A 230686-nucleotide genomic window follows, 5' to 3' on the forward strand; every position below is an offset into this window, starting at 1 on the left:
ATATGCGTCGACAAATCACGCGGGATTCCAAAACCCATCCAGTAAGCCATAGCTAGATTCAGCCCGCCTCCAGCATCGACCTGCTCGGCTACTACAGGAAACCATTGCACGGCTTCCATTCCATCCTGGGAAACACCTTCACCACGCGCGTGACATCAGCCCGAGGCTGATCTGTCGGTCGGGATGCCCCTGCTTCGCCGCGAGGCGCGACCAGTGCAGCGCCTCATCCGTATTGGTGCCGACTTCCTTGCCCGTCAAGTAAAGATGGCCAAGCATATATTGCGATTCCGCTAAGCCAAGCTCGGCGCCGACTGAAGAATGAGGCGCAATGCGGCTCAAAGTTTTTCTGTACACCTCAGCCTTCAAAAAATTTGAGGCCGAGAGATTGTGCGAAGCAGGCGGATGGCGCTGTGCGGCGCCGCTCGACGTGGAGTGGTGCATCGGAATGATATCCGATCCAAAGGATATACATCGTGAATTATGGTGGGCCTTTTTCGCTGCAGCCCCCAGAGGAAGTATCGTCGCAAACTTTATCGCGCTCTGCGTGACGGCTCGTCTTGTCTTCGAGGGTGTCGTCCGTTGGATCGCCAAGCCTGTCGACGTTCGACTAAGCGTCTTCTCGTATTTTGACGGTTTTTAAAAATGCACCCAGGTCGGGATTAGCGTAAGGACCAAAGGCGTCCGCAACGGTGCCACGCGTGCCGTCATTCGCCTCGATGGCATAGACGACGGAAAGATCGTCCGGATCGCTGGCGCCTTCGAACCGGTGGTGCTCAACGATGGTCAGTTCATCCGGCGCGAATATCTTGTCACCATCCACAGCTCGAAAGGTATTGTTCAGAAACTCGAAGTTTGCGGTAAAGCCTCGCTTCTTCAGTCCATCCACAGCCTCGCTCATCGTCTTATATGTTTTCACCGTTTTATCCTCTGTGATCGGCCGATTGAATGAATGCGCTCAGTTTCCCACATATCTCAAACTAGCAAAGTAAAGGGGCATCCTATGTCGGTACGGATGCAGCCTGATCGTCCTCTGCTATCCGGCACTCAATGCCTTCTCGTGGCAATGCGGCAGCCCACTCAATTGATCTCGACCGTTGGCGGCATCGTTGCGTTGCCTGAAACGGTTTCGTGTGGCGGTATTCCGTCCTGGACCGACAAATATGGTGAGCGAAATTGCACGTACCGCACTGTGTGGCAGTCAAATCGTCGGCGTCTGCTGTACTTATTTGCTCGACAATTCCTGTTTTCCTGCTACTACTCGCCTCGAAGTAAATGGCCTACACCTTGCTATAACGCTCACAGTACAACCATGGTTACGCTTTTCGATTGCTCTGTCCTGTGTTTGCCTCTGTCAATTGGAACTCCGAAGTTCCATGGTGTCCATAGGTTTCTGGTTTAAGGAGAATCATTATGGATTACGCGAAGCCTCAAGAGGTTGTGAAAAGCATGTTGGCCACGGGGCAGATGAAACTCAATCTGCCGGTCCCGCAATTGTTAATTCGGGGCGCCCTCGCAGGTGCCTTCTTGGCCGTCGCCACCAGTATGGCGGTCGTCGCTGCGGTTGAAACGGGCTTATGGATCGTAGGGTCCCTACTTTTTCCGTTCGGACTTTGTCTGGCGGTTCTGCTCGGGATGGAATTGATTACCGGGAGCTTTGCCTTGTTGCCATGTGCCACGGTCGCCGGAAAAGAGAATGCCGCACCTGGGCGTGTGCTGACCAACTGGGGATGGGTCTTTCTGGGAAACCTTCTGGGCAGCACTCTGTATGCCGTGCTTCTCGCCATCGTCCTTACAACAGCGGGGACGGGTGACCTTTCGGCCGTCGGGACCAAGCTGGTCAAGATCGCCGAAGCCAAAACAACCTACTATGCCGCCCACGGGACTGCGGGCCTGGTGACCGTCTTCACGAAGGCAATGCTGTGCAACTGGATGGTCAGTCTCGCGGTGGTGTTCGCGTATGCCTCGACCTCCCTCTCCGGCAAGATGCTCGCGATTTGGGGCCCCACCGTCTTGTTCTTCTCGCAGGGATTCGAGCATGCGGTCGTCAATATGTTCGCCATTCCGATGGGCATGTTGCTCGGTGCCAACGTTAGTCTCTCGACATGGTGGCTCTGGAACCAGATTCCGGTCACGTTAGGGAACCTGGTGGGCGGGATGGTATTCACCGGCCTGGCCATTTACTACACGCATGGTCCGGTCACTGCGTCGTCGACCGGCGTTGAGTTGGCCTCACCGCAGAGGACGGGGAATCCTGCCGGTTATCCGGCGGCTCTCTAAGACGATGAGCGGCAATATTTCCGACATGACAGATCGTAGGACAAATGTATGACGTCTGATGCGGCCACACTGCGCCTCCGCGGCTGGCAATTTATGGTGTTCAACCTCGTGTTGGGCCTGGCTCATATCATCGTCTTGTTCAACGCGGCGTCATACATTGCCTTCCTGCCGCATGTCGCGGGTAATCTGGGCGGGGTTCTGCCCAGCTTTGGAACGTGGGCGCAGACGGATTTCATGATCGCCCTCGCGTTAGCCTTTCCGGTGGCCCGGTGGTTATCGTGCCGGTTTGGCGATGGTCCGGTCTTTATCGGCGCGTTTCTCGGATACGCCGTTGCGTCTTGTCTCTGCGCCATGAGCGACTCCTTGGCCTTGTTTCTTCCCGGTCGCGTGTTGCTCGGGTTTGCCGGCGGCCTGACGCTCCCGATCGGGCAGGCATTGTTGCTCAAAGAATATCCGGACCGACTCAAGTCCGTGGCGTTGGGTGTCTGGGGCTTCTTCACCTTGATGCCCTTTACGATCGGATTGCCTGTCGGCGGATGGATCGCTGATGAACTGGGGTGGCGGTATTTGTTTTACCTGAATGTGCCGCTGGCGTTAATCATAGCGGGTTTGACGTGGGCGTTGCTAAGCGGTCGGCGGTTCGAGACCCGGTGCTTACGGTTTGACTACATTGGGTTTCTGCTATTGGCCGTGATTTTAGGCGGCATTCAAACGATTCTCAACGAAGGCAATGATTTTGATTGGTGGGACTCGAACTTCCTCAGGGGCTTGCTGGTAATGGTTCTGATCGCAGTGCCGTGCTGGATCATTTGGGAGTTAGAAGAAGAAGATCCTGCGGTCGATCTTCGCTTGTTTCGCTCCCGCAATTTTGCGATCGGGATGATCGGCCTCACGGCCGGGTTTTTTGCGTTGCAAGGATTGCTCTCGTTGTTTGTAGTCCAACTGCAGTTACTGATGGGGTATTCGTCCTATCTGGCCGGCATGGTGTTTTTGCCCATGATCCTGCTGGGCGTGCCCGTCATCATGGTGATGCACGAGGTGGCGAAGCGCGTGGATGTGCGACTACTCGCCTGCCTTAACTTGCTGGGGTTTGCCGGTACTTTTTATTGGATCGGCTTGTATGACGACCCGCACTCTTTCGATCAGATCCTATGGCCTATGATGGTCGAGGGGGTGTTTCTGGGCTCGTTTTTCACCCCGCTGACGATCTTGACCCTGCATGGCTTGACTGGAGACAAGCTGTTGCGGGCAGCCGAGACGACTAACCTGTTTCGGATCGCCGCGGGAGCCTTTGGCATCACCGCGCAGGGCGTGATTCTGTTTCGGCGCGGCCCGTTTCACCAGTTAAATCTCTCCGATCATTTCGGGGGACGGATCTCGATCTCCTATGATGCATTGGAAGGTGTGACGACGAAGCTTCATGGCCTGGGATTCGATCCCGCGGCTATCCAGCGTCAACTACAGCTAGCTATCAAGCAAGAGGCCGGTATTCTCGCGCTGAACGATGCATTTTTGCTCTGTAGCTTTCTCTGTATCGGACTTGCGGTGCTGGTGTGGTTCGCCCCGTCCGCGCGGGTTCCCCTGTTGAAGCCGGCGGAGGCGGTACGCGAGCGACAGGCGGAAGAACTGATGGAACAACCCTGATGCGCGGCATCCTCTTCAAATACTGCATTCCGGCCGTCTTGGCGACCAGCACCGTGGTCCTGTGTGCGAGTTGCGCGTGGCTGTCGGGGGACAAGGAGCGGGCGGAGTTCTTAGAGCCTCCCTCGATGGAGCACACCGTCGGAGAAGCGGCCAGCTTTGGAGCCGCGCGTGCGCAATGGCCGAACGATCGCTGGTGGGAGCAATTCGATAGTCCGGAGTTGAACGGCCTGATGGAGCTCGCGCTCAAGGACAATCCTGGCCTCAAGGCGGCGGCGGCGCGACTGCGGGAGGCGCAGGGGGTGGTGAAAGTCGAAGGCGCCCGGTTATTGCCGTTTCTGGATGCTGATGCGTCGTTGACCCATGAGCGGCTCTCGCAGCACGGCGTGTTCGCCGCCCTGAATCGCGAAGTGGCCGGCGCCCGCTTTCTGTTAGGGGTCATCAATCCCTTGAGCTTCCGCTATGAATTCGATTTTTGGGGCAAAAATCGCGCGATGATGGAAGCCGCGCTCGGACAGGCCGCGGCCGAGGAGGCCGAAGAGGCAGAAGTCCGCTTGCGGCTGACCACGGGGATCGCCAGGGCCTACGTGCGAGGCTTGGCTCTTCGCCAGCAGTACGACATTGTCCAGCGACTCGTGAGCATCCGTCGCGCCTTGTTGCAACTGGCCGACACCCGGGCTCGCCTGGGGCTGGATAATGACCTGCCGGTGAAACAAGCCGTGGCGGAGCTGGAAGCCGCGCGAAAGCGCGAGGCCGGGGTGCGCGATCAATTGGACCTGCAACGGAATCTCTTGGCACGGCTCATCGGCAAGGGGCCAGATCAGACGAGAGAGTTGTTTGCCACCCGGACGATCACGCTGCCGCACGAAATTCCTTTACCCGAGCACCTCTCGATCGGGCTGTTGGCCCATCGGCCGGATCTGGCGGCCGCCCTGTATCGCACGGAGGCCGCCGCGCGACTCGTCAGAGTCGCCAAAGCGCAGTTTCTTCCCAGCATTGACCTCACGGCGTTTGTCGGGTTCAACGCGCTGGTGCTCACGAAAGGCGCCAGCCAGCTCGGCAATTTATTGTTCTCGGGACAGAGCTTTTCGTATGGCGTCGCGCCGGGCCTGCGGCTGCCGTGGTTCGAGGGCGGGCGGCTGCGTGGCGAGTTGGCCGCGCAACGGGCGCACTACGATGCGGCCGTCGAACTCTACAATGAGACCTTGCTGGATGCCATGCGGGAGGTTGCCGATAGCCTCAGTGCTTGGCAGGCGACGACCGCGATGCTGGATTCGCACCATCGCCTCCTGGCGTCGCTCCGCGAGGATTGGAGCCTGGCCAAGGTCCGACTGGCGAGCGGGCTGGACGATGACCGGGAAGTATTGCGGCACCGGGAGCCGGTGTTGGAGCAAGAGTATGCGTTGCGCGCCCTCGAAAGCGACAAACTGGTGGCGATGGTCGACCTCATGGAAGCTTTGGGCGGCGGGTACCATAACCCCGATCTGCCCCAGACGACAAAGAAGCCGGAGGCGCCGCCGGTGCTGACGAGTGCGGTGAAGGAGACGCGCTGATGAGCACGGCTGAGACGCCCCTGCCCGTGCACACGGTCCCGCGGCACCGAACGCGCCGGCTCGGAATGGTGGCCCTGCTGGTCGTCGTGGCCAGCCTTCTGTACGGCGCCTATTGGTGGTCCTATGACCGGTTCTATGTCCGCACCGATAATGCCTATGTCACCGGCAACCTCGTTCCGATCGTCGCACAGGCTTCGGGCATCGTCACGCAGGTGCTGGCGGAGGAAACGCAGTTTGTGAACAAGGGCGATCTGCTTGTTCGCCTCGATGAGCACCAAGCGTATGCGGCGCTGGGACGCGCCAAGGGCCATCTCGGGGAAACCGTGCGGCGCATTACGGCGCTGTTCATCAGGCAACGCCAGGTCGAGGAAAAGCTCGCGGCCCGTGTGGCGCGGTTGGATCTGGTGCGGCACGATATCGCCCGCTATCAGCAGGCCTCGCCACGGGGCGCGGTCTCCAAGCAAATCCTGCAGAATGCCACCGACCAGCTCCGAGCGGTCGAAGCGGAGGTGCGGGAAACGCAGGCCGAATACGATGCCTTGACCGCCGAGGTCGGCGGCACGAGTGTCATGGAACATCCGGCTGTGGAGTTGGCAAAGCACGAATTCATTGAGGCGCATCTGGAATACGAGCGGCAACAGATCAAGGCACCCGTCTCCGGCTATGTCGCCAAGCGCAAGGGGCAAGTCGGGGATCGGGTGAAGCCGGGCGCCGCGCTCATGACGATTGTGCCGCTGGAGCATCTCTGGGTCGAGGCCAACCTGCGGGAGACCGAACTGCGGGATGTGCGCCCCGGGCAGTCCGCCACCGTGACGGTGGATCTCCACGGCCGCAAGCACACGTATCACGGCACGGTCGAAGGCTTGGTGCCGGGAACCGGCAGCGCCTTTGCCCTGCTGCCGCCGGACAATGCGACCGGAAACTTCATTCACATCGTCGAGCGCGTCCCGGTGCGCATTGCCCTCCCGACCGAGGAGATTCGGCAATATCCACTTCGGCCGGGCTTGTCGACGGTGACGCAGATCGACGTAAGCGCCGTCGGGCAATCGGTCTGGAGTTCACTGGCCACCGCCTCGACGGATGAATATCAGACCGACGTCTATGCCGACGAACTCACGACCGCCGGCTCGATGGCCGAAGATATTATTCAAGCGAATGTGGTCTCCAAAGAGCACCGCGTGGCGGTTGATCAATGGCGGGCGGACCATGCCGCTGGACTTCCTCCCCCGACGCGCCGGCCGCAAGAAGGGGGCAACCAGCTGGCCATCGTGCCGGCGCCGGAGGATCCAGTTCAGAGGCAGACTCGCCACGTCGAAGGCCAAAAGCGGCCTGACATGATGGCGATCAAGGAACAATGAGCAGAGCGATGAGGTCGTCGATTGTTGGCTTTATGGTAATTGTCGGTATCGTCGTGGCTGCCGCCGCGAACGGTCAAAGACTTTCATCCGACAATAGCCGCGATTCACTGCACTCTCCTCGGTCCCCAGGGCTGTCCCATGTCCCGGATTCTTCAAGGGCGAGGGAGTTCACCCCGGAGTCCCACGTTCCCTCACGAAGTCCGGATCTTGGTTCGCCCTTTTTCCCACTTTCTCCATCCATCGGACCTGGATCCGGTTCACTCGGGCCGGAGGCCGGACCGAATGCATCCCAGCGCAGATCGATCGACCGCGAAACCGAACGCGAAGGAAGCGACAGGCGGTCACGATAGACTCCACAGTCGTTGCTGACCGGAGCTACACGGGCTTTGGGAGCTCACCTCTTCGGGTGGCACGCACGCGCCCGAACCAGAGTCTGAGGCGGTCAAGGTAGAGATACACGACTGGCGTCGTATAAAGGGTAAGCAACTGGCTGACGAGAAGTCCGCCGACAATAGCGATTCCCAACGGCCGGCGAAGTTCCGACCCGACCCCGGTCCCCAGTGCCAAGGGCAGCGCCCCCAGGAGTGCCGCCATGGTCGTCATCATGATCGGGCGGAATCGCAGCACGCAGGCTTCATAAATCGCATCGGCTGAATTCTTGCCCTCATGGCGTTCGGCCTGCAATGCAAAGTCGATCATCATAATGGCGTTCTTCTTCACGATACCGATCAAGAGAAAAATTCCGATGAGCGCAATGGTGCTCAGTTCAATTTTAAATAGCAGTAAGGCAAGCAGTGCTCCGACTCCTGCGGATGGCAGCGTGGATAAAATCGTAATCGGGTGAATGTAGCTTTCATACAGAATGCCAAGCACGATGTAGACGGTAACGAGCGCCGCTAGGATCAGCAGCGGCTGATTGGAGAGGGATTCTTGAAACGCCTTGGCCGTCCCCTGAAGCCTGCCGCGAATATCGCTCGGCAGGCCGATCTCCTGCATGGCCGTCTCGATCCCTCTTACGGCATCTCCAAGCGCCACGTCCGGAGCCAAGTTGAACGAGAAGGTCACACCCGGGAACTGACCCTGGTGATTCACAGCAAGGGAGGCAGAGGTCGTTTCATAATGCGCCACGGCGCTCAATGGAACTTGTGTCCCGTGCGCCGACCGGACGTAGATATCATGAAGCGTCCCAGGGTGTTGCCAATACTGCTGCGCGACACTCATGACCACATGATACTGGTTCAAGGACGTATACATGATCGAGACCTGCCGCTGCCCAAAGGCATCGTAGAGCGTGTCGTCGATCAATTGTGGGGTGATGCCCAGACGAGAGGCGGTGCTGCGGTCAAACACGACCGAAGATTGAACCCCCTTATCCTGCTGATCGCTGTTGACATCGACGAGTTCGCGTACGGTCCGCAATTTCTGATCGACACGTGGAGCCCACCTATTCAATTCGGCCAGGTCTTCCCCTTGTAGGGTGTACTGATATTGGGCGCTACTGGACCGTCCTCCAATACGAAGATCTTGAGTCGCCTGTAAGTAAGTCGGCGCACCCGGCACCTTAGACAGCTTGCCCCGCAGCCTTCCAATGACTTGATCCGCGCTGAGCTTCCGTTCATCCAATGGTTTCAGGCCAATGAACATGCGCCCGGTATTCGTAGTGCTGCTGCTGCTGCCGCCTCCACCGCTGAAGCCGATGACGTTATCAACCGCCGGATCACTCTTGATAATGTCCACGACCTCGGTGAGTTTCTGGCGCATGGCCTGGAACGAAATATCCTGTGCGGCCTGAATATTCCCGCTCAAGCGCCCAGAGTCCTGTTGCGGAAAAAAGCCCTTGGGAATCATGACGAATAGATACACGCTGATCGCGATCGTGGAGAGCGTCAGGGCGAGCATGAAACGAGGATGAGCTAGTGCCCAGGAGAGACTGCGCTCGTAATGAAAGAGCGCCCCATTGAAGATCCATTCACTCGCTCTATACACGCGCCCATGGCGGCGGGTGTGGTCGGAACGCAGGAAGACGGCGCACATCATAGGGGTTGTGGTCAGCGAGATTACCAGCGAAATAACGATGGCCACGGAGAGCGCAACCGCGAATTCCCGAAAGAGGCGGCCGATCATCCCACCCATCAAAAGAATGGGGATGAAGACGGCGATAAGCGAGAGACTCATGGACACGACGGTGAAGGCCACCTCCCTGGCTCCACGCAATGCGGCCTGAAGAGGAGGGACTCCTTGTTCCCGGTAACGTGTGATATTTTCGAGCACGACGATGGCGTCGTCTACCACAAATCCCGTCGCCACGGTGAGGGCCATGAGGGAGACGTTATCAAGGCTGTACCCGAACAGATACATCACCCCAAAGGTGCCGATGAGCGACACCGGAACCGCGACGCTTGGAATGAGCGTCGCCCGGACGCTTCGTAGAAATGCAAAAACCACGAGAATGACCAGGATGACGGAAATGAGGAGGGTGCGCTCCACGTCATGCAGTGATGCCCGAATCATGGGCGTGCGGTCGAGCACGACCGACAGGGAAATAGCTCCTGGAATCGACGCCTCCAATTGGGGCAGCAGTTCGTAGACCCGATCGACGGTCTCAATGATATTCGCATTCGGTCGCCGGAAGAGAATGACGAGTACGGCCGGTTTGCCGTTGGCCAATCCAGTCGTGCGAATATCTTCGACCGACTCATCGATGGTTGCCACATCAGACAGGTGTACTGCGCGCCCGCCCCGGTACGAGATGATGAGCGGTCCGTATTCCTCGGCCTTATGGAGTTGATCGTTTGTCCGGACTTCCCAGGTCCTCGTGGCGTCCGCCATCTGGCCTTTGGGACGGTTCACATTCGTGCTGCTCAGTACACGGCGTACGTCTTCTAAGCCAATACCATACTGGTTCAAGGCGGTCGGATTCAGCTCCACACGGATGGCGGGTAAGGAGCCGCCGCCGACCGTCACCTGACCGATGCCTTCCACCTGCGAGATCTTTTGCTGAAGGATACTCGAGGCGACATCATACATTTGGCCTCGACTGTACGTCTCGGACGTCAACGCCAAAATAAGGATCGGTGCATCGGACGGGTTCACTTTGCGGTAGGTCGGGTTGCTTGGAAGCGCTGACGGCAAGTAGCCGCGAGCAGCATTAATCGCGCCTTGCACGTCCCGTGCGGCGCCGTCGATATCGCGGTCCAAGTCGAACTGCAGGGTGATGCTGGTCGAGCCGAGAGTACTGGTCGAGGTCATCTCCGTCACCCCGGCGATGCGTCCAAATTGGCGTTCAAGCGGCGCGGCGACGGATGTCGCCATGGTTTCAGGACTGGCGCCCGGCAGGCTCGCCGAGACCGAGATGGTCGGATATTCCACCTGAGGCAGCGAGGCGACGGGCAGTAGACGGAAGGCCAGGATGCCGACCAGCGCCAGCGCGATCGTCAGCAGGGTCGTGGCGATGGGTCGCTCGATGAAGGGTGCGGAGACATTCATGGTTACCCCGGAGTTGGACCGAGGGCTTCGTGTGTCGTGAGTGATGCCGAGCGTCGCTCACCGATGCGCTTCGCGACACGGTCGAACGCGAGATAAACGACCGGCGTCGTATATAGGGTGAGTATCTGGCTGACGATCAGTCCGCCGACAATGGCGATCCCAAGGGGCCGTCGAAGCTCCGCTCCGACTCCCGTACTGAGCGCCAGCGGCAACGCGCCGAGCAGTGCTGCCAGCGTGGTCATCATGATTGGGCGAAACCGTAAGAGGCAGGCTTCGTAGATTGCTTCGGTAGCCGGTTTGCCGTCCTGTCGTTCCGCCTCGAGGGCAAAGTCGATCATCATGATGGCGTTCTTCTTGACGATGCCGATGAGCAGAATGATGCCGATCAGCGCAATCACGCTCAACTCGAGGCGAAAAAGGAGCAGCGCAAGCAGTGCCCCGACGCCTGCCGACGGAAGCGTCGACAGAATCGTGAGCGGGTGAACATAGCTCTCATACAGCACGCCGAGCACGATGTACACGGTCACGAGTGCGGCAAGAATCAGCAGCGGTTGGTTGGCCAGTGAAGCCTGAAAGGCCTCAGCGGTGCCCTGAAAGCTGCCTCGAATACTCGGGGGAAGCCCGATCTGCTGGGTCGCACTGTCCATCGCCTGTACGGCATCACCGAGCGACACTCCCGGCGCCAAGTTAAACGACAGCGTGACGGCGGGGAATTGGCCTTGGTGTGTCACGCTCAGGGGTGCAGTCGTCTCCGTGAATTGCGTAAAGGCGCTCAAGGGCACTTGGCCGCCTCCGAGTGAGCGGACATAAATGTCCTGCAAGGAGTCCGGTCCTTGCTGGAAATCGGGTTTCACTTCAAGGACGACGCGATACTGGTTCAGTTGCGTGAAAATGGTCGACACCTGTCGTTGCCCAAACGCGTCATACAGGGTGTCATCGATTAGCTGCGGAGTGATTCCGAGCCGGGACGCGGTGCTGCGGTCGATCGTCAATAAAGACTGCAGTCCATGATCTTGCTGGTCACTGCTGACGTCGCGCAGCTCGGGAAGCGCGCGCAGGGTGTCGACCAGTTTAGGCGCCCACGCATTGAGTTCATCGGCATCAGGATCTTCGAGACTGTATTGATACTGCGTCCGGCTGAGCCGGTCCTCGACCGTAAGGTCTTGCACGGGCTGCAGGAAGAGGGTAATCCCATCGACCTGTCCGAGCGCAGGTTGTAGACGGTGGATGACATCCAGCGCAGGGGTTCTACGCTCATGCAATGGTTTCAGATTGATCAGGATGCGGCCGCTGTTCAGCGTCGTGTTGGTGCCGTCGACTCCAATGAATGAGGACAAGCTGGCGACCGCCGGATCTTTTAGGATGACCGTTGCCAGGGCCTGCTGCCTTGCCGCCATCGCCTCGAATGAGATCGATTGCGGGGCCTCCGAGATGCCGACGATGACCCCGGTATCTTGAATGGGGAAGAAGCCTTTGGGCACGACAATATAGAGCAACACGGTCAGTACTAGCGTGGCTCCCGCCACGACCAACGTGGCAGTCCGGTGGCCAAGCACCCAACGAAGTGATTGTCCGTAGCGTTCAATCGTACGATCGAACGCGCGTTGTGAGACGCGGTAAAACCATCCTTGCTCGGATTCCCGAGTGTGCCGCAACAACCGCGCGCACATCATCGGTGTCAGCGTGAGGGAGACCACTGCTGAAATCAGGATCGTGACGCCGAGCGTGACGGCAAATTCCCGGAAGAGCCGTCCGACGACATCGCCCATGAAGAGCAGCGGAATCAGCACGGCGATGAGTGAGATGGTCAAAGACAGGATGGTGAAGGCGATCTGTTTGGAGCCTTTGAGTGCGGCCTGCAGCGGCGAGTGGCCCTCCTCGATGTACCGGGCGATATTTTCAATCATGACGATTGCATCATCCACGACAAAGCCGGTGGCGATCGTCAACGCCATCAAGGTCAGGTTGTTGACGCTGAATCCAAGCAGGTACATGACTCCGAATGTACCGACGAGCGAGAGCGGCACGGCCGCTGCCGGAATGACGGTGGCAGAGAGCGTGCGAAGGAACAGAAAGATCACCATGATCACGAGCGCCACCGCAAGCATCAGCTCGAATTGCACATCGTCGACCGATGCCCGAATGGTCGTCGTGCGGTTAGTCAGGATGGAGACATGGACCGAGGACGGCAAGGCGCTTTGCAACTGCGGCAGCAGCTTCTTAATGCGGTCGACGACCTCGATCACGTTTGCGCCGGGCTGGCGTTGGATGTTGACAATGACCGCCGGCGTCTCATTCATCCACGCCGCCTGTTTCACGTTTTCGACATCGTCAATGACATCGGCGACTTCGGATAAGTGGACCGGGGCCCCATTGCGATAGGCGACGATCAGCGGTCGATATTCTTGGCTGGATAGCAGCTGATCCGTGGCGCCGATGGTCGATGCACGTCGGGGACCGTCGAACGCACCCTTGGCTTGATTGACATTGGCGAGGGCTACGGCAATGCGCAAATCTTCCAGCGTCAGACCATACGCCGCCAGTGAAGTCGGATTGGCTTGAACCCGTACGGCCGGACGTTGGCCGCCACTGATGCTGACGAGACCCACACCGGAGAGCTGAGAGATCTTCTGCGCGAAACGGGTATCGGCGAAATCTTCCACCTGAGAGAGCGGGACGGTATCGGACGTCAAGGCTAAGGTCAGGATCGGCGCGTCGGCAGGATTCACTTTACTGTACACGGGCGGATTCGGCAGATCGCGCGGCAAAAACGTCGTCGCCCCATTGATCCCTGCCTGTACCTCTTGTTCGGCGACATCCAAACTAAGGCCTAAACTGAATTGGAGAGTAATGACCGAACTGCCGCTGGAACTGGTCGAGGTCATCTGTTTCAAACCCGGCATTTGCCCGAACTGACGTTCCAAGGGAGCGGTGACCGAGGATGCCATGACGTCAGGACTCGCGCCGGGATAGAAGGTCAGCACCTGGATGGTAGGATAATCGACCTGTGGCAGAGCCGAGACGGGCAGTTCGCGATAGGCCAGGAAGCCGGCCAGCAGAAGGGCGGCCATCAGCAAGACCGTCGCAACTGGCCGTAGAATGAACAAGCGAGACGGGTTCACGTGCGCGATCCTTTCGCCGGCACATCATTACTGGTCGGCGTTTCGTCTGATCCTTTGGTTCCGTCCGTTCCCCTTAGAGGGGATGTCGTCTCCTTCGGGGCGCCGTTACTTTGACCACGAAGCTCAACCTTGCTGCCCTCACGTAGCTTCTCCGTCCCGTCAACCACGACGAGTTCCCCAGGAGCCAGGCCGGAGTCGATGGACGCGTCTTCTACCTCGGCTGGGCCCAGTTTAATGGGACGTACGGCAACCGTCTGGTCGTCTTTTACGACATAGACGAACGTCCCTTTGGGGCCTCGTTGAATGGCGGCGGCCGGTACGATAGTGGTGTTCCGTTTCACATCAAGCAGCAGACGAGCATTGACGAATTGGTTAGGGAACAGTTCGTGGTCGTCATTGGCAAAGATGGCCTTGAGCCGCACGGTACCCGTCATCGGGTCGATCTGGTTGTCGACGGTCAGTAAGGTCCCTGTGGCCAATCGTCGCTTCTGCTCCCGATCGAAGGCTTCCACCGGCAAGCGTTCGCCGGCTTTTAGTTTTTCGAGCACCGGAGGGAGGCTGTCTTCGGGAATGGTAAAGACCACGGTAATGGGTTGCAGCTGCGTGATGACGAGGAGGCCACTGGGATCGCCGGCGTGAATGATGTTGCCGACATCCACGAGGCGCAAGCCGATGCGCCCACTGATGGGCGCGATAATGCGCGAGTACGTGAGCTGCAGTTTGGCATTATCGATCTGCCCCTGATCGGTCCGAATGGTCCCTTTATATTGGTCGACGAGGGCTTCTTGCGTATCGACTTGCTGCTTCGAGACAAACCCCTGCTGATACAGATCTCGATAGCGTTGCAGATCGAGCTGAGCATTTTTGAGTTGGGCCTGATCGCGCGCCATTTGGCCCTGGGCTTGCTGTAATTGCACATCAAACGGGCGCGGATCGATCTCGGCCAATAATTCGCCGGTTTTGACCAGTTGGCCTTCTTGAAAGAGGACGCGCATCAGTTGCCCGTCCACTCGACTTCTCACGGTGACGGTATTCAGGGGGGTGACCGACCCAAGCCCGCTCAGACGAATACCGATGTCTCCGGTTTTCGCCGTCACCGCCACAACCGGGACCGCACGGATCCCAGGGGGCGGTACTGGAGAAGCCACGCGAGGCTGAGCCTCTCCCGATTTCGACAACAGAGCATAGGCGCCGACACCGAGGACGCAGAGGATCAGCAGCCCAAGCAATCCGCGCTTGAAGAGTTGGGCAAAACTAATGGACTCAGGCATCTCGACCTTCCTAGCTTCTGGGGTAACTGTCGGTATCATCATAATATATCGCCTCGGCAAAAGTACCTGACCGGCAGGACGCGTGACCTGCAGAATCGTTCTTTCAAGCAAATGCTCAACGTTACGGCTAAAATGGCCGAATTCGTGATGGATGAGACGTAGAATACGCGGCCTTCATAGGTATAGTCGGAGAAAGTATCCGGGAGGTTACAGTGGCGAGTTCCGAGGAGGAGATCATCTGTAACCTTTTGCCGGCCTTCCCCGACTTATCCATTGAGAGCGCCTGGTACCTCTGGGTGTCGGCCCAGTTCCGGCATGCTCTCATAGCCGCGACCACCATTGCGGTAGTATGGGATTCGTTGTCGGGTGCCGCGTGGTAGCGTCCGGGTCGGGTCTGTCGGATGAGGAGATCATTCAGCGGGTAGTGGCGGGGGACACCGATCTTTTCGAGGAATTGCTGATGCGCTACCAGCAGCATGTGGGCCGGATCGTCGCAGGCCATGTTCCACGAGAGATGGTGGATGAAGTGGCGCATGATGTCTTTGTGCGGGCCTATACGTCCTTGCCGACCTATTCATTTCGGACACCGTTCTCCCACTGGCTGTCCACCATCGCGGTCCGGACTTGTTACGATGTGTGGCGAACCGTCTCAGCCCGTCAGGAAGTACCGCTGAGTGGAATGAGTGAAGCCGCAGAGGAGCAGCAACAATGGACCGAGCACGTGCTCGCGGCGGAATCCAAGGAGCGCTTTGATGCGATGGTACAGCAACAGGACGCGACCAATCTGTTGCAGTGGGCGCTGGCACAGCTTTCGCCGGAAAATCGGATGGTCGTGACTTTGGTTCATCTGGAGGGTCATTCGGTAAGGGAGGCGGCGAAGCTCTTGGGATGGACCGTTGTGAATGTGAAGGTGCGAGCGCATCGGGCCCGTCAACAACTTCGAAAAATCCTGGGCACCGTGCTGAGGGACCCCGTATGAATACGAGAAAAGAAGAACTGATCGACACACTCGAACATGTTCTGAGACGGGCATATGAAGTGCGGGAGGCGCCGCATTTCTCTCGCCAGTGGGTCGATGGCGTGGTGCGGGACATTCGCCGTCAGTCCAGCCAGGAGGCGCCGTTCTCTGAAGTGCCGCATACGATTTGGCGTGCGGCGGCTGTCATTGCGGTCGTCTCGACGCTATTTGTAGGATCGGTGTTGACCTGGACGGCGAGCCGAGACGATGCGGACTTTTCGGCGCTGCTCATGATGGCGACGGCCGACTCGATCTTATTGACCGGTGAGCCATGATCAGCGGACGACCCTCACAGCAGCGAAGGGATTGGCGAATCTGGGGCGGAGTCCTCGTGGTCTTTGTGTGCGGCCTGCTCGTCGGGACCGTGGCGACTAATGCATATTATAACTACGAACGACAGCATCGCTGGGAGCAGGGGTTCGCCGGAATGAAGCCGCGCGTGATGAAGCATCTCACGCGTGAACTGCACTTATCTGAGGGGCAGCGGCAGACGGTGGAGGCCATTGTCAGTCAGGCGGAGGCCCAATTGCTGCTATTGCGGGTTGCGCAGCAACCCCATGTGGATGACGTGCTGGTCGGGACCATCGACGCTCTCAAAGGCAACCTGACGCCGGAGCAACAAAGAAAATTGGATGAGCAGTTCAAGAATCTTCAGAAACGATGGGCATCGGACCGTGCCTATGTTCAGCAGCTTCAGTCTGGAACACGCCCTTAACGCAGCAGGGTGCACCTCGGGTTTTCTTCAATGTCCCGCTATTTTCCTTCCCAAAGATCCTGAAGCCTTTGCACCAACTGATCAGGCTTTCCAATAAGTGCATCGAGCAGCGTGAGGTCGGGCTCATCAGTCACGGCAGAGTTGAATTGGTGCGCCTGCGCAAAGGCACGCATCAGCACCAACCGCTTTTCCATTCGGCCCGGCGCGCACTCGACGTGGACAGCAACCATGGCTGCCAGTTTAGCTAACGCGTGATCGTTCATTGGCGACTAGGCATGCATGAGATCGATCGCGGCAGCGGATGAGGAAGGGTGGGAGGAGAACGCGCCTTGCGGGAGCGTTTAACCAGGACGGAGATCTTGGTGGGACTTTAGGCTTCCCAGTCGAGCTGGGCTTGCACACCATCCGCAGCACTCGACCCCCTGTAGCACAATGTTCCCCCGGGACGTTCAACTCCTCCCACATGTAAGATAGGCCCTTGGGAGGCTTCAGTCAAGGTAGTAGAAATATGAATCGAGCCCGACAAGGTCCGCCGAATGTCAAAGGATGACGGTTCGACAGCCCTCGGCGCTTGGTCTCGCATCGGTTCGGCAGCAGTATGGTCCCCATCTGGGTCTACAGAACTTCGCCGCTGGGACCCGGTATTTGCCGTGGATCGTAGGCGTCGATAATCTTCAAGGTTTCCCTGAGCATATCCTTATCGGCGAACACGAGGAGCGTGTCATGCGCTTGGAGAATAGAGCGCCCCGTTGGAATGAAGGCATATTTGTTTCTGCCGATCATCATAATGACGACCTCCTTGGGAAGCCGAAGTTCTACAATTTGCTTTCCCACGGCGAGAGACATTGGCGAGATCGTGATCTCTGCCAGCCCGGCCTTGATGCTGTCGGGTGCTTCTAACTGCAAGGAGTATTTTGGCGTCGAAGGAATCGGGGACTCCAAGCCAAGCCAGCGAGCGGCTAATGGCAACGACGTTCCCTGCAGGAGTACGGATGTCAGGACAATGAAAAACACCATGTTGAAGATCATATCGGCCTTGGGTATGCCTGCGACAAGCGGAAAGGTGCCAAGGATAATGGGAACTGCGCCACGGAGCCCAACCCAGGCAATGAATGTCTTCTCCTTTAGCGACAGACGGGTAAAGGCCAGCGTCAGAAACACACTGAGAGGGCGCGCGATCACCATTAAGAACAGAGATACCACCAGGCCGGTCCCGATAACCGGGATGATGCGAGAAGGGAAGGCCTGCAGCCCCAGCGCGAGAAACATGGTGATTTGCATCAGCCAGGCCAGGCCGTCATGAGTCCGCACTAAACTCGCCTTATGGACGAAACTGCTGTTTCCCATGATCAGCCCTGCAACATAGACGGCCAAGAAGCCATTGCCTCCAAGCTCATCGGTGATACCGTATGTGAACAGTACGAGGGAGAGCGTGAGGACCGGATAGAGGCCGTCGTATTCCAGATGCAACCTGTTGATCGCCAGGACTATCCCCTTCCCCATGATCCACCCGAGCAATGCTCCCACCGGCATCTGAAGCACGAACATCGGAAGCAGGTCCAGCAGAGAGTCCTCCTTGTTCGTCAGGAGGCTGAGGAATCCGATCGTTAAAAAGACCGCCATGGGATCGTTGGTCCCTGACTCCAGCTCCAGGAGGGGTTTCAGGGGAGGGGCCAAACTGACGTTTCTCGAACGCAAGACGGCAAAGATAGCGGCAGCATCCGTGGATGAAACAATCGAGCCAAGGAGCAGGCCTTCCAGCCAAGAGAAATCGAGAATACGCACCGCAAACCAGGCCACCAATCCGGCGGTCAAGAGGATACCAAGAGTAGAGAGTGCCACTCCTTGCCATAGAATCGGCCGAATACTTGCCCATTCCGTATCAAGCCCTCCGGCAAAGAGAATAAAGACCAAGGCCACGATGCCCAGGGATTGCGCCAGGCGAGGATAGTCGAATTCAATGCCGCCCGGCCCCTCCGACCCCGTCAGCATGCCAATGAGAATAAACAGGAGCAGAGCCGGGACGCCCAATCTGGCGGATGCTCTGCTTGCCAGCACGCTGAGAAGCAGAAGAACCGAGACCCCTAGAAAAACTGATTCTATTGGCATGATACGAAGAGATGTCGATGAATCGTGGTCATCCTGTTGTTACGCCAATGCCTAACTGGATGAAAATATTCCTTCCGCTCTTCGGCAGAGGAAGCGTCACCGCTCCATGCTTTTGGCGGGGGAATCGTTCCGATGGTCGTGATTGTGAACCTGTAGCCATGTTGCATGCTCTTCTTCGATAAATGATTGTCGAGCTCAGAATCTTCAACCGCCTAGCTTAAGGACCAGAGAGTTCTCCATCAGGACCATTGCATAGAGAGATCCATAGTACGACACAAGACAAGAGGATTCGAATGACTGCCCGAGACCTCAAAAGGGGATGAGTCGATAAGGCGCCGCCCCGGCGAGCAATTGATCAAAGACGATAGGTGGAAATCTTTTGGTGGAGGGGACACGATGGCGGGATATGCGCCGTCTGGCCTCTCGGTTCTATGGTCAAGGGTTCACCGAGGGCAAGGGATACCTGCCCAGGACGCAAGGTGACGAACGAACAACCGGGTGCGTTACGACGCAGGGTATCGCGCTTCTCGTTTTGGGCGAAGGTGACAAAGCCCTTTTCATTGACCTGGCCACGTTGTTCGTCTTCGACGGCGTCTTGGCTCCCTAGTATCATATGAGTAGAAAGTCCGGACCTTCCCGGGCTAAGCCAAAACAACAAAAGAACCACAATCGTGAGCCGGGACAGGATGCGATGGGACCGAAACACCATGAGCGTGACTGTAGTGATTAAGCGCTGCTGAATCAAGTGCCTTTTGTGAGCACCGATGCCTATATAAATTTACCTGGGTTATTCACGGGTGCAACTTCCCCTACTCGCCGCTTTGTCTTTGAAAGGACATGAAGAACGGATTCGTTCAGGAATGAGAGATGGGTCGAGACTGGTTAATTCCGCGGGATGCTGATACATAGAGTAGGCAGTTGCAGAACCTCGCGAGGACTTTGATACCTTTTATGCCGGCGCCACTCTCTCCAGTCATCAATTCCATTCTCGTACTCTTCATTCTTGTTTCCCTTCCCATGGGATGTCAGCCTCGCGAATTTATGCTGACCGTTTCTGGTGAAGACGATGCCGAAGGAGGCCATGTCTTTGTCAATGGTAAGTGGGTGGGAACCATGGCACAGGAAGGGGAGCATGGTCCGCAATTTATGATGGCCTTGCCGAAGGGCACCCTCACAATCGAGGTGAAGAAAGAGGGATATCTGCCGTTTCTCGCCGTCATTACGGTCGCGTCACAGAACGAACAGCGGGTTCACGTGAAATTAGCGCGGGATACGATTTCTGAAGAGGGAAAAATAGGCGCGCCGATCGATCAGTCTCCGAAACCCTCCCTTCCTTCCAATAGCAAGCTGCCGATTTGTCCCGATTGACTTCAATCGTTCCAGACGTTTTTGTTTGACCTTCCCACTCACTTCTCTCTATAACGTCACTACGTAAGTGAAGGTCGTATGACAACGCACCTGGATCCGCAAAGCGGTGAACGGATGTCGGTATCGAGAACTAAGGAGAAAGCTATGTTGAGAGGGTTACCCTATCTATCTGTCGTGGCCATGGCGTGTCTTGTCGTGATGAGTGGGTGCGGAGGCAAGCAGATGACCACTTCTGTACAAGACCAAAGCACGACGAAAAAGCCCGGTTTGGTGCACGCGGCATCGGCGGCTTCGGATACCATGAGAGGAACGGACATTCCGTCGTTAGCAGGGGGTGCAGGCAAAGAGTCAACGGATAGTGTTGGACCGGAAACGCATGTCTCTGATTCTCCAGTGATGGTGGCGCAGCCTCCGAAGAGTTCAGACTTACCGGTTGCCACATTGTCGTCTTCGGCGTCGCCCAGTCCTCTTTCCTCTGATAATCTGAGGGATGTGTATTTTGATTTTGACCGGGCTACCATCCGAGGGGATGCCAAAGTAACGCTGGATGAAGATGTCCGTGCACTGGCATCTCACCATCCCAAGGGGATTGTCGTGGAAGGTTATTGTGACGATCGTGGCACGTCTGAGTATAACCTGGTACTGGCAGAGCGGCGGGCCCGGTCCGTGAAAAGCTATCTGGAAGCCCTAGGCGTGAAGTACGACGTGAAAGTGGTCAGCTTCGGTAAAGAGAAGCCAGTCTGTGTCGAGCAGAATGAAGCATGCTGGCAAAAAAATCGCCGGGCCCATCTCGTCGAACAGAAGTAACGAAACGATTCCGTTATAGGTCTGGTGGATCAAACCAGGATGGAGCAACGACTGTCCATATTGTCACGCGACTGTCGGCATGGGGCTTCGGCAGCGCCCCATGGGTCCGTGCCATAGGTGGCGATCGTCTTACGCCCGTTCTTAACACCCTGCCAGCCGTGTCGGCCAAGCCCCGTCGTATGAGTGCGCGGTATGCTTACACCTTCTTCAACGGTGCTGTGAGAGAGTAGCGATAGCACGTTGAGTGGAGGTGATATGGGGACGACCGTCATCGAAAAGTCCGTGAAAGATAACGGAAAGGAAAGCGCCAAGCCGGCGAAACCACAGATCACAGCAGAAGAGAAGCCGCTTCGTACGCTGGCGATCGACATAGGGGCGACGGGCTTAAAAGCCGTCGTGCTCAACGAACTTGGTGCGCCGATCACGGAACGGGCACGTGTCAAGACTCCCGCCAGCGGTATGCCGGGAGAGGTAATGGATGCCCTGACGGCGTTGGCCCAGCAACAAGGGGAGTTCGATCGTGTGTCGGTTGGATTTCCGGGCATCATCCGTAATGGGGTGGTGAAAGATGCGCCGAACTTAGCAAGCGAGTGGAAGGATTTTAATGTCGGCGAAGTTCTCGCCGCTCGGCTTGGCAAGCCCGTTCGGGTCGCCAATGACGCCGACGTGCAAGGCTTCGGAGCCATTTCGGGGAAAGGAGTGGAGCTTGTGCTGACGCTCGGCACCGGAGTCGGCTCGTCGCTGTTCGTGAATGGTCATCTCGTCCCCAATGTCGAGGTTGGTCGAAAAAAGCTGAGTGACGCCGATCTGCAAAAAGACGGGAAAGGCAAGTGGAACAAGCGGCTAATGAAAACGGTCAAAAAGCTGGAAAAGATGTTTCACTATGACCGTCTATATATCGGTGGCGGGAATGCGCGAAGCGTGGATATCGGAGAGCATCCGGCTCATGTGACGATTGTGTCTAATCTGAATGGATTGGTCGGCGGTCTCGCGCTCTGGCGTGAGCATGCGAGCGTGATGTCATTCCATACTTCCGTACCGGCTCCGCCACAGGTGCCAGACGAGAAAAAAACGACCTAGGCTCTGAAAGGCGATACCCGTGATCCGGCGGAAATCTCCTGGCAGATCGGCGCAGGGGGACCACACTGTATGACGAGGTATCGTCAACCGCCCGTTCCGGAGCCGGCTCCTCTTCCTGATCCGGTCCCCATCCCGGCGCCAGGCCCCGAACCGATGCCCCCTCCTCATCCCGAGCCGAATCCGGCCCCGGATCGGTTCTAAACCTTCGTTCGTCAGAAGCAGATATTAGATATCACTGTACACGCTACAGTGCGGAAGATTGTTCCGGGACGAGATCTTGTTCTGATTTTCCATTCGTTTCGTTATAGTACTGCTAAATGCGATCTTCATTTCCTTCGCGATCGTACAACTGCTGGCCGATGATCTTGTTAACGATTAAAGAAAGACTTGGTTTAATACGCAACCTGCACCCATCCGCACACGTCGCCCTGTCGTGAAAAATGTATTAGCCTGGTGCTTGTCCTCTCGCAGGATCATGCTGATCCTGCCCCGAAGGATAGCTGGATTTGCATGAAGGGTGATTGAGGCCACCGGCAGTACCAGCTCAAGGACATGTCAACAACGGGTATACCCTACTACGAGTGCTTGAGCAGTCCGCGATTATTCCTGGTTCGGTTGACCGGGTTCAGTATCGCAAGGCGGGCTTGTGTATCCTGGTGATGATGCGCGTGTTGTAGATTGTTCTGCCGAAGAACCGGCCGCCTCACCATCTTGGCTACATGCACAGATGGGGGCCACTTATTCGTGGCCCCGCGCACCCTTTAATTGCGCCGTCATGTACAGTTCCTGTGCGCCGCCTTGATCTGAACAGCCGATGGTGAACCCGCGACCAGCGCAGCCAGGATCGTCACGAGTTTCATGGAGGACCGATTCTATCGATAAACGTCAGTTCGGCAATCCCCGACTTATCGAGGTCGCCTTTTCCTGCCGCCACCAGGCGTTGGTACTGCTCCGACGTCGCTTGAGCAAGCGGCAGCGACAAGCCGGCTGATTCCGCCAGTGCCAATGCGATGCCGGAATCTTTGGCGGCATGGGCAGCCGAGAAGTAACAGTCATGTGAGCGGTGTTGCATATCTTCGCCGTCCGTCTCGAGCACCCTTGACGCGGCTCCAGTTTGCGCGAACACCTCACGGAGCATGGTGAGATTCAGTCCGAGCGCTGCACCGAGCCCTAGTCCTTCGGCCAGACCGGCGGTATTGATGTTCATGACCATGTTCACCAGCGCCTTGACCTTGGCTGCCTCACCGGACGGACCGATGTAGCGCAGGCTGGCGCTGAGCGATTCGAGCAGCGGCTTGGCGGCTCGGAAAGCTTCCGGCTTGCCGCCGCACATGAGATACAATGTCCCGTTACGCGCCTGGGTGATACTGCTCGCCATGCAGGCTTCAAGACTTGTCCCGCCGTGTTGCTCCACCATCGTTTCGACTTCGACATGGACCTGAGGGGAGAGTGTGGCGCAGTTGACGAAGAGCCGGCCGTTCGCCTGTGCCAGGAGGCTGTCCGATTGCTCCGCCTTAAAGATCTGACGCATGCCGGTATCGTCGCTAATTACGGTGAAGACAGTGTTGCTCATCTCTGCCACACGGGCGGGCGTCTGTGCCGGTTCGCATCCGAGTTCATTCGCGAGCGACTGAGTCTTCATGGGGTCGACGTCATACACGGCCGTAACGGCACAGCCCTTGTCCGCAAGGCGGCGCGCCATATTCGCGCCCATTCGTCCCACTCCGACTACTCCGACACGAAATTGTGAGAGGCCCATTTGACGTCTCCTCGCTCATGAATGCTACGAAAGTCGGCGAAGTCTAGCATAGGGCGTGAGGATTGACGAGAAATGCGAGCAGGATGAAGCGGCTTCATATGAGCGGGCCGGTCGGACCAAAAACCGCTGTCGTAATCCACCAACCCATGCGCGGCAGCCCCTTCGACTGCCACGCATCGTGCCTGGTTAACGTTGGCTTTGTTGACTCCGTCGCCGCCGCAGTTGAATCATCGCGAAGCCTGCCAGTCCTGACGCTAAGAGAACAAGAGTGGCTGGTTCAGGATTGGTAATGACTACCCTCTGCTCTCCGTCGGTGAGATTATCGAATGTGGTTAGACCCTGCGACACGCCCGTGCCGAAGCTCAAAGTGCCCGACCCCGTATGAAAACTATAAAAAGTCAATCCCGCGCCGACCGTATAGCTATCGTTGAGGCCTTTCAGTTCCGCTGTCTGAATGTTGCTGCTGAAAAATCCGCCGACCGGCGCAAAGTTGACACTGACGTCGAAGGTACCCGACGCCCGAAAAGAAGAGTTGGGATCGGGAACTAGCTGAGCGGACCCACTAATCAGGCCTGTAGAACGTCCAACGAGTGTCCGGTCGGCAAAAATCTGAAGGTCAAAGCTATTAAACGTCGCCGTAAAACCTTCCGGTGTTGGTATCGCCGTTCCTGATCCCGAAAATAACGCAGAAAGGTTATAGTGGTTACCTAATCCGGTTTTTCCAACGACACTCGTTGTATCGGGATAGTAAAAGTCGGTAAAGGTTCCTCCTCCCCGCTCAGAAAATGCTCCTGTCAAAGGGTTCTGACTCAGTGCGGAGACATAATTCAGGCCGATGGAGGCTGCGGCGAATGACTTATCAGGCTCACCGATAGCTTTAGGGTTCACGGTGATGGTGTTTGCCCAAGTTGTGGACGCGTTCATCGAGACCATGACAAGTGCGACAAAAAGGCCCTTCAGAGCATCATGCATCATACATTCCTTTCAATGGCTGTTGATTCTCAGTGCCCGCGATGGGGAGTCTTTCTAGACAAGCAAAAGACACGCCTGTGAAAACAACAAAGAATGCAAGGGGTGTCAGCCACGTTGGATAAACACTGTCAGGCAAACTTGACCATCACAAGCCTGAGGATGATGAGTTTATTATTGAAGCAGCGTGGAAGAGTCCGGTCCTTATAACATGAATCGTGTACCCGAAAAACGTTATACGCGATTATCCATAGGCCACACTGCCGTCAAGCCGGCTAGACAGGTGCCGGGTGAAGGACCCACTCGTAAAGTGGAATGCCACACTCGCTTGTACGCGCTTGAGACGGCGTCCGTTAGCGCCGTGACGGGGGTGGTATACTGCAAGCTGTGCCGTTGAGGTCTGAGAGGGAGTGGTGAGTGGCGAAGCTAGGAATTGTTAGAGGGGAGCGTGGCTTTACACTGAGCGAGGTCATGGTCGTCGTGGCCATCATCGGGATTCTCGCCTCTATCGCCGGAGTTTCCTATACAGTATTTAGCGACAAAGCCAAAACGGTTGAGGCGGAAACAGCGTTAGTTGAGGTGAATCGGCTCGAGACGATGTACTACGAAGCACGTGGACAGTATTCATCTGATCTGCAAGCCATTGGCTACAGGACGACGCCGGCCTTGAAATACTATACCGTTGAAGTGGAAGTGCCTTCCGCAGCATCTGGAGTAGGATATCGGGCGACGGCCAAACCTAAGGGCGACGTGCAATTAGAACCATGGGTTTTGACGCGCTATGAAAATGGAAACACCGTTCTGGAAAAGCTCACTCTTCCAGCAATGGCTGAAAGCAGGCCAGGTGGAGGATCCGGAGGATCGGGTGATAGCTCCGGTCCGACGGAAGGCTCTCTCGAGAGTTCAGGGGTAAGCGCATCGACCAGTAAAGGGCCGGGGACCGTGATTCAAACGATCAACGGTTCTTCAGCTGCTGGAGGATCGATGAGCTCGGATAGAAATCTACCCGCCCATTCCAACCCCGTTATTCCGAGCCAGGGGCAATAAAGTCCGGAGACGTAGTGCACTCTTTTTTACCCGCCTTACTCAACGTGATGTCTACAGCCGTCTAGACCGCGACGCTATGATCCGAGCACGATTGTGTTGCCGCTCGGTTCCACCTGCATATCGAGGCCTGCGCCGAGGCAAGGCTGTAATGTCGGACCGGTGTACGAATAGCCGCCCTTTACCGGATCAGTTGCCAATAGGAGTGGGGTATCGAGGTCGAGCAGTTCAAAGCCTCCGAGTCCGAGGGCCAGGGTAAATGAGCACCCCATAGCGATACGGGTTTCCACCATCCCGCCGGCCATCAGGCGTAATCCCATCGACCGTGCGAATGTCGCGATTTCGATCGCATTCAACAGCCCGCATTTTGTAATTTTGATATTGATGAAATCGGCGGCCTCCCGGCGGGCGACGTCCTTTGCGTCCTGGAGCGATCGCACAGATTCATCGGCCGCGATCGGAATGCCCAGGTCACGTCGTAAGGCTGCCATTCCTTCCAGGTCTGCTCTTAGAACCGGTTGTTCAAGCAAGACCACGGCCGCACCGCAGGAGCTGATCTCCTTTACAAATGTCCGACACTGGGCTTCGGTGAACCCTTGATTCGCATCGATGATGAAGGCGCTATCGGGCAAGGCGTGGTGAAGCGCTTCGACCCGGCGGATATCCTGCTCCACATCCATGCCCACTTTTGTTTTGAACAGACGGAACCCCTTCGTGTACCAGCCTCGTCCAAGGGAGATGGATCGTTCGACGGTCGTGATCGGAATCGTAATGTCCGTCTCGCGCGCGCGCACATCGGCGCCGCCCCATAACGCCCACACGGGGATGCCGAGCTCGCGGCAGAGGGCATCGAGAAGCGCCGTCTCCAGCCCACACCGGGCTGCCGGATGACCCGCCGCCATCTCATGCATCGTACACGCAATCCTTTGATAGTGTGTGGCGAATTTGCCCAGCATGACAGTTGCAAGTTGCTGTGCGGCCTTCAGGCAGGAATCGCGGCTCTCACCGCCCACCTCAGGGAAGGGCGCCATTTCGCCATAGCCGACCGCGCCGCCCTGAAGCGTCAGCCGAACAAAAATGTTCTCAGCGACGAGGCGTTGCCCGGTGGCGACGACGAAAGGATCGGTGATCGGTACATCCAGCGGCCAGAGCTCGATCTTTGTAATCCGGTAACGACCGTTAGAAATCGTCGGACTCTCAGTAATGGTCACGGTGCGCCTCTCTCGGCAAAACTATACCGAATGTGGCTTCCACGAGCCAGGGCTCTCTTGCTTAAGTGCTGGAAATCGTCCGAGGTGTATGCCAACATGATTTCCTTTCCGGGGCACCGACGCGCAGGTTGCTGGGCACGCAATGATGTGAGGTTTGCATGCGAATGGGAAGGGATATAGTACTGACGGCCATGCGGACTTCGGCCACGATCGTTGGAGTGGTCTGCCTGCTCTCGGCCTGCTCCTCGACGCTCCCTCGTCAGTACATTCACCAAGCTGAGCCGGGTGTGACGCTGACCATGCTCGCCTCGAATCCGGATCAATACAGGGACAAGGTCGTGATCCTCGGCGGCGTCATTGTCGAAGAAAGACAGATGGGCGACCATCTCTTTCTGCGGCTTAGGAACCGTCCCTTGGATAAAGACTATATGCCTCATCGACCACCCTCTCTTGAGAGTCCTGAAGCCGGTCATTATTGGGTGATGTTGAGGCGACAGGAGCTTCCGACAGACTATCGGCAATGGGCTCGCGTGACTGTCGTCGGGCAGGTTGCAGGCAAACGGCCCAGTTCGGGAGAGCCCAAGAGCGAGTCGGAACCCGTGCTGGCCGCCTTATACCTGCGCGGGTGGGGTGACGCAGTGATGAGTAACGGAACCTCCAAGGCCACGGTGGATCGGAATTATATAATGTCGGTGCCGAAAGAGGCGCAAGGCGAATTCGGCCTGCAGTAAGTGCTCGTGCTTCGATGACCCTGGTCATTCGGAGTCTTTCACCCCTTCAGCAATGCAGATGCTCTTTTTGGCCTGTCCATTCTCGCAATGTCAATTATGGATACGCCGATCGTTTTTCTCGTATTGAGTCGTAGACACCGGTGCATGTGAGGTGAACAGCATGAATGTCTTCCGACATCGTCAAGAGGCATTGCTCTTTGCGTTTGTTATCATAATGTTCTCCATGGCGCATGCCATTCCTCCTGCTCAATCGGAGTCAGCAGAGCTGAATGAGAATGTGCCGCTTTTCGGGAACCTAGGCACACTCCATCACAAGATCACGACGGCTCATCCTCGTGCACAAGAGTACTTTAACCAAGGGCTGCGATTCATCTATGCCTTCAATCATGAGGAAGCGATACGGTCGTTTGAACAGGCCGCCATGCTCGATCCTGACGCGGCCATGGCCTACTGGGGCATTGCCTATGCGCTGGGCCCGAACATCAACGCTCCGATGGATCGGGAACAAGAAAGACGGGCGTATGAGGCGGTTCAGAAAGCCAAAGCCAAGGCGGGACGCGAGACGCCGCGAGAGCGGGCCTACATCGACGCGTTGACCGTTCGCTATTCAATTGCACCGGATGCCGATCGCCACGCGCTTGATGGAGCCTATGCGGACAGGATGCGACACCTCTACCGGGATGATCCGACGGACGCCGATGCCGCGACGATGTTTGCCGAGGCGTTGATGAATCTGCGACCGTGGGATTATTGGACTCACGACGGACAACCGCGACCGGACACCATGGAGATCGTCGGAACCCTCGAGGAGACGCTTGAGCGCAATCCCAACCATATCGGGGCGTGTCACTATTACATCCATGCCGTTGAAGCCTGGCAGCCTGAACGTGCAGTACCGTGCGCGGAGCGGCTGCCACGCCTAGCGCCGGGCGCTGGACATCTCGTTCATATGCCGTCACACATTTATATTCGGGTGGGGCGGTATGAGGAAGCGGCCGAACGAAACCGGCATGCGATATCGGCTGATCGTCATTATTTAGAGGGACGTCACGTGTCGGGGATGTACCCCATCGGGTACTACCCTCATAATATTCATTTCTTATGGTCTGCATTGATCATGCAGGGCCGCAGTGAAGAGGCGTTGAAGGTTGGCCATGAGCTCATTCCAGCGGTGTCCCCCGACACGATTCGTCAGGCGCCGGAGTTAGAATTCTTACTGTCGCCGCCTTTGCTCACAATGGTCCGTTTTGGACACTGGGACAACGTCTTGCGCCTGCCTGCGCCACCGGCTGATTTGGCGTACAGCCTTGCACTTTGGCACTACGCGCGTGGCCTCGCACTGACGGCGAAAGGACAACCGGGGCCGGCTAAGGAGGCCCGTCAGAAGCTTCAAGAGATATCAGATGCTACCACGCCCGAGAGGATAGTCGGACTCAACTCGGCGAAGGTATTGCTTGGCATTGCCTTGCATGTGTTGGACGGTCAGATAGCGGCGAAGAGCGGCCAGGTAGAAAAAGCGATGGCAGATTTCGAGCAAGCCGTGCGGCTTCAGGACGGGCTTCGGTACTATGAGCCGCCTGACTGGTACTATCCGGTCCGGGAATCGTTGGGCCGGTTCTTGTTCGCAGCAGGTCATGCGGGCGAAGCCGAACGGGTATTTCGAGAAGACCTCAGGCGCACGCCGGAAAACCCGTGGTCATTGCATGGCCTTGCGGAAAGCCTGCACGTGCAGAAGAAGGAGCTGGACGGTGCGACGATCAATGAACGATTCCAAAAGGCCTGGTCTGCTGCCGATATGGAATTCCAACCCTCACGCTTCGAAGCCTTCCTCGCTGGCGATCCTATGGCGGAAACGAAAAAAGACCCCTCTCGATAACGACGTCATGGGACGGTGATGCATCAACCGATTATTGGATTTCATCAGGACGAACACGGGGACTGGGTCGCCGACCTCGCATGCGGACATGGACAGCACGTGCGTCATCAGCCGCCGTTCGTGAGTCGGCCTTGGGTGGTGACCGAAGTAGGGCGGAGCGGGCATCTGGGACAGTCTCTCGATTGTAAAAAATGTGAAGGAAACGGGTAGCGTGTCTATGTGGAGATAGAATTGCCACCGAGAGCCTTAACTCTTTTGAGTGGCGTCTGCAATCCAATTCGGTTGAACCGAGGATGGCGCCTCAGGCGAAAGCTGAATCTCATACTCTTCATGACTGATGGTCAGGCGGGGACCCGTATGTAGGGTATACCGAGTATGGGTCCGGCCGGCATCAACTTCAAGTATTTGCCCCTTGACGATGAGCTGGAACCGCAGACGCTCGAGGGCGGGTGGAATTCTTGGTCGGAACGCGAGCTGACCGCCATAGTCCCGCATGCCGGCGAAACCGTAGACGAAGACCATCCAGACTCCTCCCATTGCCGCGATATGGCATCCATCTTTGACGTTTCCGGCGACGTCCCCCAGATCCATAAGCGAGGCCACGCGAGCATAATCCACGGCTTTCGCCATGTCACCGATTTCTGCGGCCATGATGCTTTGAATGCAGGGAGACAACGAAGAATCGCCCGTCGTGAGGGGATCATAGAACTCAAAGTTGCGCTTTTTCAGGTCGGCCGAAAACTCGTGTGGTAGCAACAACATGGCAAGGACGAGATCGGCCTGCTTGATAACTTGATGCCGATAGATCATTAAGGGATGAAAGAATAAGAGCAAGGGGTACTTATCTAGAGGGGTATGTTCAAAATCCCAAGGCTCGTGTTTCAGAAACGCGTCGTCTTGCGGCGTGACGCCCAGGATTGCATCGTAGGAAATATACATGGCGTCAGCGGCATTCTTCCATTCGCTCACCTCGGCGAAGTCCAGCTTCGTCTTGTGCACCAGGGCCGTATACAAAGCCGGTCTCTCTCGTCGCAATGTTTCGACCGTCGCCGCCGCATACCGGAGATTTTCACGAGCCATCAGATTCGTGTACATGTTGTTGTCTACAACGGTATTGTACTCGTCCGGCCCTGTGACCCCATGGATGCAGAATTTACCTTCCTGGCGATTATTGTAAAATCCCAAATCAAACCACAGGCGAGCGGTTTCGACCAGCATTTCGGCGCCTTCATCAAAAAGAAACTCCTGATCGTCAGTGGCCTGCACGTATTTCTTTAAGGCGTACATGATATCGGCGTTGATGTGATATTGTGCCGTCCCCGCTGCATAGTAAGCAGACGCCTCTTCTCCATTGATGGTCCGCCATGGAAACATGGCGCCCTTCTGACTCAACTGCCGTGCGCGCTCTCTGGCCATATCCAGCAGCCCATGGCGGAACCGGAGCAGGTTCTTCGCAATACGCGGGGCGGTATAGATCAGGAACGGCAGCACGTAGATTTCCGTGTCCCAGAAGTAGTGGCCTTCATAAGCCTGTCCCGTCAGACCTTTCGCGGGCACACCGGTGGTGTCGGCTCGAGCCGATGCCTGCAGCACATGGAAGAGATTAAACCGGATCGCCTGCTGTACTTGGGTCGTTGATCGCGTGGCGCTCCTGGCGTCCACGGTTATCTGTACATCGCTGCGCCGCCAAAAATCCTGCATATACCGCTCTTGCTCCTGCAGCAATTGCGGAAATCCGTTCGCCACGCCGCGGTCGAGCGTGCGTTCTACCCGAGCGCACATTTCTTCCGGCGGCGCGGTCCGACTCGTGTGATAGCCGATGTATTTCACCAGGGTGATCGGCTGACCCGGTTGTGCGTCGATGCTCATCACCACTTGTCCGGCATCTTTCGTATAGTGCGTCTGCCAGCTCGTGGTACATTCGGTTTCAAGTCGGTGATCGATGGCGCAGGAGAGGATCATCCGGCTCTTGGCAGTGCTATGGCAGAGGACGATGCGAGGTTCCTTGGCATATCCGGCACGGGGATGCAGGACCTTGCTGGTAAAGACCTTGGCCTGTCTCGGATCGTGATTCACCCGATTGACGGGGGGCTCATTCGCGATCATTTCAGAGGAGAGGACCACAGGGGCTGCGGCATTCAACATGGTGACTTGATAGAAGATCGCAGCCAGATGCCGATGTTCAAATGACACGAGTCGGCGTGTTTTGATCGAGACGTGCTTCCCGGCTGGCGTCTCCCAGAGGATGTCCCGGTCTAACGTGCCGGATTTCATATTCAGGCGCCGATCAAAACTGAGGACATGGGCATGAGGCAGCCAGAACGGTTCATCGTCAACGTAGAGCTTGATAATCTTCGTATCGGTGACGTTGAGAATCGTTTGTCCGTGGGTCGCGAGTCCATACGCTTTTTCCGGATACAGAATCTCCCATGCTTCATAAAAACCATTGATGAACGTTCCGTTTTGACCGATGGGCCCGCCTTCTTCAAAGGTGCCGCGCATCCCGAGATAGCCATTCCCTACGGCAAACATCGTTTCGCCCTGTTGGAGCAGCTCGGGCATGAATTGTTTCTCCACCATATTCCATTCGTCAGGTGGATAGATGTGCGGCGCTGGTTGAAAGCGAGGACGATGAATCATGAGCACTCAGATGTATATGATGAGGCGATCACCACCGCCGTTAGGGAAACGCACAGAATATGAGCCGAGACCAGGAATGTCGTGCACGGGTGCCGATCACATCTGTGAACAGTCTACGTCTTGCTCTCATGAGGCAGGAATTCCGCTAAATCGGCCGCCACAATATCCGCGCCATGTTGCCGTAACGCTTCGGCTTGATTCCTCCGGTCCAAGCCGATGACCAGGCCAAAGCCGCCCTTGCGGCCTGCCTCGACGCCCGCCAGCGCATCCTCAATAATTATGGCTTGGGGGGGAGGAACGTCCAATCGCCGAGCGGCTTCCACAAATGTATCCGGCGCAGGCTTGCCACGAAGATGCAGGCGCTGTGCTTCATGGCCGTCGATCCGTGTATCGAACAGCGGTGTCAGGCCAGCGGTTTCGATGACCTGTTGAGCATGGTTACTGGAGGAGACGACGGCGGTTTTCATTCCATGGTCTCGAACCATTCGAAGAAATCGCACCGTGCCCGGGTAGACCTCGACGCCCGTCTCTCTTAGATAGGTTTGAAAATATCCATCCTTCTTATTGCCCAGACCGTAAATCGTGTTCTCCTCAGGCCCGTCGGTGGGAGTGCCCCAAGGAAGCGCAATCCCACGTGAATCCAAGAAACTCTTCACCCCTTCGTAGCGCGGCTTGCCGTCCACGTACTGACGATAATCGTGCTCGATATCGAAGGGCCGGAAAGGTTGATCGGTGCGGATTGAGTCGGCCTTCAGATAGTCGTTAAAAAGATGCCGCCAGGCGCGAGCGTGCACGGCAGCGGTTTTTGTCACGACCCCGTCTAGGTCAAACAGGGCGGCTTTGAAGCGCGCGACATCCAGCGGCATCGTCGCACCGAGAGAGGCTGCATTCTGAGTAGTGCGCGGGCCGTCCACCATAGTCCGTAAGTGTTAAACAATCAGTCGGCCCAGGGTATCGGTGTATGAAGAGAAGGAAGGTAGGCTTTGCTTGACATAGGCAGTTCGATCATCCGACACCGAATCTAGACCGACAGCGCTGCGTCGTTTACTTGAGTGAACTGAGATCGATGACGAAACGGTAGCGCACATCCCCCTGAAGCATCCGCTCATACGCGTCATTGACCTGTTGTATGGGAATGACTTCAACATCCGAGTCGACATCGTGCTTGGCGCAGAAGTCGAGCATCTCCTGAGTTTCTCGGATCCCGCCGATGAGTGATCCTACCAGCCGGCGTCTGCGCATGATGAGTGGAAACGCGCCGAGCGGGGCCCCCTTGTCGGGCGCACCTACGAGAATCATCGTGCCATCCGTCTTTAGTAGCTCGAGATAGGCGCCGTAATCATGTTCGGCGGACACCGTGTCAATGATGAAATCGAAGTGCCGAGCCAGTGTGGTGAAGGTATCCGGATTCGACGTACTGACGAAATGCGCCGCGCCGAGACGTGTGGCGTCTGAACGTTTGTTCTCCGAGTGGCTGAAGACAGTGACCTCTGCTCCAAACTTCGCTCCAAACTTGATCGCCATATGTCCGAGTCCGCCGAGTCCCACCACGCCCAGCGTATGCCCTTGGCCCAGGCCCCAATGCCGAAGCGGGGAGTACGTCGTAATTCCGGCACACAGCAGCGGTGCGGCACGTTCGGGGGCAAGTCGATCGGGAATGTGTAAGACGTACCGTTCGTCCACCACAATCTGGTCCGAATAGCCGCCATACGTACGTGTCGTGCCGTCCTTCTCCGTGCTGTTGTAAGTATAGACACACTGCGTCTCGCAGTATTGCTCAAGTCCGCTACGGCAGGAATGGCATTGACGGCAGGAATCGACAAAGCATCCGACTCCGGCGGTATCACCCGCATGGAACCCTTTGACTGCCGATCCCACTTGCTTCACCGTTCCCACGATTTCATGACCGGGGACCAAGGGAAACACCGAGCCACCCCATTCATCTTTGACTTGATGGAGGTCGGAGTGGCACATGCCGCAATAGCGGATCTGAATGAGGACGTCGTGTGGCCCGACATCTCGCCGTGAGAAGGTGAAGGGCTCCATGGGAGAACCGGCAGCCATGGCCGCATATCCACGTGTTGCCAACATAAGCTTTCAGTGCTCCTTATTCGATCTTCAGATTGTCAAAATCGATACCGGACGGGGCCGGCGGGTACTGTAATTTCATCGATTCTAAGGTGTCGACCACCGCCTCGGCCACAACGAGATTGCGATACCATTTGTAGTCCGCCGGGACGATATACCAGGGGGCGCACTCTGTGCTGGTCGCCGAAATCGCATCTTCATAGGCCTTCATGTATTTGTCCCACAACTTCCCATCCACGATATCGTTCGGACTAAATTTCCATCGCTTTTCGGGATCATGTATCCGCGCTTCAAGTCGCTTCCGCTGTTCATCTTTGGAAATGTGAAGGAAGAATTTCAGGATGGTTGTATCATTCTGGTTCAGCAATAATCGCTCGAAGTCGAGAATGTGATCGAAGCGCTGTTTCACCACCTTGTCGGACACTTGACCATGGACGCGAGGGCTCAGCACATCCTCATAGTGAGACCGGTTGAATAAGCCAATATACCCTTTTTCGGGGGTCTCCTGGTGGATGCGCCAGAGGAAGTCATGCCTCACTTCCTTCTGCGACGGAACCTTAAAGCTAGCGACGCGGCATCCAAGAGGATTCACGCCCGACATCACGTGCTTGATCGTTCCGTCCTTTCCCGATGTATCCATCCCTTGCAGGATAATCAGCAAACTTTGAGTGCCTTTCGCGTAGAGGCGTTCCTGGAGAGAAGGGATCTTCTCGAGGAACTCAGTGGTTTTTGCCTGGGCTTTCATTTTTCCATCGTCCTTGGGATCGAACTTTCCAGTGTCATCCGGAGGAATCTTGTCGAGCTGGATTCTGGCGCCTGGTTCCACCCGATAGGCTTTCATGCTTGCCTTCTGCGATGCATTCGACTGTCGTCTGTTCAATATTACGTTAACGTGGAAACCGGGGGCGGAGCAACTACGCAGAAGGACGCGGTCATGTCAGTTAGATGAGAAGGCCTGCCTAGTGGCCTAGCGATGAGTACGCCTGGCTCTCCTGTACACCATGGGCACAGTCAGGACTTCGATGAACCATTTTGGCTTCATGCGACCGAAGTCCGTACGCCGATTCGTGCGGAGTCCGCGCTTCGGGTCGAGTACAACAGGCTCCTGCGGTCTCCGGTAGAATACCACCCAATGCCAGAAAGCACGCCCGCCTTCACGATGCCATTTGATCGCCAGAAGTGCCAGATTCGGCAATGCATTCCAGGAGTGAAACGGCTGTTCTTTATCCGAGGCACGAACGCCGTAATGCCGGAGAAGCGTGCGGACGTAAGTGGTGTCAGACCACAGGCACGGGTCTTCCACAGAAATACCAAGCTGCTGAGCCACGTGCTGAGCCTGCCTGTACGTTACCCCCACGAGTGTGGCGATGCTTGCGATGCCGCAACCGGTGACATCTTGCTGTATGACTGGTTTCATCCCGCTATACCATGCTGAGCCTGTGGAACCGTTCTCATCAAGAGATGGCGCCGGCGCTTACTTGGACGTACATAACAGTAAAGACAGAAGGTACTCTCCTGGTCTAGTATACGCCGAAACCTGTAACGACTGAGCATCATTTGAAACGATGAGTAGAGAGTCCTCAAGGAGCGTAAGAATGAATCGTCTGAACGTCGCTGTGCCGGCTGCTCAAGCACGTCCTAAGTCATCACCGGTGGGAAAAGTCATCGTGGTGTTGCTTTTTGCGGTCGCGGTCTTTGCCTTTTTCTATTTTGATCTGAGGCAATACGTCTCATTGGACGCGTTGAAAGCCAACCGGGATCGTCTGCTGGCCTTCACCGAAGCTAATTACACGTCGGCGGTGCTGATCTATATGCTGCTCTATTGCCTGCAGACCGCCTTTTCGTTGCCGGGCGCGACGATCTTTACCCTGGCCGGAGGCTTTCTCTTTGGCGCGGTACTCGGCACTCTGTATGTCAATATTGCAGCGACGACGGGTGCGACGCTGGCTTTTCTCGCCGCGCGGTATTTGCTGCGCGATTGGGTGGAGCGGAAGTTTGGCCACCGGCTCGGGTCCATTCAGGAGGGATTTGCCAAGAATGGGTTTAGCTATTTGCTGACGCTTCGGTTAATCCCTATTTTTCCGTTTTTTCTCGTCAATCTGGTTGCCGGCCTGACTCGTATTTCTGTGGCGACGTTCATTGCCGCGACCGCAATCGGCATTATTCCGGCCGGCTTTGTCTTCGCCAATGCGGGACGTCAGCTTGGGTCGATCAGCTCGCTCAGCGAGATCGCGTCACCACGAGTTCTGGGTGCGTTTGCGCTGCTTGGTTTGCTGGCTCTCATGCCCGTCGTCTATCGCAAGTTCAGTGGACAAAGGAGTGCGTCATGACAGAAGACGCGATGCCACTGCTGATTGAGCCGGATGACGAATACAACCGCATGCTGGTGCAGAACGTGCACCCACCCGATTGGGTGAATCCTGAGCCGGCCGGCCGCTACAACCTTGTCGTCATTGGAGCGGGGACCGCGGGGCTCGTTACCGCAGCCGTGGCGGCGGCATTGGGAGCGAAGGTCGCGTTGATCGAGAAGCATTTGATGGGCGGCGATTGTCTGAATGTCGGCTGTGTACCATCGAAGAGTGTCATTCGCGCGGCACGCGCGTGGGCCGGGGTCCGCCATGCAGACGAGTTCGGCCTCCACATTGCCGGCACGGTGAAGTATGACTTTCCGGCGGTCATGGCGCGGATGCGTAAACTGAGAGCACGCATCAGCCATAACGATTCGGCGAAGCGGTTTAAGAACCTTGGCGTGGATGTGTTTTTCGGCGAAGGGCGGTTCACCGGGTCGGACACCGTGCAGGTTGGTGGAAAGACCCTTACCTTTAAGAAAGCCGCAATTTGTACCGGTGCGCGGGCCGCAGCTCCGTCCATTCCCGGGTTGCAGGAAGCCGGCTATGTCACGAATGAAACGGTTTTTTCCCTCACGGACCTGCCTCGTCGTCTGGCTGTGATCGGTGCGGGTCCTGTCGGCTGCGAGATGGCGCAAGCCTTCGCCCGCTTCGGTAGTCAAGTGTCGCTGTTCGAGCAGATGGCCCGCATCCTGCCACGTGAGGATACGGATGCGGCCGACATCATCCAGGCACAGATGAAAACGGATGGTGTTTCTTTCGTCTTTGATTCCAAGGTGACACGAGTGGAACAGCGGGGGAACGAAAAGGTCATTCACTATGATGTGAACGGCGGCACGAGAGAAGTGGCCGTCGATGAAGTTCTCGTGGGTATCGGCCGGGCGCCGAATGTCGAAGGACTCGGGTTAGAAACGGTCGGCGTCGAATACGACACCAGGAATGGCGTCAAAGTAAATACGCGTATGCAGACTACCAATCCAAAGATCTACGCGGCCGGCGATATTTGTTTTCCCTTCAAGTTTACGCACACGGCTGACGCGATGGCGCAGATCGTCATCCAGAATGCGCTGTTTCCTCACCCGCTGGGGTTGGGCCATGCCGGCACCGATTCACTCGTTATTCCTTGGTGCACCTATACCGAACCGGAGGTTGCGCATGTGGGGATGTATGAGGCGGATGCTCAGTCGAAGGGAATTGATGTCGACACGTTTACGTTCAAGTTGGAGGAGGTCGATCGTGCGATTCTGGACGGCGAGGAGGACGGCTTCGCGCGAGTGCACGTGAAGAAGGGAACCGATCGGATTCTGGGAGCCACCATCGTGGCCGCGCACGCGGGCGATATGATCAGCGAATTGACGGTTGCCATGAAAGCCGGCAAGGGCTTGAGCACGATTGCCGGCACCATTCATCCATATCCCACGCAAGCAGAGGTAATAAAGAAGGTGGCGAATGCGTGGAGAAAGACGACGTTGAGCGAGGGGAAGAAGAAAATATTGAGCAAGTGGTTTGAATGGAGTCGGTAGGAGAGGAGGGCAGTCGCGCTGACCCGTGTGCTCCCGGAGCGCGCATGAGAGGAATGTAACCGCTCGATCGGGCAGGGTCAGTCCGACCGCCCTCCTCCACGCCTATTAGTGGATGGAGCCTCGCTCTTTGAAAGGAGAGGGGTCAGGGAGACAGAAAAGAAAAAAGACTCGCAGAGCGCGCACTGAAAGCCGTGCTCACTGGATACATGGTGAGGCCATAGAGATGAACGGTCGGACTTTGTCCTCCATGATAAGAATTGCTCTTTTTGTTGCGCCGTTGACCGTTCATGCTCAGTCGGATGCTCTGCTTGAGGTCGGGAAATTTTCCATGGCGGCGCCGGGCACGGAGTATCCGGAGAATTGGAAGCCGCTGACGTTTCCCAAAATCAAGCGGCACACGGCCTACACGCTGGTACGTGATGGAGAAGATATGGTTGTGAAGGCGGAGAGTGCAGCGTCGTCATCCGGGCTGACCCGACAAATTACAATTGATCCCAAAGAATTTCCGGTTGTTCAATGGCAGTGGAAAGTAAGCAATCTTCTGAAGAAGAGCGATGTGACGCGCAAGGATGGGGACGATTATCCGGCTCGTCTGTATATTACCTTTGCCTATGATTCCAGCAGGGTGGGATTGTTCGAGAAGGCGAAATATGAAACGGCCCGGCTGCTGTACGGCCAATATCCACCCCTCGGTGCGCTAAACTACATCTGGGACAGCCTTGCTGCGAAAGACACTATCGTGCCTAATCCATACACGGAACGGGCCATGATGATCGTTGTGGAAAGCGGCGCAGCGAATCTGAATCGATGGGTTACCGAAGAGCGGAACGTCTATGAGGATTATAAAGCCGCATTCGGGGATGAGCCTCCCTTAATCTCCGGCGTCGCGATTATGACGGATACGGACAATACGGGCGAGTCCGCGACCGCCTTTTACGGCGATATTGTCTTTAAAAAGACGGGGCATTAAGCATGCCCGTTCAATCATTGTTCCTCCTCAGCACGGCACATGGTTCGCGACAGGTGTTCACTCAACATTCCGCATGAAGTTAAGGCTACAAAAACGTATAATCCCTTAGCGGCCGTTGATGGTCTGGGACACGTTGAGGGATGATGCTTTGCGGTACGTCCTTGGGGTATGGGTTGCCTTCGTAATCGGCGTGCTCGTCGCCTGCTCGTCCGCCCCGCGATCATTTGCGCCGGTAGAGCCGATTCCATTGTCGCAATTCAGCTATCAGTATCTGGATGAGATTCTGCGTGCCCATGTCAAAGACGGAGTGGTTAACTATCCGGCCATTGCGCAGGATGACCGGTTCCAGTTCTTCATTTGGCAGCTGGACCGATTCAATCCGAATGAGCTCCCGTCGCGGCAGCATAGCATGGCGTTCTGGATCAATGCCTACAACGCATTTGCGATCAAGGGGATCTTGGACGGATATGTTCCGCAGAGCGCATGGGGGCGATATCGTTACTTCATCCCGCAACATCATTATGTTGGCGGACGACCGATCAGTCTGCACGACCTTGAGGAAGATCTGCTAGTCCCTGATTTTCGGGATCCACGCCTTCACTTCGCCATCGTCCCCGCCTCGCGCTCAGCTCCGAAGCTATCCTCACAGGTGTATGCGTCGGAACGATTGGATCAGCAATTGAACGACGGCGCGCGGGCATTCATTAATGATACGAGCCGCAATCGATTCGATCGTCAGAAGAAAGTGGCTTATCTTTCGATGATCTTCAAATGGCACGAGAAGGAGTTCATCGGCCATTCCGGATCACTGTTGAGATACGTCGCCCAGTATGTCGATGATCCCGCGTTGGCTCGCGATCTCACGACAAACCGGTATGATATTCAATTCTTGGACTACGACTGGAGCTTGAACGGGATTTCAGGCACGCGCCGTCATTGATTCTGCACGATGTAGTTGTCCTTCACTCCTGCCATCATTTCTCTGTTCTACTCAGACGCGAGCGAACGTGTACCGGTGAACGATTGGTGTCTGGCCGGGCGCCTTTCATAGTCGACCGTCTAGGGCAGAGGGGTGGCACACGGTATTCCCAAGAGTTGAAAACATAAAAACGCCGATCATAAAAGAGCTTACGAGTGCGCTTCCTTTTGAGAACCGTTGGGCAGATCAGGTTTGTTGCAGCGTACGCCAATCATGATCGGGCAGTTGCCCGATCAATTGACAAAAATTCAGGTGCCGTTGATACTTTCCATTGATCCCTGTTGTTGATGCCGGCGCGAACCGGGCGTGTTTTAATGGACCAAGATCGGCCCTGCATGATTCAACACCAACACGTCACCGTCCTCATTGCGAATGCGGAAGCCGAGGAGGTCAAGACGATTACCATTGGCTTCCGCACCGTCTTTCCAGGCTGCCGCGTGGAGACGATCTACTCGGCCGATGATCTTCTGGAGTGGGTCGCGCGGAACGAATGGCACGTCGTCTTCCTGGACGAACCGCTGCTTCAATCGAGCGCGATGACCGTCATTCCGGAAATCCGGAAACGCCTTCCGAAAAGCGCCATCATTTTGCAAACCGACCGCAACGATATCTCGACCGCCATGCAGGCGATTCGTGCGGGCGCCGATCATTGTTTCTACAAAAAGTCCCCGACCTTCTCGGTCGAGTTTCCTGCAGCAGCGAAAGCCTTGCTTGACAAGCAAAGCCAGCCGGCTCAGCTGATGGATCGATCCGCCGAAGCTTACCTGCGCTTATCCGAGGAAATGACTGAGATCGTGTATGAACTGGATCATGAGGGCCGCTTCGTCAACGTCGGCCCTGGAGTGGTGAAATTATTAGGATATACGCCGGAAGAACTAATCGGGACGCATTTTTCAAAGGTGATTCCAGAAGAGGAACGAACATTGGCCGAGCATCGGCTGAATGAACGGCGAACCGGCGATCGGGCGACCCGGAACATGGAGCTTCGACTAAAACCGAAAGCGACGGGCGAGACACCGAGCGAGGCGGTTGAGGTCGAGCTGACCGCCATGGGCCGCTACAATCCACAGCGCCAAATGATGGGCACCGTTGGTGTCATTCGCGATATCCGCGGTCACAAACAAGTGATTCAGCAACGCGAAGAACAATTGCAGCAGCAGTTTCGACAACGGGAAGAGCAGCTGGGGCAGGAGTACCATCAGTGGGAGCAGCAGATCGAGCTGGAGTTACAGCATCGAGAAGAAGAAATGCAGCGGCAGTACCGGCAGAGAGAAGAGCAGCTTGCTCAAGAACATGAGCGCTTAAAGGCGGAGATGCAAGAGGAGCTGGAACGCCGGCAAGCGTTGCAACAACAGGAACAGGAACACCTGCAAGAGTTGCAACGCCGGGAAGAGGAACTACGGCAGGAGATCAAGCTGCGGGAAGAGCAACTCGTACAAGAGCAGAGCCGGTTACAAACGGAAATGCAAAAGGAGCTGGAGCGTCAACGCCAGGAACTCCAGCGACGGGAAGAGGAGTTGCGCCTGGAACTGCTTCGGCAAGAAGAACGCTTCAGTCAGGAAAAAGCCAAGGTTGATGTCTATCTGGTAGAAGAGCTGAAACATCGGGAAGGCCAACTTCGGGAGGACTATCAGCGGCAGGTGGAAGCCTTGAGCCAGGAACGACATCGACTGGAAACTGAATTAGAGCAGAGGCTCAAACAGCAACAAGATCAACTGCGGCAGGATGCTCAGCAGCAGGAAGAAAAACTACAGCTGGAACGTCAGGAATTGGAAACTGAGCTGGAGCGCGTGCTGCAACAGCAGAATCATCAGAACTCATGCGGGACCGTGCTCATTGTCGAACCGCAGGCGACCGTGCTTGGCGTGACCCGTGCACTCCTCCAGCAGCACGGGTATGTGGTGGTCGAAGCCCCTTCCACCTCTGAAGCCATGTCTATTTGCAAGGCGTTCAAAAATCCCATCCATCTGTTGCTCACAGATGTGATGAGACCGGGCACGATCACGCTGGAGCTCGCCGAGCGGTTCATGGCGATACGTCCTGAAATGAAAATTCTCTTCTTGTCCGGTTACGTGGCCGATTCCAAGACTCATACGGATCTTCTCAACCGAGGTATTGCATTCCTGCCGAGACCGTTCACCCCGGATACGCTGATCCGAAAGATTGCCGATATCGTCGACGTCACCGACACGGCGGTCGTCGACGTTGAATCGATCCGGCTTTCCGCCTTGCCATAGTTTCGGGTTCTTTACGCCGTACTCCATCGAAGCTCATGCTACCCATACAGGCCATCGATCCGCGCTACGGGCAATAGGGCGCTCCAATGGCGGTAAAGATCCGGGAGAGAGACATCCAGCGCGGCACGTCTTGAGTATTCGCAAAGGTGACGCCCCCGCCACTGCGGAGGTTGAGCATTTGCCATTCCTTATACAGGTTGCAAATTGAGGCGGGATCGGGCAATTGCGCCGTCTTGGGCGTGGGTTCGCCAAGCAACGCCCGCATGGCGGCCAATGTCGTCCCTTCCGGCATGACGAGGACCGTGCCTTTGGGCTCGTACGGGGCACACATGCGTTCCGCCACATTCGTAAATGTCCCGTCATCGCAACGGAACATCGACTCGGTTGCTGAAGCAGGAAGCGTCGGCAATGGGAGGAGAAGCATCATGATGGCTGTCCCGATCAATATCATCGTCGGCATAACGCACCTCGCGGGTAAAGAGTACAATGCCAGCGTCTATTCATTGATGAGAGCTTCACTGTCCATTTCTGCACAAGGAGATAGATAGTCTTACCCCTCCATGCCGCCGAGCCGGTATACGCCTGGCCGGTAAAAAACGTAAGGATGAAGCGCACAACACGTGTAGGTCTATTCGGAAGGTTAGTTGGCCGTGGGCAGGGATGGCATGCTGACTTTATTTCAGGACTGCGTCGATGCGCTCACAGACATAACGGGAGAACGGGAGAGAACAGGTGAATGCCGGCGACACGGCATTGAGGACGTGCATCGATCCGCGATTGCCTTCAAGAATAAAATCCATTTCAAGTTTGCGCTGCTTGAGGTCAAGCAGTTGTGCGCGAATGCCCGGAGGACCCCACTTCTGAAAATGGTCGAGGCGAACGCCCTCAAGCAAGGCCCCGGCTTGAGAGACCAGCCGGGCGCGTGAGTATTTCGCGAGCTCTCGCATAGCGAGCCGTTTGAAGTCGAAGGCTGACAGAGCAATGAGCCCAAACGTTCGGATGAGGATCTCGGCAAACTCGACAAACTTGAACCCACGATAGCCGGCGTATTGCTCTCGCCAGAGGGCGGGGATGGCGGTGGGGCCGATCTTGGCGTGGCCGTTTACAGTCACGGTAAAATGCACACCCAAAAACGGATTTCCCAAATCGGGGACCGGATAGATGTTGGTTCTGAGCGCGCCCGGGGCTTCATTCGAGTACAGATACAACCCTTTAAACGGCAAAATGCGATAGCGCTCCGAAAATCCGAAATCCCGGGCGATGCGATCCGCATACAGCCCCGCCGCATTAACGACATACCCCGCTTGATACTCCCCCGCTGTCGTTTCGATGGATGCTCCCCGACGACGAAGATACTGACTCCCGCACTCAATCATGACATTCTCTCGAATGGCATCGGCCTTCATCGTCTCGAGTACTCGACGCGGATCAACCGTGGATGTCGTCGGCGAAAATAAGGCCCGCTCGCAGGTTTTCACCCGGGGTTCAATGGTCTTTGCCTCCTGATCGGAGATGTCATGGAGCGCGATGCCGTTTGCGCGGCCCCGCCGGAGGAGTTCATCAAGCGCCGGATGATCATGCCGGTCTTTTGCCACGACCAGCTTCCCACACCGATTGATCGGAAGGCCCTTGGCCTCGCAGTACGCCGTGAGTTCCTGATTGCCCCCCCGCGTGAATGCCGCCTTGAGAGACTGGGGGGCATAGTAGAACCCCGCGTGCAGCACACCGCTGTTCCGCCCGCTGGCGTGAAGTCCGCAGTCCGCTTCTTTTTCAATTAATGTGACAGAGGAATCTCCATAGCGACGCCGTAGGTCGCGAGCGATATTGAGTCCAATGACTCCTCCACCGATCACCAGGAAGTCTGTGTGCCGCATTCCCCTTACCAGAGCCTTCCAGTCGCGTACTCGGAATCAAGGCCCGTCAGTGTGCTTGTTCCTCAACTATTCGGAACCCTATTGCGATTATGATTCGTTGCCGTGCTCTTTTCCAGTGGATCACGAGGCCCGGGGGCAACGCGAATACTTAAAGTTAAACACATGGCGGAATACTACGACACTTAACCAGCAATCTGTTTGCCATCAGCTGAAGGCGCTGATTGTATTGGCATCATCAAAGAAGCCACCCTTCGGACTCCAGGCGTGCGTCAATCTTTCCGTCGATGGCGCCTGTCGTGCTGTTAACGACAGGGCAACAGCGCCATGCCAAATGGCAGGCAGCAGTTGGTTACATTCCCCCTTCCCCTTCAGCAGCATATTGCCATACTGTCGCTCGCCAAGCGCCTATCATCATCTATCCTGGATCTATCATGGCTCCAGTCCATCATGAAGGAATTTTCATTGATTATTCGCTGCTACTTCATCTTTATGGTGTAGCGTCCTCAGTCCCTGTAGATATACCAAGAAGTGAGTTCTTTAGTAAGTAACAAGAACTACATGATTGAACTCGACATGCGGTGGCAAGTCGCTGTATCGGATTCGCGGTCGTATGAACTTGCCCCCAACTCTATGTTACGAATCCGACTAGAGGCCCCGCGGTGACGCCGGGGAGGCTGCGACAGCCCTACGGGTGTCTGAGGCTCGTCACGTTCCTCCTGCTTGTTGCGCTACTGCCAGCCTGTGTCAGCGGACCTAGTGTCAGGGCAAGCCACGATGACGAAGAACAGATCACCGAAAGTCATTGTGAACCCGCCACTGGTCCAACGGCTGAGATTGTCCCTGTATCAGGAGGTGCCCCGGCATACGGGAGAGCGGCCCTACGGCGACATGAGGTTGATCCCGCAGAACTGGCGACTTTTTCTCCTCGTGCGCAGCAGATTGCGACCATTATTGGCGTTCAAGCCCTCCTGATCGAACTTCGCTTGCTGGAAGAAGAGATTGGGCGCGGGCTTGAAGGTGCCTCGGTGCGCTATCTCGCAGTCCGCCAAGAACTGTCCGATCGACTGCTCCTCGCTCTCTTTGAGGCGCGCAGCATTGCTGCAGAACTTGAATGCGAAAAGGAGCGGTCCGAGGACATCGCTGCTCGCTTGGAGGAGATCAGGAACGACGTTCAGCAAGGCCGGACGGTTATGGCGATTTTGGCCGATTCGATTTCCGGGGTATTTGCGGGAACGTTTCTATTGCTCGGCTCAGAGGTCCTATCTGGTGTGATCGATCTGTCCGGAAGTGTTGCGGCACTTGGATTCGGCGTGGCGGCCCTGGGCGGAGATCAAACATATGAGTTAAGGCACACACGAAATCTCATGGCCGATGTCTGGCAAGGCGATGAATCCCCGAAGCAGTTTCCCGATCCGGTCTGGCGTTATCTGAACTGGCCTTTGCGTGAAGGCTCGAAGCGGACCCGTCGCGATAGCATTGTCTGGAGTTGGCGTGAGCGCCTGGGAAAGCCGGGATCTAAACAGGAGCGCCGCCGCGCGGATCTATTTTTTGGTGGAGGCGGGATCTACCGGATCGCTGAGCTCCGCTATCGCAGTGAAATGTTGGGACTGCTCAAGACGCACGTCAATCTGATGACCCAGGACTTGAATTTGCTTTTCCGCGAGACGCTGCATCGACGGCCTGTAGGAAAAGAGAACCCGACATAGCCAATTGTCCAAGACCTCAGCAATTCTGTGCCGACTGAATTGCCTCCGCTAGTTCGGCGCAATACTTTTTCAAAAGCCTTCTCAATGAAGCACTTCAACGTCCCGCTCTTTGTTTTTTTAGGAATCCCAGGGAGAACGATGTTTGCCCGCGGCGAACAGCCTGGTGTGTCTCTCTCGAGCTAGTGTCTCTTCAGGCCGTGAGCAAACCAGCCGTGTGGTTGCCGCTCTTTTCCCCTGGGTGCTATAGTTCAGCGCCATGGTTCGACAAGACTATTATACGATTCTCGGCGTGTCCCGGCATGCCTCCGATGAGGAGATCAAGAAAGCATACCGAAAACTCGTCTTCCAATATCATCCGGACAGGAATCCCGATGATAAAGAGGCGGAGGTCAAGATACGCGAACTCAATGCCGCCTATGAGATTCTCGGTGATTCCGAAGGCCGACGGACGTATGAACGGCTGAAATTCGGTGATGCGGTCGTCGATGAATCGCCCGATCTCGGCCTTCTGCTCAAGCAGATGGAAGCTAAACTGTTTGATGAGGGGCGCAGAGAGCTGTTTGCGGTGCTCATCACGCAGTCGGCACGAATCAAGGCGGAACTGGTCCTCATTCGAGCTCGTACCGTGGCGGCGCAGGGTTACGATACGTTTCATGAGCAGATCGTCCTCGACCGCGCAAGGGAAGTGCTGGAAGACTTCATGACTCCCGAGATGAAAGCCAGAGGGAAACGGCTGCTGGATGTCGCGGTTCAGATGATGATCTCGCAGCAGGTCGTTGCAAAGCAGGACGAGAACGGCATCAATGCCATGCGCGATCGCTTCCACCGCGTGTTTGAAGAAGGAGAGTGGCACGGCTTTGCCCAGGCCTTGGAGCTGTGGTACGTGCGGCGGTAGGGGCGGCTGGTGAGCTGCCCTTCATGCTCGCGCACCCGCGCAGACTCGGAAGGTGCTCGGTGAACGCGCGCAGTAAAGGGCTATCTCCGTATCGACTCCAGATATCTATTAAATTAGAAGTGCAGCGCGACGCCGAACGTCATGTCGTGCGCCTGGATCGTTTCGTTGCGAGTCGAGTCGAACACGAAGGAGTGGTCGGCATAGGTGAATTTGTATTCCCCAAAAATGGCTACATGCCGGACAATAAAAATCTTGACGCCTGCCAGTTCCTGAGCCAGTAGCGCCGAATTGCTGTCCTCCGAGTCCTCCGTTAGGCGCATGCTGGCATGTTGCACGCCGCCTCCCGCCCCAAGGTAAGGGTACCATCGTCCATGAGGAAGTGTCTCCGTGATGCCATAGGGATGCGGAACAGCGCATGGACGGCAATGGTCCGGACTGAGACCTCATTCTTGTTCACAAACGCGCTTCGTACAGCGATGCCTTGTGACACACCGCTGGCGCCCACGGTTTGCGCCAGGGTATCGGCGGAAAAGCGAGTGTGGTCGATTCGATGCTCAGGTCAAATCCGTTTTTCGGCCTCAACGCCGTTGTCCACGCAGTCAACTTCATGCCGTAGGAACCCGAGCTGTCCAGTTTCACATCTTGAGCCGTGAAGTTGGTCGACTGAGTCGCATTGGTCTGATTGACCGTGGTGGACAGCGGAATCGCGAACCCGGTGAATCACGACATTGAGAGGTCGTACAGATCGTCGGCGAATGCGCTTGAAAGCCCAATTATTGCGAGGATGATGTTACGACGCAGACCAATCCCGAACGATACCACCAAGCCATATATCCCCTCTGCTAGTTCAACGCGTTCTACTCCCTGAGACAAGCACGCCTCCCGCATGGGACGCCGAGTATAGCATCGTATGTCTTGACTGCTATGTAAATTTATTAGGCGGTCTTAGCGTAGGGAGGTCACCGATAGTCGGACTCCACAAAGTCGACACCGTATCTCGGGCCTCTCTGATAGGAAAAACATGAGGTATCGCCTATCACCTAGGACCAGAATCAAGGCCGGCATGAAGAGACGCACGGAAATCGCCGAGCTGTCGGTTTGGAACATGAGAAATAATGGGATGAGCCCGCAGCGTTCAAGGGAGGCGCGGATAGTGTTGCGGTGGGTAGGTGTGCTCCTGATTCTCGTCGCGGCGCCTCTGGGCTGGGGGCATGATGCCGCGGTCAATCCCGTTGGACAGGTGACTGCGGTCCAGGGAAAAGTACTTGTGACCCATTCGGGCGGGAGGAACGCCTCACGAATCAACGTGCCCGACGAAATCGTTCCACATGATGTCATCCAAACCGAGAACAGGGCCCGATCAAAAATTCTCTTTCAGGACGATACATTATTGACCATTGGGGAGAACAGCATTGTAGAAATCGCTGAGCATACCTACGACTCCAGTGTGGACATCCGAAGCGTGACGCTCAAGTTGCCTGAGGGCAAGTTGCGCGCTTTAGTCGGCCGCATTTTCGGCGGCCAAGGATCGAAGTTCATCGTGCGGACACCGACGGCTTTTGCCGCCTCGCAAGGGACGTATTTCGTCGTGTGGACGGATGGAACCATGAGCGGTGTTGCAAACATCGGAACGACCGGGCAAGTGTCCTTCACATCCGGTAGTCGGACCGTGGTACTGAACCCGGGTCAGTTCTCCGTGGCGACAGCACCTGCAGCACCTGCCCCCGTGAGTTCCCTTGTCGGGGCGCCGGTCGACATCAACCAGGCCGTGGCCTCTACCGAGTTTAAAGAAGCCTTTATTTCAGAGTCGACAAGAAATTTCCTCCCAAGTCTCGACCGTCGGCCGGAGCCTGTCGCTCCCATGCAGCGGAGCAATTTGGCCGCGATGTATACGCCGCCTGCCATTATTCAGGCGCCCTGACTCCGCCGGTCACACCGCCTCCACCTGTCGCTGTCGCTCCGGTATCACCACCCTCTCTTCCAGTGTCCCCTCCTCGGCCGGTCGCACCATCGAGTCCTCCGCCGGCTCCTCCGCCGCCGCTCCCAACGATCCGGTGAGCCCGTACAGTGCTGAGTTTTAAGTGCTGAGAGTTGAGCAGACGACACCCGTCGATGAAACGATTGGAGACATGCAACGAGGATCTGAAGTTTTACTCAGCACTGAGCAATCAGCACTACCGAGAGAGGGGACCGCTAACGAATCGACCCGCTTGCATCACGCCGAGGAGCTTGTCTCGAACACGCAGCACCGTCACGCTCTTAAGGGGATGACCGTCCACGACAAGCAGATCAGCGTCCTTGCCGGGTTCAATGCAGCCGAGAGTTTGCCCCAATCCCAACAGGGCGGCGGCGGCTGATGTTCCGGCGACAATGGCCTCCATAGCCGTCAGGCCGAGAGCGACCATCCGTTCGAGTTCTTGCGCATTCTCCCCGTGATAGTTAAACGGCGTGCCGGCGTCTGTGCCGAGGGCAATGCTGATGCCGGCCCGCGAGGCCTTTTTAAAGCTGGCTTCATGACGGGCTTGCATGGATTTGGCTTTGGAGAGCGCCGACTCGGGGATTCCACATGTCAGACCGCATGCAGCCGTCGTCGCCAGGGCGGATAGTGTGGGAACCATGAATACGCCATACTCTCGCATGAGGCCTGCGGCTTCCTCATCCATCAGCGTCGCGTGCTCGATGGAGTGCGTGCCGGCCTTGATAGCGTTCTTCATGCCCTCTGCTCCGTGTGCGTGAGCCGCGACGCGGCGCCCGGCGCGTCGCGCTTCCGCCATGCCGGCGGTCAGCTCCTCAGGGGTCATTTGTGCGCACTCGGGGGACGTGCCTGGCGTCAGAACACCTCCCGATGCGATAAATTTAATGACTTCTGCACCCGCCGCCAATTGTTCTCTCACCGCGCTGACGACCTCCACCGGACCATCGGCTTCACGCCCGATGAAGCGGGCGTGACCACCCGTCATGCAAATGGCCAGGCCGGCCGCGGAAATGCGGGGGCCCGGGAGCAGCCCCTCGGCAATGGCCCGTTTCAACGCGAAGATCGAATGATCCCGGCAGCCGACATCCCGCACCGTGGTGAATCCGGCTTCTAGAGTGCGTCGAGCGAATTGCGAAGCTTTGAGTGTCGTGAGTGCAGGAGAATCATGTTCGATGGTATGTACGACGTCGGCTTCGGCTCCAAGGCACAAATGGACGTGACAGTCGATCAGGCCCGGCAGCACTGTCATGCCGCGGACGTCGGGGGTCTCTGCGCCTTGAGGCACGGAGATCTCACGGTCCGGCCCGACCGCAGCAATTCGATTGCCTTGAATCAAGACCGTCATTCGGTCCTGCGCGCCACCTCGGCCATCGATCAGATGCACTTTCCGCAGAGCAATGGTCTTGACTGATTTGTTTTCTTTCATCGCGGTAGTTGTATTATTGTTGAGGGAAGGATGTTTTGGGTACGGAGTATTTCTTGAACCGAGAACGAAGCGCGGGGGCAGCGCGCATCTCGGCGCGCATGGCGCCGGGAGCGTGTCACGAGGGCTGTTTTCAACATCGTTTCATCCTGCTAGTTCCCGATAGGGATCGTGATGACAATCCCCCCCATCACGTCATTCAGCTTGAAATCGCGGCGCGGACTGTTTGGGTGCGTGTTGTGGCAGTCGACGCACGATTGCGCAATGGCGATATCCGCATAGACGGCTTGAAACGAGCGGTCCCGTCCGACCTTGACGAATCCGGTAAACGGTTGGTCCGGATTTTTTGAAATGGCTTCCAGCCCCTTTCGTTCGAAGTCCGTCGAAGGCGCATTCCAGACGTAAATGGGCCAGAGGCTCACTAACCTGTATTTGAGTCCGGTCGCTTTTTCGCCCACCAGACGACCCGTTTCAATCAGGAATTGCGCCGGCAACGGCAAGACGTCTTCTTGCTTCCAATACTCCGCGGCCGTCACGATGCCTTTGGCCTGGAGCTTATCGACGACGTGGGTTGCATAGATGGTACGATTGGCTTGAATGACGGCGTGGATTTGATCCGCGACTTTTTCCGGATCCAGTTTTGCTTCGCTATCAGAGGATGTAGTGAACGACGAGACGCCCCAGACACCAAGACCGACGCCAAGGCCGAGTAAAACAAATAAGATGCTCCGCAGCTTCATGAAGGCCTCTTGAAAAAATGCATGCGAAATTGTCTGTGACCGAATAGGTTATACACTCTTATGCTCATTCGGCACATCATCGTAGATTCGTGACGCGGCCTCGAGCCCAAGCCCCGTTCGGTCAATCCAAGCTTGTTTCAGAAACAAGGAGTCCAGGGCCCCTAGAAGCGACCCGACGTTGGCGCGCGTCGACGATTCGCCCATCAAGCCGATACGCCACACTTTGCCCTGTAATGGACCCAAGCCGGCGCCGATTTCAATGCCGTATTCGTATAGTAGCGCTGTGCGGGACCACGCGTCATCAACTCCGGCCGGCAGGACTACGCAATGGAGCGTCGTGAGGCGTGCGCCCTCCTGCGCAAATGGGCTAAAGCCGAGGGCGGCAAGTCCTGCCATAAGGGCCCGGCTGTTTAATTGATGGCGACGGACCCGCGCATCGAGTCCTTCTTCATCGATGACGCGCAATGCCTCCCGGAGAGCATAGATCATCGAGATCGGCGCCGTATGATGATACGCCCGCTTGGCGCTAACCCAATAGTCGGCAATCAATGAGAAGTCCAGATACCAGCTCCGGCAAGGGGACTTGCGGGAACGAATGACGCCCATGGCGCCTTCGCTGACGGTAAGTGGTGCGAGGCCAGGCGGGCAACTCAAGCACTTTTGGGTCCCGCTGTAGGCGATGTCGATCTTCCACCGGTCGACCTCCAGGGGCAGTCCCCCGAGAGACGTCACGGCATCGACGATAAAAAGCGCATGATGTTGCCGGCATAGCATCCCGATGTCGTGGAGCGGTTGATGGACGCCGGTGGACGTCTCCGCATGGACGACTGCCACCGCTTTGATGGGCGCGTATTGTTTCAAGGCTGCTTCGATCGCATGCGGATCCACTATGTGGCCCCATGGAGCGTCCACGCGGACGGCCCGCCCTCCACAGCGTTCCACGATCGTGGCGATGCGGGCGCCAAAGATGCCATTCACCCCGACAATCACCGCATCATTCGGCTCGATGATGTTTACCAGCGCGGCCTCCATGCCGGCCGAGCCGGTTCCGGACAGCGGGATCGTGAAGGCATTCCGTGTTCGGAACAGTCCGCGCAGCATCTGTTGTACCTCATCCATGATCTTGAGGAATTCCGGATCGAGGTGGCCGATCAGCGCGGTGCTCATCGCGCGCAGCACCCGCGGATGGACCATGCTGGGGCCAGGTCCCAGCAGCAGACGCGTCGGAGGGGACAGATTGCTGAATCGTTCGACCATCGTTTCGTAGCCAGGTCTTCGGTATGATGAACCCGTGATCGTTCAACGGCCGGGTTTCCCTGAAATCACGTTGAACGATTCATCGCTGTCAGGGCCGCCCATTATAGCGAACGGGCTCGAGCGGCGCTACGGAAAGATACACAACGCTTGTGCTGCTCGGCTGAAGTGGTATAGTCCGCCTTCTATGGATGAACACGCGGACATGCCCGTGTCATGACCCCGCCAGCAGACACCTGTCCCCATGAAGTCGACTTATCGACCGCCTTCACCACTCTGATGGCTCTTGTCCTAGTGACGGGTGTCGGCTTTTTTATCTGGCTGCAACTCTCAATTCCGCGACTAGATCGGGTGGGGTTTCCAGAACGTGCCTTATCGCACCTGGTCAGTCGAACCTTGGATATAGAAGAGGCGATTTCGCAGGCACCTGCGTGGGAGCAAGCCTTGTATCAACTGACCACGGAGAATGGAGCGAATGATCTGACCGAGGCTATCGACTGGTATGGCGAACTGGCGGTCATTTCGTACAGTCCTGAACTTAATCTGCAGCTCCTGATTTTGCAGGCCGAAGCGGGCCACTTGGAGGACGTAAGACAGCGACTGAAAGAATGGGACAATCGCGAAGACCCGTTTCCATTGTTCGCTCGCCTGATCAGAGCAGCCTATATCGATCGCCGGGTCGATCTGATGACCGAGCGCTCCCTACAGGCAGAGTTGGCTGATGCGCTGGCCACCGAATGGTTTTATGAGAAGGTGGCGACGAGACTGGCCGAGCAGTCAGGCGATGTGGAGCGCTTGGCTGCCATCAAAGCGGAGTCTGTGGCTCGGCTCGCACTCTTATTATATAAAGTCCGACTCATGACTGTCGGAGAACTTCTCATCGTTCTCTTGGGTGTGTGGGCGCTAGTCGTGCTGCTAGGACATCGTGGCCAGCGGTACCCCGTCGGCACTGCAGCGATTCCACCGTTCTGGCGCGCTAGGCTGGGGCTTGCGGTGCTGATCCGCGGGGGAGCGATGGGTATGCTGCTCAGTATCGCGGTCCTCTTTCTGGAAACGGACAGTCTGCTGATACGGTTAAGCAGCATTCCGTTGGCCAGTCTCCCCCTGCTCATATTGACTCGGCAGTATCTGTTGGCGCCGCATGGCCTCGGCTTCATGACCGGATTCGGCTTGAGTCTCAGGGCAGGAGGACACGGGAGACTCATCACGGCAGCGTTGGCGGTATTGGCGGCAGGGTTGATCGGAGAGTGGGGAATAGGACTCATCGCCGAGCGGTGGCAGGTCTCCAGTCATTGGACGGAATGGTTCGATGCGGATCTTGTGTGGGGGAAGGGGGTTACGGTGCCGGTGAGTCTCTTGGAGTTCGTCGTGCTGGCTCCGCTGTTCGAGGAGTTGGCGTTTCGCGGCCTGCTCTTTGGAACGTTGCGACGAAAGTTCTCGTGGTCGACGTCAGCCATGCTCAGTGCAGCCGTGTTTGCGATCGCCCATGGCTATGGAGTGGTCGGGTTCGTCAGCGTCTTTTGGAGCGGCCTCCTGTGGGCTTGGATCTATGAAAAAACCGGCAGCTTGCTTCCGAGTATCTTCGCCCATGCGGCCAATAATCTGCTCGTCTGCCTCTCGATTCTTTACTTCTTCCGCTCCTGACCTGGCGCCTCGTTAGTCCTTAGGTGACAGCACCATTGATATCGGCAATCATTGCACTCACTCCGTTATGGCTTGATCGTGAGTCGGTATCCAACGGCTTTCATTAAGCACCGTTCTAAATGTGATGGAGTAGCGGATCTCTTGTGTCGCCGGGATTGAATGTTGCCACACGGTTCTTGCGGGGCCGCTCAGGATGTAAACCGACCGCGGCTCCAGCACCAGCGTCGTGCTGTAAAACCGGCCTGCATGATGACGTCGAAAACGAAATCGGCACGCCGACCCCAAGGAGAGCCCCAGCACCGACGGCCCGAACATCGGCGCGTCGCGATGCCAGCCAATGCCTGCGCCGGGTGGGTATTGCGTAACCAGGATTTCAGACAGATCCTTCGGCTGACGGTCGAGTAGGTGTGCGGCGCGTTCTCGCCATGGCAGCAGGAACCCGGGTACTTGAGGGCCGCGCGTCAGGCGCCACGACTCATACCCATAGATCCACCCGAAGTGCGCGACACGGCGTTTAGCTGCCACGCCATGCATGCGTATCTCTGAAAATTCCAGCATCATAATCTTGTCGATCAGCGCACGCTCTTCCGCCGCTGAAAGAAAGTCAGGGTGATACTGAAAACCTTCCGGCGGCTGGACGAGTGTGGCGCGCGGCATACCTCACTATACACAGACTGGCATGGCCATGCGGGACGGCTCACTTGAGGCGAGGGCTTGTAGGACACTGACTCTCAATCGTGTTCCCGACCTTCTGGTACCCTAAAGCATGGGACTCAAGACGTATCGAAAGAAGCGCGATTTTACACGGACGCCGGAGCCCGAAGGACGTGTGCATTCAGAGGGTGGGCGACGGCTATATGTCATTCAAAAGCATGCGGCCACACGCCTTCATTACGATCTTCGGCTGGAAGAGGGAGGCGTGCTCAAAAGCTGGGCCGTTCCGAAAGGGCCGAGTCTCGACCCAACGGAGAAACGGCTCGCCGTGCAGGTGGAGGACCATCCGCTCGAATATGGTGAATTTGAGGGCGTGATTCCGGAAGGAGAGTACGGTGGCGGAAAGGTGCAGCTATGGGATCGTGGCCATTGGGTACCGGAAGGCGATGCCGCGGCCGGACTGAGGAAGGGCAAACTGAAATTTCATCTCGAAGGAAAGAAACTACACGGAGCGTGGAACCTGGTCCGCATGCAGGGTCGGGCGGAGCAGAATGGGAAGGTGAACTGGTTGCTGATCAAGGAAAACGATGACGTAGCGGCGCCTCAGCATCAGCGCGATATCGTCCAAGAGAGACCGGAAAGCATTCTCAGCGGCAGACGGATTGAGGACATGGAGGCGCGTGACGAATCGGTGTGGCACAGCAATCGAAGCGGTGCGCCAACGTCCTCGCATCCACCGGACATTGATATTGATCCTGCAAAGATCGAAGGGGCGCGCAAGACGCGTTTGCCGGAGATCAGGCCGTTCCAATTGGCCACATTGACAGATCGGCCTCCGATCGGCGACGAGTGGCTGAATGAGATCAAGTTGGACGGGTTTCGGATGCAATGCCGGATCGACAAAGGGAAGGCTCGACTACTGACGCGCACCGGCCAGGATTGGACGCACCGATTTCTAGACGTGGCTCAAGCTGCCGCGCATCTCCCAGTGCAGACCGCATTGCTTGATGGCGAATTGGTGGCATTGCAACCAGACGGGCGGAGTTCATTTCAATTGCTCCAGGGCGCCTTGAGTGAAGGTGCTGAAGCGACCTTGGCCTATTATGCGTTCGATCTGCTCTATCTTAATGGTTACGACCTCTCTGTGGCTCCATTGGAGAGGCGAAAAGACGTGCTGAAGCGCGTGTTGAAAGCCATCTCCGCCGATGGCGCCGTCCGGTATAGCGATCATGTGGTAGGAGGGGCGCCCGCATTTTACGAGGCGGCGTGTCGCCTTGGTTTGGAAGGCATGATTGCGAAGCGACGTGCGGCTCCCTATCGGTCGGGCCGGGGCGGCGATTGGCTCAAGGTGAAATGCCTTTTGCGGCAGGAATTCGTCATCGGAGGGTATACAGATCCATCCGGGTCTCGAACTGGCTTTGGGGCGCTTCTGCTCGGTGTCTATGAAAATCATCGATTGGTGTATGCCGGCCGTGTCGGGACGGGATTCAACACGGGTCTTTTGAAGGCCCTGGGGACTCGACTGAAACGATTGGCACAAACGGAGACTCCGTTCCACACTCGCGTGCCGGGGCCGCTGCGCGATGTTCATTGGGTCCGTCCTGAGTTAGTCGCCGAGATTGCATTTACTGAATGGACATCGGAGGGCGTGTTGCGCCATCCATCCTTTCAAGGTCTCCGTGAAGACAAGCCACCGACAGACGTAAAGCGAGAAATCGCTCAGCCACCGCCCATGCCGGACAAGTCGCCATCTGCTACCGGGCCTGCTAATAAGACACCCTCTCATCGACGTGAAGAGGAGGTGAAAATTGCCGGCATCCGTCTGACCCATCCCACTCGCGTCCTCTACCCCGAGCAAGGCGTAACCAAGTTGGATCTCGCGCACTACTATCACACCATTGCCGATTCGATTTTGCCGCACATCACGGGGCGGCCAGTCATGCTGCTGCGGTGTCCGGAGGGTCAGGGGAAAGCATGCTTCCATCAAAAGCACAAGAATGCAATGGTGCCCGACGAAGTTCATGCCGTCGAGATCAAGGAAGACAACGGAAAGACTTCGCACTATTTGATGGTGGAGGATCTTCCGGGTCTGATTGCGCTCGTCCAGATGGGTGCCTTAGAACTGCATGTATGGGGGTCGAGACGGGAGCGGCTGGAATACCCGGACCGGATGGTCTTCGACCTAGACCCCGATGAAGGATTGCCGTGGCCGCGTGTGGTCGAAGCGGCAGAACTGGTCAAGGGCCGGCTGACGGACGCGGGATTGCAGAGTTGGGTGAAGACGACGGGCGGGAAAGGCCTCCACGTGGTCGTCCCTCTGGCGGCAAAGCAAACCTGGGATGAGGTCAAGACGTTTTCCCAAGCGCTCGCCGAAGATCTCGTAAAAGAAGCGCCCGGACGGTACACCAGCAAAATGACGAAGGCCGGACGTAAGGGCAAAGTATTTATCGATTATCTGCGCAACAGCCGCGGCGCCACGGCTGTCGCCGCTTACTCCACTCGTGCCCGGCCTGGCGCGACCGTTTCCACGCCGGTCGGATGGGACGAATTACATCGCCTGAGGCTCGATGAATTTACCGTCAAAACCGTCTCGCATCGGCTCACAACCCTGAAGCAGGATCCCTGGAAAGAGTTCTGGACCGTTCGCCAGTCGATTACGCAGTCTGCCCGCCGGGCGGTTGGGTTGAAGTAGTTCGTTCAATTGCATCCAAAGCCGCATACAAATCGGGATATTGGAACCGGTAATGAAGGTCCCGGGTCAATTTTGCAATGGAAAGGCGCTTGCCTGCGCGCTGATCCGGATCACTCTTGACCGGCGAGACACCCCAGCGGGTGCGCGCGATCTCGCAGATCTCGCTCCAGCGACGAGGCTGTCCATCGCTGACATTGTAGATCTCGCCTGCGCGTCCTTCTTCGAACGCCGATAAACAAATGGCCGCCAAATCTTCGACGTGTACGAGATTAACGTACCGCTGCGAGGGTCCAACCTTGCCACGACGAATCCAATCCAGCACGTTGCGGCCTGGACCGTAAATGCCTGCCACGCGTAAGAGCGTGGCACCGACATGTGTTCGAAGATAGTCTTCGCCCCTCACGCGAGGACGGGTGTGGTCGATGGGAGCCGATTCGTCAAGTACGGAATCGGAATGGTCTGTGGACGTCTCATAGGCCGATGTGCTGCCCAACACAACAATCCGGCGTACTTTGCGAAGCACGGCATCAGCAAACGACGAGACTGCTTTCAACGGCGTTGCCGGGAAGCACCAGATGAGATCGCATCCTAGGGGAATGTTGCGCCATGTGACTTCCCGCTCAAGATCGAATGGCAACCGGCGAGAAAACGGCGCAAAGTCGAGATGGGTATCCGGGGTCCGGCTGGTCACCAGAGCGGATATGCCGCGCGCCGTGGCGTGCCTGTAAATGACGCGCCCTGCATAGCCTGCGCCGAGAATCACGATCACGTCAGCGAATCCATGTCATCGGTTCAACACCTCCAGAATCTCGTCCAGCGAATGGATGGTGCCGAGGAGGGTGGGGTTGCCGAACCGCCGGTTATGTTGATTCTCTTTAATTTGTTGAAGCGCAAGAACCAAACGATTGAAGTCGGCCAGATTCTCGGTTTCGAAGTATGTAATAAAGTCAAAATCATCGAGGCCAGTGGAGTGATAGAGCTTGCGTTTCACCGTCTTGAGATACGGGAGTGCAGCATCGGTATGCTCTTTCATCAGCCGCGTGCGCATTTCCTGGGTCAAGAGCCACCAGGCGGCATCTTTCCGAATCGGGATGACCACGGCATACGGCTTAGGCCCCGCGTCGGTCGGCGCCTTGAGTGCGGCTTTGGTTTCATCCGGGAAGTTGGGCACGTAGTTCGCCTTCTTCGTCATCCCATTAAATGTCGACGTATTGACAAGGTACGCGCCCAAGGTCGTCCCCATTAAGTCCACCAAAAACGTTTGATTGTGAATCATGTCCAAGGAATGAGTGCGAAAGAGCACATCCGCGTGTTCCGACAGGCCTCGAAGTAAGTAGGTGTCGATTGCGATATGCTGTTCGTGCTGGCGGACGACCTCCTTGGCGGCGGCAATGGCGGTGTCGCGCACGCCTTTGTCTAGTTGCCACCATTTCGGGTCGACTTTGAATGCGGCGAATGTCGCGTAGATACCCGGGTCCGACAGCAGCTTCTCGCGATCAGCCGCGTGTGCGCGACCGTACATTGTGACCACGCACAAGGCCATGACAATGCAGAGTGCCTTGATACTCGTTTCTCCTCGCTTCATGAGTCCTCCTTGGATGAGACTACGGACTATCCTTCTGGCCCGGGGACATTGTCAAGACATGCTTTGGCAGGATGATGAAAAAGTCGGCCCGCTTCGTTCTCGCCTCGGCCAACATCTCAATGTACCGCGTCGGGAAAAAGCCTGTCTTGGCAGGCTAGGGGTGCGGCGGGTGAAATAAGTACACCTGCGGTGTTGGCTTCGCCTGGGGGCTCGCTCGGGAAGGAGCGCGTCCTGGGCGCGCTTGGGGAGGCCGGGTGTAACTATTGATCTTTTGATCATCTGCGAGATCTCGTTCGGGGCCCTCGACGGACCGCGAGACGTGGATGCTCTCACATGGGAGAACCGGAAGGGACTGCCTTCGCTGTACAGTCCGGCTAGGAAAGTGCGCGTGGCCCCATGATATGATCTGATCGAATGCCGCTGTCATCCTTTCACCCCATTATTGCGAACTGGTTTCAGCATCGGTTTGGCGCTCCGACGGACGTCCAGGCACAGAGTTGGCCGGCCATTCAATCAGGTCGCGATGTCCTGATCGCCGCACCCACCGGCTCCGGTAAAACGCTCGCGGCGTTTCTCTCCTGCATCGACTCGCTCTTTCAACGGGCGCTGGGCGGTGAATTGGAAGACCGGACGCACGTCGTCTATGTCTCGCCGCTCAAAGCGCTCAGCAATGACGTGCAGAAGAACTTACAGCAACCACTGGCAGAGATTGCCGATGCCGCACTGGCCGCCGGTTTGTTGATGCCCGAGCTTCGTGTGATGGTTCGCACCGGCGATACGCCGGTGTGGGATCGACAGCAGATGCTCCGTCGGCCGCCCCACATTCTTATTACGACGCCCGAATCGCTGTATCTGCTGCTGACGGCCGAGAAGAGTCGAAAGATCTTAACCGATGTGCGGACCGTCATCGTGGACGAGATCCACGCGCTCGCGCCGAATAAACGCGGCGCACATCTGGCGTTGTCGTTAGAGCGGCTGGAAGCGGGTGCCATGACTAGACCTATCCGCATCGGGCTGTCTGCGACACAACGGCCGATCGAAACTGTCGCGCAGTTTCTGGTGGGCGATCGGCAATTGCCCGACATTATCGACGTCGGCCATCGGCGAAATATGGATGTGGCGGTTGAAGTCCCCAAGGATGAATTGGGCGGAGTGGCGACGAATGCCATCTGGAGCGACATCTACGATCGGTTGGCGGAGTTGGCGCAGCAGCATCGATCGACGCTCGTCTTCGTCAATACGCGGCGGCTGGTGGAACGCGTCTCCCATCATCTTGAAGAACGCCTCCGCGAGTCGCTCGGCCGACATGCGGTGGCTGCGCATCATGGCAGTCTCTCCCGCCAGACTCGTCTGTCTGCTGAAGAACGATTGAAACGGGGGCAGACGCGCGTCGTCGTGGCGACCGCCTCGCTTGAATTGGGTATCGACATCGGTGCGGTCGATCTTGTCTGTCAAATCGGCTCGCCTCGATCGATTGCCATCGGGCTTCAGCGCGTGGGGCGATCCGGGCACTGGATCGGTGCCATCCCGAAGGGACGTTTATTTGCCACGACACGGGATGAGCTGATTGAATGCGGCGCTCTCATCCATGCCATTCGATCCGGCGTACTGGATCGCATCGAGGTGCCGCCCGCGCCGCTGGATATTCTGGCTCAACAGGTCGTCGCAGCTACGGCCGCCCAAGAATGGCGAGAAGCCGAGTTGTTCAACCTGTGTCGCCGGGCCCATCCGTACCGTAATTTAGCCCAGCACGAGTTCGATGCCGTGGTCCGTATGGCGTCCGAGGGAATCGCAACGAGCCGTGGTAGAGGGCGTGCCTATCTCCATCATGACGGCATCAACCATCGTCTTCGCGCGCGCAGGGGCGCCCGATTGGCGGCGATTACCTCAGGCGGGGCCATTCCCGATACGGCGAACTATGTGGTTATTGCGGAGCCGGACGGCACCGTCGTGGGATCCGTCGATGAAGACTTTGCAGTGGAGAGTTTGGCGGGTGACATCATTCTACTTGGCAATGCTTCGTGGCGTATCCGCGGCGTGGAGACGGGCAAGGTCCGGGTAGAGGATGCGCACGGTGCTCCGCCCACCATTCCATTCTGGCGGGGAGAAGCCCCCTCACGGACGGCAGAACTGTCCGCGGAGGTTGCCGCGATGCGGGCGCAGATCGACCGATTGATGCCGACGGGCAGTGGACGCGACGGCTTTGAATCCGCCATCCACTGGCTGCAGGCGGAATGCGGGATGGATCGTCGAGGAGCCGAGCAGGCCGCGGCATATGTCTCGGCCGGCCGCGCGATTCTCGGCGGCGTGCCGACACAAGAGACCATCATTGCCGAGCGGTTCTTTGACGAGGCCGGCGGCATGCAACTGGTCCTCCACACTCCGTTCGGCGGACGCATCAATCGGGCGTGGGGTCTCGCGCTGAGAAAGCGCTTTTGCACGACGTTCGATTTCGAACTGCAGGCCGCGGCGACGGATGAGGGGATTGTGCTATCGCTGGGGGAAAAACACAGTTTCGCTCTGGAGATGATCTTCGGCTTCCTGCATTCGAACACGGTGCAAGAGGTGCTCGTACAGGCTATCCTGCAAGCGCCGATGTTCATGACGCGCTGGCGATGGAATGCTACACGGGCACTGGCGTTGCTCCGTTTTTCCAATGGGCGGCGCGTGGCCCCACAAATCCAACGGATGCGGGCGGAGGATCTCTTGGCAGCTGTCTTTCCGGAGGCGACCGCATGCCAGGATAACCATCCGGGCGAATGTCGTGCGGCCCCCGACCATCCATTGGTCAATGAGACGATTCGAGACTGTCTGACGGAGGCCATGGATTCGGAAGGGCTCATTCAGGTGCTGAATCGAATCGAGTCGCAAGCGATTCGATGTGTGGCTATCGATACCGCCATGCCGTCGCCGTTCTGCCATGAGATTCTCAATGCCAACCCGTACGCCTATCTTGATGATGCCCCGCTCGAAGAGCGACGGGCACGTGCCGTTGAAATGCGCCGGAGCTTACCGCCTGAGCTCGCAGACCGGTTAGGTGCTCTGGATCCACAGGCCATTGCGGAAGTGGTCGAGGCGGCGTGGCCCGTGGTCCGCGATCCGGATGAACTCCATGATGCGCTCCTGACTCTGGTCTGGGCACCGGAAGAGGAGGTGAAGGCATGGGCACACTTTCTTCCACCGCTGGTGAACACAGGGCGCGCGAGCGTGCTGACGATCAGCAATCAGCGGGGCGGGGTGCGAGGCTGGGTGGCGACCGAGCGCGTGTCTTTTCTCAAGGTCCAGTTCCCGGGCGCGGAGTGGGTTCCCGCGATGGCGGAATCAACTCATGAGCCACGGCCTTCGCGCGATGAGTCGACGCTGACTATCGTTCAAGGTTGGATGGAGAGCATCGGACCGACCACCATCGAAGAACTCGCGACGTGCCTCCATCTGACCGTCAGCGATGTCAATACCGCCATGTTGAAATTAGAGTCGCAGGGGCAGGTATTGCGTGGGCGGTTCCGTGGCGACGAGGGTGTTCAGGCGACAGAGGTTGAATGGTGTGACCGGCGTCTCTTAGCCCGGATTCATCGCCTCACGATCGGCACGCTGCGTCGAGAAGTGGAACCGGTGACTGCCGCGCAGTTCATGACCTTTCTGTTTCAGTGGCAACATGTCGTGCCGGGTGCGCGCTTGCACGGCGAAGCGGGCCTTCAAGAAATCATCCGGCAATTGGCGGGATTCGAAGCGGCCGCGTCCTCCTGGGAGAGGCATCTCTTGTCGCTTCGCGTGGCAAAATATGATCCGGACTGGCTAGACCGATTGTGTTTGGGCGGGTCGGTGATGTGGGGGCGACTCTCGCCGCATCCCCGACTCGAAGCAGCCATTGACCCGGCTCGATCGAATCGGCCCAATCGAATCATGCCCACCAGCGTCGCTCCGATCAGTGTCTTTCCTCGCGACGATGCTGCCTGGTTGATGGCGACTGTTGAAGAACGGAAAGATCCGGCCCTCGATGTCCGCACGGCGCTCAGCCCCGTCGCGCAGGCTGTGCTGAAACATCTCCACGCACAGGGCGCCAGCTTCTTTGCCGATTTGGTCAGAGGCAGCAGCCATTTGCCCTCTGAAGTGGAAGGCGGACTCTGGGAGTTGGCCGCTGCGGGTCTGGTCACCGCGGACGGGTTCGACAATCTCCGCGCGCTGCTCGATCCGCGCCGCCGCCGGGCCGAAGGACGTGAACGATCACGACGCCCTCGATTGGCCGGTGGACGCTGGTCATTGCTACGTCCGACCGCGCAGTCGTTTGTCCCCCAAGGGGACCGTGAGCACACGTCGCCTGTCGAGCAGCTTGCCCGTCAATTGCTGCGGCGCTATGGCGTGGTCTTTCGCGATTTGCTGGTGCGTGAATCACTCAACTCGGGATGGCGCGATCTTCTGGTGCAGTATCGGCGAATGGAGCTGCGAGGAGAAATTCGTGGCGGCCGGTTTGTCGAAGGGTTTACCGGTGAGCAATTCGCGCTGCCGGAAGCCTTGGAATCGTTGCGTGCGCTGCGCCGTAGCGGTACTGAGGCAGCGAGCGGCCACGACATAAAAGTATCGGCCGCCGACCCGTTGAATCTGGCAGGAATTATTCTTCCCGGCGCGCGAGTGCCGGCTGTGCCGACGAATTACCTCGTCTTCCGCAACGGAGTCCTCATCCGCAGTGGCTCTGTGCGCGAGCCCATCCCGGAAGGGCGTGCTGTGGACGCGCCCGAGCGCGTCCACAGCACGCCGCGTTGACGGTATCGTGCTACTTCGCGGTTGTCGCCGTCACAATGCCATGCTGCGCCAGCGAGCGGTCGAGACCTGCCACGAGGCTGGCCGGAGTGGCGTTCTCGGATGGCGTGAACGCCGTATAGTGGCTTTGCGCCAATTGAAAGAAGGCGGCGCGCTGATCGTCAGGAACGCCCATCAACGTGCCAAGAGACGCAAGATATTCCCCGCCTCCAAAGGCCATGTCGTGGGTGAGATTTTCATAGTTGAGCGCGGCGAATGCATTAACGTGTTCGCCCTGGCGAACCAGCCCGTCATTGGTAAACCACGATCTGCCCGACGTGCTTACGGTAGTATTCTGCGTCGTGTCGGTGATCTGTTCGGTTGTGCCTTTCAAAGTGCAGGCCGACAGCGCAAGTAAGGCGACTGCCATTAGTCCGAAGGACACACTTCTATACATCGCAGACCTCCTTAGCTAAAAAATAGGATTCCCCCGTAATCTAACAGTCGTATCTGCCTCTGTATATCGGAGTTCTGCCTACATATGTGGAAGGCGAGGGGTACAAGGAGAAGAATTGATCGCACGTCGTGAGGCAATAGACGACAAAGGGCGGACGGAGGTTTGGGCGAGAGCGGCGGGGCCAATCAGTGTAAAAGCAGCAGGGGACCCCAAATAGGTGCGGTGACGACGCCGACAAACGCAACCGCAACAGTCGGGTATACGATGACCGCCGTCGGGACTTCCCAGAGGCGATTCCAACATGAATGCCGCTTGTCCTCCTGCCCGTCTTTGGTCAAGAACGGCAGCAGCGGTTTACACGTACCGGTCTCAGGCGCGATCGCATAGGGTGACATGTCCCACTCTCCGCCAACCTTTTTGACTTTCCCCAGCACCTGGATGCTTTCTCCGCCACACAGCGTGTGAGGCAACTCTTTTCGTGGCGTGTTCTTCGCAAATTCCGGCGGAAGACAGGTCACGTCCAGCACGGTACCGTCTTGTTCCACTCGAAGAGTGTGTCCGGCTTCGGTCATGTAGTAGCGCGCATAGGCGTCCTCGTTAAAATACGATCTCGGCGCGCCGGGAGTGGAACAGGCACTTAGAAAGCAGAGCAGACTCACATAGACGACGAGCGGTGATTTCATCTTCATCCTTTCCGGATTGAGCCGGTAGAATCGTCCGGCCGCAGGTCTCCCACCGGCAGTCCTTCCAGCGCCATGATTCGAAGTGCATTGGTGGTCGGGCAGGGGCCTGGACGTAATTTGTAATCGAACTTCAGTTGATTGGCCTGCACGGTTTCCTGAAAATGCGCATTCGTCAGCGTGGGGAAGGTGCGTTCCATGTCGGCAAGTTCAAGGTCGTGAGTCGTGACGAGGCCGAACCCATGGCTTGCCGTGAGCGCTTGAATGTAGGCCCGGCTCCCGATCAGCCGTTCGCGATTATTGGTCCCTTTGAAGATTTCATCGATCAGAAATAACACCGGCGGCGCCGCACGGTCTTCTGCCGCGTCCAGGAGCCGCTTCAGGCGCTTCACTTCGGCATAGAAGAACGACAGGCCGGCTTCGAGTGAATCATCCACACGTATGCAACAGGCCAGTCTGACCCAGGTCCATTCAAAGGATCTCGCACACACGGGCGCTCCCGCTTGCGCCAAACAGGCGTTGATGCCTACGGTCCGTAGAAACGTACTTTTGCCGGACATGTTTGAGCCGGTCACCAGGAGAACCCGTCCCAGTCCTCTCATGTCCAGATCATTGGTGACCCGTTGCGCAGATGGAATCAAGGGATGCCCGAGCGCGGTGGCCGTAAGAACGGCTGTTCTCTCCCCGTTCGTCGGTGGGTGCGCCTTCAGCGGCACGGGCCAGTGATACTCGGGATGAAGGAAGGCAAAAGTGGCAAGCGCATTGGAGGCCTCCAACTCAGCCAGCGTCTCGAGCCAGACCGCGATGTCGTTCAGGACGTGAGCCCGCACGCGTTCCAATCTCCATGTGAAAAAAAGGTCCCAGGGAACGATCGCGTTGAGGGCCAGATGGACGAGAGGATGCGCGCGGACGCTCAAGCCATGCGACACGCGAGCCAGCCGGCGGATGGCGATGGAGGGGCGAGTCGTCCCAGCGACGACAGCGGCACACAATCGTCCGAGCGCCGGCGTGGCAGCATAGGACCGGCGTTCCAGATAGCGGAACAGCCCGCCCAATTTCTCTAACTGGCCATGCAGCGACAGCGCTCGTCCGAATACTGGTTCGACCTCCCCTGAGGTCAAGAGATAGATGGCCGCGTATACGGTGAACGAGAGAATCCAATATTCTCGGAAACCCGTGACAGCGGATGCCAGGGCTAGACTGAGGGTCATGCCGGCTAGCAGGGCCTGGATAAGCAGGAGGGGAATCAGCCGGGAAAAGCCGACGGGCGGAGCGAGCGCCGAATAGATGCGCTCACCATTGAGTTCAGCCTCGCCGAGTAAGGAGGCTTCCAATGCGAGTCGGTCTCGAAAGAGTGGAAGGCGAGCGAGTTCCTTGATCAGCGTCTGCCGATGTTCCCACTGAATCGAGTCGGGCGGCTGGGTCAGCAGCCAGTCTGCTAGTCGTTCTCTTCCATTTGATGAGTTGGTGGTGTCCAGGAGCGCGAGCAATGAATGGGGGCCGACCAGGTCCAGATCCACCGCATAGGGATGCTGCTCCAGTGCGGGCGTTGCTCGTGCAGGGATGCCCTTCCAATCCAGGTAGAGGCGAGCCAGGTGGGTGGCTTTTATTCGTCGCCATGCACGAAGGCGCTGTATCCGGGCTTCCAGCTTGCTATGATAGCGAGCCACGACGAGGAAGAGCATCAGAAAGCCGACAAGCGCCAGATTGCCGAATTGGTACCACTGTTGTTGAAACAACGTGACTGAGACAGCGGCGCCGACGAGAAAGATTGCCAACCGCCATCGCGTAAATTGTGTGCTGATTCGAGTCGCGCGATGCAGCACACGGTCGATCCTTGCCATGAGGCGAAGGAGCGAAGCATCTCTGCGTGGGTGAATGTGTACGGGAGGCAAGGACATTCGTTTGTTTAGAGATGACCTTACCGCGTCATCTTCACTACGTCAACTGATCAGGATGCTGAGAAAGGCCCCACTGCACCCTCCCAACCCCGTGCGCGCCGAGACGCGCACTTTCCCCAAGGTTCGTTCTCGTCTCGCACGGGAAGGGGCGCGCGGGTGTAATCAGTGACCTTTTTGAGCATCCTGGAGCCTTAAAAGCTGAACTTAGGGCCGTCTAAGAAATGGGAAAAGAATGGATTGACGTGCAGGTGCGGGTAGCAATGGACGCCGGCGAGTTCATCGGACTGTTGAACGATCCGTGGTTGGCGGGTGGCTGGCAAGAGGATGGCCTAATCCATCTCTATTGGCCGAGGGAGCGATGGACGTCCGAGGCGCGTCAAGGACTGACGGCACTCGTACAACGACTTGGCGCTGATGCCGCCTCGATGACCATTCATTCGTTTCCGGAGATCGACTGGAATGCGAGTTGGGCCAGATCGGTGAAACCGTTCCGCATCGGACAGCGTATCGTGATCAGACCAAGCTGGGAATCAGTGATGGTCAAGGCAGACGATGTAGAGATTATCCTCGACCCGAAGCAGGCGTTCGGAACCGGCCATCATGCGACGACGCAATTGCTTTTGGAGTGGCTGGAAGCGCAGATTCGTGGGGGCGAGCGGGTCTTGGATGTGGGGACAGGAAGCGGCATTCTCGCCATGGTGGCCTTGAAGTTGGGTGCAGCCTCAGCGTGGGGCATCGATCACGATCCAGTTGCTATTGACTGTGCACAAGGCTACGCAGTCGGAAATGGGTTTGGTCCAGAATTAAGACTGGACACATCTGCGCTTACGACAGTGCCCGCTCAACACTTCGATCTCGTACTCGCCAACCTGGACCGTTCGACATTGCTGAACCTCAGAGACTCGCTGGCCCGTTGTCTTCATAGAAACGGCCGCCTGATGGTGTCTGGCATCCTATCCCGCGATCGAGCGGATGTCGTCGAGGCATTCAACGAAGGCGGAGGTACGTTGGCGGAGGAATACTCGCGCGACGGCTGGCTGGCCATGGAATTTGTCTTTCATCATGAGGTATCGATATGACGTTGTTACCCCTGAGGGGTCTTCCGCGTGTCCATCAGATCAGTGTGTCGAATGGCGGTGTGCCGAAGCTGGCTGTACCAGAAGCCATGATCACAAGATGGGGCATAGAAGGTGACCGTCAGCGCAATTCCGATATCCATGGAGGCCCCGACCGGGCGGTGTGTGTATTTTCTGTTGAAGTGATCGAGGCACTCCAAGCAGAAGGTCACTCGATCGTACCGGGTTCGGCCGGAGAAAATCTGACGCTGGCGGGTATCGACTGGTTCTCGGTGAAGCCAGGCGACCGGATACGCGTCGGGTCCGTGCGGTTGGAATTTGTCAGTTACACCGCTCCGTGCGTGCATAATGGCCGGTGGTTTCTCAATGAAAACTTCAGCAGGATTTCGCAGAAAAAATGTCCGGGCTGGAGCCGGCTCTATGCTCGGGTCCTGACCGAAGGGATGGTGAGAACGGGTGATCCGGTGGTACACGAGCTCGTCCCTCTACCGACCGATGAATCCAGCCTTCTCTAACCTGGAAATAGGGCCATTTGCCCTATAGTTTAGGGCGCATTCTTCTTGTGAATACGCCAGACTTCACTTGTGATTTCAAGAATTTCTGTCAACATAATCGTTCATTGGGGATGTACATATGGATCGAGTGCTCGAGCCTGAAGTCATGGATCAAGCGGAACAAGTACGGGCTTATGCGAACGCAAACTTCGAGCAGGAAAACCAAACGTTCGTAGACCGGTTCCGGGAATATTTCCCTGAGATATCGGACGGCCATGTCCTAGATCTGGGGTGTGGTCCAGCCGATATTCCTATTCGTCTCGCACGGGCACTTCCCCTATGCCGGATCACTGGGGTCGACGCGTCACGGCCGATGATCGATGTTGGCAGGCAGGCCGTTGAAGCTTCGGGGCTTGCAGACCGTATCACGTTACGCTGTGAACGGCTCCAATCACTCTCGGTTGAAGAGCCATATGACGCCATCATTTCGAACAGTTTACTTCATCACCTCATCAATCCCTTAAGGTTTTGGTTTGCCATTAAGCAGCTGGTCAAGCCCGGTGGCCCTGTCTTAGTGATGGACCTGCTCCGCCCAGAGTCCCCGGAGGATGCCCAAGCCATTGTCGATCAATATGCCGCGAATGAACCCCCCATTTTGCGCAGGGACTTCTATAATTCTCTATTAGCAGCCTTTACCGAGGACGAAGTGGCGGCGCAATTGGCCGAAATGAACTTTAGCCGCCTGTTGATCGATGTTCCCGATGACCGCCATTGGGTGGTCGGAGGCCGCGTGTATTAGAGATCGTATCGAAACCGTTTTTGATCTGGCACACTGCGTGGCTCTATCCACGCCTACCCGTCTGGCGGACGTCCGCATGGGGGACTGATGTATGAGCTAATGCGGTTTGGCCTCAAAGAGATGACTGAGTGTGGCGCGGCCATCCGACGGTTGGGTGGCGACGCGTCAGACCTCCAAGGTGTGGCTTCTAAGATTGTTCACTTTCTCTACACGCATCTGCTAGATGAAGCCGGGCGTCCGGCGTGTGCGCTCATCCGCGCCTTTAAAACCCATCGCACAACGCTTCTCGGTCCGGAATTGCAGGGCGTCCTCGGCAAGAAATTGCCGTCGGGTGCGCTTACGTCCTGTGAAAAATGCTTTGTGCTGGTCGCATCGGCCGGTCAGGAGGCGGACTGGAACGATCGGGCGCTGTCCAAGCACTTTAAAGCGATCCCCCTGAGGGGCGATACATTCGTCGCTCAGTTTCCAATGTTTTCGCAGCTCCTCACGCAATTCGGCGTCGATCTGCACACGTTTCTTAAGCCCAGCTCCAATCTCTTGGTTGACCAGGAACAGCACAGCTACAATGTATTTTACGTAGAAGAGGCGGTGAACAGCCCGTATATTCCACATCAACGGGAATTTGTCCTGCCGTACCGCATTCAATCGGTCCTCGGCTTCGGAAGCTTGCTTCCCTCGGGAGAAATATTCGCAGTCATTCTCTTTTCCAAGGTATCCATTCCTCGAGAAGTGGCGGATCGCTTTCAAACTCTTGCCCTGTGCTCAAAGATCGCCTTATTGCCGTTTGAACGAGACTTTGTATTTTCTTAGAGTCGTCCGAAGTGGAGCGTCATGACGAACGACCCGACTCGAGAGATAGAACGGCTGAAGGCACGGATCGCTGCGCTTGAAGAACTCTTGGAAGTGCATGAGCATTCCGTGATCAAGCAATGCGAGCAGCTTGACCATACAGTGCAGGCGCTTCGACTGCAGACGGAGGAGCTGACACGGTCGCAACAGGTGCTCCGAGAGTCCGAATCGCGGTATCGACTGCTGTTTGAACATAATCCCAATCCCATGTGGGTCTATGATCTCGAGACCCTGGCGTTCCTCGCGGTTAACAACGCCGCCATTCAACACTATGGCTATTCGCGTGAGGAATTCCTCGCGATGACGGTCAAGGATATACGTCCACCGGAGGATGTTCCGGCTTTAATGGAACGAGTCTCACGAGTGACCGACGGTTTTGATGCTGCGGGGTTCTGGCGTCATCGAAAGAGGGATGGCACGATCATCGATGTCGAAATCGCGGGCCATACCGTCACCTTCGGCTGGCGGTCTGCTGAACTTATTTTGGTCAGAGACGTAACCGACCGTAAACGGGCGGAACAAGCGATTCGGGCCAGTGAGGAGCGATTTCAGGTCTTCATGAACAATAGCCCGACGGTGGCATTTATGAAGGATGAGGACGGGCGATATCTCTATGTCAATCAGCTCTTTGCACGTTGCTTTGCCGTGTCGGCAGCAGAATGCATTGGCAAACGGGATGATGACATGTGGCCCGCGGATGTCGCAAAACGGTTGCGCGAGAACGATAAGGCCGTGCTGGCCGGCGAGCAGGTCGTTGAATTGGAAGAAGTCGTGCCGACACCGGATGGGAAGCCCCACTATTGGCTGGTGTTTAAGTTTCCATTTCGCGACTCGTCCGGCCATAAGATCCTTGCGGGAATGGCGATCGATACGACGGATCGGAAACGACTGGAGGTTCAACTTCGGCAGGCGCAAAAGATGGAAGCCATCGGTCAACTCGCGGGCGGCGTCGCGCACGACTTCAATAATTTGCTAACGGTCATATCAGGCTATAGCGAACTCTTACAGCATCATCTGCGTGATGACGAGCCGCTCCGTAAACAAGTCGAACAGATTAAAATTGCCGGCGATCGAGCCTCTGCACTCACGAGACAGTTATTAGCATTCAGCCGGCAGCAGGTGCTTCGGCCCATCGTGTTGGACCTGAATGTCGTCGTGACGAATCTCATGCAGATGCTCCCACGACTCATCGGCGAACATATCGCATTGAAAACGTCGCTGGCTCCGCAGCCGACCTTCGTCAAGACCGATCCCGGGCAGCTTGAACAAGTGTTGTTGAACTTGGCCATTAACGCGCGAGATGCTATGCCGGACGGCGGGACGCTCACGATCGAAACCAGCAATGTGGCGCTGGACGAGGCGGCGTGCCGCCGGCTGGGAACGATTTCGCCCGGTATGTACGTGCAGTTGACGGTGCGCGATACCGGATGTGGCATCGATGCCGCAACCCAACCTCGGATTTTTGACCCATTCTTTACGACGAAGGAGCTGGGTAAGGGCACGGGACTCGGGCTGGCCACGGTCTATGGAATCGTCACGCAAAGTCAGGGTGCGATTTCAGTGAATAGTGCGCCGAACCATGGCGCTTCCTTCGCCGTGTATTTTCCCAAGAGTGAGGTCGAACATGAGCCGCCGAAGGATGGTACGACGTCTATGGAGCCGCAACCGGGCTGGGAGACCGTGCTTGTTGTCGAAGATCAGCACAGCGTCCGTGGATTCGTTCGGAACCTCTTGGCGCTGAACGGCTATCGGGTCCTGGAAGCGGCGGATGGCTCCGAAGCCTTGAGAATATGCGGGCAGCATGCCGACGACATTCAACTAGTCGTGACGGATCTTGTCATGCCTGGAATGAGCGGACGAGAATTGGCTGAACGAATCGCCAAGGTGAAGCCCAAAGTCAAAGTCCTATACATATCCGGATATACGGATGATTCCGTGGTGCACGCGGGAGTGGCTCAAGCCGGCATGGCATTTTTACAAAAGCCGTTCAGTCCGAAGGCGTTCACGCACAAGGTGCGCGAGGTGCTGGATGGAACCTGACAGGCCGGCCGTCGCACGTCTTCTTCTTGTTGCCTTCACCATCCTGGCCATCTTGGCTGATTGTCTTCCCGCCGCCGCGCAACTTGACCGGCTCAGAAAATCTAAAAAGGATGCGGAAGCCACTCGCATGGAGCCAGCGCCGTCGGCCATCATTCCTGCCGGGGAATTCTGGATGGGAGTCGATGGACTGCAAGGATTGGATGACGAACGGCCGCGGCATCCGGTGACTCTCGATGCCTATGCGATGGATGTGCATGAAGTGACCGTGGCTCTCTACTCGATTTTCTTGAAAAAGACCGGCCGGATGCCGCCGTTATTCTGGGACACAGTTGATGCCCAACAGCATGCCGATCGTCCAGTAATCGGCGTAGATTGGGAGGATGCAGATGCCTATTGTCGATGGGCAGGCAAGCGTCTTCCGACGGAAGCGGAATGGGAGCACGCGGCTCGCGGGACGGATGAACGTCATTATCCATGGGGCAATCAGACGCCAACTCCGGAGTACGCCAATTATGGAATTGGCGCCCGCTTCAGTTATGGCCAGACGCTCATGCCGGTCGGACACTATGATAAAGGGAAGAGCCCATACGGATTGTACGATATGGCCGGTAATGTCTGGGAATGGGTGCAGGATTGGTACGCCACCAATTATTACGAAGTCAGCGACAAGCACAATCCACGCGGCCCTGAGGTGGGACAATTCAAAGTCTTGCGCGGAGGGTCATGGTCCGAGCTGCCGAAGTATCTGCTCACGTATGGACGCTTCAAGCTGCCGCCGAATACCCGGAATAGTTATATTGGCTTTCGGTGCGCGAAATCGTAGCAGGATGCTGAATAGTCCCGAACTACCGGAGGCCACCCCTCTCTCGCTACCTCACGGTGTCGTTGTGAATTAAGTTTCCATATAATATTGCGATGGCATTCCTCTCTATTACTGGTTCGCCAAAAGTCCTCTTCGCGGGTGAACCGAATAGGTCGGCGCTTCAGATATAAAGTCAGTACAGCTTCTCAAAAAAGACTATCCAAAGGCCTAGGCGTAGTGAAACCGCAACGTACCCGCGGAGGTATGCTGCGGCTTTTCATGAGCCGAGAACGTAGTTAAGGATCGTTTTCAGGGGCCCCCTAGGGACGGAGGAGGACGGCGGCAATCACCAGCACCGTCAACGTCGCGAGAACGGCCAGATAGATGGTCACACTTCGATCGCTCAGCCAGGCCGTTTGCCAATCTTCCGGATACAGCGTTTTTCCCAGGATGTAGAGGTCTTGATCATAAACTCCCAAGACCCGTTCGATCTCGATCAGCGCCTGCTTCGCCATCCGATGGCGATTGCGTTGCTGGAGGATGAGATAGGCAAAGATACTGGAAAAGAGGGAGACACCAGTGATGGCGAAAAGCGCGGTGGTAAAGTCGGGGCGTGGTCGAGCCGGCACGGCGACCATAGTCACAAGGAGTAGAACCAGAAAGGCGCTCGCAAACGCGGTCAACCGCATCATTTGTTCGCGCCGCCGGAACACTTCTTCCTTGTACCAAGGATAGAGAACCTTCAAGACTTCCAGTTGTTCTTCCCGTAGGGCTTCCGGCATCGTTCTCTATCGTTTGAGATGGTCAATGAACCATTCCGCAATCATCGTTGTCATCCTACGAAAGTCCTCGCCTTTTGTAAATCCGTGATCCGCGCCTGTTAAGAGCTCCAATCGTGTGTCGCCTCGAATGGCGTCGATGAGCCGGCGGCTTTGATGGAGCGGTACTAACTCATCGCAGCTTCCCTGGACGATTAACGTCGGCGCCTGTATCGATTCGGCCGCTTTGTAGGCATCATACGTCAAGCAGTCTTCGTAGAGATGGTATTTCAGCGGCACCGGTTGTGGACCGCCGGCCACGTTCGGAATTTCATTACACTGTTTCCAATGCGCCATTCGTTCGTCGCCAAACTCCAATCGCAAGGTCTCCGGGAAATCAGCGACCGGACATTTCAGGGCTAATGCCTTTAGATTTGTCTGCTGGGCAGCCACAAGAATGGCCACCAAGCCGCCGAAGCTCGATCCCATGAGGCCCAGGTGCCAATAACCCCTTTCAGCGACCAGTTTCAGAGCCGAGCGGGCCTGATCGATCGCTGTGGTCAGGGTGATTTGCTCAAAGGGACCTTCGCTATCGCCCTGTCCGAAAAAATCGAATCGAAACGTCGCGATCCCCTGCTCAAGCAGTAGACGAGTCAGGGTCTTATTGGTCGTGCTGTTCTTGTTGGACAGGAACCCATGGCATAGGACCACGAGACGATCGGTTGGCGTGTCGGGGGTTGCGAGAACAGCTTTCGTGCGATGACCGGAGGAGTCGTGAAATGTCAGTGATCGTTCCATGGCGCATTGTACCAGATTGAGAGGGCGGCTCAGAGTGGTCAGTGGTTACCGAACAAATCGCCGAAGAGTGTCGACATCAACAAGTCCGGTGATCGATTCCCCATCCTGCCGAATGAGATCCGGTACGCTGCCCAGCCCACGATCCAACCACGCTTCGTGCCACGCCCTGACCCGTTCAACTGCGTGCGTCGTCATTGAAAGGTCAGGAACTCCTGCCTCACGAGCGAGATCCTGAATCACCGATCGATCCGAAATATCGGTTCCATGCTGCCAGAACACGCGATACAGCGACGTGGCGAGACGGTGAGCCTTGGAACGGTCCTGGTCCATCGCCGTGGCGACGGCCGCGGTTGCCTGTGCCGTGTTCGGCTTCCCCCGAGGGAGTGCAATGGGGACCTCGGGTGCAAGCCGCTGGACGAATTGAACCTCGCGCGCGAGTTCAGATGCGAACGTGGGACCGGCGTGTGCCATTGGAGCGGAAAGATGGGGAGCGTGCTGGACGCCACGCCACTCGATCCGGTCGGCAAATCCCAGCGCCATAATCCTTTCGCCAAAGGCGTAACAAAAGGGACAATTGAAGTCGCTGTACAGCACGAAATCGAGCATCATGCGTGCTCCCGGCAGCACGCAGGCTTTTGAAAAGCCATCCTACGCCAGTGAGGGTTCATTGCTCATCGACGAATATGACGGCACCAGGAGCGCACTTTAGGATGTTCAAAAAGGCCACCCGCGCGGCCGCAGCGAGCGACGAGGCGAAGCGTACTCTCTCGGTACGTTGAGCCTCTGAGCGACGCGAGAACAAAGCTGGAGGCCTTTTTCAACATCCTGCTAGGCTGGCGGGCGTTGAACCAGCAGTAACCCAACCTTGGCGCCGAAGACGCCGACACCGATAAACAGAAGCGCTGCCGTGGTCCAGGATACGATCTGGACGAGAGTCGAGCCTAGGTTGTACTGCCACACGAGGGCCGCAACCAAGGCCAGCCCGATCGTTCCGAACGTCAGCGTCGAGACTTGCACGACCCGCCATCGCCCGGCAATTGCTGTGAGTGTGGCCAAATACGGTCCGCGTTTTTTATTGCTGGCGACTCGTCCTACCGCCAGGCTCATCGGCAGCAGGTGCGACAGCGCCCCGAAGATGGTCTGAACAATAAAGCCGATGAGCGCCAAATGAGTGTAGGCCACCAGATGCAATCGTCCGAACGGGACGCCGGGCGGGTCCCAGAGAAAGTTTACCGATACCAAGATGCCCGTCGGAATGACCAGGACCAAAAATAATGTGGCCAACAGAAAGTGCTCGGCGGCGATGTTCGAGGGGCGGCCCGCATCCATCCAGGTTCGCACGATGTTATAGCTGTAGAGGAGGACACCGGCGAACAGAATCACGCCCGCGCCGATTTGCACCCAAAGGTTCGAGAGCAGAAAGCCTGTGATAAGCAGAATCACGCCGGAGGGCAGGATAAAAAACGTGAGTCTGGCAAGGCGCGGACTATGTAGCCGGGTATTTAAGACCGTTGGAAAGAGATTATGCATGGTCCCGATGATGGTCAGGGTAACGAAACCTAACAGGTTGAGATGGATATGGGCGAGGCGGCCTTGTCCGAGAAACGCCACGGGGAGCAGGCGGAAAGCCATCGCAAGACCCATACTCAGTCCAGCCACTAACGCAAACAATGCGACGCCGTACAACCATAAATTCAGCGGTGGTGATATCAGACTCTTTCGAGATTGGCGAATGGCATCACTCAAGAGTGACAGAAATGCTACCAGAACGAACAGGCCGGACACGCCGACAATCGTATAGTGTTGCAGCCAGAAGCCCACCAGCACGCCGATGGTGCCGATATTGATCAGCATGAAGAGTACCGGATGAGACTCCGAGCGATCCCGGCCAGTCATCAGCAGAGGCGGAATAAAGGCCAGCATAGCTCCAAGAATCATCTGCGCGACACCGCCGATCAATGCGCCATGCACGTGCAGCAATCGCAACATTGGCGGGAGGGGAATACCCCGTGTCATGCCGAGAAACAAGAACAGGCCGACCAGCGAGGAGAGGATGAGCCATGCAAACCCGGTGAGCAAGAATAGCGGGGGACGAAACAGCAAATGCTTCATACGCCTCGATTCATTCAGTCCGGCAAGAAATAAAAGTGATTCGTGGGGCCTTTGCCATGGCCAATGGCCAAGCTGTGCCGGATGGCTTCCGTGAGGTAGGTCTTTGCCGTTTGGACGGCATCGGGCAAGGCTTTGCCCCTCGCCAGTTGCGCCGCAATCGCAGAGGCAAACGTACAGCCGGTGCCGTGCGTGTGGGGGGTCTCGATGAACTCACCCTTGAAGAGGTTAAAGAACTTTCCATCGTACAAGACATCCGTCGCCCGGTCGGTCAAAAGATGCCCGCCTTTGATTAAGACGTTCTTACACCCAAGCTTGTGGATCAGTTTCGCGGCCTGGCGCGCATCGGCAAGAGACTTGATCGGCATGCCGGACAGTTGCTCCGCCTCATGCACATTCGGCGTGATGACCAGGGCCAGCGGAATCAACTCCCGTTTCAAGGCATCCATTGCATCCAGTGTTAACAACGGATGCCCGCTTTTCGATGCCATGACTGGATCGACCACCAAGTTGGTAACATGTTGCGGCCGAAGCATGCGGGCGATGGTCGTCACAATCTCTGCCGACGACAACATCCCAGTCTTGACCGCCGCGACCTCGAAATCATCAAACACCGCATCGATCTGCGCCTCGATGATAGAGGCAGGCAGCTCAAACACATCCGTGACTTCCTCCGTATTCTGTGCGGTCACGGCGGTAATCACAGACATGGCAAACACGCCATTCGCCGACATCGCCTTAATGTCCGCCTGAATTCCCGCACCGCCCCCGGAGTCCGAACCCGCTATTGTGAGTACTTGCTTCAAAGCCATAACAGATTGCACTTACCCCTTTCTTGTTGCCGTTGTCAATGAAACAGGCACCGCGCGGTCATTGGTTTAACATTGCCGACCACAGGGACAGCCTAGGTCTGGAAGTGAAACTCTTATGCTTTCAATACCTCATTTTCAAGTACTCAGTCGTATGTGACCTCAACGCATCATAGGTTGATTTATTATTAGTTCCCGCAAAACGGACAGCAGAGAAATATAATTCTTTGAAGGTGTCGCATGAAAGTCCATCTGGATATTTCGTGTCTGTCATTCGGGTGGTAGGCGAATGCTGACAGAGTGCATATGCCATATTGTTTAACCCCATGAAAGATATGTGAAGCATCTCCACTGGATAGGAGGAGTGGTAGATGAGTCGATTGGTCTTCAATTCTTCGATGAATGGTCCTAAGAGATGCAGCTTTCTTTTTCTTCCCTTATTTCATCTGTGTGGCTGGTAGTTCCTTCCCGCAGGGAACTGGTCCGTTACTGCGCGCGTCGACCGAGCACCTTCTTAGCGTGTGCGGTCTGCGAACAGAGCCTTACTCTTCATCTCTTTTCCCCTCCGTGGCCGGTGTTCCCTATCCCGCAGGGGCTGCAGGGTTGATCCCTCACTGCGCGCGTTCAGCGAGCACATTCTGATCGTGCGCGCTGCGCGAGCAAGACGGGACCACCCTGCAGTCCCTGCTTCTTCCTCTTCACACCGGCCACTCTTCCTCCTTCCACGCCATTTCCCAGAACATCCACTCATACCGAGAGCTGATGATGAATGCCTCTTCCATGCGTTTCCTCTCTGCTGCACTTGCATCTTTTGCCCACCGGTCCACCTTGGCCCGCATCCACTCTTGCACTTCAGCAAACTGGGGCGACGCATAAAGCATGAGCCAATCACGGTAGGGATGACCGGCTTTGGGCGTCCCGTTTCGCAGTAAACGGTTCCCTACCACACAGTAAATCCAGGCACAGGGGAGGGCGACGACGGTGGCTTCAGCCGCGGTTCCGCTTTGGGCGATGCTCAGCATGTGTCGTGTATAGGCATAATTGGTTGGCGCCATCGGGACGGATGACATGTCCTTCGGCGTCATCTTCCAGCGCTTGCCATAGCTTTCATGCAAGCCGCGTTCAGTGATGATCGTCTCCTCGACCAGTTTGGCAAAGCGCAAGGCGGATTCCGCATCCGGCGCCTTCTGGGCTCCTGCCGCAAACACGCGCGCGAGGTCACCCAAGAAACGCGCGTCCTGCAAAATATAATATTTAAACTTCCGTTCAGGCAGTGTGCCCGTCCCAAGAGCGACGACGAAGGGATGTTCCAGCTGCGCATCCCAAATCGGCTGCGCTTTCTTTCGAAGTTGACCGCTGAACGACATAGGCACTCCCTAAATACAGGATGAAAAAAAGCAGGATGCTCAAAAAGGCTATCCAGCAAGGCCGCAGGGAGTGTGGCTGCCGAGCGTAGCGGAGCTACGTTGAGGCGGGCACACGACCGAGAACGATGCTGGGAGCCTTTTTCCACATCCTGATTAGGCGATTCCGCCCTGGCGCGCCGCCAACGTATCCGGCAGCCACGGCCGTGGGAGGCGATTAAGTCCTGCGAGGGCCGCCACCATGTAGCATTCAGCGAGCGTCGGGTAGTTGAACACGTTATCGACGAAATAATCGATTTTGCCGCCATGTGCCATCACGGCTTGTCCAATGTGAATCAATTCTGTGGCGCCCTCTCCAATCGCATGCACGCTCAGCAATTGTCTCGTCTGTTTATTGAACAGCAGTTTCAGCATGCCGATGTCATCGCCGATGAGTTTGCCCCTCGCGATTTCCTGGTACCGTGCAATCCCCACTTCATACGGCACCTGATTTCGGATGAGTTCCTCTTCAGTCGGACCGACCATGGAAATTTCAGGAATAGTGTAAATGCCATAGGGCAGCAATTGCGTTTTCGCGTCAGAGGGCAACCCAAACGCATGACACGCCGCGAGGCGACCTTGTTGCATGGAGGTGGATGCCAAGGCCGGAAAACCGATGACATCTCCAACCGCATAGATATGGGCAACGTTAGTCTGGAAATGCTCGTTCACGTGGAGCCGTCCTCGTGCATCGGGCTGAATGCCAACCGTTTCCAAGCTCAGGCCATCTGTCGCACCAATTCGCCCCGCTGAATACATCACCATCGACGCTTCGACTTGCTTGCCGCTGCCTAACTTAACAACGACCTGCCCGTCTGCCTGCCGCTCAATGTGCATGACTTGTTCATTCAGATGGAGGCCGACGCCGATTTCTGCCAACTGGACCTGCAAGACATCGATGATCTCATGATCGGCGAATTCCAGCAGGCGAGGCCGCTGATCGATCAGCATGACCTTGATACCCATGGTGGCCGCGATCGAGGCATACTCCGATCCGATGACGCCGCCCCCCACGACGATTAAGGTGGTGGGGAGGGATGGTACCGTCAGCCATTCATCGGTATCGATAATCGAGTGGCCGTCAAAGGGTACATCGGGCGGGCGGGAGGGTTTAGACCCCACGGCGATCACAATATAATCTGCCGTGTGCTCAACTGTGCCCTGTGCGTGTGCAACAGCTACTCGATGGGCATCGAGGAACCGGGCGGTCCCGAAAATCAGATCCACCTGATTGCGTGCCATCTGTTTTTGGATAATGTGGATCTCTTCGGTGATGATGTGCTGGCAGCGGAGGGCCAGATCTTCCATCGTGATGTTGTGTTTCAGACGATAGGTCGCACCATAGACGGTGCGTTGGTGGAACCCGGACAAATAGAGGACGGCTTCGCGGAGCGACTTGCTGGGAATCGTCCCGGAATTGATGCACACCCCGCCGACAACTTGCTTGCGCTCGATGATGCCGACTTTCTTGCCGAGCTTGGCGGACTGGACGGCGGCTTTTTGGCCGGCCGGGCCGGTGCCGATCACGAGGACATCGTAGTGCATATGGTGTGGGTCAAGATGCTAAAAAAGGCGCTCAACTGCGTTCTCGACTCGTCGTCATCCTGAACGTACCGAAGAGGGTACGCCTGCAGGGTCCGACTTCGCTTGGGCCTTGTTGAATCATCATTTTGAGCATCCTCAAACCAGTTTATATCAAAGCAGCTACTAAGACGCGGACTTGACCAGCGCGTTGGCGGCTTGGAAGGCGGCTTCCATGTCGGGTAACTGCGCGAGCTCGGGCGTCACTTGAAGGTAGCGAATGACATTATCCTTATCGACGACCATGACGGATCTCGCGAGAATATGCGGGTCTTTGACCAAAAGCCCGTTCGCTTTTCCAAAGTCGCCGCCGCGATAATCCGAGAGGAATGTGACATTGCCAATCTTCGCTTCCTTTGCAAAACGGCCCTGGGCGAATGGTGTGTCGACACTAATCGTCAGCATCTGCACAGTCTTATCGAGCCCGTTATTTTTTTCGCTCAGGTAGTGCGTCTGCTGTTCACATACCTTGGTGTCCAGAGACGGCACGATGCTGATAATCCGAACCGTTCCTTTGGTATCTGCAATATTGACGAGAGTGAGATCTCCCTTGGCGACCTGTACATTGGGAAGGGTATCGCCGACCTTTACGCCGCGTCCTTCCAGTGCCAGCGGAGTCCCTTTAAATGTCACTGTGTGACCGTCACCGGCCGACGCCGTCGTTGTGGCAACGGGAAGGTTTTGATAGGCAAAACCCGTATCAGATGCTACACCCGGCCATGTTATTGTGCATCCGGCACTGACGAGGCTCAGCATGGCCGCTACGCTGATCATAGATTTCGTTCGATACATAGATCCTCCTTCGGTCGTGCATAACTAACAGGCTACTCTGAGCGTTGCAGGATGTTCAAAAAGGCTATCCAACAAGGCCGCAGCTGCAGCCAGCACTGCAGGCAAACCCTTCTTCACCCGCCCCTGGTGCGCCGAGACGCATTCTTTCCCGGAGGGGTACATTTAGGATGTCGATAAGGGGAGCACGCAGCCCGGAAGGGACGCGTCTTGGCCCGACTGGGTCGGGTGGGTGTAATGTAGCCTTTTTCAGCATTCTGCTCGGAGACCGTGTCATGAACCCGCCCGTCTGTCAAGATTGGAGAAATTTCGTCAGGAGAAAATTGGTGACGACAGGCTGTTCCCACATGGCAATGTGGCCGGCATCGGGGACCAATGTAAATTGAGATCCGGATATGGTCCGGTGCAGCTGTTCGCCCACTGAAGGCGCGAACACCGCATCGTTGGCACCCCACAGGATCAGCGTCGGGTGCCGGATCTCGCCGATTCGTTGTGCGAATCCGCTTTCCCACAAGGCCAAATTCTTGACGGTCGCTCGGAGCGGTTCGAAGAAGCCGGGGCGTCGGCGATTTCGGGTGGACCGATCAATGACAGCCGGAGTGAGCAGTTCATCGTTGTAGACCATCTCGCTCAGAATCTTTTGAGTCGTTGCAGGTCCCGCGAACCAGTTGGCCAGTTTCAGGATCCACAGCGGAGGCCAGGGCCCCAAGGCCCGCTGCAGCGACGGGCTGGTCAGCTTTTCACGGATGTGATCGGGCAGTCCATCGATCAACACGAGCTTGTCGACACGCTCAGGGTAGGTCAGTGCCATGCCCATGACGATGCCCGCCCCCATGGAATTGCCGACCAACGCGGCTTTCGGGATCTGAAGGGCATCCATGAAGTTCCGCATGAAGTCGACCAATTGAGTAGGCGTATACGAGATGTCCGGCTTATCCGACAGACCGGCACCCAGCACATCGAGTGTGATGACCCGGTAAGAGGACGACAGCGGCTGTTGATACTCCCATTGCCACATCGATCCGCCGAAGCCGTGGACCAGAATGACAGGTGGCCCATCGCCGTTGTCGGTATACGCGATGCGGTTTCCCTCCACCATGACTGTTTTGACCGGCGTGCGATGAATGGCATCGAACCAGTGAGGGATCGAGTGTGTAGGGGCACACGCCGGAATCAGGGTGAGGATGACAAGAAGACCGGGCCAGACGGCAAGAGCACACCAGGAAGGATAGACGCTGATGCAGCGCAAGCAGCTACTCCAACTGAATCAACGTCTCATCGGTTTTGACATCATCTCCGTCTTTCACGTAGATGGCTCGCACTGTTCCATCGATCGGCGAGGGGACTTGGCTCTGCATTTTCATGGCTTCAATCATTAATACCGGTTCGCCTTGTTTAACGGTGTCTCCCATGGCAACCAATACCTTCACCACGCGACCCGGCATGGGGGGTGTAATATCGCCCGGCTTTGTCGGCCTAGGCCGTTTCAGGCCACTACGAGATCCTGCATCCTGTGCTTCCGGTACGCCGGCCAACACTTCTTGAATGGGTTCGATCTGCACTTCTTCGAGTTTGTCGTTCACGCGTATGTAATACGGTTTGCGACCATCCGTCTTTCGACCGGATCCGGAGACCTGAATATGGTAGGTCTCGCCATGGACGGTGACATTGAAGTCCACCGGCGCGAGATGCAGTTCATGGGCGACGGCCGGTCCCTTTTCGGGCGCAGGGACCAATTGTTCGGGCTTCAGCTCGCCGCGTTCGCGCTCCTCAAAGAATTCACGCGCTATGTTGGGGAAGAGCGTAAATGATAAGAGGTCTTCCGTGGAGGTCGCTTTCCCGGCCAATTCCTTTTTCGCTTGCTCTAATTCGGGGTCCAGTTGATCGGCCGGCCGGCCTTTAATCGGATCTTCATCCCCGATAGCCCGAGCCATCACGTCGGCATTGAGCTCACCCGGCGGATGCCCGTACAGTCCCAGAAAGTAGTTTTTCGTCTCGGTGGTAATGACCTTATACCGCTCTCCGGTCAGGACATTAAGGGTGGCTTGCGTGCCCACTATTTGACTGCTGGGTGTGACAAGTGGGGGATACCCCATGTCGGCGCGTACGCGCGGCACTTCATCCATCACTTGTTTCATCTTGTCGAGCGCGTTTTGTTCCGCTAACTGTGCGGCTAAATTCGACAGCATCCCGCCCGGGATCTGCGAATTGAGAATTTCGGCATCCACGCCGTTGAAGTCGCTTTCGAACTGATGATATTTCTTTCGCACGCTCCGAAAGTGATCGGCAATCGGCAGAAACCGTGGCAATTCCAGTCCGGTGTCATAGGGAGTACCCCGCAACGCCGCCACGAGGGTTTCTGTAGGGGGGTGGGACGTGCCACCCGCCAAGGGAGAGACCGCCGTATCGAGAATATCAAGTCCACCTAGCACAGCCATCAAAGCCGACATCGACGCCATGCCGGATGTGTAATGGGTGTGCAGATGGATAGGCGCTCGAACGGCTGCTTTTAATCGTTTCACAAGCTGATAGGCGTCGAGCGGCGCCAGCAACCCGGCCATGTCTTTGATGCAGATCGTGTCTGCGCCCATGTCTTCAAGTCGTTTCGCGAGATCCACAAATCGCGCAAGGCTATGTACGGGACTGACGGTGTAGCAGAGCGTGGCCTCGACATGCTTCCGGCAGGCTTTCACGACCTGCATGGAACGTTCGAGATTGCGGACATCGTTTAAGGCGTCGAAGATGCGGAAGACATCGATCCCGTGAGTGGCGGATCGTTCGACAAACCGGTCCACCACATCGTCGGCATAATGCCGATAGCCGACGATATTCTGACCTCGCAGGAGCATTTGCAACCGCGTATTCGGCATGGCGGCCCGGAGTGCTTTCAGCCGTTCCCACGGATCCTCTTTTAAGAAACGCAGACAGGTGTCGAATGTGGCTCCTCCCCACACTTCCAAAGACCAATAGCCGACGGCGTCCAGCTTCTGGGCGATGGGCAGCATGTCCTCGGTCCGCATTCGGGTGGCCAATAATGATTGGTGCCCGTCCCGGAGGGCGACATCCGTGATCTGAAGCGGTTTAGCCGGCGCCGGTGTCATTTCGAAGGCAGAGCGAGCGGGCGCCTTGCGCCGGAGGGGTTGGTGACCCGCCGAGCGTTGCTTGGGCGGTCGCCGTCGTACTGTCTTGCGTCGTCGAATCGCCATAAATTGCGTAGCCCTTAGCTTGAAGCCGTTAGCTCTCAGCTCTCAGCTTTTGAAATTCGCTGAGGGCAGAAGGCCGGTAACTGACGGCTTTCCTTATAATCCCTCGTAGGCAGCTATCGCTGCAGATATTGCGAGGACAAAATCCTCGGGATCCACGTCCTCGTCATACTCAAACACGTCCGGATGGGTGTCTAAATAGGACGTGTCAAAACGGCCGGCACGAAAGTCGGGATCATTCATGATTTTCTTCATGAAGGGAATGGTCGTTTTGACCCCGCGGAGAACGTATTCTTCCAATGAGCGATGCATGCGGCTGACAGTTTCATCCCACGTTCGGCCCCGAACCGTTAATTTCGCGAGCAGCGCATCATAGTATGGAGGGACGGCATAGTCTTTGTACACCGCCCCATCAATCCGCACGCCGATTCCACCGGGTGACAAATAGGCGGTCACCGTACCGGTGGACGGTCGAAAGTTGTTTTGAGGATCTTCGGCATTAATTCGGCATTGGATGGCGTGGCCTTGCAACGTGACGTCGCTCTGCTTGATGTCCAGCGGCCGTCCCGCCGCGATGGAGATTTGGGACCGGACGATATCGATCGCCGTAATCTGTTCCGTCACCGTGTGCTCGACCTGAATGCGCGGATTCATTTCGATGAAGTAATACGACCCGTCTTGCGCGAGCAGGAACTCTGCCGTGCCGGCATTGTCATAATCCACGGCTTTTGCAATCGCAATGGCGGCTTCACCCATCTCCTTGCGGAGTTTCGGAGTCAGCAAGAGGGACGGCGCGATTTCGATGAGTTTCTGGTGCCGACGTTGGATCGAGCAGTCGCGTTCGCCGAGATGGATGACGTTTCCGTGGCGATCGGCCAAAATTTGAAACTCGATGTGATGAGGACGCTCGATATACTTTTCGATAAAGAAACTGCCGTCGCCGAATGCCGCCTGCGCTTCCCGAGAGGCCGTTTCCATGTTGCTCCAGAGATCTGCGTCGCTTCGCACGACGCGAAGACCCCGTCCTCCGCCTCCGGCACTCGCTTTGATCATGACTGGATAGCCGATACGCCGGCAAAAGGCCACGGCATCATCTACGCCGACAATATCTCCATCCGTTCCCGGGACGACCGGCACGCCGATTTTTTTGGCTAATTCACGGGCTTTAATCTTGCTCCCCATGAGATGGATGGCTTGGGGAGACGGACCGATGAACGTGATACCCGACGCTTGGCAGAGGTGCGCAAACTGGGCATTTTCCGCAAGGAACCCGTAACCAGGATGGATCGCATCGGCGCCGATTCGACGTGCCAAGTCCACGATTTGGTGCATGTCCAGGAAGCCCTGAACGGGCCCGGGGCCGACCAGGTACGATTCATCGGCTTTTTTGACGTAAATTCCGGTCGAATCTTGTTCGGCGTAGATTGCCGCCGTGGCGATATTCAATTCGCGGCAGGCGCGAATGATCCGCATGGCGATCTCGCCTCGATTGGCGACTAGAATTTTCTTAAACATGGTCTGAGTCATAAGAAATTCAGAGACCAGCCGAGAAAACGGTGTAAGTTAGCACAGGCTCTTGAATATTGTCGATAGAAGGCGAGTGGCGGTCGTAGAGCCAGTAGCTAGGTCGAGTGCTGGCCAAGCGCGCAGGCCCACCCATCGCCCGGGCGTTTTTCACACGCCTTGCTAAAGCAGGCTCTTCAGGCCAAGGACGGTCCCTTCCCAGGAGAATGTGCTTGCCTTGGGGGCCCAGTATCGGGACAGCCGTAGCTCTCTTATGGTTGGGTTGTAAAAGAGAAAAAGTCGGAAAAGAAAAGCTGGTGGAGGAAGAGGAATCTTTTTCCCTCACCAGCTTTTAAAAAGATTACTTGCCCTTAATCAGGACGGGTTTGGACTGCGCGCTGCCGCCGCCGGCGACAACCACGACGAAACTCATGCCGGCTTTGGCATCCGGGACCAAGGCTTCAATTGTCGCGTCATTGACGTAGGTGTAGTTAACCTTGATGCCTGGCGCCGAGCTAAATGTCACGCCGTGTAAGCACTCTTTCGTGCCGAAGTTTTCACCTTTGATCACGATTTTCTCGCCGGGCTGAGCTTCATCCGGTTCTACCTTGGCAATCCGGGGTCGCTTGTTTCGGTCGCACACGGGGTCTTTGCTGACTTTGTTCTCATCAAACCCCTTGATCGATTCCGTATCATAGGCTCCGAACCCCAATCCCTCGACTTGCGTGCTCTCATTGTTACTCTGGGGTTCCGGTTCCTGGGACCATCCGATTGGGACCGGTAGAGTCAACAGCAGTCCTATGATGATGGCCGAACGATAGTGCATAAGGCCTCCTCCATGAAGGATCTCATTATGATGTTGTGATGGATGTATATAGAGGGCCACTATTTCTTTTGCCCTAGAGGGGTATAGCCTTCATTATCGATAATGGTTTGTCCCTCTTTCGTCAGTGCAAAGGCGGCAAAAGCCTCTGCGACTGGATTGGATCCTTGTTTGCTGAGCAAGAGGATGGGACGACGAAGTTTGTACCGACCGTCTTTGACGGGAGGTTCTTCCGGCTCTACCTTGTCGACCGGCAGTAACCGGATTGCCACCCCCGAATTGACCGCTTCGAGTGCGGGGCCAAGCGAGACATACGTGACCGCGGACAGTGGCGGAAGAGTCCCGACTACGGTCTTAATCGCCTTATCATCGGCCCCAATCACTTTTACGCCGTCCGGAATCCTGCCAGAGATACCCAATTGTTGCTCAAATGTTTCGCGGATATTTCGGTTACGGGGCCGGTCGATGAGAAGAATCTTGGTGTCCGGGCCGCCGAGATCAGACCATGATTTTACTTTCCCCGAGAAGATGTCCGCGACCTGCTGAGAAGTGACCTCTTTCGTATTATTCGACAGGTTGACGACCACCGCGATCCCGTCCCAGCCGATCTGGGTGGCATGGAAGTCCGCATCTTCTTGGCCTGTCACGGCGATTTGTGCCTGGCCCGATTTCACCAGGTCGACAGGCTTGGAGTTTTCATCCCAGAGAATGTCGACGTAAGCCCGTGGATTTGCCTTTTCAAAGGCTCGCGTCAGTTGTTCCATGACGGCCTGTTCGGGGCCATTTCCGGCAATCACTAGGTTGCCTGACACCCCTTCAGCAGCTTCCGCAACCAACGCCGCTGAAAGTGTCGCGACGATGAAGCAAAAACCCATCGTGATGCGAGTGAGAAATGGCATGACCCGGCCTTGGGCGGTCGTTCGAGACATCATTGGATGACCCTTACGATCCGCTCTTGTCCGGACTCTTCGGCGAACCTGAAAACACATCAGAAATGGGCGGGGCTGGGGCACGTTTTCCGAACGCGGGAGGCAGTTTCTTAAATTTATCCATTCGCTCATTCAGCATGCTGTAGGCTTTCATCTCAGCGAACCCTGTCTTATGCGTCCCGACGATCTTTGACGCGAATGCTGACATCAGCCGGATAGCCTTTTGCGCGTGACAATGAGGACAGACGGTGTCCTCGGGGCGTGCGCTGAGCGATTGCGTCAATTCAAACTGTTCACCGCATCCTTCACAGTGGTATTCATACCGAGGCATACATAGCTCCCACGGTTTAAAAGAAAGAGGTGTATTATACCTGACCCGTTTGTCGGATCGCTATGGTCTCCATAATAAGCGCCATAAATGCGGCGTCACACATCTTGACCCATCGGATCTCAGTCGGGTATCTTATCCTCTTCGCGTTCGTTTCTGTCAGGTATGGAGGGTGTGATGCCGCTGCTGATTCGGAAATATAAACTCGCCAGTGGGTTGGCTCAGGAAGAGCGAATTGACGATCCCGATCGAATTGACCGGTATCTCCGGATGTTCGAAAAGGACGATCTCAAAAAATTGAACACCGGCGTCAAAGTCTTTATTGAAAAAGATGAGTGGCAGCTCCTGCCCTAGGAAGTCCTTCCGGTTTGAGGTGATTCACCATAATAGTCGACGACCATGGCATGGGGGTGCGTTGAGACCGCCATTTCCCCATGGTAGGTTGATACCAAGAGCAGCTTTCCTGCGTTTGTGAGGTGGGTGTCATGGTGTATTGGGTTCACATCGCGCGATCCATCGATCGGGCGACGCTACACCGAGAACGCTGTTCCGAGGTTCCCTCGAATCATGTGTTCAAGGATTTTTGGGAAGGTGGCTGGTTCGATTACCCGGACAAAGTACGCGCATTGGCCGCGATGGAGCAATCCGGGCTCACCTTCCAGAAAAATTGCTCCTTGTGCAAACCATAATTCAGTGCTGAGTGCTGAGTCGTACGTGCTGAGCAAGACAAGCATGCTCAGCAAGACAAGGCGACCTCTTCTGCTTCTCGGCTCCGCACTCAGCACTTAGCCCTCGTCACTCAGCACTATTTGCGCCAATGCCTCAGCTTGCTCTGCTGCTCACAACCTTCGTCTGGGGCGCCACGTTTCCGGCGACGAAGGCGGTTCTCGAACAAATTCCGCCCCTGTCTTTCCTCTTCCTTCGTTTTCTAATCGGGACCCTGTGTTCCCTCGCCATGCTCGCCTTCATGCGTCAGGGATTGGACTGGGATCGGAAGACATTGAGGCGGAGCGCCATCGCCACGGTCTGGCTGTTTCTCGGCTATGTGCTTCAGACCGTGGGACTTCAGTATACCAGTGCCTCCAATTCAGCGTTCATTACCGCGCTGTACGTCGTCTTTGTTCCCTTGCTCCTCGGCCGTTTCCAGCCGCGTATTTGGGTGTCCGCCGCACTTGCACTCGTCGGTTTGTGGTGTTTGGTCGATCCCACGGTGTTGTTGAACCTTGGAGATGTCCTCACGTTGGGATGTGCCATCGCCTTTGCGGCTCACATTGCTTGTTTAGAATCGTATTCGCGTGAAGGTGATCCGCGTTCTTTCTTCATCTGGCAGTTGATGCTAACGAGCAGTATTCTTTTGCCGACCATGTCACTGGAGGCGCCGCCGCCCGGTGCCTTTGCTCCCACTGCACTCCTCCTCATTTGCCTGATTGTCACGGGCGTGTTTGCGACCGGGGCGTTCGCCGTGCAGGTGTGGGCCCAGCGACTCGTACCCGCCCAACGCGTGGCGCTGATCTTCTCCCTTGAACCTGCGTATGCAGCCTGGCTGTCGTGGTATTTCCTGGGTGAGCAGATGAACGCGCGGGGATTGCTGGGGAGCGCCATTATTCTCACCGCGGTGGTGATCGGTGCCCTCGCTCCAGAAGTGGAGAAGTTGGTGGAATCCGCCGAGTCACCGGCCGCTTCCTAACGGGAAGACTGATGGCGCAGAAATTCGGCAATAGCCGATGGGTCAAAGAAGGCTTTCTCGACAATCGCGTGCCGGGGAGTGTCGTGGGACGGATAACGTTTGCGGCACTGGGTTCTGTCGATGTGTGTCTCAAGGGCGACTTCAAAGGCGAGATTGCGGGTAGGGCGATTCGCTTCCACAACAGCCGTTTCGAAGATGACGACCTAGCCGGCCATGCACTGGCCGATTTTGAAATTCCGCAAGTCGGGGAGGTGAGCCTTATCTCCTTCGATCCGCATCCTAACCTGTCGCCGCACCCCTACATTGAATGGTTTTCCATTCGTAAGAATCATTATCGTATCGAGCTGAACCCTGATGATGCTTCGATCCTTTCGGATGAGGAGGCGGCCGGCTTAGATGCCGACAGTACGGCGATTCGGGAGGGGCTCAGCAGTCAACTTCGTTCTACGCGCGATCGAAGCGATTCCGACTGGGTCTGACTGACACGACTCATACATGGTTCCGCAGCATCAGTTCCTTCGGGTGCGGATTGAGATACACTTGTTGCTGTAGATACGGAATCTGGAAGAGTCCCACATAGTGCTTGATGAGGGTGATGGGTACGATTAAGGGCACCAGCCCGTGATGGTAGTCCTCGATCACATCGTGAAGTTCGCGCTTGCGCGCCATATCGAGTTTTGAGCTGAAATAACCGACGATATGCTGAAGGACATTGGCGTGCTTTCGCGCCGTCACCTTGACCGTCAAGGCGTGCATGAATTCTGTGCCGTACCGCCGAGTGAGTTCACGCATCGGATAGGTCTTTGCATCTGCCACCAGACGCCCGAGTGCCTGATAGCGATCTCGGCTGTGTGCGAGTAACAGCATTTTGTGTCGAGTATGGAACTCAATGAGCGCGGCACGAGTGGTGCCGCGTGATCGAAGGTCCTGCCACCGGCGATAGCAAAAAATCCGTTCGATAAAATTTTCGCGAATGATTGGGTCCTTCAGTCGGCCTTCCTCTTCCACCGGCACGAGCGGAAAGTGTGCCATGAATGTCCGAGCAAACACGCCGACTCCTGATCGCACCGGCATGCCGTGTGAGTTGTAGATCCGGACTCGCTCCATGCCGCAGCTCGGTGAATTATGTTTGAACACATATCCGCAAAGATGTAAGGCCTCAAGTGCCTGCACTCGCTCTTTCGAAAACCGCTCCATCATCACGGTATGATCAATTCCCGTCCTGACGCTCATTAGGCGCGGTGAAGTGGTCCCACTGACTAAGTGGATGGGTTCCCGTGGGACGCCTAATCCTGCCTCCACCTCCGGGCATACAGGCACCCATTCGACATGACTCCCGAGTACATCAGTTAAAAAACTGTCGCGCTTATGACCGCCATCGAACCGCACAGCATCGCCAAGCAAGCATTGGCTGATCCCGACGCGTAGTGTCGTGTCATTGGGAGAGCCTTTTGACTCACTGCACCCAGTGAACATATCCGTGCGAGAGTTCGTCATCGTCCCACGTTGTTGCAGATTTGCATCGATCATCACCTGCCAATAGGTCGTTGCAGGAGTAGAGCCAACGATAGTCTTATGCGGAAGTGCTTTCAAGTTGTGCCAATGCCATCAACAATGAGGGGTATCGGAATTCGAATCCATTGTGTAGCGCCACTCTAGGGATCACCCTCTGGCCCGTCGTCATGAGGGTGGCGAGTTCGCCGAGGACCAGACGCAGTGACCATGCCGGGACGGGAAGCCAGGATGGTCGCTTCAGTACGCTTCCTAACGTGGCGGCAAATTCACGCATCCTGACGGGTTGAGGCGCCACTGCATTGACTCCACCCGTGATGTGAGGGGTGGTCAGAAGCCAAAGGATCAGCCCAGTCAGATCGTCCAGGTGTATCCAGGATATCCATTGAGTGCCGGGGCCGATGGGTCCCCCCATAAATAACCGAAAGGGCAGCAGCATCGGCGGCAACGCGCCGCCGTGCTTCCCCAGCACCATGCCTGTGCGAAGACACACGACGCGCGTGCCCCGCTGCTCGGCCAATGTGGCCTCTTGTTCCCATCTGCGGCACAGGTCCGACAGAAACCCTGACCCGGGTTCCGCTGTTTCGTGCAACGGCTGATCGTCGCGCGGACCGTAATACCCGATTGCCGAGCCATTAATCAGGATTTCAGGAGCCCGCGGGAGTGCAGATAATGCCTCGATGAGCAGTCGGGTTGGCCCCACACGGCTCTCAATCAGGGCTTTCTTTCGTGTGGCTGTCCAGCGCCGGTCGGCGATTGGTGCGCCGGCAAGATTGATCAAGGCGTTCGCGCCTCTCAATGCATCTTCCCAATTGCCTCGCGTGATTCCATCCCAGTACACCATCCTGACTCTTGAGTCGGCTGCTTTCTCGTCTCTTCGGCGTGAGAGCACGGTCACGTCATGGCCATGTTCGATCAAGAGAAGACACAGGGGCCGCCCGACGAATCCCGTTCCACCGCTGACTACGATTTTCATGATTCACTCCTTCGGCGCTGTTATCCATGGTGCCACAGGCTTGAGGAAATGTGGTGGTTGAGTCCTTCTATTTCCGATCGTAGTGAACGTACTACGATTCTTCCAGCACTGTCTCGGTCTTTGCGATAAGCGCACTTTCAGACGATCACCGTTCAATTGACACTCCCCTTCACCAGTCTTTAGAATGCCACTCCTTATGAACGATCGATTTCTGAAAGCCTGTCGACGCGAGCCGGTTGATTGTACGCCCGTTTGGTTTATGCGCCAGGCCGGACGGTACATGAAGGAATACCAGGCAGTGCGCGCGACACGGTCCATCCTTGATGTCTGTAAAACGCCTGAACTGGCGGCCCAAGTCACGCTCCAACCCATCGACCGGTTTGCTCTCGATGCCGCCATTATCTTTGCGGATATCCTGTTGCCGCTGGAAGCCATGGGGCTGAGCTTGAAATTCACTGAAGGCGAGGGGCCGGTCATCGATAATCCAGTCCGAAGCCGGGGGGCAGTCGATGGTTTGAAGACGATCGATGGCGACGAATTGCGCTACGTCTCTGACGCAATTCGGCAAGCGCGACAAGCTTTGGCTGATCGTGTCCCGCTGATCGGGTTTGCGGGCGCCCCGTTTACCTTGGCGAGTTATGCGATTGAAGGCGGCGGTTCGAGAAATTACATCGAAACCAAATCCATGATGTATCGCGAGCCCGAGGCATGGCATCGACTCATGGATAAACTGGCTCGTGTGGTGACGGGATATCTGCGGCAGCAGATTCAGGCGGGAGCACAGGCTGTTCAAGTGTTCGATAGTTGGGTCGGCTGCCTCTCTCCCGGAGACTATGCGGAATATGTTCTGCCCCACGTGCAGCTCATCTTTGAAGGATTACAGCGCGAAACGGTTCCGTTGATTTACTTTGGAACCGGCACGGCTATGCTCCTGCCTCTCATGCACAAGGCCGGTGCGAATGTGCTTGGTGTAGATTGGCGCGTTCAGATAGATGACGCCTGGGCGACCATCGGACATGACGTGGCGATCCAGGGCAATCTCGATCCCGTGGTCCTCTTTGCACCACAGCATGAGATAGAGCGTCGCGTCGAAGATATCCTTGAGCGCGCAGGGAGGCGTCCCGGGCACATTTTCAATCTCGGACACGGGATTCTTCCCAACACACCGGTGGAAAACGTGGCCGCCGCGGTCGATCTGGTACATAAGCTCAGCCAACAGTGAGTGCGCGGGTTAACAGAGAACAGTAAAAAGGCAATGTGAGGATCCCGCTCACTTTCGCGTTCGACCTTTAACTCATTATTGGCAATGATGTCGAGATCTTCGAATTCCACCGCGGTACTCCTCATGGCCCTAGGCGGGCCGGACAGTGTCGAAAATATCGAGCCGTATCTCTTGGATGTCCGTGGAGGGCGGCCGACCCCTATTGAGCTGATTGAAGAGATACGAGAGCGCTATAAGCTGACCGGCGGAAAATCACCGGTCCTCGGGATTATGCGTGAAGTCGCGACGCTTCTGGAGCAAAAGTTGAATGTCGCTGGAACGGAAACCTTTCGCGTCTACGTCGGCATGCGCCATTGGCATCCGTACATCAAAGATGCCTATGCCGAGTTGATGGGGAGGCGTCCGGACCGGCTGATCGGCATCTGCATGGCTCCGCAATATTCGGCCTTGAGCATCGGCGCCTACGTCAAAAAGGTCGAAGAGGCCAGAGCCGCAGTCGGGGGCGAATTTCCCATCAGCTACGTGGAAAGCTGGTACCGTCATCCGGGGTTGATCCATGCAATCGCGGAGAATATCACCCAGGCGTTGCAAAAATTTCCCACTGCGGTACGACCTCGGGTGCCCATTATTTTCACCGCACATAGTTTGCCGGAGCGGATTCTTCAGATAAACGATCCGTACCCGGCGCAGGTGCAAGGGACGATGCAGGCAGTGTGCGGACACTTACGTCCCGTGACCACGCGCTTCGCCTATCAAAGCCAGGGCCGATCCGGTGAGAAATGGCTCGGCCCGACCGTCGAGTCGATGATCGAGGACCTCCACCACCACGGACATCGGCATGTCCTAATCGCACCTATCGGCTTTCTCTCGGACCATCTCGAAGTGCTGTATGATGTGGATATCGAATTTCGGCGGCTGGCGGAGTCTAAAGGTATGCAACTCGAGCGCATAGCGATGCTGAACGCCAGTCCGGCACTCATTACGATCCTGGCTTCACTGCTGGAGGAGCACCAGGCTTCTCTTGTCGGTTAGTTTTGTTCTTGATGTCAGCTCCCTCCAAACATGTCGTCGTTGTCGGTGGCGGAATTACCGGATTGGCAACGGCGCACGCGCTGCAATCACGTGCTGCATCCTCAGGCGTGCCGCTGACCTGTACGCTAATTGAAGCCGACGCCCGATGCGGCGGCAAGATTCTCACCCACCGGGTCGATGACTTCGTCATTGAGGCCGGACCCGATTCGTTCCTTTCGCAGAAACGGTGGGCCTTAGATCTTTGCCGCGAACTTGGACTTTCCGAACAACTGATCAATACGAATGAGGCTCGTGAGAAGGCCTTTGTCTACTCACGGGGACGTTTGAGGCCGTTACCTGACGGCCTCGTAGTCATCGTGCCTGCAAAGTTAGGCCCTTTCTTGCGCAGCGGCCTGGTCTCGTGGCCGGGCATCATGCGAATGGGGTTAGACTTCGTGATCTCGAAGGGCTCCACGACTCAGGACGAATCACTTGCAGACTTTTTCCGTCGGCGCTTTGGAACGGAAGCTTTTGAACGCCTCATCGAGCCCCTGATGGCTGGAATTTATGCGGGCGATGCGGAAGACATGAGCATCCGAGCGACGTTTCCCCGATTCGTAGAGTTGGAACAACAGCACGGCAGTCTGCTCCGCGGCATGCTCGCAGCGAGCGCATCAAAATCCTTGAATGGTGATGGCCTGGAGCGCCGGACGACCTTTGTGACGTTGCAGGGCGGGCTCAGCACACTCGTCGATGCACTCCTGCCCCGCCTCACGACGTCCGGAATGAAAGTCCTATACGGGCAGCGGGTTACGGCTATTCGCGCGCGGTCGATGCGATCGATCTCGACGCCGTATGAGGTGCTTCTGGAAAAGGGATCGCCGATGGCTGCCGATGCGGTCGTCTTAGCCACTCCGGCCTTTGCCTCCGCTGCACTGGTGCGCACCTTGAGTCCTGAAGCGTCGGCCTTGCTCGCGGCTATCCCATATGCCTCGACGGCCACCGTGTCACTGGCCTATCACACGACCGATCTGAGCCCGCTGGTCAAGGGGTTCGGGTTTGTCGTCCCTCGAGTTGAACGCCGAGATTTGCTGGCCGCGACATGGACGTCGCTCAAGTGGCCGCATCGAGGGCCCGCATCGCACACGCTCGTTCGGTGTTATGTCGGCGGAGTGGGCCGCGAGGCGATTGCGTACGCTGATGATTCCTCTATGATCCGACGGGTACGCGACGAATTACAGACCATCGCGGGGATCACCCAGGAACCGGTCTACGCGGAAGTCAATCGATGGGAACGCGGGATGCCCCAATATCAAGTGGGTCATCTCCAGCGATTGGATAGAATTCACAGCCAGCTGCAATCGTACCACGGTCTGTACCTCACGGGATCGGCCTATCGCGGAATCGGTATCCCGGATTGTATCCGAGATGGGACCGAAACGGCTGAGCGCGTGCTTCGCGATGTATGCCGGCTGTCTTCGTAGATGGATACGCTGGATGACGACTTGCGGACAAGCTGGAGAATAGTATTGCACGACCTTGTGAAGAATACGAACCGAGCTGAAGTAGTGAGGTAAAGAGAACAGATGGAAGCGGTCTTATTGGTCGGAGCACTCGTCGGAGTGGTTCTTGCCGGAATGGCATTGTGGCGATGCCGGAATTTTGGAAAGGAGCTTCAGGACTTGAAGCGCGCGCAGTACTACAGCGAGAGCCGGCTCAAGCGGGTGCCCGAAGACATTCGAGAGGCGATTCAGCCGTTGCGATGGCAAGTGGCCAATCTCACATCCGGAAAGCCCGTTCTACCGGAGTTGATCGTTACGGGGCGCCTATATGAAGATGTGACGGCAGAACAAGCTCAACGCCTCATTGAGAGTAGTGGAGGATACCAATCGGATACGCTGCTCGTGGTGGATGTTAGGACTCCCAAGGAGTTTGCTGCCAAACATGTCACGAACGCTAAGCTGGTTCCCTTTGAAGAGCTGGATAAACGGTATCGAACCGATATTCCCGACTCGCGGGAAAAGATTCTCATCTATTGCTCCAGCGGGGAGCGAAGCCGGCTGGCGTGTGACTTGCTGGGGCGTGCGGGCTACACCAATCTGTATAATGTCCGGGATGGTTTGCAAGCCTGGCGAGGCCCGACGGATGGCGAAGGCGAGCTGACCTTCATCAAGCTGGAGCGGCGACGATGATACATCCGTTTACCACACTCAATGTCAGTGGACCGTACCGAGAGCCGCGCGAGCTCGTCTTCTCATACGACTATTCGATACAGCGGCCGAACTGGCCGACGCCAAACGGCGTGCGAGTGAAGGTATCGATCCCGGACGAGCTGGACTATTTTAAGACAAAGATTCTGGGCATTACCGGGGGCAGTCCCGGTCAGCAGATGATTGTCACGCAAATGTTGTCACGGCGGATCGCCGATCGCAAGTTACAGATTGCCAACGAAGAAGGCATGTTCTTAGAGCGAGGCGACGTGATGGTGGGCCCATTTACGGGTCCTCTGTCGCATCTCTTTGCGCAATTGGATGCCTGGATGCAGGAGTCTCAGGCAGCGCTCCGCCAGGAAATTACACAGCGAGCCCGTCTTTAAGTACCTGTACGAGTTCGTGCGGCCGATAAAAAGTCAACAGGTTTTTCACGTCACGCCGTCCCCAGAATCTGTGGACAACGCTGTGGGCAACTCTCTTGCCGTAGTCTAAACGCCTACTCTCTGTTCGGTGTTGGCAGGATGCCCAACTTTTAGGCATTGTATAGCGCGAGATGTCCACCACAAGATATTGGTGTCGTACGTAATTATTCTCGGCTTATAGTTGGCTTGGGCAGAACCTGTGCATAGCTGTGGCTATGAGTTGCCAAACACCCGTCGGAAATGTTTGGAATGGACCCCCGACTCATCGGCAAATCCCAGCGATCCCTGGTCGGGATTCCCGGTATCGTGGAGATCGATCCGGTAGTGGCCACGGACGTGTTCCATCGCAAGCTCAAATGGAACGGCTTGCGGGTATAATTCGCCCGGCGCATGGGCTCCGCGTGCCAAGACACGGATCGCATCGGCAGTTGCATACTGTCGGTCAGAAAAAATGTAAATGTCTGCAATAGCATGTGACCCAAGTTTGTGCCCTGGCGTCGTGGGTGGAATTCCGAGATCGACGAGGGTATTGCTTAGACGCGCCTCGCGAAGTTTTTTCACGAGGCCTACGATCTGGCTGGCAGTCGCTTGTGGCGGGACAAGCAGGCTGACCGCGTTCATATCGGGGACGGTTGCGGCGACAGAAAACATAACGGGAGGGGCATCGGGTTCCTCGTGAATCCGCTGTGCGGCTTCGGGATTCTCTGGAACGGTGCCCTGCTTATCTTTTTTGGGGTTCGGGATGAAGAGCATGATGAGAACCCATAACCCGATAATCACGCCGAACAGCACCAGGGCCGGGTGCGCCCCCGCCCGTTTGCCTTCTTCGTAAGCGTTGCCTTTATCCATAATCAATCGACGCGTGAAATCAGGAGTTATTGGACTCGGTGGGAACCGGCGTACGGCGTTTCGCCTGTCCCCAGAATACATCCAATTCCTCCAAGGTCATGTCCTGAAGCGATCGGCCGGCCAGCGCCGCCTGGGCTTCCATATATTGAAACCGGTCGATAAATCGGTTAATGGTTTTTCTCAGCGCTTCTTCAGGGTTGATCTTGAGAAAGCGAGCGACATTCACGATCGTGAATAAGACGTCTCCAAGTTCCGATTCAACGTGCTCTTTAGCCTCAGTCGACGTTGACGGTGCCGTTGTTGTACTAGCCGCCATTGCGTCACGGAATTCTCGCAACTCTTCTTCCAGCTTTCCCAAGACGGGCGTTAAGTCGGACCAGTCAAATCCTACGCGAGCAGCTCTGGCTTGTACTTGATAGGCGCGCAGGAGTGCGGGAAGAGTTTTGGGAACGCCGTCTAACGCGGAGCTGTCCTGCCCCTTTTCCTCTCGTTCGTTCCGTTTAATCTGTTCCCAGCGGACCTTGACATCGTCTGCGTTGAGGCTTTCTTGTTTCTGTTCCGTGGTCCCGAAGACGTGAGGATGGCGTCTGACGAGTTTTTCCGCCAGGGTATGAATCACATCGTCTATTGAAAATTTCTCTTGCTCGGTTCCGATCTGGGCATGAAAGATCACCTGCAACAAGACGTCGCCCAATTCCTCACGCAAGCGCGTGATATCGGTATGGTCGATGGCTTCCAGCACTTCATAAGCTTCCTCAACCAAATAGGGCTTCAACGACCCATGGGTCTGCTTTCGATCCCAAGGACACCCATCTGGCGCTCGCAGTCTCGCCATCAACTGCACAAGATCGTCAAATGATTTCGACATAGCAGCCGGGTGCTCCTTCTGCTCCTCTTTTATTCTGACCCATCCCAGGCGCGCCAAGACGCCCTAATCCCAGGCGAGCACTTTCTGAACGTGCGCGGTGCGCGAGCATAGAGGGACATCCGATTGCCCCTCCGCTCATCCATTATTATGGATTTCCGTTTGCGATTCAATGTGCCCTGTGGTAAAAATGTGAGAGCTTACGCGTGGATAGAAAATGGTGTCGAGATGAGTGACGAAGAATCTAAAGCATTTGTCATCCGTGATCGTCGTGGTCGGGGAGAGGAGAAGGAGGCCGTTGCTTCCAGCTCTGCCCCTACTTCTTCCGCTGCGCCGTCTTCTGGGGCTCCTCGAGAAAGCGCCACATCAAAGACCGCACCAAGTCATGAAGGCGCTATGCCCGTGACTTTTTCCGGCTTTATCTTTTCCCTCAGCACGTCGGCGATGATGTTGATGGGGGAACAGCTGGATCCGCAACAAGGGAAGATGCCTGTCAACCTGCCTCAAGCCAAAGAGATCATCGACATTCTTTCGATGTTGGAAAGCAAGACACGAGGGAACCTGACGACTGAGGAGCAAGCCGTACTGACGGACATGCTGTATGCTCTGCGAATGAAATACGTCGATGCGGCCTCGGGCACGCACTCGCCCCATTCCTCGTAGCCATTGCTCTGAGCCAGCGCTTCTTTCCTTTTCAAGACGTCGCCGCTTTCAGTTCTCAATCGTCGCAACGCATTTCCATTGGAGCACATGACCGGTGTTTCGTCATTTCACGCTCATCCTGAGCCTCCTCGTTCTTGGATCCCGACCGTCCGTTGACGGCATTGCTATTGATTCATGGCGAGGCGACGTTGACTTCTATGCCAAGCGTGCCGATCCTGCTCAGGAAACCCCAGCACCTCCGTTTGATGCAAGCGCGGCGACAACGCCAACCATCAATCCAAGCCATAGTGTTCGGGCCGTACTATCGGCTGGCTCCGAGGGGATCGCCCTATCTCGTCCCCGCTCGGTGGCCATCCCTGACGAACGACGTGCCGACGTCGAGAGAGGATGGGCCTTGATCCAACGCCGTAACTATCGCGGTGCCATTCAGGCCTTCAACAAGGCCAAGGCTGGGTCATTACACGATCCACGAGTATTTTTGGGCCTCGGTCTGAGTTACTATCGGTTGGTGCAATACGATGCGGCGGTTGAGAATGTAAAGCGGGCCCTTCGCCTCGACGCGGGCATGGACCAGGCGCATATCGTGCTCGGCGATGTCGCGTTCATGCGCGATCAGCTTGCCGATGCCGTCAGCCATTACGAGTCGGCATTGACGTTAAATCCTAATGACGTCTCCATTCAGGACGGACTCTTTCATGCGCGTCGAGCGCAACAATTCGAAGCAGACTTTGCACGTATCGTGACCCCGCATTTTATCGTAAAATGCGCTGAGGCACAGCGCCTGAGGATGAAACGCCTCGCTCATCGGCTGGAAGTCCTCTACGAGGGAATCGGAGAACGATTGCAACATCGGCCGAAGGAGAAGATGATTGTCGTGCTCTATTCCGATGGTGCCTTTCAAGCATTCACAGACAGTCCATCGTGGGCCGGCGCTGCGTTCGATGGCAAAATTCATCTGGCGGCCGGACGCGTGCTACATCCATCACCGGAAGCAGAGGCCACGCTGGCGCATGAATATGCACACGCGCTCGTGCATCGTCTTGCCGGGGGCCGTGCTCCGACCTGGCTGGACGAAGGACTGGCGTTATACTTCGAAGGCCGCGCACCCTCTTGGAGTAGCACGATTCTCGATCGTCCGCAGACTGAATTGACGCCGCTGCATGCCTTGCACGGGAGTTTTCTCAGTCTTTCGCCTCGTGAGGCCACGTTAGCCTATGCAGAAAGTCTCAGCGCCACACGGGCCCTCATTCATCGCTACGGGTGGTCACGAGTTCGGCGCTTGTTAGAGGCCCTCGTGCAGGCTGATGAATTTAGTACGGCATTTGAAACAGTCTTGAAAGAACCCTATCATGTGTTCGAGGCCTCCTGGGCTGCGACGCATCAGCGGAGTCTGTGATGGCAGATCGATTTCATTCGCGATCGGAATCGACCGTAGAATCTCCGCCGTCCAGGGATCTTGCGCCTTCCGGCATACGATCCGCTCCACCGCTTCTCTTTGAGCCGCCCATGTCGCAAGAAGACACGGTGGGGCGTCCTGAAGAAGTGGTCAGCGAACCGGACAGACGCGGTCCGCATCTTCGGCCAGTCTGGGTCGTCTTGCTCCTGCTGGTTCCTTCGCTCGTCCTCACCATGTATTACTCCAAATACGGCACGCCTGGGACGGCTGAGCCTGATTCGCTCCTGCCGACCGCCAACTATGCCTTCGTGTTGTTGCTGATCAACCTGGATCTCATCGGCTTGGTCGTGCTGACGCTGCTCTTGTCCCGCAACTTGATCAAGACGTATTTCGAGCGCCGGCATCGTTTACTGGGGGCCGGCTTTCGCACGAAACTGGTGGCCGCGTTTATCGGGTTCGCGTTGATCCCGACGGTGCTACTGGCGGTCGTTGCGAGCGGGTTGGTGAATAAGGCCGTGGATATGTGGTTCAACACCCAGGTGGAACAGGTGCTGAAGGATTCGCACGAGGTGGCGCGGATGTATCGTGATGGCCATATTGCCCTGGCGGTCACCAGCGCGCGCGCAATTGGCCGCGAAATCTTCCGAGAAGACATGCTGACGCCCGAGCAGCGCGATCTTCTCGTGGCGGCGATGGCGCGCAAACGTGCCGAGCATAATGTCGCCGGCGTGGAAGTGTTTTCTCCCAAAATGGAGACGCTCACGAAGACGCTCAATCCCGACGTGCCCTCGACGGTCCTTGATTTGCCGGTCGGGCAGCTCGTCTTGCAAGTATTGAACAGCAATCGGGAACTTACCTCGGTGCAGGAATCGCAGAACGGGCGTTTGATTCGGGCAGGCGTTCCGATCCCCTCGAATATAAAACACGGCGCAGTGGCCGGCGTTGTCGTGGTGGACGACTATCTGCCCGAATCGCTCTTGGCAAAATGGGAAGCGATTGCCCGGCAGTATAACGAGTACAAGCAAATTAAGGCGATGAAAAATCCAATCAAGGCGGGGGCCTATTTATTTGTCGGCGGCATTACGTTGATGATTCTGTTTGGAGCCACCTGGTTCGGGTTTTATGTCGCTCGCAGTATCACGGTGCCGATCCAACGGCTCGCGGAGGCCACGAATGCGATTGCGCGAGGAAACTTGAATGTGCAAATTAAAGCCAAAGCTACCGACGAGATTGGAACGCTCGTGGATTCCTTTAATCGCATGACGCAGGACTTGCGAATAAGCAAATCCAAATTGGAAGAAGCGAATACGTCCTTGACCCGATCGAACCAGGAGTTGGATGACCGGCGGGCCTATACGCAGGCCGTGGTCGATACGATAGCCGCCGGCGTGTTGTCTATCGATCAAGTTGGGAGGATTACGACGTTCAATCCGTCTGCCGAACGCATTCTTGGCGTCACCGGAGAGCAGCTTCGAGATCGCCCGGTGAACGAGGCGTTCAAGGCACGGGGCTTGGATCTCTTTCAGAGCGCGTACGAGCGGGTGCTGGCGGATGGCCGTGACAGTCTTACGCTCGAAGGTCAAATGGACATCGAAGGCAAGTTCTTGACCGTGGGCTTGAACTTGTCCAGGATGCGGAATGAATCGGGAGAAGATCTCGGGTTCGTTTTTGTCTTTGAGGATTTGACGGAACTGATCAAGGCGCAGAAAGTGGCCGCCTGGCAAGAGGTGGCGCGCCGGGTTGCGCATGAGATTAAGAATCCCCTAACACCCATCCAGTTGTCCGCTCAGCGGCTTCGTAAGAAGTTCTTCGAAAAGGCGCCTGATTTCGAGGCCATCTTCGACGAATCGACCGAAGTCATTGTGAACGAGGTTGGAAGCCTCAAGCAGATGGTCGATGAATTTTCAAAATTCGCGCGTTTGCCGTTGCCGCAAATGGCCCGGCAATCGCTCCATGAGGTCATGCGTGAAGTGGTGGCGCTCTACAACGGCGCCCACCGCGACATCGAATTTCACCTGGCGTTGGATGACCGGCTCCCGCCGTTGAATTTCGACAAGGAGCAGATCAAGCGGGTCTTCGTCAATCTCTTCGACAATGCCATTCAAGCCATGAATCAGAAGGGCAGCGTCTTGGTCACGACGCGGTACGATACGAAGAAACATCGTGCCGTCGTGTCCGTCGCCGACGAGGGGGTCGGGATCAATCCGGAGGATCAGGAGCGTTTGTTCGTGCCGTACTTTTCACGGAAGAAAACCGGCACCGGCTTGGGATTGGCTATCGTGCACCGCATCATTACCGATCACGATGGACAAATTCAGGCAGCCAACAATCAGCCGAAGGGTGCCGTCTTTACGTTTGAATTGCCGGTGGAAGGGATAGCTGTCGGCCGCCAGCATGGCTGACGGCTGATCATTGAAAGCTGATGGCTACATAGTCTCACGGGGGTCCATGTCTGAATCCATTCTAATTGTCGATGATGAAGTGGCGATTTTGAATTCCTTGAGCCCGATTCTTGAGGATGAAGGCTATCAAGTGACGGTCGCCAAGAGCGGCGCCGACGCATTGAAGATCCTAGCGGCCGAGCCGCCCGATCTGATGCTGTTGGATATCTGGATGCCCGAGATGGACGGGCTCGAGACATTGAAGCGCGCCCGTGATCAGATGCCGAAGGTGCTGATTGTGGTGATGTCCGGCCATGGATCGATTGAAACGGCGGTCAAGGCAATCAAGCTGGGCGCCTATGACTACATTGAAAAGCCCTTATCGTTGGAAAACGTGACGCTGAGGATCCGCCATGCCTTGGACCAACGACGACTGGAAGAAGAAAATCAGACCCTCCGAACGAAGGTCGAACGACGGTTCGAACTCGTGGGCGCTTCCCCCGCGATGCAGCGGCTTCGACAATTAATTGCCACCGCCGGTCCCACCAACGGCCGCGTGTTGATTTCCGGCGAGAATGGAACGGGAAAGGAATTGGTGGCCCGTGCTATTCATGTCGCCAGTCCTCGGCGCGACCGGCCTTTTGTCGCCGTGAATTGCGCAGCTATCCCAGAAAATCTCATCGAAAGCGAATTGCTCGGGCACGAACGCGGCGCTTTTACGGGAGCGACTGTGCAAAAGCGCGGGCAATTCGAACAGGCCGACGGCGGCACGCTGTTTCTGGACGAGATCGGCGACATGAGTCTCAATACGCAAGCCAAGGTGCTGCGTGTGCTACAGGAGCAACAGTTTACCCGGGTGGGGGGCACCAAACTGATTAAGGTCGATGTACGGGTGATCGCCGCCTCAAATAAAGACCTGGCGCAGGAAATCGGCAAAGGCAATTTTCGGGACGATTTATTCTATCGGCTCAACGTGCTACCGATCGAAGTGCCGCCTCTGCGTGAACGGCGCGAGGACATTCCCTTACTGGTCCGGCATTTTTTGCATGCGCATGCAGAAGAGCAGGGCCTGAAACCCAAGGAGATCACACCGGACGCGTTGGAACTTCTCAAGCAATGCGATTGGCACGGCAACATTCGCGAACTCCGCAACCTTATCGAGCGGCTCATGATCATGGTGCCCGTCTCTCTCATTGACGCCTCCCATGTCGCCATGTTCATGCAAGTGCGTCCCTCTGCGGTCGCTGCTCCCGGTCAGGCTACTTCCGGCGGCCCTCTGTTAGCCGTGAAGAATTATGATTCCCTCCGGGATGCCCGCAACGCGTTCGAGCGGGACTATATTGGCCGGAAACTGCGCGAACATAACTGGAACGTCTCGCGTACGGCCGATGATCTCCAAATCGAACGCAGTCACCTTCATCGCAAAATTAAGCTTCTCAATATCGAGTTGCGGTCAGAAGGGTAATCGGGGGCCATTGATCGCTATTGCGCCGCGGCCTCGGAAACGCGATGCGATTATGGCTGGTTCTATGGGCCTTCGCGTTCCGGAAGTGAGGCGAGAAAGACCGGCATTGTGCTCCAGATATAATCGATGACCGACAGCACGTAATCACGGGAGGCTTCGAGATTGACCTGCCAGTCTGGAATGGCCTCGTGCAGATCGAGAATAGGTTCGCACTTTTGAAAGCAAATCTCGTTAAAGAGCCGAACGTCGCGATTAAAGTGTTGGCGGATACAGTCGCGGTGGTTGAGTCCCATGGCGACCGGGAGCGTCGCGCTGTCGAGCATATCCAGAGTTAATCGACGTGGGATATGGTTGGAGGGGTCGGTGCCTCTGGCCATGAGGCGCTCACGGATCAAGGGATGGATTTGTTGGGGAAGGGCCTCAGTGCCGGCCGATCCGACGATGTAGGGCGACGAGCGGCCAAGCAAAGATTTCAAGGCATATTCGGCGACCATGCTCCGAAAGATATTTCCGCTGCAAATGAATAAAATGGATGTCATAGGGAAAATGTCTTCTATGCCGTGCATAGCGGATAGTTTGTCATGCCATTGTACACCCTATGAAAGAGGTCGGCTTGAAAGCCATGTAGGGGTATCTTATGATAGCTGGCCATGCCCAAGGTAGCCCGGTCTAAACTTTCCCGACGCAACGATTGGTCCCCTATTCGGGCGCTAGTTTTCGTGTGCCTGCTTGTGTTTGCCACCGGGATGGCCTATGCGTCCTGGAGTCCCGACATTCGTATGCAGCGTGTGCCGATATCTCTTCATCTCGGCGAGGTATCGGTGAACACGTGGTCACAGTGTTTGCGGGAAGCCGCATTTGTCAGCGGTGTTGATCCGGCTCTCCTGCAAGCGATTGTGACCGTGGAGTCCGGCGACCATCCCTATGCCTTCGGCTGGTTCGATCGCCAGGGGACCCGCCGAACGTACAAGGCCGCGAACTATACGGCTGCCGTGGCGCAGCTTGATGCACTCGAACGTCAACAGATTCGTTTCGATGTGGGCTTGGCACAGGTGAACAGCCGCAATCTTGGGGTATTGGAACGACGGACAGGCATTGCTCCGGTACGGGCCTTGGACCCTTGTACAAACTTGCATTTCGCCGGCGTCATTCTTCGCGAGCAAATCGGCCGGCATGGGGCGACCTGGCGTGCAGTGGCAGGATACAATGGCGCCTTGTCGTACGTTCCCAAGGTTCGGCGGGTGTATTGTGCCCGTGTGCCGGATTCATCGGATTGCCATCGCGCAGTGCCGTTATCGGAATTGCTGTGCGAGCCCATTCCCGTGTCCCAGACCGAGCGATACTTTCGCGTCGTCCGCACCCGAGTCTAACGGGATGTTGAAAAAGACCCCGGGCTTCGTTCTCGCATCGTTCAAGGTCTCAACGGAACACAACGGTACGCCTGGGTCTCTCTGTGTTGCGGTTTCGCAGGGAGAAAGAGTGCGCCTGGGCGCGCGTGTGATCTAGCGGCCTTTTTGAACATCCAGCACCTTTCATGCCGCACTCCTCATCCGCCAGTGAATCGACCCAATGTTCGTTGAAGTTCAACCAGGAAGGGAATCTGCCCTTTCAAAATACGTTGAGTCGCTTCTTCGATGGAAAACCATGCCGCGCGATCGACTTCAGGGAAGGTTTGTTGTTGACCCGAGCGAGGCGGCCATTCCATTGAAAAGGTGTTGGAGATGATGGTAGCGGGATCCGCGTCTCCTTCGAATGCCCAGGCCCGTATGACTTTTCCGCCGGATTGTGTGGCCGGTGCCAGCTCGACGAAGGGCGGCTCGTCGGGTTGAACGCCAGTTTCTTCAGTGAACTCCCGTTGTGCCGCTACGAGGGGATCTTCATCAGGTCGGTACTCTCCTTTTGGGATAGACCACGCGCCAAGATCCTTTTTCCTCCAAAACGGGCCTCCTGGATGAACGAGAAACACTTCAAGCGTCTCGTTGCGTCGTCGGTACATGAGCAGGCCGGCGCTTGTTTTCCCCACGAGGGTATTCTAGCAACTCATGGAGAGAGGATCTCTCTACTTTTCTGGAACGAGTACGGTACAATGGGCCCCGTTCACCATGAGTAAAGCTGTCGAACAGAAGCGAATCGTGCCGCGGGTTGGCAAGCTGACCGACGAGATTGAGAAACTGCAAACGCGCTTGTGCCGGCAAGTCGGGCAAGCCATTGCAGATTACGCCATGATCGCCGATGGCGACAGGGTCATGGTATGCCTCTCTGGCGGCAAGGATAGTTATGGACTGCTTGATATTCTCTTGGTTCTGCGGGGGCGAGCGCCGATTGACTTTGAACTGGTCGCCGTCAATCTGGATCAGAAGCAGCCAGGCTTTCCAGCACGGGTGCTGCCTGACTATCTCACCGGCCTGGGCGTGCCCTTCCATATAGAAACACGTGACACGTATTCAATCGTCAAACGCCTTATTCCGGAAGGCCAGACGACCTGTTCCCTCTGTTCACGTCTCAGACGCGGCCATCTCTATCGTATCGCGTCAGAACTGGGCGCGACCAAGATTGCGCTCGGGCATCATCGCGACGATATTCTCGAGACGCTCTTCCTGAACCTGTTTTATAACGGCAAGCTCAAAGCCATGCCGCCAAAACTGCGGTCCAAGGATGGACGCCATATCGTGATTCGACCACTGGCGTATGTGAAAGAGGCAGACTTGGCCGCTTACGCTGTTCTGCGGGAGTTCCCCATCATTCCCTGCGATCTGTGCGGATCGCAAGAAAATTTACAGCGGAAGGCGGTCAAACTGTTGTTGCGAGAATGGGAGGAGCGTGCTCCGGGCTGCAGTGACAGCATGTTCGCCGCGATGGCGAATGTCGCTCCGTCCCTTCTCATGGACCGCACGTTATTTGATTTTGCCTCACTCCGTGCTGCCGGAACCGGCGAAAGAAGCAGCAGCCATGCGTCTGAGCACGACGTCGACGAAGGCGACGCACTTCTCTGAGGGCCGATTGGTGGAGCATGACCCGTGCACATGTCGAAGCATTTCCAATGTGGTTCCACGAGCCCCATCATTCTAGGCTTCTGTTATAAGGTGAGATGAAGGTGGGGAGATGACGAATTCAAAAGCGCCCACGATCACGATCAAAGAATCCTACACCCCTGGGTACACCCCGGTCGCTATTCGCTACATGATGCGGCGCCATGCTGCACGCGATGCGGCATTTTTCCTCCCTCTGCTCAAACCATGGATGACGGTGCTCGACTGCGGGTGTGGGCCGGGCACGATCACGATTGGTCTCGCTGATGCTGTGACTTCCGGAACAGTCGTTGGCGTGGATGTCGAACCCAGTCAAATCGAACTGGCGAACAAGACCGTACAGGACCGCGGATTGCAGAACATTCGCATTCAACAGGCCAGCGTGTACCGGCTCCCGTTTCCTGACAATACATTTCATGCCGTCTTCTCGCATGCCTTGTTCGAACATTTGGCTGATCCTTCAGCGGCCTTGTCTGAGATTCGGCGCGTGCTGATGCCGGGCGGATTGGTTGGGATTGCAAGCCCCGATTGGGGCGGCGTGCTCATCTCTCCGCCGGATGCGCAAGTCGATCAGGCGATGCAGCTCTATACCCTGCTTCAAACGCGGAATGGTGGCAATCCGTTTGTGGGCCGTGAGCTGGGGCCACTGTTACAAACGACGGGATTCGTAGATGTCACGCTCGCCGCAACCTATGATTGTTACGAACGGACGAGTCTCATTTGCGACCTTCTGGCGGAGCGTATCGGGACTTCGGCAGTCCCCGGCGCTGCGCCGGGGATCGGCATGTTAGATGCTATGGCCATCGCAAAACTAGTGCAGGCACTCGAGCGCTGGGCTGAACGCCCCCAAGGGCTCTTCGCACAAAGTTTTGTCACGGCGGTGGGCCGCGCCGACAAATAAGGCTGTATGCCGCTCGAAAATGTCGTGTGGTTCTGACATCCTTGTGCCTTCAAACCTGATTATCTAAGACGGTAGTCTTCACTATGCTCCCTCTGACGAACCCACAGGTCATCGCCAAGCCTTCTGAAAGGATCCCATTGTACGGCCCGGCCCGACATCCCTTCCGTTCGTTATCGCTTTGTTCCAGTCTCTGTCTGTTCCTAATATGCTGGTGCGTACTCGGTCCGATGGGGGCTGCTGACGGGGCGCAGTTACGTGTTCGCAAGGAACTTCTGGTCCAACAGTCCGATCGGGCGTTGATGAACGTGACGGGCCGCCTGGAGTATGTCGATACCATTGCTGAAAAGGGAGACTGTGGGATTCAAGCATCACTTCGCGTCCCGGAGATCAATGTGGCTGTGGTAGGCGAATGGATCAATGCCTGTTCGACGAAACTGGAGCCCAACGAGATCGTGGCGTTGGCTGAGAATGGCGAGGTGCCCATCGAAGGCGTCTTTCGCATTTGGTTCGAGCGTGTTGGCAGCAAGGATGAGGTCTTGTCCGAAGAAAAGGAGTTGGAGCCGTACACCGATGCGAACCCCAAACATGCCATCGAAATCGGCCCCGTCGTGTTGGTCGCGCAGCGACAGTTCTATGATTCGATCCGGGCGATGGAATGGTTCGACTTTGACGTGCATGGTCCCCCGGCTCTCCAGCGCTTGTTGAAGCGAAAAGTCACCATCGAAGGGTATGAAGCCGAGGATGGGACACCCTATGTCTCCATTGAAAGCGCAGGGTCTCTCCCGAACCATTTTCAGCTGAAAGCGGTCCTGCGATCGAGACCGACGAAAACCGAAGACGGCTATACAGCCGTGATCGATATCCTGGATAAACAGAAGACGATCGTGCCGGGGATACGCATCTTCAGTATCGGCGGCACGAAGGCCAATGATTCGTTGAAAAGCCTTAAGAGGAATGCCGAGTTTTCCTTCTGGGGTATCACGCGAATCGATGCAAAAAAGGCGTTAAAAGCCGTGGAAGATGATGCCGGGTACCACATTCCTATCCCGCTTGAATTCGTCCTCCTCGACATTCATAAATAGAGCCGTGAATTTCCCGGCCGAGAACAAGGAGACGGCGCAATCCTGGCCGCCACTCTGCTCTATCGGCGTGGCCATTGCGGTCATGCTGGTCGTTCCGGCCATTCTCTATTCGATGGCGCCGGAAGGACCGATCCGAGAGGGCGATACGGTGTTTGGCAGCGGGCGGCACACGGTGGTCTTGGCACATCCCACCGACTATCAGCGCGCAGGCTACGAGAATACATGCGTACTGGAATTGCGCGACCCGCTATTGGTGATGAGCAGACCGGCGGACTCTCAAGCAGGTCCGTTTCGAGCGCAAGTCCAAGGCAAAACCAAACTCGAATTTCCGTTCTGTCCACCCCAGGCTGAAGTCATCCTAAAACCTTATCATGTGTTTCAGAAGCCCAGTCTGCTGACCGACCTCAAGGATAGTCTGAGCCGGCTCTTCAAGTAGTCGCTTCGCCGGACGGCTCCTGTGCCGACAAGGGCGTGGCGATATGTTCCAGCGAACGCCGTTCGGCTTTGACCCCCAGAAATAACTCCACGATCGCCCCAATCAGCATGCACCCGGCCCCGATCAGATAGCCATAGAACACGCTCGTGGCCGATGTTTCAATCAGCTTGCCGAAGAGCCAGGGAGCCACGATGCCCGCTCCTTGTCCGACGATATAGAAAAAGGCGATCGCCATTGCCCTGATCTCCATAGGAAATATTTCGCTGACAGTGAGATAGGCGGCACTTGCACCGGCGGAGGCGAAGAAAAAGATAATGGACCAGGCCAGTGTCTGGGTGAGCGAGGTGAAATAGCCTTGCCAGAATAAGTAACCGGTCAGGGCGAGCAACAGTCCCGAGACTGCGTACGTGAAGGTGATCATCGGCTTACGGCCGACGGTATCGAAGAAGCGTCCGAGCAGGAGCGGGCCGAAGAAATTCCCGATGGCAAAGGGCAGGATATAGAGCCCGATGGTACTGCTCGGTACGCCATAAAACTTCGTCAGGACGAACGGATAGGTGAAGGACAGGGCGTTGTACATGAAGGACTGCGTGACCATCAACGTGATGCCGAGCACGGTCCGGCGGGGGTACGTGCGGAACAATTCCCGGATCACGGTGCGGAAGGTCGCATGCGACTGTCGATGCACGGTGATGGATCCTTCTGCCTCAGGCAATTTGTCAAGTTTTTCATCTTGTATCACCTGCGTCTCAATGGCCTGAACGATTGTCTCCGCTTCCTGCACTTGTCCATGCGTCATGAGCCACCGCGGGCTTTCCGGAACGATGCGGCGGACCAATACAATGCAGATTCCCAGGATGGCGCCGAACGCGAAGCAGAGCCGCCAGCCAAGCGGCTCGGGAATGAGATTTGGATTTAGGAGAACAAGCGTCAGGAGTGCACCGGCAGCGGAGCCCAGCCACCAACTACCGTTGATGGCGAGGTCGGTATGCCCCCGGGCGCGCGCCGGAATCAGCTCATCGATGGCCGAATTAATCGCCGCATACTCTCCGCCAATGCCGGCGCCGGTGAAGAAGCGGAAAAACATGAAGCTCCATAAGTCCCATGAGAAGGCGGTGAGGACGGTCGCCACCAGATAAAGCACCAGGGTGATCATGAACCATTTCTTCCGCCCCTGCCGGTCCGTCAGGTAGGAGAAAAGAAATGCGCCACAGACCGCTCCGGTCAGATAGGCCGACGCCGTGAGCCCCACCTCCGATTCACTCAAGCCGAGCGTCGTCGGATGCGTAAGTACGGGGCCCAGCGCACTCACGATGGAGACTTCGAGGCCGTCGAGAATCCACGTGATGCCGAGCGCCGTGACGATCAACCAATGCCACCGCGACCACGGCAGGCGATCCATGCGCTGCGGAATATTCGTGCTGACGGCGGGGTGGGCGGCAGCAGCCATGCCGCTGGTTTTATCACTATTAGGTCTTACGTGCTGTCAGTGCACGGGTGTGTGACGGTAGGAAGAGGGTGGCCGCGGTGAATGAAGGGAACGGCAGTAATTTAAGACTTCAATTTTTCCGCGAACGATTTGCGGAACTTGGCGAGCTTAGGACCAACGACATAACTGCAGTAGGGTTGAAATGGGTTGCGGGCGAAATATTCCTGATGATAGTCCTCCGCCATATAGAAGGGGCTGGCTGGCACCACTTCAGTGACAATCGGCCGGGTATAGAGTCTTTCGTTCGTCAGCCCCGCGATAAGCTCTTCCGCAGCGTGTTTCTGTTCCGGCGAATGGTAAAAGATCGCCGAACGGTATTGCGTGCCGACGTCGTTGCCTTGTTGATTCAGCGTGGTCGGATCGTGGATGGCGAAGAACACTTCGAGGATCTCTCGGAACGTCACGGCCTTCGGATCAAACGTCAGCTGCACGACTTCCGCATGACCGGTCCGTCCCGAGCACACCTCCTCATAGGAGGGATTCGGCTTGGGGCCTCCCATGTAGCCTGACTCGACGGACTCTACGCCCTTCATCTGGTCATAGACTGCCTCGAGACACCAAAAGCATCCTCCGGCTAGTGTGGCCGTTTCCTTTCCATGCGGGATGGTCGCGCGTGTGTCACTCATAGTGCGGCTCCTCTATTGGTCAGCAGAAAGAAGATGAAGCCCGATGGCTATTTATAGCATCGGGGACCGGCGGGTTGCCAGGGCGTGTGGAAGCTGAAACTCAGCGCGGTGTGTCTGCCGTCGATGCAGTGGGTGAAGGCCACACGTTCGACGTGGTCTGCTCAATCCGCCATGTCGGCCCATTCAAATACAGCGGGCCTTCAAACCCACCAAAGGCCGGCACCTCATCGGTCACCAACCAAAAATGGTAGTGGAAGGCGCTCGGCAGTTTGCCCAACAGCTTGCCAAAAAACATGGTCAAGCCATCCAATTTGGGTTCCAGTGCGTACTGCGTCATTTGCTTCACGAAATCGCCGATGCGGATCGTCGTTTTCGCGGCAGGAATCAGCTTCAGCGCGATCACTTTCGGCTCGGGTGTGAAGGCGATGAAGTGCACGGTTTCGCCATGATCGGCCCTTAAGTTTCGGAGCAGTGTCATGACCATGCCGTTCGAGACATCATTCGGGAGGTCAAGCCGGCCGGTAAGCGATGTGGCGGCCGATCCGTTCTGAGACGATTGCACCCGGTAGGCTTTCGTTTTTCGATCCATGGCAAGATCGATGGTGGTGGGGAATGAAGGGCCGCGTTGGATCAATGTATAACTCTGCAGCAAGAAAACGCGGTTTTGTGTGAAACTGACGCGTTCATCGTGCAGCGATCCATCTTTGAAGCGGAAGATGAGCTGACTCTCCACGAGATTCCCACGGGCGTTCTGAATCATCTCACCGTCTGCCAGCCGATCTCCCCGCTCGTCTCGGACCGTCAAAAACCCATGAGTCGTCCCTTCCAGGAATCGCACCGGAACCGGCGCCCCCGTCGCAGGGAGAACGGTCGTCATGATCAGGCCCACGAAAAAGGCCAGCGTCAATAACCTGTATTTCACGTTTCGGTGAACAGTCTATGGGTAAAAAGTGCGCTGCGAGAGTCGATCGTACAAACATTCGGCATGTGTCGACTGGTCGACTGAGCGCTATAGAAGCCTCCGGCCCGATGTAGGTGGGCCGCCGTGTTTATTTTGCCTTCAGGTCTAGTGAAATCCCTAGCTGAGAGAGCTTTCGGCTGAAGCCGTCGGAGGTATTCAACGTGTGGACCATCCGTCCATCGGCCCGCGCGTAGGAAATGAGTCCACCGTCCGCAAGAGGAACGACCACGACCTTATCTTTTGCCGCATGGCTGGTGAATGTTCGCGCGTGGCAATTCCTTGCTACGAGCGCCTCTAAAGGTACCGATTGATCCGTAGCGACCAAAACAAACCGGCCCGGACAATGCCGAATGGGCCTCCACTGCCAGCGATCCAAAAGGGTTTGGATATACAATGAGACGATCCCCTCTCCTATTCTATCAAAACTGTTGTTCAGGCGAGAGGTGAGGGATTTGCCTAAACTCCGAGTCGGTACTCAACATCCTTAGGATCATACGGTATGATAATCGTATGAGTCCTTCTCGCAAACAGTCGCACAAGAAGACGTCCAACCGGAAACGGTGGTCAGGAGAAGTGACGAGACATAGCAATGCGTTGGATCTCGAAGACGGTGTCTTTAAGAAGGGCAGCCCGCGCCAGATCGCGCTCTCGCTGAAACGTTCCGCTGAATCCAGCACCCGCCGGAAGAGCAGTCCGTATCGATCAGCTATGTCGATGCTGACTTTTTACATCAATCGGGCAGGCAAGGCGTTAAATGGCAAACAAAAACGTCTGCTGGAGGAGGCGAAGGAGGAGCTTCGGAAGGTGTTCGGAAGAGAGTAGCAAGCGGTTGTGCAATATACCAGTTGCGTGGCGATCCTCACATGGCGCCATCATTTGGCCGATGACGAGATCGGTTGCTCGCGGATGAGTTGGCCGCCGATATAGAGCGCTTGTTTGACCGAGCGTCCCGACGTGTCGTAATAGAGCACGATCGTCATATCGTCCTCAGGAAAGAACTCACTCCAGAGACCTTCTACTTGCCCGGAGCGGCACTCCACCTGTTTCCAAATACGATTGCGTGCCCGGTCTTGTCCGCTTCGGTATGCGGTGTAGATGCCGTTTGTCTTTGCTTCTTTGCACACCGTTTCGATTGAACGTGTGACAGCGGCGGTGTCCAGCCTTAGTTCATGTCCCTCTGGTCCCAGGAATAAAATCGTTTGAGGACCGCCACGGGCCCTCTCGCCCTGAAGGCATTTTTGCAGCGCATCTCCCTTCAGGCCAGGGCAGCGCGCCTCGGCAGGGGATGTGGCGAAGAGATAGCCGATTGCGATGAGAATGAAGGCCATGACGCGCATCATTAAGGTCTCACCTGCTGCGAGGTTGTAACAGGTCTTTCCGTATCGGGCATGAGCGACATCCGGTTCACAACATTCTCCTTTCGCCATCGTTCAGTGTGTATCTTACTATGGCGATCATTGCCGTGCATTCAGAAAACGCCGGACAACACTGCTTTAAGAGTGGCCGTCGGACGCTTTCGGTCGTTGCGGTTGACCACGGGACAGGTCGGCGGGATAATTCTTCCGGTTCACGATCAGCTTCTTTGTGATGGCATCATACAAATCGATGCCGGCGCGCTCGCAGAACAGTAGTAACGCCATGCCGACGTCAGCGGCTTCCGCCGAGACGCGGCTATGTTTCTCGACGGCTTGGGTGAATTGATCGGCTTCGGCATTGGGAACCCAACGATATTCTGCTAGTAATTCGCCGGCTTCAGATGCGATGGCCATGGCGAGATTTTTTGGGTCATGGAACTGTTGCCAGTCTCGCTCCCTGACGAACTGACGAATCTCCTGTAAGACCGCTTCAAGACGATCCATGGCGTGCTCCTTCTGCAAGCGGCCGTGCTTCAGGTCAAACTGTTCTGTAAGCAGAATCGAAATAACGATCACAACAAGCGGCAGGCTAACAAACGGCAGCAGGGCGGTCAAACCTAGTTCAGTGCAATCGACAACACGCGTGAATCCTGCAGATGCTAAGGCGCTTTGGCGGCTGAAACCGGTTTGGTATCGGGGGCCGGCATAGGTTTCGGAACAGATGAGGAACGTTTTGCAGCCGGTGAATGTGACTGATCATGCTGCAGTTGGACTTGATCGAGGCTCATTTTCATACGAGTGAGGGCTGTCTGCACATCGGCCACCTCGGCATGCATTTGCTCCCATGGCGCTGAATTCACCATCTCCTTCCGGAAGCTTTGAAAATTCTGCGCGAGCGCGTCCAGCCGTTCGGTAAAGTGCGCTAAATCCTCATCTCGGAAGTGTTCAATTTCCGTCAAGACCCGGCTCTGCCGGCTTCGGACTTCCTGATCCATGGTTTGGAGTTTGAGTTGGAGCGTCTCGATCTGCTGCGGGAGGACGCGATGGTCTGCTGTCATCGTGGCCATCTGCTGCTCCAGGTCGGAGATTCGATTCCAGAGCTCTCCGGTACAGCCCGTCAGCATGATGATAAGACCCGCCACGAAGAAGCCCTTCACAGGTCGGTTCAATCGGTAGACAGATCTCATACGATCCTCCGCCTTAATCACGTCAACAGAAAATCCGCGTTTCACCTGGTAAGTATACCTGATCACGTCCAATTTTCCCGTTTTCCAATTCATGGGAGATCGAGGCAGATCGCCTTCCGTCTGCGGAGGGACAAGGATGATGGCGGAGCATCGTTATATTGGTGAAATTAGGGCAATCGAAGAAGGGTTTTGGCGATCTTCGCCTGACAAGCATGATGCCGAAAAAAGCCAAGAGACCGCACTCTGGATGATTTCGCTTCAGAAAGGTAAAATAACGGTATGAGTCTCCCCCATTCGCCGAGTCCCCTGTCCGAAGCCCTGCGCCGGGAACTGAAGGATCTCCGTCACGGACTGTTGCGGCTCCACAAGACGCTGCTTGATTCTGAGCAGGTCACGTACGAACGCATCCATGGACGAATCGGATCATCGGGCCACCTTCTGCAGTTAGTGATGAGCGATCCATGGTTTGCCTGGCTTCGTCCCTTGTCACATCTCGTCGTGAGGATCGATGAAATGATGGAGGCGGAACAGGAGACGACCTTGCCGGATATCGCGAAGATCCTCATGGAGGTTCGAGAGTTGCTCAAGGCGTCCGAAGTCGGCGAGGGCTTCGAGCGGAACTATTATGAGGCCCTCCAGCGCACTCCTGATGTGGTCTTAGCCCACGCTCACGTCAAAAAGCTGCTCACGTTAATAACGGTGTAGGGCTCCTCGACCGACTTCCGAATGGCGTATTGAAGAGATGAAGCGTCGCAAGCCTGCTGGTATGTCCTCACGCATTGCTCCTCTCAAGAATTTCGACGCCTTCCGTGACGCCATTGCGACCTACCGGCTGCCTCGCATTCTATTCACGGCATTAGATCTGGACCTGTTCACCGTCATGGGCACTCGCGCGTGGACCATCCCAACTTTGGCCACGCAGCTTCATGTCAGTGAGCGCGGGCTTGATATTCTTTGCCGGAATTTAGCTGGCGCGGGGGTCTTGGTGAAACAACGGCAGACGTATCGAAATGGTCGCGTTGCCGCCACGACTTTGAGTGCGAACAGTTCCGACTATCGGCGCGGCTACATTAATTTGATGCGGGATCAATGGACGGATTGGGGCAAGCTGACGGAGTCCGTTCGGAGCGGCCGTCCTGTCGAGGACGACAAGCATCAGGGTGACGATACCTATCGACGAGAGTTCACTTGGGCCATGCATCATCGGTCGATTGATGTGGCGCCTGCCGTGGCGGCGCAGGTGAATTTGAAAGGCGTTGAAACGCTCTTGGATCTGGGCGGTGGTCCCGCCACGTATGCGCTGGAGTTCTTACGTCGCAATTCAACGCTCCACGCCACCGTGGCCGATCGTGCTCCTGCCCTTGATGTCGCGCGTGAAATTGCTGCGTCGGTGAAGCATGGACGCCGACTGGCCTATGTGCCGCTCGACTTCCTGAAGGATGACATTCCCGGTCGATACGATGTCATCTGGTTTTCAAACGTGCTTCATATCTATTCAGCAGAAGAGAACCAACGCTTGTTTGAAAAAATGGCGAGTGCCCTCAACCCCGGCGGACGTGTGCTGATTCAGGATGCCTTTCTTGTCGATCCCGATGGCCTGTGGCCACAGGAGGCGAATCTGTTTGCGGTGACCATGTTACTCTTTACCGAGGCAGGCAATACTTATAGCGTCGCGGACACGACCGCATGGCTGCGGAAGGCTGGGTTTGACCGGGTGCGGCCTATTCCTTTGAGGAAGGGGAGCGGGGATTGGGAGCATGGTTTGCTGGAGGGGAGGCTGGCCGGAGGACGTCGAGAAACCCGCGTCCGCCGATCGCGATGAGCAGGAAGTTCAGCGAACCGGTCAGCCCGCTCAGCATCAACACCGTCGAGTGACCGTCCGCCCTTGTCAGTTCCTGCACCACCGTCGATATATCCAGCGCCAGCCCGATCGTCCCATACATGACCGCCGCCATTAGGGCCCATCGTGCTCTGGCAAGGAGGAACGCGATCAATGTGATCGGGATGGCGAACAAGAAGCCATTCCATCCCACGCCGCTCATGTGCGCGTCGGTCGCGCTAGATTCTTGGAGAGTGGCCACGAGTGAGACGAGGACAAGCGTGACCAGAACGATGACCACGCCGAGATGAGATCTCATGTACGACTGCCGTTACCGTATTGTGTGCAGCAAAGCTCGAAGCTCTGGAACCAGATCAACGCCACCCGACGATCGACCCGAGGTGGCGGCGTCAATGCCGGCTTGCAGGATCGGTTTGGCCTCTTCGTTTCGCCCCAGTGCGACGAGTGCGCGTCCCAACGCCAGGTGTGACGCCACATGAGTCGCATCCAGCTTGATGGCGACGCTGAGGTGTTCGACGGCTTCGGCCATATCGCCGCCTTCCTGGATAATCTTATTGCCGAGTCCGTACCGTCCTAAGAAGCCGTTTGGATTCTTCGTCACCATCTGCCGAAATGCCGCGATGTCCATGGTCCCTCCTTGTATGCGGAGTGCATCCTACCACTCGCTCGAGCCGTTCAGCCAGAGCCGTGATGCTAGGCGCCATTCGTTGTCTTCGAACAGTCCGGGTGATACGCTGAGCGTGATGGAACAGCCGTCGGCTCAACATGATCGCCAGAGAGGTGAGTCGGAGCGCCTCCTGATTTACGACGCACAATGCCGACTTTGCGTCACCGCGAAAGAGGGAGTGGAACGATTAGGAAATGATCTAAACGTTCGGTGGGTGCCGTATCAAAGCGACGAAGCGCGCGATCGACTGGGCGCGCAGTATCGTGCCGGCCGTCCTGATGTCGCGTTTCTGGTGGACCGCGATGGAACGATCAAAAAGGGATTGGACGCGTTTCTTCCGCTGCTGCCTGGTCTACGCGGTGGACGCATGTTACAGGCGCTTATGCGCATCCCGTTTTTGAGACCGCTGGCCTATTTGATCTATCGCGCCATTGCGCGATATCGCTATCGATGGTTCGGATCTGTAGACTGTGATTGTAAGCCATAGCGGACAGTTCAAAGAAGCTTTACTCGAGTGAAGAATCGATCGCTATCGTAGCCGGCATCTTCCAAAAGGTCTCAATAACACCCTCCCGACCATACCGGTGCGCCGCGACGCACCCCTTCCCGGGACGCGGTGGGGGGCGAGCGAGGAGGCGACCCGTACCTTTTGCGGTACGCTGAGCCTTCTAAGCGATGCGAGAACAAAGCTGCACGCTTTCTTCAACATTCTGCTAACTTCGTCCGCCCTGCAGCGAAAGATTCAGCGTGTCGACCCACCGCCGTTGAAAGTCCTCGAAGGAAATAAACACGCGGTCATGGAATGCCGTGGGAAAGGTCTCGCCTTTTGAGAGGTGGTCAAGCAGGTCGCGAACGGTCCCTATCCCGTACCGATCGATTAGGTATCGCGTCGCCGAATTCCCTTCCAAATAGGCGACCATGGCATATTGCGCCGGCAGCCGTGCCCAGGATCCCTCCAAATGAGTCAGATTAATCAGCGTCACTTCTCCACGGACGAATGCGGGAATGTCCGGTGGGGCATCGCCGGCGAGTTGCATCGCCAGCCCTTCGTTGAGCCACTGGGGTATGCGATGGCCTTGGAGGCGATCGTCCAAGAGGGCGTGCACGAATTCATGGCGCAGCACTCTGGTGAGCCAGGCTTGATCGGTCAATGCCCCTTGCGTGGGAACCTTGATCCGTCCCAACGACGGATCATACAGGCCGTCCGACCAGGCCGGCCCGCCGGTGGCATCGTGAAAACTCTGCCGCGTATGCAACACGACCAGGATCGGCTTGCTGGGATAGTGTCCGAGTTGTTGACCGATGTCGCGGTAGGCGTCTTCGAGGATTTCGAGTACGCGTGTCCAGACGGCATAATCCTCTCCACCATCATATTTGACGCTGAAATGGCTGCTCTCCCGCGCATGAAAGTTGTATTCGGCCTTTCTGGCTTTCTCGATATAGGCAATTTGGCTGTTGAGGAACGATTGAGTCTGCGGCGAATCGGCGGAGTGCGATTTAGCATGCTCCAGGTGCGTGGTGGCGTTCGACAATTCGTCCTTCTCGATGAATCGTTGTGCGAGGATGAGGTGCGGCATAGCCTGCTCGGGCGCTAGCCGTATGGCTTCTTCAAGCATCTCGGTCGTAAGTGCGGGGTCTTTTAATTCCCAATAGGCCAGCACCATATTGATGTATGCGGGTGAGTTGCGTGGATTGATGGACACGGCAGTCTTGTACGCGAAAGCGCCAGCCCCCATCATTCCGGCAGCCTGCGACTGATGGACGCCGAGACTATTCCAGAGTGTGGCAACATTGAGACGAATCGCCATGTCCGTCAGGGCATCCGGAGACAAGGCCTGTAACTTACCCTGAGCCTCTTTCAGTTTGCCCTGTTCGATCATCTGACTGATGCCGGTTAACATTCCGGCATAGGGCGAGGTGGGTATCTGGACCGGTTGTGGCGTCGGTGCCAGTTCGATGTGTACCTGTTCATCGGTCAAATGTGGAGCGGGCCCCACGGTGGTCGGCGCCTTCAAGACCCCAGCATCTTGGTGCTTTAGCCATAGTTGATGCCCGGCGTACAGCCCGATGCAGAGCACCAGCAATGCCAAGAGTGTGCCGACACTTCCGCGTTCAGTTTGTATGGTTTGCATGGGGTATGTGTGTGGTTCGGAAATGAATCGCGGTGAACTGACTAAAGTATAGGTGAAATGCCCGATCTGTCTATGAACAGCATGAGTCGGGCATGCGACCGTCTCGGTACTTACAGGGTTTTCTGACCTGTGCCTCAATGAGGCCGCACAGTATAATAGTGGAATTGTGATGGCAATGGTTTTCCGTATGGGATGTTCTCGCAGGATTCACCCCGTCATTTCTCTCATTCTTGTAGTGGTCGGATCCGTCCTGGTCGGCTCTCCATCTCACGCGGCCGCCAATTCCTTCATGAAGGGGCAGGAATTGTCGCGGCAAGCCGATGTCCTAACCAAAGAAGGACATGAGCAGCAGGCGGCGCAGCTTTACCTGGCGGCGCACATGCAATTCCAGGACGTCATCCTGAAGTATTTTGAATCTGCGCTGCGCGAGAGTTTGGGCGGCCAAGCCGCGGATAGAGATGAAGAGGCCTTGCTGCAAGCCGGTTCAGTCGTCGGGGACCTTCGGAATGTCAACCTGTCCAAACTCTGGATCATCTTAGATCCTGAAGATCGCACCTATCGGCAGGGGTTGGAAGCGGAGCGCGCCGCACTCTTGCAACAATTCGATCAATTTATTCGGCCCGATTCTGCCGGACCGCTCGAAGCCTTTCTCTTACGGTTGTACCCGGAAGATGAATCCGGAGAACACCAGATGGAAGCGGTGCGAGAGGGGCAGATGCCGCGGTCGAAGCGCTGGGAGCGCCTTGAGCGCCAACTTTCGCCTTGACAAGATTGCGCAGGTCTCTTAGGGTGACGCCACACGTTCGGCCCGGGTGTAGGGAAGGGGGTGTGAATCCCTCGCGGTCCCGCCGCTGTAACTGGGGACGAAACCCGCCAATGCCACTGTTGAAAGGGAGCCATCAGTAGTCAGCTCCGAGCTGAAGGCTGAGTGCTTCCACATACGGGAAGGCGCGGGGAGTAGAAGGAACCAGAAGTCAGAAAACCTGCCCGTGCCAATTGTCTTTCCCTCGTGGGCTGGGGAAAGGCTGAGGGTGAAGAAGCGGGTGCAATCCTCAGGGTCTCCAGGCCTTGAGGATTTTTTGTTTACACATTGGCCTCATAGATCGTGTCGGCGTGCCGTTATCGTGTGGGCGCTGATCCTAGTCGTGTTCCCTTCCGCCCGTCTGGCTGCGGCCTATGAGATGGATGACGTTACGATGAAGCGACGGCAACAAGGCATTCTTACTGGGATGCCATTTATGGCCAATCTGGCACCGCGGACGTTCGTCGACGATGTCGGTCGCAAGATCTTTTTCGCTAAAGCCCCGACGAGGATCGTGTCGCTCGCGCCGAATGTAACGGAGATTCTGTTCGCCCTTGGCTTGGGCGAGCATATTGTTGGTGTCACTCAATTTTGCGATTATCCCCCGGAGGCCACGCACAAAACAAAAGTAGGCGGCCTCCATCCTAATGTGGAAGCCATCGTGACCCAGCGCCCCGATTTGATCCTGACGCTTCCAATGCGGTCGGATCTCTTAACCACCTTCGAGCAGCTCAAGATTCCCGTCTTCATTCTCGAGGCCAAGACGGTCGAACAGGTTCTGTCTCATCTGCATCTGTTGGGACGGATGCTCAATCACACAAAAGAGGCGGACGAATTGGTCATGGTCATGCGGCGGCGGATGACCGAGGTGTCCGAACTGACCAAAGACCTGCCGCATCCGCGGCTGCTGTACGTGCTGAACAGCAATCCCCTGATGACGGTTGGTCCCGGTAGCTTCATCCATCAGATCATCCAATTAGCGGGAGCCACAAACATCGCCGCTGACGCGCAGACGGCCTATCCGCGGATCACAATGGAAGAAGTCTTGCGCGATGACCCGGAAATTCTCCTCTTTCCGGTCGGCAAGGAGGAAGGGATCCCTGACGAAGAGCAGCAGCAGTGGAAGCGCTGGACGAGACTCTCCGCAGTGAGGCAATCGCGATTCGTTCGCATTCCCAGCGTGCTGCTGGATCGGCCTGGTCCCCGGATGGTGGACGGCCTGGAACAGTTGGCACGTGCGATTCATCCGGAAGCATTCGCAAAGGACGAGCCATGAAACGGTCTTTTGTTGAGCCGCAGCCGGTTGTCATGGAAGGCGGTACCATTGAACGCGTGCACATCGCTCCGACCGTGTCCGTTCTGACGCGACGACGGTGGACGGTCACGCTCTTGGTGCTGTCAGCCCTCAGTCTGCTAGTCGCGCTATTCTCTCTACACTTCGGAACGGAAGCGATTGGGCCAAGGCAGGCTATCTCGATCTTGTTGCAGATGTTGAGAGACGGTGGAACGAGTCTCGAATCAGCCGACCCGACGGCTGTCATTCTGCTGCATTTACGATTGCCCCGTGTGTTGCTCGCGTTTATCGTCGGCGGCTCTTTAGCCGCCGTCGGCACGGCCCTGCAAGCCATGTTGCGCAATCCACTGGCTGATCCGTATGTGCTCGGCATTTCCAGCGGGGCCGCCTTGGGGGCGGCGCTTGCCATCTTGATGGGCCTGGAAGCGTCTCTCCTCGCCTTTTCGACGCTTCCATTATGCGCATTTGGTGGAGGCTTGTTAGCCTTGGCCATTGTCTATCGAGTCGCCACCTCGTCCGGTGCCCTCCCTGTGCAGACGCTCCTGCTGGCCGGCGTCGTTTTGAATGCCATTTTTTCGGCGCTCATCATGTTCGTGACCTCGATCATGAGCCCCGCTCGATCATTTGCCATGACGGGATGGCTGATGGGGACGCTGACTGCCCCGGGTTATCCGGCGCTGGCGATCCTGACAGTCTATATCGCTGGTGGAGGCCTCATGTTGTTGGGGCAGGCTCGTGCGCTAAATGTGTTGACGTTGGGTGAAGAATCGGCAAAGTCCTTAGGCATTGAAGTGGAAAGAGTGAAGAGAACTATTTTTATCATTTCCGCCTTACTGACCGGGGCGGTGGTCTCCGTCAGCGGTCTGATCGGATTTATCGGCATGATGGTGCCGCACGCAGTGCGCATGCTGGTCGGCCCCGATCATCGCGTCTTGCTGCCGGCATCGATCTTGGCCGGAGGCGCATTCTTAGCCGCGGCGGATGCGGTGGCGCGTTCCGTACTCGCGCCGTCGGAGATCCCAGTCGGCGTGATTACCGCCCTTGTGGGCGGTCCATGTTTCCTCTACTTCCTCCTCTATCGCAAGGCCCGACTCTCTTTTTCTTGTTAAATGCCATGATGGGCATCGATCAATCCATACCTGCCTACATCGTCCATCAGCTCGGCTTTCAATATAGACATGGGACCTCAGATGCGCAGTCGTGGTCGCTCCGCGGCATGAATTTTCGTGTGGCACAAGGGGAAATTCTCGGGATTATCGGCCCAAACGGCTCAGGAAAAACCTCGTTGCTGAAGCTGCTCGCCAAAATTTTGCAGCCGGATGAAGGATCGATCCAGCTGTTTCATGAAGACCTCCGCGCACTGCCCCAGAACACGATCGCGCGTTCCGTAGCGTTTGTTCCACAGGAACCCGCGCATCTGTTCCCATTTACCAGTTTTGAGATTGTCCTGATGGGCCGGTTTCCTCATCATAGCGAGACGACCTTTGGCGCATTCGGATGGGAAGACCAAGAGGATCTCACGGTCGCTGAGCAGGCGATGGCCACGATGGGTGTCCTCCATCTCGCACGTCGCAGTGTCGGTGAAGTCTCGAGTGGTGAACGACAACGCGTGTTGATTGCGCGTGCATTAGCTCAGACTCCACGCATCTTGCTGTTAGACGAGCCTACGGCATTTCTCGATTTAAACCATCAGGTGGAGATCTGCACCGTTCTGCATCATATGAATCAGCAAAGCGGCTTGACGGTCATATGGGTGTCCCATGATCTGAACCTCGCCAGTCAGTATTGCGATCGGCTGTTATTGCTGAACCAGGGCGCCCTCTTCAAAATGGGCACGCCGGATGAGGTAATTCAGCCCGGTACGATCGAGACGGTTTACGGCTGCCCGGTTCTCGTGGATCGCCATCCAATGTCCGGTGTGCCTCGAGTGACGTTGCCCTCGGCCGCATTCGATGATCGTGTATCGAGCAAACATTAGAGCCGGACGGGCGAGTGCCAATCCTCTTACAGGTGTTACAAGGCACAAACCGTTCATAGGAGCGTATTAGAGGAAGATTGTCGGTGCCGGAGAAGATGGTGAGAAGCCATCGCGGTGCTGCCACTGTAAGCGGGGAGCAAACGTGCATTTCGCCACTGCCTTTGTCAAAGCGTGACCAATCAGCCTTCAGCCGGAGCTGGGAACTGAGCCCAGGGGGCGGCGCGCCCGAACGGTTTATCATGCCGGCGCCTCGGCTCACGGCCTATGGTGGCCTGAGCTATCGTTTTGAGCAAACCTAAGGTGAAGGAGAAAGGGGAGCAGAGATGCGCATTACTAAAGTCTACACACGTACCGGAGACGCTGGAAAGACTCGGTTAGCCGGCGGGCAGGAAGTCTGGAAGGACAGTCTGCGGGTCGAGGCTTATGGAACGGTCGACGAGCTCAATGCATTAATCGGGGTGGTGCGCGTGGGGAACGCGGAGAATGGGGACAACAAGGCAACTGAGACAGCCAAACATTTGGAAGAGACGCTTCGCTGGGTGCAAAACAAGCTCTTCGATCTCGGCAGCCTGCTGGCGACTGCGCCCGGCCAAGTGTTTCCCAATATGCCACGCGTGACAGAAAAGGACGTGCTCAAGCTGGAGCACTCAATTGATGCGTGTCAGGAGGATTTGGCGCCGCTCAAGGAATTTATTTTGCCAGGCGGTGGGAAAGTGTCTGGGTTTTTGCACCAAGCGAGGACAGTCTGCCGACGGGCGGAACGTATATGCGTGGGACTGGCGCGTCAAGAAGCGGTCGATCCCGTGCTGATCACGTTCTTGAATCGCCTGAGTGATGCTCTCTTTGTGTGGGCTCGGTGGATTGCTAAACGACGCGCCGAACCTGAATTTCTTTGGGAGCGTGATTCGCAAAGAAAATAGCAACGCCATGCCGTCTTCTGTCGCGCACTACCGGCGTCGTTACTCTAGCTTTCATGGGTGTCGGTAACCGCCGTGACCTTCGCCTTCATGCTGGACGTGTTCTATTGAACGGCCTCGTCTAACCCGGTTCGGCAACAATACAAAATGACGTTGGGTTTCCTTATGCTTTCCTGCTCAGTCATTCCTCTTTTCATCCCACACTGCCAAATTTAGTCACTTGCGACGGAAATTGTACAGACGGCTCTCGATAGACCTGCTCTTCTGCAATCTCTCTCCTTCATCGTACTAGGCCGATTCCTCTAATCCATTGTGATCATGTCGCTTTTTCAGCGGCACTATTTACCTTCTACGTAATTTGACGAGGCATCGAATTTGCTCGCCCCTCTGTTCGATGTACTTACTATAGTTACTCTACTGACCTGAAATTCCGCTTTTCAAATCATTAGCTATATTTAGACAACACGGAGGGCGTTATGAAAGGCATATCCTCAGTTCTAGGGGCAGGTACGGTGCTCTTGGCAGTCGCCGTGTTGTGGACGACACCGGTCAGCGCGGGGAATGAGGCTGAAACCGGCGAACTGCTCGTGAAGCTGTTGCAATCCGGCCGAAGCGTCATCTCGGCGCATCAGGAGTTAATCAATGATGCCGGTAAAGGAAACAAAGGATTTACACCCGAATATATGGCGGACAAGATGATCGAGAAGTATCGGGAGACGACAAAAATCGATCTTCGTCAACCGAACAGCACGCCCTATAACAAGATTTTGTTGGCGCTCGTCGAATCCGGTAAAGAGGTGATCGCTGAAGCGCAGCCCGTGATCAATAAACAGGGTATCGGGTTTAAGGGAATGATTCCCGCCGTCTGGGGACGAAAAACAGGTGAAAAATTTTTGCACAAAACCGGTATCAAATTGAAATTAACGGCGGTTGATTATCGGTTCCCCACTAATAAACCTGATGACTTCGAAGCTGAAGTGCTGAAGATGTTCTCAGATCCCAGTTATCCGAAAGGCAAGGAGTACAGCCGGACCGTCATGTACGAGGGACGGCCGGCGTTTCGAATCATGACACCCGAATATGCTATGGCGACATGTCTTAAATGCCATGGCGATCCAAAGGGCGAGAAAGATCTGACGGGGAATAAGAAAGAGGGGTTGAAAGAAGGCGGCCTGGCCGGCGCGATCAGCCTCGTCATTCCAATCCATCAATAGAAACGCCGAGCGCCGAGTCAACAATCAGCCACTATTCGTTCTTAAGAGGGGGAAGCAATGAGCAAGATTGTCGTCGTTGATGATTCGTATGCCGAGTTACAGCTGATCGAGGGCGTCCTGAAGGGCGCAAGTCATACTGTCGTCAGCTACCCCAATACCGAAAAACTGGAAGAGAAACTTCTCATCGAGCGTCCCGACGCCATTGTGCTGGATGTCGTGATGCCGGGACGAAATGGATTTCAAGCGTGCCGGGATCTGAAAGCCGATGACCGATTTAAGGGAATTCCTGTGGTTCTGTGTACCTCCAAAGGACAGGAAAGCGATAAATTTTGGGGCCAGCAGCAAGGCGCAAACGCCTATCTCGTCAAGCCATTCAAAGGAGAGGATTTGGTGGCGACCGTTAAGAAGGTGCTCAATTAGTCGGGCAAGAGGCGCGCTCCTATGGAAACTGTAGCGTCGTCCGTACAACGGCTCGATCCCGTGAGGGGACAATCACACGCCGAGGCGCACGTCCGCGTCTGTTTGGTCAGATTGGGTGAAGAGCTATTTGCGATCGACTTGCACAGTGTGAGTGAAGTGTTTGAAGTCGACTTCATTACTCCCGTACCCGGGATGCCGGAAGTCTTAGTTGGCGTCGCCAATCTGCGAGGGTTAATCATCCCCCTCGTGGATCTTCGTCCCTTGTTGCATCTCGCGACGGCAGGTCCCGCGCTTCCGTATGCCGTCGTCGTTCGACATGGGGTTCAACTGTTGGCCGTATTGGTTCAGCAGGTTCCCGAGATTCGAAGCATTCAACGCGACCAGTTTCTTCCGGCCGTCCAGAATGCACGGGGAAACTCTACGCCTTTTGTCACCGCTGTGCTCTGCATAGAAGAACGTATGGGAGGCGTACTCGAGATTCCGGCGGTCTTTGAGGAGATGGAAGGCAGGGGGGCGCGTTCGCTCGCACTGGGGACGGGTGCGTGAGAAGTGACTTCACAGCATTTCGAATAGTTGGTGAGCGCAAGCTCCTGATGGATGTCGGAGTGAAAAGGGAGGATTGACATGGTCAAGTTAGGCTTTCGGGAGTGGTTCCAAGACCTCAAGACGCAATCGAAGCTGATGGCGGGATTCGGCATTGTCAGCGTCATCATCTTGACCATGACGATCATCGGTATCGTGACGCTCCGCCAGTTGAGCGCTCAATCTCAAGCAGTGTATGTCGACTACACCATTCCATTGTCGGACTTCTCATCCATGGGCACCGATCTCACGCAGCATCACGAGCTGTTGTTGGACATTGCGAAGACGAACCGGAAGGACGACTTTCAAAAAGAGGTGGCCCGGCTGGTACCGCTCAAACAAGCGATCCTGAAAAATGTCACGGATTATGAAAGCACCTCGCTACGGGTATCGCGGTCCGGCCGCGACGAAGCCAAAGACCTGGCCCAGTTGAAGCCGGCCCTCGACACGTACTTCCAGGAAGCGGAAGCGGCCTTAAGCGCCTTTATCGACAGTTTCGATTCGACCCAGATGACCGTCGAGCAGAGCAAAGAAATGCGCGCCCTTGGCGTGTTGGCGCTGACCACGAACCTGACGCCGACCTTTGAAAACGTCATCGCGCGCCACGGCGAACAGGTCGCGACATTGCGTGAAGTGGCAAAAGACTTGAACGAAGACTCGCAAGGGTTGGCGAGAAACGGGACCCTCCTCCTGCTGTTGGGCGGCGCTGTGGCGGTAGCCATGGGGTTGGGCATTGGGTTCATGATGGCGCGGTACTTCTCCCATGGCGTCATTCACATTGCCGACGTGGCAACGCAAGCGGCATCCGGTCATTTGCAGGCACGCGCCAAGTTGTCGACCCACGATGAGTTGGGACAGATGGCGACGGCATTTAACTCAATGCTCGATCGAATCACCTCACTGGTTCAAACCGAAGGTGAACGAGATCAGATGCAGCGCCAGTTGATGCAGTTCTTGAGCTTGGTGTCGGACGTTGGTAAAGGCGACCTGACCAAGCGGGGAACGGTGACCGAGGACATGTTCGGTAACTTGGCTGATGCCTTCAACTTGATGTTGGATCGGTTCGGAAAATTGTTGCGCCAAGTGAAAGAAGCGGCCGAGCGAGTCAACTCGTCGGCGGGTAACTTACGGGATACATCGGGCCAGATGGCCGGTACTGCGAAACACCAGGCGGAAGAATCGGTGCGCGCGCTCAGCTCGGTTGAAAATCTGGCGATGTCCATGAGGCAGGTTGCCCAGACAGCCGGCGCCTCTTCCGAAAGCGCCAAGCAGGTGTTGACGGCGACCGAACGGGGCCGCCTCGCAGTCCAGGAAACCGTGCAGGACATGCAGAATATTCGTGCGGCGGTGCAACGTATGTCCAAACAGGTCAAGGGGCTCGGCGATCGATCCTTGGAAATTTCTCAAATCGTGTCGACCATTCGTGAAATTGCTTCTCAGACGAACCTCCTGGCGCTCAATGCCGCCATCGAGGCGGCGGGCGCCGGTGAAGCCGGCGCCCGCTTCGCGGTCGTTGCGGACCAAGTTCGGAAGCTCGCCGAAAACTCCACGCAGGCCACTCGTGAAATCGCCGATCTGGTGAAGGTGATCCAACAGGAAACGCAAGATGCTGTCGTGGCCATGGAACAGGAGACTCAGGCGGTGGAGGCCGGATCCGCATCAGCCCTGCGAACCGGCGACGTGTTTAAGGATATTTCTGAAATCGCTCAGCGATCCTCCGAATTGGCTCAAATTATTTCCAAGTCAGCCACCGAACAATCGGTCAACACCGAGACGGTGGGCGCGACGATCAAGGACTTTACCGGTGGTGCGGTGGCGACACAGAAAGCAACCGACTCGGCGCGTGCCACTGTAGAAGAAATGGCCAAGCTCGCCGAGACATTGGCGGGCTCCGTATCGCAATTCAAGGTTGCATAATCCTGACCAAAGGGCTGACGAGATGGGGATAGGCCAAGCGACCGCCCCCCGATAAGGAAGAGGCACTGATGAGCACAGAGTTCGACCGTGAGGGGTTGGTCAGCATTTTTATTACGGAGGCGGAAGATAGTCTCGCGAAGTTATGGTCGGCGCTTCACCCCTCGGACAATGGGATGCCGACGCAGGATGCCATAGCGGAGCAGTATATTGTTGCGCACACGTTGAAGGGTACCTCATCGCTCTATGGGTACAGAGGGTTGTCGGAGTTGACAAACGTTCTCGAGACATGCGTCGAGAATATACGTGATGTTGCCAACGAACAGTGGCCGCACACGGTGACGATGCTCCGAGACCTGGTCGGGGCCACTCGAACCCAGGTGCAGCACATTAAGGAACATGGATCGGAAGTGCCCACGTGCTATGAGGAATGGGCAGCACGGTTCCCGAGCTGTCTTGACCGTACGCATTCGTTGCCTGTCATCGAGGAGTCAGGGGACGGTCCGACTGTGGAACTCCCGGAGAGCTATCTTCTCCCCGACTTGGATGCTGAGGTAGCGTCATATTTTTCCCCTGAGGCCCAGGAATACTTGGAAACGATTGAAGGATCCCTGCTCCGGCTTGAGAAATGTCCAGACGATACCGAGACGTTGCAACAGCTTTTCCGTACCGCGCACACCCTCAAAGGCTCAGCTCATACCGTGGGATTCACGTCGATCGGCGATCTCATCCATCATGTCGAAGATTTTGTGGGAGCGATCCGCGAAGGTCGAACAAAAGTGACGATGGAACTCACGGATGTCATCTTCCGGGTGGTCGATGTCATTAAAGTATTGATGCGACGGGATTCACGTCGCTTGGAACAGACGCGTCATGACTTTGCTGATGTCACCCACCGGCTGAGTCAGCTCCGGTCGATCCTGTTACCCGAATTATCCGGTGAGCAGAGTGCAAAACCAGTTTCAGCCGTTGCATCCATGCCGGAAGGCGAGACGGACCGTCGATCTGAGTCAGATGCGCGAAAAGACAATGACGGGAAGTCCAGTGATGAAAAGGAGAGCGCGGTTATTCGGGTCAGCAGAGACCGCCTCGAACGTCTGCTCAATCTCGTCGGGGAATTGGTGATTAGTCGAGGCCGACTCGAGCAACGACTGGCGGCGCTGGAGCAATTGTCGGATCAGGTCATGATGTTTAAGGGGCGCATGCTGGAGGCGGTCCGAGCGTTTGAAGAAAAACATGCCTTCACTGTGCCCACGGCTTCGTCGAGTCCAGGGACGGTGACTAGCCAAGGCCCTCCGCAACTGCCTGAATTACCCGGGCTCACCGACTTCGGCGCCTTAGAATTTGACCGGTACGATGATTTCAACATTCTGGCAAGGCGCCTGGCTGAACTGTCAGCCGATGTCGGTGAATCAATGGCGCAGCTCAACGGATCTATTCGAAAAGCCCGCGAGGATATGGGGCTGCTGCAGCGCCTCTCGCTCGGCATGCGAGACGAAATTGCGCGAGCCCGAATGGTCCCGATCGGCACGCCGTTCGTCCGTTTCCAGCGGGCCGTGCGAGAAATGGCAAGAATCACCGGCAAGCAAGTGGCCTTGGTTACATCGGGGGAACATACGGAAGTCGATACGAACGTGGTCGAACGACTCGTCGATCCCCTTATCCATTTGGTGCGTAATGCGGTGTACCACGGCATTGAACCGGCTGCGGTGCGTCTCTCGCGTGGAAAGCCCGCCACCGGAACGGTATATATCAGTGCCTCTCATCGCGGGAGCGCGGTCGTGATCGAAGTGGAAGATGACGGCGGCGGGCTCGATATCGCCAAGATTAAGGCGAAGGCAGTGACTCTGGGTCTTATCCGACCGGAGTCTGCCTCAACGCTGTCGGATGCCGAGGCGGTTAAAATGATTTTTATTCCCGGCTTTTCCACCGCGGATTTGGTCGGCGACGTGGCAGGGCGCGGTGTGGGAATGGATGTGGTGAAGCAAACGCTCGAGAGTATCAACGGCCAAATCGAAGTGGAGACGGAGCTTGGAGTCGGCACGAAATTTACGCTCCGCCTCCCGCTGACTCTGCTCATTTCTATGGCGCTTTTAGTGCGCGCAGGGAGCGAACGATACGCCTTGCCGCTCCCGAATATTCGAGAAGTCGTCATGCCGGTCGCCGGCGCAGTGCAGGACGTTGGCGGCCAACCCGTCCTGCATGTGGGAGATGAAGCGATTGATGTCTTATCCCTCTCCAGCATATTGGGAGTGAAGTCATCTGCCAAGTTGGATTCCAGTCCGATCGTTATCATTCGGACCGCCACCGGTATGCAAGGCATTGGAGTAGACGAGTTATTGGGGCGCCAGGAAATCGTCATCAAGGCGCTTGGAACCCTGAAGCCCTTTAAGGAATCGTGTTTTGTCGGCGCGACGATTGATCCGGAAGGCCGCGTCATTCTGGTCTTGGATATCGCGCGAGTACTGGCAGGCCGCCGGCGCGATGCGCTCGGGATGCCGATACAGAACGTCATGCCACAACTCACCAATTCCGATTCATCGACGGGCCAGGGGCCGGGTAGTGTCGCCGAGAGTATGCGAATTCTGCTGATCGACGATTCACTCAGCATCCGGAAGTTCGTCGGCAAGATGCTCCAGGGAGCCGGGTACGAGATTGAGACGGCAGTCGATGGAGAAGAAGGGCTGCGCAAGGCTTCTGCGGGAGGGTATCGACTTATCATTACCGATTTGGAAATGCCTAAGTTGAACGGATATGAGGTGATTCAGGCGTTGCGGGATCGGCCACAAACAAAAGCGACGCCGATCCTTGTGATGACCACTCGTGCGGGAGAAAAACATCGTCAAATGGCGCTGAGCGTCGGAGCATCGGGATATATTGCCAAGCCGGTCGAGGAACGAACCTTAATCATGGAAGTCGGCCGTTGGACCGGGCGCACCGAGGGAGTGAAGGCATGATGATCCGTGCGTGCCGGTGTTCCCATAAAAGGAACTGAGTATGAGTCTTCGAGGACGTCTACACACGGTTGCTCCCACCGCGAAGATACTGGAGTTTTTGATGGTGGTTTGCGGCCAGACTCACTTTGCGCTTCAGGCAGATATGGTACGCAGTATCATTCGGCCAGATGAAGGCGATGCTGAAAGCATGCTGTCGGCATTCGGCGTGACGTCGTCCCCTCCACATTTGTCGGAACACTTCGGGCTTACAGGATCGTACCTTTCTCCGGAGTCGAGACTACTGGTATGCGGCCGGCAATCGAGGCATGTGGCTTTCCACGTCGATCGCGTGATGGGACTGCACGATACCGACTTGGCAAAGGTCAAGCCGCTGCTGCCGCACTTCATGGGGCCGGAGCGGCGCTGGATCGCCGGCATGTTCCTCTTTCGGCAGACGGTTGCGCTGGTGCTCAATATCGACTGGCTGTTGAGTGGGGATCGTAGCGGCCGCGCCGTGTCATCTCACGTAGGTGAACCGATGGATCAAGGACGCGCACCGGAAGTATGCGTGAACACCATGATCGACATGACGGCGATTCGGCCTGAGCGTCCCGATTGGAATGTCATGAATTTTGAGGAAGCCACCGATGCAGACGACACTCCCTGGGCTCAGATCTAGGAAAATCGCACAAGGCCCTCGTAAGGCCAAATCGATCATGCTGCTCATCTTTTCCGTGGGCGGACGTCGGATTGCCGCGCGAGCGAATGATGTGGGCGGCATCTGGCCATGGACGGAGGCCGTGTCGATTCCGAGCGGGACCCTGCATGTCAATGCGGTACTCAGACGAGGGGATGACATTCTCCCGGTGTTCGATTTAGCGGGTCGCTTGAGCGTGCAGGTCAATGGCTCAGAGCTCTTATGTTTAATCGCGAAGCGCAAGGACGGGCCGATGGCCGTTTGTATCGATGGGGACATTCCGACGCTGCAATCAGTGAGCGAAGACAGCATTCGCTCCGGAGTGTGGAAAGAGTCGGATGTGATTGGAACGTGCCAAATCGACGACGAAGAGTTGCCGATCTATTCATTGGCCCAATTAGGGCTGAGTTCGATGAGATCTCTCGAGGGAGAGAGCGGAGGAAGTTATGCCAAAAGTTCTCGTAGCTGACGACAGTATTACGGTGCGAAAAGTGGCCGAGCGGCTTCTGACGGAAGCCGGCATGGAAGTGGCGCTAGCCGCCAGCGGGGAGGAGGCGCTCGCCTACCTCTCGACAGAACATCCCGACTTCATCATCTCCGACGTCATCATGCCGGATAAAAGCGGCTATGATGTCTGCCGCTTTGTGCGGGCGCAACAGACCTTGGCTGATACGCCGGTGCTGTTGATCTCCGGTATCGTCAATGATGAGGTGAATCGACAGGCTGAATCGTGCCGGGCCAATGGAGTGTTGAAAAAGCCCTTTCAGGGCGCGTCTCTCCAGGATCGCGTGCGTGACATTCTTTCCAAACAGACCGGGAACGACGCGTCGGCTATCGCGTCCCCTTTGAATGGAGAAATATCGGCTGCAGACAGGGAGTCACCTCAATCCGAGGACTCCACTGGCGCCACGTCCGCCCAGAAGGCTTATCGGATCACAGAAGAACAATTGCAGTCGTTCCGTCAGTCGGCGGCCAAAATTAAAGAACTGGAAGATCTCCTGAATGAAGAAACGGCTAAGTCCGCTCGTCTGAGCGAGCAATTGGAGCAATTCAATCAAGGACAAGGCCGAATTGAAGAGTTGGAGGCGTCCCTTTCCGAATATCAGCACAGGATCGAAGATCTGTCGGCTCAAGCCGAACGCCTCAGCGGTGTCGAGAGACGAAATCGAGAACTTGAATCACTGCTTGCCGACTTACGCAATGCGCCGGCTGACGTCCAATCAAACCAGCCTTCGAACGGGAATCATGCCACCGTGAATGAATTGCAGGCATTGCTTTCGGATCAGCAGCAACGTTTGTCTGAACTGGCTCACGAGGTCATGATGCATGGGGAGTCCGGCGAGCGATTAAAGGCGCTTGAAACAACGTTGGCGGAAGAACAGACTCGGGCCTCCAGCCTGGCAAGCCGATGTACAGATCTTGAACAAGAACTGGCTCGTGCCAATGGACGTCTCGAGGAATGTACGAGTCTGCTGGAGAAAATCGGACGTCTGGCTGGCAAACCCAAAGAGGATCAATAATCTATTGCCGTGATCCCTCAGATTCGATGAAGTAAGTTACGCACCTACTGTTATGGCTAGTACTGCTCAAGAAGATTCCTTTCTCGATGAAGTATTGGGGCTCTTTGTGTTGGAAGCGCAAGAGTGGATTAACCAAAGCAACACCGCTCTCTTGGAATTAGAACACGACCCTGGCTCAGACCGAAAACATAAACTGTATGACACCATCGTCTGCGGCATCACCAATCTTGGTGGTTCAGCCGCGACTGTCGAGTTGCGCGATCTTGAACGGCTGGCATTCGGCTTGCTGCCGCTGCTCAAGGCCATGCAAACTGTCAATGCTAGTACAACCGCGGTGCAACTCAGCGCGTTGCGAGAAGGATTTAACGGTATTATTGGGGCGGTACAGACCCTGAGCGACACGAAAACCGGGCACGTTCCCAACTTAGAGCAGATTCTGAGTCGAGTCGCCGAGGTGGTCGAACAGAGCCCCATGGCTCATCAGCAAGGATCACCGGCGCCACCATCCGGGTCTATGCCTTCTTCCAGTGCCATGGATCGATTAGCAGAATTCCAACGTCAGCACGAGGGGACATCGCATGGAAGCCGACATACGGTAGAGGCCGTTGTCCGTAGAGCCAAAACAGATTATGGGGAACGTGGCTGGCGTTCGGTCGATGCACGAACCGTGATTCAGATCCTGCACGAGCTCGACCGATCCGACGATCAGTTTATGAATGACGTCCATACACGATTACCGGCGATCGTCGGGGTCTTTGCCGATTGCGCATCACCGCATGCAGACATGCTGTTGTCGCATGGCCGAATGGAAAAACTTCTGCAGGAAGTCCAAGCTATGCATGATTCGGCCAGAGCCCTGGAGGCGAAACCGGTGATGCAATTCTTTCATGGCCTCCATACGTTTCTGACCATTCTGTCGAACAAAGCGGTTGAGATTGCAGGATCGCGATTGGAAGCTGTCGAGTCTCGAATAAAGAGAATCGTCCCCATTGCTGAACAATGGATTGAAGACGGAAAGAAGGAGCGATCCGCTATCCGGCAGTTTGTCGCCCAGTGACGGGTCGAACAATCCGGTCACGTATCTTGCGGAACACTCACCTGTCTGCGAACCCGCCACCTGAAATGTAAGCGCCCTGCTACTCACAGCCAAGACCCTCATCGGTGTGGTTCGATTCATAACGCTCTCCACGAATCATTTCCAATTGTTGTGGAAAAAAAGGGCCGCACTCGTCTCCTAGGGTCTTTTTTTGGCCATGCACGGTCCGTTTCATATTCACTGCGGTCGTTGTTATAATGCCGTCGCGAAAAGCGAGGCTCTGAGCTTCAACGAATCAAAGCGCCGAGCACCTTCATCAACTGCTGTCCCTTGATTACCCATGCCAAAAATCATTACCTCCAGACGCCTTGAAGGCGAATCCGAAAAGGCGCGCGAATATGTCCGGACCCATATTGTGCTGCCCTCCAGTGTCCTGGGGCTCGTGTTTATGGTTGCGGGGATGGCGGCGCTGGTCTATCAATTTCTATATATCTCATATGATTGGCGCACGTTTGTAGAAAGTGCCGCTCTCTTGCTCATTGGGATGGTCTTCGGTTGGATGCAAACACGCTATCATCATTATCTGCTGCGCGCATTTCCCGGAAACTTAGCCAGTCGCCTGCGCGTGTTCACGAAAAATCCGGCCAAGCGCCCCCGAAAAGAGGCCGTCATTCCGCCGATCGAGCACCCTAGGCGAAACCTGGTGCCATTCGGCTATGCACTCGGCGCGGTGGCCTTGTTTGGCACTGCAGCCTGGAGCTCAACATTTGGCCAGACCTATTATGTGGCGGCGTTCTTACTGCCCTGGGTGGGATTCTTCTGGGCGAAGGTCTATTTTTGGCGCGGCGTGCTCTTAGAAGTGAAAAATAAAAAGTAAAAAGTTGAACAAGGTCAGCTCTTCTTTTTTACTTTAACCTTTTTACTTTTGCCTTCGAGATCGCGAACGCGCTGTTCGAGATCTCGTAGCTGCTGCCGAAGTTCCGGTAACCGCGGAATGATCGCCATGGCTTTCATCGCCACTTCATGCGACATGACGGGAGCTCCAGATACAATCTGGTTACCGGTCAAACTGCGATTCACCCCAGACCGTGCGGCGATCATGACCTGATCTCCAATCTCCAGATGGTCGGCAAGTCCGGCCTGTCCCCCTACAATGACATGATGCCCAAGCCGGGTACTGCCCGCGATACCGACCTGTGCGACCAGAATGCTGTGCTCACCGATGGACACATTGTGCGCTACCTGAACCAGGTTATCCACTTTGGTGCCACGCTTAATGACGGTTCGACCGAATGTCGCGCGATCCACCGTGACATTGGCCCCCAATTCCACATCGTCTTCAATGCATACCATCCCAAGCTGGGGAATCTTCTGGTGACGCCCTTCATGCTGGACATATCCGAAGCCGTCGCTGCCGATCACGGTTCCGCTATGAATGATGACGCGCGAGCCTATCCGGCAACCTTCTCTCACCGTCACGTTGGGGTAGAGTACGCTGTCATCACCGATCACGGCATCGTCCCCAATGAAGACGCCGGGATAGAGCGTCACGCGAGCTCCGAGTTTGACACGGTCGCCGAGGGTCACAAAAGGCCAGATGGAGGGCTGAAGGCCGATCTCCACCCCTTGCCCGCGAGCACTGTGTTCAGACACTCCTCGTGGTTCGAATGGAGATACGAAAAATTTCTCGGCAATACGAGCGAACGCGTAGGCGGGATTCTTCACGACGATCTGGGGACGGGACAGATCAGAAATTTCTCGTCCGACAACAAACGCAACCGCTTTTGACTCTGTCGCAGGCTTAATAAATCGGTCCGAAGCCACATAGCCTAAGTCTGTCGGACCCGCTTCGCCCAGGCTCGACACGCCTGAGACGACCACATCCGGTGAGCCAACGAGGTGCCCATCGACGGCTGTCGCGATCTCGTCCAGGCGAATCTGTCGGGATGTCACCGCAACCGCCATGTTGAATTATTTGGCCTTCTTGCCGGATGCCGACTTCTTCTTGACTCCGACCCGGGCGGCGGGTTTGGGAGCGGTTCTGCGGTTCGGACTAACTTTCCGCTCAACGTAGGCGATAACATCACCGACCGTCGCGAGCTTGTGCAGATCTTCATCCGGAATTTGAATTTCAAAGGCTTCTTCGATGCGGAAGAGCAGTTCAATGGTCGCCATCGAGTCCAGTCCGAGATCATCACGCAGGGAGTAGGCTGGTGTAATGGTCTGGCGGTCTCGCTTGAGATACTCAGCCAGCGAAATTTGAATTCGTTCAGCAACTGACGCAAGAGCCATAGGAGGTACCTTTAATCGAGAAGATGGACAATTAGGTTACACGAATCGTTTCAATACCACGGCCGCATTATTACTGCCAAATCCGAACGCATTCAAGAGCGCAACGTTAACCGGACGGCGCTGGGTCTTCTCTGCAATGCCCGCCAAGGCGCAGGCCGGATCCGGATCATCGTAATTCAGGGTCGGGTGCACGTGTCCGGTTTGAATGCTCAGCGCGCAAACCGTCCCGGCAATCGCCCCCGCCGCGCCAAGCGTGTGCCCCACCATCGATTTGGTCGCATTAATGGCGATACGATCGGCTCGTGACTTGAAGACCTGACGGATCGCCTTCGCTTCGACGGCGTCGCCGATCGGAGTTGATGTCGCGTGCGCATTGATGTAGTCGACTTGGGAGGGTAAGACCCCGGCATCGTCCAGCGCGAGTCGCATGGTGGTGGCGACTTCGACGCCATCTTCACGTGGAATAACCATATGATAGGCTTCGCTCGTGGCCGCATACCCCGCGACTTCAGCATAGATGCGGGCTTTTCGCTTTTTCGCATGAGCCAGTGATTCCAGAATCAGTGCCCCGGCGCCTTCGCCCATGACAAAGCCGTCCCGACCTCGATCGAAGGGTCGAGAGGCCTGCTCGGGCGCGTCATTGTACGTGGTGGAAAGCGCACGCAAGGAGCAGAATCCGGCGAATACGAGAGGGGTGATGCTGGCATCAGCACCGACCACGATGACGGCATCCGCCTGGCCGCTCCGAATAGACTGAAGTCCTTGTCCTAGCGCATGCGCGCTTGACGAGCATGCCGTTGAAATCGTGAGATTCGGTCCTTTCGCACCATGGGCCATGGCGACGATGCCGGACGCCGAGTTCAGCGTGATGGTGGGAATGAAATTAGGATGAACACGGTGTGGCCGGCGGTTCTGATAGAGTTGCGTGATTTCCCGCTCGCCCATGACCATGCCGCCCATGCCGGCTCCCACGATCACGCCGATACGATGTGGCTTTTCCTGATCCATCCGTAAGCCGGCATCATTGACGGCTTCCGTCGATGCGATGAGTGCGAATTGAGCGTAACGATCCACGCGATCAGCCCGGCTCGCATCCAAAAATTGTGCGGGATTAAAGTTAAGGATCTGTCCGGCAACACGAGACCGATAGGTTTCGAGCGGAAGATCGGCAAACGACGTAATGGCCGAAATGCCGGAACGGCCTTCAAGCGCGGCCTTCCAGAATTCACCGACTCCGATCCCGATCGGCGAGATGATTCCCAACCCTGTGATGACGGCGCGTGTAGCCATTGTGTGCCGACCAGCCCTCCTTGTTCCGGGACTAGGTTGTACTCTACGCATGGGACTCAGTCAACCGTCGGCTTCAGCAGAGGGCGAGCCCCGGATGTCAGCCCTGTTAGTGGCTTACCTTCAGATACAGATACCACCCGTAAGAGAGGAAGAGCAGATTCGTCATCCATCCGGCAAGAATCGGAGCCATCACTCCGCTGCGGCCGAGAGCAATCGCGACAGAATATGCTGCCCAGTACAGAAATCCGATGACGAGCGCCTGCCCGATGCCGATGGCCATGCCTCCTCCGCGTACGCCGGTTCGTTTGAGACTAAGCGCGATTCCAACGACGGCCATTACGATACTGACGAAAGGAAAGGCAATACGACCATGGTATTCCGTCAGCAGGCGGGAAACGTTGTATCCGTCCTGCTTCAGCCGGCTGATCCGGGCGCCCAACTCAGTGAGAGTCAGTTCTTCCGACTCCCCCGAGAGTCCCGTGCGAAAATCCTGTGGGCCTTGCGACAGCGGAAGCGGTTTCGTGGCAAACGCCTGGATGGCAACGGTCCCATCAGGGGACAAGACCCGGGTGACTCCATCCTGCATCATCCATCCCTGTGGCGTATACAACGCCTCCTTGGCCTCTGTCATTTCCATCAACTGAAAGTCCGGTCCCAGCCTGTAGAGCTGGAGTCCATGCAGCGCGAGGCCATCAGGTTCCATCACTTCAATATTAAGCAGCGTCTGATTTTCGAGTTGTATCCAGGGCCGCAATGTTTTCAGGATGGCGAGGGGATTCTTCTTTTCAATGAGGGCGGTCTTGACGTACTCGGCCTTCGCGTTCGTCACCGGGACCATCACCGCGCTCAGACCGAACAATGCAATGGCAATCAGCGTTGCGCAGACAAAAAAGGGCAGCGCGGTCCGATAGAGGCTGATTCCACAGCTTCTCATCGCCGTGATTTCATGGTTGCGGGAAAGCATACCAAGCGTGAGGAGGGTGGCCATTAAGACGGCCAGAGGGGCGATCTGAAACGCGATGGCGGGCATCCGCAGAAGAAAGAATGTCAGAATATGCATCGCCTCAGCATCAAAACGAATGAACCGCCGCACCTTTTCAAAGAAGTCCACGACCAGGTAGACCGTCATGAGTCCCGCAAAACACATGAGAAAGATTTTGAGGTACTCACGGGTCATATATCGGAAGAGAATCGTCGTCATGGTCTACCGGCGGCTGACACGATAGAACAGCACAAGCCCTGTGCCGAAAAACATAACGTTGGGCAGCCAAGCTCCTGCAAAGGGCGGCAGCCACAACGTCGTCACCAAGAATTCGCACAGGACATTCAGCACATAGTACAGGATGATGATCATGACGCCGGCCGTAAATCCTCCAATGCGTCCCGATCGCTTGGAAACAATGCCGACAGGAATGCCGAGCATGCCAAAAATCAAGGCAGCCGTGGGAAAGGCAAGATCTTTATACGATTCCATCAGACGCCGCAGGGCGCCGGTATCTCGCCACTCACTGCGATCCAGTTGCTCCAAAATGGCCTGCCGGGATGGCCGTTCGTCGGCGGGGGCATAGAGATTTGGATCGAGCGTAAGCTTGAGGTCGTAGCTGGAAAAGGAGATGTGTTCATATTGATCGACATCGTGCGGCCGACTGTGGATGGTGCCGTTGAGTAATCGGATGCCGACATAATTGCTGCGCGGATCGTTCAGCAGGCTGTATTGGCTGGCTACAATGATGCGCGCGTCGGTTGGATTACGCTCGTCTGAAATAAAAATATTTCCGCCTTGAGCGTGGCGGCTGTCCGAGACATATATCACCATATGGGGGATCGGTTCGTTAAAAACGCCCTTGTCCAGTGCCAATGTCAACTGATCGCGAAGCAGGCTGAGCGCTAATTTTTTAAGCGACACGCTGGTCCACGGTTGACCCCATTGGGAGAGCATCAATGTCAGCCCAAAGACCAGGCAGGAAAAGAGGAACACGGGCCAAGCCAGCCGGAGCAAACTCAGTCCCGCCGCTCGCATGGCGACTAGCTCTTTATCATACGAGAGCCGACCAAAGGCTGTAATCGACGCGATGATACCGGCGATGGGAAGTGTCAGCACTAAAAAGGACGGCAGGAGGTGCAGGAAGACTTTGATAACCGCCATGAAGCCAACGCCTTTGGACACGAACAGCTCAACGAGTCGAAGCAGTTCCTTGGTCAGCATCACAAAACATAAGGCTCCGACGCTGATGAAAAACGGCGGCAGAAGTTCCGTAAAGATGTAGCGATCGAGAATTTTATTCAAAAAAGGAGATCCCGGAAGGACTATTCGGCACGAACTATAGCGAATTGACCACGCAGTGTAAATTTGGCAGTCGGGTCATGGGAAACGCCTCTTGATCTTACCAAAAAAACTACTGCTTGACAGGGTACGTGATAAATGCTAGAGAATCCACCGTTTTTATAGGTTTTTCGTATGCATCGTACTCTTATTTCCTTGTAGTAGCCGCAAGAAGCGAATCCGCTTCTTGTGGCTTTTTTGTTCCGAGAACCACTGGTAACGCCTGACTAATGTCAGGTGAGCAGGAAAGGAGGAGATTGTGAAGAGTAAGGGCACGGTGAAATGGTTTAACGATCGCAAAGGGTTCGGGTTTATTCGACTGGAAAGTGGTGAAGATGTCTTTGTCCATTATTCCGCCTTACAAGGAGACGGATTTAAGTCTCTCAAGGAAGGCGAGAGCGTCGAGTTTGAAATTGTTCAGGGAGCCAAAGGGCCGCAAGCCGCTAATGTTATGAAAATGTCTGTTAGCGGAGCCTAACCTCGCCGCGTTCACCAGGGTCCGCCTGTTCGGGCGGACCCCCTTTCCCTACGATTCATTGCCAGCGTTCGTGTTTCTGCTCAGCCTGAGCATCTGGCCTAAATCCTTGACAGCCTTGCACAATATTGATAGTTTTTGCTGAACGCGTTGGGGAGGAGCTTCTTGGAGGCGGACAAAGGCAAGATTTTACAGACCGCCAACCAGTTGGCTGCAAAAGGTCAATTCGACAAGGCGATTGCCGAATGGAAAAAGCTTCTCACCGATTCGCCGAACGACGGGTCTGTTCATAACAACATCGGCGACCTTCATATCAAGCGCAATGCCGTCGCTGAAGCGATCGAATCCTACCTGCTGGCCGGTGGGGCATTTCATGCATCCGGATCTGCCCTTAAGGCGATCGCTGTCTACAAAAAAATTCTGAAGCTGGACCCCGGGCGTTATAGCGTCTACCAGCAACTTGGCGACCTCAATGCCGAACGGGGCTTGGTCAATAACGCCGTCACGGACTATCTCACCTTAAGTAAGTTGTATCTGAAGGATGGTCGCACACGGGAGGCCTTAGCAGTCTACCGGAAGATCGTCGATTTGGATCCCACGAATTTGAACGCGAGACAGCGGCTGGCTGAATTGTGTCTCCAAGAAAACTTTCGCGACGATGCCGTGAAGGCGTACTTTCACCTTGGAAAGGAATGCGTCGCTCAGGACCAGATCGAGCAAGCCACCAAAGCCTATAAGACTATTTTAAAGATCGATCCCGGCAACGCCAAGGCGGAGCGATTATTGAAAGACCCAGCAACCGCTCTGCACGAAGTGCAGGTGGAGTTGTCACGGCGCGTTGGGGGCTCGGAGAGCCCGCTCGAACAAGCTCAACGACAGATCGACGCCGGAGAGTTCGACCAAGCCGAAACGGTCTTGTCCGATCTCTTGAGCGCGCAGCCGGGAGATCCGGAAGTCTGCCGGCTGTTGGCCATGCTGCACTTAAAGCGGGGAGAATTAGCAGTCGCCTTGAGTGAAATTCAGTTCTTGTCGGAAGCCGCGATTCGTGCTGAAGACTATGGGCTCGCCGAGTCGATGATTCTCGAATATCTCAAGGCCGATCACACGTGCGTCTCATTGTTGGAGTTGTTGGGCACGCTGTATGAACACAAAGGCGAGAATGCGGCCGCGGCCATACAGTATGGCAAAGCGATGTCTGTTTTATTGGAGTACCCCGATCCTGAAGCACCCGACCGTCCGGCCGAGCTCTTAACGAAAATCAAGGCGCTGGATCCAACCTGCGCGATGATCGGTAACCTTTCTGTCGCACCTGCCTCACCGCGTGGGACGAAGGAGCCGGATTTTGTATTCCAAGTGGAGAACGAAGAGCCCAAGGGCCGGCTCACTGAAACGCCAGAGACCCCACCAATACTTTCCCCCGTCGTAGCTGAACCGATGACGTTGAGACTGGCAGGAGTGGCAGATGATTCCATTCCGTCATTATCTCCGTCACCTTCCGTGGAGCGTCCACCGGTTCTGCCAGAAGAAGAAGTGGCGGCCGTCCCAGAAGAGTCGGTGGCGGCCGAGCCGGAGGCATTGCGTTTTTCTGAAACAGCCATTCCTCCAGTGATAGGTGAATCTTTAGAGGAAGCAGAAGAGGCATGTGTACCGGTTGCCGAAGTCGTTCCGGAATCACCGGTCTCGGAAGAAGCAAGCGTCCCGGATCAGATCTCGTTCAGCCCGGCGCCACGGCAGGTCACCGAACACGAATACAAGGTTCATTACGAACTCGGAATGGCCTACAAAAACATGGGTATGCTGGATGAGGCGATCGAAGAATTTCATGTAGCCATCAACGGCAAGGAATGCTTTCTTGACGCCACAACGCTGCTTGCAGCCAGCTTGAAGGAGAAGGGGCTCACGGTACCCGCCATGGAATGTTTGGAACGCGCGCTCGCCGATGCGCGGTGCGATCAAGACAAAGCCCTTCCCATCCGATATGAGCTAGGATTGCTGTATGAATCCGAGGGATTGGTGGAAAAGGCGGTCGACATGTTGTCGTCGATTCCGGCGTTTCTCGATGTGCCGATCCGCTTAGAGCGGCTCAAAGCGGGGCAGACTTCCGACCAACATGAGGGAGAAGGCCACCCCGGAGAGCCGACCTCAGTTGCCACCGCCAACGCTTCATCTACAGAGCGTAAAAAGCGGCGCATCTCGTATCTATAATTGGATGAGCTAAAACCTCTCTCTGGATCGCCAAAATGGTTGTCCAGCTAGGCAGCAGGGAGCGAAGAGGCGAAGCGTACGCTACAGCCTACGTTAAGCCTTTGAGCGATGTGAAAACGAAGCTCGTACCCTTTTTCACCATCCTGTCATGAGTCTTCTCGAATTCTTCCAACTCAAAGAGAACCCCTTCTCCATCACCATCGATAATCGGTTCTTTTTTAAATCCCAGCAGCACGCCGAGGCGCTCACGCGCCTCAAGTATGCGGCGGAGAATATGAAAGGATTGGCTCTCGTCGTCGGTGATATCGGAACGGGAAAGACGACTTTGGCGACGCGGTTTCTGGAAGAATTAGAAACCGGGGAATATGAGGCTGCGCTGCTGATCGTCCTGCATGCCGCTGTGACGTCGGAATGGATGTTGCGCAAGATCGCCCTGCAAATGGAGATCGCCACGCCGGCTGAAAGCAAAACCGATTTGTTAACGCAACTATCCAAACGACTGGAGGAAGTCGCCGAGTCCGGTAAGAAAGCCATCGTCCTCATCGACGAGGCACAGATGCTGCGCAGTCAAGAACTGATGGAAGATTTTCGCGGCATCCTGAATATCGAGAGTAATGGTCGCAAGTTGGTCACCTTCGTCTTGTTCGGGCTGCCCGAGCTGGACCAGGTCCTGGCACTTGATAAGCCGCTGCACCAGCGGGTGGCCATGCGTTATGAATTAACCGCACTCAATTCGCCCGGCACCGAAGCGTACGTCAACTATCGACTACGGATTGCCGGCGGACACAAGGTCATTTTCAAACCGGAAACCTTTTACCTCATTTGCCATTATTCTAAAGGCATTCCTCGTCTGATCAACACCATCTGCGACAACGCGCTTCTCGAGAGCTACCTCAGGAAACAAGACAAAATCGAGACTGCTTTAATACACGAGGTCGCGGAAGATTTAAAACTCGGCCGCGCCTAATCCAGATTCTCGACAGGCTGTTCAAAAAGGTCTTCTGGCGAGAGCGCAGCGAGGCCGGGCCGCGAGGCGTACTCGTAGTACGTTGAGGGGACGGGTGACTGAGAACGAAGCTTGAGGCTTTTTGATGAGCCTGCTAGGCCACCCGGTTGGGTGCCGGTCTTCCGTCCATTACCGCCAATATGTTGTCCAAACAGACCATGCCCATGCGAATCCGCGTGGCGTGCGTGGCCGAGCCAAGATGTGGCAATGTGACGACCTGACTTAGTGCCAAAAGACCCGGGTGAATGAGCGGTTCATGTTCATACACGTCTAAGCCGGCTCCGGCCAATCGCCCTTCTCGTAAGGCGGTGACGAGCGCCGCTTCGTCGACAACCGCTCCCCGGGCAACATTGATGACATAAGCCGTCGGTCGCATGAGCTGAAGTTCCCGCGGTCCAATGAGATGGTGCGTGTCCGGGGTAAGAGGCACATGAAGGGTCAGAAAATCGGCTTCAGCAAGGGCATCATCCAATGCCATGCTCTTCCATGAAGGTTGGTCGGGAAAGTTTTTCACTGTTCGATTGTAGTAGAGCACCGGCATATTAAACCCCACCGCTCGCCTGGCAACCGCCTGTCCGATTCGTCCCATGCCGATGATGCCAAGTGTGCGGCCGAAGACATCGGTGCCAAGCAATTGCCGGGGCTCCCACCCGCTCCAAGCTCCTTCCTGGACGAGACGATGCCCTTCAGGCACTCGACGCGCTGTGGCCAACAGCAACGCCCATGTAAGATCGGCCGTACTTTCCGTTAGGATGTCCGGCGTATTAGTGACGACAATCTTATGAGCCCGCGCGGCATTGAGATCGATGTTGTTATAGCCGACGGCATAGTTTGCAATGACCCGCAGATGTGAGGTTTCCAACAGTATCGACGCATCGATGTGTTCGGCTAAGGTGCAGATGAGCGCCTCTGCATCTCGGATACCGGCTAAGAGAACGTCCCGTTTCGGTGGCGTAGTCGCGGGTAATTGTGTCAGGCGAAATCGTTCGGTCAGCGCGGTCATCACCGGATCGGGCAGCGGTCTCGTGACATAAAGGGTTGGTTTCGACATGTGGTGAAAGATTTCTTTCCGGCTCGCCGGGTCGTAGAGCCGATTCCTCCAGTGTGAAAAGCGGCTGACCGGCTGCCTTGACTGGCTTCTCAGCCGTTTGTTAGACTGCACGACCTAACTAATTGAACAGCAAAGCGGTTTACCTTTTTAATCCCCGGTTTCAAGAGGGCAACATGAAAAAGTGGTGGGAAGACGATGCGACGCAGTTGAAACGCACAAGGCTGTACGCACAGGGTAATCCGGACGAATGGGGCGCTGGAGAGTCGGTCGCCGAAGAAGAATTGCCTCCGCCTCCAGCCAATGTCATTGCGAAACCCGGGAATGGCCGCAATTTCATTACGTGGGATCCTGTTCCCGATGCGCTGTACTATAACATCTATTTCCTGACCACCAAAGGCGTCCAGATTAAATTTTCAGATCTGACCCGGCCCATCGCCGGCCCGGATGATTTCAATCCCGTTAAGGGAGTCAAGAAGGAAAAGGGCAACCTTATCGAAGGTGCAGCCTCTCCTTTTGTCCATGAAGATCTGGCCAACGGCACTTGCTATCACTATGTTGTGACCGTCGTCACCGAAAAGGGGGAAAGCCCTGAATCCGCCGAAGTCCTCGCCATTCCGTCGCCGTATCTCTTAGCCATGACGATCGGTCAGGAAGGGGTCGATGACGGTGAACTGAAGGCGCCCACGGGCATCGCGCTCGACAAGGACGGCAACATTTACGTGTCCGATACCGACAATCATTCTGTTCAAAAATTCGATAAGGATGGAAAGTTTCTCGCCCGATGGGGCGGGGAGCCGAGTGCACAAGAAGGCCAGTTTTATTATCCACGGGGCCTGGCCACCGGTCCGGAGGGCGATGTCTATGTGGCCGACAGCGGCAATAACCGCGTCCAGAGGTTTGATAGTGAAGGCAATTGCATGCATGCCTGGGGCAAGTTCGGCTTCGCCTGGCGCGGAGCCGAGATGGGGAAGTTTGATGTGCCGTGGGGACTGACGACCGACCCTCAAGGGAATGTCTATATTTCAGACACCAGCAATGCCCGCATCCAGAAATACCAGCCTGATGGCACGCCCGTGATGAAGTGGGGCCGCGATGGCAGTTACGACGGCGCCTTTTTCTTTCCACGGGGGATCGCGGTCGATTTTGTCGGGAACGTCTACGTAGCGGATGAAGGCAACCACCGCATTCAAAAGTTCGATGCCCGCGGCAGCTTCCTCACCAAGTGGGGAAAGGAAGGGGCCGGCCCGGGACAGTTCAAGTCGCCGTGGGGTGTCGCCTGTGATGCGCTTGGGAACGTCTACGTCGTCGACAGCAATAACCATCGTATTCAGAAGTTCGACGGGAACGGCACGTTTATTTGCGCCTGGGGAAACCGAGGCGTGACCGAAGGGCAATTTAATTTTCCGTACGGGATTGCCGTCGATAAAGAGGGCTGCGTCTACGTGGTGGATAGCGGCAACAATCGTGTCGTGAAGTACGTGCCGACGGAAGAGGAAATTCAGCGGACCCAGCTGGCCAAGACCAAACAGCAGGAGTCATCGAGCGGCGTGCCTGCCCCCCATAGCGTGGTGGCCAAAGCCGGCGACACCGAAGTCACGTTGAGCTGGATGGAGGTGCCAAAGGCCACCTCCTATAACTTGTATTTCCACACCTCTCCGAACTTGACCAGTGAAACCGGCACACGCATTGAGGGGGTGACGAGTCCCTTCGTTCATAGCGGTCTCACGAACGACACCCCGTACTATTATGCGCTGGCTTCCGTGTTCGACGATGGGGTCGAAAGCCCGCTGTCGGAGGAAGTGACGGTCACTCCGGTGCTGATCGATATGACTGCGCCGCAAAATCCCAACGCGGTCATAAACCATGGCGCTTTTATGACGAACTCACCCGAGGTCATTGTCACGATCTCAGCCAATGATGTGGATACCGGCGTCTCGGCCTATTACATTTCGGAAAGTCCGATGGCTCCCACGGCGACTGTGCCGGGATGGGTCGACGTCGAGCCGATGAATAAGTTCGGTGCGACGATTCCGTTCATCCTGTCGCCCGGGGATGGCCAGAAGACCATCTACGTGTGGTTTAAGGACGTCGGGAACAACGTCTCGGTACCCGCAAGCGCCAGCATCCTGCTCAATACGTCGGGCTATCTCTGCGTATCCAAATGGGGCAAGCCGGGGCGTGGTGCGTCTCTTCTGCATGGCGGCGAGTTCATCGCCCCGATGTATGGCATGGCGATCGATCAGCAGGGCAGCATCTTCGTCGTGGATAACGGCAATAACCGCATTCAGAAATTCGACAATAACGGCAACTTCATCATCCTGTGGGGCAATTTCGGAACATCCAACGGCAGCTTCCATAATCCCACCGGCATTGCCTGCGATGCAAAGGGCGACGTGTATGTCGTCGATACGAACAATCACCGTGTACAGAAGTTTGATGGAAAATTAGGCGGCTATGTCATGAAGTTCGGATCGCGCGGCAATGCGGAAGGGCAGTTCAACTCGCCCTGGGGCATCGCCGTCGATCGCGTGCGCGGCTATATCTATGTCGTCGACAGCGCGAACTTCCGCGTGCAGAAATTCGACATGACGGGTGAGTTCATCATGCAGTGGGGCAGTTTCGGCAACAACGACGGGCAATTTTATTTTGCCCGCGGCATTGCCGTCGATCAGATGGACGGATCGGTGTACGTGGTGGATATGGGTAATCACCGGATTCAAAAATTCGATACGAGCACGAATGTACTGCCACAACTGTTGACGAAGTGGGGCGGGGGCATCGGCCCGGGTCATGCCAGCAGCCCACAGGCGCAAGAAGCCGGACAAATGCGCTCGCCGTGGGGTATTGCAGTGGATAGCCACGGGGATGTGTATGTGGCGGATACCGGGAACCAACGCGTGCAGAAGTTCGACCGGGAAGGCAACTACATCACGCAATGGGGCGGATTCGGCAACGGCGAAGGCCAGTTCAATTTTCCGTATGGGATTGGAGTCGATGCGCGAGGCAGCGTATTCGTGGTCGATAGCGGCAATACGCGCGTTCAACAGTTCATGCCGTCCGACGAAGGCAGCGAGCGGCTGCAGGAAGAAGCGGAAGCCGCAGCCGAGTTGACGGACCAAACAGCGAATGCGTCAAACGCCGGAAAGTCGTAAGTCGGAAAGTTGAAGCGGTTGACAGTGGAACCTGCGAGACTTGAAGACAGGGTAATAATAAGGCTCTTACACCAACCCTGAGGTCGGTATGCTGGAAGAACATGTGCGGCTTGGGCTTACATTCGATGATGTGATTCTCATCCCGGCCAAGTCCGAGGTGTTGCCGAGCGAAACCAATACCCAGACCTACGTCTCTCGCCATATCGCCATTAACATTCCCATCGTCAGTTCAGCGATGGATACCGTGACGGAATCCCGGCTCGCGATTGCCCTGGCTCGCGAAGGCGGGATCGGCGTCATTCATCGCGTGCTCTCGCCGGTCGATCAGGCGGCTGAAGTCGACAAAGTGAAAAAGTCGGAAAGCGGCATGATTCTCGATCCCATCACCATTGCGCCCGATCAAACGATTCGAGAAGCCCTGCAGCTTATGGCCAAGTTCCGGATCTCGGGCATTCCGGTCACGAAGCAGGGCAAACTGGTCGGCATTCTGACGAATCGCGATCTCCGTTTCGAAAACCGGATGGATCTCAAGGTTGCCCAGGTGATGACGAAGGACAACCTCATCACCGTGCCGGAAGGCACGACGCTCGAGAAGGCGCGGGAGATCCTCCACGAACACCGTATCGAAAAGCTCCTCGTTGTCGACAAGCAATTCAATCTGAAGGGGCTCATCACAATCAAAGATATCGAGAAACGGATTCAGTACCCGCATGCCTGCAAGGATGAACATGGACGCCTGCGGGTTGCGGCTGCGGTCGGCGTAGGGCCCGAGACGGAAGAGCGGGTGGCGCTTCTCGCCAAAGCCGGGGTCGATATGGTGGTCGTCGATACGGCCCACGGCCACGCCAAAAGCGTACTCGACACCGTCAAGCTTATTAAGCGAACGCATCCCACACTGGAATTGGTCGCCGGCAATATCGCCACTGCACAAGCGGCGAAGGATTTGGCCAAGGCGGGCGTGGATGCCGTAAAGGTCGGCGTCGGCCCCGGCTCGATTTGCACGACGCGTGTCGTGTCCGGGGCAGGGATGCCGCAATTGACCGCGATTATGGATTGCGCCAAAGTGCTGAAGGGGACCGGCATTCCTATCATTGCCGACGGAGGCGTGAAATTTTCAGGCGATATCACTAAAGCGTTGGCCGCGGGCGCCTCATCGGTCATGATCGGCGGTTTGTTGGCCGGAACCGAAGAATCGCCCGGCGAAACGGTGCTCTACCAAGCCAGGACGTACAAGGTCTATCGCGGCATGGGTTCACTCGGTGCGATGGAAAAGGGAGGGAAGGACCGCTACTTCCAATCGGGACGGCCCGCCTCCAAGTTGGTGCCTGAAGGGATCGAGGGGCGTGTCCCTTATAAAGGGACGCTCTCGGGCGTGATCTATCAGCTCGTCGGCGGCGTGAAATCGGGAATGGGATACTGTGGCTGTCGGACCATTCCTGATCTTCAAAAAAACGCGCGATTCATACGGCAAACGTTGGCCGGCCTCAAAGAAAGCCATGTGCACGATGTTATCATTACGAAAGAAGCGCCGAACTACCGAACGGACTGGGAGTAGATCGAAGGTCGTCACGTCATAAAGTCATAAGGTCGGAGTCTTGATGGACTTTAAGACATGATGACTTTACGGTCTTGACGACGGTGACGTTGAACCATGGAATTCTGGCATGATCGGATCCTGATTCTCGACTTTGGCTCTCAGTACACACAGCTGATTGCCCGCCGCATCCGCGAAGGGCGAGTCTATTCGCAGATCCTTCCCTGCACTGCATCCTTAGCCACAATCGAAGCGTACCGTCCGAAGGGCATTATCATGTCCGGTGGGCCCTCAAGTGTGTATGATCGCAAGGCTCCCAGAGTCCCCAAAGAGATATTTGACCTCGGCGTCCCCGTCCTGGGGATTTGCTATGGGATGCAACTGGTCACCCATCTTCTCGGCGGTGAAGTCGCCAAGGCCAACCATCGGGAGTATGGCCGAGCCGAACTGTTGATCGACGATGCGTCGGATCTACTGAAAAAACTGGCACCGAGGTCGCGCACCGTCTGGATGTCTCACGGCGATCGCATCGAGCGCATGCCCAAAGGATTCGGGGCCATTGCCCATACCGAGAATTCGCCGATCGCCGCCATGAAGTCGGTCGGAGGCGGGCGGAAGATCTATTGCTTGCAATTCCACCCGGAAGTCGCACACACGGCCGGCGGCACGCAAATTTTGAAGAACTTCGTGTATGACGTGTGTGGATGTCAGCCGACCTGGACGATGAGTTCGTATGTCGACACCGCCGTGAAGACTATTCAAGAACGGGTCGGCAAGGGAAAGGTCATCTGTGCGTTGAGTGGTGGCGTCGATTCCTCAGTGGCGGCGGCACTCACCCACCGTGCCGTCGGCTCCCAACTCACCTGCATTTTTGTGGATAACGGGCTCCTCCGGAAGGAAGAACGCGCCAAGGTCCAAAAAAGTTTCTCGCAGCTCGATCTTGACCTCCATGTGCTGGACCGTTCCGCAGAGTTCCTCGGTGCGCTGAAGGGGGTGATCGATCCGGAGCGGAAGCGCAAAATCATCGGTCGTCTGTTCATTAAAAACTTTGAGCGTGAGGCCAAACGTTTAGGGAAGGTCGATTATCTCGTTCAGGGCACTTTATATCCGGATGTGATCGAGAGCATCAGTTTTAAAGGTCCCTCGGCCACGATTAAAACACATCACAATGTCGGGGGGCTGCCGACGAAAATGCGACTGCGTCTTGTAGAGCCCTTGCGCGAATTGTTCAAAGACGAAGTCCGCGTGCTCGGCAAAGAACTGGGCTTGCCGGACGACATCGTCTGGCGCCATCCCTTTCCCGGGCCGGGGTTGGCGATTCGTGTACTGGGCGCCGTCACACCGCAGCGATGCGCGATGTTGCGAGAGGCCGATGCCATTGTGGAGCAGGAAATTCGTCAGTCCGGCTTGTATGGAGAGACGTGGCAAGCCTTTGCCGTGCTCCTGCCCATTCGCACCGTCGGCGTCATGGGCGATCAGCGAACGTACGAGCATGTGGCGGCCATTCGCGCGGTCACGAGCCTCGACGGCATGACGGCTGACTGGGCGAAGCTGCCGCACGAGGTCTTGGGAAAAATATCGAATCGTATCATTAATGAAGTCCGCGGCGTGAATAGAGTGGTCTATGACATCAGCTCGAAACCGCCGTCGACGATCGAATGGGAATGAGGAAGGCGGGTGTGATCTAGGTGACCTTGTGCTCGCAGAGCGCGCACGCGAAGGCGGTGCTCGCTCCATGCGCGCAGTGACGGTCGCCTAGATTACACTCGCTGAGAAGGAAATAATAAGATGGAAGTTCGTCTACAGAAAGTGATTGCGGCGTCTGGGCTCGCTTCCCGGCGGAAGGCGGAGGAGTGGATTGCGCAGGGGCGAGTGACGATTAACGGAAAGATTGTGCGAGAGCTGGGGACTCGCATCGATCCCGAACGCGATCACGTGAAAGTGGATGGCCGGCATATCAAGGGAGTAGAGCCCTATGCATACCTTCTGCTCAATAAGCCGAAAGGCATTGTCTCCACACTCAACGATCCCGAGGGCCGCCCCACGATCGAAAATCTTCTGCACGGGGTCACGCTTCGCGTCTTTCCGGTGGGGCGATTGGATTTTGATACGGAAGGCCTGATGCTCTTGACGAATCACGGGGAGCTGGCACAGGCGCTTCTGCATCCTCGCTACCATGTGGCGAAGGTGTATTTGGCGAAAGTGAAAGGCGTGCTCAATGACGAGGAAATCAGCCAGCTTGCGCGAGGCGTCAAATTAGAGGATGGAATGACGGCCCCGGCCATGGTCAAGAAAGTGCGAAAGGCTGAGGAAAACTCATGGCTCGAAGTCACGATCTATGAAGGTCGAAAGCATCAGATCAAGCGCATGTTCGAAGTTGTCGGCCATCCGGTATTGAAGCTGAAACGGATCAAGTTCGGTCCCCTGGCACTGGGAGATCTCCTTCCCGGGGAATTTCGCTATCTCACGGACCGTGAAGCGAACACCTTGCGGGCGATTTTCAAATACAAGCAGGAGCAAGAACTAGAGGGCATACAGCCTGAGTCGGTTCGGCTTCAGAAGCCCGTTCGGCGCAGCCCGGCTCGCTCGCCACGGCAGCCTGCGCGTTCTGCAGGACAACCCATGCGTTCGGGATGGCAGCCGACACCTTCCCCAGGAAAGCCAGCCCGTCCTGCTCGGCAGCCCGCAGGGTCGCCACGGCGGCCCGTGGATTCTGCACGGCGGTCTCCGCGCCGCATGCGGAGGTCCGCATGATGGCACGCACGCATACGTGCGGCGAGTTGCGCCGTCGCCATGTCGGTCAAACCGTGACACTTACTGGCTGGGTGCAGCGGCGGCGCGACCACGGCAGCGTGCTTTTTATTGATGTACGCGACCGTCATGGCATAACGCAGATCGTCTTCAATTCGGAACAAGCTCCACATGTGCACAAGCAAGGCGAGAAGCTCGGCAGCGAGGACGTCATTGCCATCACCGGTATGGTGAGCCAACGGCCGGAGGGCGCGGATAATCCCAATCTGTCAACCGGGGACATCGAAGTGTTGGTGCAGCATCTTGAGATTCTCAATGAGGCTAAGACGCCGCCCTTCATGATCGAGGATGACGCCGAGATTACCGATACGCTTCGCCTAAAGTATCGCTATCTCGATTTGCGCCGTCCCAAAATGCAGCGGCTGCTCGAACTCCGTCACCGGGTCTCTGCAGGGGTCCGGTCTTTTCTCAATGAGCACCAGTTTCTCGAGGTCGAGACACCAATGCTGACAAAGAGCACACCGGAAGGCGCTCGCGACTACCTTGTGCCCAGCCGTGTCAACCCCGGGACGTTCTTCGCACTTCCGCAATCTCCACAATTGTTCAAACAGATTCTCATGGTGGCTGGAGCGGACCGGTACTATCAGATCGCACGCTGCTTCCGTGATGAAGATCTTCGGTTTGATCGGCAGCCTGAGTTCACGCAAATCGACATCGAAATGTCGTTTGTCGACCGCGAGCAGATCATGTCGCTCATGGAACAGATGATCAGCTCGATCTTTAAAGAGATCGCCGGAATCGAACTCACGCTGCCGTTCCCGAGAATGGCCTATGCCGATGCCATTGGCCGATATGGGTCGGACAAACCCGATCTGCGATTCGGTATGCCGCTCCATGATCTCAATGACTTTGCGGCGAAGAGCGACTTCAAAGTATTCAAAGAGACGATTGCCAAGGGCGGAATGGTCAAAGCCATTGTTGTCGTAGGCGGCGCGTCGATTCCACGGAGCCGCATCGATACGCTGGGTGAGACGGCCAAGGGTTTTGGTGCGAAAGGTCTGGCCTGGGTCAAGGTCATCGGAGAGGGCCAGTTGGAATCGGTCATTGCCAAGTTTCTGGACGCTCGCAGCCTGCTCGCCGCCGTGCCCGAGGCTGGCGTTGGGGACCTGCTGCTTTTCGTGGCCGACAAGCCGAGTGTCGTGCATGACGTGCTTGGCCGGCTTCGACTTCTACTGGCCGAGGAGTTGAACCTGATCGACCGGTCGTTGTGGCGGCCGCTGTGGGTCCTCGACTTTCCCTTGCTGGATTACGACAACGAGGCGAAGCGCTATGTGGCAATGCATCATCCGTTCACCGCGCCGCTGGATGACGACCTGCCGCTCTTCGAGTCCGATCCTGTAAAGGTCCGCGCAAAAGCCTACGACATGGTCTTGAACGGGAATGAAATCGGCGGGGGCAGTATCCGTATCCATCGCAGAGACATCCAGAGCCAAGTATTCGACTTGCTTGGAATCAGCAAGGAAGAAGCCGCGGCCAAGTTCGGCTTCCTGTTGGACGCCTTGGAATACGGGGCGCCGCCGCACGGCGGGATTGCCTTCGGCCTCGACCGGCTGATCATGTTGCTGGGCGGCGCGGGATCCATTCGAGACGTCATCGCATTTCCCAAGACGCAAAAGGCACAGTGTTTGATGACGGAGGCGCCCTCGCCTGTCGATCCGGAGCAACTCAAAGAACTTCATATCAAGGTGGATAGGGTTGAGTAGCCACTCGCCGCTGCAGTTCATCCTGATTGTCATTGCGCCTAGCTAATGGCTGGGAATACCTTCGGCACACTCTTTTGCGTCACCTCCTTCGGCGAAAGCCACGGACCGGCCATCGGCTGTGTCGTCGATGGCTGCCCTCCTGGATTATCCCTGACAGTCGGCGATATTCAGCAAGAACTCGATCGCCGCAAGCCCGGGACGTCCCGTCACGTCTCGCAACGCCAGGAATCCGATCGCGTCGAGATTCTCTCCGGTTTGTTTGAAGGAAAGACCACCGGGACGCCCATCGCGCTGCTTATTCGAAACGAGGATCAACGCAGCCGAGACTACGGCAATCTGGCAGACACGTTCCGACCCGGCCACGCCGACTACACCTATTGGCAGAAGTATGGGATCCGTGATTATCGCGGGGGTGGTCGAGCGTCCGCCCGGGAGACGGCCGTGCGCGTCGCGGCGGCGGCTATCGCAAAAAAATGGTTGCATGAAAAATATGGCGTCGTCGTCCGCGGCTATCTCAGCCAACTGGGTCCTATAGAGGCTCCATTCACGACATGGGAGGCCATCGGCACGAATCCGTTCTTCGTGGCCGATCCTCAGGCCGTCTCGAAGCTCGAGACTTTTATGGATGAGTTGCGGAAGGCAGGCGACTCGGTCGGAGCGAAGATCACGGCGGTGGCTGAACATGTGCCCGTCGGTTGGGGCAGTCCTGTGTATAAGAAACTGGATGCGGATCTCGCGGCGGCAATGATGAGCATCAATGCAGTCAAAGGCGTAGAAATCGGGGCAGGTTTTGCATCAATCGCCCAGCGCGGCTCGGAGCATGGCGACGAATTGACGCCGGAGGGGTTTGTCACCAACCATGCGGGCGGAATTCTCGGCGGTATTTCGACGGGTCAAGATATTGTCGTGACAATCGCGATCAAGCCGACGTCCAGCATCCGCATTCCGAGGCGGTCGATCGACAAGCAGGGTCGTCCGGTGGTCGTCGAGACGGAAGGCCGCCATGATCCGTGCGTCGGCATCCGAGCCACGCCGATCGTCGAAGCCATGCTTGCGCTCGTCTTGATGGATCATGCCCTGCTCCACCGGGCGCAAAACGCCGATGTCACAACAGGTACTCGAAAAGTCCCCGGCAAGGCCCCTATGGAATACGGATCACCAAGAAAGCCGGCTACTTCGTCCAAGACTAATCCAAACCCAAGTGAAGCGTGATGTCGTCGCTTCTTGGATAGGCCACTGACCGCTGCCTTGTTATCCTTCTTCAGAGGCGTCTATGCTAGGAGAGTATGGTCCTGGAGAGACCTGTCAAGCTTCTTCCCTATCTCACCTGCCTCGCGCTGATTTTCGTCCTCATCGGATGCACTCTCTTTGAAGCAAAAGAAATGCGCTTCCTGCGAAGCGCTCACAATCGCGCAACTCAGGAAGAAGTTCAACAGCAACTTGGATCTCCAACAGTCGCCAAAGCGGCTCCTTCAGGTCAATCTGTTTGGATATATCAGATTCATGACTGGCAACCCGGAGATAATCGCGTTACGGCGCCTGGCACTTGGTGTGATGAGTACATTTTGATGTTTGACGACCAGGCCATCCTGCGCCATTGGACCCACAAGAACTATTTTCATGGCGGCGAGGCGTTTCCGAGTTACTGTGTGCCTGACCGCTATTACTCCGGTTCATAGAGACGAACCCTCCTCAGCCATACACTACAGCACAAAGAAAGCCTAATGAGAGAGATGTCTCTCTCCCATAGCCACCAACTCACGAGACCTACCAACAGTGCAATCGGAGCCGTTAAAACGAATACGACGGCGATATCGAGAGGGCTGAGTAAAGGAGCAGCGATGTGACACGATTCACCTTGACCCTGTTTCACTATGCGTACGAGCAGGGCGGAGTTTTTGGCGTGGCTTTTGAAGCCGAATGAATAGACATCGCCCAAGACCGGTATGGCTCCGATGAAGCCATTGAGGGTTGATGGTATGCCATTCGTATCAAATCATTGGTTGGAACGTGTAATTGGCGCGCAATGAGGAGGATCAGAGCCCCACTGAGAACCGCAAGCACGTCGCCAACGACTGGCATCAGGCCCACGATGGGATCTGCCCCAAAGCGGATACTGGTACCGGGTAAGCGAATGGCGTCGTCCAGTAGGTGCGCGATCAGCTCAGCCTGTTGTTCTTTTGATCGGACTTGTTCCATGCCGAATTGTACTTCTTTGCAATCCCGTGATTCATGTCAGGTTGCATCGGCAGAACGCCCCTGTTCTCGTTTACACCACATTGCATAACACGGTACGCCGGACAGAACGATTGCCATGCCGAGGGCGGATTCAAGAGGCCGATGGACCATGCTATAGCCGATGACGAGGACGAAGACGGCGATAGGCACACACGGCAGGAGCGGATACAGCGGAGTACAATAGTGCCGTACAAGTGCCGGTTGCCGGTGTCTGAGGACGATCACCGCGCCGAGCGTTAGCGCCGTAAACACGGATAGGACGAAGCCACTGAAGACCACAAGCTGCTCAAACGTGCCGGTCAGAATGAGAATCGATGTCCACCCGCTTTGCAGGATAATGGCTCGCACCGGTACGCCGGTGTTGGGCGCTAATGCCTTGAAGAAAGACGGGAAGATACCGTCTGCCGCCATTGCCCAATAGACCCGCGGGCCTGCCCACACCATCGCACTTACGCCACCCGCGATAGACACACAGAGAAGGGCCGCAACGAACCGGGCAGTTGCTGGACCCCACAGGGCCGCCGCTGCCTTTTCCGCAACGGGGAGGATCGGCGGCTCGGCGAGAGCCGTGACCGTCAGCGCATATAGATAGACCAGATTGAGTAACACATAGAGCAGCGCCACGAAGGCCGTCCCTCCGATGACGATCTTGGGAATGGTTCGTTGAGGGTCGGCGATTTCTCCAGCGATGTACCCGATGACGTTCCATCCCAGATAGGTATAGAGCACGAAGATCAGCGCCACCATGAAGGGACCGATGTCGGGGTGTATGGAGGGGCTCTGTTCCAGGATATGGTCCCAACTACCGCGCCCGAACAGAAATCCAGCGAAGATCATGAGGACAATGGCGCCGATTTTCATAGTCGTCAGCACACGCTGCAGCCGGCCGCCTGCTCCCGTTCCTGCCGCATGGACGGCCGTCATGATCCACACAAGAACGAGGGCAACGGTTTTTGAGGCCATGCTATTGTCATCGGCTAGAGGGACCAATCGAAGCGCATATGAGGCGAAACTCACCGAGGCGGCTGCGATGCCAGCTCCAAATCCGACGGTAAATGAGGTCCATCCGCTCAAGAAGCCGATGAACGGGCCATAGGCATGACGCAGATACACGTAGTCGCCGCCGGCACGAGGCATTGCCGCCGGCAGTTCGCTATAGGCCATCGCGGCGGCCATCGCGAGGAACCCGCCGAAGATCCAGAGAAACAAAATAAGAATAGGATCGCCCAGATCGCGCGCCATGAAACCCGTCGTGGTGAAGATACCACCGCCAATGATGTTGCTGACCAAGACGCAGGCGGCCGTGAACCAGCCGATCTTGGAACGGCCGCCAGGCGGCTCACTCATGAGTATTCACGGCGAACACTTGAAAGTGTTGCTTGGGCAGAAAGTCGAATTCGCCGGACAGGCGATAGCCGGCAGTTTCCATCTCCTATCGCACGGTGTCTTTCGAGGTGGCATGACCGAAGAGGGAGCCAAGCCAACTGCCTTTCTTGAAGTCAATGATGGCAATGCGCCCGTTCGGCCGGAGCGAACGGGGCCAGGCCCCTCGCATAAGCGACACGATCCGGAAGGTGGTGATAAGTATTACAGGTGAAGACGAGATCGACATCGTGCACTGGCAGACGCGGATCTTTCGGTGCGGCCAATGTCAATTCAATCTGCCGCGGCATCCCGCCTCGTTGCATGCCTTCCGTTTCGATAAATCGAAGGCTGGCTTCATCCGTATCCACGGCATACACCGTGCCGTCAGGTCCCACGCCCTCCGCTAACAGGAAGGTGAAATACCCTCCTCCCGCCCCAAGATCGGCGACATGCGAGCCCTCTGTTATATGGAGGGCTTGAATGACATTCTTTGGCTGCTGCCAGATATCCCGCTCCGGATCGTTCATATGCTGGTAGGCGATTTGTGAACAGGCGTTTAGGCACAGGAGCAGGCCAAACATGCGAATAGCGAGAGAGTGGAGGTATCTCATGTCTCATCTCCCTGTCGACATGCATCGATCCTCAGATTTCTTTCAACCCCCTCAAGAATTCGCCTAATACGAAGAGAAAGCGTTCCGGGTCTTCAGCCATCATGAAATGCCCGGTGTTGAACTCCTTCACCTGTGCACCGGGAATCTGTTCCTGAATTCCCTTCGCGATGGCTGGTGTCGCGACATCGTCTTTTGCGCCGACCATAACCAGGGTAGGGACCCTGATTTGCGACAGCTGTCCATGCACGTTGAATTGCGACATGGACGTCAGGGCCTGCCGAATGACCGTCGCATTCCAGGTCGGGATGCGGTCAAGAAGCGGTTGATAAATTTTAGGGTCTGTACCCGGAGGAAAGCTCTCCACGATCATATTCTTCGATACTTCACGGTAATCTCGAGGCGCGCCGATCGAGGGAATGTGTTTATCGAGGACCATTGCACCATCGGTCGTCGAGACCAATACCAGTGCTTTGACACGTGAAGGATTGTCGAGTGCGAGGCGTTGAAGAATCATCCCGCCCATCGAAACGCCGACCCACACGGGCTTCTCAATATGTAACGCGTCGGCCAGCTTGATCAGATCTTTCGAGAATTGATCAATCGTAAATCCCGTATCCGGTTTGTCCGAGTCTCCATAGCCGCGAAGGTCGACGGCAATCCCGCGAAACTCCGGGGAATAGGCATCAAGATATTTAGGGAAAATATTGCTCGTGGTGACGACACCGTGAACGAAAATCACCGGCTCCCCGGTCCCGGCTTCCAAAATACTCACGTTTGTCCCGTCGACGTTCACCGATCTCCGTCTCGGCTGTTGGGCCGTGGGCAATGCACTCTTGTTGTCTGGAGATTTGGCTTGGATCGCTTTCGTGCGATCCAGGCGGCCGGAATCGGATGCACCGGAGCATCCGGCTAGTCCAGCGATGGCCAACATGGCTACAGCAACGAATCTGCGCATACGGCTCCTTTCGGCAAGATGGATCTCGGATGATGGCCCCAATTATGCCACTTAAGTGAGCGCCATTGCGATGATGTTTCGCGGTACCAATGTCGTTTTAGGGGCCAGGGACTGTTGATTTGGTTCAGGCTGGACACGATCTACACAGCAGCGATACACTTTGCGGCCGCCATCATGAAGGGCAACGGTGACCATGCAAGAATCTCCGATTAAGATCGTCGATATCAAACACGTCACCGTCTATCGCGGTGACGCCGAAGTCTTCACCGACTTCTCGCTCGAGATTCCGCCGGGCTGTCACACGGCTATTCTTGGCCCAAATGGTGCTGGTAAATCGACGTTATTGAAATTGCTGTCTCGAGAATTGCATCCGGTGCACCGTGAAGGCAGTTACGTCCGCCTGTTCGGCGAGGAACAGTGGAATGTGTGGGCGCTCCGCTCAAGGCTTGGCATTGTCTCGCATGATCTACAGCATCAGTATCTGGACCATGTTCGCGGAATGGACATCGTGCTGTCGGGCCGCTATGCGAGCATCGGGGTGTATCAACATCAGCATTTCAGTGACGACGATCGAACCCGAGCAACGCAGCTTATCAGTGAACTGGGGGTCATACATCTGAAGGATCGGAAATTTGCAGAAATGTCCACCGGCGAACAGCGCCGCTTCTTACTGGGCCGCGCCCTGATGCACCAGCCTCGCGCACTGATTCTGGATGAGCCGACCAGCGGGCTTGATGTGAAGGCTTGTATACAGTACCTCGACATTCTCCGTCATCTCATACATCAGAAGAAGACCATCGTACTTGTGACGCACCATATTCATGAGATCCCGCCTGAGGTCTCGCGCGTCGTACTGTTAAAACAGGGGGTCGTCCTTGCGGATGGTATGAAGGCGGACATCCTGACGGCGGCCAATCTCAGTGCCCTCTTTGAGACGCCCCTTGAAGTCGTGCAGGTAAACGGCTTTTTTCAAGTCATGCCGGCAAATAGTGTGGCTCAGCGATAACTGCATGGGAGGGCAATTAGAGGTGGCGTATAGAGGTGGCGTAGGGCGGCGCTGAATGTTCAAAAAGGCAAGTAATCCACCCGTCAGCCACAAGCGCGCCGAGACGAGCTCCTTGAGCAAGACTGCAGCGAGGAGCGGGGCATCACATTTCACCGTCCAATCAAGACGCTCATGAACATCGCCAAGGCCGACGTAGGTCTTCAGCACTCGTTTAGTTACCTACGTGCCGACGGCGCCTACGCGGGTAGACTCTTAGTATTAAGCATGAGTCAAAGGAGCTGTATTGTAATCGACGCACGTCAGCTTGATGTGAGTCTCCTTCAGGAGGAAGCATGAAGGGCGGGTTGTGTATCATTCTCCTCGCATTGGCAGGATGTGCTTCGAATGCGCCATCATCGGGCGGGGTATCACCGGCAGCAGATCCAACATTCAGATCACTGACCGATGCCCAAGCGTACTACGACAAGCTTGAGCAGCAACAGAGAAAAATGTTGGCGAACTTTCCATCAATTAAGCGAGCGCCTTGTCCGCCGGAGCCTGGACAAATCCCTGGAACGCCATAAGGCAGCTGCTTAAGCGGGTGCACCGATCCTCTCAGTGCGCGGTCCTTGGAATACGCCTCAATGTTCAGGGCAGGTGAGATACCGGTGAGGCCAAAAGCCATGGGTAGTCTTCTACAAATTTCCTAATACCAAGGCCGCTTCAATGAGCAGAGATGTTAAAACTGAGGAGCTTTCAGGACGATCAGAGCAGCCTTGCGGAAATCCTTCTTGAGGTTGGCATGGAGGAGGAGGTTGGACTGTGTTGTTATGGGCCAAAAAGGAGGCGGCCTATGAGCGGGTAAAGACATATTAAAGTATCTATCCGTCCCCTTTGGAGAGTGGAGCAACGCTCTGGAGTGTCTGACGCAGACGTTCTTGTATTGCATCGGACCTTCTGCGAGCTTGTTCAACCGCCTGCGGATACCAGACACTATCGTCACCCAGCACTTGCTCGGGCTTCCGGCGCATCTTCGCTCGCAGCACCGCCCGATTCACGACAGAGAAAAAAGCATCCGGGTCTACTGGTTTGTGAAGGAAGGCATACGCGCCACGCTGTGCGGCGAGCTGCTCAAGTTGCACGTTTCCATGCCCGCTAATGAGAACGACGGGCGTGTCCGGGCGTGCCTGATGGCATTCGTAGAGTAACGCAATCCCGTCAAGACCGGGCAGAACAAGATCGCTCACCACGACATCATAATCGCGGGTACGTATCGCGGTTAATGCCGTTTCAGCATCGGTCGCCGTATCAATGATGAACGTTGGACGGTGACGCAATAGCAGTTGATGCATAAAGAAATGTCTGGTTATCGTCGACGAGCAGTATGTGTGTCACAATGAGATTTTACAGCATATGACAAAATACGCACATCGGACAGGGAGGAAGAGAGGCAGTTATCCTTTTCTTACGTCTTACCGCTATGGAAGCGATCGCGAATTCGATAGCTTACGTATTCTGTTCCACCTACTGAAGCGCCCCCTTACGCCACGGCAGTTCAGAATTCGCTAGAATACTGGTGCGGGGATACAACGACTTTTTGATGGAGTGAAGAGGCCTTCTTACGTGCGTCGGCGGTATCCTGGATCCTCAAATGGCCTTTTCCGCCGTGCTCGCGAGCAAAATCGGGGATTTCAGCTGAAACCTTCGGATACCCCTGGATTGCTGGCTAACGTGCACTCTCCTTGAAAACCATGGTTGCACTTCCAAAAGAAATTCGGGGCCATAGTTCGAGGAGCTGGCAACCCGGTGCGCACAAAAAGATGCACCTTTCCCCCGATGTACACGTGTGTTGGCTACTCAAGCATGCGTTCAGGAAAGAGGGGTGGGGGTTGTAACGCCCTACCCCTCCCTCCGATCCCCCTCAATGGTGCCTCATCGAACCCCGCTTGAGACTACAGCCAGGTCACGCGTTCAGCCGGCCGAATGTAGATCGGCTCTTCGACCTGGATGCGCGCCACTTCCTTGCCCGACTTGTTAAACCCCAGCACGGTATCGTTGTACATCTCAAACCGCTTCCCGTGGATCTGGGTCTCAAACACCTTCGGCCCCGGAATGACATCGTACCGGAAGACGATCTGCTGGCTGGCGCGCCACAGCTGCAGCACCGCCAACAGCTCCCGGCTCGGTACCAGATACTTCTCGATGGCGTTGTCCACGCCCGGCCCAAACATCTGCCGCGCATACCCCCGCGGGCTGTGCCGCGGCGGAATGTAGAAGCCGTTGGGCTCGGTGCCCCACTGTGGATACAACGGCAGGGCCACCTGCTCCACCCGAATGGTGAAGTACAGGGGATGCCAGCGATCCTCCGCCCATAGGCCGTCTTCGCCGATCCGCACCAGGCTCTGCATGCGGATCTTCCCCACGCAGGCGCTCATGCAGCGCGTTTCCATCGGCTCGCCGCCCGTCAGCGGATCCTTGCCTTCGATCCGGGGATAGCAGGCAATGCACTTCTCGCTCACCCGCGTGGTGCCCCGGTACATCGGCTTCTTAAACGGACACTGCTCCACACACTTCTTGTACCCGCGGCACCGGTTCTGGTCGATCAGCACGATCCCGTCCTCCGGCCGCTTGTAGATGGCCTTGCGGGGACACGCTGCCAGACACCCCGGATACGTGCAGTGGTTACAGATCCGCTGGAGATAGAAGAAGAACGTTTCATGCTCCGGCAGACTGCTGCCCTGCAGCTTCCACGGTTCATCCCGCGAGAAGCCGGTCTTGTCGATGCCTTCGACGAGGGCCCGCATCGACGTGGCCGTATCCTCGTAGATGTTCACGAACCGCCACTCTTGGTCCGTCGGAATGTAGCCGATCGCCGCCTGACCGATCTTGGCCCCGGCGTCGAAAATGGTCATCCCTTCGAACACCCCGTACGGCGCATGGTGCTTGCGGCCCACCCGCACGTTCCACACCTGTCCGCCCGGGTTCACTTGCTCGATCAACTGCGTGATCTTCACGTCGTAGAACTGGGGGTACCCGCCGTAGGGCTTGGTCTCCACGTTGTTCCACCACATGTACTCCTGTCCCTTGGAAAACAGCCACGTGGACTTGTCCGCCATCGAGCAGGTCTGGCACGCCAGACACCGATTGATGTTAAACACGAAGGCGAACTGCCACTTGGGATGCCGCTCCTCATAGGGATAGAGCATCTTCCGTCCCAGTTGCCAGTTATAGACTTCCGGCATTGTCTTCCTCCTTCACATCCCAGGACTGAGGTGCGGGGACTGAGGACTGTGGTTGATGTTCAGCCCTCCATCCTCCTCACTCATCCTGATTTCTGATTGAATACTCAGTCCTCAGCACTCAGTCCTCAGACTTTGATCTTAATATGCTCGCCCCGGAGCCACTTGATCATGAACTCGTTCTCCTGGCCTGGGGTAAACCCGGTCCGCACCGGCTCCCATGGACCACGCGCCCCGATGCCGCCGTCCTCCGCCTTCGTGATGCGGATGAGACATTCTTTCGGCACGGTGTTGACCCCGTGGTGATCGATCTGGAAGCCCCACTTGAACTTCCACGCCACCGCGTGCTTGCCCGGCAAGCTGTCGGTCTGGTGCATCGGCATCAGCCAGCTCCGCGTAAACGACTGTTGCGCGCCATACCGGAAGTTCGACTGATAGCCGGTATCCACGGCAATCGCGCGTCCGTCCGGCCGCGTCTCGTGCCCCTTGACCGACTTCGCCGTCGACACGTACGGGGCGTGCTTGGCCATCGTCACGTGGTACGGATACGACGGGTTGTACTTCGCCCGGATCATCAACCGCGCCACCTTATAGTACGGATCCGACGGCTTCCAGCCGCGATACGGCCGGTCCACCGGGTTGCCGTCCACATAGATGTAGTCGCCGTCGTTGATGCCGCGGTCTTTGGCTGCCTGCGGGTTGATGTGCAACTGGTGCTCGCCGACGCCCGGCGTCCGCTTGTCCATCCGGTACGGATCGCCGAAGTTGCTCTCATAAATCTGCACCCAGTCGTTCACCGACCACTGGCTGTGGACCCGATGCCGGGTCTTGGGCGTCACGCAGTAGAACTGGTAGCCCTTCTCCCAGAGCGGATTGCTCTGCCGCTTGATTTCCTGCCACGGCAGCTTCAAGTTCCGCACGTGCTTGTCGTCATGGTGCTGCGCGGTGATCGGAATGCCGTAGTCGTCCGGCCGGACGTACGGATTCGTCGTGAAGATCGCGTTGGGCAGGTACGGGGTCGCTTCCGGCCCTTCGCGATGGACGACGAAGTTCTCGCCGTATTCGATGGCCTCCGGCTCGATCCGGTAGGTCTCGATGCGGCCCGACCGCGTCCACTGCGGCTTGCTCTCGTTCGTCTCCTCCCACAGCGGGTGCCGCGGGTACGTGCGCACCATGACCATCCAGCCCTTCTCCGACTTCAACATCGTATCGACGTTGTAGCCGTAATAGGTGCTGGAGGCATCCAACATGCGCTGCGGATAGACGTCCACCCGGTTCTGATACACGAAGTGGAACACGCCCTTCATGCGCGCATCCCCGGTGATTTCGGTCAACTTCGCCGCCACGCCGGCAAAGGTGTCCGCATCGTTGCGCGTGTCGTACAACGGCCGGATGCCGCCCTTCCAGATCTGCACCCACGGATTGGAGACCGTCATGGTCATTTCCGGATAGGTAAATTCCATCCAGCTGTTGCAGGCAAAGGCCACGTCCGCATGGTTCACGTCCGAGGTCATCTCAATATCCTGCGTGATCAGGCATTCGATATTGGGATCGACGTTCTTGACCATGTCGTAGTGGTGCTTGGAGTTATTGAGCACGTTCACGTTGGTCACCCAGCGGAACTTGCTCGGCGTCGGCATGTGCGTCTTGCCCGTGAAGACCTTGCGGCCATACTTGGGCGTGTTCACGATCAAGGCCGTATCGCCATGGTTCCAGAAGCCCACGTCCTCGCCATAGTAGTAGGACTTGGTCTTGACTTCCTTCCCATGCGCCTTGGCATCTAGGGTCAGATTGAACGGATCTTCGCCGGTATGCACCGCGAGTCCCGCCCCCGACCACGGCGTCGCCGTCCACCCGCCGGCCTTGTAGTTGCCGGACCAGGTATGGCAGCCCGTCCCGAACTTGCCGATATTGCCGGTCACGGTACAGATCAGCGCCGCGCCGCGCCCGTTCTCGGTCATATGGAAGTAGTGGCACACGCCTTCGCCGTTGTGAATCGCCATCGGCTTGATCGTGCCGTTATCCCGGGCCCACCGGACGATGAGGTCCTTCGGTGACCGGCTGATCTGATGCACCGTATCCAGGTCATAGTCCTGCAAGTGCACCTGATACAACTGGTAGACCGGCGCCACGTCGACTTCCCGGCCACTGAGCAGCTTCACGCGATACGTTCCCGTGAGGGCCGCATCGATGCCGCTCTGTTGATAGTGCCACCCCACCTGCTCGCGGTGCAGCGGCACCGCCTGGTTTTTCGCCAGATCCCAGACCATCATGCCGCCGAGCCGTTGCACCTGCTCCGGCTTGAGCGACTGCACCATCCCCGAATAGGACTTCGAGAAGTCCGGGAAGGCATAATCCTTGACCACATCCCGCGGATCCAGATACTGCAAGGTATCCGTCCGGATCAGGATCGGCATGTCGGTGTAGCCCTTGATATAATCGATGTCCTGCATGTTCTCGTCGAGAATGATCTTCACCACGCCCAAGAACAAGGAGCAATCCGACTCCGGCCGGATGGGAATCCAATAGTCCGCCCGCGTCGCGGTCGGGTTGTACTCCGGCGTAATGACGACCACCCTGGCGCCTCGCTCGATACACTCCAACTTCCAGTGCGCTTCCGGCATCTTGTTCTCGACGAAGTTCTTGCCCCAGCTCGTATTCAGCTTGCTGAAGCGCATGTCGGCGAGATCCACGTCGCAGTTCTGGGTGCCGTTCCACCACGGCTGCGCCGGGTCCTGGTCGCCGTGCCAGGTGTAGTTGGTCCAATACCGGCCCCCCTGCGCCTGCTCGGGCGACACTTTGCGAATCCACGTGTCCAACAAGGGCAACACGCCGCCGTTAAAGCGCGTGTTCATCATCTTGCCGACGATGCCGAGCACCGGCATGCCCGCGCGATGCTTGAAGCAGCGCACCCCCGCGCCCTTCATCATCTCAATCATCTCCGGCGGATAGCCCTGCTCGCGCAACCGCCGCGCGCCGGCTTCGCCGCTATACTTGGTCGCAATCAGAATCGCCGCCTTGGCCACATAGGTAAACGCGGTATCCCAGGAGACCCGCACCATGTCGTCCAAGAACCGCGCATCGAACTTATATTTGCGCTTCATTTCCGGCGTCAGCTCCGGCGAGCCGGCGTCCATCCACTCCTTCCAGCCCCGCCGCATCAACGGGCCCTTGAGCCGATATGGGCCGTACACGCGCCGATGGAAGGTATACCCCTTCAAGCACATCCGCGGATTATGCGCAAACGTGCCGCGGTTGCCATAGAGATCTTCGTACGTCTGGTGATCGTAATTCTGCTCGACCCGCATGACCACGCCGTTGCGCACAAAGGCGCGGACCCGGCAGCCGTGCGTATCGTTGGGGGAGCAGCACCAGGTAAACGACGAATCGTACCGGTACTGGTCGTGATACACCCGCTCCCAGGAGCGGTCCGGGTACTCGCCGAGGGGGTTGCCCACCTCGATGACCGGCTGCAACGCCGTCAGCGCCAATGCCTTATCGGCAATGGCGGCCGCCGCCACCGTCCCCGCCGAGACCTTTAAAAATTGCCGTCGTGACAAAAACATTGCAACAACCTCCCTTCTTGCCCCTTGCGAAGCGCCTCTGCCAATATGTCAGTACGATTATATTTCGCCTCCTTCCGGGCCTCGGGTTCGCCTTTGTGAAGGCGGGAAGCTCCTCTAGAGATTTCAGCAAGACGAGTGCCAACGTATTGTAGGGGGAAGGGCCTCGTTATCGCTTTCTAAGTCATCGTAAACATGAGCAACGGCGTTGCGCCTCCAAAAGGCGGCAAAGACGGCCGTGGGACACGGGCATACGATTGTATTCGTGCGATAAGCCTGACGCAGGCGAGTGATCCACAACCGTTTGAGTTAATAATAGTTTCAGCACGCATATTGTTTTCTGCCGGAAGGTAAACAATGAAAGTGTTGCACGTGCGATCATCCTCTCGGGTGATACAACGTCTTCCCTGCATCTACGGCCGTCGCTTTTTGGTAACGGAAGAGAGCAAACAGAATCGGTCGACTGGCACGTTTCAGAAACACCGAGTGGACTCAGGGTTTAGGGTGGTGGCCCAGGTAGCGCTTCATGAGGAGCGCAAAATGCTGCCTGGGGATCCCCGCATCTGCCGCCGCTTTAGTAATTTGGCCTTCATGCAGACTGAGTTTGATATTCAAGTAGCCTTGCATAAAATGGGTCAGAACCTTTCTCTTTGCTTCCGTATACGTTTCATCGGCATACAGGGGCATGGCGGGCGCAGAATCCGAATTTCTCACAGAGAGGAGAAGTTGCTTAATCTCCTCCCCTGTAATTAACTGCTTCGTGGACAGGATAATCGCTCGCTCAATGACATTCCTCAGTTCCCGGACATTGCCGGGCCATGTGTACCTCGTCAGTTCCGCCAAGGCGGCAGAGTCAAGGTAACGATCTGGCTTGCCCATTTCTCTCCCGAGTTTACTGACAAGGTGGGCAGCGATAACCGGGATATCATCGCAGCGATCTCTTAGCGCAGGAAGGTGAATCACAAGGGCGGCGAGACGATAATATAAATCCGCTCGAAATCCTCCGGCTCTTAACTTTTCTTGGAGGTCCTGATTGGTTGCGGCAATAAAGCGCATATCGATCCGCTTGCTCTGTGTTCCACCTACTCGTCGAACTTGATTCTCTTCGAGCACTCTGAGCAGCTTGGTCTGCATCGCGGCAGGCAATTCGCCCACTTCGTCTAAGAAGGCCGTTCCCCCGTGCGCAAGTTCAAATAGCCCAGGTTTATCCGACACTGCGCCGGTAAATGCGCCTCGCACATGACCGAACAATTCGCTTTCGACCATCCCTTCGGGGACAGTCGTACAGTCAATGACCTGGTAAGGCTGATTCTTTTCACGGCTATGCTCATGAATAGCTCTGGAAACCAGCCCTTTGCCTGTGCCTGTTTCGCCGGTAATGAGAACCGTCGTTCGTACTTTTGCAGCCTCGCGAATCTGCCGCAGAAGATCCTGAAACTTCTCACTTCTTCCGACAAGGCTTTCTGTAGAAAGATCGAGGCTGGAAAGTATCTCAGGACTGGAGTGACGGCGCAGGATCTGTGAAATACGGACGGCGTGATGCAGGCGCATCCCGAAGTCAATGACGTTTAGTGGTTTGGTAATGTAATCGTATGCTCCCCGCTTCATTGCCTCCACAGCAGTGTCAATACTGGCCAAGCCGCTAATAATGATGACGGGTAGATCCGGGTCAATTTCTTGAATTCGGCTAACGAGATGCAGGCCGCTCATTCCTGGGAGCACCATATCGACAAGAACTAAGTCAATACATTGTTCATTACATTGTTCATTGATTGCCTTCAACGCTCCCTCCGCCGTAGCGCGGACTTCTAGCCAAATCTCGCCGTCTTGCGGTCGGACGTCGGCCTGTTCAATGGCATGAAGAAGAATCTCCGTATCCGACGAGTTGCCTTCGACAATAAGGATCGTGAAAGTTTTAGGAAGGGAGCGAGCTTGTGACATAGGCATGGGATCACCTCTGGCTGCTATGACAAAGCCGCTCACGGCAAGAGAATAGAAAGCAGCTGACAGGCCGTGGTTAACTCCGCTGTGCTGGATGTGAGGTCATACAGAATCGACCTTCTCAGATCAAGACCTCTTGGCACCTTGGGTGTCCATCTCCAAGGAATACTCGAACCCAGACAACCCGCTTCTCCAAATCCTGATGGAGTTTACGCAGTCAGGGAACGCCTCGCTATGGTCAAAAGGATGTATTTTGCTTCCCCCATATGATTGATGGATGCGTATTTGGTCGAACACCAAGCCCCAGGCAAGGAAGACGGCGGCCAATGGGTCGTAGAACGAGACCGACGGCCATCACCATAAGGCTTTTACAGCAGCTTGGGCGGAAGTATCAGTGGTATTTCCGAAAGTCGAAGAGCAAGTTGCTAGTAGTAATTGGACGATTTAAGCACTGTTCTGCAGTCAAGCGTAAATATCTGCATATTGCTTCTGTCGAAAATTACTGGGGTTTATTAGCAGGCGATCCTGTTAAAGCATTCATAAGTTACGAGGATATTGTTCATCCCCTGAAGCGTTGTGTTGAGATACGATGCCCCCGGAAATTCATCTACGAGAACTGGAAAGTAGGCGCGACCAGGGGTGGTAAGAATCCAAGGCATGACTGGAGGGCTACAAGCCCGATTGGCGGCCATGGCTAATTGCCGTACGTCCGTTATAGCCGTAGCTCATACACACTACGTTGACTGGCACAGAAGGTTGGACAGCCGGATCACGTTGGAATAGGTGTTCACACCCCATGAAACAAGCTACGCTTGCTGAGATAATCTCCAAAAGAAAGGGGGCGTACTTGCGGGGCGAGGATTCAGGCGTGGTCGCAAGCGATGCGCTTCAAGATACTTGCACGGCTCTCTTGTTGCATCACGATTAGGCGTTGTTGCGCCACGTCCAGACGAGCTTGGGCCATGTTGGCATGCTGCCAGAGTCGGTCCAGGGATCTTTCCAGGCTGGCGAGGCTCTTGGCCATTGAGTTGCCGCGATGCTGATACGAGACCTTCTATGAGCTTGATCGTGTTTGGCCGTTGATGACTGTCCGCGATGAGCCGCTTCAAATCTTCCACGCGCGTGCTGAGACGTTCCGTCATTTAACCGACGTATCCGTACCTCTCTCGCTAGAGCATAGGTGTTTAAGGCGAGCGTGAGGGCGGTCACAAACTCTTCACGGTTAAACGGCTTCCGCGGAGCACATCGTCTGCCCTCATGTTGATGGCCTGCGATGCCAGAGCCGAATCGATATGGCCGCTAAAGAGAATGACCGGCACATTGGGACGGACTGCCTTCGCCCCCCGCAACAGGGCAAAGCCGTCCAGCTCTTTCATTTTGAGGTCGGTCACCAGCGTAGCAACCTCCTTCTTTTCAAAATGAGTCAGGGCCATGCGAGGAGAGTCAAATGGTTGGACGCAGACATCCGGCAAATGGAACTGCATCAGCTCGGTCACTGCGGTCAGGAGGGCCGTGTCATCGTCTACGACCATTACAGTTTGGTTGGACATACCGGGGTTCCAGCGAGAGTATTACCCTAGAACCATATATCTACTAGATCAATACCATACAAAACGCTGGTTGTGCCTTCGGCGTAAGTGAACCAAACCCACGCCAGGTCCATTTGCCGCGCCAGCTAATACCGCCAAGCTTGCGTATCGTAACTTAAGCCTGTCTGAAGCCCGCGGGGGTCCGCACAAAAGCTTGGAGCCATCAGACTGTCATGCGGTTGAGAAAGTCACGAGCGTTGGTAGGCGATACGCTTACATACCAACTGGCGACGTTTCATCGCCTTATGCGCAGCCCCATACTTGCCAGTAATGAAGTGTGTCTGCTCTGTTCCACCGAGAAGCAACAAATTGATATTGACCTATATCTTGTGTTGGCTAAATGGACGCCACAATGCCTCAATAATGTGCAAGGAGCTAATTGCATTGAGGGAGGCGGCATTGAAACGTTGAATGTGCGATTATCCACAGGATATTCCACAGAGCATCCGCATAACCGTTTGTCACGCGAGCCTACAAAACTAAGTCAGGTGGCCCTCCCGCCAATGTCGGAGCGGTTTCAGTTTCGTTTAGTCGCTTTGACGATAAAGCCATTCCGTATGACCAATGGTTACATGATGGAACGAGAGAAAATTCAGCACGGTACTCGGCTCAGACCTCTAAGGCAGAGGGATGGCGTAGCGTTGGTACACTGGGGCGAGTGGATACGGTACGGGAAGAGACTAGGAATGGCGTGGGGGGTAGCGTGTACTGGGATGACTACCGGAAGAAGAATAGATACAACCGAGGGCGCCAAGATTAAGAACGGTCCCTTCGCCGACACATCTGCCGGAGGCGAAGATCACTGGGAGTGTAGGGGCAGTCAAAGGCGGTGTCGTGTTTCCATGATGTCAGTGCGTCGTTTTTGCGCGTGCGACACGCTCGCCGATTTCCATAAGGACTTGGAGATTAGTGAGAACGTCTTTCGCTTGCTGGACAATCAGGCCTGTTCCTTCTACGACCTCCGGCATACTTGTGTCTCCCTAATGGCTGAGGCCGGCGCTCCACCGAAATATGTGCATGAGCAACTAGGCCCCTCCTCCATTCAGGTGACGATGGATATCTACTGCACCTGTTTCCGAGCGGGAATCGTGAATGGGTGAAGCGCCTGGATGACGCGCTCTTGGAAGGTAAATCCGAACCCCAGACGCATCTTCCTGAACTCGTCGCGGCGGCGGATGCCTCCCAGGCGAGAATGGTGGAGCTGGCGAGAGGAATCGAACCTCCAACCGGTAGTTTACAAAACTACTGCTCTGCCGATTGAGCTACGCCAGCGCCAGTCGCAGAGTACACGACCGAATTTTCTCTTGCAAGTCTCCACCGTGTGCCTTGACCCCGAATCAAGCATTCGGCTATTCTCGCCGCACTCGGCCAGCCTAACGGGAGGGTGTATGAAATTGCTGCCATGGATGTCTCTGAGTCTTCTTCTGATGACGAGTTGTGGCAGCGCAGAATGGGTGCACCCTAACAAACCCAAGGATGACTTCACCATGGATTACAACAAATGCCAGAATGAGTCCCTCCTGGATCCGAAGAACCAGCAAGGAAATAATTACTTTGTACTGCAAGCTACAGAACGTTGTCTTGGGAAAAAAGGATGGGTCCTGCGGGAAAAAAATGATTAGGTTTCTGTGACCTCCGCCTTCCACTGAATCGCCCCGATCTGTTTCATTTGCTCCAGCGCCTGTTCTGTCTGCCGCGCCGATAAATCCGCCATGATCCCAAGTTCCTTGACCGTGCGGGTTCCGTCGGCCGCCTCGAAGAGACGTTGCACGTGAAGCGTGCATCGCACTGATGTCACATGCTTATCTGCCGATGAGGCTATGAGCATGCGCGATGGGCGGTGCAGGCGCGTTACCTGTTGATCGCTGAACGACGCGAGATCGGGAAGGATGGCCGGCAGATCCCATTCAAACTGCACGACGTTCCCTGAGGGGGATCGACAGGGCAAACCTGTCCCTGATCCTTTTGCTCTGCGCGCTTCGGCTCCAAACATCGTCGCTTGATAGTGAACGAGATCCTGCCAATAGGGAAATCGCTTCTGAATCTCGGCAGCGTCTACTAAGAGAAACGTTTTGATGAGGGATGCCATCTCGTCCGCAGTGTCCGGTGATCCCACGACCGCCCCATCAAGCACGGCACGCACGCCTGGGGTGTCAAATATCAGCAACGGATCCCGCCCGGTCTGAGAGGCTAACCGACGGATATGGCGAAAGAGTCGGACAATCCGCTCTCCGTAATAATGCCGCGTCAAGAAGCGCGCCATATTTCGTAGTGAATCCTTCGATACGCGTCTCAAGGTGTGCCATTCATCCGAACCGAAGGTAGGTGGCTTATCCTCTGTGTCGAATAGTTGGGCACGAATCGGTCCGTGGCTCAAGACCCGAAGAAGCGTGTCATGAAGTGAACGGCCAGTCATGGGGTCAGGCGAAAAGCAATAAGTTCAAAGGCAAAAAGGGCCTTATGCAAATCGTTCCCGAAGTAAGTGCATGCCTTCAAGAAATGTGTCGGCTTGAAGTGACGGGCTGAAGGCGTCGAAGGTGATCGCGCGCAGTTGAGGCGTATGCTCCGCAGCAAGTTCCGCTAGATTAAGTATCTCCTTGTCGGGTACCACGGGTGCAATCCATGGACGGCGAAGATCTGTATTGAATGCCAATCCAGCGACATGCAGCTCAATGACTCGATGGAGGGGGAGTTCCAGAATGAACGATGCGGGGTCCCGGCCGTACGTGTGGGCGGAAATCATTGCGTGGGGGATGTCAAGGAGCAGGAGGCATCCGGACTCCTCACACAGCCGATGGAGAAATGCGGCTTCACTCAATTGCGGGTGGTCCACCTGAAGATACGTCGGAATCGGTTCGATGGCGAGCGGGACACTCAGATGATTCCGAAGGACGCGAGCGTTCTGTACGTAGTCCTGCAGCAGGTCTTCGGTATAGAGGGGAGGGAAGACATAATCCAACGATACGTCCGGTCGGTCTGCATTCTGATCTAGCGTGGGATAAATCCGTTGGAGATGTTCCGCAGCCCAGGGGGACTGATATTGCTCTACGATGGTGCGCGCGCGATCCAGTTCAGCGAAGGTCAAGGGCTCGCTTAGTTGCCCCAGATAGTCATGCGCGAGCAGTGTAAAATTCTGGCGGATCAGGAGCCAGGACCGGTCACTCGGATGCGGCGCATCCGCCAAGGCCAAGTGGTCGATCTCATCTGCGGTGGCGAGAATGACTTCAGCGAGGTGGGGATTATAGAAGGCTCCGAGGCTGAGCCTAGTCATAAGAGAAGGCCCAATCCAGGGGATTGGGCCCAGGTCCTTCCGCGCGTGGTTATTGGTGACAGGTAGGAGCAAGCTCCTCTATGTCGATCATCTCCAGCAGATGGCAGGTCGGTTGCAATTCCTCCAGTTCGATGACTTCCATCATAACGGTTGGACTTTCCATCGGGTACCTCCTTAAGAAAATAGCCACCATTCAGGTACTACCTAAACAAAGTCGTAGCCAGTTTATCAGTGGGCTCCGCAGAAGATGGATGTCGGTCGATTACTTGCAAGGAAGCTCACATTGACACAATTCGCGCGCATTCCTACACTGACGGATGATTCGAGGTGATACCCCCGTCGTATTATCAGCATGATACATACACCATTGCGTCTTGACGTCCTCCTGACCGAATCGGCGCTCGCCGATCGACTCTGGCAATCGCTCGATCAACGGGTGCTGCCCGAGATGTTCTTCTACTGGTTTCCGCTTTCTGTCCGCACCTGGCTGGCACTGTGTACAGATGGGAAATATCGCAATTATGCCCGATCCGATACGCTCCTTCAGGCGCACGCGACGGAACTGGTCGCCCACTTAGTCGGCGATCAGATCGACGTCATCAGTCTGGGCTCAGGGCAGGGAACGAAGGATCTCCATGTTCTGAAGGCGCTTCTTAGCAATGGCCGGCAAGGGATGTATCGGCCGGTTGACTCGGGGCAGATGTTGCTCGAGATGGCCTGCAAGCAAGCTATACAGCATGGGGTGGCCGCGCAAGGGCTGAAAGCCGACATTACCGACCCCGCGCATCTCTCGGCGCTTCAGCCGGGCCCACACACATGTCCTCGGCTTGTCATGATGGTCGGCAACACGTTGGGGGCATTCGATCCTGTCGTGATGCTTCGTCGATTGCGTTCGGTTGTTCGAGAAGACGACATACTGATCATCGATGGGGAGCTTGGCCATGACGATGCCACCCGCGCCGGCTACGAACATCCTTCGAACCGTGCTTTTGCGTTGGCGCCGCTACGGAGCATCGGTCTCACTGAAACCGATGGCCGGCTGATGTTCCACTTATCCAATGACGTTATGCCCGGCATGCACCGGCTCGAGAAGTCTTTTCGTCTTCACGATGACCGTACGCTTCATGTCGGTGGCGAGCAGCTCCACTTCAAAGCCGGAGACTGCATTCACATGAACCATTCAGGAAAATTCGAGCGAAGCAGATTTTTGTCTTTGTTGACGCAGGCAGAATTCGAGGTGATCGAGGAATATCTGAGCGAGGACTGCCGTTTCCTGATGGTAGCCGCGAGGCCTGCTCCATAGAGCCCGTCGTATGGAGGGGATGGCATCGGCAGTCGAGTTTCGCGATGTGACGTTTCAGCATCCCTCCGGCCGAACGGTTCTATCCGGCGTGTCGTTTACCGTGCGCGAAGGAGAATCCTTCGCACTCATCGGGCGAAGCGGATCCGGCAAGACCACCATCTTGAAACTCATCAACCGACTCTTGGACCCGACAGCCGGCGATGTATTGGTGGATGGCAAGTCGACGCGGCAGTGGGATCCCATTCGGCTGCGTCGCCGTATCGGGTACGTGCTTCAAGATATCGGGCTCTTTCCCCATCTCTCGATCGCGGCCAACATCGGTATCGTCCCGGCATTGGAAGGGTGGGAATCCTCTCGCATCGATGCACGCGTAAAAGACGTGCTGCACATGGTCGGCTTGGAGCCGGGCGATTTTATGGATCGCTATCCGCATGAACTATCAGGTGGACAACGCCAGCGGGTGGGCGTGGCCAGAGCGCTCGCGGCCGATCCACCTCTCTTACTCATGGATGAACCGTTCGGTGCGCTCGATCCCATTACCCGGGCGGAACTCCAGCAAGAGCTGAAGAGACTGTTGGGAGAACTCAACAAGACGATGGTGATTGTGACGCACGACATTCCTGAGGCCTGCCTCTTGGGAACCGTGGTGGGGCTTGTGCAAGCCGGACAATTGGTAGAGCGTCTTCCGCCGCCTCAGTTTCTGCAATCATCGCATCCGGAGGTTCGTGCCGTCATTCGCAGCCTCACTATTCAGAATATCATGCATTAAGTACCTGTGAAAAATATGGGTGTATTTGAGTTTATCGATTATCATAAAAGCGAGATTGTTCAGTTAACCGCCGAGCACCTCGTGCTCGTAGGGGTGTCTATCTTTGGTGCGATCGTCGTGGGTGTCCCGCTGGGCATTATGGTCTATGAACAGCCGCGCTTGCGGACAGTTGTCCTCGGCTTCGTGAACATTTTGCAAACAATCCCCAGCCTCGCCTTGTTTGCGATATTGATTCCTCTGCCGTTAATCGGCGGCATCGGAGCGAGGACGGCCTTGATCGCCATGGTCCTCTATTCGCTGCTGCCGATCGTCGCCAATACCTTCGCAGGTCTGACGGGGATAAATCCTGCGGTGCGAGAAGCAGCGGTGGCCATGGGTATGACGGATCGACAACTCTTGTGGAGAGTTGAGTTGCCTCTGGCCGTTGGTGTCGTATTCACCGGTATTCGGATCGCGACCGTGATGAGCGTCGGCTTGGCGACAATTGCGGCCGCGATCGGCGCCGGTGGTCTGGGCATGTTCATCTTTCGCGGCCTGGCGATGCTGGACACGCGTCTCATTGTAGCGGGTGCGTTGCCGGCCGCGGTGATGGCTCTGCTTGCCAATTACGGCTTAAGTCTCGTCGAGCGCCGCATCGGAGGGCGTTACGCCCCGATCAGGCAGCATGTATGACGGCGGGGTGGCGTGGAGTATATGTGCGGCCATTCCTATTTCCCTGCATCTTGATTGCGGGTCTCCTGGGCTGTGACGCTGAGCACACCGTCGTTATCGGCTCAAAAAATTTTACCGAATCAATCATTCTCGGCGAACTCCTGGCGCAACAGATCGAAGCGCGAACCGATCTACGGGTGAAACGGCAATTCAATCTCGGTGGCACGTTTGTCGCGCATCAGGGCCTTGTCTCCGGAAAAATCGACTCCTATGTGGAATATACGGGAACAGCCTTAACGGCTATCCTGCACGCGCCTCCATCGATTGATCGAGACACGGTCTATCGGACCGTTCAAGACGGATACCATCAGCGCTACAAGGTTGAATGGCTGCCGCCCCTTGGATTCACCAATACGTTCGGCATCATGATCAGAACGGATGATGCCACGCGACTTGACATTTATACTCTGTCACAACTCGCCAAGCAGGCGCCCCAGTGGCACGCAGCCTTCGGCTATGAATTCCTGGAACGTTCGGATGGATTCCGCGGGCTCGCGGAGGCCTACGGCTTGCGCTTCGCCGAACGGCCGCGCGTCATGGACCTTGCGCTAACCTACCAGGCATTGGCCGACCACCAGGTCGACGTGATTGCCGGTGATTCCACGAATGGGCTCGTTACTAAACTCAGACTCACGGTCTTGGAGGACGACAAGCAGTACTTTCCTGCTTATCAAGCCGCGCCGGTGGTTTCTGAGAAAGCCTTGATGAAATTTCCTCAACTTCAAGCTGCACTGTCCGAGCTAGGCGGAATGATCAGCGATGAGGATATGCGGCGATTGAATTATGAGGTTGATGGAAAGCGGCGTGATGTGGCGGCCGTTGTGAAAAAGTTCCGACAAGCCAAACACCTCGGATGAAGAGTGTTATCCGGCCTGGCGAAAACCATTGAAGGTTAATGGTGTGTCAGAGCGCTTAGCGACGCCAGGCCTCTAGCCACCTTCATCTGACACGGTTTTCGTCACGATTCTCTGAGAGAACCTATTTTGGGGGCTGAGCGCAATAGGTCTGCTCCCTCAGTGTTGAAAATCCAGCCCCAACGTCTTCTTTAAAGCTCGCGATTTCGCTTCGGCCTGTTTCCCAGACATGAATGCAATCCGCAACAAGGAAGGGGTCTGACTTAGGCGCGCCATCTACCACCACGTTTTTTCGCCCTTCAGTTGTCCCGACGACCACAAAACGATTTCCGAATCGAAGTGCATGGGGAGGTAACTGTTCGGGATATTGTAGGACGAATTCATAGGCACCGGTTCGTTGTCCAGCATCTGTCGGCCCGTAGACCGGGTGTTTCGCGATAGGCAATTGCTCTGCGACAATCAACGTTCCTTTAGACAACGGACTGGCCTGAACGATTCGACCGCCTAACTCGATCTTCATACCAGAACCTGATTTCCCCGCGACATTCGTCGGTGATGCGTCCTTCCAAGCGTCAAAGTCGAAGTTCGGTGACACTTTTTCCATGACTTTTGGAGGGAAGGGCGTGGTTGGAGCGCATCCGACGACAGGCAGGATGGAAACTATGGCAACCCAGACGAGTCTATGCATGTGAACCTCCAGCGATATGGGTCTAATAAAGAAAACTTCATAATTGTGAATATTGCCACACTGTTAAATGTATGTTACATGTGTGTTACATAACGGTTACGCAGCCCGTTACGAGGGAGGGGCTATGAAGACCATAGGACAGTTGCTTGTGCTCGGGGCCTCAGTATTCCTCACCGCGTGTTCCACACCACTGTTTCCACCAAGTGCCATGCGTGACGTTACGACTATGGAGTTCGGCGTGCTGCAGGCTCAGCCCGATGTGTTCCGCGGGCAGGTGGTCCAACTTGGTGGTCGAATCGTTGGTGCTGAAACGACGAAGGACGGCATGCTGATCCGCGTGCAGGAACTTCCGCTTGAGAAGCATCCTGTCTATGGTCCCTCTGAAATGCTGTTCCCGACTTCAGAATTCGCTCTCCTGTATCCGGGAAAGGTTGATCCAGCCGGCATACGGTTCGGTAATAAATTGATTGTCGTTGCCTTGGCAAAAGGCTCCCAGAGCATGAATGTCGATGGAGTGCCTCGCATGGAACCCTATCTGGTCGCTCGGTGCATGCATGTTTGGAAGACCGGCGAGTATGGGTCCTATGGAATTGAGGATTTTCCGCATACCACGGATGGCTACTGGCCCCTTGAGCATGAAACGTATTGTTCGGCCTAAATCTGCCTGCCTTTTTCCCCTGAGAGATACAGATTTGTATTTCTCAGGGGGAGCGCTTTCTCGACTCAGAGCATCAACATCTACATGCGTTAGCGTTAGATAGCCGGGTCGCTGACTTTCGCGAGCAGCTGGCTCGACAAGCAGGCGGGGCCGTACCCTCGCCCACAGGCGCGCGCGTAATCTTGTTCGGCGTTGCGCGTATCTCCCATGAGGGAGCGAGCCACACCGCGGTTGTAATAGATCAATGTGTCCGAAGCCCCGAGTGCAATGGCGCTCGAAAAGTCTTTGGCGGCCAGATCAGGGTGACCGGTCAATAGCTGGATGAGCGCTCGGCTCTCATAGACTTCCTTCATACTGGTGTTCAGGCTGGCGGCATGGTCCAGATCACCCTTGGCCGCGTGATAGTTATGTTGCAGTGCATACACGACGGCACGATTGGCATAGGCGGTGGCATTGTGTTCATCCAATTCCAGTGCGCGACTCAGGTCGGCCAATGCATGATCCAATTGTCGGAGGTGTCGGTACGCCAGCGCTCGATGAACCAGCACGAGGGGAGACTGCGGAGAGAGACGTGTTGCATCATTCAAGACGTGCAATGCTTCTTGAGGCTGACTCTGCTCGAGATAGGCGACGCCGAGGTTGTTTAAAAACATCGGATGGCTTGGGTTGATTCGGACGGCTTCCTTGAAGTCAGACGTCGCTTGAGTCATCTGGCGCTGCTGGCTATAGACAAATCCTCTGGCGTTCCAGGCGTCTGCTCGATCTGGCGCCATTTCAATGGCGCGAGAGAAGGTATGGAGCGATTCCGCAATTTGTCTTTGCTTAAACTCTTGCTGCCCCTTGGCTAGTAACTCCGATGTTGGATCAGCCGCCGGTCTCGTGACAGCCAAACTGGTACATCCCGAAGATAGGATGATCAGGCTCAGCAGGCCGATGTGCTTCGCAAGTGTTGTCACGATGTGTGTCATTATTGCCTCCGTGAGAATGGCGGCTGCTCTAGTCGATACGTGAACAATACTATCGGCGTGGAGTTACCAGTAGAGAGACGGTGTGTTACAGATGTGTAAAATCTAGGGGGTGTTGGAATTCGGCGATGTTCGGTTGGGGGGCTTTTGCGGTGATCGAGGCTTTATCTCTTTCCGAAGACGGTCTAACTCCTGCCGTAGTGTTTCAATTTCTGTGCGTTGCTGCTTGAGAAGATCTCTGAGATCCAGATTGGCATTCGTCAGTTCCCGGATTTGCAAACGTAACTCATTGGATTCGCGATCTCGTCCTTCATCCGTTTTGGGTGGACCTGGAACAGTTTGGACAGAACTCGGTGGCACAGCGGGTTTCGGTGCCTGGGTGATTGCGGAAGGTGATCGGCGTGAAGCGAGTACTTCCTTCGGTTTGAGCGAGATATGCACTTTTTCGAAAGCACTCCAGTCGGGTTCTTGTTCCTTTGGCACCGTGGCAGCTCGGGCCGGAGCGGCTACCCACAGCTTCATCCCTTTCGTATCACGAGGGTCGCGCTCTTCTCCCCCGCCTGGATCGGCTGGAGTAAACGCATAATGATCGGTCAAAACCATGTGGAGGTATTGATCCCTAAAGAACAGCGCTCCGGCTGTCTTTTCTTTTTCAGATGGATAGGGAGGCCGATTACCTGGAATCGAAAAGAAGACTCGCTCTTTTGGGGCCGCTTGTTGGAAGGCCTGAGCAATCGGTGCAGCGATGATGTCCAGTTCGGCCGTGGTGAACACCGGGAAGGGCCTTGGCTCTTGAAACAAACCCACGATGATACCGCTCCATCCCGAGACTTCTACCGATCCGAGCAAGGCGCGCATGTCGTCCGACGAGATGTCCTGGGGATGAACGTTGGTTACAGGGGGAGAGGCACGTTCGGTCGACAGATCGGTCTGAAGGCCCACTTGAATTTCGCCATGTTGATACACAACACGTTGGCGCAGAGGTCCAACGCAGGCACCAAGCTGCATCACCAGGAGACTGCACGCGAGCGTTTTCGTGAGAAACGAGAACGTATGAAGCCTGTTGCTCCAATAACGCGGGGAAGGGTCTTGTAAGAGAGCGTATGTTTTACGCATCTTTATTTGCATCGAAACTCAATTCCCCACATCCTATCCTCGTAATTCTTCGATATTTGGCCGCTCCACGCTCTATCGATATCCTTGTCAAGCCTTGGGATTTGCCCCTGGGTAATGACTCGATAACCATTCGGACATTTCTCCTCCATGATGCGAAGGGCTTCTCGTCTTCCATTCGAATGCAAAATGTCTGTCTCATCGGCAATACGATAGGCCACCATGCCCCCGGATGGCGTTTCATTGACTAGGCGTGTTCCGAACTCACATCCTAGAACGCACCAGCAGAGGGCAATCACCGTCACGAATGCAGTGGATGGGCATCGAAGGAAAGGCACCAAAAGGGTAGACCGATCATACGGCTCGTCCATGGATCGCTGAATGCATGTCCGGTCCACCCCCTTGCCGATTCTCAAGGCGCTATTGGTACCGTACCTGCCATTGGACCAACAGGGCATTCTGAGCAAATGCATCGGTATTGGGTACTGATGATCCCGGACCAGTTCCCTGGTGATGCCGGAATTCATAGTTGATCTGAACTTTCGATTGAATCTTGGGAGGCAGATTCTCAAAGTAATAGGTTAATCCGAGGATCCAACGATCATACATGTCATTTGAGGTTGTCGTGCTGGGATCAAACTGCTCATACCAGACCACCGGTTCCCAATTACGCAATGGACCGCTCGAGATCAGGTATTTGGCATAGACATACCACGCCCGGCGTTGCTGTCCAGGGGCGCCCGAACCGCCGCATTGAGCGGTGTTCAAACAAGCGCCTTGCGCGGGAAGGCCGACCGTGGTGGCGTTGGATCCGTCATGCCCTTGCCAGATTTCTCCTTGAACCATCAGCCCGGGGATTATTCGTGACGTATACCTAAAATCGACGCCAAAGCGATCGAATTCCCCTTTCCCTCGGCCGTTGATCGCCGTGTTCGTATTATTGCTTTCCCCGTACAGGGCTGTAAAGCTGACAAACGAAATATCGGTGAGCATGAACCGCGCGCGTGAGTACCCCACTTTCGGACCGTTTGCACCAAAGGCATTGGCTTGAAAATTGTTCCCGTTCATGATGCCGGTGACATACTCAAGGCGGTTGAATAGGGTCCCGCGCATGTCCACGAAGAAATCGCGTTCCTGGAGAAATTCGATGGTTCCGGCAGTACCCGTCCGATTGCCGTTCCCCGATCCTACGCTGGTAAAATACGGGGAGCTGATGACGTCGCGCAGACCGCCTGACGTTTCCGTATAAATACCCCACGGCATACGGAAGATACCCATTCGGATAAAATTCAGCTGGGGCGCGGCCGACAAAAAAGGCCTGAAATCGATGTATGACTCCCGGAAAAATGTCGAGGCCCCGGGACCACCGGCCGGGTTTTGCGTGCGGTTCGTACAATCCGTTCCGGCGACACAGCCCGGCGTCGTGTTCGTAAGATTGATGCTCTGAAACTCGTAGAGGACGTGCCACCGCGGTATATATTCATTGATCTTCCCATAGGCCAGCATCTCTGATCGGCGAATCGAAAAATTGTCTTGGCTCTTTCCTTCGGCGACTTTGGCATCCTGATGAGAGTACAGAAACTGCAAGGCGTTCAAACCGAAATTCACCTTGTTGCTCAATATCGGGAGCTTCTCGACCTTCGTTTTCCATTCTTCCAAAATGCTGAGCCGTTTATCAAAATTCTCCATCGGGTCATTCATAGGAACGGCCGCCGTTGCTGGTGGTGGTGCGGGTGGACCTTGGATTTGTTCGGTTTGCTGTGCCTCGGCCAATGACACGGCGATGGTAACAAAGAGCAGCGCACTGAGGCCGGGGCGTGCGAACCTGGCGAACATGTGTTTCATCTCCTCCTCCTGACAGTCATAAGAAAGTAGTACCCAGCAAAGTCCGTGTGTGTTCTACAGGGATGGCATGACGCCTGCGTCATCGACGTATTACAGGAAAGTTAATTGTGGAGAACGCAGATTGACTTATGGTTGCTTCAGTCGGTATCCGATGCCCCAGACCGTTTCGATGAGACTTGGCCTTTCAGGTAACAGGCACAGTTTCCGCCGAACTTTCGACATGTGTGCATCGATCGTTCGATCTTCAACGATGATGCCGCTGCCCCATACCGCCTGGAGAAGCTCGTCCCGCCGGAAGACTCTCCCGGGTTCCGAGGCTAACTGCCACAGCAGTGCGAATTCCGTGGGCGACAACTTCACGGGTTGCGAACTCACCGTCACTTCGTGTCGTGGTTTGTCAATGGAGAGTAGACCGATGACTATTCGTGCTTTTTCTTTCAACGTCGTGGCCTCATCTGAGACAACGATACCTTGACAATTTCTTCATATGTGTGACGACGAAGATATGTCGAAGATGTTATCGAATAGTGACTGGCGAGTTAACTTATCGTTACATGCATGTACGTATCGGAGTCGGTGGGTTGGACCGTAGAGGCGGCGGGTATGCAACGGCCTTGCAGATCAGCACCGCACTTTAGACTGGTTTCTTCAAGCGACAAGCACTCAGCTTCAATCGTAAGACGGCGCTCGATAACGGTGCGGCAACCAGAATGGGTTTAGAGTTCAAACAGAGGCTTGATGCCTCTGCTTGAGGCTGGCTTTCTACTGCCATTGGGGAAGGCAATACGTCTGCTGTTCCAGGGGACTATATCCGGCCGGTAGATGGGGGAAGTCGGCCACTGCGAAAGATCCGGTCTTCCACACATGAAGGCAGCGCGCAAGGAGGAACGGAACCGGGCGACGAACCGTGTCAGCTTGAACCAGTTCCACACCTTGGACTTCACCGATGAGGACGAATTCGTTTCCTCGCTGGAGGCCGGCGGGATCGATCTCGCCGGGAAAGAGGAAGACAAACAGACCGATCGGGGGAGCTTTTTCGCTAGGCGGGGAGGAACCATCCTTGAGGGGCAGCTCATGTGCTGTGATGAGGAAGCCCTTTGAGGAATGAGCTACCGAAATAATTCGGCCTCCCACTTGTGCCACATGTCCCTTGAAGTACGTGTCGACTTCCGAACTAAAAAGGCTGATCTGCATGGCGGGATCGACATCTCGAACTGCCTTGGGAGGAAAGAATGGTTGCGAACAGCCGGAAAGAAAGAAGAGCAAATAAATCCACGTCATTGCATACCGACAGGCCAGCCCTCTCAATTGTGGTATCAGTGCCTCATTTATCTCCGCGTCACAACTATACGATATGAGGGAGCATTCAACGTACGTTAAAGCGCGCATGCTCAACTGCATTAGAGCAGAGTTAATGTGAGAAGTCATCTTCCCTTAAGCTTGCGTCACCTTTCGGTGCTTCGATCACCGTGCTACAATCCGCTTCTTGGTGGAGGCAGGGTATGGATTGCATTCTGTTTCGGCATGGGATCGCCGTCGAACCACAAGACTGGGATGGGCCCGAAGCGCGACGGCCGTTGACGCCTAAGGGTGCGGAAAAAGTACGGGAAGCGGCAGAGGGATTGATACGTTTGGATATTCAACCCACCCACATCGCCTCGAGTCCGTTCCTGCGCACGGGGCAAACAGCCGAGATACTTGGGGAGGTGCTCCGATTTACCCCGGAGATTGCTCGATGGAACGAACTGCTGTCGGATGCACCGCCGCACCTCCTGTTCGAGCGGCTGGCCAAATTGCCGAAAGACGCCTGCGTGCTCTGCGTGGGGCACGAGCCGCATCTGAGTGCGGCGGCTGGGCTCATGATTGCCGGCAGTCCTGTGTCCGGACTCCTGTTCAAGAAAGGCGGGGCGTGCTCAGTCCGCTTTGAGCGTACGGTGAAACCAGGCGAAGGCCTGCTACGCTGGTGGCTGATGCCCATGCAGCTTAGAGCTTTGGGGCAGAGCTAGCGGATTCAATCGGCAACGAATGGCGTTCAGCGGTGTCTTGCGTCGGTTCTGACGGTCGCCTTCCGTTGGCGAGAATGGGTTGGATCTTTGAACGAAGACTATCTTGAATCTCTTCCGGCGGTTTGCGGGCATCCACGACCTCGAAGCGAAATTCCTCCGCCATTTTATCGAACTCTTCGATCAGCGAACTCTGATATTTTTTAAAGCTGTCGAATAAATCGCCGCCCAGCCGCAGGTCCATGCCGGATTCCCAGTAGTTCATCCCTTTGGTCTCAATGACGCGCAAGGCCAAGGTGTCGACATCGATTCGCAAATAGAGAACCAGGTCAGGGACCACCGCAAATCCAAAGACATTCCGGATCCAGGTACGATCGCCGCTCCGGACGGCATCGCGTGCCAATGCCGTATAAATATACCGATCTGCCAGGACGATGAACCCCGAGCGCAGGGCGGGAATGATCTGATGTTCGAGGCGGTCAGCGAAGTCGGTGGCGTAGAGCAAGCTGAACGACCAGCGATCGAGAATATTGCCCTGTTTCGCCATTTCGATCGTCTTGGACATCAAATTGGAACGCGTCCAGCCGGTGGTGATCACGCCATATCCCTGCACCTCCAACCATTCTTGCAAGAGATCGATGTGGGTCGATCGGCCGACACCGTCGGTGCCTTCAATGGCAATGAGCTTCCCCTTCAAGTCACTCAGATTGACGTACGGCAAACCGTCGCCAAAATACTGATGCCCGTTTCCCATGCGTGCCCCGTTTCGGCTTATAGTTCACCAGCGCCTGTGAGACGAGCTGGCGCATTTGGTTCTGTTGCGCTTCGATGTCCTTGGTTGCATCCATCGTAATCAGTCCATATTCATCGACGATCTTGTCATACTCCGACAGAATACGGGACTGAAATAACCGGAAGCTTTCCGATACATCCTGGCTCAGGCCCATATCCATCCCGGCTTCGTAGTATTTCAGCTGCGCCCGCGTGCCGCCGAGCAGACGGTCGATGGCCACCTCCATCGGGACCTTAAAATAGAACGCCATGTCCGGCCGGATTGCGAAGTTATACAGCTTGCGCACCCACTCGCGCGAGACCCCGCGCACCGCATCCCGTGCAAATGCGGTGTAGGCATAGCGGTCGGCCAGGACGATCATGCCGGCCTTCAGCGGTGGCAAAATTTCGTGGTAGAGCCGACTTGCGAAGTCCGTCGCGTGCAGGAGACTGAACGTCGTTGGAGTCAACGTCTTGCTTTTCTTCCCGCGTCGTGTGGTTTCCCGCACCAGTGCGGATGAATTCCATTCGGTAAAGAAGACATTGAATTCTTTTGACTCGAGCCATTTCTGAAGCAATAGGAGTTGAGTGCTTTTGCCGGACCCGTCGATGCCTTCCACGATGATCAGCTTGCCGGGGAAGGAATGCGGCTGCGCAAAGGTGAGGGGCGGAGGTGTCATGAAGATTCTGCTCCAGTTCGTATGACCTCAAATTGTAGCGATCGTTTGAACACTTTTTCAAACAGGTCTGCGCGGTTTTTGGCAGCCCACAACTCCAGCTCGGCGTCTCCCGAGGTGTACACACGAATCGTAACCGGTCTTCCAAGTTTGACATCGATATCCTGCACCACCGAAAAGTGGCTACGATCGAGGCCATCGGCGATGCGGAGTAGGGCGCTCAGCACCTCCACCGTCCGACGCTGGGATGGAAGAAACGTTTTGAATGCCGCATGCTCCATATGGGGCACGGCCCGGCGATGATAGCGGGCGATATTCGCAATAATCTCAATTTCTTCCGCGGTGAAGCCCGATAGATCGCTGTGTTTAATCAGGTAATAGGCATGCTTGTGGTGCTGACGGACATTAATCATATAGCCGACGTCATGCAAGATCGCCGCGTATTCCAGCCATTCGCGCTCCCGGGCATCCAAGCCATGTAACGGTTTGGTGAGATCGAAGAGACGAGTCGCGAGTGTGGCGATATGCTGAACGTGCGATTCCGGTGAATGGCAGCGGCGTGCCATAAAGATGACGTTCCGTCGGCGGACATTAGGAATTTCCTGCTCGGCACGAATGCCTTCCCGGTGGTGTTCGATAAAGTCATAGATCAAACCTTCGCGAATCGCTTTGTCACTGATGGTCAACTCGTGCCGGCCGGTCTGCTCCATTAGAGTTCGAAGGACCATCGCCGTCGGGAGCAAGGTATCTGCCCGTTTGGGATGTAATCCGGGAATGGCGAGTCGCTCTTTAAAGGCGGCATGCGCCAGCTGTTTTTCGACGCTCTGAATCTCCTTCAACGTCACGGCTGCTAAATTGAGCTGGGGTACCGGACGTCCGGTGCGCTGGAGATAAATGATCTCGGTGAGGTTGCCCGCCATGCCGGATGTGGCGACCAAGCGATCCAACCGCTTCACTCCATCTAAGCGATTACCCCGGTCCGACCCCTTTCCTTTTACGCGTTGCAGGGCAGATGTAAGGTCACGATCGATCGCCATCTGCATTTCCTTGAGCATCGCTTTCGTGGGCGGATCCTGCCTGAGATACAGATCTTTCAGTCGGATCGCCCCGAGTTTCAGGCTTTGACCATGAGCCATGGTCTTTCGATTGCCCACAATCAGCTCAACGGAACCACCTCCGATATCCACCACCATAGTCGGCCGGTCGGAGAGGTCCATACTGTGCCGGACTCCCAAATAGATCAGCCGCGCTTCTTCTTTGCCGGTGACCACGCGAACGGTCAGATCGCTGTGCCGCATCACGGCCTCAAGAAACTCGCCGCCGTTTTTGGCCTCCCGGACGGCACTGGTCGCGACGGCCTCAATGCGTTCGTATCCTTTGTTGCGTGCCAGGGTCGTGAGCGAACGAATGACGTCAAGGCCACGGACCATCGCGGCTTCCGACAAACGACCGGTCTTGAAGACTCCGTCACCCAGCCGCGTCATATCTTTGAACCGATCAAGAATCTTGTAGGAAAAATCAGGCTCGACCTCAGCAAGCACCATATGAATGGAGTTCGTGCCGATATCGATGATGGCCAGCTTTGTCATCAGTAGTGAGATTCCTTCACGTGACTCGTCTTATCGAGTCCACTGTGGCTATTGTACAGGGTTCTGTCGAACGATTCACGCGTCTGGAGATGAGGACACGGAAGGAACGGTATGCCGGATGATTTTCCCTTCGGCCAGGTAGACGACGAGTTCGGCGACATTCGTGGCATGATCGGCAATACGCTCGATGTACTTGCCGATGAAGGTGAGCCGAATGGCGCGAGTGATGGTTTGGGGGTTTTCGAGCATGAAGGACAGCAATTCACGGAACAACTGCTGCGTCAGATCATCGACAAAATCATCGTCGGCGATGACCTTTCTCGCGAGGCCGGCATCCACATTCACGAAGGCATCCAGACTTTCTTTGACCATTCGTAAGGTCCAGTTGCCCATCCGAGGAATGTCGATATAAGGCTTGAGCTGTGGTTCTTCATTCAACTCCAGCGCGCGTTCGGCAATGTTTTCGGCGAGGTCGCTCATGCGCTCCAGTTCAGTCGAGATTTTCATCGCGGTCGTGATAAAGCGCAAGTCTTTTGCCGTGGGTTGATGAAGGGCGAGCAGGCGAAGGCTCTCCTCGTCGATCTGCACGTCAAACGTATTCACGCGAAGGTCGTTTTCGATGACCCGTTGCGCCAATGCGCTATCCCGCTCCACGAGCGACCGCAGCGCCGTCTGCACCTGATCTTCGACGGCGGCTCCCATGCGGAGCAACTTCTGCTTAAGGTCATCCAATTCCAGATCAAAGTGACGTTGCATGATAGCCCCCGTCCGTGAACGATCCGTCCTCAACCGTGCTGTGTGTTGACCGCTTTCTCTGTGGGTTATCCGAATCGTCCGGTGACATAATCTTCCGTCAAACGGTTCGAAGGATTGGTAAAGATTTTCTCAGTGGCTCCCACCTCGACGACCTCACCGAGATACATGAAGGCGGTATGGTCTGACACCCGCGCCGCCTGCTGCATATTATGCGTCACAATGAGAATCGTCACCTTCTTTTTCAACTCCATCACCAATTCTTCGATGCGTGCGGTCGCGATGGGATCCAGGGCGGAACTTGGTTCATCAAAGAGCATCAATTCGGGATCGGTGGCGAGCGCGCGCGCGATGCAGAGGCGTTGTTGCTGGCCGCCGGACAGCGCCGAGGCGGGCCCGTGGAGACGGTCCTTTACCTCGTCCCAGATGGCGGCGTCTTGCAGCGCCCGCTCGATGCGCTCGTCTAAGAAATTGCGTGAGCTTTGTCCACGTATGCGGAGACCGTAGGCCACATTTTCGTAGATCGATTTCGGAAATGGATTCGGTTTTTGAAACACCATCCCGATGCGCATGCGCACTTCCAGGGGATCGAGACGAGGATCGAGGATGTTGATCCCGTCAGGATACAGAATGATTTCGCCTTCGGCTCGGTTGCCGGGATACAGATCGTGCATGCGGTTAAAGCAGCGCAGATAGGTCGTTTTGCCGCAACCGGATGGACCGATGAGCGCGGTCACCTGCTTGTCTGGAAGGGAAAGATTCAGATTCTTCAAGGCGTGGGTCGTGCCGTAGTAAAAATTGAGATTCTTCACCGAGGCCTTGGTGGCCTGATGCGTCACTGAGAGCGGCGTCGTCTGGCTTACCATTGCAACCGTTTTCGAAACCGCGCGCGAATGATGATGGCCAGCGCATTCATGGCAAGCGTCATGGCGAGCAACACCAATCCGGCAGCCGCGGCATTCAGGTGAAATTCTTCCTGCGGCCGTGAAATCCAGTTAAAGGTTTGGATGGGAAGCGCGGCAAATGGGTCCATGAGCCATTGAAACGACAGATAGGGAAATTCCTGCTGGAGCGGCGGATGGGGCAGAAATGCCACGAATGACAATGCCCCGATTGTCATGAGCGGAGCGCTTTCGCCGATGGCTCTGGAAAGGGCAATAATGAGCCCCGTCAAGATGCCGCCTAATGAATAGGGAAGGACGTGATCGTGCACGGTTTGCCACTTGCTCGCGCCAACGGCAAAAGCGGCCTCCCGGATGCTGTTCGGCACCGTGCGAAGGGCCTCCCGCGTCGTAATGATAACCATAGGGAGGATTAATAAGGCCAGGGTCAGGCCCGCCGTCAGGACGCTGCTGCCCAAGTGCAACTCATAGACGAACAATCCGAGCGCCATCAGACCATAGACAATGGACGGGACACCGGCCAGATTGGCAATGTTGATCTCGATGAGTTCAGTCATCCAATTTTTGCGAGCATACTCTTCCAAGTAAACGGCGGCTGCAATGCCGAGTGGAATCGCCGTGCAGGCCGTGACACACATCACCAGCGAAGTCCCAACCCATGCCGAAAGAATTCCGGCCTCCGCCGGGAAGCGGGACGGAAAGGAGAGAAAAAAATGCCACGAAAGACGGGAGCCGCCGTCGAGAGCCAATGCCGCGATGAGGGCCAGCAGGGTTATCGAACTCACCAACATGGCGACGAGGCCGATGATTGCGAACACGGCATTTCGGACTTTGTTGCCATGGATATGTGTCATCGTCTTCCTTCAGATCGCCCTTCGAAGCCGCATTTTCAGCATGTGGCCGCCAACGTTAAAGACCAAGGTCATGAGAAAGAGCATGAGGCCAGCTACAAAAATGGTTTGATATCCGATGCTGCCATGAGGCAGATCCCCCATGCTGACCTGGACGATGTAGGCCGTGATGGTCTCGGCCGGCTCCGTGGGATTCCAGGTGAGCGTGGGCTGCATTCCAGCGGCGATCGCAACGACCATGGTTTCGCCGATTGCACGAGAAATGCCTAGTACATAGGCTGCGGCAATCCCCGAGAGAGCAGACGGGATCACGGCGCGGTAGGCCGTCTGCAAGGGCGTAGCGCCCAGGGCGTATGACCCTTCACGGATGTGCATGGGGACAGCGCGCATCGCGTCTTCGCTCATGGAGCTGATGTACGGCACGATCATAATCCCGATCACTAACCCGGCGCTGAGCATGTTGAAGCCGGGCAGATTCGGAAACACCTTCTGCAGAAGGGGCGTGACGAATAACAGCGCAAAATAGCCGTACACAACGGTAGGGACCGCGCTCAACAGTTCCAAGAACGGCTTCATCACTTCGCCGACACGCCGACTCGCGTATTCGCTGAGGTAGACGGCCGTGACCGTCCCGAGCGGCAGAGCCACTAAGAGGGCCACCGCCGTTGTCACCAGCGTGCCGGCGATGAGCGGCAGAATGCCGTAATGAGCATCTGCAAACAAGGGCGTCCACTGCGTATCGGTGAAGAACTCAATGATGGAGACCGATCGGAAAAAGACGAACGACTCATAGACGAGGAGGGCCACAATGCCCGCGGTAATGGCGATGGACGCCAATGCGGCCAGCAGGAGGACTTTCTCGATCACCCGCTCACGGAGACGACGCCAGGTGTGTTGAGCCATCACGGATTTGGACGATGTCCCCAAATGGGAGCCATGCGTCAGTTCGAGTAACAGCACACGTAGGCTCATGAAATGCTTCTCACGTTACTGAATCGATTCTCGCTTCAACAGGTCCGCAATGCGCAGCCCGACACTCGTATGCCCCTGGAAGACTGTGCCCAGCTTCCCGTTGCGGAAATGTGCCAACGCGGTCTGATACGCGTCTGCCGGCAAGGGCACATATTTAATCTGCTCGGCTAATGTGAGACCTTCTTTCATGTAAAACTGGACGAAGCTTTTAACTTCCGGGCGTTCGGCTGATTTCTTGCTCACATAAATAAACAGGGGACGTGAGAGCGGGCGGTACGTGCCATTCTCAACGGTCTCACGTGACGGGAGGACCGGCCCCTGTCCGCCGTCCACGCCAATGAGTTTCAGCTTTTGCTTATTCGGAGGATAGTAGGCGTAGGGAATGTACCCGATCGCCGATTTGTCCGCGGAAATGCCCTGTACCAGCGTATTATCATCCTCACTCGCCGTATAGTCTCCACGGCTCGATTTCGCCTTGCCGACGATGGCTTCCGTGAAATAATCGAATGTCCCTGAATCAGATCCAGCTCCAAACAATTTGAGCGGCTCATCTGGCCAAGCCGGGTTGACCTGGTTCCAACTGGTAATCTTGCCTTGAGCAGATGGCTCCCACATCCGTTTCAATTCCAGAAGGGTGACGGATTGCAGCCAGCTGTTCTTCGGACTGGCCACCAGGGTCATTGCATCATAGGCAATGGGCAATTCGAAGTACTGAATCCCATGCTTGCGGCATTCCTCCATCTCGTCGGCTGAAATGGGACGGGACGCATCTTGGATATCCGTCTCGCCGCGGCAAAACTTTTTAAAGCCGCCACCGGTTCCCGATATGCCGACCGTCACGCGCACCGCTCCCCGTGTGCTTTTTTGAAATTCCTCTGCCACCGCTTCGCTGATGGGAAACACCGTGCTCGAGCCATCGATCTTCACCAGCGAGGGGGGCTGCGCATGTATCTCCTTCAGGGATATGGTCTGGCCCAGGGTCAGAACAATGAACAATGCAGAGATGATCAAGCGAGTCACAGGCTGTCCTTTCGTATGCGCAAATTGACGATACATCCCTATGCCGATACGCGGCTCATATGCGGAAGGGATAGGTAGTAGGCAAAGCCTCTTCGCCGCAAAATGAGATCTCCTCGGCGACTCAGCGTATCTACTGCCTGGAACAACTCGTTCCAGCTAAGTTCAGGAATCCGCTCCGTGATTTGCTCTAAAAGAATGGGGTCTCCACCCCTCAAGGCGTCCAAGATAAGCGCTTCTGATTGCGATGAATGTATGGACATATGGTCTCTCCTTCTAAAGAAAAGAAGAACCGTGCCATGCAGATTGGAATGCTTCCATGAGATGGTTGTCATGCTGGCTTCTGTTAATCGCTAGAAGGGACCGCCCCCGGCATTGAAAGAGTGGGCAAGGGCACGCGTTACTGTCCCATGGCTTGGTCATCACTGCATTACGACCTTGTTATCGATGTGTAAACTCATACGACGAATGTCATAAAACATCCGCTACGGTCTCTCCAGGCGTCGGCGAAAATCGTACGGCCAACACTCGAATTGCCGCCAATGCCAGAAGGATGACGCCTAGAATGGCAAATTGCTCAACGTGGACCCCCTTAAACCATTCGGAAATGACCTCCGTGAGCATCACCACTAGAATGGTGTCCACGATAAAGGTGACTTTCACCCGTCCCTCTGAAAAATAGGTGAGCGTCGTCTTAAACACTTCCACGACGGCCAAGAGAATCAAGGTGTCGATGATGATCTGGCGGAGCGCCACTTCGACTGGGTTGTGAAGCAGCAGTGTCAGGTCCAGGAGAGTCTTGATCACGCCGCCGGTGAGCGCCAGAAGAATGGTCAGGATGAGAAAGCTGAGGACCAGCTTAATGCCTTTGATCCACCAGGCGGTGAGATCCATACCGGCTGCCCGGTTGATCAAAGGATGCAGGGAGGACAACCGCACTGACTCGATCATGTGTTAAAACTCATCGATGGAGACAGGGTGAAGCAAATCGCGGACGGACAGCACGCCGACGATGTCGCCGGATTGCATCACCGCGAGATGCCGTGTCTGACTGCGTTCCATCAAATCGGCTGCTTCGGTGATGGGGCGTGTGCCGTCGATGCCGATGACCGGGCTGCTCATGATCGTGGAAACGGGAATGAATCCCGGCATGTGACCGACCCCGACCGCCCGGCGGACGATATCGGCCTCCGTCACGATGCCGACGATCCTGTCGTTTTGCTCGATGAACACACTTCCGATTTTCCGCTCGCACATCATTTTGACGGCGTCCAACACGGTGGCTGAGTGAGCCACCTTTGCGAGATCTCGCTTCATCAATGACATGGCTGTGACCATAACACCTCCTTGGTTAATAGGGGACGGCATCCAGGCCGACCCCCTGTCATGAATGCTGAGACGATGGCGTCTCGGTTGAGGACAGACGCCCTTTGTGTTGCATAACTCGAAAGAGCGGATACATCGTTTTGTGTTGCAAACCATCCAAGGTGGCGACGGCATAACATAGGGGAGCACCTACTGACGCGATGACAGCAACCACACAGGTCCATTCGATTAGGTTAAGCATACGACCCTCCGCTCTTAGGACTATGATCAGCAGGAACAATAGCGCGTGTGTGTTGCCGCAAGATCAACGCACTGTAACGAAGGAGTTAATTGTGGAAGCTGAGAAGGGTACGGGGAAGTGAAAGGCGGAGGCCTGTCCAATGAAAAAAACGATTGCTGGACCGGCCTATTCGTCGCCGATCTTTTTCAACCGACGGTCAAGCGCAAATCGGGTCAAGCCTAAATATTTTGCCGCGAGACTCTTGTTGTAGCCGGCCACGCGGAGGACTTCTTCGATGATGGCGGTATCCACATCGGCGAGCGTCTGTTTGCCCAGGACCATCTCGACGCGAACCATCTGCTGGTCGCCTTGCGGCACCGCCACCGCCGTATGCGTCGCGGCTTCATGAAGCTCTCGCGGGAGATAGCTGGCGGTTAATGTGCGTCCATGGCAGAAAATCATGGCGCGTTCGATAATGTTTTGTAGCTCCCGGATATTGCCGGGATACGCATAGCGTTCGAGAATGGCGCGCGCCTCCGCGTCGATTTCGGTGACCTCCTTGCCGAATTCCCGTCCATAATGGACCAGGGCGCGCATCGACAGCGGCAGGATATCCTCGACACGCTTTCGGAGCGGCGGCAGCTCGAATGTAACGACATTAAGGCGGAAGTACAGATCTTCACGAAAGGCCCCGCGGGCGACTTCCTTTTTGAGATCCCGATTCGTCGCTGCGATCAAGCGAAAATCGACGGCAATGTCTTCCGTGCCTCCGACGCGCCGAAATGTCCGCTCCTGCAAGACGCGAAGTAGCTTCGCTTGCATCCCCAGATCGAGATCACCGATCTCGTCGAGAAACAGTGTCCCACTTTCGGCACGATCCAGGAGGCCGACCTTACGCTGATGCGCGCCTGTAAAGGCTCCGCGTTCATGTCCGAAGAGTTCGCTTTCAAACAGCTCGCGCGGGATCGCCGTACAGTTGACGGCGACGAATGGCGCTGAGGCTCGACTCCCGTTGTGGTGCAAGACGCGCGCAACGAATTCTTTTCCGGTGCCCGTCTCGCCCAGGAGCAGCACGTTGCTTTTGGGATTGTGGGACAACTCGCGAATCTGACCGACGAGATGTTGCATGGCAGCGCTTTCGGCGATGAGGTGATCCATCGCATACTGGTCGCCTTCACGCTCCATTTGGTACGTCAGCCGCTGACGCAGCGCGAGCAGTTCGAGTGCCCGATCGACCACTTGGTCCAAGCCTTCCAGATCCACCGTCTTGATGACGAAGTCGTAGGCGCCCAGCTTCATCGCTTCCACCGCATCCTGCACGGTGCCATAGGCGGTTAACATGATGACGAGCGACTGAGGCGATTTGGGGTGGATGGCTTTCAGCGTATCGAGGCCCGAGAGCCCGGGCATTTTTAGATCGAGCAGGATGAGGTCCGGAATGTCATGGTCGAGTGCGCTGATCAGCGTGTCGCCGGAGTCAAATCCGGATACCACATGCTGTCGTCGCATCAGCCGTTTGACGACGGCGGATCGAATCGCCGGCTCATCGTCTGTAACGAAAATTCGTGCGCGCATGGTCTCCTATGAAAACGTCGTGAGCCGGGGGTGCTGCCGTAAGGGCAGCCACATGCGTACGGTCGTCCCGTGTCCCGGTTGACTGGTGAGCTGCATATCGCCGGCATGCGCATCGATAATATTGCGACAGATGGCCAATCCCAAGCCGGTGCCTTTCGATTTTCCCGTCGTGAAGAACGGCTGAAACACATGGGCAAGGTCTTGAGAGGAGATGCCGGCGCCTGTGTCCGAGACGGTCAGAACCATGCCTTCCTCCGCCGCGCGCCGCGACTCGAACGCCGCGATGCTGAGTGTGCCTTCCGTGTCCATCGCCTCGATGGCATTCTGAACGACATTTAAGAGCACTTGTTTGATTTGATCCCGATCCGCCTGAAGCACGGGCAGCATTGGATGCAGCACGGTCTTGACGGTGAGTCTCTTCTCGGTAATGGACGCATCCGACAACTTCAGCACCTCTTGGACGATGTCGATAAGATGAAAGACGACCGGTGCGATTTCTCGAGGCCGCGCATAATCGATAATCTGGTTGACGATCCGGTCCAGCCGTCTCGTCTCATTCAAAATGACATCCAGGTCGCCTCTCCGCGGATCGTTCGGTTCGAAATCATCGCGCAAGAGGGCCGCCGTGGAGCCGATGCCGACCAGCGGGTTGCGTATTTCGTGCGCAATGCCGGCCGCCACTTGGCCGAGCGTGGCCAGCCGTTCAGCGCGGCTGAGTTGCACCTGCATCTGGTCGAGTGCCGTGATATCGATGTTGAAGCCCTGGTACATGATGAGTCGGTTCTGTTCATCCCGGATAGGAATACGCCGGCTCAGAATCTTCCGAACGGTTCCATCGTGATGGAGAAATCGAAAGACCGTTTCATACGGCTTGTTCTCTCCGACCGCCTCGGCAAATTCACCCAACACCCGGTCTCGATCTTCAGGGTGAATCTGTTGCCGGAACGTTTCAGGGTCGCTCTCCTGATTTGGATTGAGGCCCGCCAGGATGCGATTGTAGCGGTTGCTGAAGGTGATGGCCATCCCATTGGTGGTAAAAATCCCGAATGGAGCATGATCCACTAGACTCCGGTACTTGGACTCCGAGGACGCGAGGTCCCGATTGAGGTTCAACAGATCGGCCTCCGATTGCCGCAGCTTGAGGAAATCGTTGCGCACCTGCTCGCTCATGGCATTCATAACGCGGGTGAGTTCTCCCAATTCATCCCGGCGATCCAACACCGCCACGTTCGGTGGAGAGAATCCGGACTTCGACCTTACTGATTTCGCCAGCGTCACCAGCGGGCCGGTAATCGAACGCGCAATCAAATGAAGCGCGAACATCATAAAGACTAGAGCGAGAATGATGCCACCCAGAATATTGCTCGTCATCGAGGTTCTCGCCTCGGTCATGTTCGCCAGCGCATCGTTCAGTGCCGTCTGTTCGAGATGATCGAAGCGTGTCATGTGCTCACGAATCTGCAGCATGATGGCCCGCCCGCGGCCTTCTTCCACATAATGGATCGCCTCAGCCGAATGCCCCTTTCTAGCTGCCTGAATCAACGTGTCCTTCTCACCCATGAGGGTTTTCGCCAAACGTTGAACCTCATGCACGATGCTCGCTTGCGGCGGGTGGTCGCGTAGCAACTCCTCCAGCTGGTCTCCCACGCTCGTGATATGATCGTGAGCGAGACGGTAGGGTTCGAGAAAACCATCCTGCCGGGTCATGACATAGCCGCGAAATCCGGAGTTGAGCTCCAGAACCAAGCGCATATACTCCGATGCGGTCCGCTGCGTAAGGTAGACGCGATTGAGCTGTTCCTCGTCCTCGGCAAATGTACGCACGCTCTGGTACGTCAAGACGCTGGACAGCCCAAGCGCAATGAGCGGAATGACGGATGTCAAAAGAAGTTTGCGCTCGATGGGCAAGTTATTGAAAAACCGGACAATGCGTTGTCGCATGACGACTTCGGGCTCCAGTCAAGATCATCCTAAGAAGGCGAGCAAAGAAATGCAACGGTGAGCGTACTTCTCACGCCCTTCCGTATCATTTCTTCATCATACTAACGTCTGTGTCTGTTTGGCGATTGCCCACGACTGCGGTCCCTTTTGGCTATAGCGTCTCCAACTTTCAGCTAGGCGGTGTTCCGCCAGGACGGGGTCATTAGTCGCGGTTTTGATATCCATTTGATGTGTTATCCTGAGAATGGCTATTGCGCCACGGCTCCATGAGAATTAGGCGGTGCAGAGCATTTCAGAAAGATCATGGCCCGCGGACGTTACGGTAAAGCGGGTAATCGATATGCTATGCGGAGAGCAAAGGAAGGGCCAGTTGGAGGATGTTCATGATAAGGGCCTGGAGAACAGGGAATCGAAAACGAGCGCTATTGCACCGTGCGCACCGTGCGCAGAACACTAGAGGCCCCTGTCATAACATCAATGCTGTCTCGTTCCAAACTCACAGCACGGTGCGAGTTGTGGGTCATCTTCATGATCTCGAGGCTCTTTCCCATCGCTGATTCCATCTATGGCTCCTATCTGAAAGTAAGGACTGGGGTTTGCATTACATTTATGTGCTCTTGATGTGCTCTTGGAAAAAAGACTGTCGTCGTTGCGATAGGCCAAGGGAGGCGGGAAGATGTCGGACAAGCCCGTTCTCAATGGAGACATTGAACGCCAAATTCTCGCCATACTCGGTAAGCACCGAAAGTTGACGTTCACCTCGCTGGCAGAAGCTGTGCCGGAACATCGATGGCGCGATCTGTTGGGAGCCTTGAACCGTTTACGCAAACGGCAGCAGATCGACATGTCGGCGCTGCCTTTGGACTACGAAGTGGTACTGCGGAAGCCGGCGACGTGGCAGCAAAAGCGGTAAGATCATGCAGGTTGGCCATGAGGCGGCGAAATCAACGTGTCTACCATGGGTAGTCCTTTTGTCGAGTCTCGCGCTCTACAGTTGTGTGGGATTCGGCCCTCCGCTGGATCTTTCGACCATGGATCCATCAGAGGACCAATGGCGCATCGCCGAATATTACAGCCGCGAGGCCGCCGGCTATCGGCAGAAAGCTGAGGAGCTTCATGGGCGCATGCTCATCTATGCGAGCCTGTTTGGGGCCGAATCGGAATGGGTAAATGGCACGCGTCTATTGGCCCAGTCGTATGAAGATGCCGCATTTGAACATGAGCGCCTGGCCGAACAGCATATGAAGCTGGCCGAAGGACGCCCGGCGCCGCGGTTCCCGACGGCTCCTCACGAATCACGTCGATGAGGGAGGAAGAATCATGCGACATCATTTGGCGGTCTTGTCTCTGGTGGTCGTGCTGATGTTGACGTCCGCGTGCGGGACGACCGTACAGCCCGGCCAGCGCGGGCTGCGGTGGTATCCGCTGACAGGAGGCTTGTCGTCTCAACCGCTGAAAAATGGATTCTACTGGCGGGCGCCGTGGAACGATGTGTATGTGTATGACGTGAAGTGGCAGAGCTACAGCGAAAACGTCGATGCGCTAAGCGCCGACGATCTGCAGGTGAACATCAAGGCGGTGGTCATTTTGCGGCCGATTGCAGAAGAGATTCACTTTCTGGCGCAAGAAGTGGGATCGGATTTCTATTCACGCATTGTCCGGCCGGAATTTATGGCCGCCGTGCGCAGTGTCGTCTCCGGCTATCCGATGGTCACCGTCCCGGAGAAAAGTGTGGAGGTCTCCAATAAGGTTCAAGCGGTGGTGGTGGAAAAGCTCAAAGGTCGTCACTTGGAGATTCAGAGTATCGCCCTGGCAGATGTGGATTTTCCACAAATTGTCTTGAGCGCGATCGAACAAAAGCAGGCGAAAGAGCAACAGAAGGAGCAGAAAGAGTTCGAACTGACTATTGCAGAAAAGGACGCTGAGATCGCGCGCCGCCGCGCCCGGGGAGAAGGGGATGCGATTCGCATCCGCTCCGAAGGGGAGGCGCAGGGGTTGCAAATCCGCGCGGAAGGACAGGCAAGAGCCCAGGAGAAGATTACCAAGACCCTAACGCCTGAATACCTTCGTTACAAGCTCTATGACAGCCCGAATTCGAAGGTGGTCCTTGTGCCCGATCAGGTTAAAATGCCCGTCATTATTAATGCCGACTCTCAGCACACTCGGTCGCTGCCTCAGACGGACTTCGATTCACGACCGCTCATACAAGGAGAGAGCGAACCGCAATAATGGCCCAAGCCAAGTAACAGACTAGGAGGTCATGAGGTCTTGTGCACGTGATGGGCGCTGTGATGATTGAGGCTTCTCGACGAGAAGGGTTCGAGTCCCCAAGGCCGACGTTGCGTGAATTGCGACACATCGAAGATGCCGACTTCCATACCAGTCGAGGACAAGCCTTTCGTGTGCCGTGGCGACACGCGATCCGTTAGGGAGAGAAAGAAGACGCTAAGAGGAATGCCGCTCATCCGGTGATGCCTCCTCTCAGGAGTGCCAATTTGACCATGGGAATGAGCGTCGAGGTATCGAACGGCTTGCGGAGCACAGAGGCGTCATTCGACCTAGCCACCAGCTCTTCTCCCTCAGAGAGGTCTCCCGACACGAACAAGACGGGTATGCTCCAGGTCCTTTTCACGATATGCAACAGTTCAAGACCATTCAACCCAGGCATTCGATAGTCGGCAATCATAAGGGCATAGGTCCCCGTTTGTAATCGGTTCAAAGCCTCGATGCCATCAGACGCCTCCGTCGATTCATAGCCGAAAGAAGCCAAGCAGAAACTAAGTGCTCGCCGTGTAGCTTCGTCATCATCTACAATCAAGACTCTATTCAAGCTAGCCATAAGGAAGCTCCGCTGACGTGCCTGCCACAATGAAGCCGAACGTATTGGCCTATAGGTCATGCACGCTGCAATATTCGTGAAGGAATCGGATGCCATCAGGCGCATCGCATGTAATCTTGGACTTGCCGAGTGTTATAGATGATCGCACGGTATTGACCGTGCGATTGCGCTCATGTGCCAAATGAATACCAGGCGGAAAGAGCCATGACCGAGGGTGGACAGGCGTCAAGGCGACCTGCAACAATGTAGGAAAAATCGGCTGGCACATCGTGTGATCACAGCAATGAAGAGTCAAGCATGAACACTACACTTCAGGACTTCAAGGATGAGGCGTTCTCCTTTCATGATGATCCGGTGCTGGTCGTAGAGGGCTTTTGGTCCCCGGGGGAGCGGAAGGTCATTCGAGATGGAATGGACCGAGCCATCTGGAAGTCCCTGAAGGACATGCCGCAGGTCTACCGGGATTTTCCGAACTGCGGAAACTGGAAGAAGAGCGAGATTGGTCAAGCGGAAGCCAGGATGTTTCTTCAGCGGCTGTCGCTGTCCTGCATCATGCGATACGTGGAATCGTTTCCCAACATTATCGGCCGGCATATGAACTTTAATTATTATTCGTATGCTGCCGGGGATGCTCTTTTGACGCATGATGACACAGTGCAGCCATCATCGGCATCCACAAAGCAAAAACCACCACCACTCCGCCGCATCGCGGTCGTGGCCTACGTCCATGAAGAATGGCAGCCTGATTGGGGCGGCGAGTTAATCATCTACTCCGCACAACGCCAACGAACCGATCAGCCTCGTGACCTTTCAGTGACGCACTGTATTCTTCCCAAGCCGGGATCGTTGGTCCTGTTTACCGTTCCTCGATTCCATCGAGTGTGTCGGGTCGACGCCGTATGTGGCGACCATGCTCGACTGTCCATCGCCGGTTGGTTTATGACCGAGCATCCTTACTGATCCTGGGCTGATCGGGGCGTCCTCTGGCGACGCTTGCCGGCTCCACTCGCTACTTTTAAGGCGCACCAACCCCGCGGCTTGAGCTTTGCCTGCCCTATCTCGCCCTCCTGGATCAGCACGAAACTCGCAAGGTATGGCTAGGTTTGTCCAACGAATCGGGGTTGGCCATCCGGGACATCGATGGCAAAACGCGCGTGGTGTTGAGCTTAGATGGAGAGGGAGAGCCGACACTCGTATTTAGCGACCGGCAACAAAACACACCGCTCCGTCCTCAATTGAATACAAGGTAGAACCGTGATGTTTGTTACCAGGACTCTCCGAGAGCGTTTGTCGCGATATTCGCCGACCACGCTTGGCTCATGAATTCTCGCTGGGATACAATAGGCGCTCTTGAGATTAAAAGGATGAGGCGTGGGAATTCGTACGATCAGAAGACGAATCGTCCTGGCGTTTTTTCTCGTCGGGTGTATTCCGTTATTCATCGGCCTGCTGCTCGCCTCGATGTCCGGCATGCGGTCGCTGCGAAACGGCATTGGCGGAAACTTCCAAGCCATTGCCTCGCAGACGGCCGACCGCGTGACGATGCTCGTGGACAGCCAAGTCCAAGCCTTACGACTTTTGGCATCTGCTCCGTTGCGCGTTCGCCAGCCCGTTTCCGCCGCCAATCTCTCCTATCCGGTCCACTCCTCGATACCTGACGTCATCCACCAGCGTAGTCGTGCGTGGGAACAAGGCACTGATGTCTCCACGCGGTTGTTGAGTTCTGAATTATCACGGTTTCTCGTCGAGACGAAGGTCCGGGACGACGACAAGGTGGTGGGACTCATGATCACCGATCGCTACGGCGCGATCGTCGCCGCCAGTTCCGAGCCGGATCGGTATTTCTTCGGAAATGAGCCGTGGTGGCGGGACATACAGAGTGAGCAGTCCGGCCATGTCTATATCAGCGATCTCATTCCGGGTCAGCACGGATCGTTCCGGACTCCTGAAGAAACCATCGATATTGCCGTGCCCATTTTCGACGATCATCAACGGACGATCATCGGCGCCATTAAAGCTTCATACCGGTTTGATGGGTTCTTCGCCATGATCAAGGAAATTCGTATTGGACAAACGGGCCACGCTATGTTGTTCGATTCGGCGGGACAACCGCTGGTCTGTCCGGTGCTCCCGAGGCCGGCGCACCTGATTCATCAACAATTGATGGCGATGATCGTGTCGCATGAGCCGGGATGGGGCATTGCCGAGGATGACGCGCATGGCGCCTATGACACCGTGGTAGGCTTTGCTCCCGTCCGGGGCCTGGGCAAACCGAACAATACGTGGCATATGTTCGTCCGGCAGCACCCCTCCGAAACCTATGCCCCAATCCGTGAACAATTATGGGATTTCACGTTCATTGGATTGGTGATGGTGGGACTATTGGCGGCGATCGGTCGGTATGTGGCCGCTCGAATTGCGAAGCCCATCCAGGTGCTGCGTAAGGGAGTGGAAGCGATCAGCCAGGGCAGGTATGATGCGCCGTTAACGATCAAAACAGGGGATGAGTTCGAAGAACTTGGAACTGCTATTCATCGCATGGCGGACAATTTAAAAACGTCTCGGGTGGAATTGGAAGCCTTAAACCAGGATCTCACCCGCCGGATCGACGAAAAGACGGCCGAGGTTACGCGCCACATGCGGAAACTGGATACGTCGGAGCGATTGGCAGCCCTGGGAAAGATGGCGAGTGGGATTGCTCATGAGATTAATAATCCTCTCGGCATTATTCTGAATAGGATCGAATGCATAGAGGCCGAGGCTCTTCACGCGCCGCTTCCGGATGATCTGGCCGGTGACTTATCGGCGATTCGCAAACAAGCGGAACGCATTTATCGGGTCACGCACAGCATGTTGTCGCTCTCTCGTGGGACTGCGATGACACTGAAACCGGTCGACGTCAATTGTGTGATCCGTAGCGGCTTGGCGGTCGCCGGTGAACGCGCGTCGTCCAAAGGGATCACCATTGCGGCCGATCTGGCCGAGACGCTGCCGCCGATTATGGGAGATCGCGTAAAGCTGGAAACGGTCATTCTCAACCTGGTCAATAATGCCATTGACTCCGTTCAGCCGCTTGGCAAGCAGGGGCACATTATCGTGCAATCGCGTGGAAGCAATCAGGCGGAGGGAGGCATGGTTGCGGTGACTGTTCGAGACAACGGCCCGGGCATTCCCCCGGATGCGATCGATCATGTCTGTGAGCCGTTTTTCACGACCAAAGTGGCGGGAGAGGGGAATGGTCTTGGTTTGTTTCTGACATGCGGGATCATTGCGGAGCATCGTGGACGCCTGGACATCGCCAACGGCGAGACCGGCGCCGTCTTTACCGTTCATCTGCCCGCACTCGGTGACGGGACGACGACGAACGAGGAATCGGTATGGGAATCTACGGCAAGATCTTAATTGTCGATGACGAGCCTGAAGCGCTGGAAAACTGCCGGCGGATTCTCAGTCGCCTGCAGTATGAGTGCTTCATCGAGCAGGACTCGTTGCGAGCCGTCGACGTGTTGGAGCGAGAGCGGCCAGGCCTCGTGCTGACCGACCTGCGCATGCCCGGCTTGGACGGCATCGGCATTCTGAACGCAGCCAAACAGTTGGATCCCGACGTGCAGGTGGTTCTGCTCACGGCACATTCCACCGTCCAAACCGCCGTCACTTCTATGCGTCAAGGCGCGTTTGACTATCTCACCAAACCGTTCTCAAGTTCGCAACTGGAGGATGTGACCAAACGGGCATTTGGTGAGGTCTCTGATCATGCCGACGGGAGTGATCCAGAGCGCGGGCTCGTCAAAAGGATTCGACCGTCTTTGCCTTCGCGAGTATTTCAGCACGACCCGATCATTGGCAGCAGCGACGCGATGCGACGTGTCGGGGACCTGATCCGCAGGGTGGCGCCGACTGCGGCAAACGTATTGATTTACGGCGAGAGCGGCACCGGCAAGGAGCTGGCCGCTCGTGCGATTCATGCCTATAGCGGCCGTGCGGATCGCACGTTCGTGCCGGTGGACTGCGCCGCCCTGCCTGACACGCTGTTGGAGTCCGAGTTGTTCGGCCATGAGCGAGGCGCCTTTACGGGCGCGCATGCTTCCAAGCCGGGTCTGTTTGAAATTGCCGACGGCGGGACGGTCTTCCTCGACGAGGTCAGTGCCATGAGTGACGTCCTGCAGTCTCGCCTGCTTCGGGTCTTGCAAGAACGTCAGGTTCGGCGGGTGGGTGGAACACGGTTTATGAATATCGATGTCCGGATTGTGGCCGCCTCGAACCGCGATCTGGCGGAGGCTTCCCGATCAGAGCAATTCCGTCACGATTTGTATTACCGGTTGAATGTCATCCAGATTGAATTGCCGCCGCTCCGGAAGCGAGAAGGCGACGTGCCGCTTCTGGCGACGACCTTGCTTGCCCGCTTCGCCGCGTCCTTTCAAGGGCGGCCGCTCATGCTGGATGCAGAAGTGCTCGACCTCCTCTCGTGCTATGACTGGCCAGGCAATGTGCGCGAATTGCAGAATGTCATCGAACGGGCCGCGGCGCTTGCCGATGGTCCAACCATTCATGTCGAGCACTTGCCGGAAAAGCTTCAGAAGCTTCGACTTCACTCCACGGGACCTCCTGAAGGCGCAAACGGGTTCAAGGAGGCGAAGCAGAAAGTCGTCCGGTCCTTCGAGCGTCAGTTTCTGTCGGATCTTTTGAAACGTCATCAAGGGCACATGGGCCGCGTGGCAAAGGAGGCCGGCGTTGATCGGAAGACCATCGAGCGGATGGTCAAGAAGCATGGTCTTCGGATACCCTCTTAGTATTTCCCGCATCTTTCTATCCACTGTCATCTGCCGATATGGGGCGTTGGCGTCCCATCCATGGGACTTCATGCCCCATCGTAATTAGTGGCTATTGCGAACGCGGCGCCATTGCAATGGGATTGGGCTGTCTGTCTTCATTTCTTTCACCATTAAGGCCGCATTCGCTACATCAATAGTTTCAATCACTTTCTGCATCCGTCCTTCCATTAATCCGGGGAACAAAGATTGCTTGATATGGGCCGGTTTGTTCAGCAGCCTTTAACGCGACGATTATTCATCTATGTCACATCTGTCACATTTGGTGGAGGGATAGGAATGACAAGGACCGGCCTCCTTTCGTTTCACCGTGCAATGCGGATCCCTCCACCTCTTTTCTGTCTTATTGCTCGTGACCGTTACTGTATTAAGGAGGCGTAATGAGAGGTATTAGAACCAGCATGCAGTCTAATCGAATCGCGACAGCATTTCTCATGGCGATCGTCGGTCTGAGTGTCGCCGTGCCAATGTCTGTTCAGGCGGGAGCGGGAGGCCATGACGCGGGAGGCGCCGCATCACACGCCGCACTCTCCTCGGAAGGCGCGGTCCAGACCATGGTCCATCGCTCGCCCGAATGGGCGGAAAAGCTCAAGGGGCAAACCATTGTCGAAGATGCCATGGAAGGACATGCTGAGCGTACGTCCATGATGGAACGACAGCATCAACGTGTCATGGATCAGATGGCGAAGGATGCCGACCTGCAGCGAACAAGCGGCTTCTTCAACGACATGAATATGATGCACCAGTATGGCGCCGGGGGTCAGGATATTCTCTTGATGTCGCAAACCGGCACGGAACCGATCTCGTCTCTCGGGGGACAGTGTCCGGCCAGTGCCCCGGTGAAGAAGTATGACGTCTCGGCGATTAACGTCGAGATCACGCTGAACCGATGGCTCGACTACTATCCCGGGTATATGTACGTGCTCACCGAGAACATCGACAAGGTCCGCCAGGAGGAAGAGCATAACCGCGAGGCGCGCGGCAAGGAGGGCTATGATCCCGGCGACGTGGCGGCCGGTCTGCAGAACAATTGGATCCAGCCCCTCGTGATCCGCGGCAATCAGGGTGACTGTATCAAGATCACGCTGCAGAACAAGCTCGAAGGCGGCGAAGATGTGAGCCTCCATATTCATGGCTCCACGACGATCGTCAGCGCGACCGGGAAGCCCGCGTTGACGACCAACTCGGATGCGGTCGCGGCGCAGGGTAAGAGCGTGGACTTGGAATGGTACATTCCACCGACCATGCAGGAAGGTGGCCGGCAGTTTCATAGCTATAGCAACGACCGTGAGTTAACTGTGATGGGCTTGCTGGGCACCTTTGTGGTAGAACCAAAAGGCTCGGAATATCTCAACCCGCTTGGCGCCGGCGAGTTAACGCCGATGACCAGTGGTTGGCAAGCGATCATTAAAAATGGGGCGGGCCCTGACTTTCGTGAATTTGTGCTCGTCTATCATGAAGTGGGAGACGAGGCGTTTCGTCCGGTCAATAAGCGCGGTGATTTCATTCCGCAGCGCGATCCGTTGACCGATGTGTACCGACCGGTGGCGCGCGCGCTGAACTATCGCAGTGAGCCGTTCGGCGTGGATAACATGGAGACGCAACACGAGTATTTCGGCTTCGAAGATGAATCGATGGCCTACAGCGCCTATACGTTCGGCGACCCGGCCACGACAGTGCCTCGTAGCTATCTCGGCGATCCCGCCAAGTTCCGGCTGGTGCACGGTGGGTCCGAAGTGTTCCATTCTCATCACCCGCATGGCGGCTCGATCCGCTGGCCGCGGAGTCCGCGGGCCGTCGATCAGATGCCAATGTGGCACGCCGCTAAAAATGGTCCCGTGAAGTATCCGGTCATCCGGGCGAAATCGGATCGAGTGGACGTCGAGGTGATCGGTCCATCGGAAACAGTCGATCTGGAAACGGAGTGCGGATCGGGCTTGTGCCAACAATTATCCGGGGATTTTCTGTTTCATTGCCACGTCGCGCATCACTATATCGCCGGTATGTGGGGATATTGGCGCGTCTACAACGTCTTGCAGCAGGGAGACACTCATACGGATACGATGCCCGATCTGCGTGAGTTGCCCGATCGGCAGGGACGCATTAAAGCCGGAGTCACGTCGGATCGGCTGGTCGGTAAGACGGTAGACTGGTTCGGCAAACAGTTCACGATTGTCGATAAGGGGAAGTCGAACTGGAAGGCCACGCCGGCTGTCGTGAACATTAAGGATTGGGTCTCGATGTTCCTGCCGCCCCAGGGGAAGCCGGGGCACGCGGACGATGAAAAGGGCCAAACGCTCTCGTACGATGCCAGTGTGCTGAACTGGGCGTGGGACGGCAATCGTGCTATGACGGAGCCGGAGAACACCATTCCGAATCCGCGCTATCAGTCGCCTGCACCGGGCAAGCGGCTGCCCATTCTCTTTGAACCGCAGACAGGAAAGATCGCCTGGCCGCATTTGAAGCCGCACTTCGGGAGGCGTGTGCCGTTCTCAGGCAATCACAACCCTTCGCCGTGGCTTGAGCCGATCCATCTTGATGAGGACGGCGAGCCGAGTTCCTACCCGGCTAAGCCGGGCGAGAACGGGCGATGGAGCATGTGCCCTGAGAACGCGGGCCGAAAGTCTTACAACGTCCACTTCGTCCATACGCCGATGATTTTGGCCGAGAAGCGGGGCGATCAGCCGGCGATCGAGGATAAGGGCGGATTGATCTATGTTCTGCATGAAGAAGAAGAGGAAATTAAAAAGAACAACGACCGCAAATATCCGTTGGTGGTCCGTGCCAATATTTACGATTGCATTGATTGGATGTTGACCAGCGAGTGGGAGGACGACGACGTCACCAACTTCCATTCCTCCAAGATCAACACACATTGGCACTTCCTGCAGTTCGACAATCAGTCGTCGGACGGCGTGATCACCGGGTTCTCCTATGAACAGTCGGTTCGGCCGTTCACGATGATGCAGAAGAAGGTGAACAAGGGCTTGCCGCTTCCGCTGAATTCGGTCTTTACGAAGCCGGCGAAGAAAGGCGATCGTGCGATCACGGTCAAGAATGCCAAACAGTACCATCCGAACATCGAGATCCTGATCGGAGCGGATAATGTGGGCGGCAACGAGATCGGTCGCATTAAAGCCATCAAGGGCAATACGATCGAACTCTATCGGCCGCTGCGCAACGCGCACCCGACCGGCGATATCGTGACGGTTGAATTTGTGCGGCAACGGTTCTGGGTCGACTCGGATGTTGGTACCGTCTTCTGGCACGATCACGCGCTCGGTCGTGTCACCTGGGGCCATGGTGGATTCGGGACCATCATTATCGAACCGGTGGGATCCACTTATCATGATGCCAAGACCGGGAAGGAGATTCGTAGCGGACCCATCGCGGATATCCGCACCGTTGAACCGGTTGGCTACGGTGTCAATGGCAGCTTTAGAGAGCTGATGGTCCAGGTTCATGACAGTGTGCCGCACACCGTGAATCTGGTCACGGAGGGAAATCCACCGGGGCAACCGATTGAGGTGGCGCTTGAGGCCGGAAAGACGATTTCCTTTCCAATGCCTGAACACATTCCACCATCGCCGATGTCGTTCCTGAATGGAGGGACCCATACGACCGGAAGCGGATTGAATTTCAGGGCCGAACCGATTGCGACCAGGTTGAAGAACAATGGCGACTACTCGCAGATCTTCAGCAGCGCGATCCACGGCGATCCGTATACGCCGTTGCTGCGCGCCTATCTGGGCGACACGGTGGTGTTCCGGCTACTTCAGACCATGGCGAACGAAACGTCTGTCTGGACGGTGTCCGGTCATACGTTCCTCACGGAGCGCTACGCCGGTGACGCAAACCGGAAGAATTCCATCCATGTCGGTATCGCCGAGCGGTATGATCTGGTTGTCCCACAGGCAGGAGGACCAAGACTCCAGCCAGGCGATTATATTCACTTTAATGGACGCGACTCCCACTTCGCCGAAGGGGCGTGGGGCATTCTGCGCGTCTATGATAAGGAAGTGCCGGATCTGCAAAAGCTTCCGGCCGGATACACGAGCCGAAGTGAGATTCCAAAGCCGTTGCCGGTGTGTCCAGCAGACGCCCCTGTGAGAGCATTTAATGCGGTGGCGATGGATTATCCGGGGATGAAGTTCAATCCGAAAGCTCCGGATGCAGTCGAAGTCGACTTCGAGCGGAAGATCCAAATCGCAAATCCAGAGGCAAAAATCTATGCCTTGGAGGAAGACGTCGCCAAAGTGGCGGGCGGACTTCAACCGATGCCGCTCACGTTGCGCGCCAATATCGGCGACTGCATTAAGGTGAAGCTCACGAATAAGATGAAGAACAGCCGGGCCTCATTCTCGGCCATCAGTCTTGCGTTCGACCCGAAGGACTCCCTCGGAGCCAACGTCGGTCGAAACCCAGGGGATCAGACCATCGCCCCGGGTGAGACGCGTGTGTACACCTACTATGCCGATCCATTCTTGGGCGAGATCGCGTCGCTCGTCTGGGATTGGGGCAATCCGATGCTGAATCCACGCAACGGGTTATTCGGCGCCATCGTCATCGGGCCAAAGGGAGCAAAGTACAGGGACCCGAAGACCGGTGCGGACATCTCGAACAAGAATAGTTGGATCGCGGATGTCATTGTCGACCGGACGATTCCCGGCTACGAGACGCGGGCCAACTACCGGGATGCCGCCCTGTATTTCCAGGACGAAGACAACATCATCGGAACGAGCTTCATGCCGTACGTCCAAAATGCGGCCGGCTTGACGGGTGTAAATTACCGCTCGGAGCCGTATAAGTTCAGGGAGGAAACTGGGTGCACGCTCGGAAAAATGTTCCAGCCGTGCGTGGCGGATAAGCCCGAGGATCCCGTGACGCCCATGATCGAGGCGCATGCCGGTGATCCGGTGCGTATTCACGTGTTCGGCGCAAGCAGCGAACAGAACGGCATGTTTGGTGTCGAGAAGCATGAATGGCCGATCGAGCCGTTCATGGGCGGTGCGGACGACATCAGCGTCGTCGAATTCGCCGGATCGGAGACACTTGATGCGTTTATCAAGTCGGCCGGCGGCGAGTATCGCATTCCAGGCGACTATATCTGGAGCAATCAGCGGCTGCCGTACTCTCAATCGGGTCAGTGGGGGTATCTGCGGGTGCTGCCTGGAGGCGACCAGCGGGTCATGCCGTTGTCCAATGGGACGACGAATATTCGACGCACAGAGTCGGATCCCTCTCAACTGGGAGCCACTGTCTCGGCGAACATGACGTCACGATAGTCCTTCGGTACGCCATCGTCGGGGGGAGCTTCGCGCTCCCCCCGACCGATCGGTCTCGTTGACATCATCCCCTCAGAATACGATCCGTTCTAACACAGGTAGACCCCTTCAAGTTCAGCACAACACGACTGTTTGTTCCTTTGTCACCGACAGGATGGTCTGTGCCGGCTACGTCTTTATGCACCTTCGCCGTACCGCATCGGTAAGTTGTCAGGACGTAAGGTTGGCTAGTATGTCTTGGTGTTCGGTAAGGTCAGGCACCACGCGCTTTCTTCAGACGTCATGTAACATCTTGTTCGCAAAAGAGACGACATGAGCGGAACCGCTCGCTGTGGAAAGAGCGATTTCGCACTGATTGTTAGCCGGCGTGGTGCTCAGGAGAAAACAAGCTTTGGTATTACGATAGGTTGACTACACTTCATCATGTCGAAAGGAGTGGAATATGACTTGCTGAGGTTTTGACAGCAGGAGTGTTTATGGAACTGGTTATCGTGTCCTTTGTCCTGTGGGGTTTAGTTTCCCTGGTGTTTGGCCTGATCTGGCCATCTTCTTAACACCAGAATGGACAGACTCTGGGAGGATCCCACCGGGAATCCATCACCGATTCTTCTCCACTGCGTGTCTTACGAACGAGCCTCTTTGACCGCTTTAAAGATAACATTAACATGTGGGATGGCTGGCCACCCCAGCACCTCAAGCGAATCCTGCACATACGCCGGGGTTCGCATACCGTTGAGTACGCACGTGACGCCCGGCGTGCTGCTGAGGACCCAGAGCGCCTTTCGCGAGAGAGATTGATGCCGCCGCGATTCAGGAAGCAGAGGGTCGATCAGCCTCGTAATGGCCGATGTCTTCTCACGACTTTTGAGCGTAGCTTCCCGACGTAACTCTCGCAACAGCCGAAGCAGCTCCGGCAGGTATCGATCTCGCCAGCTCTGCCATTTCTCTGCCAAGTCGCCATTGAAATGTTGTGTCAACGCTCGTAAGACCTGATTGATATGGGGAGCGATCATTTGGTACTCGATCTGTTCCCAGTGCTCCAGATTTTGAATCAACGGTCGTATTCGAGCGAGCTCACTAGCCCACCTAAAGTAATCCTGCGGCGGCATGCCTTGTCCTGAGGCTTGAATATGCGGCACGAACGTAGTCCGGTATTCTTCTTCGAGCGTCGCGATGGTATCCCGCTGGGGCTCGAAGTCGGCCTCCTTCGCTTCCAGTGGAAGGTCGGCGAGGCGCACCATCGCGTTGCCCTTGCCGGGCATGGCATTCAATGGGCGATTCACCAGCACGGCGATCTGCTCGCTCTGTGCCAGATCCAATACTGTCTGGCGGTTATCTTTGCCGGTGTTGGGGGTCAGAAGCGCACCTGACTCGAACAGATTCATAGGCAGTTGAAGCACACGAAAATGGTGTGCGCCACCGGCCGCAGCTTGCCGCGCGGCCTCCAGCATGCGTGATAAAGACGTGGCCTCCGGGTCGCTAGGCTCCGCAGTACATGTATTGGATGAAATGCCATAATATTGGAGCCGTCCTGCCGCCACCTGGGTCTCTAAATAGGCAAAGGCGGCTCCAAGGCGTCCATAAAATTCTTCACGCAGTGGCGCCAGATCGGTTTGTCCTCGGTGTTTGGCATCGGACAAAAAGTATTCGGCATTGTGTAGGAGTAGGACATCCAGGGTCTGCAAACCTAATCGATCGAGCGATAACGCCAGCTGATCAGCCAGAAAGTCGGGATGGATGCAATGCCAGATGCCGTCACCGTATTTGACCATCTCCGGATAGGGATTCCCGGCCTTCTCTCGAGCCTCGGCGGCCTTGAGGTTTACTCCCTGGACATATCCAATCTTTGAGACGACGATGATCTCGTCTCTTTTTAGTGCGCCTTTGCTCACCAGCTGACTCAGGACCGTGCCGATCATACGCTCACTGTCGCCGTCCATGTAGTTCGTGGACGTATCGATGAGGTTACAACCACCCAACAGCGCTTTGGTCAGCGCTTCTCGGTGTTCCGGGTCTTCAGTGCTGGTGCGATATCCACCGAATCCAAGTCGACTCGTGGTCAGCCCGGTCGCCCCGAGCGGCGTGTACCCATGAGCCATATCTGATGAACTGCCTGGGCTGCCGATGACGCGGACCGCATAGGCGGCCGTGCCACCGCTGGTGGCTAATCCCGGCATCTGGCTTCCTTGCAATGTCTTCGATGAGGCAGTGGAGGCGGAACTTGTGTCGGAAGAGGAGTGGCCTAGCGCCGACGCAACGGCAGACGGTTCGATGATCGGCGTTTGGCACGCGAAATTCCGACACACATACAATGCCGCCCGTCCCCTCACTAGGCTTTTTCCACTCGTGAGTGGATGCTGAGGATCGGGCCCTTGCGGATCGTAATGGGCCATGATGCGGTTAGGCAGATAGTGCCGATTTACCTCTGCGCGGAGGGCTTCATACCGAGTGTCCCCTTGCGTGCCGACGAGCGCCAATTCCACGGGGCCATTGAGCAGGAGATCGACGACAGAAAGGCTCTTGGCAAACGCCCGTGGATAGCGGGTGATCTGACGACCGTACGCACGAATGGCATTCGTGGCCGCCACGCGGAACTCCTCGCGTGCATAATGAAAGGACAACCGGGCCAGAACCATGGCCGCTACCGCATTCCCGCTCGGCGTCGCTCCATCAGGCCCTTCGCGGCTTCGGACAATCAATGATTCGTGGTCTTTGGCCGTCGTAAAGAAACCGCCGTGCTCCGCATCCAAAAAGTCGGCGATGATTCGCTCGGCGAGGCGAACCGCCTCATCCAAATATCCTTCGTGGGCACCGGCTTCATAAAGGTCGATCAACCCTTCGGCAAGGTAGGCGTAATCGTCCAGGCATGCGTTGAGATGCGCTTTTCCCAGCCGATAGGTTCGGTAGAGGCCGTTGTCCGGGCGCCTCATGGTACGCAAAAGGAAATCAGCCGCTTCTTCCCCGGCTTCCAGGTATTTGTTTTCGCCAAGGACCCGCGCGCCTTCAGCCATGGCGCTGATCATCATGCCGTTCCAGGCCGTTAGGATCTTATCATCGAGGCCGGGAGGTACTCGTTTACTTCTGGCTGCATAGACCAGGGGTTTGACTCGATCGATCGTCTCCCGGAGCTCTTCGTGGCTGATGTGCAAATCCCGTGCGACCTGATCTATCGGGGTTGGAGTATTCGGAATGCTCTTGTGTTCCCAGTTACCGCCCGCCGTGATGTCGTAATAGGCGCAAAACCGCCTGGCATCGTCATCGATCTGGACGGCCTGGCGGATCTCTTCCGGCGTCCACACAAAGAACTTTCCTTCGACACCTTCTGAATCCGCATCCGTGGCCGAATAGAATCCGCCTTCGGGCGACGTCATCTCACGAAGGATATACTCGAGCGTCTCGGTTGCGACGCGCCGATAGTTGGCATCATGTGTGAGTTGAGCCGCCTCAAGGTAGGTGCGAGCGAGGAGGGCATTGTCATAGAGCATCTTTTCGAAGTGTGGCACGAGCCACTTTTCATCTGTTGAATACCGGGCGAAGCCTCCGCCAACGTGATCATACATTCCGCCTGATGCCATGCCGTCAAGGGTTTTCCGCACCATCGTGAGCGTATGCACATCTCCGGTTCGGTTGTAGCGGCGCAAGAGAAACGACAGGCCGGTGGCCGGGGGAAATTTTGGGGCATGGCCAAAGCCGCCGTGGCCGGGGTCAAATTCCTCGGCATATTGGGTCACCGCCGCGTCTAATTCCGTTTCGCCGACTGAAAGCGGAGCGCCGACCCGCATCTCGTTCTGTAAACGTGCAGTGATCTCGCCGGCTTGCCGGCGAAGACCTGCGGCGTCGGTGCGCCAGTATTCGGCAACCTTATTCAGCACGGTGGCGAAGCCTGGTCGCCCCCATCGGTCAGTCGGAGGGAAATAGGTGCCGGCGAAAATAGGTTGCTGCTCCGGTGTCAGAAAGACCGTCATCGGCCAGCCGCCCTGTCCTTGATTCAGGGCGAGTGTGGCTTGCATGTAAATCTCATCAAGGTCCGGGCGCTCCTCGCGGTCCACTTTAACGCACACGAAGTGTTCATTCATGAGTGCCGCGATCCGTTCGTCTTCAAACGATTCGCGCTCCATCACATGGCACCAGTGGCAGGCGGAATAGCCGATGGACAGGAGAATAGGCTTATTGAGGTCGCGCGCGCGTTGCAGGGCCTCGGACCCCCACGGATACCACTCGACCGGATTATGCGCATGTTGAAGCAGATAGGGACTGGTTTCTGTAATCAGGCGATTCGGCTTTTTTGATGATGACTGTGTGGTCATGAATTCACCGTACCATCGGTTTGGAATGGCGGTCAATCTCGAAATCGAGAAGGCGAACGCGAAAAAGATCGGCCCGCAAACTCGTCAAGCGAGTGCGGGCCGAAAGAGAGCCGGGTTTGGCGGAGACGGTTGTTACTGCTTGGCTTCGCCTTTTTTCTTGTGGGCCTTCTTTTTGCCGTGGCCTTTCTTCTTTGGCTTCTTCTCGGCTGGAGCATCTGTGGCCGGAGGAGCGGACTGCATGGCTGGTGGCGCGGTGGGAGCCGGTGCCGGCGCGGTCTCTTGCGCAAACGTTGCAGCAGTGAAGCCCACAAGTAAGACCCCGGAGAATGCGAGCGCTAATACCTGTTTCATGATGCAGTGCCTCCTTCCAATAAAGAACCGGCCCGCGACTCACGTGGAGGCGGGCCGGAAAATCTCCCTGTACAGTGCTTGAGGCGCTGCTCAGTGTCCCTTCTTCTCGTCCTTCTTCTTGTCGCCCTTCGCGTCACCCTTGGTCTCGGTCTTGGGGGCGCCCTTTTCATCGGCGAAGGAGATGGTGCTCATTCCGACAAGGAACATCACTGCCATGGCTGCCAACATAATCTGCTTCATCTGTCCTACCCTCCTTAGGATGATGGTAAATGCCGGGAGAAGCTCCCCGCAGGTCGCTTACCCTAATCAAATTACCTGCCCGATGTCAATGAAGAATTGGCCAAGACGGGTTCTTCAGAAAGCCTGGAACTGGCATGACCATGGGGTGACCAGCCGACGTGATCCCCGGTTCATGAACGCGAATATGGTACGCTTTGAGTAGTACGGAATGACTCTGGAGATCCAACATGGTGGATGTCGGCCCGTATTCCAACTACCGCATCACGGCTCGGCTTGAGCTGGCCAATGTCCCGGGGATGTTTGCCCGAGTCGCCACTGTGCTGGCGGAAGAACGGGCCAATCTCGGCGCCGTGGATATCGTCTCGGCTTCACCGAACCACATCGTTCGGGACGTCACCTTTGACGTACAGGACGAGACACACGGTGAGCGAGTCGTGAAGCGGCTCAACGCTATTCCCGACGTGCGCGTCATGTCCGTATCGGACCGAATATTTCTGCTCCATTTGGGAGGAAAGATTCGAGTCGAAGGTAAATTGCCAATAACGACCCGCAACATACTATCTATGATCTATACGCCCGGCGTCGGGCGTGTCTCTCAGGCGATTGCACAGGATTGGTCCAAAGCGTATGCGTTTACGACGAAGGGCAATAGCGTCGCGATCGTCACTGATGGATCGGCCGTCTTGGGGCTCGGCAATTTAGGGCCGTATGCCGCTCTCCCCGTTATGGAAGGCAAAGCGATGCTGTTTAAGGAGTTTGCCGGCATCGATGCTTGGCCCATCTGTCTAAGTACGCAGGACCCCGATGAGATCGTTCGGGTGGTGCAGGGCATCGCGCCGGGTTTTGGCGGGATCAACCTTGAGGACATTAGCGCCCCGCGGTGCTTCGAGATCGAGCGGCGCCTTAAAGACAGTCTCGACATTCCCGTGATGCATGACGATCAACATGGGACGGCGGTGGTCATTTTGGCCGCGCTGCAAAATGCCTTGAAGGCGACCAAAAAACGCATCGAAGATGTGCGGATCGTCGTCAATGGTCTTGGCGCGGCGGGCCTGACCTGCTGCCAAATTCTCTTAGCGGCAGGTGTGTCCCACTTGCTGGGCTGCAATCGGCAAGGGATCGTGTTATCAGGGGACGCGGAGCATCTCCGTGGGGCGCGTCACCATCTCGCGGCATGTATTGAGAATGAGAAGCCGACGGGCACGCTCCAGGATGCGCTGACAGGCGCGGACGTGTTCATTGGGCTCTCGGTGGCAAACGTGTTGACACGAGAGGATCTTGCGCTCATGGTCCCGGATCGCATCGTCTTTGCGATGGCCAATCCAGACCCAGAAATTTCGCCCGTTGAGGCGCTTTCATCGTGCCGCATTTTTGCTACCGGGCGATCGGACTATCCAAATCAGATCAACAATGCCTTGGCGTTTCCAGGGATTTTTCGCGGAGCGCTCGATGTACAGGCGCGTGAGATCAATGAGTCGATGAAATTGGCGGCCGCTCAAGCCTTAGCCGACCTGATCCCCGAGGGGACACTCAGCGAGGACTATATTATTCCAAGCGTGTTCGATACACAGGTTGTTCCTCATGTTGCAAAAGCCGTCGCGCAAGCGGCGCGGGACACCGCTGTCGCGCGCCGTACCGCCAAACATGAACCATAAGACGCGCACCGTTATCGGTAATGCACAAGGGTTCGTTGACTATCTTACCCTTAACGAATAACGGTCAGTTCGATCCATCACCTCCCAGGCTCAGCTCATAGAGCAATACTTTCCAGCCATCGTCTTCGCTCAAGAACTGTCCGACGATTGGTAACATCCCGGTGCCCGGCACCTTGCCGGACTGCCCCAAGCTGCCGTTTTTGAGGACCCACATCATTTCGCCCGGCGTCCGATACTTCTTGAACTTCGGGTTGGTGAAATTTCTCGGTTGGATAGGCAGGACTTTCGCTGCGCCGCCGTCGCCCTTGCCTTCGGGTCCATGGCACTGAAAGCAGGTACCGCGACCAAGAAATATCGCCTTGCCTTCGGCGAGCACTTCCGGTGTCGCTTCAAAGGGCGGTTTGAGCGCCTTGGCGGCGGCCAGGTCAGAGGACGGCACGCGCGGTAGTTTGATATCAAATTCGCCACCGGCTTGGCCATACCCGGAAGGATCGGCCGCCAGACATGTGACTGAAGCCCATGCGAAGGTAAGTCCCGCGAATAGCATTGCACGATATACCATGATGCCTCCGTGGTTATAACGTGAAAATCAACGGGTCGGCGAAGGGCTGACGCGCTATTATAGCGCGTCTAGCTGGCTACCAGGCATGCAGGTTCCTGCTGTCGTCACCGAAATTCTTTATGCTAGAATGCGCGCTGGATTTGAGCTCGTTATCGTGCCGCTGGACACGTCTATCATGCCGTTTAACGCGAGAACCTTTGGGAAATTTCAAGTCGGCATGAGAAAGCGGATTGTTGAGCTTCGCGCGAAAACCGAAGACTGTCTCGACGTGGCGATCGACTCCATGATGGTAGATCGCGTGGACAGCTTTTTTCGGATCGAAGAAGGTTTAACGGAAATCGATCGCTCGTTGACCTTGATTGAGGAAGAAATGGCACACGTGGTCGATCTTTCGAGCGCTCAACGCCTGGACTCACGTCTGGAGTTCATGGAGGATCGGTTCGAAGAATTCGATAGCGAAGTGCGGCAGCGGCCGCGCCGTCGTCGCCGACGAATCAACATGGCCGATTTCTTCAAAGCCGCAGGTGGCGGATGGGGAGAAGCGCAGGGGACGCGGGGGGACATCAACAACCCGACCGACGCCTATGCCGCCCTGGAGGTGGAATATGGCAGTTCCTTAAGCGTCGTGACCCGCGCGTTTCGCAACCGCGCCAAGAAGCTGCACCCGGACGCGCGTCGGGGCGACCGAAGCTCGGAGCCGGAACTCCGCCGCATCATCGAAGCGTACCAATTCCTGAAAGAACATTTAAGTCTAAGCAATACGGAACCGCCGATCAATCCCGGGACAGGCGGGACGTACTCACCATCGGAGTAAGAACAGCCGTGACAGCCTCTCCCACGTATATCACCGATCGTCATAGCCTGCGTACTTTTGTCGAACGCTTGCGCGATCACAACCGCATCGCGTTGGACACGGAATTTGTCGGAGAAGACAGCTTTGTGCCGCGTCTCGAGCTGATTCAAGTTGCGGCGGGGGACCTTTCAGCGGCGATTGACTTTCCTGCCGTCGGGTCATTGGATGATTTCGGAACCCTGCTGGCTAATCCGGCCATTGAAAAAGTCGTGCATGCCGGACGGCAGGATCTGGAATTATTTTATGCTCATACCGGGCATGTGCCCAGCCCGATATTCGATACCCAGGTGGCGGCCGCCATGGTGGGGTATGGTACCCAGATCGCTTACGCGCAGCTCGTCCAGCGCATCGTCGGCGTGAAGTTGACCAAGGCGCATACTTTTACGAATTGGAGTCAGCGTCCGCTTACAAAGGACCAGCTGTCCTATGCCTTAGATGACGTGCATTACCTGTTATCGGTCCATGCGCATCTCCAAGAACGGCTCAAGGCGCTAGGCCGGACGGCCTGGGTGGAAGAAGAATTTCTTCGATTGGGATCGAAGCTGACGGATGGGTCACGAGAACCGCGACACCGCTATCAACGGATTCGTGGCTGGGAGAATCTCAAGCCGCGTAGTGCCGCCGTGCTTCGAGAACTTGTGGCGTGGCGTGAAGAGGAGGCGAAACGCCGTGATGTGCCTAGAGGCCGTGTCATTCGCGACGAGGTGCTGTTGGAGATGGCGCGGCACATTCCGATGAAACTCAGTGCGTTGAAGGGTATGCGGGGTCTCCATGGCTCCGAAGTTGAACGTAATGGCGAGGCGCTGATCAAGGTCATCGAACGTGGTCTGGCCGTTCCAGAATCAGAATGGCCCGAGGCCCCGAAAAGTAAACGGCCGGAGCCGGAAGCGGCCGGCCAGGTCGATTTGCTGCAGGCCGTTCTCAAGGCGATTGCGTTAAAAGAAGAGATCGCCCCGACGCTGCTCGCCGGCGCGTCGGATCTCCAGGAACTCGTCGATGCGAAACACCACCGTGAGAAATTGGATCTGCCGATCCTCCACGGATGGCGTAGAAAGCTGGCCGGCGAGACGTTGCTGAATGTACTTCAGGGCAAGCTACACGTCAGCATCGAGCCGCGGACCGGTACCTTGAAGTTAACGTCTCACTAACCCACTAAATTGTTCCTGAGTCAGTGTTTACAGAAGAGGCTTTATTGAGTCGGCCGGCCTGGCGAGGATGGCCGTCTCTCCTTTTTCCACAATAGGACGTTGAACCAGGTCCGGGTGCATAATCATGAGATCCAGGAGTTCGTCGTCGCTCAATTCCTTTTTTGCCAGTCCGAGGCTCTTATAGATATCCTCCTTCGTCCGTAACAGGTCTCGTGCCTTTAATCCGGCTTTCTTGAGCAGGCTCTTCAGTTGTGTTTTGGTAAACGGCTTTTCATAATAATTGATCGCCTCGAATGGCTGACCACTGTCTTTGAGAATCTGGACCGCTTGTCTGCATGTCGTGCATGTCGGCTTGTGATAAATCGTCATCTTGGCCATGTCGTCTCCTTGTCATGTGAATAGGTCTACCTTGACGGAAAATTTACTCGCGTGGTACACAAGGGTCGTGTGGATTAAGGATTGAACCATGCTGACTGCAGGAACTAGTTCCACCGGAGAATTCGCCTGTGCGTCGGCGACCCAACGGACGCTCAGGCACTTGAGAACCAAGCGGAAGGGACAACCGGTGTTTGTCGTGGGGCATGTTCCCCAACGCAAGGGCCAGGAGGCCACCTTTCAGCTTTTCAATGAACGTCTCGCTGTCGTCAAATTTGCGGATGAGGTCAGCCTTGGGTACGATCCGTCGGAATTGCTGCTTCCCACAGAAATCGATGACAAAGGCGTGGCCTATTTCGAGATTCGTCACTGTGCTTCGTGCGATCAGCCTTTCCCACTGACATCTGAAGAAGCCCAAGCTGAGGAAGAACCTACCACGTGTCCGGAGTGTTCTTCATAGTTGCCGGTCGGCCCTGAGCATTGGAGAGGGGGGATGAGACACGACTCACTTCGCTCGCATCAATCCACCAGCGGAGCGAACTCCAAGGCCTTTTTGAGCAGGCATTCTCCGGCGACGCCTTGTAGTGCCATGGGCAACATACCGGCATCCAGAGCTTTGACGGATGTGATTCGATACCCTGGGCCTATTTTGAGCCCGTCTGCTTTCAGCGCATGACAGATCTCTAAATTCCTCCAAATCAAGTTATCCAGGACCTCTTCGGTCGGCGTAAGGGTTGCTTGCGAGACCGTTCCTCCTACTGAGACGTCGGCGGTGACCTGGCGTTTGTCCTTCGCCACATTAGTCACAACGGCGAAGATGGTCTCCTGCGCGGAGACAGGACATGCCAGGAGCCACAGGAGCGTCGCCATCACGATGGCAGAGCGATGGTCACCAAGTCTCCGGGTTGATGGCCTACTCATGTGCAACGTGATTCAATCCTCATTCAACCCTCACTCGGAGGCACGCAGCACACGCTCCGAAAGCCATCCTTTGCCACCGTCTGCAAGAGTCACTTCATAATACCGTTCCATACGACCGGGCACACGTTCGGTAACCTGCATCGCGCGCACACTCACTACAGTGCCGCCTGGCAGGGCACGTGTCGCTCCGGGAATCGATGTCGCCGAATCAGGCGGTGAAGGCAGTAAGTTGACCGTTCGTGAGTCGTATTCCTCTGGCGCTACGATCACCCTTTGCCCAATCTGAAAGGCAGGAGAAAAAGACCCGGCGGCCGCCGGACTGCTCGAAGGCCCTCCGTGGCTCAATGCACTTCTCCCCACCATTCTCGATGAAGACGTGAACGTATCGGGTAACATAGGTGCTTGCTGCGGTTCGCGGAGCCACACAACCGTAGCCCCGATAGCAAGCGCCGTTCCCCCCAATCCAAGCATGAGATGGAACAATGACGGCATCACCGGCTGTTCTCCATGAAGCGCTGGTAGAGTATGCCGAAGCGGCGGTGTCTTCGCAAGCGGAGAGACAGCCTTGACCAGCCGAAGGTGGAGCCCATACTATTCTAGTATGACAGTGGGACGGCTGAGGGGGATGCACGATGCCTCATGATTTTATGCCTGGGTTAGCCGGTGTGCCGGCTGCTCGGTCTGCAGTGAGCGACGTGGACGGACAAGCGGGGATCTTGGAATATCGAGGGATCCGCATTGAAGAACTGTGCGGGCGGTCGTCTTTTCTTGAAACGACCTGGCTATTATTGTTTGGCCGTTTGCCCACCCAGGAGCAACTCGCTACGTTCATGGAGGATGTACGCTGTCACAGGCGGGTCAAATACCGCATCGTCGATCTCATCAAATGTCTGCCTGAACAGGGCCATCCGATGGATGCGCTTCAAGCCGCGGTGGCGGCCCTCGGGATGTTCTATCCAGGTCGAAACGTCAAGGATGTCCAAAATAATTATTGGTCGGCTGTGCGGTTGCTCGCCAAGTTGCCGACCATTGTCGCGGCGCACGCGCGTCTCCGCAAGGGGGATGATTACATCCCACCTCGGGACGATCTGAGTTTTTCTGAAAATTTCTTGTACATGTTGTCGGAAAAGGTCCCTCCAAAAATATGGGTCGAGGTGCTGGATGTCTGTTTGATCTTGCATGCCGAGCATACGATGAATGCGTCCACGTTCACCGGCCTCGTGACGGCCTCCACGTTGGCTGATCCGTACACGGTTGTGGCATCATCGATCGGCGCGCTCAAGGGGCCTCTGCATGGCGGCGCGAATGAAGAAGTCGTGCAGATGCTTCGTGAGATCGGAACGCCGGGCCGTGTACGGAGTTATGTTGAAGAGAAGGTCCGCGCGAAAGAAAAACTCATGGGGTTTGGTCATCGTGTCTATAAAGTTAAAGATCCACGCGCGACAATTTTACAAAAGATCTGCGAGCGGCTGTTCAAGGAAACCGGCAGTTCGCCGCTCTACGATGTGGCTTTGGAGGTCGAGAGGGTCGCCTCTGAACACTTTGGCGCGAAGGGAGTCTATCCCAACGTCGATTTTTATTCAGGGATCGTCTACGACAAGATGGGCATCGAACTGGAATTCTTTACCCCCATCTTTGCTATTGCCCGGGTCGCGGGATGGTTGGCCCACTGGTTCGAGCAACTTAAAGAAAACAAGCTGTACCGGCCAGAACAAATTTATGACGGCGAACACAATCGCCCGTATGTTCCGATTGAGCAACGATAGCAGCATAACAGCCGATGGCGTAGCCGATCCTTACCTGCGCAGGACTATTCAAACAGACTGACAAATCTCCACAGGATGAGCGCGTCCAGCGCAATAATCCCTAGCAGTGCACCAAGTCCCAAGAGTTCCCCCATAGGTCACCTAGCGGTTGGTGTATGGTCCCTCTTCTTCATAGGCCATTTTAGAATTCTTAACGTGTGAATCTGCAATCAGTCGAATCGCAGGAAGCCTGACAGCGGAACTGCCAGCGAAGTAGGTGACGTTTTCTACGGGTATGGAAGTGGGCTTCGCGTACCGATGTCGCCGCCCTTATTCAATCGCTTGGAGCGTGACCGTGATCTGCTGGCGGCGACGCTCGCGAAGAAAATCCACCACAACTTTATCTCCCACGGCATGATGTTCGAGGACGGTGAGGAGCTCGTCGAGGGACTCTACCGGCTTGTTATCAATGTGCGTAATCACGTCTCCGAAGGCAATGGCGCCGGAACTTCGCTCCCTCAGCCCCTTCAGCCCGGCCGACTCGGCCGGACCGCCTGGTATTATTCTGCCGATCACGAGCCCCTTCACGCCCAGTCGGGCCGCTATTTCATCCGGCACGAAGGTGATGCCAAGGCCGGGTCGAATGACTTTGCCATACTTGATGAGCTCGGGAACAAGCCGGTTGACGGTATCGACCGGCACGGCGAAACCAATACCCGCGTACGCACCGCTGGGACTGATAATCTGCGTATTGATGCCGATCAGTCGCCCCGAGCTTTCAAGGAGCGGTCCACCTGAATTGCCCGGATTGATTGCCGCATCGGTTTGGATGACGCCATCGATCGTACGATTCGTCATCGACTTAATCGTCCGTCCAACAGCGCTGACAACGCCGGTGGTCAGCGTGTGGTCCAGTCCAAACGGATTTCCGATGGCTAGCACTTTTTGTCCGACGCGAAGGCCCCGTGAGGTGCCGATTGAAATAGGAACCAGTGTCTCGGTAGGGGCCTGGATTTGCAGGACGGCGAGATCATGATCTGGATCGAGCCCTACGACTCGTGCCCGGTGTTCCGTGCGGTCGGCCAAGGTCACCGTGATGGTATCGGCGCCATAGATGACATGAAAATTGGTCACGATGTGTCCCTGCTTGTTCCAAATAACCCCCGACCCTGATCCTTGAGGGACTTCAAACAGGTTGAGGGACCAGGGACCGCGGCGGATGGCAGTGTTCGCTATGAACACAACGGATTTGGAGGCGTTCTCAAATACGGAAATGGTGGTCTGTTCATCGAGACCCAGACCGAAGGCTGGAGTGGAGATCTGACGAGGTTGGACCTCGGGGCCTGAATAATGTGCCCCAAGCGGGCGTCCCCATTCATCGCGGCCTGCCGCATAGGCGATAACTCCCGCCAGCATAAAGCTGAGGAACAAGGCAACGTATCGTAGCGTCACTGTCCAATCATATAGTCATACAGGATTCGAACCAGAGCAGAACAGAAGCGGGACGGTTTGCCGAACGATCCATTGTCACCGCGACGAGGCAATTCGTACCATGCCTCATCGCCTCCGTGAGTCACTATGTCCGTTTATTTCGGATTCACGGTCAGGTAGACCGTTGCATTCCCCCGCGTGATCAGGAGCAGTACACGGGAATTTGCGTCAAGTTCGTTGACAAGGTTTTCGAAATCCTGAACATTGCGAACCGGCTTCCTATTCATTTCTCGAATAATATCCCCGGTCTTTAGACCGGCCTGGTCGGCGGGAGAATCAGCTTGGACCTCGCTCACGGACACACCGGTTTCCTTCCGGCCTTGCCGCCCTTGTCGGTCACTAAGCGGTTCAACCGTGACCCCTGCAAGGGCATGTTCACCGTGTCCGCTGCCCGGTTCACCGCGTGAAGCTTTTGCCATATCTTTCGGCAATTCGCCGACGGTGAGCTTGACGTCCTTATTACGTTTATCTCGGAGAATCGTGACCGTGACGGTGGTGTCAGGAGCCGTATCTGCGACTAGGGATCGAAGGTGGGCTGGATCCTTGATTTCCGTCCCATTGTACGCCGTAATAATATCTCCCCGCTGGAGCTTGCCCTTAGCCGCCGGGCTGTCTTCCATGACATCCGCAATGAGCGCACCCTTGGTGTCGGCTGCCCCAAACTCCTTCGCCAGGTCTTGGTTGATCTCTTGAATTGAGACGCCCAGCCAGCCCCGCACGACTTTTCCGTGTTTGACAAGGCTGTTCATGACTGTTTTTGCCATATTGCTCGGAATAGCGAATCCAATGCCCATATTGCCGCCCGTGCGGCTAAAGATGGCTGAATTGATGCCAATGAGTTGTCCCTGAAGATTGACCAGGGCACCGCCTGAGTTCCCGGGATTGATCGCGGCATCGGTTTGAATGAAATCCTCGTAATCGACAATGCCCATATTGGCGCGTCCGACGGCGCTAATAATGCCCATGGTCACCGTTTGATTCAGACCAAACGGGTTGCCCACGGCAAGGACCAGTTCCCCCACTTGAAGTTGATTGGAATCACCCCAGGACAGAACCGGCAGGTTTGTTGCCTCAATCTTAATGACTGCCACATCGGTCTTTGGATCCGAACCAATGACCTTTGCTTTGAACGTTCGTTTGTCGGGCAGCAAGACCTTGATTTCATCCGCCTTTTCGACAACGTGATTGTTGGTGATGATATGCCCCTCTGCACTGACGATGACGCCGGATCCCAATCCCTGCTCACGGCGCTCCTTCGGGACGGGGAGGCGGCGCTCCTCTTCGCCGAAGAATCGGCGGAAAAACGGATCGTTGAAAAACGGATTCAACGGCCCCTCGCCGCTTTGAGCCGATTTTTGCGAGGAGGAGATATTGACCACGGAGGCTTTCGCCAATTTTGCTACCGAAATGAACGTCTCATTGCCGGGAAAGCTGCTTGTTTGAAATGGAGTCGCAGGGCTGGCAGCGTGCGCGACAAGGTCGGACGACAGGCGCTCCATCGGTTGGGGCTCTCGAGAGCACTGGGATGTCCCAAAGAGCAATAGTACCAAGCCCACCGCCGAAGCATTCTTCCACCGATCAGTCAGCTCGCAGCCACTCCACCGTCGCACAAGACTCATGAGGCACTCCTTCTTGGTCTCGTCTCACATTCGATGTTTAAATAATCTTATCATTTCCGGGAGTCAAGGCTAGGCTACGGTATCGTGCCGCCGTTGTTTGGCAGGGAGTCAGCTCTTGTAGCTGTTCGATACGATCCATTAAGATGTCCCCCTCTCGTGCAACCGCCACGATTAACCTTGGAATCGGAGTGTCAGGCTATGAACGCAAAAACCGGTCACGATCAGCACGGCTCGTCGGCGACGTCCAGCGCGACACGCATGGAACGCGACACGATGGGAGAGCTTGCTGTCCCTGCCGCAGCCTACTATGGAGTCCAAACCGCCCGGGCCGTCGAAAATTTCCCCATTAGCGACCTTCGCTTTCCTCGATCCTTTATCCGGGCCATGGGATTAATTAAATGGGCCGCGGCGAGTGTCAATGTCTCTCTTGGCCTGCTTGAAAAAAGGATTGCGGATGCCATCCTGACATCGAGTCGAGAAGTCATAGACGGGCAGTGGGACGAGGAATTCCCTGTCGATATTTTCCAGACCGGCTCGGGAACCTCGACGAACATGAACGTGAACGAGGTCATTGCCAACCGGGCGGCCGAGCTGCTGGGTGGCGCTCGAGGCAGTAAATTGGTGCACCCCAATGATCACGTCAATTTAGGACAATCGAGCAATGACGTCATCCCGACAGCGATCCATATCGCCGCGGTCGACAGCATCGAGCGCCAACTTGTTCCCGCGCTGACACGTCTTCAGCAGGCGCTGGCCCGCAAGGCGCAGGAGTTTGACAAGATCGTCAAGATCGGCCGAACCCATCTTCAGGATGCCACGCCGGTGCGCTTAGGGCAGGAGTTTAGCGGCTATGCCCGCCAAATTGAACTCGGACTTGAACGAGCGAAGCACGCCCAACGAGTGCTGAGTGAAGTCGCTCTCGGCGGGACGGCAGTCGGTACCGGGCTGAATGCGCATCCCGAATTCGCCGGTCGTGTGCTGGCCAGTATCTCCCGCGAAATCGGGTGCGAGTTCCGTGAGGCGACGAATCATTTTGAAGCGCAATCGACTCAGGATTCACTTGTTGAAGCCAGCGGGGTGCTTCGCACGATTGCTGTGAGCCTCATGAAGATTGCGAATGATGTTCGATGGCTCGGTTCGGGCCCTCGATGCGGACTCGGCGAAATCATCTTGCCTGAAACCCAACCGGGATCCTCCATCATGCCCGGTAAGGTCAATCCCGTGATTGCCGAATCCGTCACCATGGTGGCGGCGCAAGTAATCGGTAATGACGTGACCATTACGGTCGGTGGACAGTCCGGAAATTTTGAATTGCTCGTGATGCTTCCCGTTATGGCGTACAACCTGCTCCAGTCGATTGAATTATTGGCCACTGTCTCCAATAATTTTGCGGCTCGCTGTATCGAAGGCGTGAAGGCCGATGAAGAACGCTGTCGAAATTTCATCGAACAAAGTCTGGCCATGTGCACAGGCCTGGCTCCAGAAATTGGCTACGATGCGGCGGCAAAACTGGCGAAAGAAGCGTATCGCACGGGAAAGAGCGTGCGTGATATTGCACGCGCTCAGAAAGTACTGCCCGAAGATCGGCTCACGGCACTGCTGGATCCGTGGCGTATGACCGAGCCGGGAGGGCCGGTGGGTTCTGCAGGTGGTTGAGGCGGCGTTCAGATCCATTCAGTCGTCATCGCGGTCGTCATCGGTCCCGCCTGCGCCTCTCGTCGATCCGCTCATTCAGGACTTACGGAGTCCTGTGCATTTTGACATTCCAAATGTTGCTGTGCTACTTTCGCGAAATTGTTCAGGACTTAATGCTTATTCATCGGTGGGGTCGCAATGGGTGAAGTAACTGTGAGTGGCCAACGGGCTCACGTTATCATTGTTGTGGGCGCTGGTCCAGCGGGTATGTCGGTCGCGAATATCATGTCCAAAGCCGGGCATGAGGTCATCATTTTGAATCGGGACATAAAATTCGGCGGGCTCGCCGAATATGGAATTTTCCCAAGCAAATTGAAATTGCGTGGTGGTTTGAGAAAGACGTATTGGGAAGTGGTGGAACGGCCGAACGTTCATTATTTTGGCAACGTGTCCATCGGTCAAACGAAAGCACTGACGGTCGATGATCTTCGAGCTGTCGGTGCCAGTGCAGTGGTATTTGCCACCGGCGCGCAAGGTACAAAGACGATCGGTGTGGAAGGCGATTCGGCGACGGGTGTATTTCATGCAAAAGATGTCGTCTACCACTTCAATCGGCTGCCGGGCTTCGGCGAGCGACCATTTGACATGGGGCGGCGGGTCGCCGTGATCGGAGTCGGTGATGTGATGGTCGATATCGCCCACTGGTTGACCCGGTATAAGCAGGTCGAGCAGGTGACGGCGATTGCGCGACGCGGTCCGCTGGAACGAAAGTACAATCCCAAAGAAATCCGTGCCATCTGCACGAACATTGACCATGAGATGTTGCGCGCAGAGTTCTCCCGGGTGCGCTCTCGTTTAGAAGCGGTCGGCCAGGAGCCGGACAAGATTTTTAAGGACATGACCGAGGAGTTCACAAAGTGTGAGCCTACCGGAAGTGCCACCAAAATGGGATTCCGCTTTCTCGCGTCACCGCGACGTGTGCTGACCGATGCGAACAATCGCGTTCGCGCATTAGAGCTCGAGGAAACGAAGCTCGAACCCAAGGGACAAGACACCGCTGCCGTTGGACTCAAACAATATTACGAGTTTCCTTGTGATAGCGTTGTGTTCGCGGTGGGTGATCGCGTGGACGATACGCTCGGCCTTCCTTATAAAAATGGCATATTCGTCACCAACCCGAAGCCTTCCGGGAACGAGCCGGACGACGCTCTGTTTCAAGCATACGACGAGGCCACCGGTGAGATTGTGGAAGGCGTCTTCCTAACCGGGTGGGCGCGGAAAGCCAGCGAAGGTCTGGTGGGAATCGCCAAGCGCGATGGCGAATGGTGCGCGGAGGTGTTGGCTCGTTATCTCGAGACGCAGACGCCGCGCGGACGAGAACCAAGGCAAGAAGTGGTACAACGACTCCGCGAGGTCATGCAAGAACGGAACATCCAAGCGGTCGGAGTCGAAGGTCTTCGTGTGCTTGAGCAAGCGGAAAAAGCCTGCACGAAGACGCAGGACTGCATCGGAGAATTTAAGTTTGCCAGCAATCAAGAGATGCTGCACCACATTCTTCAGAACAACCTGAGCGGGATGTCACGGTAGCGATCCATCGCCCCACTTCAATTTCTTTCGAAGCACATCGTAATAGGTATGGTCCGGAAAGCGGATCAGCCGCGTCCGATGATTGGACGCATTCATCGTCACCGAGTCGCCCTGAACCATGGCGACTCCCACCTGCCCATCAAACGTCGTCATGGCCCCTTCGTCCTTCCCCGTGAGCACTACCTCGAGCCCCACATTGCTCGGAATGACAAGCGGGCGATGGGTGAGTGTGTGGGGACAGATCGGCGTCAGAATGAGCGCGTGCACCGAAGGGTTGATGATTGGTCCTCCGGCGGAGAGCGAATACGCGGTCGATCCAGTTGGCGTGGAAATAATCAGTCCGTCGCCTCGCAGTCGGGTCACGAACTGCCCTTCGATCGAAATTTGAATTTCGATCATGCGAGCCAGTGTTCCTTTACTGATGACGACGTCATTCAGGACGGTCGCCTGAGCGACATGCTCTCCGTGACGATCGATCCGCGCGCGCAACATGAGCCGCTCTTCCAGGTGATACTCTCCTGCAAATATGCTCAACAATGTTGGGTAGAGATGTTCCACGCCGACCTCGGTCAGGAATCCCAATCCTCCCATGTTCACACCAAGAATCGGGATGCCGCGTTCTTCCACCAGGCGGGCGGCATTCAGCATCGTGCCGTCTCCACCCAACACCACGAGCATATCCGCTAGGGCAGCCATTTGCGGCTTTTGATGCGTCGCCGACTCACCGATCAATGCGGCTGTCTTGCTGTCCAGCACGACGTCTTTCTGATGCTCTCGCAACCACGATACCAAATCCTTTAGAATAGGTTTGACGTCGGGGAATTTCGGCTTCGTCAGGATACCGATGGTGTTCATTTGGTCGTGATTACACATGAGGGTCTGCAGCGTGGGAAGGGCGATTGTATCGAGGCCTCAGAATGGTGTCAACGAAGGGCTGTCGTCTCTCGGATTCGTGCGACGTTCGGCATTAGGAGC

General features: G+C 56.1%; 206 protein-coding genes, 1 tRNA gene and 1 riboswitch. Of the genes, 103 read left to right on the forward strand and 104 right to left on the reverse strand.

The features are described 5' to 3' along the window. Positions 1 to 138 precede the first annotated feature (138 nt). Together ACWHYZ_RS07210 and ACWHYZ_RS07215 are read right to left on the reverse strand one after the other, a co-directional pair. A complete protein-coding gene (locus ACWHYZ_RS07210; protein WP_447986600.1) occupies positions 139 to 441 on the reverse strand; it encodes a tetratricopeptide repeat protein in 303 nt (100 codons plus the stop codon). A gap of 166 nt (positions 442 to 607) precedes the next feature. Further along, positions 608 to 916, reverse strand: coding sequence for a phosphoribosylpyrophosphate synthetase (locus tag ACWHYZ_RS07215; protein ID WP_447986601.1), 309 nt, complete (start codon positions 914 to 916; stop codon positions 608 to 610). A 494-nt stretch (positions 917 to 1410) separates the two neighbouring features. Here ACWHYZ_RS07215 and ACWHYZ_RS07220 point away from each other — a divergent pair, with 494 nt between their 5' ends. From ACWHYZ_RS07220 to ACWHYZ_RS07235, 4 genes are read left to right on the forward strand one after another with little or no spacing between them, the layout of a single operon-like run. Beyond that, the gene (locus ACWHYZ_RS07220) at positions 1411 to 2277 is read left to right on the forward strand and encodes a formate/nitrite transporter family protein (protein ID WP_447986602.1); all 867 of its coding nucleotides are present in this window, start codon (positions 1411 to 1413) and stop codon (positions 2275 to 2277) included. Positions 2278 to 2325: 48 nt separating this feature from the next. Further along, the gene (locus ACWHYZ_RS07225; protein ID WP_447986603.1) at positions 2326 to 3921 is read left to right on the forward strand and encodes a DHA2 family efflux MFS transporter permease subunit; all 1596 of its coding nucleotides are present in this window, start codon (positions 2326 to 2328) and stop codon (positions 3919 to 3921) included. Beyond that, a complete protein-coding gene (locus ACWHYZ_RS07230) occupies positions 3921 to 5471 on the forward strand; it encodes an efflux transporter outer membrane subunit (RefSeq protein WP_447986604.1) in 1551 nt (516 codons plus the stop codon). The genes ACWHYZ_RS07225 and ACWHYZ_RS07230 overlap by 1 nt, the downstream gene beginning before the upstream one ends. Beyond that, a complete protein-coding gene (locus tag ACWHYZ_RS07235; protein ID WP_447986605.1) occupies positions 5471 to 6829 on the forward strand; it encodes an HlyD family efflux transporter periplasmic adaptor subunit in 1359 nt (452 codons plus the stop codon). Before ACWHYZ_RS07230 ends, ACWHYZ_RS07235 begins: the two co-directional genes overlap by 1 nt. A 375-nt stretch (positions 6830 to 7204) precedes the next feature. Here the strand turns inward: ACWHYZ_RS07235 and ACWHYZ_RS07240 are convergent, their stop codons facing one another. From ACWHYZ_RS07240 to ACWHYZ_RS07250, 3 genes are read right to left on the reverse strand one after another with little or no spacing between them, the layout of a single operon-like run. Further along, entirely contained in the window at positions 7205 to 10315 is a 3111-nt protein-coding gene (locus ACWHYZ_RS07240; protein WP_447986606.1) for a multidrug efflux RND transporter permease subunit, read from the reverse strand. A gap of 2 nt (positions 10316 to 10317) precedes the next feature. Next, positions 10318 to 13437 carry an MdtB/MuxB family multidrug efflux RND transporter permease subunit gene (locus ACWHYZ_RS07245; RefSeq protein WP_447986607.1) on the reverse strand — a complete coding sequence of 1040 codons (3120 nt, stop codon included), beginning with the start codon at positions 13435 to 13437 and terminating at the stop codon, positions 10318 to 10320. After that, a complete protein-coding gene (locus tag ACWHYZ_RS07250) occupies positions 13434 to 14708 on the reverse strand; it encodes an MdtA/MuxA family multidrug efflux RND transporter periplasmic adaptor subunit (protein ID WP_447986608.1) in 1275 nt (424 codons plus the stop codon). The genes ACWHYZ_RS07245 and ACWHYZ_RS07250 overlap by 4 nt, the downstream gene beginning before the upstream one ends. Before the next feature lie 349 nt (positions 14709 to 15057). Here ACWHYZ_RS07250 and ACWHYZ_RS07255 point away from each other — a divergent pair, with 349 nt between their 5' ends. The 3 genes from ACWHYZ_RS07255 to ACWHYZ_RS07265 are packed head-to-tail and all read left to right on the forward strand — an operon-like array spanning position 15058 to position 16441. Further along, positions 15058 to 15687: an RNA polymerase sigma factor gene (locus ACWHYZ_RS07255; protein ID WP_447986609.1), complete on the forward strand. Its 630-nt coding sequence runs from the start codon at positions 15058 to 15060 to the stop codon at positions 15685 to 15687. Continuing rightward, complete coding sequence (locus ACWHYZ_RS07260; RefSeq protein WP_447986610.1) at positions 15684 to 16001, forward strand: hypothetical protein; 318 nt, start codon at positions 15684 to 15686, stop codon at positions 15999 to 16001. Before ACWHYZ_RS07255 ends, ACWHYZ_RS07260 begins: the two co-directional genes overlap by 4 nt. Continuing rightward, on the forward strand, positions 15998 to 16441 hold the full coding sequence (locus tag ACWHYZ_RS07265; protein WP_447986611.1) for a hypothetical protein: 444 nt from the start codon (positions 15998 to 16000) through the stop codon (positions 16439 to 16441). The genes ACWHYZ_RS07260 and ACWHYZ_RS07265 overlap by 4 nt, the downstream gene beginning before the upstream one ends. Positions 16442 to 16479: 38 nt before the next feature. On the opposite strand, the gene ACWHYZ_RS07270 is transcribed toward ACWHYZ_RS07265, so the two are convergent. Together ACWHYZ_RS07270 and ACWHYZ_RS07275 are read right to left on the reverse strand one after the other, a co-directional pair. Further along, positions 16480 to 16704 (reverse strand): hypothetical protein, encoded by a 225-nt coding sequence (locus tag ACWHYZ_RS07270; RefSeq protein WP_447986612.1) that lies wholly within the window; start codon positions 16702 to 16704, stop codon positions 16480 to 16482. A 352-nt stretch (positions 16705 to 17056) separates the two neighbouring features. Then, positions 17057 to 18550 (reverse strand): potassium/proton antiporter, encoded by a 1494-nt coding sequence (locus ACWHYZ_RS07275; RefSeq protein ID WP_447986613.1) that lies wholly within the window; start codon positions 18548 to 18550, stop codon positions 17057 to 17059. A 406-nt stretch (positions 18551 to 18956) separates the two neighbouring features. Between ACWHYZ_RS07275 and ACWHYZ_RS07280 the strand changes: the two genes are divergently transcribed. The 4 genes from ACWHYZ_RS07280 to ACWHYZ_RS07295 all read left to right on the forward strand — a co-directional run bounded on the left by ACWHYZ_RS07280 (position 18957) and on the right by ACWHYZ_RS07295 (position 21805). Then, positions 18957 to 19157: a hypothetical protein gene (locus ACWHYZ_RS07280; protein WP_447986614.1), complete on the forward strand. Its 201-nt coding sequence runs from the start codon at positions 18957 to 18959 to the stop codon at positions 19155 to 19157. A 344-nt stretch (positions 19158 to 19501) separates the two neighbouring features. Continuing rightward, positions 19502 to 19918: a PEGA domain-containing protein gene (locus ACWHYZ_RS07285; RefSeq protein ID WP_447986615.1), complete on the forward strand. Its 417-nt coding sequence runs from the start codon at positions 19502 to 19504 to the stop codon at positions 19916 to 19918. A 144-nt stretch (positions 19919 to 20062) separates the two neighbouring features. Beyond that, positions 20063 to 20725, forward strand: a complete 663-nt coding sequence (locus ACWHYZ_RS07290) for an OmpA family protein (protein ID WP_447986616.1) — start codon at positions 20063 to 20065, stop codon at positions 20723 to 20725. Between the two features lie 255 nt (positions 20726 to 20980). Beyond that, positions 20981 to 21805, forward strand: coding sequence for an ROK family protein (locus tag ACWHYZ_RS07295; RefSeq protein WP_447986617.1), 825 nt, complete (start codon positions 20981 to 20983; stop codon positions 21803 to 21805). 856 nt (positions 21806 to 22661) lie between these two features. Here ACWHYZ_RS07295 and ACWHYZ_RS07300 read toward each other — a convergent pair. Together ACWHYZ_RS07300 and ACWHYZ_RS07305 are read right to left on the reverse strand one after the other, a co-directional pair. After that, the gene (locus ACWHYZ_RS07300; RefSeq protein WP_447986618.1) at positions 22662 to 23564 is read right to left on the reverse strand and encodes an NAD(P)-dependent oxidoreductase; all 903 of its coding nucleotides are present in this window, start codon (positions 23562 to 23564) and stop codon (positions 22662 to 22664) included. A gap of 186 nt (positions 23565 to 23750) precedes the next feature. Then, on the reverse strand, positions 23751 to 24536 hold the full coding sequence (locus ACWHYZ_RS07305) for a PEP-CTERM sorting domain-containing protein (protein WP_447986619.1): 786 nt from the start codon (positions 24534 to 24536) through the stop codon (positions 23751 to 23753). A 414-nt stretch (positions 24537 to 24950) separates the two neighbouring features. Here ACWHYZ_RS07305 and ACWHYZ_RS07310 point away from each other — a divergent pair, with 414 nt between their 5' ends. Then, positions 24951 to 25580, forward strand: coding sequence for a type IV pilin protein (locus tag ACWHYZ_RS07310; protein WP_447986620.1), 630 nt, complete (start codon positions 24951 to 24953; stop codon positions 25578 to 25580). Positions 25581 to 25654: 74 nt separating this feature from the next. Here the strand turns inward: ACWHYZ_RS07310 and ACWHYZ_RS07315 are convergent, their stop codons facing one another. Further along, on the reverse strand, positions 25655 to 26788 hold the full coding sequence (locus ACWHYZ_RS07315; RefSeq protein ID WP_447986621.1) for a dipeptide epimerase: 1134 nt from the start codon (positions 26786 to 26788) through the stop codon (positions 25655 to 25657). A gap of 158 nt (positions 26789 to 26946) precedes the next feature. Here ACWHYZ_RS07315 and ACWHYZ_RS07320 point away from each other — a divergent pair, with 158 nt between their 5' ends. The 3 genes from ACWHYZ_RS07320 to ACWHYZ_RS07330 all read left to right on the forward strand — a co-directional run bounded on the left by ACWHYZ_RS07320 (position 26947) and on the right by ACWHYZ_RS07330 (position 29605). Then, positions 26947 to 27519, forward strand: a complete 573-nt coding sequence (locus ACWHYZ_RS07320; RefSeq protein ID WP_447986622.1) for a Slp family lipoprotein — start codon at positions 26947 to 26949, stop codon at positions 27517 to 27519. Positions 27520 to 27679: 160 nt separating this feature from the next. Beyond that, positions 27680 to 29395: a hypothetical protein gene (locus tag ACWHYZ_RS07325; RefSeq protein ID WP_447986623.1), complete on the forward strand. Its 1716-nt coding sequence runs from the start codon at positions 27680 to 27682 to the stop codon at positions 29393 to 29395. Between the two features lie 18 nt (positions 29396 to 29413). Beyond that, positions 29414 to 29605 carry a DUF3565 domain-containing protein gene (locus tag ACWHYZ_RS07330; protein ID WP_447986624.1) on the forward strand — a complete coding sequence of 64 codons (192 nt, stop codon included), beginning with the start codon at positions 29414 to 29416 and terminating at the stop codon, positions 29603 to 29605. 36 nt (positions 29606 to 29641) lie between these two features. Here the strand turns inward: ACWHYZ_RS07330 and ACWHYZ_RS07335 are convergent, their stop codons facing one another. From ACWHYZ_RS07335 to ACWHYZ_RS07355, 5 genes are all read right to left on the reverse strand, one after another. Further along, the gene (locus ACWHYZ_RS07335; RefSeq protein ID WP_447986625.1) at positions 29642 to 32035 is read right to left on the reverse strand and encodes a glycoside hydrolase family 65 protein; all 2394 of its coding nucleotides are present in this window, start codon (positions 32033 to 32035) and stop codon (positions 29642 to 29644) included. Between the two features lie 113 nt (positions 32036 to 32148). Next, the gene (locus ACWHYZ_RS07340; RefSeq protein WP_447986626.1) at positions 32149 to 32901 is read right to left on the reverse strand and encodes an HAD family hydrolase; all 753 of its coding nucleotides are present in this window, start codon (positions 32899 to 32901) and stop codon (positions 32149 to 32151) included. 178 nt (positions 32902 to 33079) lie between these two features. Continuing rightward, positions 33080 to 34126, reverse strand: a complete 1047-nt coding sequence (locus tag ACWHYZ_RS07345; RefSeq protein ID WP_447986627.1) for an NAD(P)-dependent alcohol dehydrogenase — start codon at positions 34124 to 34126, stop codon at positions 33080 to 33082. Positions 34127 to 34142: 16 nt separating this feature from the next. Beyond that, entirely contained in the window at positions 34143 to 34964 is an 822-nt protein-coding gene (locus ACWHYZ_RS07350) for a polyphosphate kinase 2 family protein (protein WP_447986628.1), read from the reverse strand. Positions 34965 to 35090: 126 nt separating this feature from the next. Beyond that, complete coding sequence (locus ACWHYZ_RS07355) at positions 35091 to 35540, reverse strand: hypothetical protein (RefSeq protein ID WP_447986629.1); 450 nt, start codon at positions 35538 to 35540, stop codon at positions 35091 to 35093. Positions 35541 to 35718: 178 nt separating this feature from the next. Here ACWHYZ_RS07355 and ACWHYZ_RS07360 point away from each other — a divergent pair, with 178 nt between their 5' ends. From ACWHYZ_RS07360 to ACWHYZ_RS07380, 5 genes are all read left to right on the forward strand, one after another. Then, complete coding sequence (locus tag ACWHYZ_RS07360; RefSeq protein WP_447986630.1) at positions 35719 to 36453, forward strand: TVP38/TMEM64 family protein; 735 nt, start codon at positions 35719 to 35721, stop codon at positions 36451 to 36453. After that, positions 36450 to 37994: a mercuric reductase gene (locus ACWHYZ_RS07365; protein WP_447986631.1), complete on the forward strand. Its 1545-nt coding sequence runs from the start codon at positions 36450 to 36452 to the stop codon at positions 37992 to 37994. Before ACWHYZ_RS07360 ends, ACWHYZ_RS07365 begins: the two co-directional genes overlap by 4 nt. A gap of 223 nt (positions 37995 to 38217) precedes the next feature. After that, a complete protein-coding gene (locus ACWHYZ_RS07370; RefSeq protein ID WP_447986632.1) occupies positions 38218 to 38964 on the forward strand; it encodes a DUF3047 domain-containing protein in 747 nt (248 codons plus the stop codon). A gap of 148 nt (positions 38965 to 39112) precedes the next feature. Further along, a complete protein-coding gene (locus ACWHYZ_RS07375; RefSeq protein ID WP_447986633.1) occupies positions 39113 to 39904 on the forward strand; it encodes a DUF547 domain-containing protein in 792 nt (263 codons plus the stop codon). Between the two features lie 374 nt (positions 39905 to 40278). Beyond that, the gene (locus ACWHYZ_RS07380; RefSeq protein ID WP_447986634.1) at positions 40279 to 42180 is read left to right on the forward strand and encodes a response regulator; all 1902 of its coding nucleotides are present in this window, start codon (positions 40279 to 40281) and stop codon (positions 42178 to 42180) included. Positions 42181 to 42244: 64 nt separating this feature from the next. Here ACWHYZ_RS07380 and ACWHYZ_RS07385 read toward each other — a convergent pair whose 3' ends face one another. Together ACWHYZ_RS07385 and lhgO are read right to left on the reverse strand one after the other, a co-directional pair. Then, positions 42245 to 42640 (reverse strand): hypothetical protein, encoded by a 396-nt coding sequence (locus ACWHYZ_RS07385; protein WP_447986635.1) that lies wholly within the window; start codon positions 42638 to 42640, stop codon positions 42245 to 42247. Between the two features lie 214 nt (positions 42641 to 42854). Continuing rightward, positions 42855 to 44054, reverse strand: a complete 1200-nt coding sequence (gene lhgO / locus ACWHYZ_RS07390; RefSeq protein WP_447986636.1) for an L-2-hydroxyglutarate oxidase — start codon at positions 44052 to 44054, stop codon at positions 42855 to 42857. A gap of 659 nt (positions 44055 to 44713) precedes the next feature. Here lhgO and ACWHYZ_RS07395 point away from each other — a divergent pair. Beyond that, complete coding sequence (locus ACWHYZ_RS07395; RefSeq protein ID WP_447986637.1) at positions 44714 to 45760, forward strand: hypothetical protein; 1047 nt, start codon at positions 44714 to 44716, stop codon at positions 45758 to 45760. A gap of 256 nt (positions 45761 to 46016) precedes the next feature. Further along, positions 46017 to 46655 (forward strand): DnaJ domain-containing protein, encoded by a 639-nt coding sequence (locus ACWHYZ_RS07400; RefSeq protein WP_447986638.1) that lies wholly within the window; start codon positions 46017 to 46019, stop codon positions 46653 to 46655. Positions 46656 to 46768: 113 nt separating this feature from the next. On the opposite strand, the gene ACWHYZ_RS07405 is transcribed toward ACWHYZ_RS07400, so the two are convergent. Continuing rightward, positions 46769 to 46990 (reverse strand): hypothetical protein, encoded by a 222-nt coding sequence (locus ACWHYZ_RS07405; RefSeq protein ID WP_447986639.1) that lies wholly within the window; start codon positions 46988 to 46990, stop codon positions 46769 to 46771. Positions 46991 to 47718: 728 nt separating this feature from the next. Here ACWHYZ_RS07405 and ACWHYZ_RS07410 point away from each other — a divergent pair. Next, positions 47719 to 48576 (forward strand): FecR family protein, encoded by an 858-nt coding sequence (locus ACWHYZ_RS07410; RefSeq protein ID WP_447986640.1) that lies wholly within the window; start codon positions 47719 to 47721, stop codon positions 48574 to 48576. A gap of 253 nt (positions 48577 to 48829) precedes the next feature. Here ACWHYZ_RS07410 and ACWHYZ_RS07415 read toward each other — a convergent pair whose 3' ends face one another. From ACWHYZ_RS07415 to ACWHYZ_RS07425, 3 genes are all read right to left on the reverse strand, one after another. Beyond that, positions 48830 to 50056 (reverse strand): amidohydrolase family protein, encoded by a 1227-nt coding sequence (locus tag ACWHYZ_RS07415; protein WP_447986641.1) that lies wholly within the window; start codon positions 50054 to 50056, stop codon positions 48830 to 48832. A 149-nt stretch (positions 50057 to 50205) separates the two neighbouring features. After that, on the reverse strand, positions 50206 to 50793 hold the full coding sequence (locus tag ACWHYZ_RS07420) for a Tll0287-like domain-containing protein (RefSeq protein ID WP_447986642.1): 588 nt from the start codon (positions 50791 to 50793) through the stop codon (positions 50206 to 50208). Between the two features lie 48 nt (positions 50794 to 50841). Then, entirely contained in the window at positions 50842 to 52050 is a 1209-nt protein-coding gene (locus ACWHYZ_RS07425) for a pyridoxal-phosphate-dependent aminotransferase family protein (protein ID WP_447986643.1), read from the reverse strand. A gap of 213 nt (positions 52051 to 52263) precedes the next feature. Between ACWHYZ_RS07425 and ACWHYZ_RS07430 the strand changes: the two genes are divergently transcribed. Continuing rightward, on the forward strand, positions 52264 to 53691 hold the full coding sequence (locus ACWHYZ_RS07430; RefSeq protein WP_447986644.1) for a CPBP family intramembrane glutamic endopeptidase: 1428 nt from the start codon (positions 52264 to 52266) through the stop codon (positions 53689 to 53691). Positions 53692 to 53748: 57 nt separating this feature from the next. Here the strand turns inward: ACWHYZ_RS07430 and ACWHYZ_RS07435 are convergent, their stop codons facing one another. Then, positions 53749 to 54348 (reverse strand): alpha-ketoglutarate-dependent dioxygenase AlkB, encoded by a 600-nt coding sequence (locus tag ACWHYZ_RS07435; RefSeq protein ID WP_447986645.1) that lies wholly within the window; start codon positions 54346 to 54348, stop codon positions 53749 to 53751. Positions 54349 to 54457: 109 nt separating this feature from the next. Here ACWHYZ_RS07435 and ligD point away from each other — a divergent pair, with 109 nt between their 5' ends. Then, positions 54458 to 57037: a DNA ligase D gene (ligD, locus tag ACWHYZ_RS07440; RefSeq protein ID WP_447986646.1), complete on the forward strand. Its 2580-nt coding sequence runs from the start codon at positions 54458 to 54460 to the stop codon at positions 57035 to 57037. Here ligD and ACWHYZ_RS07445 read toward each other — a convergent pair. After that, positions 57000 to 57806: a hypothetical protein gene (locus ACWHYZ_RS07445; RefSeq protein WP_447986647.1), complete on the reverse strand. Its 807-nt coding sequence runs from the start codon at positions 57804 to 57806 to the stop codon at positions 57000 to 57002. The genes ligD and ACWHYZ_RS07445 overlap by 38 nt on opposite strands. A gap of 15 nt (positions 57807 to 57821) precedes the next feature. After that, positions 57822 to 58622: a chlorite dismutase family protein gene (locus tag ACWHYZ_RS07450; protein ID WP_447986648.1), complete on the reverse strand. Its 801-nt coding sequence runs from the start codon at positions 58620 to 58622 to the stop codon at positions 57822 to 57824. Positions 58623 to 59036: 414 nt separating this feature from the next. On the opposite strand from ACWHYZ_RS07450, the gene ACWHYZ_RS07455 reads away from it, so the two are divergent. Then, the gene (locus ACWHYZ_RS07455; protein ID WP_447986649.1) at positions 59037 to 63383 is read left to right on the forward strand and encodes a DEAD/DEAH box helicase; all 4347 of its coding nucleotides are present in this window, start codon (positions 59037 to 59039) and stop codon (positions 63381 to 63383) included. Positions 63384 to 63393: 10 nt separating this feature from the next. Here ACWHYZ_RS07455 and ACWHYZ_RS07460 read toward each other — a convergent pair whose 3' ends face one another. The 3 genes from ACWHYZ_RS07460 to ACWHYZ_RS07470 all read right to left on the reverse strand — a co-directional run bounded on the left by ACWHYZ_RS07460 (position 63394) and on the right by ACWHYZ_RS07470 (position 66322). Beyond that, a complete protein-coding gene (locus tag ACWHYZ_RS07460; RefSeq protein WP_447986650.1) occupies positions 63394 to 63816 on the reverse strand; it encodes a DUF3015 family protein in 423 nt (140 codons plus the stop codon). Positions 63817 to 64001: 185 nt separating this feature from the next. Further along, a complete protein-coding gene (locus ACWHYZ_RS07465) occupies positions 64002 to 64499 on the reverse strand; it encodes a hypothetical protein (protein WP_447986651.1) in 498 nt (165 codons plus the stop codon). A gap of 2 nt (positions 64500 to 64501) precedes the next feature. Continuing rightward, on the reverse strand, positions 64502 to 66322 hold the full coding sequence (locus ACWHYZ_RS07470; protein WP_447986652.1) for a MutS family DNA mismatch repair protein: 1821 nt from the start codon (positions 66320 to 66322) through the stop codon (positions 64502 to 64504). Between the two features lie 296 nt (positions 66323 to 66618). Here ACWHYZ_RS07470 and ACWHYZ_RS07475 point away from each other — a divergent pair, with 296 nt between their 5' ends. The 6 genes from ACWHYZ_RS07475 (at position 66619) to ACWHYZ_RS07500 (ending at position 72478) form a co-directional block, all read left to right on the forward strand. Beyond that, on the forward strand, positions 66619 to 67476 hold the full coding sequence (locus ACWHYZ_RS07475) for a 50S ribosomal protein L11 methyltransferase (protein ID WP_447986653.1): 858 nt from the start codon (positions 66619 to 66621) through the stop codon (positions 67474 to 67476). Next, positions 67473 to 67988, forward strand: a complete 516-nt coding sequence (locus tag ACWHYZ_RS07480) for an MOSC domain-containing protein (RefSeq protein ID WP_447986654.1) — start codon at positions 67473 to 67475, stop codon at positions 67986 to 67988. Before ACWHYZ_RS07475 ends, ACWHYZ_RS07480 begins: the two co-directional genes overlap by 4 nt. Positions 67989 to 68106: 118 nt before the next feature. After that, complete coding sequence (locus tag ACWHYZ_RS07485; RefSeq protein WP_447986655.1) at positions 68107 to 68766, forward strand: class I SAM-dependent methyltransferase; 660 nt, start codon at positions 68107 to 68109, stop codon at positions 68764 to 68766. An 87-nt stretch (positions 68767 to 68853) separates the two neighbouring features. After that, positions 68854 to 69576, forward strand: coding sequence for a hypothetical protein (locus tag ACWHYZ_RS07490; RefSeq protein ID WP_447986656.1), 723 nt, complete (start codon positions 68854 to 68856; stop codon positions 69574 to 69576). Between the two features lie 21 nt (positions 69577 to 69597). Further along, positions 69598 to 71655 (forward strand): PAS domain S-box protein, encoded by a 2058-nt coding sequence (locus ACWHYZ_RS07495; protein WP_447986657.1) that lies wholly within the window; start codon positions 69598 to 69600, stop codon positions 71653 to 71655. Continuing rightward, positions 71645 to 72478: a formylglycine-generating enzyme family protein gene (locus tag ACWHYZ_RS07500; RefSeq protein ID WP_447986658.1), complete on the forward strand. Its 834-nt coding sequence runs from the start codon at positions 71645 to 71647 to the stop codon at positions 72476 to 72478. The genes ACWHYZ_RS07495 and ACWHYZ_RS07500 overlap by 11 nt, the downstream gene beginning before the upstream one ends. A 299-nt stretch (positions 72479 to 72777) precedes the next feature. Here ACWHYZ_RS07500 and ACWHYZ_RS07505 read toward each other — a convergent pair whose 3' ends face one another. From ACWHYZ_RS07505 to ACWHYZ_RS07570, 14 genes are all read right to left on the reverse strand, one after another. Then, positions 72778 to 73239, reverse strand: a complete 462-nt coding sequence (locus ACWHYZ_RS07505; RefSeq protein ID WP_447986659.1) for a hypothetical protein — start codon at positions 73237 to 73239, stop codon at positions 72778 to 72780. Between the two features lie 6 nt (positions 73240 to 73245). After that, complete coding sequence (locus ACWHYZ_RS07510) at positions 73246 to 74013, reverse strand: alpha/beta hydrolase (RefSeq protein WP_447986660.1); 768 nt, start codon at positions 74011 to 74013, stop codon at positions 73246 to 73248. Between the two features lie 45 nt (positions 74014 to 74058). Further along, on the reverse strand, positions 74059 to 74622 hold the full coding sequence (locus tag ACWHYZ_RS07515) for a DsbA family oxidoreductase (RefSeq protein WP_447986661.1): 564 nt from the start codon (positions 74620 to 74622) through the stop codon (positions 74059 to 74061). 219 nt (positions 74623 to 74841) lie between these two features. After that, positions 74842 to 76125, reverse strand: a complete 1284-nt coding sequence (locus ACWHYZ_RS07520) for a hypothetical protein (RefSeq protein ID WP_447986662.1) — start codon at positions 76123 to 76125, stop codon at positions 74842 to 74844. A gap of 14 nt (positions 76126 to 76139) precedes the next feature. Further along, on the reverse strand, positions 76140 to 76934 hold the full coding sequence (gene thiD / locus ACWHYZ_RS07525; RefSeq protein WP_447986663.1) for a bifunctional hydroxymethylpyrimidine kinase/phosphomethylpyrimidine kinase: 795 nt from the start codon (positions 76932 to 76934) through the stop codon (positions 76140 to 76142). Between the two features lie 695 nt (positions 76935 to 77629). Beyond that, positions 77630 to 78298 carry a thiaminase II gene (gene tenA / locus ACWHYZ_RS07530; RefSeq protein ID WP_447986664.1) on the reverse strand — a complete coding sequence of 223 codons (669 nt, stop codon included), beginning with the start codon at positions 78296 to 78298 and terminating at the stop codon, positions 77630 to 77632. Between the two features lie 153 nt (positions 78299 to 78451). After that, positions 78452 to 79879, reverse strand: a complete 1428-nt coding sequence (gene sthA, locus ACWHYZ_RS07535; protein WP_447986665.1) for a Si-specific NAD(P)(+) transhydrogenase — start codon at positions 79877 to 79879, stop codon at positions 78452 to 78454. A gap of 162 nt (positions 79880 to 80041) precedes the next feature. Next, positions 80042 to 80707 (reverse strand): thiol peroxidase, encoded by a 666-nt coding sequence (gene tpx / locus ACWHYZ_RS07540; protein ID WP_447986666.1) that lies wholly within the window; start codon positions 80705 to 80707, stop codon positions 80042 to 80044. A 289-nt stretch (positions 80708 to 80996) separates the two neighbouring features. Then, a complete protein-coding gene (locus ACWHYZ_RS07545; RefSeq protein ID WP_447986667.1) occupies positions 80997 to 81953 on the reverse strand; it encodes an alpha/beta fold hydrolase in 957 nt (318 codons plus the stop codon). A gap of 4 nt (positions 81954 to 81957) precedes the next feature. Then, positions 81958 to 83805 (reverse strand): sodium-extruding oxaloacetate decarboxylase subunit alpha, encoded by a 1848-nt coding sequence (oadA, locus tag ACWHYZ_RS07550; protein WP_447987535.1) that lies wholly within the window; start codon positions 83803 to 83805, stop codon positions 81958 to 81960. A gap of 198 nt (positions 83806 to 84003) precedes the next feature. After that, complete coding sequence (gene accC, locus ACWHYZ_RS07555; protein WP_447986668.1) at positions 84004 to 85422, reverse strand: acetyl-CoA carboxylase biotin carboxylase subunit; 1419 nt, start codon at positions 85420 to 85422, stop codon at positions 84004 to 84006. 349 nt (positions 85423 to 85771) lie between these two features. Then, positions 85772 to 86236 carry an IPT/TIG domain-containing protein gene (locus ACWHYZ_RS07560; RefSeq protein WP_447986669.1) on the reverse strand — a complete coding sequence of 155 codons (465 nt, stop codon included), beginning with the start codon at positions 86234 to 86236 and terminating at the stop codon, positions 85772 to 85774. Between the two features lie 59 nt (positions 86237 to 86295). Then, entirely contained in the window at positions 86296 to 87165 is an 870-nt protein-coding gene (locus ACWHYZ_RS07565) for a substrate-binding domain-containing protein (protein ID WP_447986670.1), read from the reverse strand. 10 nt (positions 87166 to 87175) lie between these two features. Beyond that, positions 87176 to 87493: an FmdB family zinc ribbon protein gene (locus ACWHYZ_RS07570; protein ID WP_447986671.1), complete on the reverse strand. Its 318-nt coding sequence runs from the start codon at positions 87491 to 87493 to the stop codon at positions 87176 to 87178. Between the two features lie 174 nt (positions 87494 to 87667). Here ACWHYZ_RS07570 and ACWHYZ_RS07575 point away from each other — a divergent pair, with 174 nt between their 5' ends. The 4 genes from ACWHYZ_RS07575 to ACWHYZ_RS07590 all read left to right on the forward strand — a co-directional run bounded on the left by ACWHYZ_RS07575 (position 87668) and on the right by ACWHYZ_RS07590 (position 89656). After that, complete coding sequence (locus tag ACWHYZ_RS07575) at positions 87668 to 87844, forward strand: hypothetical protein (RefSeq protein WP_447986672.1); 177 nt, start codon at positions 87668 to 87670, stop codon at positions 87842 to 87844. Positions 87845 to 87975: 131 nt separating this feature from the next. After that, entirely contained in the window at positions 87976 to 88179 is a 204-nt protein-coding gene (locus ACWHYZ_RS07580; protein WP_447986673.1) for a hypothetical protein, read from the forward strand. 128 nt (positions 88180 to 88307) lie between these two features. Next, on the forward strand, positions 88308 to 89177 hold the full coding sequence (locus ACWHYZ_RS07585; protein WP_447986674.1) for a DMT family transporter: 870 nt from the start codon (positions 88308 to 88310) through the stop codon (positions 89175 to 89177). Between the two features lie 11 nt (positions 89178 to 89188). After that, positions 89189 to 89656, forward strand: coding sequence for a hypothetical protein (locus tag ACWHYZ_RS07590; RefSeq protein WP_447986675.1), 468 nt, complete (start codon positions 89189 to 89191; stop codon positions 89654 to 89656). A gap of 10 nt (positions 89657 to 89666) precedes the next feature. Here ACWHYZ_RS07590 and ACWHYZ_RS07595 read toward each other — a convergent pair whose 3' ends face one another. After that, positions 89667 to 90653 carry a YbgA family protein gene (locus tag ACWHYZ_RS07595; RefSeq protein WP_447987536.1) on the reverse strand — a complete coding sequence of 329 codons (987 nt, stop codon included), beginning with the start codon at positions 90651 to 90653 and terminating at the stop codon, positions 89667 to 89669. A gap of 97 nt (positions 90654 to 90750) precedes the next feature. Further along, positions 90751 to 91665: a TIGR01777 family oxidoreductase gene (locus ACWHYZ_RS07600; RefSeq protein WP_447986676.1), complete on the reverse strand. Its 915-nt coding sequence runs from the start codon at positions 91663 to 91665 to the stop codon at positions 90751 to 90753. A gap of 196 nt (positions 91666 to 91861) precedes the next feature. Here ACWHYZ_RS07600 and hemE point away from each other — a divergent pair, with 196 nt between their 5' ends. The 5 genes from hemE (at position 91862) to ACWHYZ_RS07625 (ending at position 96494) form a co-directional block, all read left to right on the forward strand. Further along, on the forward strand, positions 91862 to 92887 hold the full coding sequence (hemE, locus tag ACWHYZ_RS07605; protein ID WP_447986677.1) for a uroporphyrinogen decarboxylase: 1026 nt from the start codon (positions 91862 to 91864) through the stop codon (positions 92885 to 92887). An 84-nt stretch (positions 92888 to 92971) separates the two neighbouring features. Continuing rightward, positions 92972 to 93919, forward strand: a complete 948-nt coding sequence (hemH, locus tag ACWHYZ_RS07610; RefSeq protein ID WP_447986678.1) for a ferrochelatase — start codon at positions 92972 to 92974, stop codon at positions 93917 to 93919. Positions 93920 to 93930: 11 nt separating this feature from the next. Next, a complete protein-coding gene (hemG, locus tag ACWHYZ_RS07615; RefSeq protein ID WP_447986679.1) occupies positions 93931 to 95382 on the forward strand; it encodes a protoporphyrinogen oxidase in 1452 nt (483 codons plus the stop codon). A 102-nt stretch (positions 95383 to 95484) separates the two neighbouring features. Further along, positions 95485 to 96090: a rhodanese-like domain-containing protein gene (locus ACWHYZ_RS07620; RefSeq protein ID WP_447986680.1), complete on the forward strand. Its 606-nt coding sequence runs from the start codon at positions 95485 to 95487 to the stop codon at positions 96088 to 96090. After that, entirely contained in the window at positions 96087 to 96494 is a 408-nt protein-coding gene (locus tag ACWHYZ_RS07625; RefSeq protein WP_447986681.1) for a hypothetical protein, read from the forward strand. The genes ACWHYZ_RS07620 and ACWHYZ_RS07625 overlap by 4 nt, the downstream gene beginning before the upstream one ends. Positions 96495 to 96746: 252 nt before the next feature. On the opposite strand, the gene ACWHYZ_RS07630 is transcribed toward ACWHYZ_RS07625, so the two are convergent. Further along, positions 96747 to 97382 (reverse strand): hypothetical protein, encoded by a 636-nt coding sequence (locus tag ACWHYZ_RS07630; protein WP_447986682.1) that lies wholly within the window; start codon positions 97380 to 97382, stop codon positions 96747 to 96749. Between the two features lie 19 nt (positions 97383 to 97401). Beyond that, positions 97402 to 98250 (reverse strand): nucleoside triphosphate pyrophosphohydrolase, encoded by an 849-nt coding sequence (mazG, locus tag ACWHYZ_RS07635; RefSeq protein ID WP_447986683.1) that lies wholly within the window; start codon positions 98248 to 98250, stop codon positions 97402 to 97404. 393 nt (positions 98251 to 98643) lie between these two features. On the opposite strand from mazG, the gene ACWHYZ_RS07640 reads away from it, so the two are divergent. The 4 genes from ACWHYZ_RS07640 (at position 98644) to ACWHYZ_RS07655 (ending at position 104152) form a co-directional block, all read left to right on the forward strand. After that, positions 98644 to 98910: a DUF1844 domain-containing protein gene (locus ACWHYZ_RS07640; RefSeq protein ID WP_447986684.1), complete on the forward strand. Its 267-nt coding sequence runs from the start codon at positions 98644 to 98646 to the stop codon at positions 98908 to 98910. A gap of 94 nt (positions 98911 to 99004) precedes the next feature. Continuing rightward, entirely contained in the window at positions 99005 to 100306 is a 1302-nt protein-coding gene (locus ACWHYZ_RS07645; RefSeq protein ID WP_447986685.1) for a tetratricopeptide repeat protein, read from the forward strand. Between the two features lie 110 nt (positions 100307 to 100416). Beyond that, the gene (locus ACWHYZ_RS07650; protein WP_447986686.1) at positions 100417 to 102708 is read left to right on the forward strand and encodes an ATP-binding protein; all 2292 of its coding nucleotides are present in this window, start codon (positions 100417 to 100419) and stop codon (positions 102706 to 102708) included. 46 nt (positions 102709 to 102754) lie between these two features. After that, a complete protein-coding gene (locus ACWHYZ_RS07655) occupies positions 102755 to 104152 on the forward strand; it encodes a sigma-54-dependent transcriptional regulator (RefSeq protein ID WP_447986687.1) in 1398 nt (465 codons plus the stop codon). Positions 104153 to 104214: 62 nt separating this feature from the next. Here ACWHYZ_RS07655 and ACWHYZ_RS07660 read toward each other — a convergent pair whose 3' ends face one another. Then, complete coding sequence (locus ACWHYZ_RS07660) at positions 104215 to 104691, reverse strand: arsenate-mycothiol transferase ArsC (RefSeq protein ID WP_447986688.1); 477 nt, start codon at positions 104689 to 104691, stop codon at positions 104215 to 104217. Positions 104692 to 104802: 111 nt separating this feature from the next. Between ACWHYZ_RS07660 and ACWHYZ_RS07665 the strand changes: the two genes are divergently transcribed. After that, the gene (locus tag ACWHYZ_RS07665) at positions 104803 to 105522 is read left to right on the forward strand and encodes a lytic transglycosylase domain-containing protein (protein WP_447986689.1); all 720 of its coding nucleotides are present in this window, start codon (positions 104803 to 104805) and stop codon (positions 105520 to 105522) included. A gap of 176 nt (positions 105523 to 105698) precedes the next feature. On the opposite strand, the gene ACWHYZ_RS07670 is transcribed toward ACWHYZ_RS07665, so the two are convergent. Continuing rightward, positions 105699 to 106175: an NUDIX domain-containing protein gene (locus tag ACWHYZ_RS07670; protein WP_447986690.1), complete on the reverse strand. Its 477-nt coding sequence runs from the start codon at positions 106173 to 106175 to the stop codon at positions 105699 to 105701. Between the two features lie 79 nt (positions 106176 to 106254). On the opposite strand from ACWHYZ_RS07670, the gene ttcA reads away from it, so the two are divergent. The 4 genes from ttcA to ACWHYZ_RS07690 all read left to right on the forward strand — a co-directional run bounded on the left by ttcA (position 106255) and on the right by ACWHYZ_RS07690 (position 109600). Then, on the forward strand, positions 106255 to 107145 hold the full coding sequence (gene ttcA, locus ACWHYZ_RS07675) for a tRNA 2-thiocytidine(32) synthetase TtcA (RefSeq protein ID WP_447986691.1): 891 nt from the start codon (positions 106255 to 106257) through the stop codon (positions 107143 to 107145). Between the two features lie 109 nt (positions 107146 to 107254). Next, entirely contained in the window at positions 107255 to 108082 is an 828-nt protein-coding gene (locus tag ACWHYZ_RS07680; protein WP_447986692.1) for a methyltransferase domain-containing protein, read from the forward strand. Positions 108083 to 108309: 227 nt separating this feature from the next. After that, the gene (locus ACWHYZ_RS07685) at positions 108310 to 109164 is read left to right on the forward strand and encodes a hypothetical protein (RefSeq protein ID WP_447986693.1); all 855 of its coding nucleotides are present in this window, start codon (positions 108310 to 108312) and stop codon (positions 109162 to 109164) included. A gap of 4 nt (positions 109165 to 109168) precedes the next feature. After that, positions 109169 to 109600 carry a hypothetical protein gene (locus ACWHYZ_RS07690; protein WP_447986694.1) on the forward strand — a complete coding sequence of 144 codons (432 nt, stop codon included), beginning with the start codon at positions 109169 to 109171 and terminating at the stop codon, positions 109598 to 109600. On the opposite strand, the gene ACWHYZ_RS07695 is transcribed toward ACWHYZ_RS07690, so the two are convergent. The 3 genes from ACWHYZ_RS07695 to ACWHYZ_RS07705 form a co-directional block, all read right to left on the reverse strand. Continuing rightward, positions 109593 to 111050, reverse strand: a complete 1458-nt coding sequence (locus ACWHYZ_RS07695; RefSeq protein ID WP_447986695.1) for an MFS transporter — start codon at positions 111048 to 111050, stop codon at positions 109593 to 109595. The two genes, ACWHYZ_RS07690 and ACWHYZ_RS07695, sit on opposite strands and share 8 nt — an antisense overlap. A gap of 101 nt (positions 111051 to 111151) precedes the next feature. Further along, a complete protein-coding gene (gene msrA, locus ACWHYZ_RS07700) occupies positions 111152 to 111715 on the reverse strand; it encodes a peptide-methionine (S)-S-oxide reductase MsrA (RefSeq protein WP_447986696.1) in 564 nt (187 codons plus the stop codon). Between the two features lie 100 nt (positions 111716 to 111815). After that, positions 111816 to 112592 carry a hypothetical protein gene (locus ACWHYZ_RS07705; protein WP_447986697.1) on the reverse strand — a complete coding sequence of 259 codons (777 nt, stop codon included), beginning with the start codon at positions 112590 to 112592 and terminating at the stop codon, positions 111816 to 111818. Positions 112593 to 113186: 594 nt separating this feature from the next. On the opposite strand from ACWHYZ_RS07705, the gene ACWHYZ_RS07710 reads away from it, so the two are divergent. Next, positions 113187 to 113498: a DUF3175 domain-containing protein gene (locus ACWHYZ_RS07710; RefSeq protein ID WP_447986698.1), complete on the forward strand. Its 312-nt coding sequence runs from the start codon at positions 113187 to 113189 to the stop codon at positions 113496 to 113498. A gap of 50 nt (positions 113499 to 113548) precedes the next feature. Here the strand turns inward: ACWHYZ_RS07710 and ACWHYZ_RS07715 are convergent, their stop codons facing one another. The 3 genes from ACWHYZ_RS07715 to ACWHYZ_RS07725 form a co-directional block, all read right to left on the reverse strand. Next, positions 113549 to 114103, reverse strand: a complete 555-nt coding sequence (locus tag ACWHYZ_RS07715) for a hypothetical protein (protein ID WP_447986699.1) — start codon at positions 114101 to 114103, stop codon at positions 113549 to 113551. Positions 114104 to 114169: 66 nt separating this feature from the next. Beyond that, positions 114170 to 114535 carry a nucleotide pyrophosphohydrolase gene (locus tag ACWHYZ_RS07720; protein WP_447986700.1) on the reverse strand — a complete coding sequence of 122 codons (366 nt, stop codon included), beginning with the start codon at positions 114533 to 114535 and terminating at the stop codon, positions 114170 to 114172. Between the two features lie 155 nt (positions 114536 to 114690). Beyond that, positions 114691 to 115218 carry a hypothetical protein gene (locus tag ACWHYZ_RS07725; protein ID WP_447986701.1) on the reverse strand — a complete coding sequence of 176 codons (528 nt, stop codon included), beginning with the start codon at positions 115216 to 115218 and terminating at the stop codon, positions 114691 to 114693. A 136-nt stretch (positions 115219 to 115354) separates the two neighbouring features. Here ACWHYZ_RS07725 and ACWHYZ_RS07730 point away from each other — a divergent pair, with 136 nt between their 5' ends. The 3 genes from ACWHYZ_RS07730 to ACWHYZ_RS07740 all read left to right on the forward strand — a co-directional run bounded on the left by ACWHYZ_RS07730 (position 115355) and on the right by ACWHYZ_RS07740 (position 117040). Beyond that, positions 115355 to 115501: a hypothetical protein gene (locus ACWHYZ_RS07730; RefSeq protein WP_447986702.1), complete on the forward strand. Its 147-nt coding sequence runs from the start codon at positions 115355 to 115357 to the stop codon at positions 115499 to 115501. Continuing rightward, entirely contained in the window at positions 115498 to 115923 is a 426-nt protein-coding gene (locus ACWHYZ_RS07735; protein WP_447986703.1) for a hypothetical protein, read from the forward strand. The genes ACWHYZ_RS07730 and ACWHYZ_RS07735 overlap by 4 nt, the downstream gene beginning before the upstream one ends. Before the next feature lie 61 nt (positions 115924 to 115984). Beyond that, positions 115985 to 117040: a methyltransferase gene (locus tag ACWHYZ_RS07740; protein ID WP_447986704.1), complete on the forward strand. Its 1056-nt coding sequence runs from the start codon at positions 115985 to 115987 to the stop codon at positions 117038 to 117040. Here ACWHYZ_RS07740 and ACWHYZ_RS07745 read toward each other — a convergent pair. Both ACWHYZ_RS07745 and ACWHYZ_RS07750 read right to left on the reverse strand, forming a co-directional pair. Further along, positions 116940 to 117356 carry a hypothetical protein gene (locus ACWHYZ_RS07745; protein ID WP_447986705.1) on the reverse strand — a complete coding sequence of 139 codons (417 nt, stop codon included), beginning with the start codon at positions 117354 to 117356 and terminating at the stop codon, positions 116940 to 116942. The genes ACWHYZ_RS07740 and ACWHYZ_RS07745 overlap by 101 nt on opposite strands. A gap of 12 nt (positions 117357 to 117368) precedes the next feature. Next, positions 117369 to 117686, reverse strand: coding sequence for a tetratricopeptide repeat protein (locus ACWHYZ_RS07750; RefSeq protein ID WP_447986706.1), 318 nt, complete (start codon positions 117684 to 117686; stop codon positions 117369 to 117371). Positions 117687 to 117765: 79 nt separating this feature from the next. Here ACWHYZ_RS07750 and ACWHYZ_RS07755 point away from each other — a divergent pair, with 79 nt between their 5' ends. Next, positions 117766 to 118212, forward strand: a complete 447-nt coding sequence (locus ACWHYZ_RS07755) for a thiol-disulfide oxidoreductase DCC family protein (protein WP_447986707.1) — start codon at positions 117766 to 117768, stop codon at positions 118210 to 118212. A 226-nt stretch (positions 118213 to 118438) separates the two neighbouring features. On the opposite strand, the gene ACWHYZ_RS07760 is transcribed toward ACWHYZ_RS07755, so the two are convergent. Continuing rightward, positions 118439 to 119857, reverse strand: a complete 1419-nt coding sequence (locus ACWHYZ_RS07760; protein WP_447986708.1) for a peptidase MA family metallohydrolase — start codon at positions 119855 to 119857, stop codon at positions 118439 to 118441. 187 nt (positions 119858 to 120044) lie between these two features. On the opposite strand from ACWHYZ_RS07760, the gene ACWHYZ_RS07765 reads away from it, so the two are divergent. The 15 genes from ACWHYZ_RS07765 (at position 120045) to ACWHYZ_RS07835 (ending at position 136044) form a co-directional block, all read left to right on the forward strand. Continuing rightward, positions 120045 to 120623, forward strand: a complete 579-nt coding sequence (locus ACWHYZ_RS07765; RefSeq protein WP_447986709.1) for a hypothetical protein — start codon at positions 120045 to 120047, stop codon at positions 120621 to 120623. Beyond that, positions 120618 to 120862: riboswitch (cobalamin riboswitch) on the forward strand. (Overlaps the previous gene by 6 nt.) Positions 120863 to 121053: 191 nt before the next feature. Then, positions 121054 to 121935, forward strand: a complete 882-nt coding sequence (locus ACWHYZ_RS07770) for an ABC transporter substrate-binding protein (protein WP_447986710.1) — start codon at positions 121054 to 121056, stop codon at positions 121933 to 121935. Beyond that, on the forward strand, positions 121932 to 123062 hold the full coding sequence (locus ACWHYZ_RS07775; RefSeq protein ID WP_447986711.1) for a FecCD family ABC transporter permease: 1131 nt from the start codon (positions 121932 to 121934) through the stop codon (positions 123060 to 123062). Before ACWHYZ_RS07770 ends, ACWHYZ_RS07775 begins: the two co-directional genes overlap by 4 nt. Before the next feature lie 5 nt (positions 123063 to 123067). After that, a complete protein-coding gene (locus ACWHYZ_RS07780) occupies positions 123068 to 123931 on the forward strand; it encodes an ABC transporter ATP-binding protein (protein WP_447986712.1) in 864 nt (287 codons plus the stop codon). Positions 123932 to 124254: 323 nt separating this feature from the next. Further along, the gene (locus ACWHYZ_RS07785) at positions 124255 to 124851 is read left to right on the forward strand and encodes a cob(I)yrinic acid a,c-diamide adenosyltransferase (protein ID WP_447986713.1); all 597 of its coding nucleotides are present in this window, start codon (positions 124255 to 124257) and stop codon (positions 124849 to 124851) included. A 473-nt stretch (positions 124852 to 125324) separates the two neighbouring features. After that, positions 125325 to 126062 carry a Tll0287-like domain-containing protein gene (locus ACWHYZ_RS07790; protein ID WP_447986714.1) on the forward strand — a complete coding sequence of 246 codons (738 nt, stop codon included), beginning with the start codon at positions 125325 to 125327 and terminating at the stop codon, positions 126060 to 126062. Between the two features lie 57 nt (positions 126063 to 126119). After that, a complete protein-coding gene (locus ACWHYZ_RS07795) occupies positions 126120 to 126482 on the forward strand; it encodes a response regulator transcription factor (RefSeq protein WP_447986715.1) in 363 nt (120 codons plus the stop codon). A 21-nt stretch (positions 126483 to 126503) separates the two neighbouring features. Further along, positions 126504 to 127028, forward strand: coding sequence for a chemotaxis protein CheW (locus ACWHYZ_RS07800; protein ID WP_447986716.1), 525 nt, complete (start codon positions 126504 to 126506; stop codon positions 127026 to 127028). A gap of 78 nt (positions 127029 to 127106) precedes the next feature. Further along, positions 127107 to 128981 carry a methyl-accepting chemotaxis protein gene (locus ACWHYZ_RS07805; RefSeq protein ID WP_447986717.1) on the forward strand — a complete coding sequence of 625 codons (1875 nt, stop codon included), beginning with the start codon at positions 127107 to 127109 and terminating at the stop codon, positions 128979 to 128981. A 68-nt stretch (positions 128982 to 129049) separates the two neighbouring features. Further along, complete coding sequence (locus ACWHYZ_RS07810; RefSeq protein ID WP_447986718.1) at positions 129050 to 131935, forward strand: hybrid sensor histidine kinase/response regulator; 2886 nt, start codon at positions 129050 to 129052, stop codon at positions 131933 to 131935. A gap of 40 nt (positions 131936 to 131975) precedes the next feature. Continuing rightward, positions 131976 to 132593: a chemotaxis protein CheW gene (locus ACWHYZ_RS07815; protein ID WP_447986719.1), complete on the forward strand. Its 618-nt coding sequence runs from the start codon at positions 131976 to 131978 to the stop codon at positions 132591 to 132593. Then, complete coding sequence (locus ACWHYZ_RS07820) at positions 132562 to 133080, forward strand: chemotaxis protein CheW (protein ID WP_447986720.1); 519 nt, start codon at positions 132562 to 132564, stop codon at positions 133078 to 133080. The genes ACWHYZ_RS07815 and ACWHYZ_RS07820 overlap by 32 nt, the downstream gene beginning before the upstream one ends. Then, positions 133058 to 134131: a response regulator gene (locus ACWHYZ_RS07825; RefSeq protein ID WP_447986721.1), complete on the forward strand. Its 1074-nt coding sequence runs from the start codon at positions 133058 to 133060 to the stop codon at positions 134129 to 134131. The genes ACWHYZ_RS07820 and ACWHYZ_RS07825 overlap by 23 nt, the downstream gene beginning before the upstream one ends. A gap of 52 nt (positions 134132 to 134183) precedes the next feature. Continuing rightward, a complete protein-coding gene (locus ACWHYZ_RS07830; protein ID WP_447986722.1) occupies positions 134184 to 135188 on the forward strand; it encodes a hypothetical protein in 1005 nt (334 codons plus the stop codon). A 319-nt stretch (positions 135189 to 135507) separates the two neighbouring features. After that, positions 135508 to 136044: a hypothetical protein gene (locus tag ACWHYZ_RS07835; RefSeq protein WP_447986723.1), complete on the forward strand. Its 537-nt coding sequence runs from the start codon at positions 135508 to 135510 to the stop codon at positions 136042 to 136044. A 14-nt stretch (positions 136045 to 136058) separates the two neighbouring features. Here the strand turns inward: ACWHYZ_RS07835 and lpxD are convergent, their stop codons facing one another. The 5 genes from lpxD to ACWHYZ_RS07860 all read right to left on the reverse strand — a co-directional run bounded on the left by lpxD (position 136059) and on the right by ACWHYZ_RS07860 (position 141036). Next, on the reverse strand, positions 136059 to 137132 hold the full coding sequence (lpxD, locus tag ACWHYZ_RS07840; protein WP_447986724.1) for a UDP-3-O-(3-hydroxymyristoyl)glucosamine N-acyltransferase: 1074 nt from the start codon (positions 137130 to 137132) through the stop codon (positions 136059 to 136061). A 6-nt stretch (positions 137133 to 137138) separates the two neighbouring features. Further along, entirely contained in the window at positions 137139 to 137459 is a 321-nt protein-coding gene (locus tag ACWHYZ_RS07845) for an acyl carrier protein (protein WP_447986725.1), read from the reverse strand. A gap of 36 nt (positions 137460 to 137495) precedes the next feature. Next, complete coding sequence (gene fabF, locus ACWHYZ_RS07850) at positions 137496 to 138749, reverse strand: beta-ketoacyl-ACP synthase II (RefSeq protein ID WP_447986726.1); 1254 nt, start codon at positions 138747 to 138749, stop codon at positions 137496 to 137498. A 106-nt stretch (positions 138750 to 138855) separates the two neighbouring features. Then, positions 138856 to 139950, reverse strand: a complete 1095-nt coding sequence (gene lptG / locus ACWHYZ_RS07855; RefSeq protein ID WP_447986727.1) for an LPS export ABC transporter permease LptG — start codon at positions 139948 to 139950, stop codon at positions 138856 to 138858. Positions 139951 to 139953: 3 nt separating this feature from the next. Beyond that, entirely contained in the window at positions 139954 to 141036 is a 1083-nt protein-coding gene (locus tag ACWHYZ_RS07860; RefSeq protein ID WP_447986728.1) for an LptF/LptG family permease, read from the reverse strand. Between the two features lie 295 nt (positions 141037 to 141331). Between ACWHYZ_RS07860 and ACWHYZ_RS07865 the strand changes: the two genes are divergently transcribed. From ACWHYZ_RS07865 to ACWHYZ_RS07875, 3 genes are all read left to right on the forward strand, one after another. Next, positions 141332 to 141550, forward strand: a complete 219-nt coding sequence (locus ACWHYZ_RS07865) for a cold-shock protein (protein WP_447986729.1) — start codon at positions 141332 to 141334, stop codon at positions 141548 to 141550. Between the two features lie 162 nt (positions 141551 to 141712). Next, the gene (locus tag ACWHYZ_RS07870) at positions 141713 to 143752 is read left to right on the forward strand and encodes a tetratricopeptide repeat protein (protein ID WP_447986730.1); all 2040 of its coding nucleotides are present in this window, start codon (positions 141713 to 141715) and stop codon (positions 143750 to 143752) included. A gap of 148 nt (positions 143753 to 143900) precedes the next feature. Further along, positions 143901 to 144719 (forward strand): ExeA family protein, encoded by an 819-nt coding sequence (locus tag ACWHYZ_RS07875; protein ID WP_447986731.1) that lies wholly within the window; start codon positions 143901 to 143903, stop codon positions 144717 to 144719. A gap of 133 nt (positions 144720 to 144852) precedes the next feature. On the opposite strand, the gene ACWHYZ_RS07880 is transcribed toward ACWHYZ_RS07875, so the two are convergent. Further along, positions 144853 to 145809 carry a 2-hydroxyacid dehydrogenase gene (locus ACWHYZ_RS07880; RefSeq protein WP_447986732.1) on the reverse strand — a complete coding sequence of 319 codons (957 nt, stop codon included), beginning with the start codon at positions 145807 to 145809 and terminating at the stop codon, positions 144853 to 144855. 173 nt (positions 145810 to 145982) lie between these two features. Between ACWHYZ_RS07880 and ACWHYZ_RS07885 the strand changes: the two genes are divergently transcribed. The 7 genes from ACWHYZ_RS07885 to ACWHYZ_RS07915 all read left to right on the forward strand — a co-directional run bounded on the left by ACWHYZ_RS07885 (position 145983) and on the right by ACWHYZ_RS07915 (position 156688). After that, positions 145983 to 148961 carry a 6-bladed beta-propeller gene (locus tag ACWHYZ_RS07885; protein ID WP_447986733.1) on the forward strand — a complete coding sequence of 993 codons (2979 nt, stop codon included), beginning with the start codon at positions 145983 to 145985 and terminating at the stop codon, positions 148959 to 148961. A gap of 88 nt (positions 148962 to 149049) precedes the next feature. Next, positions 149050 to 150516 carry an IMP dehydrogenase gene (gene guaB / locus ACWHYZ_RS07890; RefSeq protein ID WP_447986734.1) on the forward strand — a complete coding sequence of 489 codons (1467 nt, stop codon included), beginning with the start codon at positions 149050 to 149052 and terminating at the stop codon, positions 150514 to 150516. A 96-nt stretch (positions 150517 to 150612) separates the two neighbouring features. Next, positions 150613 to 152163, forward strand: coding sequence for a glutamine-hydrolyzing GMP synthase (gene guaA / locus ACWHYZ_RS07895; protein WP_447986735.1), 1551 nt, complete (start codon positions 150613 to 150615; stop codon positions 152161 to 152163). A 120-nt stretch (positions 152164 to 152283) separates the two neighbouring features. After that, positions 152284 to 153249 (forward strand): pseudouridine synthase, encoded by a 966-nt coding sequence (locus ACWHYZ_RS07900; RefSeq protein WP_447986736.1) that lies wholly within the window; start codon positions 152284 to 152286, stop codon positions 153247 to 153249. Then, positions 153246 to 155009 carry an aspartate--tRNA ligase gene (aspS, locus tag ACWHYZ_RS07905; protein WP_447986737.1) on the forward strand — a complete coding sequence of 588 codons (1764 nt, stop codon included), beginning with the start codon at positions 153246 to 153248 and terminating at the stop codon, positions 155007 to 155009. Before ACWHYZ_RS07900 ends, aspS begins: the two co-directional genes overlap by 4 nt. A 45-nt stretch (positions 155010 to 155054) precedes the next feature. Continuing rightward, positions 155055 to 156221: a chorismate synthase gene (gene aroC, locus ACWHYZ_RS07910; protein WP_447986738.1), complete on the forward strand. Its 1167-nt coding sequence runs from the start codon at positions 155055 to 155057 to the stop codon at positions 156219 to 156221. A gap of 74 nt (positions 156222 to 156295) precedes the next feature. Next, positions 156296 to 156688, forward strand: coding sequence for a hypothetical protein (locus ACWHYZ_RS07915; RefSeq protein ID WP_447986739.1), 393 nt, complete (start codon positions 156296 to 156298; stop codon positions 156686 to 156688). A gap of 193 nt (positions 156689 to 156881) precedes the next feature. Here ACWHYZ_RS07915 and ACWHYZ_RS07920 read toward each other — a convergent pair whose 3' ends face one another. From ACWHYZ_RS07920 to ACWHYZ_RS07935, 4 genes are all read right to left on the reverse strand, one after another. Then, positions 156882 to 157208, reverse strand: a complete 327-nt coding sequence (locus tag ACWHYZ_RS07920; protein WP_447986740.1) for a DUF4112 domain-containing protein — start codon at positions 157206 to 157208, stop codon at positions 156882 to 156884. 36 nt (positions 157209 to 157244) lie between these two features. Continuing rightward, on the reverse strand, positions 157245 to 158594 hold the full coding sequence (locus ACWHYZ_RS07925) for an APC family permease (protein ID WP_447986741.1): 1350 nt from the start codon (positions 158592 to 158594) through the stop codon (positions 157245 to 157247). Positions 158595 to 158746: 152 nt separating this feature from the next. Then, a complete protein-coding gene (locus ACWHYZ_RS07930; protein WP_447986742.1) occupies positions 158747 to 159223 on the reverse strand; it encodes a class I SAM-dependent methyltransferase in 477 nt (158 codons plus the stop codon). Positions 159224 to 159254: 31 nt separating this feature from the next. After that, the gene (locus tag ACWHYZ_RS07935; protein WP_447986743.1) at positions 159255 to 160178 is read right to left on the reverse strand and encodes an alpha/beta fold hydrolase; all 924 of its coding nucleotides are present in this window, start codon (positions 160176 to 160178) and stop codon (positions 159255 to 159257) included. Between the two features lie 193 nt (positions 160179 to 160371). Between ACWHYZ_RS07935 and ACWHYZ_RS07940 the strand changes: the two genes are divergently transcribed. Further along, positions 160372 to 161184, forward strand: coding sequence for an ABC transporter ATP-binding protein (locus ACWHYZ_RS07940; protein ID WP_447987537.1), 813 nt, complete (start codon positions 160372 to 160374; stop codon positions 161182 to 161184). Positions 161185 to 162044: 860 nt separating this feature from the next. Here the strand turns inward: ACWHYZ_RS07940 and ACWHYZ_RS07945 are convergent. The 6 genes from ACWHYZ_RS07945 to ACWHYZ_RS07970 all read right to left on the reverse strand — a co-directional run bounded on the left by ACWHYZ_RS07945 (position 162045) and on the right by ACWHYZ_RS07970 (position 172767). Further along, entirely contained in the window at positions 162045 to 162515 is a 471-nt protein-coding gene (locus ACWHYZ_RS07945; protein ID WP_447986744.1) for a response regulator, read from the reverse strand. 600 nt (positions 162516 to 163115) lie between these two features. Next, positions 163116 to 164405, reverse strand: coding sequence for a 4Fe-4S dicluster domain-containing protein (locus ACWHYZ_RS07950; protein ID WP_447984456.1), 1290 nt, complete (start codon positions 164403 to 164405; stop codon positions 163116 to 163118). A 125-nt stretch (positions 164406 to 164530) separates the two neighbouring features. After that, on the reverse strand, positions 164531 to 167968 hold the full coding sequence (locus ACWHYZ_RS07955; RefSeq protein ID WP_447986745.1) for a molybdopterin-dependent oxidoreductase: 3438 nt from the start codon (positions 167966 to 167968) through the stop codon (positions 164531 to 164533). A 489-nt stretch (positions 167969 to 168457) separates the two neighbouring features. Further along, positions 168458 to 169912 (reverse strand): sigma-54-dependent transcriptional regulator, encoded by a 1455-nt coding sequence (locus ACWHYZ_RS07960; protein ID WP_447986746.1) that lies wholly within the window; start codon positions 169910 to 169912, stop codon positions 168458 to 168460. Positions 169913 to 171111: 1199 nt separating this feature from the next. Beyond that, entirely contained in the window at positions 171112 to 171456 is a 345-nt protein-coding gene (locus ACWHYZ_RS07965; RefSeq protein WP_447986747.1) for a response regulator, read from the reverse strand. A gap of 1235 nt (positions 171457 to 172691) precedes the next feature. Then, positions 172692 to 172767, reverse strand: a tRNA-Thr gene (locus tag ACWHYZ_RS07970). 116 nt (positions 172768 to 172883) lie between these two features. Between ACWHYZ_RS07970 and ACWHYZ_RS07975 the strand changes: the two genes are divergently transcribed. Further along, positions 172884 to 173117 (forward strand): hypothetical protein, encoded by a 234-nt coding sequence (locus ACWHYZ_RS07975; protein ID WP_447986748.1) that lies wholly within the window; start codon positions 172884 to 172886, stop codon positions 173115 to 173117. Here the strand turns inward: ACWHYZ_RS07975 and ACWHYZ_RS07980 are convergent. After that, a complete protein-coding gene (locus ACWHYZ_RS07980; protein ID WP_447986749.1) occupies positions 173114 to 173758 on the reverse strand; it encodes a hypothetical protein in 645 nt (214 codons plus the stop codon). The two genes, ACWHYZ_RS07975 and ACWHYZ_RS07980, sit on opposite strands and share 4 nt — an antisense overlap. Before the next feature lie 195 nt (positions 173759 to 173953). After that, positions 173954 to 174766, reverse strand: coding sequence for a multinuclear nonheme iron-dependent oxidase (locus ACWHYZ_RS07985; RefSeq protein ID WP_447986750.1), 813 nt, complete (start codon positions 174764 to 174766; stop codon positions 173954 to 173956). A 352-nt stretch (positions 174767 to 175118) separates the two neighbouring features. On the opposite strand from ACWHYZ_RS07985, the gene ACWHYZ_RS07990 reads away from it, so the two are divergent. Genes ACWHYZ_RS07990 through ACWHYZ_RS08005 form a run of 4 tightly spaced genes read left to right on the forward strand, consistent with a single transcriptional unit; the run spans position 175119 to position 178406 of the window. Further along, positions 175119 to 176069 (forward strand): L-histidine N(alpha)-methyltransferase, encoded by a 951-nt coding sequence (locus tag ACWHYZ_RS07990; RefSeq protein WP_447986751.1) that lies wholly within the window; start codon positions 175119 to 175121, stop codon positions 176067 to 176069. 19 nt (positions 176070 to 176088) lie between these two features. Further along, positions 176089 to 176838, forward strand: a complete 750-nt coding sequence (locus ACWHYZ_RS07995) for an ATP-binding cassette domain-containing protein (RefSeq protein WP_447986752.1) — start codon at positions 176089 to 176091, stop codon at positions 176836 to 176838. A 15-nt stretch (positions 176839 to 176853) separates the two neighbouring features. After that, positions 176854 to 177510, forward strand: coding sequence for an ABC transporter permease (locus tag ACWHYZ_RS08000; protein ID WP_447986753.1), 657 nt, complete (start codon positions 176854 to 176856; stop codon positions 177508 to 177510). 23 nt (positions 177511 to 177533) lie between these two features. Next, positions 177534 to 178406, forward strand: a complete 873-nt coding sequence (locus ACWHYZ_RS08005) for a glycine betaine ABC transporter substrate-binding protein (protein ID WP_447986754.1) — start codon at positions 177534 to 177536, stop codon at positions 178404 to 178406. Positions 178407 to 178527: 121 nt separating this feature from the next. Here the strand turns inward: ACWHYZ_RS08005 and ACWHYZ_RS08010 are convergent, their stop codons facing one another. Beyond that, the gene (locus ACWHYZ_RS08010) at positions 178528 to 179091 is read right to left on the reverse strand and encodes a Slp family lipoprotein (protein WP_447986755.1); all 564 of its coding nucleotides are present in this window, start codon (positions 179089 to 179091) and stop codon (positions 178528 to 178530) included. A gap of 124 nt (positions 179092 to 179215) precedes the next feature. On the opposite strand from ACWHYZ_RS08010, the gene ACWHYZ_RS08015 reads away from it, so the two are divergent. Then, positions 179216 to 179749, forward strand: coding sequence for a Slp family lipoprotein (locus ACWHYZ_RS08015; RefSeq protein WP_447986756.1), 534 nt, complete (start codon positions 179216 to 179218; stop codon positions 179747 to 179749). A 95-nt stretch (positions 179750 to 179844) separates the two neighbouring features. On the opposite strand, the gene ACWHYZ_RS08020 is transcribed toward ACWHYZ_RS08015, so the two are convergent. The 5 genes from ACWHYZ_RS08020 to ACWHYZ_RS08040 form a co-directional block, all read right to left on the reverse strand. Then, positions 179845 to 180717, reverse strand: coding sequence for a tetratricopeptide repeat protein (locus tag ACWHYZ_RS08020; RefSeq protein WP_447986757.1), 873 nt, complete (start codon positions 180715 to 180717; stop codon positions 179845 to 179847). Between the two features lie 102 nt (positions 180718 to 180819). Beyond that, a complete protein-coding gene (locus ACWHYZ_RS08025; protein ID WP_447986758.1) occupies positions 180820 to 181842 on the reverse strand; it encodes a hypothetical protein in 1023 nt (340 codons plus the stop codon). A 405-nt stretch (positions 181843 to 182247) separates the two neighbouring features. Beyond that, positions 182248 to 183672, reverse strand: a complete 1425-nt coding sequence (locus tag ACWHYZ_RS08030; RefSeq protein WP_447986759.1) for a hypothetical protein — start codon at positions 183670 to 183672, stop codon at positions 182248 to 182250. 126 nt (positions 183673 to 183798) lie between these two features. Then, positions 183799 to 184113, reverse strand: coding sequence for a winged helix-turn-helix domain-containing protein (locus ACWHYZ_RS08035; RefSeq protein ID WP_447986760.1), 315 nt, complete (start codon positions 184111 to 184113; stop codon positions 183799 to 183801). A gap of 321 nt (positions 184114 to 184434) precedes the next feature. Then, positions 184435 to 184953, reverse strand: coding sequence for a Slp family lipoprotein (locus ACWHYZ_RS08040; RefSeq protein ID WP_447986761.1), 519 nt, complete (start codon positions 184951 to 184953; stop codon positions 184435 to 184437). Positions 184954 to 185174: 221 nt separating this feature from the next. Here ACWHYZ_RS08040 and ACWHYZ_RS08045 point away from each other — a divergent pair, with 221 nt between their 5' ends. Beyond that, positions 185175 to 185678: a SixA phosphatase family protein gene (locus ACWHYZ_RS08045; RefSeq protein ID WP_447986762.1), complete on the forward strand. Its 504-nt coding sequence runs from the start codon at positions 185175 to 185177 to the stop codon at positions 185676 to 185678. On the opposite strand, the gene ACWHYZ_RS08050 is transcribed toward ACWHYZ_RS08045, so the two are convergent. The 13 genes from ACWHYZ_RS08050 to ACWHYZ_RS08110 form a co-directional block, all read right to left on the reverse strand. After that, on the reverse strand, positions 185656 to 186429 hold the full coding sequence (locus ACWHYZ_RS08050; protein ID WP_447986763.1) for a dTMP kinase: 774 nt from the start codon (positions 186427 to 186429) through the stop codon (positions 185656 to 185658). The two genes, ACWHYZ_RS08045 and ACWHYZ_RS08050, sit on opposite strands and share 23 nt — an antisense overlap. After that, positions 186374 to 187126 (reverse strand): dTMP kinase, encoded by a 753-nt coding sequence (gene tmk, locus ACWHYZ_RS08055; protein WP_447986764.1) that lies wholly within the window; start codon positions 187124 to 187126, stop codon positions 186374 to 186376. The genes ACWHYZ_RS08050 and tmk overlap by 56 nt, the downstream gene beginning before the upstream one ends. Further along, on the reverse strand, positions 187123 to 188712 hold the full coding sequence (locus tag ACWHYZ_RS08060) for a Ppx/GppA phosphatase family protein (RefSeq protein WP_447986765.1): 1590 nt from the start codon (positions 188710 to 188712) through the stop codon (positions 187123 to 187125). Before ACWHYZ_RS08060 ends, tmk begins: the two co-directional genes overlap by 4 nt. 75 nt (positions 188713 to 188787) lie before the next feature. Further along, entirely contained in the window at positions 188788 to 189468 is a 681-nt protein-coding gene (phoU, locus tag ACWHYZ_RS08065) for a phosphate signaling complex protein PhoU (protein ID WP_447986766.1), read from the reverse strand. 65 nt (positions 189469 to 189533) lie between these two features. Next, on the reverse strand, positions 189534 to 190331 hold the full coding sequence (gene pstB / locus ACWHYZ_RS08070) for a phosphate ABC transporter ATP-binding protein PstB (protein ID WP_447986767.1): 798 nt from the start codon (positions 190329 to 190331) through the stop codon (positions 189534 to 189536). Continuing rightward, positions 190325 to 191221 carry a phosphate ABC transporter permease PstA gene (gene pstA, locus ACWHYZ_RS08075; RefSeq protein ID WP_447986768.1) on the reverse strand — a complete coding sequence of 299 codons (897 nt, stop codon included), beginning with the start codon at positions 191219 to 191221 and terminating at the stop codon, positions 190325 to 190327. Before pstA ends, pstB begins: the two co-directional genes overlap by 7 nt. Before the next feature lie 9 nt (positions 191222 to 191230). Next, a complete protein-coding gene (pstC, locus tag ACWHYZ_RS08080) occupies positions 191231 to 192121 on the reverse strand; it encodes a phosphate ABC transporter permease subunit PstC (protein ID WP_447987538.1) in 891 nt (296 codons plus the stop codon). Positions 192122 to 192205: 84 nt separating this feature from the next. Next, positions 192206 to 193210, reverse strand: a complete 1005-nt coding sequence (locus tag ACWHYZ_RS08085; RefSeq protein ID WP_447986769.1) for a PstS family phosphate ABC transporter substrate-binding protein — start codon at positions 193208 to 193210, stop codon at positions 192206 to 192208. A gap of 38 nt (positions 193211 to 193248) precedes the next feature. Further along, positions 193249 to 193470 (reverse strand): hypothetical protein, encoded by a 222-nt coding sequence (locus ACWHYZ_RS08090; protein WP_447986770.1) that lies wholly within the window; start codon positions 193468 to 193470, stop codon positions 193249 to 193251. A gap of 208 nt (positions 193471 to 193678) precedes the next feature. After that, positions 193679 to 194158 (reverse strand): phosphate-starvation-inducible PsiE family protein, encoded by a 480-nt coding sequence (locus ACWHYZ_RS08095; RefSeq protein WP_447986771.1) that lies wholly within the window; start codon positions 194156 to 194158, stop codon positions 193679 to 193681. A 3-nt stretch (positions 194159 to 194161) separates the two neighbouring features. Further along, positions 194162 to 194545, reverse strand: coding sequence for a CBS domain-containing protein (locus ACWHYZ_RS08100; protein WP_447986772.1), 384 nt, complete (start codon positions 194543 to 194545; stop codon positions 194162 to 194164). A gap of 394 nt (positions 194546 to 194939) precedes the next feature. After that, positions 194940 to 196328, reverse strand: coding sequence for a sigma-54-dependent transcriptional regulator (locus ACWHYZ_RS08105; RefSeq protein WP_447986773.1), 1389 nt, complete (start codon positions 196326 to 196328; stop codon positions 194940 to 194942). 6 nt (positions 196329 to 196334) lie between these two features. Next, positions 196335 to 198269: an ATP-binding protein gene (locus ACWHYZ_RS08110; protein WP_447986774.1), complete on the reverse strand. Its 1935-nt coding sequence runs from the start codon at positions 198267 to 198269 to the stop codon at positions 196335 to 196337. A gap of 676 nt (positions 198270 to 198945) precedes the next feature. Here ACWHYZ_RS08110 and ACWHYZ_RS08115 point away from each other — a divergent pair. From ACWHYZ_RS08115 to ACWHYZ_RS08130, 4 genes are read left to right on the forward strand one after another with little or no spacing between them, the layout of a single operon-like run. Further along, entirely contained in the window at positions 198946 to 199182 is a 237-nt protein-coding gene (locus ACWHYZ_RS08115; protein WP_447986775.1) for a hypothetical protein, read from the forward strand. A gap of 4 nt (positions 199183 to 199186) precedes the next feature. After that, positions 199187 to 199576 (forward strand): hypothetical protein, encoded by a 390-nt coding sequence (locus ACWHYZ_RS08120; RefSeq protein ID WP_447986776.1) that lies wholly within the window; start codon positions 199187 to 199189, stop codon positions 199574 to 199576. A 13-nt stretch (positions 199577 to 199589) separates the two neighbouring features. Next, a complete protein-coding gene (locus tag ACWHYZ_RS08125) occupies positions 199590 to 200498 on the forward strand; it encodes an SPFH domain-containing protein (RefSeq protein ID WP_447986777.1) in 909 nt (302 codons plus the stop codon). A 41-nt stretch (positions 200499 to 200539) separates the two neighbouring features. Then, on the forward strand, positions 200540 to 200698 hold the full coding sequence (locus ACWHYZ_RS08130) for a hypothetical protein (protein ID WP_447986778.1): 159 nt from the start codon (positions 200540 to 200542) through the stop codon (positions 200696 to 200698). Positions 200699 to 200730: 32 nt separating this feature from the next. On the opposite strand, the gene ACWHYZ_RS08135 is transcribed toward ACWHYZ_RS08130, so the two are convergent. Beyond that, the gene (locus ACWHYZ_RS08135) at positions 200731 to 201108 is read right to left on the reverse strand and encodes a response regulator (RefSeq protein WP_447986779.1); all 378 of its coding nucleotides are present in this window, start codon (positions 201106 to 201108) and stop codon (positions 200731 to 200733) included. 297 nt (positions 201109 to 201405) lie between these two features. Here ACWHYZ_RS08135 and ACWHYZ_RS08140 point away from each other — a divergent pair, with 297 nt between their 5' ends. The 4 genes from ACWHYZ_RS08140 (at position 201406) to ACWHYZ_RS08155 (ending at position 211222) form a co-directional block, all read left to right on the forward strand. Further along, on the forward strand, positions 201406 to 202068 hold the full coding sequence (locus ACWHYZ_RS08140) for a 2OG-Fe(II) oxygenase (RefSeq protein ID WP_447986780.1): 663 nt from the start codon (positions 201406 to 201408) through the stop codon (positions 202066 to 202068). 411 nt (positions 202069 to 202479) lie between these two features. Next, positions 202480 to 204510, forward strand: coding sequence for a sensor histidine kinase (locus ACWHYZ_RS08145; RefSeq protein WP_447986781.1), 2031 nt, complete (start codon positions 202480 to 202482; stop codon positions 204508 to 204510). Next, a complete protein-coding gene (locus tag ACWHYZ_RS08150; protein WP_447986782.1) occupies positions 204486 to 205898 on the forward strand; it encodes a sigma-54-dependent transcriptional regulator in 1413 nt (470 codons plus the stop codon). The genes ACWHYZ_RS08145 and ACWHYZ_RS08150 overlap by 25 nt, the downstream gene beginning before the upstream one ends. Positions 205899 to 206317: 419 nt before the next feature. Beyond that, positions 206318 to 211222, forward strand: a complete 4905-nt coding sequence (locus ACWHYZ_RS08155; RefSeq protein ID WP_447986783.1) for a hypothetical protein — start codon at positions 206318 to 206320, stop codon at positions 211220 to 211222. Positions 211223 to 211845: 623 nt separating this feature from the next. Here ACWHYZ_RS08155 and ACWHYZ_RS08160 read toward each other — a convergent pair. The 3 genes from ACWHYZ_RS08160 to ACWHYZ_RS08170 all read right to left on the reverse strand — a co-directional run bounded on the left by ACWHYZ_RS08160 (position 211846) and on the right by ACWHYZ_RS08170 (position 216120). Next, a complete protein-coding gene (locus tag ACWHYZ_RS08160; protein ID WP_447986784.1) occupies positions 211846 to 215529 on the reverse strand; it encodes an aldo/keto reductase in 3684 nt (1227 codons plus the stop codon). Positions 215530 to 215661: 132 nt separating this feature from the next. Beyond that, complete coding sequence (locus tag ACWHYZ_RS08165) at positions 215662 to 215880, reverse strand: hypothetical protein (RefSeq protein ID WP_447986785.1); 219 nt, start codon at positions 215878 to 215880, stop codon at positions 215662 to 215664. Between the two features lie 90 nt (positions 215881 to 215970). Further along, on the reverse strand, positions 215971 to 216120 hold the full coding sequence (locus tag ACWHYZ_RS08170; protein WP_447986786.1) for a hypothetical protein: 150 nt from the start codon (positions 216118 to 216120) through the stop codon (positions 215971 to 215973). 227 nt (positions 216121 to 216347) lie between these two features. Between ACWHYZ_RS08170 and ACWHYZ_RS08175 the strand changes: the two genes are divergently transcribed. Next, positions 216348 to 217775 carry a malic enzyme-like NAD(P)-binding protein gene (locus ACWHYZ_RS08175; RefSeq protein WP_447986787.1) on the forward strand — a complete coding sequence of 476 codons (1428 nt, stop codon included), beginning with the start codon at positions 216348 to 216350 and terminating at the stop codon, positions 217773 to 217775. Positions 217776 to 217839: 64 nt separating this feature from the next. On the opposite strand, the gene ACWHYZ_RS08180 is transcribed toward ACWHYZ_RS08175, so the two are convergent. Continuing rightward, positions 217840 to 218337: a c-type cytochrome gene (locus ACWHYZ_RS08180; RefSeq protein ID WP_447986788.1), complete on the reverse strand. Its 498-nt coding sequence runs from the start codon at positions 218335 to 218337 to the stop codon at positions 217840 to 217842. A gap of 85 nt (positions 218338 to 218422) precedes the next feature. Between ACWHYZ_RS08180 and ACWHYZ_RS08185 the strand changes: the two genes are divergently transcribed. Both ACWHYZ_RS08185 and rnd read left to right on the forward strand, forming a co-directional pair. After that, positions 218423 to 219151, forward strand: coding sequence for a J domain-containing protein (locus tag ACWHYZ_RS08185; protein WP_447986789.1), 729 nt, complete (start codon positions 218423 to 218425; stop codon positions 219149 to 219151). Positions 219152 to 219159: 8 nt separating this feature from the next. Then, positions 219160 to 220338 carry a ribonuclease D gene (gene rnd / locus ACWHYZ_RS08190; protein ID WP_447986790.1) on the forward strand — a complete coding sequence of 393 codons (1179 nt, stop codon included), beginning with the start codon at positions 219160 to 219162 and terminating at the stop codon, positions 220336 to 220338. A gap of 27 nt (positions 220339 to 220365) precedes the next feature. On the opposite strand, the gene arsC is transcribed toward rnd, so the two are convergent. Further along, positions 220366 to 220716, reverse strand: coding sequence for an arsenate reductase (glutaredoxin) (gene arsC / locus ACWHYZ_RS08195; RefSeq protein WP_447986791.1), 351 nt, complete (start codon positions 220714 to 220716; stop codon positions 220366 to 220368). 88 nt (positions 220717 to 220804) lie between these two features. On the opposite strand from arsC, the gene ACWHYZ_RS08200 reads away from it, so the two are divergent. Next, complete coding sequence (locus ACWHYZ_RS08200) at positions 220805 to 221173, forward strand: hypothetical protein (protein ID WP_447986792.1); 369 nt, start codon at positions 220805 to 220807, stop codon at positions 221171 to 221173. 59 nt (positions 221174 to 221232) lie between these two features. Here the strand turns inward: ACWHYZ_RS08200 and ACWHYZ_RS08205 are convergent, their stop codons facing one another. Then, positions 221233 to 221634: a hypothetical protein gene (locus ACWHYZ_RS08205; protein ID WP_447986793.1), complete on the reverse strand. Its 402-nt coding sequence runs from the start codon at positions 221632 to 221634 to the stop codon at positions 221233 to 221235. A gap of 30 nt (positions 221635 to 221664) precedes the next feature. Beyond that, complete coding sequence (locus ACWHYZ_RS08210; RefSeq protein ID WP_447986794.1) at positions 221665 to 222129, reverse strand: hypothetical protein; 465 nt, start codon at positions 222127 to 222129, stop codon at positions 221665 to 221667. 137 nt (positions 222130 to 222266) lie between these two features. On the opposite strand from ACWHYZ_RS08210, the gene ACWHYZ_RS08215 reads away from it, so the two are divergent. After that, the gene (locus ACWHYZ_RS08215; protein WP_447986795.1) at positions 222267 to 223400 is read left to right on the forward strand and encodes a citrate synthase; all 1134 of its coding nucleotides are present in this window, start codon (positions 222267 to 222269) and stop codon (positions 223398 to 223400) included. Between the two features lie 309 nt (positions 223401 to 223709). Here ACWHYZ_RS08215 and ACWHYZ_RS08220 read toward each other — a convergent pair whose 3' ends face one another. Then, on the reverse strand, positions 223710 to 224831 hold the full coding sequence (locus tag ACWHYZ_RS08220) for a S1C family serine protease (RefSeq protein ID WP_447986796.1): 1122 nt from the start codon (positions 224829 to 224831) through the stop codon (positions 223710 to 223712). Between the two features lie 134 nt (positions 224832 to 224965). Beyond that, entirely contained in the window at positions 224966 to 226489 is a 1524-nt protein-coding gene (locus tag ACWHYZ_RS08225; protein ID WP_447986797.1) for a DegQ family serine endoprotease, read from the reverse strand. A 198-nt stretch (positions 226490 to 226687) separates the two neighbouring features. On the opposite strand from ACWHYZ_RS08225, the gene ACWHYZ_RS08230 reads away from it, so the two are divergent. Further along, positions 226688 to 228145: a class II fumarate hydratase gene (locus tag ACWHYZ_RS08230; RefSeq protein ID WP_447986798.1), complete on the forward strand. Its 1458-nt coding sequence runs from the start codon at positions 226688 to 226690 to the stop codon at positions 228143 to 228145. A gap of 177 nt (positions 228146 to 228322) precedes the next feature. Then, complete coding sequence (locus ACWHYZ_RS08235) at positions 228323 to 229711, forward strand: FAD-dependent oxidoreductase (RefSeq protein WP_447986799.1); 1389 nt, start codon at positions 228323 to 228325, stop codon at positions 229709 to 229711. On the opposite strand, the gene ACWHYZ_RS08240 is transcribed toward ACWHYZ_RS08235, so the two are convergent. Beyond that, positions 229703 to 230584 (reverse strand): NAD(+)/NADH kinase, encoded by an 882-nt coding sequence (locus ACWHYZ_RS08240; RefSeq protein WP_447986800.1) that lies wholly within the window; start codon positions 230582 to 230584, stop codon positions 229703 to 229705. The two genes, ACWHYZ_RS08235 and ACWHYZ_RS08240, sit on opposite strands and share 9 nt — an antisense overlap. Positions 230585 to 230686 lie beyond the last annotated feature (102 nt).

The organism is Nitrospira sp. Nam74 (genome assembly GCF_965152615.1).

Excerpts from the sequence above, each read along its gene's own strand:
- ACWHYZ_RS07210 (WP_447986600.1), bottom strand. The coding sequence starts at position 441 with ATGCACCACTCCACGTCGAGCGGCGCCGCACAGCGCCATCCGCCTGCT.
- ACWHYZ_RS07220 (WP_447986602.1), top strand. The coding sequence starts at position 1,411 with ATGGATTACGCGAAGCCTCAAGAGGTTGTGAAAAGCATGTTGGCCACG.
- ACWHYZ_RS07225 (WP_447986603.1), top strand. The coding sequence starts at position 2,326 with ATGACGTCTGATGCGGCCACACTGCGCCTCCGCGGCTGGCAATTTATG.
- ACWHYZ_RS07230 (WP_447986604.1), top strand. The coding sequence starts at position 3,921 with ATGCGCGGCATCCTCTTCAAATACTGCATTCCGGCCGTCTTGGCGACC.
- ACWHYZ_RS07235 (WP_447986605.1), top strand. The coding sequence starts at position 5,471 with ATGAGCACGGCTGAGACGCCCCTGCCCGTGCACACGGTCCCGCGGCAC.
- ACWHYZ_RS07240 (WP_447986606.1), bottom strand. The coding sequence starts at position 10,315 with ATGAATGTCTCCGCACCCTTCATCGAGCGACCCATCGCCACGACCCTG.
- ACWHYZ_RS07250 (WP_447986608.1), bottom strand. The coding sequence starts at position 14,708 with ATGCCTGAGTCCATTAGTTTTGCCCAACTCTTCAAGCGCGGATTGCTT.
- ACWHYZ_RS07255 (WP_447986609.1), top strand. The coding sequence starts at position 15,058 with ATGGGATTCGTTGTCGGGTGCCGCGTGGTAGCGTCCGGGTCGGGTCTG.
- ACWHYZ_RS07260 (WP_447986610.1), top strand. The coding sequence starts at position 15,684 with ATGAATACGAGAAAAGAAGAACTGATCGACACACTCGAACATGTTCTG.
- ACWHYZ_RS07265 (WP_447986611.1), top strand. The coding sequence starts at position 15,998 with ATGATCAGCGGACGACCCTCACAGCAGCGAAGGGATTGGCGAATCTGG.
- ACWHYZ_RS07270 (WP_447986612.1), bottom strand. The coding sequence starts at position 16,704 with ATGAACGATCACGCGTTAGCTAAACTGGCAGCCATGGTTGCTGTCCAC.
- ACWHYZ_RS07275 (WP_447986613.1), bottom strand. The coding sequence starts at position 18,550 with ATGCCAATAGAATCAGTTTTTCTAGGGGTCTCGGTTCTTCTGCTTCTC.
- ACWHYZ_RS07280 (WP_447986614.1), top strand. The coding sequence starts at position 18,957 with ATGCGCCGTCTGGCCTCTCGGTTCTATGGTCAAGGGTTCACCGAGGGC.
- ACWHYZ_RS07285 (WP_447986615.1), top strand. The coding sequence starts at position 19,502 with ATGCCGGCGCCACTCTCTCCAGTCATCAATTCCATTCTCGTACTCTTC.
- ACWHYZ_RS07290 (WP_447986616.1), top strand. The coding sequence starts at position 20,063 with ATGTTGAGAGGGTTACCCTATCTATCTGTCGTGGCCATGGCGTGTCTT.
- ACWHYZ_RS07295 (WP_447986617.1), top strand. The coding sequence starts at position 20,981 with ATGGGGACGACCGTCATCGAAAAGTCCGTGAAAGATAACGGAAAGGAA.
- ACWHYZ_RS07300 (WP_447986618.1), bottom strand. The coding sequence starts at position 23,564 with ATGGGCCTCTCACAATTTCGTGTCGGAGTAGTCGGAGTGGGACGAATG.
- ACWHYZ_RS07305 (WP_447986619.1), bottom strand. The coding sequence starts at position 24,536 with ATGCATGATGCTCTGAAGGGCCTTTTTGTCGCACTTGTCATGGTCTCG.
- ACWHYZ_RS07320 (WP_447986622.1), top strand. The coding sequence starts at position 26,947 with ATGCGAATGGGAAGGGATATAGTACTGACGGCCATGCGGACTTCGGCC.
- ACWHYZ_RS07325 (WP_447986623.1), top strand. The coding sequence starts at position 27,680 with ATGAATGTCTTCCGACATCGTCAAGAGGCATTGCTCTTTGCGTTTGTT.
- ACWHYZ_RS07330 (WP_447986624.1), top strand. The coding sequence starts at position 29,414 with ATGCATCAACCGATTATTGGATTTCATCAGGACGAACACGGGGACTGG.
- ACWHYZ_RS07335 (WP_447986625.1), bottom strand. The coding sequence starts at position 32,035 with ATGATTCATCGTCCTCGCTTTCAACCAGCGCCGCACATCTATCCACCT.
- ACWHYZ_RS07340 (WP_447986626.1), bottom strand. The coding sequence starts at position 32,901 with ATGCCGCTGGATGTCGCGCGCTTCAAAGCCGCCCTGTTTGACCTAGAC.
- ACWHYZ_RS07345 (WP_447986627.1), bottom strand. The coding sequence starts at position 34,126 with ATGTTGGCAACACGTGGATATGCGGCCATGGCTGCCGGTTCTCCCATG.
- ACWHYZ_RS07350 (WP_447986628.1), bottom strand. The coding sequence starts at position 34,964 with ATGAAAGCCTATCGGGTGGAACCAGGCGCCAGAATCCAGCTCGACAAG.
- ACWHYZ_RS07355 (WP_447986629.1), bottom strand. The coding sequence starts at position 35,540 with ATGAAACCAGTCATACAGCAAGATGTCACCGGTTGCGGCATCGCAAGC.
- ACWHYZ_RS07360 (WP_447986630.1), top strand. The coding sequence starts at position 35,719 with ATGAATCGTCTGAACGTCGCTGTGCCGGCTGCTCAAGCACGTCCTAAG.
- ACWHYZ_RS07365 (WP_447986631.1), top strand. The coding sequence starts at position 36,450 with ATGACAGAAGACGCGATGCCACTGCTGATTGAGCCGGATGACGAATAC.
- ACWHYZ_RS07370 (WP_447986632.1), top strand. The coding sequence starts at position 38,218 with ATGAACGGTCGGACTTTGTCCTCCATGATAAGAATTGCTCTTTTTGTT.
- ACWHYZ_RS07380 (WP_447986634.1), top strand. The coding sequence starts at position 40,279 with ATGATTCAACACCAACACGTCACCGTCCTCATTGCGAATGCGGAAGCC.
- ACWHYZ_RS07385 (WP_447986635.1), bottom strand. The coding sequence starts at position 42,640 with ATGCCGACGATGATATTGATCGGGACAGCCATCATGATGCTTCTCCTC.
- lhgO (WP_447986636.1), bottom strand. The coding sequence starts at position 44,054 with ATGCGGCACACAGACTTCCTGGTGATCGGTGGAGGAGTCATTGGACTC.
- ACWHYZ_RS07400 (WP_447986638.1), top strand. The coding sequence starts at position 46,017 with ATGGTTCGACAAGACTATTATACGATTCTCGGCGTGTCCCGGCATGCC.
- ACWHYZ_RS07410 (WP_447986640.1), top strand. The coding sequence starts at position 47,719 with ATGAAGAGACGCACGGAAATCGCCGAGCTGTCGGTTTGGAACATGAGA.
- ACWHYZ_RS07415 (WP_447986641.1), bottom strand. The coding sequence starts at position 50,056 with ATGAAAGAAAACAAATCAGTCAAGACCATTGCTCTGCGGAAAGTGCAT.
- ACWHYZ_RS07420 (WP_447986642.1), bottom strand. The coding sequence starts at position 50,793 with ATGAAGCTGCGGAGCATCTTATTTGTTTTACTCGGCCTTGGCGTCGGT.
- ACWHYZ_RS07425 (WP_447986643.1), bottom strand. The coding sequence starts at position 52,050 with ATGGTCGAACGATTCAGCAATCTGTCCCCTCCGACGCGTCTGCTGCTG.
- ACWHYZ_RS07430 (WP_447986644.1), top strand. The coding sequence starts at position 52,264 with ATGACCCCGCCAGCAGACACCTGTCCCCATGAAGTCGACTTATCGACC.
- ACWHYZ_RS07435 (WP_447986645.1), bottom strand. The coding sequence starts at position 54,348 with ATGCCGCGCGCCACACTCGTCCAGCCGCCGGAAGGTTTTCAGTATCAC.
- ligD (WP_447986646.1), top strand. The coding sequence starts at position 54,458 with ATGGGACTCAAGACGTATCGAAAGAAGCGCGATTTTACACGGACGCCG.
- ACWHYZ_RS07450 (WP_447986648.1), bottom strand. The coding sequence starts at position 58,622 with ATGAAGCGAGGAGAAACGAGTATCAAGGCACTCTGCATTGTCATGGCC.
- ACWHYZ_RS07455 (WP_447986649.1), top strand. The coding sequence starts at position 59,037 with ATGCCGCTGTCATCCTTTCACCCCATTATTGCGAACTGGTTTCAGCAT.
- ACWHYZ_RS07460 (WP_447986650.1), bottom strand. The coding sequence starts at position 63,816 with ATGTATAGAAGTGTGTCCTTCGGACTAATGGCAGTCGCCTTACTTGCG.
- ACWHYZ_RS07465 (WP_447986651.1), bottom strand. The coding sequence starts at position 64,499 with ATGAAATCACCGCTCGTCGTCTATGTGAGTCTGCTCTGCTTTCTAAGT.
- ACWHYZ_RS07475 (WP_447986653.1), top strand. The coding sequence starts at position 66,619 with ATGGGAAAAGAATGGATTGACGTGCAGGTGCGGGTAGCAATGGACGCC.
- ACWHYZ_RS07480 (WP_447986654.1), top strand. The coding sequence starts at position 67,473 with ATGACGTTGTTACCCCTGAGGGGTCTTCCGCGTGTCCATCAGATCAGT.
- ACWHYZ_RS07485 (WP_447986655.1), top strand. The coding sequence starts at position 68,107 with ATGGATCGAGTGCTCGAGCCTGAAGTCATGGATCAAGCGGAACAAGTA.
- ACWHYZ_RS07490 (WP_447986656.1), top strand. The coding sequence starts at position 68,854 with ATGTATGAGCTAATGCGGTTTGGCCTCAAAGAGATGACTGAGTGTGGC.
- ACWHYZ_RS07495 (WP_447986657.1), top strand. The coding sequence starts at position 69,598 with ATGACGAACGACCCGACTCGAGAGATAGAACGGCTGAAGGCACGGATC.
- ACWHYZ_RS07500 (WP_447986658.1), top strand. The coding sequence starts at position 71,645 with ATGGAACCTGACAGGCCGGCCGTCGCACGTCTTCTTCTTGTTGCCTTC.
- ACWHYZ_RS07505 (WP_447986659.1), bottom strand. The coding sequence starts at position 73,239 with ATGCCGGAAGCCCTACGGGAAGAACAACTGGAAGTCTTGAAGGTTCTC.
- ACWHYZ_RS07510 (WP_447986660.1), bottom strand. The coding sequence starts at position 74,013 with ATGGAACGATCACTGACATTTCACGACTCCTCCGGTCATCGCACGAAA.
- ACWHYZ_RS07515 (WP_447986661.1), bottom strand. The coding sequence starts at position 74,622 with ATGATGCTCGATTTCGTGCTGTACAGCGACTTCAATTGTCCCTTTTGT.
- ACWHYZ_RS07520 (WP_447986662.1), bottom strand. The coding sequence starts at position 76,125 with ATGAAGCATTTGCTGTTTCGTCCCCCGCTATTCTTGCTCACCGGGTTT.
- thiD (WP_447986663.1), bottom strand. The coding sequence starts at position 76,934 with ATGGCTTTGAAGCAAGTACTCACAATAGCGGGTTCGGACTCCGGGGGC.
- tenA (WP_447986664.1), bottom strand. The coding sequence starts at position 78,298 with ATGTCGTTCAGCGGTCAACTTCGAAAGAAAGCGCAGCCGATTTGGGAT.
- sthA (WP_447986665.1), bottom strand. The coding sequence starts at position 79,879 with ATGCACTACGATGTCCTCGTGATCGGCACCGGCCCGGCCGGCCAAAAA.
- tpx (WP_447986666.1), bottom strand. The coding sequence starts at position 80,707 with ATGTATCGAACGAAATCTATGATCAGCGTAGCGGCCATGCTGAGCCTC.
- oadA (WP_447987535.1), bottom strand. The coding sequence starts at position 83,805 with ATGACACCGGCGCCGGCTAAACCGCTTCAGATCACGGATGTCGCCCTC.
- accC (WP_447986668.1), bottom strand. The coding sequence starts at position 85,422 with ATGTTTAAGAAAATTCTAGTCGCCAATCGAGGCGAGATCGCCATGCGG.
- ACWHYZ_RS07560 (WP_447986669.1), bottom strand. The coding sequence starts at position 86,236 with ATGCACTATCGTTCGGCCATCATCATAGGACTGCTGTTGACTCTACCG.
- ACWHYZ_RS07565 (WP_447986670.1), bottom strand. The coding sequence starts at position 87,165 with ATGATGTCTCGAACGACCGCCCAAGGCCGGGTCATGCCATTTCTCACT.
- ACWHYZ_RS07570 (WP_447986671.1), bottom strand. The coding sequence starts at position 87,493 with ATGCCTCGGTATGAATACCACTGTGAAGGATGCGGTGAACAGTTTGAA.
- ACWHYZ_RS07575 (WP_447986672.1), top strand. The coding sequence starts at position 87,668 with ATGCCGCTGCTGATTCGGAAATATAAACTCGCCAGTGGGTTGGCTCAG.
- ACWHYZ_RS07580 (WP_447986673.1), top strand. The coding sequence starts at position 87,976 with ATGGTGTATTGGGTTCACATCGCGCGATCCATCGATCGGGCGACGCTA.
- ACWHYZ_RS07585 (WP_447986674.1), top strand. The coding sequence starts at position 88,308 with ATGCCTCAGCTTGCTCTGCTGCTCACAACCTTCGTCTGGGGCGCCACG.
- ACWHYZ_RS07590 (WP_447986675.1), top strand. The coding sequence starts at position 89,189 with ATGGCGCAGAAATTCGGCAATAGCCGATGGGTCAAAGAAGGCTTTCTC.
- ACWHYZ_RS07595 (WP_447987536.1), bottom strand. The coding sequence starts at position 90,653 with ATGTTCACTGGGTGCAGTGAGTCAAAAGGCTCTCCCAATGACACGACA.
- ACWHYZ_RS07600 (WP_447986676.1), bottom strand. The coding sequence starts at position 91,665 with ATGAAAATCGTAGTCAGCGGTGGAACGGGATTCGTCGGGCGGCCCCTG.
- hemE (WP_447986677.1), top strand. The coding sequence starts at position 91,862 with ATGAACGATCGATTTCTGAAAGCCTGTCGACGCGAGCCGGTTGATTGT.
- hemH (WP_447986678.1), top strand. The coding sequence starts at position 92,972 with ATGATGTCGAGATCTTCGAATTCCACCGCGGTACTCCTCATGGCCCTA.
- hemG (WP_447986679.1), top strand. The coding sequence starts at position 93,931 with ATGTCAGCTCCCTCCAAACATGTCGTCGTTGTCGGTGGCGGAATTACC.
- ACWHYZ_RS07620 (WP_447986680.1), top strand. The coding sequence starts at position 95,485 with ATGGAAGCGGTCTTATTGGTCGGAGCACTCGTCGGAGTGGTTCTTGCC.
- ACWHYZ_RS07625 (WP_447986681.1), top strand. The coding sequence starts at position 96,087 with ATGATACATCCGTTTACCACACTCAATGTCAGTGGACCGTACCGAGAG.
- ACWHYZ_RS07630 (WP_447986682.1), bottom strand. The coding sequence starts at position 97,382 with ATGGATAAAGGCAACGCTTACGAAGAAGGCAAACGGGCGGGGGCGCAC.
- mazG (WP_447986683.1), bottom strand. The coding sequence starts at position 98,250 with ATGTCGAAATCATTTGACGATCTTGTGCAGTTGATGGCGAGACTGCGA.
- ACWHYZ_RS07640 (WP_447986684.1), top strand. The coding sequence starts at position 98,644 with ATGCCCGTGACTTTTTCCGGCTTTATCTTTTCCCTCAGCACGTCGGCG.
- ACWHYZ_RS07650 (WP_447986686.1), top strand. The coding sequence starts at position 100,417 with ATGTCGCAAGAAGACACGGTGGGGCGTCCTGAAGAAGTGGTCAGCGAA.
- ACWHYZ_RS07655 (WP_447986687.1), top strand. The coding sequence starts at position 102,755 with ATGTCTGAATCCATTCTAATTGTCGATGATGAAGTGGCGATTTTGAAT.
- ACWHYZ_RS07660 (WP_447986688.1), bottom strand. The coding sequence starts at position 104,691 with ATGACATCCATTTTATTCATTTGCAGCGGAAATATCTTTCGGAGCATG.
- ACWHYZ_RS07665 (WP_447986689.1), top strand. The coding sequence starts at position 104,803 with ATGCCCAAGGTAGCCCGGTCTAAACTTTCCCGACGCAACGATTGGTCC.
- ttcA (WP_447986691.1), top strand. The coding sequence starts at position 106,255 with ATGAGTAAAGCTGTCGAACAGAAGCGAATCGTGCCGCGGGTTGGCAAG.
- ACWHYZ_RS07680 (WP_447986692.1), top strand. The coding sequence starts at position 107,255 with ATGACGAATTCAAAAGCGCCCACGATCACGATCAAAGAATCCTACACC.
- ACWHYZ_RS07685 (WP_447986693.1), top strand. The coding sequence starts at position 108,310 with ATGGGGGCTGCTGACGGGGCGCAGTTACGTGTTCGCAAGGAACTTCTG.
- ACWHYZ_RS07695 (WP_447986695.1), bottom strand. The coding sequence starts at position 111,050 with ATGGCTGCTGCCGCCCACCCCGCCGTCAGCACGAATATTCCGCAGCGC.
- msrA (WP_447986696.1), bottom strand. The coding sequence starts at position 111,715 with ATGAGTGACACACGCGCGACCATCCCGCATGGAAAGGAAACGGCCACA.
- ACWHYZ_RS07705 (WP_447986697.1), bottom strand. The coding sequence starts at position 112,592 with ATGACGACCGTTCTCCCTGCGACGGGGGCGCCGGTTCCGGTGCGATTC.
- ACWHYZ_RS07710 (WP_447986698.1), top strand. The coding sequence starts at position 113,187 with ATGAGTCCTTCTCGCAAACAGTCGCACAAGAAGACGTCCAACCGGAAA.
- ACWHYZ_RS07715 (WP_447986699.1), bottom strand. The coding sequence starts at position 114,103 with ATGGCGAAAGGAGAATGTTGTGAACCGGATGTCGCTCATGCCCGATAC.
- ACWHYZ_RS07720 (WP_447986700.1), bottom strand. The coding sequence starts at position 114,535 with ATGGATCGTCTTGAAGCGGTCTTACAGGAGATTCGTCAGTTCGTCAGG.
- ACWHYZ_RS07725 (WP_447986701.1), bottom strand. The coding sequence starts at position 115,218 with ATGAGATCTGTCTACCGATTGAACCGACCTGTGAAGGGCTTCTTCGTG.
- ACWHYZ_RS07730 (WP_447986702.1), top strand. The coding sequence starts at position 115,355 with ATGATGGCGGAGCATCGTTATATTGGTGAAATTAGGGCAATCGAAGAA.
- ACWHYZ_RS07735 (WP_447986703.1), top strand. The coding sequence starts at position 115,498 with ATGAGTCTCCCCCATTCGCCGAGTCCCCTGTCCGAAGCCCTGCGCCGG.
- ACWHYZ_RS07740 (WP_447986704.1), top strand. The coding sequence starts at position 115,985 with ATGTCCTCACGCATTGCTCCTCTCAAGAATTTCGACGCCTTCCGTGAC.
- ACWHYZ_RS07745 (WP_447986705.1), bottom strand. The coding sequence starts at position 117,356 with ATGAGATCTCATCTCGGCGTGGTCATCGTTCTGGTCACGCTTGTCCTC.
- ACWHYZ_RS07750 (WP_447986706.1), bottom strand. The coding sequence starts at position 117,686 with ATGGACATCGCGGCATTTCGGCAGATGGTGACGAAGAATCCAAACGGC.
- ACWHYZ_RS07760 (WP_447986708.1), bottom strand. The coding sequence starts at position 119,857 with ATGCAAACCATACAAACTGAACGCGGAAGTGTCGGCACACTCTTGGCA.
- ACWHYZ_RS07765 (WP_447986709.1), top strand. The coding sequence starts at position 120,045 with ATGGGATGTTCTCGCAGGATTCACCCCGTCATTTCTCTCATTCTTGTA.
- ACWHYZ_RS07770 (WP_447986710.1), top strand. The coding sequence starts at position 121,054 with ATGAAGCGACGGCAACAAGGCATTCTTACTGGGATGCCATTTATGGCC.
- ACWHYZ_RS07775 (WP_447986711.1), top strand. The coding sequence starts at position 121,932 with ATGAAACGGTCTTTTGTTGAGCCGCAGCCGGTTGTCATGGAAGGCGGT.
- ACWHYZ_RS07780 (WP_447986712.1), top strand. The coding sequence starts at position 123,068 with ATGATGGGCATCGATCAATCCATACCTGCCTACATCGTCCATCAGCTC.
- ACWHYZ_RS07785 (WP_447986713.1), top strand. The coding sequence starts at position 124,255 with ATGCGCATTACTAAAGTCTACACACGTACCGGAGACGCTGGAAAGACT.
- ACWHYZ_RS07790 (WP_447986714.1), top strand. The coding sequence starts at position 125,325 with ATGAAAGGCATATCCTCAGTTCTAGGGGCAGGTACGGTGCTCTTGGCA.
- ACWHYZ_RS07795 (WP_447986715.1), top strand. The coding sequence starts at position 126,120 with ATGAGCAAGATTGTCGTCGTTGATGATTCGTATGCCGAGTTACAGCTG.
- ACWHYZ_RS07800 (WP_447986716.1), top strand. The coding sequence starts at position 126,504 with ATGGAAACTGTAGCGTCGTCCGTACAACGGCTCGATCCCGTGAGGGGA.
- ACWHYZ_RS07805 (WP_447986717.1), top strand. The coding sequence starts at position 127,107 with ATGGTCAAGTTAGGCTTTCGGGAGTGGTTCCAAGACCTCAAGACGCAA.
- ACWHYZ_RS07810 (WP_447986718.1), top strand. The coding sequence starts at position 129,050 with ATGAGCACAGAGTTCGACCGTGAGGGGTTGGTCAGCATTTTTATTACG.
- ACWHYZ_RS07815 (WP_447986719.1), top strand. The coding sequence starts at position 131,976 with ATGAGTCTTCGAGGACGTCTACACACGGTTGCTCCCACCGCGAAGATA.
- ACWHYZ_RS07820 (WP_447986720.1), top strand. The coding sequence starts at position 132,562 with ATGCAGACGACACTCCCTGGGCTCAGATCTAGGAAAATCGCACAAGGC.
- ACWHYZ_RS07825 (WP_447986721.1), top strand. The coding sequence starts at position 133,058 with ATGCCAAAAGTTCTCGTAGCTGACGACAGTATTACGGTGCGAAAAGTG.
- ACWHYZ_RS07830 (WP_447986722.1), top strand. The coding sequence starts at position 134,184 with ATGGCTAGTACTGCTCAAGAAGATTCCTTTCTCGATGAAGTATTGGGG.
- ACWHYZ_RS07835 (WP_447986723.1), top strand. The coding sequence starts at position 135,508 with ATGCCAAAAATCATTACCTCCAGACGCCTTGAAGGCGAATCCGAAAAG.
- lpxD (WP_447986724.1), bottom strand. The coding sequence starts at position 137,132 with ATGGCGGTTGCGGTGACATCCCGACAGATTCGCCTGGACGAGATCGCG.
- ACWHYZ_RS07845 (WP_447986725.1), bottom strand. The coding sequence starts at position 137,459 with ATGGCTCTTGCGTCAGTTGCTGAACGAATTCAAATTTCGCTGGCTGAG.
- fabF (WP_447986726.1), bottom strand. The coding sequence starts at position 138,749 with ATGGCTACACGCGCCGTCATCACAGGGTTGGGAATCATCTCGCCGATC.
- lptG (WP_447986727.1), bottom strand. The coding sequence starts at position 139,950 with ATGACGACGATTCTCTTCCGATATATGACCCGTGAGTACCTCAAAATC.
- ACWHYZ_RS07875 (WP_447986731.1), top strand. The coding sequence starts at position 143,901 with ATGAGTCTTCTCGAATTCTTCCAACTCAAAGAGAACCCCTTCTCCATC.
- ACWHYZ_RS07880 (WP_447986732.1), bottom strand. The coding sequence starts at position 145,809 with ATGTCGAAACCAACCCTTTATGTCACGAGACCGCTGCCCGATCCGGTG.
- ACWHYZ_RS07885 (WP_447986733.1), top strand. The coding sequence starts at position 145,983 with ATGAAAAAGTGGTGGGAAGACGATGCGACGCAGTTGAAACGCACAAGG.
- guaB (WP_447986734.1), top strand. The coding sequence starts at position 149,050 with ATGCTGGAAGAACATGTGCGGCTTGGGCTTACATTCGATGATGTGATT.
- guaA (WP_447986735.1), top strand. The coding sequence starts at position 150,613 with ATGGAATTCTGGCATGATCGGATCCTGATTCTCGACTTTGGCTCTCAG.
- ACWHYZ_RS07900 (WP_447986736.1), top strand. The coding sequence starts at position 152,284 with ATGGAAGTTCGTCTACAGAAAGTGATTGCGGCGTCTGGGCTCGCTTCC.
- aspS (WP_447986737.1), top strand. The coding sequence starts at position 153,246 with ATGATGGCACGCACGCATACGTGCGGCGAGTTGCGCCGTCGCCATGTC.
- aroC (WP_447986738.1), top strand. The coding sequence starts at position 155,055 with ATGGCTGGGAATACCTTCGGCACACTCTTTTGCGTCACCTCCTTCGGC.
- ACWHYZ_RS07915 (WP_447986739.1), top strand. The coding sequence starts at position 156,296 with ATGGTCCTGGAGAGACCTGTCAAGCTTCTTCCCTATCTCACCTGCCTC.
- ACWHYZ_RS07920 (WP_447986740.1), bottom strand. The coding sequence starts at position 157,208 with ATGGAACAAGTCCGATCAAAAGAACAACAGGCTGAGCTGATCGCGCAC.
- ACWHYZ_RS07925 (WP_447986741.1), bottom strand. The coding sequence starts at position 158,594 with ATGAGTGAGCCGCCTGGCGGCCGTTCCAAGATCGGCTGGTTCACGGCC.
- ACWHYZ_RS07930 (WP_447986742.1), bottom strand. The coding sequence starts at position 159,223 with ATGAGATACCTCCACTCTCTCGCTATTCGCATGTTTGGCCTGCTCCTG.
- ACWHYZ_RS07935 (WP_447986743.1), bottom strand. The coding sequence starts at position 160,178 with ATGCGCAGATTCGTTGCTGTAGCCATGTTGGCCATCGCTGGACTAGCC.
- ACWHYZ_RS07940 (WP_447987537.1), top strand. The coding sequence starts at position 160,372 with ATGCAAGAATCTCCGATTAAGATCGTCGATATCAAACACGTCACCGTC.
- ACWHYZ_RS07945 (WP_447986744.1), bottom strand. The coding sequence starts at position 162,515 with ATGCATCAACTGCTATTGCGTCACCGTCCAACGTTCATCATTGATACG.
- ACWHYZ_RS07950 (WP_447984456.1), bottom strand. The coding sequence starts at position 164,405 with ATGCCGGAAGTCTATAACTGGCAACTGGGACGGAAGATGCTCTATCCC.
- ACWHYZ_RS07955 (WP_447986745.1), bottom strand. The coding sequence starts at position 167,968 with ATGTTTTTGTCACGACGGCAATTTTTAAAGGTCTCGGCGGGGACGGTG.
- ACWHYZ_RS07960 (WP_447986746.1), bottom strand. The coding sequence starts at position 169,912 with ATGCCTATGTCACAAGCTCGCTCCCTTCCTAAAACTTTCACGATCCTT.
- ACWHYZ_RS07965 (WP_447986747.1), bottom strand. The coding sequence starts at position 171,456 with ATGTCCAACCAAACTGTAATGGTCGTAGACGATGACACGGCCCTCCTG.
- ACWHYZ_RS07975 (WP_447986748.1), top strand. The coding sequence starts at position 172,884 with ATGAAATTGCTGCCATGGATGTCTCTGAGTCTTCTTCTGATGACGAGT.
- ACWHYZ_RS07980 (WP_447986749.1), bottom strand. The coding sequence starts at position 173,758 with ATGGCGCGCTTCTTGACGCGGCATTATTACGGAGAGCGGATTGTCCGA.
- ACWHYZ_RS07985 (WP_447986750.1), bottom strand. The coding sequence starts at position 174,766 with ATGACTAGGCTCAGCCTCGGAGCCTTCTATAATCCCCACCTCGCTGAA.
- ACWHYZ_RS07990 (WP_447986751.1), top strand. The coding sequence starts at position 175,119 with ATGATACATACACCATTGCGTCTTGACGTCCTCCTGACCGAATCGGCG.
- ACWHYZ_RS07995 (WP_447986752.1), top strand. The coding sequence starts at position 176,089 with ATGGCATCGGCAGTCGAGTTTCGCGATGTGACGTTTCAGCATCCCTCC.
- ACWHYZ_RS08000 (WP_447986753.1), top strand. The coding sequence starts at position 176,854 with ATGGGTGTATTTGAGTTTATCGATTATCATAAAAGCGAGATTGTTCAG.
- ACWHYZ_RS08010 (WP_447986755.1), bottom strand. The coding sequence starts at position 179,091 with ATGCATAGACTCGTCTGGGTTGCCATAGTTTCCATCCTGCCTGTCGTC.
- ACWHYZ_RS08015 (WP_447986756.1), top strand. The coding sequence starts at position 179,216 with ATGAAGACCATAGGACAGTTGCTTGTGCTCGGGGCCTCAGTATTCCTC.
- ACWHYZ_RS08020 (WP_447986757.1), bottom strand. The coding sequence starts at position 180,717 with ATGACACACATCGTGACAACACTTGCGAAGCACATCGGCCTGCTGAGC.
- ACWHYZ_RS08025 (WP_447986758.1), bottom strand. The coding sequence starts at position 181,842 with ATGCAAATAAAGATGCGTAAAACATACGCTCTCTTACAAGACCCTTCC.
- ACWHYZ_RS08030 (WP_447986759.1), bottom strand. The coding sequence starts at position 183,672 with ATGAAACACATGTTCGCCAGGTTCGCACGCCCCGGCCTCAGTGCGCTG.
- ACWHYZ_RS08040 (WP_447986761.1), bottom strand. The coding sequence starts at position 184,953 with ATGACGTGGATTTATTTGCTCTTCTTTCTTTCCGGCTGTTCGCAACCA.
- ACWHYZ_RS08045 (WP_447986762.1), top strand. The coding sequence starts at position 185,175 with ATGGATTGCATTCTGTTTCGGCATGGGATCGCCGTCGAACCACAAGAC.
- ACWHYZ_RS08050 (WP_447986763.1), bottom strand. The coding sequence starts at position 186,429 with ATGGGAAACGGGCATCAGTATTTTGGCGACGGTTTGCCGTACGTCAAT.
- tmk (WP_447986764.1), bottom strand. The coding sequence starts at position 187,126 with ATGACACCTCCGCCCCTCACCTTTGCGCAGCCGCATTCCTTCCCCGGC.
- ACWHYZ_RS08060 (WP_447986765.1), bottom strand. The coding sequence starts at position 188,712 with ATGACAAAGCTGGCCATCATCGATATCGGCACGAACTCCATTCATATG.
- phoU (WP_447986766.1), bottom strand. The coding sequence starts at position 189,468 with ATGCAACGTCACTTTGATCTGGAATTGGATGACCTTAAGCAGAAGTTG.
- pstB (WP_447986767.1), bottom strand. The coding sequence starts at position 190,331 with ATGGTAAGCCAGACGACGCCGCTCTCAGTGACGCATCAGGCCACCAAG.
- pstA (WP_447986768.1), bottom strand. The coding sequence starts at position 191,221 with ATGACACATATCCATGGCAACAAAGTCCGAAATGCCGTGTTCGCAATC.
- pstC (WP_447987538.1), bottom strand. The coding sequence starts at position 192,121 with ATGGCTCAACACACCTGGCGTCGTCTCCGTGAGCGGGTGATCGAGAAA.
- ACWHYZ_RS08090 (WP_447986770.1), bottom strand. The coding sequence starts at position 193,470 with ATGTCCATACATTCATCGCAATCAGAAGCGCTTATCTTGGACGCCTTG.
- ACWHYZ_RS08095 (WP_447986771.1), bottom strand. The coding sequence starts at position 194,158 with ATGATCGAGTCAGTGCGGTTGTCCTCCCTGCATCCTTTGATCAACCGG.
- ACWHYZ_RS08100 (WP_447986772.1), bottom strand. The coding sequence starts at position 194,545 with ATGGTCACAGCCATGTCATTGATGAAGCGAGATCTCGCAAAGGTGGCT.
- ACWHYZ_RS08105 (WP_447986773.1), bottom strand. The coding sequence starts at position 196,328 with ATGCGCGCACGAATTTTCGTTACAGACGATGAGCCGGCGATTCGATCC.
- ACWHYZ_RS08110 (WP_447986774.1), bottom strand. The coding sequence starts at position 198,269 with ATGCGACAACGCATTGTCCGGTTTTTCAATAACTTGCCCATCGAGCGC.
- ACWHYZ_RS08115 (WP_447986775.1), top strand. The coding sequence starts at position 198,946 with ATGTCGGACAAGCCCGTTCTCAATGGAGACATTGAACGCCAAATTCTC.
- ACWHYZ_RS08120 (WP_447986776.1), top strand. The coding sequence starts at position 199,187 with ATGCAGGTTGGCCATGAGGCGGCGAAATCAACGTGTCTACCATGGGTA.
- ACWHYZ_RS08125 (WP_447986777.1), top strand. The coding sequence starts at position 199,590 with ATGCGACATCATTTGGCGGTCTTGTCTCTGGTGGTCGTGCTGATGTTG.
- ACWHYZ_RS08135 (WP_447986779.1), bottom strand. The coding sequence starts at position 201,108 with ATGGCTAGCTTGAATAGAGTCTTGATTGTAGATGATGACGAAGCTACA.
- ACWHYZ_RS08140 (WP_447986780.1), top strand. The coding sequence starts at position 201,406 with ATGAACACTACACTTCAGGACTTCAAGGATGAGGCGTTCTCCTTTCAT.
- ACWHYZ_RS08150 (WP_447986782.1), top strand. The coding sequence starts at position 204,486 with ATGGGAATCTACGGCAAGATCTTAATTGTCGATGACGAGCCTGAAGCG.
- ACWHYZ_RS08155 (WP_447986783.1), top strand. The coding sequence starts at position 206,318 with ATGAGAGGTATTAGAACCAGCATGCAGTCTAATCGAATCGCGACAGCA.
- ACWHYZ_RS08160 (WP_447986784.1), bottom strand. The coding sequence starts at position 215,529 with ATGACCACACAGTCATCATCAAAAAAGCCGAATCGCCTGATTACAGAA.
- ACWHYZ_RS08165 (WP_447986785.1), bottom strand. The coding sequence starts at position 215,880 with ATGAAACAGGTATTAGCGCTCGCATTCTCCGGGGTCTTACTTGTGGGC.
- ACWHYZ_RS08170 (WP_447986786.1), bottom strand. The coding sequence starts at position 216,120 with ATGAAGCAGATTATGTTGGCAGCCATGGCAGTGATGTTCCTTGTCGGA.
- ACWHYZ_RS08175 (WP_447986787.1), top strand. The coding sequence starts at position 216,348 with ATGGTGGATGTCGGCCCGTATTCCAACTACCGCATCACGGCTCGGCTT.
- ACWHYZ_RS08180 (WP_447986788.1), bottom strand. The coding sequence starts at position 218,337 with ATGGTATATCGTGCAATGCTATTCGCGGGACTTACCTTCGCATGGGCT.
- ACWHYZ_RS08185 (WP_447986789.1), top strand. The coding sequence starts at position 218,423 with ATGCAGGTTCCTGCTGTCGTCACCGAAATTCTTTATGCTAGAATGCGC.
- arsC (WP_447986791.1), bottom strand. The coding sequence starts at position 220,716 with ATGGCCAAGATGACGATTTATCACAAGCCGACATGCACGACATGCAGA.
- ACWHYZ_RS08200 (WP_447986792.1), top strand. The coding sequence starts at position 220,805 with ATGCTGACTGCAGGAACTAGTTCCACCGGAGAATTCGCCTGTGCGTCG.
- ACWHYZ_RS08205 (WP_447986793.1), bottom strand. The coding sequence starts at position 221,634 with ATGAGTAGGCCATCAACCCGGAGACTTGGTGACCATCGCTCTGCCATC.
- ACWHYZ_RS08215 (WP_447986795.1), top strand. The coding sequence starts at position 222,267 with ATGCCTCATGATTTTATGCCTGGGTTAGCCGGTGTGCCGGCTGCTCGG.
- ACWHYZ_RS08225 (WP_447986797.1), bottom strand. The coding sequence starts at position 226,489 with ATGAGTCTTGTGCGACGGTGGAGTGGCTGCGAGCTGACTGATCGGTGG.
- ACWHYZ_RS08230 (WP_447986798.1), top strand. The coding sequence starts at position 226,688 with ATGAACGCAAAAACCGGTCACGATCAGCACGGCTCGTCGGCGACGTCC.
- ACWHYZ_RS08235 (WP_447986799.1), top strand. The coding sequence starts at position 228,323 with ATGGGTGAAGTAACTGTGAGTGGCCAACGGGCTCACGTTATCATTGTT.
- ACWHYZ_RS08240 (WP_447986800.1), bottom strand. The coding sequence starts at position 230,584 with ATGTGTAATCACGACCAAATGAACACCATCGGTATCCTGACGAAGCCG.